Here is a 230,686-nt window from a genome sequence, read left to right as displayed (position 1 = left end):
ACGAGGTCGACGAACGGCATGACGTCGGCGAACGTCGCGAGGAAGCGGTGCGCCGAGACGGGTTCCCCGGACAGCACGATCCGCTCCCGGATGTCGTGCAGGTGCGGCGAGGTGAACCGTCCGGTGGGCAACCCCAGGTCGACGAGCAGCGCCTCGATCATGCGGGCCGTCGACGTCTTCCCGTTCGTGCCGGTGACGTGGATGATCGGGTACGACCGCTGCGGGTCGCCGAGCACCTCGAGCAGTCGCTCCACCCGCACGAGCGTGGGGTCGATGTCGTGCTCGGGGGCGCGGGCGACGATCGCCTCGGTCGCCTCCCGCATCCCGCGTCGCTCGTCGAGGGCGCGCGCGGCCGCCAGCGCCGCGGCGTCGGGTCGGCCGGATCGGACCGGGCTCACGGGAGGGCTCCTTCGCAGGGTCGTGTCATCCAGATGAGGTCGGGGAGCCCCGACTGGGCCTCGCGGTGGTCGAACGTGAACCCGAGCGCCCCGAGGAAGCCGAGCACACCGTCGGAGCCCTCGTGGAAGCCGACGAACACGTCGTCGCCCAGCTCGTCGGCGCGCTCGACGACGGTGCGCAGGAGGGCCCGCCCGGCGCCGAGGCCCTGGGCCTCGGGCAGGACGTACAGCTTCCAGACCACCTGGGCGCCGCGGTGGGGTCCGAAGGCGGTCATGCCGACGATGCGGCCGTCGACCTCGTACACGAGCGTGCGCCCGGACCGGATCGAGGGCAGGGTCGCCTCGGGCGTCCACCACTTCGCGAGCATGAGCTCGAGGATGTCGTCGTCGAACAGGCCCGCCTTCGCGCTGGGCCACGTGCGGCGGCCCACCTCGACGACGGCGTCGACGTCGGACTCGACCGCCTCGCGGACGACGCCGACGCGCTCGGCCGTCTCGGTCCGCACGGGTCGGCGCGCGGGCTCGTCGGATTCCCGGTTCTCGCCGGCTCCGCCGGACTCGCGCGTCATCGCCGGCTCACGATCACCCGCACGGGCTGCCCGTCGCCGACCGTCGCGCTCACCCCCGGGGTGTCGGGCAGGGCGTCGAGGTCGGCCGCCGCGCCGAACTGCTCCGCGAGCGTCTCCGTCATGACGAGGTGCTGGTGGGCGAGGACCGCCTCCCACACCTGGGCGTCGCCGAGCACGGTGAGCCCGATGCGGTCCGACACGTCGAGGCCGGCCTCCTTGCGCGCCTGCTGCACGACGCGCACGACGTCCCGGGCGAGGCCCTCGGCCCGCAGCTCGGGCGTGACGTCCGTGTCGAGGACGAGGAAGCCCCCGCCGGGCAGCATCGCGGTCGCGCTCGCCGATCCCGTACCGGCGTCTGCGCCGGCGTCGACGACCGCGTCCAACGTGTACTCCCCGTCGAGCAGGTCGAGCCCGCCGGCGCGGACGGCGCCGTCGGCGTCGACCGACCAGTCACCCGACTTGGCCGCGCGGATCGCCGTCTGCACGTCCTTCCCGAGGCGGGGCCCGGCGGCCCGGGCGTTGACCGACAGGCGCCGCGTGACGCCGAACTCGGCCTCGGAGGCCGGCGTGAGGTCGACGAGCGCGACCTCCTTGACGTTGAGCTCGTCGCTGACGAGGTCGGCGAGGTCGGCCAGGTCGGGGGCGTACGGGGCGACCACGGTGAGCCGAGCGAGCGGCAGCCGCGTGCGCAGGCCGCGCGCCTTGCGCAGGCTGCTCGCGACCGAGCACACGTCGCGCGCGTGGTCCATCCGCTCGACGAGGTCGTGGTCGGCCGGGAGGTCCTGCGCGACGGGCCAGTCGGTCAGGTGCACCGACCGGCCGCCGGTCAGCCCGCGCCAGACCTCCTCGGTCGTCAGCGGCAGCAGCGGCGCGGCGACCCGGCACAGCACCTCGAGCGTCGTGTAGAGCGTGTCGAACGCGTCGGTCGTCGACTCGTTGCCGCCCGCCGAGTCGCCCGTGTCCCAGAAGCGGTCGCGGCTGCGGCGGACGTACCAGTTGGTGAGCACGTCGAGGAATCCGCGCACGGCGTCGCACGCCCCGGCGATGTCGTAGGCGTCGAGGTCGGCGCCCACGCGCTCGACGAGCTCGCGCAGCGTGGCGAGCAGGTACCGGTCGAGGACGTGGGGGCTCGAGGTCCGCCAGGAGGCCTCGATGCCCCGCCCCCCGTCCATCGCGTTGGCGTAGAGCGCGAAGAAGTACCACGTGCTCCACAGCGGCAGCAGCGCCTGGCGCACCCCCTCGCGGATCCCCTGCTCGGTGACGACGAGGTTGCCGCCGCGCAGGATGGGGCTGCTCATGAGGAACCAGCGCATCGCGTCGGCGCCGTCGCGCTCGAACACCTCGCGCACGTCGGGGTAGTTGCGCAGCGACTTGCTCATCTTCTGGCCGTCGTCGCCGAGGACGATGCCGTGGCTGACGCACGACGAGAACGCCGGGCGGTCGAACAGCGCGGTCGCGAGGATGTGCAGCGTGTAGAACCAGCCGCGGGTCTGGCCGATGTACTCGACGATGAAGTCGCCCGGGAAGTGGTGCTCGAACCAGTCCGCGTTCTCGAACGGGTAGTGCACCTGCGCGAAGCTCATCGAGCCGGAGTCGAACCACACGTCGAGCACGTCGTCGATGCGGCGCATCGTGCTCGCGCCGGTCGGGTCGTCGGGGTTGGGCCGGGTCAGGTCGTCGACCCACGGCCGGTGCAGGTCGACCTCGCCGGAGGCGTTGCGGGGCAGCCGGCCGAAGTCGGCCTCGAGCTGGGCGAGCGAGCCGTAGACGTCGATCCGCGGGTACGCCGGGTCGTCGCTGCGCCACACCGGGATCGGGCTGCCCCAGAAGCGGTTCCGCGAGATCGACCAGTCGCGGGCGTTCTCGAGCCACTTGCCGAACTGGCCGTCCTTGACGTGCTCCGGCGTCCAGGCGATCTCCTGGTTGAGCTCGACCATGCGGTCCTTGAACCGCGTCACCTCGACGAACCAGCTGCTCACGCCCTTGTAGATGAGCGGCTGCCGGCAGCGCCAGCAGTGCGGGTAGGAGTGGTCGTAGGTCTCGCGGCGCAGCAGCACGGTGCCGTCGGTGACCGAGCCGTGCGGGGCGCCGGCCGTCGCGGCCTTGAGGTGCTCGATGATGTGCGGGTTCGCGTCGAAGACGAGCATGTCGGCGTAGTCGTCGACGGGGTGGTTGAAGCGACCGTCGGCGCCGACCGGCATGACCGCCTCGATGCCCTCGCGGTCGGTGACGACCTTGTCGTCCTCACCGAAGGCGCCGGCCGTGTGCACGAGCCCGGAGCCGTCCGTCGTCGTGACGAACTCGGCCTCGACGATGCGGAACGCGTTCTCGTGTCCGAGGTAATAGGAGAACGGCGGGACGTAGGCGTGCCCGGCCAGCTCGGAGCCCGTGAGTCGGCGGACGACGAGGGCGTCGACGTCGCCCTTCGGGTCGCCGGTCAGCTCGCGGGCGTAGGCGCCCGCGCGCGCCTCGGCGAAGACGTAGCGCTCGGGGGTTCCCGTCGGGACGTCGGACTCGACGACGACGTAGTCGATGTCGGAGCCGACCATGATCGCGAGGTTGCTCGGCAGGGTCCACGGCGTCGTCGTCCACACGACCGCGAGCGCGCCGTCGAGATCGTCGTCCGAGTCGATGCGCAGCCCGACGGTCACCGCGGGGTCCTGACGCATCTGGTAGACGTCGTCGTCCATCCGCAGCTCGTGGTTGCTCAGCGGGGTCTCGTCGTTCCAGCAATACGGCAGCACGCGGAAGCCCTCGTACACGAGGCCCTTGTCGTACAGGCTCTTGAATGCCCACAGCACCGACTCCATGAAGCTCGGGTTGAGCGTCTTGTAGTCGTTGTCGAAGTCGACCCACCGCGCCTGGCGTGTGACGTAGTCGCGCCAATCGTCCGTGTACGCCATGACCGACTCGCGGCACTTGTCGTTGAAGGCCTCGATCCCGATCTGCAGGATCTCGTCCTTGGTCTTGATGCCGAGTTGGCTCATCGCCTCGAGCTCGGCGGGCAGGCCGTGGGTGTCCCAGCCGAAGCGGCGCTCGACGCGCTTGCCGCGCATCGTCTGGTAGCGCGGCACGACGTCCTTGACGTAGCCGGTGAGCAGGTGCCCGTAGTGCGGCAGGCCGTTGGCGAAGGGTGGACCGTCGTAGAAGACGAACTCGTTCGCGCCGTCCGTGCCCGGGTCGCGCCGCTCAATGGAGGCGCGGAACGTGTCGTCGGCGGCCCAGAAATCGAGCACACCGCGCTCGATCTGCGGGAACCGGGGGGACGCGGGCACCCCGAAGGCGGCACCCACAGTGGGTGCAGTAGCTGCGTCGGGCTCGGTGGGCGGGCCGTCCGGCGCGGAACCGGGGTGAGCGGGGTTCTCGGTTGCGGTGGACACCTGGGGATACGTCATCGACGTGCGCTCCGTTTTTCTCGTGCGTCTGGATCGATCTGCTCTCCGACACGAGGACGAGGCCCCACACGCATCCGTGCGGAACCCCGCGGTACCACCTCGCTTGCCGACGCCGACGGCCTGCACTCACGTGCGGGTCGCGGCCGCGCCGACCGCTCTGCTCGGGCTGTGACGGGCCCACCCGCCCGGGTCTACTGAGCGAGCCGTGCTCGCCGTTCTTCCGGAGGCTCGCCGGTGATGGCCGGGTCGATGCCGGTGATGACAGTCTACGGGCGACCGCAACCCGACCCGCGGGGGCCGGGCCCCGACGCCTGACGCGTCAGGCGCGGGCGCGGCGGCGACGCAGGAGCGCGTCGAGGCTGAGGCGGCCCGGCCCGACGAGGGCGAAGACGACCGAGGCGAGGCCGAGGGCCGCCACGAGCTCCCAGCCGCCGTCGGAGGCGAAGAGCCCCTGCCCGGCGTGGACGAAGACGAACGCCCCGGCGAGCACGGCGGCGACGGCGAGGCCGGCGAGCGGCGTGAGCAGGCCGAGGACGAGCAGCGCGCCGCCGCCGAGCTCGATCCCGGCCGCGAGCGCCGCGGCCACCTGGGGCATCGGGACGCCGGCCGAGCCGAACATGCCCGCCGTGGCGTCCAGGCCGTTCGTCACGAGCTTCTGCCAGCCGTGCGCCATCATGATCACGCCGAGCAGGACGCGGGCCAGCAGCAGGCCGAGGTCGCGCACCACCGCGGGAACGCGGGGCGCGGCGGTGTCGACCGCGCGCCGCTCTGCCGAGGACGTGGGCGGTGGAATCGAGAGAGACTGCGACACAGGACAACTCCTTGATCGGTTGAACGTTCAAGCAAACGTAGCGACCCCACCTGAACGCATTCCGGCCGCAACCTGAGGACGACGGGCAGGGCTCGTCGGACGGGGCCGGGCCGCAGGCGCGCTCCGAGGGGAAAGGTCACGGGAACACAACGGTTCGTCGTCGGGCGAGCCCCGCAGGCGCTTCCTCCCCTACGTTGTGCCCCACTCGAGCAGACCGGAGGTTCCCCATGGAATCCGTCCTCATCGGCGTCGACCAGAGCGACGCTTCGACCCGCGCGATGACCTTCGGGGTCGAGCGGGCGCGCCGCAACCGCTGGAAGGTGCTCGTCGTCTACGTCGTCAACTGGAATCCCTTCGGATTCACGACGCCGGAGGACAACGAACACCGCTCCGCCGAGCGGGAGAAGGAGATCGCCTACGCGCGGACCGAGATCATCGCCCCCATGGTCGCCCTCGCCGACGAGGCCGGCGTGGAGTGCGAGGCCCTCGTGCACCACGGCAAGCCGTCGCAGGTCATGGCGGACCTCGCGCGCGATCGCGGGCTGGATCTCATCATCGTCGGCCGGGTCGGGGACTCGGGGTTGCGCGAGGCCATCTTCGGCAGCACGGCCAGCCGGCTCGTGCAGCACGCGTCCGTGCCCGTCATGGTGGTGCCGTGATGATCGCCCTCGTCCCCGCAGCGGGCATCGACCAGGCCATCGACGACGTGTTCGGCCCGTTCGCCACCTGGTTGGAGTCGATCGTCTTCTTCGCGGTCCCGATCGCCGGCACGAAGGTGCCGCTCATCGTCGGCTGGCTCGTCGTCTGCGGCTTCTTCTTCACCATCTGGCTGCGCTTCCTCAACGTGCGTGGGCTCAAGCACGCCGTCGACCTCGTCCGCGGAAAGTTCACGCGCGCCGACGCCGAGGGCGAGGTGACCCACTTCCAGGCGCTGGCCACGGCGGTGTCGGGCACGGTCGGTCTGGGCAACATCGCCGGCGTCGCGGTCGCGATGTCCCTCGGTGGGCCCGGGGCGGCCTTCTGGATGACGCTGTGCGGCTTCCTCGGCATGTCGACCAAGATGGCCGAGTGCATGCTCGCGGTGAAGTACCGCAAGATCCGCCCCGACGGCTCGGTCTCCGGCGGACCCATGTACTACCTGCGCGACGGCCTCGCCGAGATCGGGCACCCGGGCGTCGGCAAGGTGTTGTCGTACTTCTGGGCGATCTGCATCCTCTTCGGAGCGCTGGCCGGCGGGAACGCGTTCCAGTCCAACCAGGCGGCCGCGCAGATCGTCGCGGTCACCGGTGGCGATCAGAGCTTCTTCGCGGACAAGGGCTGGCTCATCGGCGTCCTCTTCGCCATCGCCGCCGGCGCCGTCATCATCGGCGGCATCAAGTCCATCGCCCGGGTCACGGAGAAGATCGTGCCCTTCATGGGCGTCGTCTACGTCCTGGCCTGCCTCGTCGTCATCGTCGTCAACATCGACATGCTCCCCGGCGCCGTCGGCGCCATCTTCGCCGGCGCCTTCGCTCCGGAGGGCATCGCCGGAGGCATCATCGGCGCGCTGATCGTCGGCTTCCAGCGCGCGGCCTTCTCCAACGAGGCGGGGCTGGGATCGGCCGCGGTCGCCCATTCGCCGGTGAAGACGGACCGCCCGGCCACGGAGGGCTTCGTCGCCTCGCTGGAGCCGTTCATCGACACGATCATCGTGTGCAACATGACGGCGCTGGCCATCATCATCACGGACACGTGGAACGACGGGGACGCCGGCACCCTGGGCGGCATCGGACTCACGTCTCGCGCCTTCGAGACGGTACTCCCGTGGTTCCCGATCGTGCTCGCGTTCGCCGTCGTGCTCTTCGCCTTCTCGACGATGATCAGCTACTCCTACTACGGCATGAAGGGCACTGGTTTCCTCTTCGGCGACAGCAGGCTGGCCGAGAACGTGTTCAAGGTCGTCTTCCTGCTGTTCACGGTCCTCGGTGCCGCCGCGGGCCTCAAGGCCGTCATCACGTTCTCCGACTGCATCATCTTCCTCATGTCGCTCGGGAACATCCTCGGCCTCTACTTCCTCGCCAAGGTGATCCGCCGCGAGTTCGACGACTACCGCGCCGAGCTGCGGGAGGGGCGCATCGAGGTCGTCGCACCGGAGGAGCGGATCGGCGGATCGTCCACCTGACCCACCCCGCCCCCGACGAGCCTCGGCCGGCGCCCGGCCCCCGCCCGCACCGTGCGGCGGGGTGGCCGGGCGCCGCTGTTCGTCTGGGAGAATGTCGGCCATGACGACCCTCCCCCCCACGACCGCCGCACCCGCGCTCCCCGACAAGCCGTCGGTCGACGGTCTCGAGGACAAGTGGGCGCCGGTCTGGGAACAGCAGGGGGTCTACGCCTTCGACCGCGCGCGCGCCCTCGAGCTGCCGCGCGAGCAGGTCTACGCGATCGACACCCCGCCGCCCACCGCCAGCGGGTCGCTCCACGTGGGGCACGTCTTCTCGTACACGCACACCGACTGCCTGGCCCGGTACAAACGCATGCGCGGGTTCGAGGTGTTCTACCCGATGGGCTGGGACGACAACGGCCTGCCCACCGAGAAGCGGGTCCAGAACTTCTACGGCGTCCGCGGCGACGCCTCCCTGCCCTACGTGCCCGGCTACGAGCCCCGTTACCGCGGCGACATGCCGGCCAAGGACGTCAAGGACGCCTCCAAGCAGGAGGCCGTCTCCCGCGCGAACTTCGTCGAGCTGTGCGACGAGCGCACCGTCGAGGACGAGAAGACGTTCGAGGCGTTGTGGCGCCGGCTCGGCCTGTCCGTCGACTGGAGGCAGACCTACCGGACGATCGACGCGCGGTCGCAGGCCGTCTCGCAGCGGGCGTTCCTCGACCACCTCGAGGCCGGCGCGGCCTACCAGTCCGAGGCGCCCGGGCTGTGGGACGTCACCTATCAGACGGCGGTCGCGCAGGCCGAGCTCGAGGCCCGCGACTACCCCGGCCACTACCACCGCATCGCGTTCCACGCGGCGGACGGCTCACCGGTCCACATCGAGACGACGCGCCCGGAACTCCTGGCGAGCTGCGTCGCGCTCATCGCGCACCCGGACGACGACCGCTACCGAGGCCTTTTCGGGACCACGGTGACCTCGCCCGTCTTCGGCGTCGAGCTGCCGGTCCTGTCCCACCCCGAGGCCGAGATAGACAAGGGCGCCGGCATCGCGATGTGCTGCACCTTCGGTGATCTCACCGACGTCACGTGGTGGCGCGAACTGCGCCTGCCGACCCGCTCGCTCGTCACGCGCAACGGGCGGATGAGCGCGGACACCCCGGACTGGCTGACCTCTCCTTCGGCGCGCGAGTTCTACGCGGACGCCGTGGCCGGCAGCACGACGTTCGCGGCCCGCAAGAACATCGTCGACCGGCTCCGCGAGACCGGCGACCTCGAGGGTGAGCCCACGGCCACCCAGCGCAAGGCGAACTTCTACGAGCGCGGCGACAAGCCGCTCGAGATCGTCACGAGCCGCCAGTGGTACATCCGCAACGGCGGGCGCGACGACGACCTGCGCGACGACCTCCTGGCCCGGGGCCGCCGGATCGACTTCCACCCCGAGTTCATGCGCGTACGGTACGAGAACTGGGTGGGCGGGCTCAACGGCGACTGGCTCGTCTCCCGGCAGCGCTTCTTCGGGATCCCGATCCCGCTGTGGTACCCGATCGACGCCTCCGGGCAGCCCCGCTTCGACTCCCCCATCGCGCCCCGGCCCGACCAGCTGCCCGTCGACCCCTTCCGCGACGTGCCCGACGGCTACTCCCCCGACCAGCGGGGCGAACCCGGTGGATTCGTCGGTGACCCCGACGTCATGGACACGTGGGCGACCTCCTCGCTCACACCGCAGATCACGACCGGCATGCCCGCGGGCTCCGGGGGCGACGGGGCTGAGGCGGACGGCGACCCCGAGCTCTTCGCGAAGCTCTTCCCCATGGACCTGCGCCCCCAGGGCCAGGACATCATCCGCACGTGGCTGTTCTCGACCGTCGTCCGGGCGCACCACCTCGCGGACGAGGCGCCGTGGCGGCACGCGGCGATCAGCGGCTGGATCCTCGACCCCGACCGGAAGAAGATGTCCAAGTCCAAGGGCAACGCCGAGACGCCGGAGGGCATGCTCCAGCTCCACGGCTCCGACGGGGTGCGGTACTGGGCGGCCGGCGCGCGGCTCGGGACGGACGCCGCGTTCGACACCGGCCAGATGAAGGTGGGCCGGCGCCTCGCGATGAAGATCCTCAACGCGAGCAAGTTCGTCCTCGGCTTCCCCGCCGCCGGCGACGACCGCGTGGACCCCCGCGCCGACACGGTCACGGACCTGCGGGACACGGTGACGCACCCGCTCGACCGGGCGATGCTCGCCGAGCTCGGGAACGTCGTGGAGCGCGCGACCGCCGGATTCGAGGCCTATGACCACACCCGGGCGCTCGAGGTCACCGAGACCTTCTTCTGGACGTTCTGCGACGACTACCTCGAGCTCGTCAAGGACCGGGCCTACGGGCGCGAGCAGGACGAGGCCGGGGCGGCCTCCGCGCGTGCGGCCCTGCGGCACGCCCTCGACGTCCTGCTGCGCCTGTTCGCCCCGTTCGTCCCGTACGCGACCGAGGAGGTCTGGTCGTGGTGGCGGGTCGGCTCGGTGCACCGCGCCGCCTGGCCCACGCCCGAGCAGGCGCGGGCCGGGATCGACGCGGACGCCGACCCGAGCGCCCTCGCCGTCGTGGGCGCCGCCCTCGCCGGGGTCCGTCGGGCCAAGTCCGACGCGAAGCTCGGCATGCGCGCCCAGGTCGAGTCGGTGACGATCGCCGGCCCGGCCGCCGCACTGGCCGCCCTCCGGGCCTGCGCCGACGACCTGTGTGCCGCGGGTCGCATCGACGCGATCACCTACGCCGAGGCCGACCGCGTCGAGGTCCGCGACGCCGTCCTGCTGCCGCCGCCGCCGAAGGAGTGAGGTCGCGCCGCGCCGGCCGTGTGGTCGCGCGGCGGCGGTTTCAGGAGCGGGTGGGCCCGGGGCGCTCCTGCGCACGCGACCACGCCGACCCCTCGGGGACCGGTGAGCCCGCGAACCGCCCGCGCAGGGCGGCGAGCACCTCGGTGCGCCGACGGGAGCGCAGCGCCCCGCTCGGATGGACGGCCACCCACGGCTGGTCCCACCCTGACAGGCCGAGGCGGCGGTCGGCGAGGCCGGCGGCGGGGAACGCGCCGACCCGACCGCCCGCGGGGTCGTAGAGCGCGGGAGGGCCGCCGTCGGCGGCCACGAACACGAGCGTGACGTGTCGCGGCAGGGTGCCGTTGCCCACGTACAGGAGCATCGGCGCCCCGACGTCGACGAGACCCACCAGGCGGTCGACCCGGGCCGCGAGCCGTTCTCCGGACAGGCCGCGTAGCCACGTCGTCGCGTACGGGGTGCCCGCGAGGGCGGCCCCGTTCTCGAGTTCGACCCGGGCGCCCCACGGCGGTGTCCCGAGCGCACGCGGCCACGGTGCCTGGACGCTGCCGGGACGCGGGACGACGGCGTTGGTGCGGGCGAGGACCTCCTGCTCGTGCTCGGCGAACCGGGCCGCGACGGGCCGGTCGTCGCGGGCGCCGCCGGGGCCGACGCCGCGCAGGATCCACCGGGTGAGGGCGGGGTCGATCATCATGCGCGCGACGGTCAGGCAGGCCGAGCCGCAGCTCACCGAGCTCTGCTGCGTCGGCGCCGGGTCACCCGGGCCGAGGCGGAAGGCGGTCACGGGGCTCACCGCCCCAGACTCCCCCACCCGCCGCGACGCGGTCCACCCCGCGCGGTCGCGCCGACCCCGCCCGGGCAGGACGGGGCCGGCGCGCGCCGGGCGTGGTTCAGGCGGATTCCTTGCGGTCGGCGCGCTTGCGGCCGCGCTCGGTCTCCCGGCGGAAGATCGTCGGGTTGACGTTGTCGAGGACGACCTCGCGGGTCACGAGGACGCGGGCGATCTCGTCGTCGCTCGGCACGTCGAACATGACCGGCAGGAGGACCTCCTCCATGATCGCGCGCAGACCGCGGGCGCCGGTCCCGCGCGCGAGGGCCTGCTCGGCGATGGCCTCGACCGCGTCGTCGGTGAACTCGAGCTCGACACCGTCGATCTCGAACATCTTCGTGTACTGCTTGACGAGGGCGTTCCGGGGCTCGGTGAGGATCTGCACGAGAGCGTGCCGGTCGAGCGGCGAGACCGTCGTGATGACCGGCAGCCGCCCGATGAACTCGGGGATGAGGCCGAACTTCATGAGGTCCTCGGGCATGACCTCGCCGAAGTACTCGTCGGGGGCCTTCGCCGTGTGCAGCCGCGCCCCGAAGCCCAGTCCGGTCTGGCCGGCCCGACCCTCGATGAGCTTCTCGAGGCCCGCGAACGCGCCGCCGACGATGAAGAGCACGTTGGTCGTGTCGATCTGGATGAACTCCTGGTGCGGGTGCTTGCGCCCGCCCTGCGGGGGCACCGACGCGGTCGTCCCCTCGAGGATCTTCAGCAGCGCCTGCTGGACCCCCTCGCCGGAGACGTCCCGCGTGATCGACGGGTTCTCGCTCTTCCGGGCGATCTTGTCGACCTCGTCGATGTAGATGATGCCCGTCTCGGCCTTCTTGACGTCGTAGTCCGCCGCCTGGATGAGCTTGAGGAGGATGTTCTCGACGTCCTCGCCCACGTACCCGGCCTCGGTGAGCGCGGTCGCGTCGGCGATGGCGAACGGGACGTTGAGCATCCGCGCGAGCGTCTGCGCGAGGTAGGTCTTGCCGCAGCCGGTGGGGCCGATGAGCAGGATGTTCGACTTCGCGATGTCGACTTGCTCGCCCCCGCCCTTCTTGGGACCCTCGCCGGCCTGGATGCGCTTGTAGTGGTTGTACACGGCGACCGCGAGCGACCGCTTCGCCGGCACCTGGCCGACGACGAACTGCTCGAGGAAGTCGAAGATCTCGCGCGGCTTGGGCAGCTCCTCGAGACCCAGCTCGCTCGCCTCGGCGAGCTCCTCCTCTATGATCTCGTTGCACAACTCGATGCACTCGTCGCAGATGTAGACCCCCGGGCCCGCGATGAGCTTCTTGACCTGCTTCTGGCTCTTTCCGCAGAACGAGCACTTCAGCAGGTCGCCGCCGTCTCCGATGCGTGCCACGAGGCAGATTCCTTCCCGTCCGCGAAACGGACCCTGTCGGCCGACCCCACCGGAGCCGCGCCCCCCGACGCTACCCGTCGGGTGCGTCGCCTTCCTTCATTGAACCCCGGTGTCGATGCTCCCGCCGCCCGTGTCCGCTCAGGGCGGACACCGGGGACGACGTCGGCCCCCGCGGTGGCACCGCGGGGGCCGGACGCCGGTCCTGCACCGATCGGCCTGCGTGCGATCAGCTCTGGCGCGAGGCCTTCCGGCTGACGAGCACCTCGTCGATGAGCCCGTAGTCCTTGGCCTCGGCCGCGGACAGGAACTTGTCGCGCTCGATGTCCTCGTTGACCTGGGCCGGGGTGCGGCCGGAGTGCGACCCGAGGGTCTCCTCGAGCCAGGTGCGCATCCGGAACACCTCGTTGGCCTGGATCTCGATGTCGCTCGCCTGGCCGTAGTCGCTGCCGCCGAGCGCGGGCTGGTGGATGAGCACCCGCGAGTTGGGCAGCGCGTACCGCTTGCCGGGCGCGCCCGCCGCGAGCAGCACCGCGGCCGCCGACGCGGCCTGGCCGACGACGAACGTCTGCACGTCGGGGCGGATGAACTGCATCGTGTCGTAGATGGCCGTCATCGCCGTGAACGAGCCGCCCGGGGAGTTGATGTACAGGACGATGTCGCGGTCCGGGTCCTGGGACTCGAGGACGATCAGCTGGGCGATGATGTCGTCCGCCGACGCGTCGTCCACCTGGCTGCCGAGGAAGATGATGCGGTCCTCGAACATCTTGGTGTACGGGTCGGTCCGCTTCATGCCGTAGGAGGTCTTCTCCTCGAACTGCGGAAGGATGTAGCGGCTGCTCGGGGCGAGCCGGGACGGCACCGGCAGGGCGCCGCTTCGGTGGGTGTTCATGTCTGCTCCAAACTCGTGATCGCGGGGGCCGAAGTGGGTGTACACGCCTGACCTCAGCTCTCGGTGCCGCCGGCGCCCGGCGTCTGACCGGCGCTGGAGTAGACGTGGTCGACGAACCCGTAGTCCTTCGCCTCCTGCGCGCTGAACCAGCGGTCGCGGTCGGAGTCCTTGGTGATCTGCTCGACGCTCTGACCGGTGTGCTGGGCGATGAGCTCGGCCATCTGACGCTTGATGAACAGCATCTGCTCGGCCTGGATCTTGATGTCGGTCGCCGTCCCGCCGATGCCGCCGAGCGGCTGGTGCATGAGGATGCGCGCGTGCGGCGTCGCGTACCGCTTGCCCTGGGCGCCGGCGGAGAGCAGGAACTGGCCCATGCTCGCGGCCATGCCCATGGCCACGGTGGCGACGTCGTTGGGGATCCAGTTCATCGTGTCGTAGATCGCCATGCCCGCCGAGATCGACCCGCCCGGCGAGTTGATGTACAGCCAGATGTCCTTGTTCGGGTCCTCCGCCGCGAGCAGGAGCATCTGCGCGCAGATGGCGTTGGCGTTGTCGTCGCGCACGTCCGACCCGAGGAAGATGATGCGCTCCTTGAGGAGGCGCTGGTAGATGTGTTCGTCGAGCCCGCCCTTGGGGCCCTGGTCGGCGGCGACGATCTCGCTGCTGTGGCTCACGCTGTCTCCATCTCTCGCTACTTCTCGGGGCACCCGCCTCGCGGGCCCCACGACCTCATCGACCCTAACGTCGGGCACCGACGCTCCCATCCCCGCCCCGGCCGTTGTTCGCCCTGAGCGCAAGGGCGGACGACCCGCCCCGTGGACGCCGTCGGCGCCGGTCCCCGGGCTGGGGGAACGGCGCCGACGGTCGGAGCTCGGTCTGTCGGGACTACTTCGAGGACGTCTCGTCCGCGTCCGAGGCCTCGGGAGCCGACTCCTCGTGGACCTCGACGACCTCGGCGGCGTCGCCCTCGAGGTCGTCGTCGACGTCCTCGTCCATGCCGTCGTCGATGGTCTCGGCGTTGAGGTCGACGAGCTCGCCGGCCGCGTCACGCACCGTGACCTTCTCGAGGATGGAGGCCAGCGCCTTGCGGCGGGCGACCTCGCCCGCCATGGCGGAGACCTGGTTGCCCTCGTCGATGGCGCGGGCGAACTCGCTGGGGTCCATGCCGTACTGCTGGGCGCTCGCGATGAGGTACTCGATGAGCTCCTGCTGGGTCACCTCGACCTCGTTCGCCTCGGCGATGGTGTCGAGGAGCAGCTGCGTGCGCAGGGCGCGCCGCGTGCTCTCCTGGACCTCGGCGCGGTGCTCGTCGTCGTCCTCGCGGTTCTCGCCCTGGAGGTGCTGGGTGACCTCGGCCTCGACGATGCTCTCGGGCACGGGGATGTCGAGCGACTCGAGGAGGTGCTCGAGGACCTTGTCGCGCGCCTGGACGCCCTGCTCGAAGGTCTTGGCCTGGCGGGCCTGCTCCCGGACGCTCTCCTCGAGCTCGGCCAGCGTGTCGAACTCCGAGGCCATCTGGGCGAAGTCGTCGTCGAGCTCGGGCAGTTCGCGGGTCTTGACCGCCGACACGGTCACGGTGATATGCGCGTTCTCGCCCTCGTGGTCGCCGCCGGCGAGGGGGGCCTCGAACGTCGTCGACTCGTCGGCCGACAGGCCCGTGAGGGCCTCGTCGAGGCCCTCCAGCATGGTGCGGGAGCCGATCTCGTACGAGACGCCCTCGACGGCGTCGATCTCCTCGCCGCCGATCTCGCCGCGCAGGTTCATCGACACGAAGTCGCCCTCCGCCGCGGCGCGGTCGACGCCGACGAGGGTGCCGAACCGCTCGCGCAGCTCGGTCATGCGGCGCTCGGACTCCTCCGCCACGGCGGCGTCGTCGAGGGAGTCGACGGAGACCTCGATCTCGTCGAAGGCCGGCAGGGTGATCTCGGGGCGGACGTCGACCTCGGCCGTGAAGACGAGCTGCTCGCCGTCCTGGGCCGGGACCTCGGTCACGTCGATCTCGGGCTGGCCGAGCGGGCGGATCTCGTTCTCGGCGAGGGCCTGGCCGTACAGGTCGGGCAGCGCCTGGTTGACGGCCTCCTGCAGCACGGCGCCCTTGCCGACGCGCTGCTCGATGATGCGCGCGGGGACCTTGCCGGGGCGGAAGCCCGGGATGGAGATCTGGGACCCGATGGACTTCACCGCGGCGTCGATGCTCGGTCGCAGCTCCTCGTTCGGGACCTCGACGGTCAGCTTGACCCGGGTCGGGTTGAGGGTCTCGACGGCACTCTTCACTTCTGGTTCTCCAGCATCGGTCGGGGTCTGGGTGTCCGCCTGGGCGTGCAGGGCCGGCGTCGCCACGGGACGGGACCGGGCCGAGGACAGCGGGGCCCATGGGGACCGATCTCGCTCGACCCGCGGACGTCGCCGCAGACATCACCGCATGACCCCACCTCGGCCAGGCATCACTTCATCGTAACGGTTACGTACCGGAGGCCTCGAACCGGTGAGACGGGCGCGCGCCGCCGGGCGGTCGACCCGGGGCACGGGGCAGGGTCGGCCCCGGTCGGGTGAGGATGACACCGCGACGCCGCGTAACGCGGCGGCCGCCCGGGTCGATGTCCCCCATGTCGCCGGCGGGACGAACTCGAGCCCGGCCGCGACCGCATCCGCCGGGAGGGAGGACGCGGCACGGCATCGCCCGAGGGGACCGGAGCGAGGAGCCGTGCCGCACGCACGGAGACCGCAGCGCGGTCCGTCGGCAGAGGGCTCGTGGGCACAGGCCCACGGGCCCTTCGCCGTCTCCGGGGCGGGTCGCCCGGGCCGGAGGGTCGGGACGAGCGAGGAGGGACGGAGTCGGGCTGACAGGATTCGAACCTGCGACATCGTGCTCCCAAAGCACGCGCGCTACCAAGCTGCGCCACAGCCCGTGGTCGGGTCAGGTTAGCCCACCGGCGCCGCTGCGCCCCCGTGCGGCCGAGCGGGGCGCGCTGGGTGGTCCCGAGTGGTCCGCGTCGGGCGACTCGCCGGCGGCAGCGCGGCGAGGAGCGTCGTTTCGGCGGCGACGGAGCGGTGCGCTAACCTGTGCGAGCGCCGCGCAAGCGTGTGCGGGTGTAGCTCAATGGTAGAGCCCCAGTCTTCCAAACTGGCTACGCGAGTTCGATTCTCGTCACCCGCTCGAACGACGTCGCCCCGGCCGCACACCATGCGGCCGGGGCGTTCGTGTTCGTCTCGCGAGGTCAGGCGGGCAGCTCCCCCGTCGCCTCGAAGGCACGCAGGAGGTCGATGCGGCGGCGGTGCCGCTGTCCGTCCGAGAACGGCGTCGACAGGAACGTGTCGACGATCGCCTTGGCGTCGGCCTCGCTCGTCATGCGCGCGCCCACCGAGACGACCTGGGCGTCGTTGTGTTCGCGGGCCAGCTCGGCGGTCTCGACCGACCACGCCAGCGCGCACCGGATACCGGGCACCTTGTTCGCCGCGATCTGCTCACCGTTGCCGGAGCCACCGAGGACGATCCCGCGGCTGCCCTCCTCCGCCGCGACCGCCTGGGCGGCGGGGACGACGAAGCGGGGGTAGTCGTCGTCGGCGTCGTACTCGCGCGGACCGTGGTCCACGACCTCGTGGCCGAGGCCGCGCACGTGGGCGACGAGGGCCTCCTTGAGCTCGAACGCGGCGTGGTCGGCGCCGAAGTGCACTCGCATGTCGTCTCCTCCGGGTGGGTCGGGTGGGGGTCAGTCGAAGATGGGGCCGACGTCGCGGGTGCGCTTGATCTCGAAGAAGCCGGGGGTGCCGGCGACGAGGAGGCACCCGTCCCAGAGCCGGCCGGCGGCCTCGCCCTTCGGGGCCGGCGAGACGACGGGCCCGAAGAACGCGACGTCCCCGAACGCGACGACGGGCGTGCCGACCTCGTCACCGACGAGCGAGATGCCCCGCTCGTGGCTCGCCCGCAGCGCGTCGTCGAACTCGGTGCTCGTCGCGGCGTCGGCGAGGTCGGCCTCCAGGCCCGCGTCGGCCAGGGCGTCGGCGATGAGGCGGGTGCGCTGCCCCTCGTCGCGGAGGTCGGCGCCGCCGAGGTGGATGCGCTCCCCCAGCGCGTCGTACAGCTTCTTGACGACCCCCTGCCCGTGCCGCTCCCGCGCCGCGATCACGACCCGAACGGGGCCCCAGCCGCCGTCCATGAGGCCCCGGTAGCCCTCGTCGAGGTCGCGCCCCTCGTTGAGCACCGACAGGCTCATCACCGACCAGGTGACCTCGACGTCACGCACCCGCTCGACCTCCATGAGCCAGCGGGACGTCATCCACGCCCACGGGCACAGCGGGTCGAACCACATCTCGGCCTTCTCGTTCGTCATACCGCTCATCCTGCCAGCCGTTCCCCGCGGTGACGGCCCAGGTTCACCGGGTCATCGGGAGACATCGGGGAACATCCCGGGACATCGCGGACGCTGTCGGTGCGCCGTGCGACGATCGGGTCGACAGCGCGGGAGCCGTCGGCTCGCCCGCCTCATCGGCACCGATCTTCCAGGAGCGCCCCGTGCCCGGACAGAACCTCACCCGCGACGAGACCCGCGAACGGGCCCGTCTGCTCGACGTCTCGTCCTACGACGTCGACCTCGACGTGACCGCCGGCGACCACACGTTCCCCACGACGAGCACGGTGCGGTTCACCTGCACCGAGCCCGGGGCGTCCTCGTGGATCGACTTCGTCGGCGAATCGGTGGGCTCCGTCAGGCTCAACGGGGTCGACCTCGATCCCGAGGGCCACTACGACGGCGCCCGGATCACGCTGCCCGACCTGGCCGCCGAGAACGAGCTCGCCGTCTCGGCCACCGGCCGGTACATGAACACCGGGGAGGGTCTGCACCGGTTCGTCGACCCCGTCGACGACGAGGTCTACCTGTACACGCAGTTCGAGGTGGCCGACTGCCGGCGCGTCTTCGCCGTCTTCGAGCAGCCCGACCTCAAGGCGACCTTCACCTTCACCGTCACCGCCCCCGCGGGCTGGCAGATCGTCTCGACCCAGCCGACTCCCGAGCCGGAAGCCGCCGACGGCGGGGCCGAGGGCGCCGCCACGTGGCGCTTCGCCCCCACCCCGAGGCTGTCCTGCTACGTGACGGCGCTCGTCGCCGGACCGTACGACGTCGTCCGCGACGAGCTGACGACGGGCGACGGGCGTGTCGTGCCGCTCGGCCTGTTCTGCCGGCGGTCGCTCTCCCCGTTCCTCGACTCGGGCGAGGTCTTCGACATCACGAGGCGCGGGTTCGCCTTCTACGAGAAGGAGTTCGGGCTCGCCTACCCGTTCGAGAAATACGACCAGATCTTCACCCCCGAGTTCAACGCGGGTGCCATGGAGAACGTCGGCGCCGTCACGTACCACGAGATGTACGTGTTCCGCTCGAAGGTGTCGGAGGCGACCGTCGAGCGGCGCGCGCTGACGATCCTGCACGAGCTCGCGCACATGTGGTTCGGCAACCTCGTGACGATGCGCTGGTGGGACGACCTCTGGCTCAACGAGTCGTTCGCCGAGTGGGCGAGCACCACGTGCCAGGCGGAGGCCACCCGGTGGACGTCGGCCTGGACGACGTTCGGCACGGCCGAGAAGGCGTGGGCCTACAACCAGGACCAGCTCTCGTCCACCCACCCCATCGTCGCCCAGATCCGTGATCTGCACGACGTCGAGGTCAACTTCGACGGCATCACGTACGCGAAGGGCGCGAGTGTGCTCAAGCAGCTCGTCGCCTACGTCGGCCGGGAGGCGTTCACGCAGGGGCTGCGGGCCTACTTCGCGGCGCACGCCTGGGGCAACACGACGCTGGCCGACCTCCTCGCCGAGCTCGAGCGCGCCTCGGGGCGGGACCTCTCGGCGTGGTCGCGTGACTGGCTCGAGACCTCGGGCGTGAACACCCTGCGCCCGGCCCTGGAGGTCGGCGACGACGGCGCGCTGGCCTCGGTCGCCGTGGAGCAGACCGGCGCGACCCCGCAGATGCCCTTGCGCCCGCATCGGCTGGCCGTCGGCCTGTACGACCTGCGCGACGGGCGGTTCGTCCGCAGCGAACGGGTCGAGCTGGACGTCGCCGGGGCCCGGACCGACGTCCCCGAACTCGTCGGCCGGCCCCGCCCCGACCTGTTCCTCGTCAACGACGACGACCTGGCCTACGCGAAGATCCGCCTCGACGCGCCGTCGCTGTCCGCGGCCGTCGCCCACGCGCGCGGCTTCACCGACAGCCTGCCGCGGGCGCTCGTCCTCGGGGCGGCCTGGGACATGACCCGCGACGCCCAGATGCGGGCCCGGGACTTCGTGCGGCTCGCCCTCGACTCGATCGACGACACGACCGACCCCACGATGCTGCGGGTCCTGCTCGCGCAGGTGCGCTCGGCCGTGACCTTCTACACCGCCCCCGACGCGCGCGACGCGGCAGCCGCCGACGTCACCGCCCGCCTGCGCGAGATGGCGCAGGCGGCCCCGGCGGGCGGCGACGCCCAGTTCCAACTCGCGGTCGCGTTCGCGGGCTGGGCCCGCGGCGACGACGACCTCGACCTGCTCGCGTCGCTGCTCGAGGGGTCGACCACGTGGCCGGGCCTGGAGGTGGACACCGAGATGCGGTGGGTGCTCCTCACCGGCCTGGCCGCCGGCGGGCGCGCCGACGCCGACGCGATCGAGGCCGAGCGCCGCCGCGACGACACGGCGACCGGCCGCGAGCGGGCGGTGCGCGCCCTCGCCGCCCGCCCGAGCGTCGAGGCGAAGGAGTCCGCGTGGGCCGGCGCACTCGATTCGGACGCGTGGGCCAACCAGACCCTCCAGGCGGCCGCCCGGGGCTGGGGCGCCGTCCACGACACGAGCCTGCTCGAGCCGTTCGTCGACCGGTACCACACGACGCTGCTCGACGTGGCCGCCGGGCGCACCCACGCGATCATGGAGACGCTCGTGTCGGAGTTCTACCCGCTCGCCCTGGCCGACGAGCACCTCGCGCGGGCGACGCAGGACTGGCTCGACGCCCACCCGGACGCCCAGGACTCGATCCGGCGCCTCGTCGCCGAGAACCGTGACGCCGTCGTCCGCGCCCTCGCGGCGCAGGCCTTCGACGCGGACGCGTCGTGAGGCACCGGCGGTCGGCATGAGCGAGGCGGTGGACGAGCGGGAGTCGTCGGCGGGCGGCCGCGGGCGGATGTTGTCCGGGCCGGTCCTCGCGTGGGCGGCCTGGGACTGGGGGTCGGCGGCGTTCAACGCGGTCGTCACCACGTTCGTCTTCACCGTCTACCTCACGAGCTCGGCCTTCGGCCCCGAGAGCGAGACCTCCGCCGCGCTCGGCGCGGGCCTGGCGGCGGCCGGCCTCGGCGTCGCGCTCCTCGCCCCCGTGCTGGGGCAGCGAGCCGACGCGACGGGGCGGCCCACGTTCTGGCTCGGGGTCAACTCCCTCGGCGTGTTCGTGTGCACGGCGGCGCTCTTCTTCGTGCGCCCGGAGCCCGGCTTCCTCTGGCTCGGCGTCGCGCTCGTCGCGGTGGGCACCCTGTTCTCCGAGTTCGCCGGCGTCACCTACAACGCGATGCTGCCGCGGGTGTCCACGCCCGAGAACGTGGGCCGGGTGTCCGGTCTCGGCTGGGGCGTCGGCTACCTCGGCGGGATCGTGCTGCTCGCGATGCTGCTCGTCGGCTTCATCTCCCCCGACCCCGGCTGGTTCGGGGTCACGCACGCCGGCGGCGAGCACATCCGGGTCGCCATGCTCCTTGCCGCCGCGTGGTTCGGGCTCGCGGCCCTGCCCGTGCTCTTCGTCGTCCGCGACTCGGGCCCCGCGGCCGGGACCCGGCCGGACCGACTCCCGGGAGCAGCGCCTCGGCCCGCGCGCTTCGACCTCGTCGGTTCCTACCGGGCCCTCTGGGCGACGATCCGGGGCCTGTGGCGCAGCGACCCGCAGCTCCTGCGCTTCCTGCTCGCGGCCGCCGTCTACCGCGACGGGCTGGCCGGGGTCTTCACCTTCGGGGGCGTCATCGCGGCCGGCACGTTCGGCTTCACCGCCTCCCAGGTCATCGTCTTCGGGATCGCGGCGAACGTCGTCGCGGGGATCGCGACGATCGTCGCCGGCCTGCTCGACGACCGGCTCGGGGCGAAGCGCGTCATCGTCGTCTCGCTCGTAGCGATGTGCGGGTGCGGCCTGGGGCTGTTCGCCTTCCACGGGGCCGGGCCGGCCGCGTTCTGGGCGCTCGGGCTTCCCCTCGCGGCCTTCGTCGGCCCCGCGCAGTCGGCGAGCCGGAGCCTGCTCTCCCGCCACGTACCGGAGGGCCGCCACGGCGAGATCTTCGGCCTGTACACGACGACCGGCCGGGCCGTGAGCTTCCTGGCCCCCGCGGCGTTCTCCGCAGCGGTCGCCCTCGGCGCGGCGCTCGTCGGGCCCCAGTCGCAGTACTGGGGCGTCGTCGGTCTCGTGCTCGTCCTCCTCGTCGGCCTCCTGCTCTTCCTGCCGGTGCGGCTCGGCCACACCGACTGAGCCCGAGACGGATACGGCCGTCGAGGGTGCCGAGCGGCGGCCTCACTCGCCGCCGACACCGCGGAAATCTCCCGGGTACGTGTTCGCACATATTTTCCATAGACATGCTCTGATCGGCGAGAATAAGAGCACGCACTTCACCACATTTCACCGCATTCCAGTGTTGGGGAGGGGGGTCGATGTCGACGCCGACACGCACCACGACGTTCGCCGAAACGTTCCCCAGTGCCCTCGAAGTGCAGCTGCGCACCACTCTTCTCGCGTGCCTGATCACCTCGACCACCCTGCCGGAGCCCGGGGCCGAGATCCCCGGCACGGACGTGTTGGGGGTGGACGTCGACAGGTTGCGTCACCTCCTGGACCGCGAGGAGCGACCCGGGCCCATCGGCGCGGCCGCCGGTCCGGCCGAGTCTCGGCAGGAGTCCGACGAGTGTGGCGAGCGGGGCGGGGCGGCCCGCCACGAGCCCCGGCCGAAGCCCGACGAGTCGACGGCTCAGTCGGTGGCGGTGCCCCCGCGACGGACCGTGCGGGTCAGGCGGCGGGCCCGACGCTTGGCGACGAGGTCCTCGAGGAGGACGGGCCGCCGGTTCGCGTCGGCCAACGGCAGCCGCCAGTTGGGGTACTCGTCGTTCGTCCCCGGCTGGTTCATCGTCCGGCGGTCGCCGACGAGGTCGGGCACGGCGATGCCCACGAGCAGCGCGGGCGAGGCGGACAGGTAGCGGTGCAGCCCGTCGACGACCTGCTCGAGATGCCCCGGGACGTCGGCGAGGACGGCGTCGGCCGTGTCGGCGTCCCCGAGGAAGCCCCGCTCGGCGAGCGCCCCGAGCATCGACAGCCGGTCGGCCTCGTCGAGCTCCCTCTCCTCCTCGACGGGCCGGGTGAACAGGCCGAGCCGGTCGCGCACCTCGATGTGCTCACCCGTGAGGTAGCCGGAGGTCGGCGGCAGGTCGTGCGTCGTCACCGAGGCGAGGCAGAGCCGCCGGTAGTCCTCCGGCCGCACCGGCGAACCGTCCTCCGTGCGCTCGAACCACAGGATCGACGTGCCGAGCACCCCGCGGCCGCGCAGGTACTCGCGCACCCACGGCTCGACGGTGCCGAGGTCCTCGCCGACGACGACCGCGCCGGCGCGCTGGGCCTCGAGCGCGAGGATGCCGATCAGCGCCTCGTGGTCGAGGGTGACGTACGTGCCCTCGATGGCGGGCCGGCCCGCGGGCACCCACCACAGGCGGAACAACCCGATGATGTGGTCGATGCGCAGGCCGCCGCTGTGTCGCAGGGCCGCCCGGATCATGTCCCGGAACGGCGCGTAGCCGAGCTCCTCGAGGCGGTCGGGGCGCCACGGGGGCTGGCTCCAGTCCTGCCCGAGCTGGTTGTAGGCGTCGGGCGGGGCGCCGACGGTGACACCCCGGGCGAGGGCGTCGCCCAGGTACCAGGCGTCGGCGCCGCTCGGGTGCACCCCCACGGCGAGGTCCTGCATGACGCCGAGGCTCATGCCCGCGGCGACCGCCTCGCGCTGCACGGCGCCGAGCTGGTCGTCGACCACCCACTGCAGCCACATGACGAAGAGGATGTCGTCGGCGTGCTCCTCCCGGAACGTCGCGACCTCCTCGCTGTCGGGGTCGCGCAGCGCCTCCGGCCACCCCGCGTCATCGGCCTCGACGACGTCCGAGAGCACGCACCACGTCGCGAAGTCGACGAGACCGCGCCCCTCGTTCGCTCGGTAGTCCTCGAAGGCGGCCTGGCGGCGCACCGAACGGGGTGCGTCGAAGACGAGCCGCAGCGCCCGGCGCTTCGTCTCCCACGCGGCGTCCCGGTCGATGGTGTCCTGGGTGTTCCCCGGGCGGGCGGTCCGCGCGAGGGCCTCGACCTCCGCCCGCGTGTCCGCGTCGAGGTAGGCGACCTCGGGGACGTCCTCGACCCGGATGTACAGCGGGTTGACGAACCGGCGCGACGTCGGCAGGTACGGCGACGGCTCCATGTGGCCGGAGTACTCGGCCGCGTGGACGGGGTTGATGAGCACGAAGTCCGAGTCGAGGTCACGGGCGGACCAGACCGCCATGTCCGCGAGGTCGGCGAGGTCTCCCACGCCCCACGACGCGCGGGAACGCACCGAGTACAGCTGCGACATCAGACCCGACGCGCCGCGGCCCTCGATGGCCTCGGGCAGGTCGATGCGCTCCGGCACCACGGCGAGGCGCCCCCGGACGGTCTGCCCGTCGGCCGGGCGGGCGCACACCTCGTGCCAGCCGAGCGGAAGCCGGTCGGGCAGCTCGAAGGTCGCCTCTCCGGTCTCGACGCCGCCGACGACGCGCGGCTCGACCCAGACCGGGAGCTGGCGCAGGTCGACGCGGCCCCCGTCCTCGAGCTCCACCCACGCAGTCACCTCACTGCCGTGAGGGACGTGCACGGGCACCGTGGCGACGCACCCCTCGCGGACGAGGGTGAAGGGCGGCACGACCCGCAGCCACGGACGCTCCGCGACCCGCGGGAGGGCCGCGCGGGCGGCCTCGTCGTCGGGGACGTCGACGTCGAGCGCGGCGAGCACCGCGCGGATCGAGTCCGCCGAGACCTCCGCGTGCCGGCCCTGCCAGTCCCAGTAGTCGGTGGCCACGCCGTAGGCGTCGGCGAGGGCGATGAGGTCGGGCGACGGGGTGGTCACGGAGTCAGGCGCCTTTCGAGGCTCGGGTGCGTCCCGTCGATCCTAGGGGCAGCGCCCGCCCCCGCCGGGAGCGGCACCGGCTGCCCCGCCGACCACCTGCACGGACGCGGCGGTCCGAGGCCCGGACGCGGGCGTTACCCAGCCGGCCCCCAGGTCCGGGGCGCGCCGCCCAGCGCCCGGACAGCGCCCCGGTCGAGAATGGGGACATGACGTGGTTGAGCTCGTTCCTCGAATCGACGGCCGGTGCACTCACCGGCGACACCAGCTCGGCGGCGGCCGCGAGAGCGGCCCGGTCGGGGACGGCCACGCTGACGTGGGAGCAGGCCGGCGCGTGGTTCCTCGACCGGCCGCTGAACATCGTGATCATCGTCCTGTTCGCGTTCATCCTGCGCTGGCTGGTCCACCGGGCCATCAACACCCTCGTGCACACCCTCGTCGAGCGCCGCACGTCCGGCGCCGACACGGCCTCGATCGCCGTCATCGACCCGATCCCCACGATGCAGCTGCCCGTCATGAAGCGCAGCGCCCGCCGCGCGGCGCGCGCCCTGAGCAAGTCGGGCCTGGTCGACACCGAACGCCAGCGCCAGCGGGTGACCACGCTGGGGTCGGTCCTCAAGAGCGTCGCGACCGTCGTCATCTGGACCATCGCCGTCCTCATGATCGGCCAGGAGCTCGGCCTGAACATGGCGCCCGTCCTCGCCTCCGCCGGCGTCGGCGGCGTCGCCCTGGGCTTCGGGGCCCAGAGTCTCGTCAAGGACTTCCTCTCGGGCGTCTTCATGATCCTCGAGGACCAGTACGGCGTGGGCGACATCGTCGACACCGGCGAGGTGACCGGGTACGTCGAGGAGGTGTCCCTGCGGGTCACGCGACTGCGCGACATGAGCGGCATCGTCTGGTACGTCCGCAACGGCGAGATCGTGCGCATCGCCAACAAGTCCCAGGGCTGGCAGGTGGGCTCCGTCGACGTGCCCGTGGCCATCGACGAGGACCCGGAGCGCGTCATCGACATCCTCGAACAGGTCGTCGCCGACGTCGACGACGACCCGAAGTTCTCCGACGCGCTCCTCGAGGCCCCGACCGTGGCGGGCGTCGACTCGATGTCGGGCGGCACGATGACGATCAAGATCTTCGCGAAGTGCGCCCCGAATGAGCACTGGGCCGTCCAGCGCGAGATCCTCGAGCGCGCGAAGATCGCGCTGGCCAAGGCCGGGGTCCGGGGTCCGATCATCGCCGCCGGGGCCGCCGCGTTCGACCCCATCCAGCCGACGACGTCGAAGCCGGCCAACCCGAGCCAGACGTGAGACACCCCCGCGGGGGGCCGGGAGCGGCCGGAGCGGACCTGGGAGACTGGGCGGCATGACCTCACCCGGACCGACGCCGTACGAACTCATGGGTGGCCACGAGACGCTCGTGCGCCTCGTGGACGGCTTCTACGCCGGGGTGGCGCAGGATCCGGAGCTGCGCGCGCTCTACCCCGAGGAGGATCTCGGGCCCGCGGCGCACCGGTTGACCCTCTTCCTCGAGCAGTACTGGGGCGGGCCGACGACGTACTCCGACACGCGCGGACACCCTCGGCTGCGGATGCGGCACATGCCCTTCGCCGTCACCCCGACGCAGCGGGACCGCTGGCTCCACCACATGCTCGGCTCCCTCGACGCCCTCGCCCTGGCGCCCGACCTCGACGGTGCCTTGCGCGACTACCTGACCCGCGCCGCGTTCTCCCTCGTCAACGCCGAGGAAGGCCAGAGCGCGCCGCTGGAGCGGATGCAGGCCCAGCACCGGATCTGACCGCGCGGGGACGGAACGACCCGGTCCCCGCGGCCGGAGTCCCGCAATCCGAGACGCTGTCGAATCGATTCGATTCGGGTGGGTGCGCTCCCCCAGACTGGAGCCGTGACGCAGTCGACGAACCTGACGACCCAGACCTCCCCCCGGACCGGTGCCCTGCTGCACGCCGCCGACGGACCCGACGCCGCCTGGTGGCGCCACGCGGTGATCTACCAGGTGTATCCGCGTTCGTGGGCCGACTCGAACGGCGACGGAGTCGGTGACCTGCCCGGCATCACGTCCCGCCTGCCCTATCTGCGAGACCTCGGCGTCGACGCGCTCTGGCTCTCGCCGTTCTACCGCTCCCCCATGGCCGACGCCGGGTACGACGTCGCCGACTACCGGGACATCGACCCGCTCTTCGGCTCTCTCGCGGACGCCGAGGCTCTCATCGCACGCGCCGGCGATCTCGGCCTACGCGTCATCGTCGACCTCGTGCCGAACCACACCTCCGACGAGCACGCCTGGTTCCAGGAGGCCCTCGCGTCGGAGCCGGGCTCGCCCGCCCGGGCGCGGTACATCTTCCGCGACGGCTCGGGCCCCACCGGCGACGAGCCGCCCAACGACTGGGTCTCCGTCTTCCACGGCCCCGCCTGGACGCAGGTGTCGCCTGGCGAGACCGACGCGTCGGGCGCGCTCGTCCGCCCCGGCCAGTGGTACCTGCACCTCTTCGACAGCAAGCAGCCCGACCTCGACTGGACGAACCCGGAGGTCCGCGCCGAGTTCGAGGACATCCTGCGCTTCTGGGTGGAGCGGGGGGTCGACGGCTTCCGCGTCGACGTCGCGCACGGCCTCGTCAAGGCCCCGGGCCTGCCGGCCTGGTCGCACACGACCGACATCATCTCGGGCGATGAGGACCACAAGCTGCCGACCAACGCCGCGCCGATGTGGGATCAGGACGGCGTCCACGAGATCTACCGGGCGTGGCGGCGCGTGCTCGAGGACGCGAACCCCACCAAGGACCCGGCCGCGGACAAGATCCTCTGCGCCGAGGCGTGGGTGCAGCCGCTGTCGCGCAACGTCCTGTACACGCGTCCCGACGAGATGCACCAGGCCTTCAACTTCGCCTTCCTCACCTCGCCGTGGCACGCGGACGCCCTGCGCGCCGTCGTCGCGACCTCGCTGGCGGCGGGTGACTCGGTGGGCGCGCCGACGACGTGGGTGCTGAGCAACCACGACGTCGTCCGGCACGCGACGCGCCTCGCGTGGGCGCAAGGCGAGCACCTCAAGGGCATCGGCATCGGCGACCCCGTGCCCGACGCCGCGCTCGGCCTGCGCCGCGCCCGGGCCGCCACGACCCTCATGCTCGGGCTGCCCGGATCGGCCTACCTCTACCAGGGCGAGGAGCTGGGGCTCCCCGAGTCGGCCGAGGTGCCCGACGAGCTCCGGCAGGACCCCGCCTTCCTCCGTTCGGAGGGCACCGAGCGCGGCCGCGACGGCTGCCGCATCCCCATGCCGTGGGAGGGCGACGCCCCGGCGGCCGGGTTCAACACGACGGGGCAGGTGTGGCTGCCGCAGCCGGCGAGCTACGCCGAGCTCGCGGTGGACCGTCAGGTCGGTGTGGCGGGCTCCACGCTCGAGCTCTACCGGACCCTGCTGCGGCTGCGCCGCGAGCTGGACCTCGGGACCGCCGAGCTGCTCGACCTCGACGGGCTGCCGGACACGGCCGTCGGATTCATGTCCCTCGCGCAGGACGGCTCGCGGGTCGCGTTCATCGCCAACCTCGGCGAGGACGACCTGCCGCTTCCGGCCGGTGAGGTGCTCGTCCGCAGCGACGACGACCGCGCCGAGACCGGGGCGGACGCCGGCCGGCCGCTGCCGCTCGACGCCTCCGCCTGGGTCCGGCTGCCCGCCTGAGTCGACCCGATCGGGCCCGCCTACGGTGGTCCGGTGAACGACACCGGAACGCACGACCACCGTGAGGCGGGCCCGATGTCGCGGTCCCACGCGACGGTGACGATCACCCTCGTCGCCCTCATCACGATCATCGCGTTCGAGTCGCTCGCGATCTCGACGGTCATGCCGGCCGCGGCGGCCGAGCTCGGGGCCGGGACCCGCTACGGCCTGGCGTTCAGCTCGATGGTCACGGCCCAGCTCCTCGGCATCGTCGTCGCGGGCGCCTGGATCGGCCGGGTCGGGCCGGTCCTGCCCACGTGGCTGGGCCAGGCCCTCTTCGCCGCCGGGTCACTCGCTGCGGGGCTCGCCCCGAGCTTCGAGCTGCTCCTGGCCGGCCGCGTCGTCGCAGGCCTCGGCGCCGGGCTGGTCGTCGTGGCCCTCTACGTCGTCGTCGGGTCGGCCTACCCGGAGTCGGCGCGCCCGCGGGTCTTCGCGTGGATGTCCGCCGCCTGGGTCCTCCCGTCGATCATCGGCCCGCTGCTCGCGGCCCTGCTCGCGCAGGTGTGGTCCTGGCGGGCCGTGTTCCTCGTCGTCGTCCCGGCCGTCGCGCTCACCGCCGCCGGGCTGTTCGCCAACCGGCGTCGCCTGGGCGCCGGACGTTCCGAGGGGTCCGGGACCGCGGGGCGCGACGCCGACGTCACCGGGCCCACCGGCCGCGGACCGGCGCGCACGACGTACCCGTCCGCGCGCCGGACGGTGTGGCTGGGCCTGGCCGTCGCCGCCGGCGCCGCCCTCTTCCAGTGGGCCGGCACGGATCTCGTGCCGCCGCGTCCCCTGTACGTCGGCGGCGCCCTCCTCGGGCTCGTCGTCCTCGGCCTGGCCGCCCGTCCCCTGCTGCCGCCGGGAACGGGTCGGCTGCGGCGCGGCCTGCCGGCCGTCGTCGCCGCCCGGTTCGCGCTCGCGGCCTCCTTCAACGGGGCCATGACCTACGTCCCGCTCATGCTCGTGGCGGCCCGCGGACTCCAACCGAGCGCCGCCGGCGCCGTCCTCGCGCTCGCGTCGATCGGGTGGACCGCCGGCGCCTGGCTGCAGGGACGACCCCGGTTCGACCCCCGTCACGCCCCCGTCCTCGCGGCCGGCGGCGCGTGCGTCACGGCGGGCCTCGCGGGCCTCGCGGCGACGGCCGCCACCGGCGCCCCCATCGCCGTCATGATCGTCTCCGCGGCCGCGCTGGGGCTCGGGATGGGGCTCGGCACGACGGCCGTGTCCGTGCTGGTCCTCCACCTGGCCCCGCCCTCGCAGCACGCTCAGGCGTCGTCGGCGATGTCGCTCTCGGACGCGCTCGGGGCGACGGTGGGGCTCGCGACGGCCGGCACCCTCTACGCGACGCTCGTCACCGACGACCCCGCGACGAGTTCCGACTTCGCGTGGTTCTGGGCGGCGACCGCCGTGGTCGGCGTCCTCGCCCTGGTCGCGGGGGTGCGATCGACTCAGCGCGCGAGGACGTGACCGGCGGGCGTCGACAATCGCTGCCACCGGCCGGCGACGTGCCACGTCGCCGGCTCGGCACGCAGGAACCCGAGCACGTGGGCGCCGAACGCCAGGCCCGCGACGGGCGCCGCGCCCCCCGCCCGACCGCCATCCGGGCCGGCCGCGGGCTCGACGGCCGCGGCGGCCGGCGCTCCGGCGTCCGTCCCCGGCCCGACGGGTCGCACCTCCCCGTCCTGCCTCTCGCTGTGCTGCCTCTCGCTGTAAGGTCTCTGCCCGTGCTGTCTCTCGCTGTGCTGTCTCTCGCTGTGCTGTCTCTCGCTGTGTGGTCTCTGCCCGAGGGGCAGCGCCCGCGACCACACCCGCCGGCGCAGGTCGGCGACGGCCGCCGCCCCCGAGCCGGCCGGCGCCCCCGCGGTGATCTCGTCGATCCCCGCGAGCGCCCCGTCCCGGAGGTCCTCCGGCGGCACGATGCCGCGCGGGTCCCAGCCCGACCGAGGTGGTGACAGCGCCGCCCAGGGCGGCGCCACGGTCATCGGGGGGACGGCGAACCGGGTGCCCGCCTCGCGGCGCATGCGGGCCAGCCGGTCGGTCACGGCGTCGAAGGGCACGACGACGTCGAGGTCCGCCTCCTCCGCCAGTGCGCCCACCCGCATCCCGAGGACGGTGCCCTCCCCGAGCAGGCCGCTGCCCGGGACCAGGCACACGGTAATCGCGAGCACCGACCCGTGGGCGGCGAGGCGGATGGCGCCGGACGGCTCGACCCGGCGGGCCCGGGCCACGAACGTCTCCAGGTCGCGCACGTCCCGCTCGTCGGGCAGCGCGAGAGTCGGGGTCGCGCCGGGGGTCATCGGCCGCGCCCCCGATCGGGGCGGCGCAGGGGCGGCGGGTCGTCGAGTCGGCTCTCCAGCGAGCGCCGCTCGGCGTCGTCGAGGCGGCGGGAGCGCCCGCTCTCGAAGTCGAACGCCACGAGCGTGGACTCCGCCCGGGCGTAGACCCGGGCCGCGCCGCGGTTCGGGGCCCCGGCGGCAGGCTCGGTGGTGTACGGGGCGTCGGCGGCTCGGGTGGCGTCAGCGTCGTCGGCGGCGTCTCGCACCTCGTAGGCGACGGTGAAGCTCGACCCGCCGAGATCGCAGACCCAGCAGTCGACGACGACGGGCTCGGCCCGGTAGTCGAGCTGGGCGAGGTACTCGATCTCCTGCCGGGCGACGACGACCCCGTTGAGCAGCCCCCCCGACGTGCCGAACCACTCACCGATCGCGACGACCCGGGCCTGCTCGAGCAGCCGGAGCATCTGCACGTTGTTGACGTGGCGGTAGGCGTCCATGTCGGCCCACCGCAGCGCGATCGGCACGGCCGTCCGGGCCGACCTGCGCTCGGGGTCGGGCCGGTCGGCGGGCTCGTCGGCCGGCTCGTCGACGGGCTCGTCGGCCGGCTCGTCGACGGGCAGGGTGGCGGGTGAGTCGGGAGGCTCGGGGGTGGGCATGCTCCGATCCTCCCACCGGCCGCACGCCGCTATCGTCGGCAGGGTGAACAGCCACGACGACTCCCCCGCCGGCGCCTCCGACGTCGACCGCACGTCCGATCCGGGACCCGTCGACGACCTCCTCGGACTCCTCGACCTCGCGGCCGTCGACGAGTCGGAGACCGTCGACGGCGACGGCCCCGATCCCGCCGAGCTGTCGACGCGCCGGCCCGAACCGGGCGCCCTCGGCCAGACGTTCGAGCACTTCGTCGGGCGGAGCCAGCCGCAACCCCACGGGCGGGTGTTCGGCGGCCAGGTCGTCGCGCAGTCGATCGTCGCGGCGGGCCGGACCGTCGACGGGGACGGGCCTCCCCGCCACCTCCACTCCCTCCACGGCTACTTCCTGCGGCCCGGCGACGCGAGCGCCCCGATCCGGTTCGCCGTCGAGCACCTCCGTGACGGCCGCTCGTTCTCGGCCCGGCGCGTCCACGCGCTGCAGTACGGGCGGCCCATCCTGTCGATGATCTTCTCGTTCCAGACCTTCGACGAGGGCCTGGACCACCAGGGCGACATGCCGGACGTGCCGGACCCCGACACGCTCCCCACGGCCGCGGAGCGGCTCGCCGACGCGCCGCCGGAGTTCGCGCCGCTCGTCGCGGCCCGGCTGCAGTCGCGGGCGGCGGTCGACATCCGGCACGTGGAGCCGGCCGTGTACCTGCCGAGCGGGGCGGAGCGGGTGGCCCGCCAGTCGGTGTGGTTCCGCACGACGGCCCCGCTGCCCGACGACCCGCTGATCCACGCGGCGATCCTCGCCTACGCCTCGGACTACACGCTGCTCGAGTCGATCCTGCGCCGACACGGCCTCGCCTGGAGCGACACCCGTCTGCGGGCCGCGAGCCTCGACCACTCGATGTGGTTCCACCGCCCGGCCCGGCCCGACCACTGGACGCTGTACACGCAGGCCTCCCCGTCGGCCTCCGGGGGGCGCGGCCTCGGGCTGGGGCGCATGTTCACCCGCGACGGTGCGCACGTCGCGACGGTGGGCCAGGAGGGGATGCTCCGCCTCAAGGAGTAGGCGTGCGCCGCCACGAACGACGCCCGCCGCGCCCCGCAGAGCGGGGTGGACGGCGGGCGTCGGACGTCGGGCGGGGCGGGGGTTCAGTCGCGGGTGAGGCGACGGTGGCTGACGCGGCGCGGGCGGGCCGCCTCCTCGCCGAGGCGCTCGACCTTGTTCTTCTCGTAGCCCTCGAAGTTGCCCTCGTACCAGTACCAGGCGGCCGGGTTCTCGTCGGTGCCCTCGTACGCGAGGATGTGCGTCGCGACGCGGTCGAGGAACCACCGGTCGTGGCTGATGACGACGGCGCAGCCGGGGAAGTCCAGCAGCGCGTTCTCGAGGGAGCCGAGGGTCTCCACGTCGAGGTCGTTCGTCGGCTCGTCGAGCAGGAGCAGGTTGCCGCCCAGCTTGAGCGTCAGCGCGAGGTTGAGGCGGTTGCGCTCCCCGCCGGAGAGCACGCCGGCCTTCTTCTGCTGGTCCGGCCCCTTGAACCCGAACTGGCTGACGTAGGCGCGGGACGGGATCTCGACCTGCCCGACCTGGATGTGGTCGAGACCGTCCGAGACGACCTCCCAGAGGGTCTTGTTCGCGTCGAGACCCTCACGGGACTGGTCGACGTAGCTGATCTTCACGGTCTCGCCGACGTTCACCACGCCCGAGTCGGGCTCCTCGAGACCCACGATGGTCTTGAAGAGCGTCGTCTTGCCGACCCCGTTGGGGCCGATGACGCCGACGATGCCGTTGCGCGGCAGCGAGAAGCTCAACCCGTCGATGAGGACGCGGTCGCCGAAGCCCTTCTTGAGGTCCTTGACCTCGATGACCGTCGACCCCAGGCGCGGGCCGGGCGGGATCTGGATCTCCTCGAAGTCGAGCTTGCGGGTGCGCTCGGCCTCCGCGGCCATCTCCTCGTACCGGGCGAGGCGCGACTTGCTCTTCGTCTGGCGGGCCTTGGCGTTGGAGCGGACCCACTCCAGCTCGTCCTTGAGGCGCCGGGCGAGCTTGGCGTCCTTCTTGCCCTGCACCTGCAGGCGCGCCTGCTTCTTCTCGAGGTACGTCGAGTAGTTGCCCTCGTAAGGGTAGAGGCGTCCGCGGTCGACCTCGCAGATCCAGCCCGCGACGTTGTCGAGGAAGTACCGGTCGTGGGTCACGGCGAGGACGGCGCCGGGGTAGCTCGCGAGGTGCTGCTCGAGCCAGTTGACGCTCTCCGCGTCGAGGTGGTTGGTGGGCTCGTCGAGCAGCAGCAGGTCGGGCTTGCTCAGCAGGAGCTTGCACAGGGCGACGCGGCGACGCTCACCCCCGGAGAGGACCGTGACGTCGGAGTCCGCCGGCGGGCACTGCAGGGCGTCCATCGCCTGCTCGAGCTGGGAGTCGAGGTCCCACGCGTCGGCGTGGTCGATGGCCTCCTGCAGGCTGCCCATCTCGGCCATGAGCGCGTCGAAGTCGGCGTCCGGCTCGGCCATCTCGACCGAGATCTCGTTGAAGCGGTCGACCTTCTTCTTGATGTCGCCGAGGCCCTCCTCGACGTTGCCGAGCACCGTCTTGGTCTCGTCGAGCGGCGGCTCCTGCTGGAGGATCCCGACGCTGTAGCCCGGTGAGAGCCGCGCCTCGCCGTTGCTCGGCTGATCGAGCCCCGCCATGATCTTGAGGATCGTCGACTTGCCGGCCCCGTTGGGGCCGACGACGCCGATCTTGGCGCCCGGATAGAACGACATGGACACGTCGTCGAGGATCAGCTTGTCGCCGACCGCCTTGCGTGCCTTGGTCATGGTGTAGATGAACTCGGCCATGCCGCCCAGGCTATCGGCCCGCGCGGGGCGCGCCGAACCGGTGATGCCGGGCCGGGGCCGGACCCGCGGCCGCTCCCGTCAGCGCCTCGTCGAGGGCCACCCGTGTGCGGGCGTGCGCGCCGACGACGGCGGCCATCGGCTCGAGCAGGTGCTCCCGGGCGACGGCCCCGATGCTCTCGGCGAGCGCCCGGCGCGCCCGATCCCGCGCCCGCCTCGCCCCCGCCTTCGCGAGAGCGCGGGAGAGCGCGGCGAGGAGGATCCCGCCGACCAGCCCGAGCACGAGCAGGATCGTCGGGAGCGGGAGGATGCCGAACCGCGGCGGGTCGGGCACGGGGAGCTGCAGCCAGGCGAGCCCCGCGAGGGCGAGCAGCCACCCCGCCCCGGCGATCGCGGCCAGCAGCAGGACGACGTGGAGGAACCGGACCGGGCCCCACCACCACGAGGTGCGCCGCTGCAGGGGGGCGGCGAGCACGGCCCGGTCGAGGGCATCGGCGAGATCGGCCTGGGTCGGGGCCGCCGCGTCCGCGACCGCCCGCGCCCACGGCTCGGGCAGCCCGTCGCCGGCGAGCTCGCCGAGGCGGCGGGTGAGGCGTTCGAGGCCGGCGCGGGCGGTCGGGGTCGGCCCCGGCAGCGACGACCGCGCGACGAGGCGTTCGAGCTCGAGGAAGTCCGGTTCGTCCTCCCCCGGGGACGAGGCGCCCACCCGCACCCGCCGCAGCGGCTCGGCCCGCAGCCGGCGCACCCAGCGGGTGGGCGGCCAGCCGGTCGCCGCCGCGGCTCGTCGCCGATGGTCGGCCTCGACGGCCGCGAGGACGGTGGGGACCCCGGCGGTCCGGGCCAACGCGTCGAGGAGCGCGTCGTCGGGACGCTCGGACACGCGCGGCTCCGCGTCGGCGACCGACTCCCGGAGCCGCCGGGCGCTCGCGCGGATGTCGCCGAGCAGCCGGGCCCGGGAGGCGATCTGCGCCGAGACGGCGCCGCGGAGGGCGAACAGGAGGTCGGCCATCCCCAGCCCCGTCGTCGCCGACGTGAGGATGATCTCCGCGTCGGGCAGCCCGTCGGCCGCCAGGAGCCGGCGCAGCTCGTCGCGGCACGCGCTCGCCTCCGACGGCGAGAGGCGGTCGGCCTGGTTGAGCAGGACGAGGGTGACGGCGGCGTGGTCGCGGGCCGCCGCCAGGTACTCGTCGTGGATGAGGGCGTCGGCGTACTTCTGCGGGTCGGTCACCCAGACGAAGACGTCGGCGAGGGCGAGCACGCGGTCGGCCTCGTCGCGGTGCGCGGCACGGGTGGAGTCGATGTCCGGCAGGTCGAGCAGGACGAGCCCGTCGAGCCCCGGGGCGGCGTGCTCCCCCGACACGCGATACCGGGTCGGTGCGCCGACCCAGTCGAGCAGCTCGCCGGCGGGGCCGTCGCCCCAGACGGCGGCGCTCGTCGCGGTCGTCGTGGGCCTGCGGCGCCCCACGGTCGACACGGCCGCCCCCGCGAGGACGTTGAACAGGCTCGACTTCCCGCTGCCCGTCGCCCCGGCGAGGGCCGCGACGGTGTGGCCGCCGGTCAGCTCGAGGCGGCGGGCGGCCTTGGCGATGACGGCCTCGGCCGCCGCGATCTCGTCCGCGGGCAGGTGCTCCCGGCCCGCGTCGAGCGCCCCCATGAGCCCGGCGAGGGCCGTGGGCAGCGCCGAGACGTCGGTCGGGTCGGCCTGCTCGGCACCGCGTCGGGCGCGCCGGGATCGACGTCGGCCGGTGGGCTCGACGGGGGGCTCGCTCATCGACTCCCCCGCACGGCCGCCGACGCGGCGAGGAGCTCGGCCGGCTGGTCGCGGCGCACGTCGACCGCCTCGACCGCCGCCTCGAAGCGGGCGGCTCGCGACGCGTACAGCTCCTGCGTCCGCTGGGCGAGGCGGCTGCGGGCCGTCGCGGCGAGCCGACGGACCGCCTGATCCCCGAAGATCGCCTCGAGCAGGCGCTGCGCGAGCACGGCGGACCCGCCGGCGATGCCGACCTCGGCCCCGCCGAGTCCGCCCATCGTGTAGCTGAACGCGACGAGCATGAGGACGACGCCGACCGCGTTGACCCCGAGGGAGAGCACGCGGGCCGCGGCGCGGCGGTCCTTCCCCTCGTCGCGCACGAGGTCGAGGATGTCGCCCTGCCAGTCCCGCACCAGACGGGCCGCGTCCTCGTCGAGATCCGGGTCGGGACCGTCCAGCTCGGGGTGCTCGACGAGGAGGTCGCGCCCCCCCGGGATGTCGCGCCAGCGCCGGCGCACCTGCTCCTGTGCGCGCTCGGCGTGGGTGATGACCAGCTCGGCGACCCCGGAGTGCAGGGCGGCGCCCAGGTCGGAGACCGGTGCCGGGCGGCCCGTGACGGCGGCGGTGACCCGGTCGCGCAGGCGGCCGAAGCCGACCTCGATCTGCTTGAGGAACTCCCCGGTGCCGACGTACTCCTGCCACCGCGCGAGCACCTCCCCGCGCAGGAGGGTGCCGTCGCTCATCCCGGCGGTGACCTCGTCGCCCGCCCGGCCGAACTCGCTCACGACGACCGCGGTCAGCTGCTCGAGCGTCTGGACCTGGACCGCGCTCGCCTCGGCGAGCTCCTCGACGCGCCCCTCGAGCGACTCCAACGCCCCCGACAGGGTCCGACGGACGAGGAGGCCACGCGCGCGGGCGTCGGCGCCGAGGCGCCCCAACCACTCGCGCAGGTCGGCCGTGTGCTCCGCCGGCAGCAGCCCGCCGACGAGCTCGGTCTCCGACACGACGAACACCGGCGCGTGCCGCAGGCCCTCGTCGACGAGCATCTCGCCGAGGTGCTCGCCGATCTCGTCGGCCGCCCCCGGCGGCACGCGGTCGAGGACGATCGCGACCGAGGTGCCACGCCGGGCGGCCTGGCGCAGGAACTCCCACGGCACCGCGTCGGCGTAGCGCGCGGCAGTCGTGACGAACAGCCACAGGTCGGCGGCCGAGAGGAGCTGGCGCGCGAGGTCGCGGTTGGCCGCGACGACGGAGTCGATGTCGGGGGCGTCGAGCAGGGCGACCCCCGCCGGCAGCCCGGGCGCCTCGGCGAGACGCACCGAGTCGGGGTCGTGGGCGGCGGTCGAGTCCTGCCCGCCCACGCGGGCCAGGTGCGGGAGGATCCGCGGCCCGGAGAACCAGTGCAGGTCGTCGGGGTGGTGCACGAGCACGCAGGCCCGCGTGGTGGGCCGGATCACCGAGCTCGCGGACACGCTCCGGCCGACGATCGAGTTGACGAGGGTCGACTTGCCCGCACCGGTCGACCCGCCGACGACCGCGAGCAGCGGCGCGTCGAGGTCGGACAGGCGCGGCAGGACGTAGTCGTCGAGCTGGTCCAGGGTGTCCGTCAGCGAGGCCCGCGCGCCCTCGACTCCCTCGACGTCGAGCGGCAGCGTCGCCGCCGCGAGGCGTTCGCGCAGGCCGTGCACCGCGTCGAGCAACTCGCCCGACGCGGGCTGCATCCCCTGGTCCGTCACCGCCACATCGTCGCCCGTCACCGCGTCGATTTCCACTCGGGTGTCCGCGGCGGCCCCCGGACCGGTCGGCGCGCCACCTCGCCGCGTGGGACCGCCGCGACTCAGGACGAGCGTCCGGTGACCGATGGGGGACGTATCGGCGCGACCCACCCGCCGCCGATGCCGCGACCAGGACGGGCGCGGCGACGACTCACGGAGGACACGTCATGTCGCACACCCTGCTCGAGGCCCCGCCGCGCGAGTTCGAGGCCGCGCCGCACCCGACCACCACCGTCGGTGCCGCGGTCCTGAGCGCCCCGGCGCCGCAGGCCCACCCGGCGCGCTCGGCCGACGCGGCCGAGCCCCTGTTCCTCGCGGACCCTTCTCCGGTCGGCATCGACGACCCGGTGGTCGCCGCGGTCGACCGCCAGGCCGCCGCCGCGCGCGCCGCGCTGCGCGCCGTCGACCCGCAGGCCTGGCTGTTCGCCGAGCGCACCCGCTACCTGTCGGAGGGCACCTGCGACCCCTACGCGGAGCTCATGCTCCGTCGGGCCGGGTTCCTCACCGCGCACTGACGCGTCGCGCGTCGCGCGTCGGCGGTACCCGGCGCGTCGCGTCCGCGGCCCCTCAGCAGTACAGCGCCGCGACCCGGTCGTCGGCGACGCGGCGCACGTCGGCCAGCGCGACCCGCTGACCCCGGTCGAGAGCCAGGGCGACCTCGACGACGACGGGCCAGACGTCCTCCAGCTCCCGGCGCCAGGCGAACTCGACGCCGCGCAACACGCGGCGGCACTCGGACTCGTCGGCCCCGCCGTCGCGCAGCATCGCGGCGACGTCGAACTCGGCGACGGCCACGGCGGCCGCGTCCTGCGGGCGGGCCAGCACGGCGGCGCACACGTGGTCGTCGAACGTGCGGCCGGCGGCGTCGGCGCCGAGCGCGCCCACCCGCTCCCACGTCGCCCGGGCCTGCGCCCACGGGCCGGCGTAGGCCACGAACGGGCGGGCGTTGGCCGGCGCCTCCTCCCAGCGGCGGCAGGCCGCCGGCCCCTCGCGGTACTGCCCGGGCGTCAACGCCTGGGCGTCGAAGTGGCCCGAGGCCCGCAGCGCCGCGGCGACCGCGTGGCCCGCCTCGTGGAAGCAGTCGTCGACCGCCCGGTGCGCGTGCTCCTGCGCAGACGTCTCCTCCATGGATGACTCCCCTTGTGTCGTGTCTCGGCGACCACTCCGACCGGCCCCGTGGCCCGGACGTCCCCGCGCGGTCGCGGCATCGCGATGGAGTCTAACGAGCGTCCAGGACGACCGCCCGCAGCGATGCGCATATGTCCATGCCGGACCGGATCGACCCGGCGCGCCGATCAGGCGGGAAAGGACGCGACGAGGTCGTCGGCGTCGTGGGTGCGCACGTCCAGGCCGGCCTCGAGGTCGTCCCCGGGCCGGGCGAGCACGGCCACGGCGCACGCGTACCCGGGGCCCGTCGGGACGTCGGCGAGGCGGAGCGTCGGCGCGGGCACCTCCGCGTCGGTCCAGGACAGCAGGCGGGCCGGCCGGTCGGGCGGCGTGACGCGGACGTCGGTGGCGTCGACCCGCAGGCCGTGACCGGTGGCCTTGAGCGCGGCCTCCTTGCGGGCCCACCACACGGCCCTCGCCCACGGGCGGTCCACGACGTCGAAGCCGAGAAGCTCCTGCGCCTCCGCGCGGGTGAGCGCGGCCGTGGAGAACCCCGCGAAGTCGGTGGCCTCCCACTGCTCGACGTCGACGCCGAGGGGGGCGTGGGCGCTCACCGCGGCGACGACGTAGGGGCCGGCGTACGACAGGTTGACGTGGACGTCGGGCGCGCCGTCGCCGGCGAGCCGGGGCTTGCCGTGGGGCCCGCCGCACAGCAGGCAGGTGCGCGAGAAGCGCTGCTCGCGCGCGGGCACGCCGGTGTGGGCCTGGACGACGAGGCGCAGGAGCAGGTGCCCGGTCGTGTAGCGCGCCCGGTCCTGGGGGCGCAGCAGCCGGTCCAGCCGGGCCCGTTCGGCGCCGTCGAGCAGCGCGACGGCCGACTCCGTGACCGCGACGACCCCCGCGCGGGCGCGATAGACGTCGACCGCCGTGCCGGGATTCACGCCCCCCATCGTAGGGCGGCGGTCACGGTGCGGCCCGGCGCGCACGTCGCGGGAGCAGGCTGGGGCATCCTGGGCCGATGCCCTCGACGACCGATTCCCCGTCCGAACCCCGCGCCGGCCAGGACGGTCCGGCCGACCCGCCCGGTCACCAGGAGGAGAGCGAGGGCACCGTCGAGGTCGGGGGCGTCGAGAAGCGCCTCGAGGAGGAACTGCACGAGGAGTTCGAGAACACGGTCGAGGAGGGCGAGGAGCGCCTCAAGCGCACGACCCGGGCGCTCGTCGTGACCGGGCTGTTCGGCGGGATCGACGTCGGGCTCGGCATCATGGCGATGCTCGCGGTCAAGGACGCCACCGGCAGCCCCCTGCTCGCCGGCCTCGCGTTCGGGGTCGGGCTGCTCGCGCTGCGGCTCGCGCACTCCGAGCTGTTCACCGAGGACTTCATGCTCCCCGTCAACGCCGTGCTCGCCGGGCACGGGACGTTCCTGCAGCTGCTGCGGCTCTGGGCGGTCACCCTCGTCACGAACCTCGCGGGCGGCTGGCTGTTCATGTGGCTCGTCGTCTACGGCTTCCCGGAGTACGTCGACGACCTGAGCAAGACCGCGCTCGAGTACGTGTCGGCCGGGTTTACGCTCGAGACCGTGTGCCTCGCACTGCTCGCCGGGAGCACGATCACCCTCATGACCCGGATGAGCCAGGGCGCGAGCTCCGACGTCATGACGGCGATCATCTCGTTCATCGGCGGTCTGCTCGTCGTCGGCCTGCAGATGCACCACGGCGCGCTGAGCTCGATCCTCGTGTTCGGCGCGATGGAGGCGGGGGCGCCGATCTCGGTCGGGGCGTGGTTCGGCTGGTTCTGGTGGGTGACGCTGCTCAACATGGTGGGCGGCATGCTCATCATGACGGCGCCGCGCATCGTGCGGACGTGGGAGCTCGTCCGGGACGAACGCGCCCGCCGGGGCGCCCGCCACGCGTGACGAGGGTGGGCATCCCCGGTGGGGCGCGCCCCTCAGGGCTGCAGGAACTCCACCATCGCCGCGGTCAGCGTCGCGTCGTCGACGCCGTGCCACTGCCCGGGCAGGGTGGCGACGCGGCAGTCGGGCATCGCGTCGGCGAGCTGCGCCGCGAACTCGCCCATCCGCGGATCGGTGTGGTCGCTGACCATGACCAGGGTCGGCGCGGTGGCGGCGGCGAAGCGCTCGGGCGGCGTCCCGGGCAGGAAGCTCAGCTCGTGCAGGAGGGTCGGCAGCGCGCGGCGGTCCTCGTCGCCCAGCGGTGGCATCTGGGCCACGACCTCGGCGGGGACCCCGACGACCTCCTGGGTGAAGTAGACCTGGGCGGCGAGCGGATCGGTCGCCAGCAGGCGGGCGACCGCGTCGTGGTGCGACCGGTCGGAGCCGGCGAACAGGGGCGGCTCGAGCACGGCCACCCGGCGGATCGCACCGGCCGACGCCGACGCCGACTGCGAGGCCGCGGCCAGCAGGGCCAACGTGCCGCCGGAGGAGAAGCCGTAGACGTCCGCCTCGCCCCCGGCGGCCGCGATGACGGCCTCGAGGTCCTCGATCTCGCGCTCGAGGGCGTAGGGCCCGACGTTCCCGCTGTCGCCCTTGCCGCGCCGGTCGTAGGTGACGACGGTGAAGTACTCGGCCAGGGCGCGGGGCAGGGTCGGCTGCATGGTGGTGCGCCGCGAGACGAGCACGCAGTTGACGACGACGAGCGCGGGTCCGCGGCCCTGGCTCGTCCAGGCGATCGTCGTGCCGTCGGGCGAGGTGGCCTCACCGGTGCGGGTGGCGAGGGTGTCGTGCGTCATGGGCGTCTCTTCCGGTCGTGGCGTCGGTGGGGCCAGGATGTCGCAGGCGAGTCGTCGTCGCCCGCGGTCTGCCGGGATCGGCGGGCCTAGGCTCGCGGGCATGACGGCTGCGAACACCTCCCCGCCCGACCCGCCGCGGCGTCGAGCCGGGTCCACCCCGGACGTCGTCGTCGTGGGGGGCGGGCACAACGGGCTCGTCGCCGCCGCCTACCTCGCCCGCGCGGGCCAGGACGTCCTCCTGCTCGAACGCGACGACCACCTCGGCGGTGCGACCGTGTCGGCCGACGCCTTCGGCGGGATGGGCGCGCACCTCTCGCGGTACTCCTACCTGGTCAGCCTCCTGCCGCGGCGGATCGTCGACGACCTCGGGCTCGACCTCACGCTGCGGCGGCGGCGCTGGTCGTCGTACACCCCGGTGCCTGGCCGGGACGTCGGGCTGCTCGTCGACGACGGCGACCCGGCCGCGACGGCGGACTCCTTCGCCCGGATCGGCGCCGCGGCCGACCTGGACGGGTGGCACGAGCTCTACGAACGGGTGGCACGTCTCGTGGCGGTGCTATGGCCGTCCATGACCGAGCCGCTGCCACGCCGGCGCGACGTGGAGGCGAGGGTGGGTGACCTGTCCGTCGTCGCCGACGTGCTCGACCGCCCGCTCGGGCATCTCATCGAGCGACACCTGCGTCACGACGTGACCCGCGGCGTGGTGCTCACCGACGGCCTCATCGGCACGTTCGCCGACGCCCACTCCGCCGACCTCGCCCAGAACGTCTGCTTCCTGTACCACGTCATGGGCGGCGGGACCGGCCATTGGGACGTCCCCGTGGGCGGCATGGGCGCCGTCACCGGTGCCCTCGAACGGGCCGCTCGCGAGGCCGGGGCGACGCTCCGCGTCGGCGCGAGCGTCCGGTCGCTCACGGGGGACGGTGAGGTCACCTGGCAGGAGGGGGACGAGGAGCACGTCGTCCGCGCCCGGCACGTGCTGTGGGCGGCCGCCCCCGCGGTGCTCGACGAGGTCATGGGAGTCGCTCCGGCCCCGGTCGAGGGGGCCCAGGTCAAGGTCAACGTCCTCCTCTCCGCCCTCCCCCGGCTGCGCGAGCCGGGGCTCGCGCCGGAGGCGGCGTTCGGGGGCACGTTCCACGTGCACGAGACGTACACGGGCCTCGAGGCCGCGTACGCCGCCGGCCGCGCCGGCCTGGTCGCCGCCCCGCTCCCCTGCGAGATCTACTGCCACTCGATCACCGACGACTCGATCCTCGCCCCGCACCTGCGCGGATCCGGGGCGCACACCCTCACGGCGTTCGCGCTGCACACGCCCCACCGACGGCTCGCGAACCTCGGCGAGGCAGACCACGCGAAGGAACGCGACCTCCTGGAGCGGGCGGTCCTCGACTCGATCTCCAGCGTCCTCGCCCAGCCCCTCGACGAGGTGATCGCGCGCACGCCCGACGGGCGTGCCTGCATCGAGACGAAGACGACCCGCGACCTGCAGGACGCGCTCGCGATGCCGGGCGGTCACATCTTCCACGGGCCGTTGAGCTGGCCGTTCGCCGCGGACGACGAACCCCTCGTCACCCCCGCGCAGCGGTGGGGCGTGGCGTCGGCCCACGGCGACGTCCTGCTGGCGGGGGCCGGTTCACGCCGCGGCGGTGGGGTGAGCGGCCTCGGCGGGTATCACGCGGCGCGGGCGATCCTCGACGGCCGGCCCTGAGGTCGGCGCCCGAGCGGCGCGGGCCCGTCGCGGCCCGGTGATCACTGCGTGAGGAACGCGAGCACGACGGGCGAGACCTGCGCCGCGAACTCCTCGAAGTAGGCGTGCCGCGCCCCCTCGACGAGGTGCAGCCGGGCGTCCGGGATGAGATCCGCCAGCAGCGCCGCGTTCGCGGTCGGGTTGAGCCGGTCGTCGGTGCCGTGGACGACGAGGGTGGGCGCCTCCAACCGGGGCAGCTCGTCCCACGCGTCGTGGGTGTCGCTCGCGGTGAGGTGGCCGCGGGACGCGCGGGCCGACATGCGCGGGTCGCCGAGCACCCGGAACGGACCGTCCGGGTGCGCCTGGACGTACGCGGGCGTGAACATGAGGTCGAGGAGGGCGGCGCGTCGCGTCGAGGCCCGGCCCAGGTCGCGGCGCACCGCCTCGCTGCGCTCGTGCGCCCGGGGGCCGCCCGGGGACGTGCAGCCGAGGACGAGGCGGCGCACCCGGTCGGGGTGGTCGAGGGCGACCCACTGCGCGACCCGGCCGCCCATCGACGTGCCGTACACGTCGGCGCGCCCGACCCCCAGGTCGTCGAGGACGGCCACGACGTCGCCGGCGAGATGCCGGGTGGTCCAAGGGCCCTCGCCGTCCTGCGACCCGCCCGTGCCGCGCATCTCGACGGTGACGCGGGTGCGCCCGGTGAAGTCGGTGCGCACCCCGTCCCACCAGTGGTGGTCGTTGGCCTGCCCGGCGAGCAGCACGAGGACCGGGCCGTCGCCGTCGACCTGGTAGGCGATGGCTGTGCCGTCGGGGGCGGTCGCGTGGGGCATGCGGGCATTCTTCCAAGCCGTGGCGGCCCGGTGTCGCGCCGGCCGTCTCAGGCCGGTGCCGCGCCGGCCGGTCTCAGGCCACGGAGTCCTCGGAGTCCTCGGAGTCCTCGACGTCCTCCTGCGCAGGCCGTCCCTGCACGGGCAGGCCGGCGTCGACCCAGGCGTCGAAGCCGCCGGCGACGTCGGTGGCCCGGGGCACGCCCACCCGCACGAGAGCCTCTGCCGCGAGCGACGAGGCGTAGCCCTGCTGGCACAGGACGATGACCCGGACGTCCGCGCCCGCCTCGGGCAGCCGCGCCTCGCCCGCCGGGTCGAAGCGCCACTCGAGCACGTTGCGCTCGACGACGAGCGGCCTGCACGAGGCGGCGACCTCCCCGTGCTCGCGGCGCTGCGCCTCCGGCCGGATGTCGACGAGCAGGGCGTCGCCGGAGGCGATCTCGGCCGCAGCGGTCCGCGCGTCGATCGGGGTGTACGTCGACCGGGCCCGCGCGAGCAGGGCCTCGGTGCCGGTGGGGTCGGTCATGCTCACCAGTCCGTCTCCGTGTCGATGCCGGCGACGACGAGCCGCCCGCGCCGACGACGGTACCGCCTCGGCCCCGCCCGTCCGACGGGCCGCCCTTCTCCGGCGGCGTCTCCCTCCCCACGCCCGGCGGAGCCCGGCTGACACGATGACGCCATGACCGACGACCTCGGGGCGCGCCCGCCCCTTCCCCGCCGCAACGAGTTCGGGCAGCCGATCGGCGAACCCGTCGGCTCCGTCGCGGCCCGCCCGGTGCAGCCGGTCTCCCTCGCCGGGCGCACCTGCCGCCTCGACCCCCTGGGTGTCGGGGACGCGCCCGAGCTGTTCGCCGCCCTCGCCGACGGCGCCGGTGACGAGCAGTGGACCTACCTGCCCTTCGGTCCGTGCGCCGACGTGGCCGCGATGCGAAAGGTCGTCGCCGGCCTCGTCGCCGACCCGGGGTTCGTGCCGTTCGCGATCCGCGCCGGCGGCCGGGTCGTCGGCACGGCCAGTTACCTGCGCATCGAACCGGCCGGCGGCACGATCGAGGTCGGGGCGATCGTCTACGGGGCGGGGGCGCGCCGGGCCACGCCGGCCACCGAGGCCATGTACCTGCTCGCCCGGCACGCGATGGACGAGCTCGGGTATCGCCGGTACGAGTGGAAGTGCGACGCGCTCAACGCCCCGTCCCGGCGGGCGGCCCTGCGGCTCGGGTTCCGCTTCGAGGGCGTCTGGCGGCAGGCGGCCGCCTACAAGGGACGCAACCGGGACACCGCCTGGTACGCGATGACCGACGGCGACTGGGCCGGGCTCCGGGCCGGCTACGAGGCGTGGTTCGACGCCCTCGACGCCAACGGGCGGCAGGGCGAGACGCTCGAGGCGTGCCTGGGCCGCGCCCGAGCCGTGGAGCGCGACCCGTCCTGACCGATCGGCCGGCCCCCGACCGAGCACCACCGGGCACTCGACCGATCGGTCAGCGGAAGCGGGCCGCGAAGGCCCCCGGCGTCGTGCCCGTCACGGCCCGCCAGTCCCGCGTGAGGTGGGCCTGGTCGGCGTACCCGAGGTCGTGGGCGAGGCCGGCGAGGTCGACGTCTCCGTCGCGCAGGCGGTCGGCCGCCTCGTGGAGGCGGCGCCGCCGGATGAGCCAGGCGGGGCTCAGGCCGAGACGTCGCCGGGTGAGCCGCTGCAACGATCTCTCCGTGAGGTCGAAGGCCGCACACACCTGCCCCACCCGCCGGATCGACGCGTCACCCTCGACCGCCTCGACGATCGCGTTGACGAGCCGCCCCTCGCAGTCGACCGGCAGGTGGGGCCGCAGCGCGTCCTCCACGAGCCCGCGGGCGCGGCACTGGGCGTCCGGGTCGCTCGGGTCGGGACCCATGATCTGCCGGATCCGACCCGTCAGCACCCCCAGGTCGGCCACCTCCTGCAGATCGACGTGCCGGTCGGTGTACTCGCTCACGGGGCGCCCGGTGAGCAGACGGCCCGCCGCGGGCTGGAGCATGAGCCCGACGGCCCAGCCGCGGCCGGTGAGGGTCGTCGTCGACAGCCCCGACACGACGCCGTAGAAGCGGGCGTACTCGGCGCTGACGACGACGAGACACACCGGGTACTGGAGCACCCGTTGGGGCGCCTGCTCGCCCGGCCCCACGTCCCAGACGGGGATCCAGAAGCGGCGGGCGAGGTCGCGCAGGTCGTCCGCCACCCCGGCGCGGGCGATGGAGAAGGACGCGTCGGCCGGGTCACGCAGGTGGGCGCGTTCGATGTCGTCGCGGGCGCGGCCGGCGCCGGGGGAGCTCACGGGTCGTGACGCTACCCGCCCGCCGTGGTCGGGGGCGGCCGACGGAAGGTGTCGGGGAACGACAAGAGCCCGCGTCCGGGTCGGCCGTAGCGTGCGAAGGCACCACCCGCCCACCGCGAGGTGCGGACACCGACCAGAAGGAGATCGTCATGAGCGACGACATCAACCGTTACCACCGCAGCGCCGACCGGTTCGGCGACGCCGTCGCCGGCATGCAGGACTGGGCGGCGGCCTCGCCCTGCGAGGGTTGGACCGCCGCCGACGTGGTGAACCACGTCGTGGGGACCCAGCGCGACTTCCTCACCGCGCAGGGCGTCGACCTCGGCCCGGCCCCGGACGGCAGTGCCGACCCGGCCCACGCCTGGCGCGCCCACGACGAGCGCGTCCGGGCCCTGCTCGCCGACCCCGCCGTCGCCGGCCGAACCTACGACGGGTTCTTCGGGCCGACGACCGTCGGCGCCACGCTCGCGACGTTCTACGGCTTCGACCTGGTCGCCCACCGCTGGGACCTGGGCCGGGCCGCCGACCGCGAGGAGCGGTTCGACGACGGCGAGCTCGACCTGCTCGAGCGGTCCGTCGCCGGTTTCGGGGAGCACCTCTACGCCGAGGGCATCTGCCGACCCGCGCTGGCGCCCCCGGCCGACGCGGACCGACAGACCCGCGTCCTCGCCCTCCTGGGCCGCGACGCGGGCTGACCGGCCCGGACAGGCCGCGACGCGGGCTGACCGGCCCGGACGCGACGACCGGGGCGCCGGCCCGCAGGTGGGGGCCGGGCCGGCGGCGCGGGCCGGTGAGCTCGGCGCCTGGCTCGCCCCGAGATTGCCGCCCTCGCCGAGCGATCGTCCTCGTCACTGGTTCGTGATGATCACCTTGAGGGCGTGCTCGTCGGCGGCGCGGGAGAACGTGTCGTAGGCCTGCTCGAACTCCTCGAACGTGAACCGGTGCGTGACGAACCGGCCCGGGTCGATCTCGCCGCCGGTCACCTTGTCGAGCAGCTCCGGCGCGGTCGTCGCGTTGACCAGTCCGGTCGTGATGGTGATGTTGTTGATCCAGTCGCGGTCCAGCGGCAGGCTGACGGGCTCGCCGTGGACTCCGGCGTTGGCGACGCGGCCGCCGGGGCGGATCGAGTCGAGTGCGGTCGAGAACGTCGCGGGGAGGCCGACCGCCTCGATGGCGACGTCCACCCCGAGTCCGTCGCGGCTGTGCGCCTTGATCTGGGCGACGGTGTCCTCGCCGGACCCGGCGTCGATCGTGTCGGTCGCGCCGAATCCCAGGGACTCCTCGAGCCGGAACTTGTTCGCGTCGACCGCGACGACCTTCGACGCGCCGGCCGCGGCCGCGGTCATGACGGCGGCCAGGCCGACGGGGCCGACCCCGATCACGGCGACGACGTCTCCCTCCTTCACCGCCCCGTTGAGCACCCCGATCTCGTACCCGGTCGGGAGGATGTCGGAGAGCATCGTGCCCTGCTCGGCCGACACCCCGTCGGGGAGCGGGATGAGCCCGTGGTCGGCGAACGGCACCCGGACGTACTCGGCCTGGGTACCGTCGATGAGGTGACCGAAGATCCAGCCGATGCCGCCCAGGGTCTGGCAGTGCGACGGGAGACCGCGCACGCAGTAGTCGCAGGTCATGCACTTGCTCACGCAGGAGATGATGACCCGGTCCCCCACCTTGACGCGGGAGCACTCCGGGCCGATCTCGGTGACGACGCCCACCCCCTCGTGACCGAGGATGCGCCCGTCGGTGACGGCGGGGACGTCGCCCTTGAGGATGTGCAGGTCGGTGCCGCAGATCGTCGTCGTCTCGACCTCGACGATCGCGTCGGTCGGCTCCTCGATCGCCGGATCGGGCACCTCCTCCCACGCCTTGTTGCCCGGTCCGTGGTACACGAGTGCCTTCATGGTGTGACCTCTCCGTCACCGCGACCGCCGCCGGCATCGACGCGCCGCCCGGGCGGTCGAGGGCCCGGCGCGTCCCCTCGATCCTGCCGCGCCGGCGCCGGCCGGGGGTCTCATTTCTGGAACGCTCCCGAGACGGCCGTCCCTTCGCGGCCCGGGCCAGGGGCAGGCGGAACGTGGTCCGGCCGGTCGCACTCCCGGTATCCCCGTTGCACCGCCACGACATCCGGCCCGCCTGCGGGCCGACGGCCGTGCGGCGCGATCGGCCTGACGGGGATCGTCGAGGTCGAACGCGCGGTGGATCGCCTCGGCCAGGGCGGCTTCCTGGTCGCCGAAGAGGAACCCGATCCCGCGCCCGAGGTCGGCCGCGCGGATCGTGACGGTGTTGTCGAGGTCGATGACGCAGTCGTGGTCGAGGCCGTTGCGAGGGCCGACCGGCACCTCTACCGACAGCCCCCGGATGCGACTGCTGAATCGGTGAACCCGACGAGATCGTCGGGGATGCGGATCGTGATCTGGGTGCTCATCCCAAACCCATACCGATCTAGGATGACACCCGATCTGCGAAGGCTCGACCCACCTACGCGACCATCGGCCCAGGTGAGGAGCCCTGTGCGTGCGCCCCCGGCAGGACTCGAACCTGCGACCTAGAGATTAGAAGGCTCTTGCTCTATCCAGCTGAGCTACGAGGGCCGGGGCATGACGCCCACCCGAGCACGATACGCGGGGCGGCGGGATGCGCCGCGACGGGGCGACGACCGGGCCGGCTCAGCCCGGCGTCACCCGGCGCGCGACGCGGGCGACCCGCTCGGGCAGGCCGGAGTGGCGCCCCGGCGCCCCGAGGCGCGGCAGGTCGGGCAGGTCGGCGTGCAGCAACCACCGCCGGGCGAGCACGACGCTCTCGCCGTCGGGGTCGTGCCGGCGCAGGTGGTCGAGGAAGTCGTCCGTGGTCACCGTGCCGTCGGCGTGGTCGCTGACCCACTCGCGGACCATGGCGAAGAACGCGACGTCCCCGAGGGCGGCCCGGATCGCGTGCAGGGTGAGCGCGCCCCGCTTGTAGACGCGGTCGTCGAACATCAGCTCCGGACCGGGATCGGCGATGACGAGGTCCTGGCGCGACGCGGCCAGACCGAGGTAGGCGTTGCGGGCGGCCGTGTCCACCGACCTCGTCCGCAGGTGGTCCCACCACAGCCACTCGCTGTAGCAGGCGAAGCCCTCGTTGAGCCAGATGTGCTGCCACGTGGCGACGCCGACGCTGTTGCCGAACCACTGGTGCGCGAGCTCGTGCGCGACGAGGCGTTCGCTGCGGCGTCCCCCGTCGACGTGGTTCGCGCCGAAGATCGACAGGGCCTGCGCCTCGAGGGGGATCTCGAGGTCGTCGTCGGTGACGACGACGGCGTACTCGCCGAACGGGTAGGGCCCGAAGAGGTGCTCGAACAGGTCCATCATCTGCCGCTGCCGCCCGAGATCGTGCGCCGCCCGGGCCCGCAGGCGTGGCGGCACGTACGCCGCCTGCACGACCCCGGCGCCCGGCAGGTCGAACCGCTCGTACCGGCCGATCTGCACGGTCATCAGGTACGGCGACGTGGGGCGGTCCTGCGTGTACTCCCAGCGCACGTGACCGGCGCCCCGCCGCGGCACCGACGGCCGGCCGCCGACGACGACCGCGTAGTCCGGATCGGTGGCGACCGCGATGCGGTACGTGGCCTTGTCGCCCGGCCGGTCGTTGCAGGGGAACCACGACGGCGCGCCCTCGGGCTGGCCGGCGACGATGACCCCGTCGGTGAGCTCCTCCCAGCCGACCTCGCCCCAGCGGCCGACGACCGGCGACGGCGACCCCGAGTACCGGATGTCGACGCGGAGGCGCGTCCCGGACGGGGCCGGGGCGGCGAGCCGCACCTCGAGGGCGCCGTCGCGGACCGCGAACCGCTTCGGTTTGCGGCCGCCGACGCTCACCTTCTTGACATCGAGCCCGATGAGGTCGAACCGCAGGGCGTCCACCGTCTCGCGCGCGACGACGTCGATCACGGCCCGACCGTCCAGACGGTTGGTCTGCACGGCGTAGGAGAGGTCGAGATCGTAGTGCGCGACGGAGTATCCGGTGCTGCCGTGATGGGGGATGTAGGGATCGGTCGGTTCCGGTCCGCGTCGGCGCCGGTCAGGCATCGGCGTCCTCGCGGTCCCACGGCCGGATCGGGTTGCCGGCCCACGTCGACCCCGCGGGGACGGCGTCGCCGCGCAGCACGAGCGAGCCGGGGCCGACGCTCGACCCGGTGCCGATGGACGCCGCCGGCAGGATGACGCCGTGGGGGCCCATCGTGGCGCCGTCGGCGAGGGTGACCGTGTCCATGGACATGATTCGATCATGGAAGAGGTGGGTCTGGAGCACGCACCCCCGGTTGACGGTCGCCCCGGCCCCGAGGTCCACGAGATCGGACTCGGGGAGCCAGTAGGTCTCGCACCAGACGCCCCGACCGATCGTCGCGCCCATGCATCTCAACCAGAGGTTGAGGGCGGGGGTACCGGTGGCGGCCCAGGCGAACCACGGGCCGGCCACCGTCTCCACGAACGTGTCGGCGAGCTCGTTGCGCCAGACGAACGAGCTCCACAGGGGATGCTCCACGGCCCGGAACCGGCCGACGAGCAGCCACTTCGCGGCCACGGTGACCCCGGCGGCCACCGCCCCGGCGGCGACGAGGATCGGCCCGCCGAGCAGGACCGCGAGCCACGGCGACACCCTCCACGCCTGCGCGAGGCCGACCGCGACGACCACCCCGATCGCCACCGACACCATGACGGGGACGACCCGGCACGCCTCGACGAGGGCGCGGGCGATCTTGAGCCGCCGTGGCGGCGCGTAGGTCCGGGCGGCGTCGGAGCCCGCCGTGTCGACCGTCGCGCGCCGCAACCGGGTGGGCGGGCTGCCGACCCACGAGGTTCCCGCCTTCGAGGTCATCGGCGCGGTCGACAGGACGGCGACGAGCCCGTCGCGGGGGACCTTCCGTCCGGGCGCGGTCATGCCGGAGTTGCCCAGGAAGGCCCGCTTGCCGACGCGGGCCCGCTCGACGCGCATCCACCCCTGGCGCAGCTCGTAGCCCGCCACGAGCGTGTCGTCGGCGAGGAAGGCGCCGTCGTCGACGCGGGTCATCGCCGGCAGCAACAGGACCGTCGAGGCCTCCACGTCGCGGCCGATGCGCGCGCCGAGGGCGCGCAGCCACCACGGGGTCGCGAGGCTCGCGTAGACGGGGAACAGCAGCGTGCGGGCCGAGTCCAGGAGCCGTTCCGTGGCCCACACCTGCCAGCCGACGCGACTGCGCACCGGGTGGAACCCCTCGGTGAGCCCGATCGCGAGGAGCCGCACGAGGGCGATGGTCGCCCCGGCGAGGACCGCCATGGTCAGCACCGTGGCGGCGGGCGCGGCGAGCAGGAGGGGGCCCAGCGCGTCCGGCGGCCGGGCCGCGCCGCGCGCCGCGAACGCGAGGACCGCGAGGCCGGGCACCGCGGCGAGCAGGGGCAGGAGGGCGAGCGCGAGCGCCGTCACGGCGTACGCGAGCACCCAGCCCCGGCGCCGGGGCGGGCGGTGCGAGGGCCAGGGCCCCTGCCACTTGCCGCGGACGGGACCGGCGGGCGATCCGGCCCACACCTGGGCGGCCGGGACGGCGCCGTGGACGGTCGAGCCCGCCTCGATCGTGGCCCCCCGCCCGACGCGGGCGCCGGGCAGGAGGGTGCTGCGGGCGCCGACGGTCGCGTGCGCCGACACCTTGACGTGACCCACGTGGAGCACGTCGCCGTCGACCCAGTGACCGGACAGGTCGACCTCGGGCTCGACGGCGCACCCGCCGCCGAGGGTGAGCAGCCCGGTGACCGGCGGCAGCGCGTGCAGGTCGACCCCGCGCCCCACCTTCGCCCCGAGGGCCCTCGCGTAGTAGATGATCCACGGCGCCCCGGCCATGCCCGTCGCGCCGATGCGGTCGGCGAACCGCTCGCACGCCCACAGGCGCAGGTGCACCCCTCCCCCGCGCGGATAGTCCCCCGGCCCCACGCCGCGCAGCAGGAGGCGGCTGAGCAGCACCGACAGGCCCATCTGTCCCGGCGGGGTGAGCACGAGGACGAACAGGGGCGCGAGCACCCACCACGAGGCGGTGGGGAGCCACGCGAACCCGTCCACACCGTGCAGCGCGGTGCCCACGAGCAGCAGGGCGACGAGCCAGCGCAGCGCGCCGACGGCGAGCAGGCCGAGGCTGACGACGACCTGGATCACCTGAGCGCGCACCGGGACGGGGCGGACCGTACGCACCCGCGCGGGCCCGGAGTCGGTCGGCGCCATCTCGTCGAGCATCGCGGCCTGGGCGTTGAGGCGGGGATAGTCGTACAGGTCGCCCACGGTGACGCGCGGGGCGCGTTCCCGCAGGAGCGTGACGAGCTGGGCGGCGGCGAGGCTGCCCCCGCCCAGGGAGAAGAAGTCGTCGTCGGCGCGGGCCGCCTCGACGCCGAGCACGGCGCCCCACCGGCCGGCCAGCCACGCGGCGGTGCCCTCCAGTGGCGCGGCGTCAGCGGCGCCGCGGGCCGGCTCCTGCCCCGGCAGCGGCCACGGGAGTGCCGCCCGGTCGACCTTGCCGGAGGTGCGGGTGGGCAGGTCGTCGACGAGGGCGAGCCGGGGGACGAGGGCCGCCGGCAGCTCGGCCCGGAGCAGGTCCTGGGCGGCGCCGAGGTCGTACCCGGGCTGCTCGGCCAGGAGGTAGCCGACGAGGAGCTGGTGGCCGCCCGCGGTGGTCTGCACGGCGCACGCCGCCCCGGACACGCCGGGCAGCGACTGCAGGGCCGCGTCGATCTCCCCCAGCTCGATGCGGCGCCCGCCGAGCTTGACCTGCTCGTCGGCCCGCCCCATGAAGACGAGGCCATCGGCCTCGAGGCGCACGAGGTCGCCGCTGCGGTAGGCGCGCTCCCACCCCAGCGTCGGCATGGGGGCGAACTTCTCGGCGTCCTTGGCCGGGTCGAGATAGCGAGCGAGACCGACCCCGCCGATGATGAGCTCCCCGACCTCCCCGGGCGCCACCTCGTGCCCGGACCCGTCGACGACGGCGAGATCCCAGCCCTCCAGCGGGGTCCCGATCCGCACGGGACCCTCCGCGCCCATGCGCGCCGCGCATGCGACGACGGTCGCCTCGGTGGGGCCGTAGGTGTTCCACACCTCGCGGTCGGGGTCGAGGAGGCGGGCGGCGAGCTCGGCCGGCAGGCCCTCGCCGCCGAAGATGAGCAACCGCACCTGCGCGAGGGTGTCGGCGGGCCACAGCGACGCGAGCGTCGGCACCGTCGAGACGACGCTCACCCGCCGCGACACGAGCCACGGCCCGAGATCGATGCCGGAGCGCACGAGGGAGCGCGGCGCCGGGACGAGGCACGCCCCGTGCCGCCACGCGAGCCACATCTCCTCGCAGGAGGCGTCGAACGCGACGGACAGGCCGGCGAGCACCCGGTCCCCCACCCCGAGCGGACGTTCCTGGCAGAACAACCGGGCCTCGGCGTCGACGAACGCCGCGGCGCTGCGGTGGCTGACGGCCACGCCCTTGGGCGTGCCCGTCGAGCCGGAGGTGAAGATGATCCAGGCGTCGTCGTCCGGTCCGGGGTGCTCGGGGGCCGTCCGCCCGGACGCGCCGACGCCGGGTTCCTCGTCCGGTCCGCCGCGTCCGGCCCGCGGGACGCCGGTGATGCCGTCGTCGGTGACGAGGGCGGCGATGCCGGCCTCGCCGAAGACCAGGCGGGCCCGCTCGTCGGGGTCGTCCGCGTCGACCGGTACGTAGGCGGCGCCCGCGACGAGGACGCCGAGGATGGCGACGTACAGCGAGCGGTGCCCCGAGGAGACGCGGATCCCGACGCGGTCGCCGCGGCGGACCCCGGCCGCCGCGAGCCGACCCGCGGTCGACCGGGCCTGCCGCCACAGGTCGCGGTAGCTGAGGATCTGCTCGCCGTCGTCGAGCGCCGGCGCCCCGCCGTGGCGGGAGACGGTCTCCTCGAGCACGTCGACGAGCGTGCGCGGTGCGGGGGCGAGTCCACCGAGGCGATAGACCGACCGCAGGGCGTCGGGCCGGGCCTCCTGCGCGTCGGCCGGCTCGTCGGCGGACGTGCGAGGGCCCGCGGCCTGCGTGTCCTCGGCCCGTGGCTGCTGCGCGGGATCGCCGTCGCCCATGCTCACGCGGATCGGTTCTCCCTCGGCTCGGTCGGGCACGCGCCGCCGGCGGCCGCCGGCGGCGGGACGGGCACCCGTTCTCGCCGACAGTGTCGCTGATCCGGGTGAACGCGGGTCGAACCCGGCCCGGGCCCGGGGCGTGTCGTGAGCTCAGACGAGGACCGGGGACTGTCGCCGGAACCCCGCCCGGGCGTTCGTGATCGAGTGCAGCAGGGTCAGCTCGCGGTCGGCCGCGTCGGGGCCGGCTGTGCCGTGCGTCATGCGCTGCCGGAGCATGGCGAGGTCGACGGCGTCGTCCTGGAACGCGACCATGGCCTGCTTCATCCGGCGCCCACCGGCCCGCTGCGCCCATCGGCGCGCCTCCCGGCGGCCCCCGATCGTGCCGAGCATCGTCACCTCGGGCGGCGTCAGCCAGCCGTGACGCGCGTAGGTGACGAGGTGCTCGTGGATGAGCCGCCCCTCGCGGCGACGGGCCCAGACGACGACGCCGATGGCCGTGAGGAAGATCGGCACCTGCAGCAGGAGGTAGGCCGACCAGAATCCCTCGATCCCCGCGACGGCCGAGAGGTTCCACGCGGCGTGGACGACGATGGCGAAGGCGAGGCCGACGAACGGGGCGAGACGGGCGAGGACGCCGCGGCGGCTCGCCGCGATCCCGATGCCGATGCCCGTCCACAGGGTGAACAGCGGGTGGGCGAACGGGCCGAGCACGCAGCGGACGAAGAAGGTGGCGGCGATCCCCGCGGTGCCCTGGTCGTTGTACGCCTGCCCCAGGTAGAGCACGTTCTCGGCGAAGGCGAAACCCGCCGCGCACAGGCCGGCGTAGACGACGCCGTCGATGACGCCGTCGAACTCCCGGCGGCGGACCAGGAGCACGAGCAGCACGCCGAGCCCCTTGAGCGACTCCTCGACGATGGGGGCCACCACCACCGACGCGATCTCGTCGGCGTCGATGTACGTCTCGGACAGGAAGATCATCGAGCCGGTGTTGAGCACGATCGCCACCGTCGTCGCGACGAGCGCGCCCCACCCGAACGCGAACATCAGGTAGCGGGGAGGCTCCGCCTCGAAGCGGTCGAGCCACAGGAAGGCGGGGACGACGACGAGCAGCGGCACGACGGCCGCGACGAGGGCGACGCCCGCCGCGCGGCCACCCACCTGCAGCCCGATGGCGGCGCTCACGACGAGGGCGCCGACGACGAACAGCAGCGCGATGGCGCCCCAGAGCAGCCAGCGCCGCAGCGCGGGACGAGCGGTCGCGTTGGCGCGGACGCCGCCGCGGTGGCGGCGGGCCGCCCCCGTGGGCACCGGTCGGTTCATGGTCGTCCTGACTCGTGTCGGCTCCCCGAGCACGCACCGGCCGCGGCGTGCGGCTCCGGGGCGCCCGGGCGGAGCCCCATTATCGCCGCGATGCCCCGGACGGCGTGCGGCGCCGTCCACAGCAGCGCGACCGGGCACGAGCCCGGACACGGCGCGGGACCCCCGACACCGATGCGGACACCCACATAGAGTGGCGAGGTGCCCACGACCTCCGAGCGAGCCCGTACCGACCGCATCGTCTGGATCGACTGCGAGATGACCGGCCTGTCGCTGACCGACGACGCCCTCGTCGAGGTGGCCGTCGTCGTCACCGACTTCGAGCTGGAACCCCTCGGCGAGGGCGTCGACGTCGTCATCGCACCGCCCGCGGCGGCGCTGGAGCAGATGGGTGACTTCGTCCGGAAGATGCACACGGACAGCGGTCTGCTCCCCGAGCTCGAGCACGGCACGACGATGCAGGAGGCGCAGGACAAGGTCCTCGCCTACGTGCGCGAGTGGGTGCCCGAGCCCCGCAAGGCGCCGCTCGGCGGCAACACGGTCGGGACGGACCGCGCCTTCCTCGCGCGCGACATGCCCGAGCTGGAGGGCCACCTGCACTACCGCAACGTCGACGTCTCCACGATCAAGGAACTCGCGCGCCGCTGGTACCCCCGCGCCTACTTCGGGTCGCCGGAGAAGCACGGCGGCCACCGCGCCCTCGGCGACATCCTCGACAGCCTGGCCGAGCTCCGGTACTACCGGGAGGCCGTCTTCGTGCCCGCCCCCGGCCCCGACAGCGCCACCGTCCGTCAGATCGCCTCCCGCCACGGGGTCGCCCCCACCGCGCCTGCTCCGTCGGGTCCTCCGTCCGAGTCCTCCGACTGACCGGCGCCCGGGCCGTGGTCACGACCACCCCCCGGAAGCGGGTACGATGATTCGCGCTGCCTCGGACAGCCGGAAACGGCCCGGACGCGGCGCCACCTCGGTGGGTGTAGCTCAGCTGGTAGAGCACCTGGTTGTGGTCCAGGTGGCCGCGGGTTCAAGTCCCGTCACTCACCCCACTCGGCGAACACCCCCTGACCGGTCCGGTCAGGGGGTGTTCGCGTGTCGGCCGGCCTCAGGCGGCCGGAGGCTCCCCCTCGTACGTCCCGATCGACCAGAGGTTCCCCTCCGGGTCCCGCACCGTGAACTCGCGCGCGCCGTAGTCGGTCTCCTCGAGCCCGCGGGCGACGTCGGCGCCGGCGGCGCGGGCCCGCTCGTGGACGGCATCGATGTCGGATGCGACGAGGTAGACCCCCGCCGTGCCCGGTTCGCGACACCACTGCTGATCGGGGCGGTGCCGCCCGAACATCACCGCACCCCCGCCGGGCCAGTCGACCTGGGCGTGGACGACGACGCCGTCGTCGTCACGGTGGACGGTGTTCTCGACGAAGCCGAGGGCGCCGGTGAGGAACGCGAGGAGGGCGTCGGGGTCGTGGGACTGGAAGGCGGGGAACACCCGCGTCGTCGTGGTCATGTCGCCCACTCTCGCCGCTGGGAATGGCCCCCGGCTTGGATGTTTCGGCGCTCCTGCGACAGCCACGCGCTCGGGGCGAGCCCGAGGTAGCCGCGCACGTCCCGGGCCAGGTGGGACTGGTCGGCGTAGCCGCAGTCGGCGGCGACCTCCGCCAGCGACGGGACCGCCCCCGCGCGCACGGCCGCGGCCAGGCGCGCCGTGGCGTGCTCGAAGCGCATCAGGCGGGCGGCCTGCTTGGGCCCGACACCGTACTCGCGGCGGAACTCCGCCCGGAGCTGACGACCGGAGAGCGCGACGGCACGGGCGACGTCATCGATACCGGCGGTACCCCGCGACCGCGCGAGCAGGGTCCACGCGTGCGCGGTCTCCGGGCGCGGACCGGATCGCTCCTCCGCGGCGCGGCGGCGGACCTCGCCGGCGACGAGGGCGAATCGGCGGCCCCAGTCGGACGTCTCGCCGACAGCCTCGAGGAGGCGGCGCCACCTCGGGTCGACCGACAACGCGTCGCCGATGCCCTGCGGCAGCTCCGCCGCCGGCAGACCGAACAGGGCGCGAGCCGCCCGCGGGTCGAGGGCGAGCTGCACCCCCTCCTGCCGGGCCGGCTGCACGACGTGGGTGGCCGTGTCGTGCAGCCCGGCGAGCAGGACGTCGGCCCGGTCGAGTCGCCCCCCGGCGACGTCGGCGGCGCAGTCCGCGCCGAGCACCGGCCCGTCGAGGCTGAGGATGAAGGTGACGGTCCCGCTGGGGACGCCGAGATGCACCCCCACGGGAAGCCCGAAGGACCGGTATCCGACCATCGAGACGACACCGGGGAGATCGTCGACCCCGGCGACGACGAACTCGTGCATCGCCTCGGACACGAACCCAGTCTCGCGCGAACACCGTCGATCCGCCGCCGCACGCCCGAGGCCGGGTCACACCCGGCGACGCCGCCGGCCGGCGCCCGCCCGGGGAAGGCCGGACGCCGACCCGGCCCCGGGCCGGGCCGCCCGGCCGCGTAGGGTCGCGTCGACGGATCCGCCCGCCTCGGCGACGCGCCGGGGCGACGACACGACACACCGCGCCGCGGTCCCGACCCGGCCGGATCCGCGCGGTCGAGGTCCCGGCGAGAAGGCCCGAGGTGCTCCGATGCCCCCTCTCCCCCACGCCGTGGCGCCCTCGACCGGCCCGGTCGCGCGGCGCGGCCTCGCGGCAGTGTGGGTTCTGGCGGCTCTGCTGGCCGGGATCCTCACCGCCGGGCTGCCGGCGGCTCCCGCGTTCGCGCACACCGCCCTCGTGTCCTCGGATCCCGCGGACGGCGCCCGGGTGCCGATCATGCCGGAGCACGTCGCCCTCGTCTTCACCGAGGAGATCGACGCGTCGATGGTGCAGGTCATCGTCAACTCCGGCGGTCGGGCGCGCCGGGCCGAGGGGATCACCGTCGACGGCGCCCGGGTCGTGGCACCGGTGCCCGCCGAGTCCGCCGAGTCCGGGGACGGCGAGGTGGGCGTGCTGTACCGGGTCGTCAGCGCCGACGGGCACCCCGTCTCCGGGCGGGTGACGTTCACGGTCGCCCAGGCGTCGCCGTCGACTCCCCCGTCGAGCGCCGCGCCCACGACCGGGGCCACGTCTCCCGCGGCCGCGACACCGTCGGCCACGACCACCGGCCCGACCGCGGCGGCGCCCGCGCGGCCGGCGACGCCGACCGGGTCGAGGATCGGGAACACGATGATGGTCGGCCTGACCGTCGTCGCCGTCCTGGCCCTGCTCGTCATCGGGGCCGTCGTCGTGCGCTCCGAGCGCCGCCGTCGCTGACCCACTGAGCCCCGGTCGCCGACCGGACGGAACAGAGCCCGGCCTCGTCCGGCACGCCGGGCGGGCGGAGACGGCGGGGCGACACGACGAAGGCCGCCGCAGGTGAACTGCGGCGGCCTTCGTGACGAGTGCGCCATCAGGGACTCGAACCCCGAACCCAGTGATTAAGAGTCACTTGCTCTGCCAATTGAGCTAATGGCGCAACGGAGAAGAACGATACCGGAAGCCGTCGTCGGAGTGAAATCGACTGGTCACCGGACTGAACCGAACACTCGTACGATGAGCTTGTGCTGCGCCGACGCGAACGGCCCGGTCGGATCCCCGTCAGGGAGTCGACCGGGCCGTCGCAGGCGCGTGGCTCAGTGCTTGACGCGGTTGTAGATCGCGAGGGCGACGAGGCCGACGACGACCGCGGCGACGGGGCCGACGATCTCGTACCGCAGCGAGCCGTCGGTGGCGTGGGTGGCCTGGAACAACGACGTCTTGGCCGAGTCGGCCTGGCGCTTGGCGAGGTTGGCGGGCTTGACGCGGTACGCCAGCTCGTCGATGGTCGAGGCGAGCCGGCCCCGGGTCCGCTCGATGTCCTTCTCGATCTGGTCGAGGGAGCGGTTGTCCTGCGCGCTCATCAGGGGTCCTTTCGGTGGAGATGCGGCTTGCCGCGACGATAACCTACCTGCTGGTCCATCCGTCGGCGACCCGCGTCCCGGGGGGTGCCCTCGGCTCACCCCACGCCGTGCTCTTCCTCGTACGGCCGCCCCCGCCCGATCAAGGAGTTCCCATGCCCCGCTTGTCCGTCGGCGACGCCGCCCCCGCGTTCTCGCTCACCGCGCACGACGGGTCGACGGTGTCGCTCGCCGACTACGCGGGGCGCTCCGTCGTCGTCTACTTCTACCCGGCGGCGATGACGCCGGGCTGCACGACCCAGGCGTGCGACTTCCGCGACCGGCTCGACCCGTTGCGCGAGGCCGGCTACGCGGTGCTCGGCATCAGCCCCGACTCCCCCGAGAAGCTCGCGCGCTTCGCCGAGAAGGAGGGGCTGACCTACCCGTTGCTCTCGGACCCCGACAAGGCCACGCTCGAGGCGTACGGGGCGTTCGGTGAGAAGAAGCTGTACGGCAAGGTCGTCACCGGTGTCATCCGCTCGACGGTCGTCGTGGGCCCGGACGGCGACGTCGCCCTCGCCAAGTACAACGTGCGCGCCAAGGGCCACGTCGCGGCGCTCGAGAAGGCGCTGGGCCTGGCCTGACGCCTGACGTCCGGACATCCGCCCCCGGCACGTACCCTGTCTGCGGACCACGCGGGAGTGGTGGAACTGGCAGACACGCAGGATTTAGGTTCCTGTGCCGCAAGGCGTGAGGGTTCGAGTCCCTTCTCCCGCACCCGCTCCGACGCGTCGATCAGGGGCCGAGGAGCGCGCGGACGTCGTCCGCGAGGGCGCGGAAGGCGCGGCCGCGGTGGGAGACAGCGTTCTTCTCGCCCGGGGACAGCTCCGCGGCGGTGCGCGTGTCGCCGTCCACGAGGAGGATCGGGTCGTAGCCGAAGCCGTTCGACCCCCGCGGTTCCCGGGTGAGCGAGCCGGGGAAGCGCCCCTCGCGCGCCGCGGTGCGGCCGTCGGGCAGGGCGAGGACGGCGGCGCACACGAAGGCGGCACCCCGGTGCTCGTCGGGCACGTCGGCCACCTGCGCGAGCAGGAGGTCGAGGTTGGCCCGGTCGTCGCCGTGCCGCCCGGCCCAGCGGGCGCTGAACACCCCCGGCGCACCGCCGAGGACGTCGACGGCCAGGCCCGAGTCGTCGGCGAGGGCGGGCAGGCCCGTGGCCCGCGCCACGGCGACCGCCTTGAGGGTGGCGTTCTCGACGAACGTCACGCCCGACTCGACGACGTCCGCCACGCCCGCGAACTCCGTGACGCCGACGAGCTCTCGATCGACCTCCGCCAGGACGGGGGCGAGGATGTCGCGGAGCTCGACGACCTTCCCGGCGTTCCGCGTGGCGAGGACGACCCGCGCCTGTCCCGCGGTCATCGCGGCGGGTCCTGCGCGAGGGCGGACCGCTGCAGCTCCGTGAGGGTGGCGCAGCCGCCGACCGCCAGGTGGAGGAGGGCGTCGAGGGCGGCGCGGTCGAACGCCTGCCCCTCCGCGGTCCCCTGGACCTCGACGAAGTCGCCGGCGCCGGTCATGACGACGTTCATGTCGGTGCCCGCGTCGACGTCCTCCACGTAGTCGAGGTCGAGGACGGGCTCGCCGCCGACGACCCCGACGCTGACGGCCGCGACGGACCCGCTCAGCGGGGTCGCGCCCCGGGCGACCGCTCCGCTGCGCCGGCCGGTCTCGATCGCGTCCGCGAGCGCGACGTACGCGCCCGTGATGGCCGCGGTCCGGGTGCCGCCGTCGGCCTGCAGCACGTCGCAGTCGAGCACGATCGTGTTCTCGCCGAGCTGCCCGTAGTCGACGACGGCGCGCAGGCTGCGCCCGACGAGGCGGCTGATCTCGTGGGTGCGCCCGCCGATCCGGCCCTTGACCGACTCGCGGTCGCTACGCGTGTTCGTGGCCCGCGGGAGCATCGCGTACTCCGCGGTCACCCACCCGAGGCCGCTGCCCTTGCGCCACCGGGGGACGCCCGCGGTGAACGACGCCGCGCACAGGACCCGCGTGCGGCCGAACTCGACGAGGACGCTGCCCTCGGCGTGGTCGAGCCAGTGTCGGGTGATGCGGATGTCGCGGAGCTGGTCGGCGGCGCGGCCGTCGTGTCGGGTCATGTCCCCGACGGTAACGGGTCGCACCGAGTGCCCGGCCGCGAGGCGGGCCGACCCCGTCGGCGCCCGCGACTCTCCGGCCCCCGAGTGGCCTAGAGCTCGTAGGTCTGCCCGGGTCGGCACACCTCGACCTCACCCGGCCAGACGGCGGCCGCCTGGTCGTGGCACACGCGGGGGGCGTTCCAGGCGGGGATGTGGGTGAGCATGAGCCGGGCCACGCCCCCGGCGGACACGGCGGCCGCGGCGGCCCTCGACCCCGACATGTGGACGCCGTGGCTGTCGTCGTCGCGGCCGTCGACGTAGGCGCAGTCGGCGAGGACGAGGGTCGCGTCGACGCACAACTCGTCGAGGGTGTCGCAGCGGTCGGTGTCGGCGGTGTAGGCGAGCACGGCGCCGTCGGCCTCCACCCGGAGGCCGTAGCACTCGACGGGGTGCCACACGGGCACCGGTGTGATGGTGAACGGCCCCACCCGCACCGGTTCCCGGGGCCGCAGCGCCTCGAAGTCGAGCCGGTCGTCGAGCGGCTCGGGCGCGTCCACGCCGTACGCCCGCGCGAGACGGTCGGGTGCGTCGGCGGGGGCGAGCACCCGCATCCGCCCGCCGGCGCCCGGCGGTCGATCGGGGCCGTACGAGAGCATGACGTAGAGCCCGCACACGTCGAGGCAGTGGTCGGGGTGCAGGTGCGAGAGGACGACCGCGTCGAGGCTGCGGGGGTCGACGTATCGCTGCAGGGGGCCGAGCGAGCCGCTGCCGAGGTCGAGGACGACGCGCCACGTCCGGCCCTCGTGCTCGGCCTCGACGAGGTAGCACGACGCGGGTGAGTCGGGCCCGGGGAACGACCCGGAGCAGCCGACGGCCGTGACCCTCATCGCACCGCTCCGGCCACGGCGAGGTCGCCGATCTCCGGGCCGAGGAACCGCCGGGCCAGGGCCGCGAACCGCTGCGGGTCGCCGGTCGTCCGGAAGTCGTGCCGGGGCGCCGGGGCGTCGTCGGGGTGCAGCGTGCCCGTGTCGGCGAGCACCCGGTACACGTCCTTCGCGGTCTCCTCCGCGCTGGACACGAGCGTGACGAGGTCACCCATGACGTACGAGACGACGCCGGTGAGCAGCGGGTAGTGCGTACAGCCGAGGATGAGGGTGTCGACCCCGGCCGCCCGGACGGGGTCGAGGTACTCGTGGGCGACGCCCAGCAGCTCGGGGCCGCCGGTCACCCCGGCCTCGACGAACTCGACGAAGCGCGGGCACGGCCGGCTGACGACCTCGATCTGCGGCGCGGCGGCGAAGGCGTCGACGTAGGCCCGCGACCGGTGCGTCCCCTCCGTGGAGATGACGCCGACGCGTCGGTTGCCCGTGGCCGCCGCCGCACGGCGCACCGCGGGCCGGATCACCTCGACGACGGGCACGTCGTAGCGTTCTCGCGCGTCGTGGAGCATGGCGGCGCTCGCCGTGTTGCACGCGATGACGAGCATCTTCACCCCGGAGGCGACGAGCTCGTCGAGGCACTCGAGCGCGAACTGGCGGGTCCGGGCGATGGGCAGCGGACCGTAGGGCGCGCGAGCCGTGTCGCCGAGGTAGGCGACGGACTCGTGCGGCAACTGGTCGAGCACCGCCCGCGCCACGGTCAGTCCGCCGTAGCCGGAGTCGAAGATCCCGATCGGTGCGTCCGCCACAGCCCGAGAATACGCCGGGGACGCCCGCGGCCCGGCCCCCCACCTGCGGGGGGGCCGGGCCGCGGCACCGGGCGCCGTGCTCAGTGGTGGTCGGGCGTGGGCGGCGTCTCGGCGACGTCGCCCGGCGCCGGGTCGCCCGCGTGGCGGGCGGCGTGCGCCGCGTCGTGCGCGCCGGCCTGGACGTGCGTGGGGTCGAGGACGCGCTGCAGGAACGTGCGCGTGCGCTCGTGGCGCGGGTTGCCGATGACCTCGTCGGGGTGACCGTCCTCCACGACGACGCCGCCGTCCATGAAGACCACCCGGTCGGCCACCTCGCGCGCGAACGCCATCTCGTGCGTGACGACCATCATCGTCATGCCCTCTGCGGCGAGCTGCCGCATCACCGCGAGCACGTCGCCGACGAGCTCGGGGTCGAGCGCCGAGGTCGGCTCGTCGAAGAGCATGAGCTCGGGCTCCATCGACAACGCCCGCGCGATGGCCACCCGCTGCTGCTGCCCACCCGAGAGCTGCGCCGGGTGCGCGTCGCCGCGCTCCCCGAGGCCGACCTTCTCGAGGTTGCGTTGCGCCACCTCGCGCGCCTGCCCCGCCGAGCGTCGCAGCACGGTGCGCTGGGCGACCGTGCAGTTCTCGAGCACCGTCAGGTGCGGGAACAGGTTGAACTGCTGGAACACCATCCCCAGCCCGCGGCGGACGGCGTCGATGTCGCAGTCGGGGTCGGTGACCTCCTCGCCCTGCACCCGGATCGAGCCGGACGTCGGCGTCTCGAGCAGGTTGACGCACCTCAGCAGGGTCGACTTCCCGGAGCCCGACGGCCCGATGACGCAGACGACCTCGCCGCGCCGGATCGTCAGGTCGATGCCGGTGAGCACCTGGTTGGAGCCGAACGACTTGTGCAGGTCGGAGACGACGACGACGTCCTCGCCCCGGGGACGGGTGCGCTCGGGCGCGGGGGTGCTCACGGCGCTCACCTCGCCTTCGCGGTCGTGGCCTCGAGCCGGCCCACGAGCACGGTCAGCGGAAGCGTGATGAGCAGGTAGCAGAAGCCGGCGACGACGAGCGGCGTGAGGTTCGCCTCGGACTGGGCCGCCTCACGGCCGAACTTCGTCAGCTCGTAGCCCTCGATGGACAGCCCGAGCACGTAGACGAGCGAGGAGTCCTTGACGAGGAGGATGAGTTCGTTGGTCAGCGGCGGCAGGATGATGCGGAACGCCTGCGGCAGGACGATCTTGCGCATCGCCGTCGCGGAGCTCATCCCGAGGGAGCGCGCCGCCTCGACCTGCCCCTTGGGCACCGCCTGGATGCCGGCGCGGATCGTCTCGGCGAGGTAGGCGCTCGCGACCATGCCGAGCGCGACCCACACCGTGCCGTACGGGTCCCACGGGATCGTCATGCCCTCGAACGCGATGGGCAGCAGCCCGAACGCGATGAAGACGACGATCGCGGGCAGGCCGCGGAAGAACTCGATGTAGGCGCGGGCGATCCACCGGTACGGCGGCACCTCCGAGAGGCGCATGAGCGCGAGGACGGTCCCGACGACGAGCCCGAAGAGGAACGCGCCGGCCGTGTAGATCAGCGTGTTGCCGAGGGCGAGGAACAGGGCCGGCCCGATCGTGGCGGCCACGAGCTCGGGGCGGAAGAACACGTCGATGATCTGCGGCCAGTTGGCCGTGAACAACGCGAGGACGACGAGGACGATCAGGACCGCGTACTGGACGAGCCGGATGCGCCGGGCGCGCCGACGCGGCGACGAGCGTCGCCGCGTCGGGGCCTGTTCTGCGGTGGGTGCGGGAGCCGACATCAGCCCGCGCTCGAGCTGGGCGCGGCGGTCGACTTCTCGCCCGGAGCCGTCCCGAACCACTTCTTGTAGGTCTCGTCGTAGCTGCCGTCCTGCTTGGACGTCGCGATCGACTCGTTGATCTTCGTGATGATCTGCTGCGCGTTCGGGTCGTCCTTCTTCGCGGCCACGCCGTACTGCTCACCGGTCGCGAACTCGGCGACGACCTCGGTGTCGGGGTTCTGCTTGGCGAAGTCGAAGAGGACGCCGTTGTCGTTGATCGTCGCGTCGACCCGGCCGGCCTTGAGGGCGTTGAGCGAGGTGGGGAGGTCCTCGAAGACGACGGCGCTGAACCCGGCCGAGGCGTTCTTCTTCGCGTACTCCTGGCCCGTCGTGCCCGTCTGCACGCCCAGCTTCTTGCCCTTGAGGGCGGCGAGGTCGGTGACGCCCGCGCCCTTCTTGACGATGAGCGCCTGCGTGGCGTCGAAGTACGGCTCGGAGAAGAGGACGGCCTTCTTGCGCTCGTCGGTGATCGTCATGCCGGCCGCGGCGACGTCGCACTTCTTCGCCTTGAAGACGGCGCCCGTCGTGATCTGCTCGAAGTCGATGTCGACGACGTCCTGCGTGAGGCCCATGGACTTGGCGGCCCGGTCGACGACGTCGACGTCGAACCCGACGACCTTGCCGTCCTTGTTGAACTGGAACGGCGGGTACGACAGGTGCGTGCAGACGGTGAGCTTGCCGGGGCTGACCGTCTGGATGCCGCCGGCGGCGGTCGACCCCGAGCCGGAGCCGGTGTTCTGCTCGCCCCCGGACGAGCCGCAGGCCGCCAGTCCGAGCGGAAGGGCGAGGGCGAGCGCCGCCACGACGGCGCGGGGACGGAGCGAAAGGTTGGGCACGGCTGCCTCCTGGGTCGATGTTGGGGTCGAGTCTGCCCAGGTGGGGCGGGCGCCACCAACGCGTCTCGCCGAATCCACGGGTCACGATCGCGCAACGGCTTCCTCGCGACGCCGAGCGGTCGCTCGCGGCCACGAGTGCCGTGCCACGCGACGACGCGCCGCGCCGCGACAGCGCCGTGCCGTGCCGTGACGTGCCGCGCCGTGCCACGACATGCCACGACACGGAGGAGTCGGCCGGGGCCGATCAGCGGGGCAGCATCGCCGAGGCGAGCGTCTCCTGGAACCAGGTGAGGAAGTCGTAGGTGAGCATGACCTGCGCCCGGCCGTCGCCCGCGTCGAGGGCGTCCAGCTGGGCCTCGAGGTGCTCGACGTCGTCGTCCGTGCGCAGCTCGAGCCGCTCCGCGAGGACGAGGCGGACGTCGGTCAGCGACAGCAGGAGGGCTCGCGCGTCGTCCTCGCCCAGGTCGAGGCGGTCCTGGGTCGCCCCGGCGAGGACCTCCGCCGCACGGTGGAGGTGGGTGAGCTTCGTCGACCGCACGTTCTGCGCCGACAGCGCGCGGAAGGCCTCGGCCTGCGCCGGGTCGTCGCGGTGCCCGTCGGGCAGGAGCCGCCGCACGGCCGGGTCGTCCGAGACAGGGGGCGCCCCCCGGCCGACCCCGTCCGCCGCGGCTCCCGGTCCGTCGCCGGAGAACGCGGCGTCGGTGAGGCCCGCTCGACGCATGATCGCCTCGAACTCGTCGGCGTCCTCCCCCGCAGGGCCGCCGGCGGGGTCGAGGGGCCCTGCGCCCGGTGCCGGGCCGCCCTCGCGTTCGAGCAGCGCGGCGGTCTGGACGATGCAGTCGAGGACGATCTCGCGCTCGGGGGCGGCCAGGTCGGCGACGAAGCGACCCCGGCGGCGGCGGAAGGCGCGCGCCATCACTCGTCCTTCGCGAACGTGGCCCACAGGCCGTACCCCTGCAGGGCCTCGGTGTGCTGCTCCATGACCTCGCGCGGGCCGTGCGCGACGACGGCGCGGCCCTTCTCGTGGACGTCCATCATCAGCCGCTCCGCCTTCTCGCGCGGGTAGCCGAAGTAGGTCTGGAACACGTACGTCACGTAGCTCATGAGGTTGACGGGGTCGTTCCACACGAGCGTGATCCAGCCCGGATCCGGCCGGATGTCGGCACCGGCCCGGGTGTCGGACTCGACGTCGGCGGAGGTCGACGGGTGCGAAGTGGGCGCGATGGACACGTCTCCACCATAGGCTTCGGGCGTGACGACGAGCACGACGACCACGACCCGCGCGACGACCGGGGCCGACCTCGCCCCCGAGCGCGGGGGGTCCGCCTCCACCGCCCTGCTGACCGACCACTACGAGCTGACGATGGTGCAGGCGGCCCTGCGCAGCGGCGCCGCGCACCGACGCAGCGTCTTCGAGATGTTCGCGCGCCGCCTACCCGAGGGGCGCCGGTACGGGGTGGTGGCGGGCACCGGCCGGTTCCTGTCGGCGCTCACGCGGTTCCGCTTCGGCCCCGCCGAGATCGAGGCGCTCGCCGCACGCGACGTCGTCGACGACGCGACCCTCGACTACCTGCGCGAGTACCGGTTCTCGGGCGACGTGTGGGGCTACCCCGAGGGCGAGACGTTCTTCCCCGGCTCCCCGTTGCTCATCGTCGAGGGCACCTTCGCCGAGGCGGTCATCCTCGAGACGCTCGCGCTGTCCATCTACAACCACGACTGCGCCGTCGCCGCCGCCGCCTCCCGGATGGCGCGGGCCGCCGGGGACCGGCCGTGCATCGAGATGGGGTCGCGACGCACCCACGAGTGGGCCGCCGTCGGCGCCGCCCGCGCGGCCTACGTGTGCGGGTTCGGCACGACGAGCAACCTCGAGGCCGGGCGCACGTTCGGCATCCCCACGGCCGGGACGAGCGCCCACTCGTTCACGCTCCTGCACGACGACGAGGAGACCGCGTTCCGGACCCAGGTCGACGCCCTCGGTCCCGGCACGACGCTCCTCGTCGACACGTACGACGTCCGGACCGCCGTCGACCTCGCCGTGCGGATCGCGGGCCCGGAGCTCGGCGCGGTGCGGCTCGACTCCGGCGACCTCGTCGCGCAGGCCCACGAGGTGCGCGCCCAGCTCGACGGGCTCGGCGCGGGCAACACGCGCATCGTCGTCACCTCCGACCTCGACGAGTACGCCATCGCCGCGCTCGCCGCCGCGCCCGTCGACGCCTACGGCGTCGGGACGTCCCTCGTCACCGGGTCGGGCCACCCGACGGCGGGCCTCGTGTACAAGCTGGTCTCCCGCGCCGACGACTCCGGCACGCTCGTCGACGTCGCGAAGAAGAGCAAGGACAAGGCGTCGGTGGGCGGCCGCAAGTACGCCCTGCGGCGGCTCGACGAGCACGGCGTCGCCACCGCCGAGCTCGTGGGCATCGGCGAACGTCCCGTGGGTGACGACAACGACCGTGAGCTGCTCGTGCCGCTCGTCCGCGGTGGCGAGGTGGTCGAGGGCGCCGACGACGTCGCCGCGGCGCGCGACCGGCACCGGGCCGCCCTCGAGGAGCTGCCCGTCAAGGCCCATCGCCTCAGCAAGGGCGAGCCCGTGATCCCGACGCTCTACGTGGACGACGAACACCCGCCGGCCACGACCCCGGAGGAGACGCGATGACCGCCGACCGTCCCCGCGCGCTCATCGTCGTCGACGTGCAGAACGACTTCTGCGAGGGCGGGTCGCTCGCCGTCACGGGCGGCGCCGACGTCGCCGCCCGGATCGCGGACCACGTGCTGGCCGGCCTCGACGCCGGGCCCGACGGGACCGGATACGCCGCGGTCGTGGCGACGGCCGACTGGCACGTCGACCCCGGGGCGCACTTCTCCGACGAGCCCGACTTCGTCGATTCCTGGCCCCGGCACTGTGTCGTCGGGACCCCGGGGGCCGACTTCCATCCCGCCCTGGCCCCGGCGCTCTCGCGGGTCGAGGCCGTCTTCCGCAAGGGCGAGTACACCGCCGCCTACAGCGGGTTCGAGGGCGACGCCGCCCGGGGCGCCGGGCGCGTGGACCTGGCGTCGTGGCTCGCCGACCGGGGCGTGGTGGCCGTCGACGTCGTCGGCATCGCGACCGACCACTGCGTCCGCGCCACGGCGCTCGACGCTGCGGCCGCCGGCCTGTCGACCCGGGTGCTCCTCGACCTCACCGCCGGCGTCGCGCCGGAGTCGACGACCGCGGCCGTGCGCGAGCTGCGGGCAGCCGGCGTGGAGGTCTCGCAGACGAGCTGAGGCGAGGCGAGCACAGCCCGAACGAGTCGGCTCAGCGGCGGTGCGCGCCGCGGCGGACCGGGCGGTCGCCGCCCCGAGCGCTCTCGCGCTCACTGCGGCTCGCGAGCTCACCCTCGTCCGCCGCTCGCCGAGAGCGTCCACCGTCGCGGTCGCCGTCCCGGTCGCCACGCGATCCCCGTCGACCGGCGGACCCGCCGAGGCCGGAACGCCGCGCGGCCCGGGACCCGGTCCCCCCTGCGCCCGTCTCGAGCCGACCGCGCACGACCTCGGTGGACACCACCTTGTCGTGCAGGGCCTGCCGACGAGGGTCACGCAGCGGCCACAGGTAGTCGACGACCTGGAACATCGCCGCGAGGAAGCTGATGACGGGGACGTTGCCGAGGATCGAGGCCGCGTACTTGACCACGGAGCGACGCAGACCGAGGGACACCGGAACGGGACCGGGTGCGCCGATCCGCCGCACGTGGATGCCGACGGCCATGCGGCCCAACGTGGCTCCGCGCCAGGCGAGCATCCCCACCTCGTACACCAGGGTGATGACGAGGCTCGTCAGGGACAGCGTCGCGGCGAGCTGGAGCAGCTCGGGCGACGGCGCGGGCAGCGTCCCGTCGGCGGCCCGGATCTGGGCCAGGAGCCGCTCGGTCTCGGCGGTGATCCGGTCGGCCCGGGGCAGCACGAACGGCATGAGCAGGACGTAGGTGACGAAACCGTCGAGGACGTAGGCCACCACACGGCGCCACCAGCCGGCCCGGCGCAGTCCGTCCTGGGCGCGCGCGGGGTCGGCCCCGGCGCCGCCGTGCCGGTGGGCGCGGCCGTGGGGCGCACCGCCCGGCGCGGGACCCCAGCCGGGAGCCCGACCGTGGTCGGACGGCCCGCCGCCCCACGCTTGGGGTCGGCCGCCGGAGGCGGACCCGGGCGCCGGAGGGCGGCCGGTCTCGGGCCACGAGCCACCGGCGGGGCCCTGCGCCGGGGGTTGCGGGCGACGTGGACGCTTGAGCGCGGTGTGCTCGGTCCAGACGACCCCGTCGAAGTAGCGGAGCTGTTCGTCGTCGCGGGGGTCGTCGTACCAACCGGAGGGGCGCTGCGTCATACCGCCCAGTTTCCCAGACCGCACGGACGCGGCGCGCTACGGTGACGAGGTGACCACCGGGATCGACGCGCTCGACGCGCGGATCATCACCCTCTTCACCGAGCAGCCGCAGATCGGCATCCTCGGCGCCTCCCGCGAGCTGCGCGTCGCCCGCGGCACGGTGCAGTCCCGGCTCGACCGGCTCCAGAAGCGGGGGGTCATCACCTCGCTGGCCCCGACCGTGTCGGCCGCCGCGACCGGTTTCCCGGTCACCGCGTACTGCAACCTGCAGATCCGGCAGACCTCCGGTCAGACCCCCATCGCGACGCACCTGTCGGCGATCCCCGAGGTGGTCGAGGCCCACACGATCACCGGCTCGTTCGACATGCTCCTCGTCGTCGTCGCCCGGTCGAACATCGACCTGCAGCGCGTCATCGACCAGATCGTCGAACACGAGCAGATCGAGCGCGCCTCCACCCAGATCGTCCTCGCGACCCACATCGAGCATCGGACCCTGCCGCTCGTGCAGGCCGTGGCCCGGTCGCTGGACGAGGACGTCCCGCAGGACGAGGCCGGCTGAGCCGGCCGCCGCCCCCGCGGGCGGGTCAGCGACGCCCGACGAACCAGCGGCGGATCTCCTCGATCCTCGCCGTGACTTCGTCGTGGGCGGCCTGATCGAGCGTCGGCCCCCCGCAGGCACGGCGCAGGTCGGTGTGCACGACGGCGTGCGGGGTCCCCGTCTTCTTCGCATAGGCGGCGACGAGCGAGTTGAGCTCCTTGCGCGTCTGGGCCAGGGCCCGGTGCGCCGACGGCGGCGGGGGCGCGGCCGGCCGCTTCTTCGCGTGCTCCGCCTGACGCTCCTTGAGGAGCATGCTCATCTGGTCGGGCTCGAGGAGACCGGGCAGCCCGAGGTACTCCTCCTCCTCGGGGGAACCGGCGACGGTGCCGAGGCCGAACTGCTGGGCGTCGAAGAGGACGTGGTCGAAGGCCGCCTTCGACTCGAGGGCCTCGAAGGACGTCTGGTCGTCGACGTCCGCGGTCCGGCTCGTCCGGTTGGCCTCCTCGAGAAGCGCCTCCTCGGGGGCCCACATGTTGCCCTCGTCGCCCGGCTTGCTCGGGCGGTCGAGGGCATGGTCGCGCTCGTCCTCGAGGCGGGCGGCGTGCTCGAGGATGAGCGGCACGCTGGGCAGGAAGATCGAGGCCGTCTCGCCGCGGCGGCGGGCCCGGACGTAGCGGCCCACGGCCTGGGCGAAGAAGAGCGGTGTCGACGTCGACGTGGCGTAGACGCCGACCGCGAGACGGGGCACGTCGACCCCCTCCGAGACCATGCGGACGGCGACGAGCCAGCGCGACGTCCCGGCCGCGTACTCCTCGATGCGCGCGGAGGCACCCGTGTCGTCGGACAGCACCACGGTCGGCGCCTCGCCCGTCAGCCCGTGGAGGATCTTGGCGTAGGCGCGGGCCTGCGTCTGGTTCGTGGCGATGACGAGGCCGCCCGCGTCCTCGACATGCCGGCGCACCTCGGTGAGCCGGCGGTCGGCGGCGGTGAGCACCGACGGGATCCACTCGCCCTTGGGGTCCAGCGCCGTCCGCCAGGCGTGGGCGACGGCGTCCTTGGTCATCGGTTCCCCGAGGCGGGCGGCGATCTCGTCGCCGGCCTTGGTCCGCCAGCGCATCGCGCCGCCGTAGGCCATGAACAGCACGGGGCGCACGACGCCGTCGCGCAGGGCCTCGGCGTACCCGTAGGAGTAGTCGCTGACCGATCGGCGGATGCCGGCCGCGTCGGGGGCGTACGTGACGAACGGGATCGGGCTCGTGTCGGAGCGGAACGGCGTGCCCGTGAGCGCGAGGCGGTACCGGGCGGGCTCGAACGCCTCCCGGATGGCGTCGCCCCAGCTCAGGTTGTCGCCGCCGTGGTGGATCTCGTCGAGGATGACGAGGCTCCTGCCCTGCTCCGTGCGGGCCCGGTGGACGAGCGGGCGGCTCGCGACCCCGGCGTACGTCATCGCGACCCCGTGGAAGTCGGCCGCGTGCCGACCCTGGGCGTTCGTGAAGCCGGGGTCGATCTGGATGCCGACCCGGGCGGCCGCCTCCGCCCACTGCGTCTTGAGGTGCTCGGTGGGCGCGACGATCGTGATGCGGTCCACGAGGCCCCGGTCGAGCAGCTCCGTGGCGACCCGCAGCGCGAACGTCGTCTTGCCCGCGCCCGGGGTCGCGACCGCGAGGAAGTCCCGCGGCAGGCGCTCGAGGTAGATCCCCAGGGCATCGGCCTGCCAGGCGCGCAGTTTGGAGGCGGTACCCCAGGCCGCCCGCTCGGGAAACGCCGGAGACAGGTGCGAAGCAGCAGAGGTACTCATAGCGCCTGCGACCCTAACCCAGGCCGGCCGCGCCGCCGCGGCGACGCCCCGGGGCGCCCGGGCTCAGTCGCCGCCGTCGGCCGGGGGACGCAGACCCTCGTAGATCTCCTTGCACATGGGGCAGACCGGGAAACGCTTCGGGTCGCGGCCGGGCACCCAGATCTTGCCGCACAGCGCGGTGACCGGCTCGCCCGTGACGGCGCTCTCGACGATCTTCTCCTTGCGCACGTAGTGCGAGAACCGTTCGTGATCGCCGTGGTCGGTGCGGTACTCGGTGTCGGTCTGCGTGCGCTCCAGCGTCGACGTCGCGGGTCCGGCCGGTCCTGGGGTCGTCGTCATGGGTCGCATTATGCCGCCCCACCCCGCCCGAGTCCTGGACGGATGTCCCGTGCCGTCCCACACGGATGAGACCATGGGGGTCGACGCGTCCATCGGGGGGACGCGTCGACCGCCGCGCGGGGCCGGGGGCCGGGGTCCGAACGAGGTCGTCGACGAGCTCGCAGGGCCCGAGAGCGTCCGGCCGCCGCCGGCGGTGTCCGTCCGTCCCACATCCGGGGAGCATCGTTCATGGCCGACGTCATCCACACCGCCAAGCTCGCGGTCATGCGCGTGCTCGAGGCCGCGCCCGACCGCATCGGCTCGGTCAGCTCCGTGCGCACCCCGCACCCCCACATCGTCTTCACGTTCGACGACGGCCCCACCGCGGGACGAACGCCCGACGTGATGCGCGCCCTCGACGAGCACGGCGCGACGGCGACGTTCTTCGTGCTCCTCACGAGCGTGCGCGCCCACCGCCACCTGCTGCTCGACCTCGTCGCGGCCGGCCACGAGATCGGGTTGCACGGCATCGACCACCGCCATCTGCCCACGCTGAGCGGCCAGGAGGTGTACGACAACGTCCGCGCCGGCGCCGCCGAGATCGAGGACGTCACCGGGGTTCCGGTGCGCTGGTTCCGGCCCCCGTACGGCGACCAGTCGATCGCCGCGTGGCGTTCGATCCGCCGGGCCGGGATGACGTCGGTCATCTGGAGCGGGACGAGCTGGGACTGGAACCCCGACGTCGACAACGACGTGCGGGTGGCCAAGGCGTCGATGAACCTCTCCCCCGGGGCGATCCTGCTCTTCCACGACGGCCACGCCGCCGAGGCGGAACTCGCCTTCGACGGCCCCGAGCCGGTCCTCGACCGCTACGACCTCGTCCACCGCGTGCTGAGCGTGTGCGACGACCGCGGCCTCGTGGGCCGCAGCCTCGGTGACGCGCTGGACGCGGGCGGCAGTCTCGTCACGCGCCCGCACTTCAACCTGCGCCCGCGCCTGCCGCGCCGCGCCGCCTGAGAACCGTCAGTTGAGGGTCGGGTCGCGCGGGTAGGTCGCGACCCAGGCCAGCGAGCCGCCCTGACGGCGCAGGACGCTGCGCCAGAGCCGATCGGGGGCGTCGGTGAAGACGTCACCCACCTCGGGGTCGACGACGTACCAGCCGCCGGCGCGCAGTTCGCCCTCGAGCTGCCCGGCGCTCCAGCCGGAATAGCCGGCGAACACCCGCAGCCCGGCGACGGCGGGGACGACGAGCTCCGGCGGCGCGTCGAGGTCGACGACCCCGACCGAACCGAACAGCAGCTTGGTGCCGATGGGTTCGGCCTCACCGGGCACGCTGACCAGGCCCAACGCGGTGTCGAGGCCGACGGGCCCGCCCTGGAACAACCGGTCGGGATCCGACAGGTGCCCCTCCCACGTGGGCAGGACCCGCTCGACGCCGGCGCTCAGCGGCTTGTTGAGGACGAGGCCGTGGGCCCCCTCCTCCGAGTGCTGCAGGAGGAGGACGACGCTGCGATCGAAGATCTCGCCGCCGGTGTGCGGCGAGGCGACGAGGAGCCGGCCCGCGAGTGAGTCCACGTTCTGCATTGTGCCGCAGGGGCGGGGGATCACTCCCCCGCCCCTGCGGATGACGCGCGCTCGCGCGAGTGACGCGGCGCGTAGACGCCGCTGTGCTCAGCCGTCGCGGCGGCGGTCGCGGCCGCCGTACCCGCCCGAGCCCCGGTGCCCGCCGTCGCGGCGGGGGCCGGAGCCGCCGCCGAAGCGACGGCCGCGGCCGACGGGGCGACGCGGCGGGTCGAGCAGGCGCCGCAGACGCTCCTCCGGGATCGCCTCGCCACTCGTCGGGCGGGCGCCGGTCGCGGCGAGGATCGTGTCGTCACCGGGGCGCACCCGCACCGGCTCGACGGTGAGGCCGGCGTCCCGACCGATGCGCTCCATCATCTTCTTCTGGTGCGGCAGGGCGAGGGTGACGACCGTGCCCTCCTCGCCGGCGCGGGCCGTCCGCCCGGCGCGGTGCAGGTAGTCCTTGTGGTCGGCCGGGGGGTCGACCTGGAGGACGACCGAGACGTCGTCGACGTGGATGCCGCGGGCGGCGACGTCGGTGGCGACGAGGACGGGCAACGTGCCGTCCTTGAACGCCGCGAGCACCCGGTTGCGGGCACCCTGGTTGAGGCCGCCGTGCAGGGCCGCCGCGAACACGCCCTGCTCCCGGAGCTGCATGGCGACGCGGTCGGCACCGAGCTTCGTGCGCACGAACACCACGGTGCGGCCGTCGCGGTTGGCGACCTCGGCGGTGATGACCTTCTTGTGCTGCGGCTCGATGAGCAGCACGTGATGGGCCATCGTCGTGACGCTGGCGCGGGCCTCGTCGGTGGAGTGCGTCACCGGGTCGACCAGGTAGCGCTCGACGAGCTCGTCGATCCCGTTGTCGAGGGTGGCCGAGAACAACAGGCGCTGCCCGCCGGCCGGGATGAGGTCGAGCAGGGCCGTCACCTCGGGCATGAAGCCCATGTCGGCCATGTGGTCGGCCTCGTCGAGGATGGCGATCTCCACCCCGTCGAGGATGGCCGCACCGCGGTCGACGAGGTCGTTGAGGCGGCCCGGGGTGGCGATGAGGATGTCGAGCCCGCGCTCGAGCGCGTCGAACTGCGGCGGGTAGGGCATCCCGCCGGCGACAAGCTTGTGGCGCAGGCCGAGCACGTGGACGAGCGGCTGGAGGGCGTCGCTCACCTGCATCGCGAGCTCGCGGGTCGGGACGAGCACGACCGCGCGGGGGCGGTTGGGGCGGGCCGTCCCGCCGGCGAGGCGCGCCAGAGCGGCGAGACCGAACGCGAGCGTCTTGCCCGACCCCGTCCGGCCCCGGCCCAGCACGTCGCGTCCGGCGAGCGCGTCGGGGAGCGTGGCGGTCTGGATGGGGAACGGCTCGGTGATGCCGTCGCGCGCCAGGCGCTCGACCAGCGGCATGGGGACCCCGAGCTTCGCGAAGCCGTTGTCCTCCGTCACCGGGGCCGCATGCCGCTCCGGTCGCTCCGGACGGGTGTGCGTCGTCGGCGTGTTCTCGAACAGCCGCGTGTGGCGCTCGGCAGAGCGGCGCCCCTCGCCCTCGGCGCGGGCGTCGCGGGTCGGGCGCTCGTCGCGCTCGAAGGGGCGGCGCGCAGGGCGGTCGCCACGGTCGTCGCGGTCGAACGGACGACGCTCGCCCCGGTCGTCACGCTGGTAGGGACGACGCTCACCCCGGTCGTCACGCTGCTGGTACGGGCGACGCTCACCCCGGTCGTCACGCTGCTGGTACGGGCGACGCTCACCCCGGTCGTCACGCTGCTGGTACGGGCGACGCTCACCCCGGTCGTCACGCTGCTGGTACGGGCGACGCTCACCACGGTCGTCACGCTGCTGGTACGGGCGACGCTCGCCCCGGTCGTCGCGGGAGGGACGACGGTCGTCACGGTCGTACGGACGACGCTCACCGCGGTCGTCCCGGCCGTACGGGCGACGGTCGTCACGTTCGAACGGCCGGCGCTGCGGGCGGTCGCGGTCGCGGTCGACGGGGCCGCGGGCACCCCGGTCCGTGCGGTCGAAGGACGGGCGCCCGCTGCGGGCGCCGCGGTCGTCGCGCCCGAAGGGACGGCCCTCGTCGGCGCGGGCCCGGGGCGCGTGACCGCGCTCGCCGCGCTCGGCGTCCGGGCGGGAACGGTAGCCGTCGCGGGGACGGCGGTCCTCGCGCACGTCGTCCCGGCGGTCCTCGCGTCGCGGCGGACGCGGGTCGGCATCGGTGCGGCGTGCGTTGCGGGCCTTCTTGACGGTGCGGGCCTCCGCCTTCTGGGCGGTGCTCCAGCGGGTCTTCTTCGTGCCGTCGTTCGGTCGTTGTCCAGGCATGGTTCTTCCTCGGCTCGTGTCTCGTGGGCGCGCTCCTGCCGCCGCGGAGGCGGCGTGATCTCGAGAACGAGCCCTGTGCCGGGCCTCGTGGGCCCGACACGCGAAGGACCGGTCGGCCCTCGCGGATCTCCGGGTGCCCGGTGGCGGGCAGCGCCACGACGTCGTGGGGCGGAGATCGGTCGATGCGTCCCGCGTCGCAGGTCGGTGGGTCTCGACGACGCCTCGGCGTCATCCGGACCCGCGCGATGCGGGTGAAGCTGGCGTGGGGATCACGCGCTGCTCACTCCGGCGCCTGACCTCGGATCGCGGTTCGGCGATCGGGTGGCGCGGAAGAAGTCGGATCGGACCGGCACATGGCCAGGTGACCCGATCGACCATCCTAGCACCGGTGTGGACTCGGATAGGGCCAGAGCATCGAGCTCCCCACGGGGCCCCTCCTCCCCGTGAGGCGCCCGACCCTCCGACCTCGCGGGTCGGCGCCACACGGCGACTCGTTCGCGAGCCGGTGGCGCCGGCCCGAAGGCACGGACGCGACGCGGACGCGACGACACGCGCTCGCAGCCTACCGGACCCGGTGAGCAACCGCTCAGCCCGACGGGGGCAGGCTCGGCCACCCGGCAGCCCCCTCGGGCCGGGCGACGTCGGCCCGGGTCGTCTCGCGGGGAATCGTCACCGACCTCGTGACGTTGGCGCCCGTATGACCACCACCGCCCTGACCGAAGAGAACTTCGCGCAGACCATCGCCGGCTCGGACATCGTGCTCATCGACTTCTGGGCCTCGTGGTGCGGACCGTGCCGCCAGTTCGCGCCGATCTACGAGGAGGTCTCGAACGCCAACCCGGACATCACGTTCGCGAAGGTGGACACCGAGGCGGAGCAGGGGCTCGCCGCCGCGGCCGAGATCACGTCGATCCCGACCGTCATGATCGTCCGGGAGGGGATCCCGGTGTTCGCGCAGGCCGGCGCGCTGCCCAAGGACGCGCTCGAGGACGTCATCGCCCAAGCGCGGGCCCTCGACATGGCCGCCATTCGGGCCGAGATCGACGCCGCCGCGGCCCAGAACGCAGGGGGGCAGCCCGCGCAGGCCGCCGCGGGGACGTCGCCGACCGACGTGCCGCAGCCCGCCGGGTCCGATCAGGCGACCGCTCGCCCCGCGGAGCCGCAGCGCCCCACCACGGGTCAGGTTCCCGGCGTCGACTTCCCCGACCAGAACGGCGCCATCGTCTGATCACCGTCCCGACCTGCCCACGCACGACGAAGGCCGCCCCGGAGCATCCGGGGCGGCCTTCGTCGTCGACGAGCACGTGTGACGCGACCCGCGACGCGGGTGGTGGAGGTGGCGGGAATCGAACCCGCGTCCGCTGACGTGACACCAGGGCTTCTCCGGGCGCAGTGCGCGAAACGGATTTTCTCGGCCCCAGGGCTCGCACGCACGCGTCCCCTGACAGGCCCAGTCGAGTAAGAGTCCCGCACCGTCCCCCGACATGACGGCGCAGCGAGCTACCTAGCTGACGCCAGGAACTGAGCCGGTAGCGAACTCAGGCTGACGGACTTCGAGGCTCGCTCAGGCGGCGAGGGCGAAGTCGGTGCGCTTGGAATCGGCACCTATTGGTTTGCAGGGAGCGTTGACGAGATGACCCTGCCTCCTCGGCCCGCTTCCCCTGGAATGACGATCAACGTCGAAACCGATCACCCCCCTGGTCGTTCGGGGGCGCGTCACACTGTGCTCTTGTCAAACTTCCGATGCCTCGCGGCTCCCGCGTCAACCGCGCGAGCCGGGGGCGTATTCCGCGCCGCACGGACGTGCAGTGGCGCAGCGCCCCATACTACCCGCGGTCCGGGCGCTGCCGCCACGGGTATCGGGGCGGGGGCGGGGGGCCTCAGGCCGGCGAGGGCGAGAGGCGGAACCGTCGACCGGTCGTCTCTCGGGGAGTGATCTCCACGTATCGCGTCTTGGGCGTCGGCACCCAGGACACCACCGGCAGCGCCTGGACGGCCTCGATGGCGGCGTCGTCCTCGAGCACCCGAGCGGTGCCGTGGACGACGACGCTCTCGGCGCGTTCGCCGACGATGCGGTCGGCCTCGTAGGCCACCCGGGCGTTGACGACGAGGCTGGAGAGCTTGCCGCCCTCGCTCGTGGCGAAGTACAGGCGGCCGTCGGCCAGGACCGCGTTGATCGGCAGGATGTCGGGTTCCCCCGCGACCGAGACGGCGAGGCGGCCGTAGGGCACCTCCGCGAGGATCTGCAGGCACTGCTCGTCGTCGAGGACCTCGACGGACGGGTGGTCGGCCAAGCTCATGGGGAACCTCCGAGGGGCGGGGCGGATGCGGCGCCGCGGGACGTGGAAACCCCATCCTCGCACCACCGCCCGGCCGCGACGCGGGTCGAAGGTCCCCGAGGTCGTCCGGCGTCGACGCTGCGCGGGGGCGTCAGCGCTCGGCGCGGGCCGAGATCGCGCGCTCGGCCTCGCGGCGGTCCTGCCGCTCGCGCAGCGCGTGCCGCTTGTCGTACTCCTTCTTGCCCCGGGCGAGCGCGATCTCGACCTTGGCGTGCCCGTCCTTGAAGTAGAGCGACAGGGGGACGATGGTGTGGCCGGACTCCTTCGCCTTCCCGGCGAGCTTGTCGATCTCGTGGCGGTTGAGCAGGAGCTTGCGCTTGCGGCGGGCGGCGTGGTTGGTCCAGGTCCCCTGCGTGTACTCGGGGATGTGGACCCCCTCGAGCCAGGCCTCTCCGCGGTCGATGGAGGCGAACCCGTCGACGAGGGAGGCGCGGCCCGCGCGCAGCGACTTGACCTCGGTCCCCCACAGGACGAGCCCGGCCTCGTAGGTGTCCTCGATGTGGTAGTCGTGGCGCGCCTTCTTGTTGCGGGCGACGACCGTCGTCCCCTTCTCCTTCGCCATGGCGCTCCCGCTCCTCCGACTCGTGCCGACGACCCAGCTCGATCGCCCGACCCACCAACGTACCGGGTGGACGCCCGCGACCACGATCCGTATTCCCGGAGCGGGTGCGCTCAGAGACGCACGTGCCGGCTGACGGCCACCCAGGAGGTGAGCGCGGCCAGGCCGAGAGCTCCCCCGACGAGGACGGGGGTCACGGCCCACACGTCGGCGGTCCCCACCCACGCGAATCCGCGGAACCACTCCCCGAGCCGTGAGACCCCGAGATGGACGAGGGCCCACAGCGCCCCGACGGCCAGCCCGGTCCCGAGCAGCGTGGCGAATAGCGTCTCGAGCACGAACGGGAGCCGGATGGAGGCCTTCGACGCCCCGACGATGCGCTGGATCGAGGTCTCGCGCCGCCGGCTCCACGCGACCTGCCGGATCGTCGTCGACACGAGCAGCACCATGCACAGCCCCATGACCGCCGCGAGACCCCACGCCGCGCGTTTGAGTACGTCGAGGGCGTTGAAGAGCGGGTCGAGCACCTCGCGGATGTCCCGGACGGTCGCCACCCCGGGCATGCCCGAGAACGCCTGGGCGACGAGCCCGTAGTCCCGTGGGTCGGTGAGCTTGACCCGGAACGCCGCGGGGATCGCCTCCTTGGGCGTCCGGGCGAACGTCTCGTTGTTCTTGAACTGCTCGGTGAAGCGCGCGAACGCCTCGTCCTGCGACTCGTAGACGTACGAGGCCACCTGGGGCTTCATGCTGTCGAGAAGGGTCGCCACCTCGAGGCGCTGCTGGTTCGTCACCGCCCCCGAGGAGCACGCCGGCTCGCTCGACTTGGCCGTGCACAGGAAGATCGAGACCTCGACCTTGTCGTACCAGTACCCCTTGGCCGCGTCGACCTGCCGGTTCGCGAGCAGACCGGTTCCGACGAAGAAGAGCGACACCGCGGTGACGAGCATGATCGAGACGGCCATCGAGACGCTGCGGCGCAGGCCGTTGCCCACCTCCGAGAGCAGGAATCCGGGGCGGATCATCGGGCGCCCTCCTCGTGCGTGGTGGCGGTCGGCGTCGGAGCGGGGTCGGGCCGGTCGGCGGCGGTCGAACCGGTCCGAGGTTCGTGCCACACCGCCCTGGGGCGGCCGTAGCCACCGCCCGCCTCGTCGCGGACGACGCGGCCCTCGTGCAGCTCGACGACCCGGGCGCGGACGTCGTCGACGATCTGGTCGTCGTGGGTGGCCATGAGCACCGTGGTGCCCTCGGCGTGGATCCTCCGCAGGACCTTGGTGATGTCGATGCTGGTGACCGGGTCGAGGTTGCCGGTCGGCTCGTCGGCGAGCAGCAGGCGCGGCCGCTTGACGATGGCCCGGGCGATGGCGACGCGTTGCTGCTCCCCGCCGGAGAGCTCGTGGGGCAGGCGTCGCTCCATGCCGGCGAGGCCGACGCGCTCGAGCGCCTCCGGGACGCGGCGGCGGACGTCGGCGCGCGGCGCCCCGAGGACGTCGAGGACGTAGGCGACGTTCCCGCTGACGGTGCGATCGGCGAGCAGGCGGAAGTCCTGGAAGACCATGCCGATGTCGCGGCGCAGGCGCGGGACGTCGCGGCGGCGGATCTTCGTCACCTCTCGCGAGCCGACGAAGATCTTGCCGGCACTCGCGCGGTCCTCCCGCAGGAGCAGCCGCATGATGGTCGACTTGCCCGACCCGGACATGCCCACGAGGAAGACGAACTCCCCGTCGGCCACGTGCAGGTCGACGTCGTCGAGGGCCGGCCGGTTCCGGCGACCGTAGGACATGACAACGTTCTCGAAACGGATCATCCACTCACCTCGGCGGCCACGACCCGCCCGACGACTGCTCCGGCCGGCCCCGCCGGGGCGACCACGCGGGCTCCCCCGCCGCGCGTCCCCAAGCTTACGGCCTCGCGCTCGGAGCTCCTTGCAGCCGTAGGGAACCGGGGTGATCGCGTGTTGGCGGCCCGGCCCCCCGACGGTCAGTCCTGCTCGCGCGCCGAGCCGATCTTCCAGCGGATCCCGGCCTCCATGAAGCCGTCGATGTCGCCGTCGAACACGGCGGAGGTGTTGCCGACCTCGTGCTCGGTGCGCAGGTCCTTGACCATCTGGTACGGGTGCAGGACGTAGGAGCGCATCTGGTCGCCCCAGCTCGCCTTGACGTCGCCGGCCAGCTCCTTCTTCGCGGCGGCCTCCTCGGCGCGCTTGAGGAGCAGCAGTCGCGACTGCATGACGCGCAGTGCGGCCGCGCGGTTCTGGATCTGGCTCTTCTCGTTCTGCATCGAGACGACCGTGCCGGTCGGGAGGTGCGTCATGCGCACGGCCGAGTCGGTCGTGTTGACGCTCTGTCCGCCGGGCCCGGAGGAACGGAAGACGTCGATCTTCAGCTCGTTCTCGGGGATGTCGATGTGGTCGGTCCCCTCGATGAGGGGCACGACCTCGACCGCCGCGAACGACGTCTGCCGCCGTCCCTGGTTGTCGAAGGGGCTGATGCGCACGAGCCGGTGGGTGCCGGCCTCGACCGACAGGTTGCCGTACGCGTAGGGCACGTTGACCTCGAAGGTCGCCGACTTCAGACCGGCCTCCTCCGCGTAGGAGGTGTCCATGACCTTCGTCGGGTACTGGTGACGCTCCGCCCAGCGCAGGTACATGCGCAGGAGCATCTCGGCGAAGTCGGCCGCGTCGACGCCGCCGGCGCCCGCCCGGATCGTGACGACGGCCTCGCGCTTGTCGTACTCCCCGGACAGCAGGGTCTTGACCTCGAGCTCGCCCACCGCCTTGCGCAGGGACCGCAGCTCGCGCTCGGCCTCCGCCATGGTCTCGGCGTCGTCCTCCTCCTGGCCCATCTCGACGAGGACCTCGAGGTCCTCGATGCGGGCGTCCATGCCCTCGATGCGCTCGAGCTCGGCGTTGGAGCGGGACAGCTTGCTCGTGACCTGCTGCGCGTGTTCCTGGTCGTCCCACAGGTCGGGGGCGATGGACTGCTGCTCCAGGTCGGAGATCTGGGCCCGGAGCGCGTCGAGGTCGCTGACCTCACGCACCGACGCCATGGTCGCGCGGAGTTCCTGCAGTTCGGATGCGAAGTCGAGGGCCACGATCGACCAGCCTACGCGACGGGCCCGCCGCGCCGCCGGGCGTCACCCGCGGGACCCCGCACGGGCGGGTGCGCGCCCGCCGGCCTCACAGGAGGGGGTAGAGGGGCGCGAGGATGGCCTCGACGACCCGGACGAACACGCCGCGCGACGCCCACTCCTCGCGGGTGAGCTCGCGCGAGTTGCCCTCGTCCATGGCGAAGATCTCCTCCATGTGCGACGCCATCTCGTCGCTGTAGATCGCGAGGTTGACCTCGTAGTTGCCGACCATCGACAGCCGGTCGATGTTGGCGGTGCCGACGGTGGACCAGCGTCCGTCGACGGTGGCCGTCTTCGCGTGCACCATCGCGTTGCGGTAGAGCCAGATGCGCACCCCGCCCTCGAGCAGCTTCTGGAAGTACCCTCGCGCCACCCAGTCGGCGACGACGTGGTTGCTGTACTCCGGCACGATGAGCCGGACGTCGACCCCGCGACGGGCCGCCTTGATGAGCGTCCCGAGGATCTCGCCGTCGGGGATGAAGTAGGCCTGCGTGATCCAGATGCGGTCGTGGGCCCGCTCCATCGCGCCGAGGTAGAGGCCGCGGACGGGGAAGAGCAGGCGGCTCGGGGCGTTGCGCGCGGCCTCGATGCGAGAGTCCCACTCGCGGGCCCCCCGGTCGTCCAGGGCCGGCTCCCGCCTCGGTCGGTATTCGTTCCAGAAGTCGACGAAGGCGTCCTCGAGCTCCCAGACGGCCGGGCCGACGATGCGCAGGTGCGTGTCGCGCCACTTCGTCGCGTACGTGTCGCCGATGTTGTACCCGCCGACGAAGCCGATGCGGGAGTCGACGACGAGGATCTTGCGGTGGTCCCGCCCGAGATGGCGCAGGTCGAAGTGGAGCAGTCCGCGCCGCAGCACCGGGAACCGGAGCACATGGATCCGGTGGTCGAACCGGAAGAAGGCGGGGTCGACGACGAGGTTGGCGAACGCGTCGTAGATGAGGTAGACCGACACGCCGCGCCGGCTCGCCCGCTCCAGCGCGTCCTTGAACCGCCGGCCCACCTCGTCGCCCTTGAAGATGAACGACTCGAGCAGGACGAGCTCCGTCGCGGAGTCAATCGCCTCGATCATGTCGTCGTAGAGCGTCGCGCCCCGCGTGTAGGACGTCACCGACGTCCCGGCGATGTCGATGGTCCGGGGCTCCGACGACGGGAACCGGGTCTCGCTCGCGTCGCGTCGCTTGCGCAGCTCGTCGACGGCGATCACGCCCGCGGCGGCCGCCACCTGCAGCGCGGCGCCCCCGGCCAGCGACCATCCCAGCGCCCGCGGGACGTGACGGCGGACGAACGCGGGGGTGAGGCGCATGAGCCCCACGTTACGACGCGGGACCCGCCCGGCGGGCGAGTGGCACTGTGTCCGCGGGGGACCCGTCAGGCCGAGCGGCGGGCCGCGACCGAGCCCGAGGCCAGCCAGCGCACGGCGGTCGCGGCGCCCCACCCGTCCGGGTGGTCGGCGAGGAGGGCGCGCGGCCCCGCCAGGTCCTGCCCCAGGGTCACGGCGGGCGCCTCGACGTATCCGTCCTTGCGCTCCTGGCCGAGCCCGATGTCGGCCATGAGCCCGTTGCACAGGCACTTGCGACCCGCCGTGTCCTCGAGGTCGCCGCCCTTCTTGAGGTAGGCGTCGACGGGCTCGGCCGCGCAGCGGTACCCGATGGAGCCGTTCTCGCGCTCGTACGGCTCACGCAGGTAGGACAGGTCACACAGCCGCGGCCGCGCCTGGTACGTGTCCTCGGCCGCCATCGTGCCTTCGAGCGAGGCCATCTTGAACGGGAAGCCCGTGGGCGAGGCCCGCGGGTCGTTGCGGACGTGCAGGGAGTCGGCGGCGATGCCGCGCAGGAGCCGACGGCGCAGGTCGAGGCGTAGGCCCGACTCCTCCGCGAGCGCGAACACGGTGCCGCACTGGACCCCGGTCGCCCCGAACCGGAGCGCCTCGGCCACCTTGTCGGGCGTGCTGTACCCGCCGGCGAGCCAGAACGGCAGGCCGAGGTCGAGGATCTTCGCGAGGTCGGGCAGGTCGCGTGCCGCGTAGATCGGGTCGCCCTGCTCGTCGAGCTGCATCTTGCCGCGCGGCGGCGCGCTGTGGCCGCCCGCGGGAGGCCCCTCGACGACGAAGCCGTCGGGGCGGATCTCGGGGTCGCGGAACAGGTAGGTGGCGAGGCTGTGCAGCGAGACGATGGCGAGGAACTGGGGGCGGCGGAGCGGCGGCAGCTCGTCGCCGAGGACCTCGACGGGGTCCACCCCGGTCGAGTACCGCTGCGAGGCGCCGGCGACGTCGACGGTGACGGTGCCGCGCCGGCCCGCCGCGAGGTCGGTGAGCAGCCGGGGGATCTCGCGGGGGATGCCGGCGCCCATGATCACGTAGTCCACACCGGCGAGCAGGGCGCCGAACACGGCCGTGGGCGTGCCCATCTGGATCTTCTCGAGGAAGTTCACCCCGACGAGACCGTCGTGCCCCTCCTTGGCCAGCCACACCTCGGCGAAGTTCGCGGCCACGCTCAGCTCGATCGCCGCGCGCGAGGGAGAGATCGTCAGCGTCGGGTTGGGGCGATACGGCGCCCCCTGCCGACCCTGCTCCCGGAAGTACTTGTCGACGATCCGGGCCGCCATCGCGGGCGACGGGAAGTGGGCCAGCGCCCGTCGGTAGTGGCCGCCGGGGTCGCCGTCCTGCAGCGTCCGGGCGAGGACGCCGTCCAGGGCCGTCCCGGACACGATGCCGAGGTGGCCCTCGCGGGACACGGCCGAGGCGAGGCGCCAGGACGACACGGCGATGCCCATGCCGCCCTGGATGATGATCGGGTCGATCGCCGGTCGCACGTTCGGGCTCCTTTGGATCGGGCGGGGCGGGGCTGTCGGTCGACGGGCGACTCTCGCACGGCGACGCGCGGTGGACGAGCGCGAGCACCCGACCGGGGTCCGCGCATCTGCGGAACCTACGGGACCGTAGGTTACGGGACCGTCAGCCTACGCCCCCGGCGCGCCGGGGCGCCCGACGGGAGACCCCGGCCGGTGTTGTGGCCTGCGTCACACTAGCGCGCCCACCCCCCACCCGTCCCGCGGAACGACCGGCGGAGGGCCGGGGGCAGGCCTGTGGACGACGCTGCGGGTCCGAGCCGCGCGCGGGCCAGGGTGGACGCCGTGCTCGTCCGACTCCTCCTGGCCACCCCCCGCGGCGACGTCCTCGCGCTCGCCCGCGCGCCCGAGGGCACGGCGGCCGCGGCGCTGTGGCCGGACCTCGTCCGTGCGTGCCGCGACGGGGCCGGCCCTCCCGGGGCGGAGGCGGGCGAGGAGGCCTCGGCGGCCACCCCCGGTGGTCGCGGCGACGACGTCGACGATCCGGCCCTCGGCCGGGCGGGCCACCGGCCGGGTGGGCACGTCCCGCTGACGATCCAGGGGCATCCCCTCGATCCGTGCAGTCGACTCGGTTCCCCGCCACTCGTCGACGGGGCCCGCATCGGCCTCGCGGACGCCGCCGACCCGGGAGCCGGACCAGGGCGGTCCCCGGGACCGCGGGCCGACACCGGTCTCGAGCTCGTCGTCACCGGCGGACCGGGCGCCGGGCGCCGGAGGGCCCTGTCCCCGGGGGTGCACGTCCTCGGCCGCTCCGGCGATGCCGACCTGGTCGTGGCCGCCGACCCCGGGTTGTCACGACGACACGTGAGGCTCGAGGTCGACGGGCGCGGCCGGGTGCACGTCGCCGACGCCGGCAGCCGGAACGGGACGCGGATCGGGGGACGCCCGCTGCGCGGTCGCACCCGGCTGCGGCCGGGGGTCGACCTTTCGTGCGGCGCCACGACCCTGCAGGTCAGGGCACGTCCGAACCCTCGGCCCCGCGGCACCGCGCGGGGCGACGGCACGGTCGCCCTCAATCGCCGCCCGCGGGGACAGGCGCCGCTCCCCCCACCGCTGCGCCGCCTGGACGCGGTGCCGCAGGAGGGCGAGGCCCCGGCCCTCGACGCCCTGACGGTCCTCCTGCCGGTGACCGTGAGCCTCGTCGTCGCGGGCGTCACGGGCAGCGCGATCTTCCTGCTCTTCGGCCTCCTCTCCCCCGCCCTGGCCCTGGCCCAGACGATCGGCGAACGCCGGCGGCGCCGGCGCCGGCACGCGCAGGCGCTCGCCGAGCACGCGGCCGACCGGGCCCACGCGGCCGACCGGCTCGCCGCCGACACCACCCGGGAACGCCGCCGGCGGGAGGCCGACTGCCCGGATCCGGCCCGGGTCGCCGACATCGCCGCCGCGCGCCTCGACGACCTCTGGGACCGCCGCCACGACGACCCCGACCTCCTGCGGGTGCGCCTCGGGCGCGGCCGGGTGCGGGCGCTCGCCGGCCTCGACGAATCGGGCCGCGGGGTGCGGCACCCGTGGCTCGACGACGCCCCCGTCACGCTGCGGCTCGACCGGGGGCCGGTCGGGGTGCACGGCCCCCGGGACGCGACCCTCGCTCTCGCCCGGTGCCTCGTGGGCCAGGTCGTCACCCGCGCCTCGCCCCGCGACGTGCGGGTGTGGGTGCTGGCGGCCTCCACCTCCCACCTCGCCGACTGGTCGTGGGTGGCGCTCCTGCCCCACGCCCACGGCGACGACGCGGAACTCGCCCGCTGCGCGGCGTGGTTCCCCAGGGCCGCCGGGGTGAGCACCCTCGCCGGGCGCGTCGCCGCGAGCGCCCGCTCCGCCGGGACCGCGACGTCGCCCGCTCACGTCGTCGTCGTCGACGGCGCGCACGACCTGCGGGCGGTCCCGGGGATCGCCGACCTCCTCGACGGCCTCCCCGGGGTGCACCTGCTGTGCCTGGACGAGGCGCGGTCCAGGCTGCCCGTCGAGTGCGCCTCTCTCGTCGACCTGACGGCCGACGCGGCGCTTCCCGACCCGACCCCAGCCGACAGGGCTGCGGACCCCGACGTCGGCCCGACGCTGACCGGGCCCGCGGCGGTCGACGTCCACCGCGGCCCGGTCCGCGTCGACGGCGTGGACGAGGACTGGTGCGTCGGCCTCGCGCGGGCCCTCGCGCCTCTGCGCGACGTGACGGCGCGTCTGGACGACGGCCCGGGCGCGTTGCCCGTCGCCGTCGACCTCGCCGATCTCCTCGCGGCGACCGACCCGGAGCGCGTCGCGGAGACGTGGGGCGAGCGCCCCCGCGACACCCGCGCCGTCGTCGGCGTCGGCGCGCACGGCCCCCACGCCGTCGACCTGCTCACCGACGGGCCCCACGTGCTCGTGGGCGGGATGACGGGTTCGGGCAAGTCGGAGCTGCTGCGCGCCCTCCTCGTCTCGCTCGCGTACGTCAACCGCCCCGACGAGCTGGCGTTCGTCCTGCTCGACTACAAGGGGGGATCCGCGTTCGACGGGTGCGCGGGCCTGCCGCACACCGTGGGGGTCGTCACCGATCTCGACGCGGAATCGACGCATCGCGCCCTGATCTCCCTGCGCGCGGAACTCCGGCGCCGCGAGGAGACCCTGCGCCGGGCGGGGGCGACGACGATCGAGGAGTACCAGGGACTCCGCGACGCCGCGGAGCGTGCGCCGATCGGGCGCCCGGACGGGCCGGCGCCCGGTCCGCTGCCCGCCATGCCGCGCCTCGTCGTCGTCGTCGACGAGTTCCGGGCGCTCGCCGAGGAACTGCCCGACGTCGTCTCCGGCCTCGTCCGGGTCGCCACGCAGGGTCGGTCGCTCGGGCTCCACCTCGTCCTCGCCACCCAGCGCCCCGCGGGGGTCGTCTCGGCCGAGATCAAGGCCAACACCAACCTGCGCATCGCGCTGCGGGTCCGTGACCGGGCCGACTCCCAGGACGTCATCGACGCCGACGACGCCGCCCGGCTCCCGACCGACCGACCCGGGCGGGCCCTGCTGCGGACGGGCGGCGGGGCGCTCGTGTCGGTCCAGGTCGCCCGCACCGGCGGCACGGCGCCCCGTGGCGCGACCCGACCCGCGCTGCGCCTGCTCGGGATGCACGACCTCGCAGAGCCCACCGCGGACGTCACGACACCGGTCACGCGGGTCCGGTCAGGCGGGTCGGCCGCCTCCCGGCCGACGTCCGGACTCGACAGGCCGGAGGGGCCTGAGGGGCCGGAGGGGCACGGCGCCGTCCTCCGCGCGGCCGCGGCCCGGTGCACCGTCGACCCGGTCGCGGCGCCCTGGCTGCCGCCGCTGCCGACGCGCCTGTCCATCGCCGACCTGCCCGCCCAGCCGCCGTCGGAAGGAACCCTGCGCGACACGATCGCCGGCGAGGAGAGCACCGCATACCGCGAGGGCCCCGCCGACGCACTCCTGCCGTTCGCCCTCGCGGACCTCCCGGATCGGCAGTGTCGAGCCACCGTCGGCGTGGGGCTGCGGGCCGGCGATCACGTCGCGGTCGTGGGCGGGCCGGGGTCGGGTCGGTCGAGCACCCTCGCCACCCTCGTCGAGGCCGCCGGGGAGCACTGTCCGGACGCCCTGCACGTACACGTCCTGGACGGGGCGCACGCGCTGGCCCCGGTCGCCGGCGACGCGATGTGCGCGACGTACGTGGGGGTCGACGAGCCGGGTCGGATGCGGCGCCTGCTCGCCCGGCTCGCGGGCGTGGTCCGTGAGCGCTCGCGGACCACGGCATCGAGGCCGGGTGAGCACGGTGGGCAGGGTGGGCCGGACACGACACTCTGCCCCGCGTGCGGCGGACGCACCGGCGGCCGACCCGCCGCGGGAACCCCGGCGCTGCTGGTCCTGGTCGACGACGTCGACCGCGTGCGCGAGGCCGTGGAGCGCGTCGATCCGGCCGCCGTGGAGGACCTGCTCCTGGTGCTGCGGCGGGGATCCGCGTGCGGCGTCCGGGTGGTCGCCACCGGTGGACGGAGCCTGTTGTTCGGCACGCTCGGCGGCCTGTTCGGCGACCGGTTCCTCCTGCGCGTCACCGATCCGGCCGACGTCCTCCTCGCCGGCCTGCCCGCCGCGGCCGCTCCCCCGGCGATTCCCGGCCGGGCGCGCCGCCTGAGCGACGGCGCCCTCGTGCAGATCGCCAGGGTCGACGCCGGCGGACGGACGACGCCGCCCGGGCGACCGCGTCCGCGGCGGGGCCGGCCCTCGTGCCGACCGGTCTCCGCGTGGCGCCACGACGCGCTCCCCGCCGCCGTGGCCCTCGCCGACCTGCCGGAACCGGCCGGCCGGCCGGACTCCGGCGGGGGGCTTCCCTTCGGCCTGGCGGCGGACACGCTGTCCGGTGTCGGGTTGCCCCCGGGTGAGTACCTCGCGGCCGGCCCCCCGGGCAGCGGACGCACCACCCTGCTGCGGACCCTCGCCGCCGGCGCCCGGCGTCGCGGGGCCGCGGTGACGGTGGTCGGGGCCGACCCCGGCGCGGGGTGGCCGGAGGGCACCCGCGTCGAGGGATCCGGCGAGATCCCGGCTCCGCCGCCGGCCGGGGTTCACCTCGTCCTCGTCGACGACCTCGAGCGCCTCGCCGACACGCCCGTCGAGGACGCGCTGCTGCGCCTGCTCGCCGTCCACCGACCCGACCGCACGATCGTCGCAGCCGGGGACTCGACCCGGGTGGCCGCGTCGTTCCGGGGCCTGGCTCCCGCGCTGCGCCGGAGCGCGCGCGGGATCCTCCTGTGTCCCGGGCCGGCCGACCGCGACGTGCTGGGCCTCGCCCCGCCGGTGGGCGAGGCGCCCTTTCCCGGCCGCGGCGCGCTCTGCGACCGCGGCGTGTGGACCGTCCTGCAGGTGGCGCTCCCTCCCGACCCGTGAGCGCAGCCGGCCCGGGCCGGCTGCGCTCGCGGCACCAAGTAGGTATCGATCCGGTCACGGCCTGGCCGACCGGCCCCGGTCCGGGCCCCCGGCCAATCGGCGGCGCAGGCCTGCCACCAGCGGCGTCACCGGATCGCCTCATGGGTACGCGGCATTACCACATCGGCCGCCACCACGGCCGGCTTCCTCCGTGTCGTGGGTGTGGTTAAGATATTGTCCGCGCCGTCTGTGACACACGTCACAGGATCGAATGCGCAAAGGGCTTCAGAACCCTTGTCGAGTGCTGCCGTGATCTGTGAGTCTGGGAACAGAGCGGCCACTGCGTCCGTTGCCATGACGTGCTCGCGATCCGCGGGCTCATCGGTGCAACAGATTCCCATCCGCGCCCGGCGCCGGACCTGTGGTCACAGGGGAAGCGGCGACGCGAGCGGGGTCATGCGGGCGGGTGCGCCGACACCGCCGATCGCCGGAACCGCACAGCGCGGGCCCGCGAGGTCGGACCCGTACGACGACTGAAGGAGTACCACCCATGGACTGGCGCAGTCGCGCTGCCTGCCTCGAAGAGGACCCGGAGCTGTTCTTCCCCATCGGGAACACGGGTCCGGCTCTGCTCCAGATCGAGGAGGCGAAGGCCGTGTGCCGTCGCTGCGAGGTGCAGGACACGTGTCTCAAGTGGGCCATCGAGTCCGGCCAGGACGCCGGCGTGTGGGGCGGCCTGTCGGAGGACGAGCGCCGCGCGCTCAAGCGCCGCAAGGCGCGCGCGCGTCGCGCCGGCTGAGCCCACCCACCCCGGAGCCCGTGACGACGACGAAGAACGAGCCCCCGCGAAGCCGGTGACCGCCCCGCGGTCACCGGCTTCGTGTCGTTCCGATCCGGCGCAGCCGTTCGGCGGGCTCCCTTCGCTCCCCGGGCCACGACGGGACGGGTCGCCTACGACGACCGGGACGGTCGCAGCGGGCGCAGCCGGGCGACGAACCGCACGCGCGTGCCGCGGGGTCGAGCCGCCTCCCAGACGATCTCGCCGCGCAGGTCCTGCACGAAGGCCTGAACGATCTGGGTGCCGAGTCCCCCGACCCCGGGACGGAAGCCCTCGGGCAGGCCCGCGCCGTCGTCGGTCACGGTGACCGTCAACGTCGAGGAGTCGCTCCGGCGTGCCTCGACGACGACGCTGCCCCCGCCGTCGGCGACCCCGTGTTCCGCCGCGTTCTGGACCAGTTCCGTGACGATCATCGCGAGCGTGGTCGCGTCCTCGGCGCCGAGCCGACCGAAACTGCCCTCGAGCCGCCAGTCCAGTCGCCCACCCTCCGAGGCCACCTCCGCGACCGCGTTGAGGGCCCGGCTGATGACGCCGTCGAAGTCCACGTCGTCGTCGAGGGTCTGGCTGAGCGTGTCGTGCACGAGCGCGATCGTGGCGACCCGTCGCCCCGCCTCCTGCAGGGCGGTCTTCGCTCCCGCGTCGCCCACCCGACGGGACTGGAGCCGCAGCAACGCGGCCACGGTCTGGAGATTGTTCTTCACCCGGTGGTGGATCTCGCGGATGGTCGCGTCCTTGGTCAGCAGCTCCCGGTCCCGGCGGCGTAGCTCCGAGACGTCGCGGACCAGCAGCAGGGCGCCCGTGCGCGTGCCCGCGTCGGTCAGCGGGATCGCCCGCATCGTCAGGCTGACCCCGCCGGCCTCGGCCTCCGTCCACCACGGCGCGCGCCCGGTGAGCACGAGGACGAGCGCCTCGTCGACGACGGTGTGATCGGTGATCCGGTCGCTGACGATCCGGGCCAGGTCGGCGCCGATGATCTCCTCCTGGTGGCCCAGCCGGTGCAGCGCCGACGTCGCGTTGGGGCTCGCGTAGAGGACCTGGCCGTCGGCGTCGAGCAGGATCACCCCGTCCCCGACCCGCGGAGCGCCCCGCCGCATCCCGGTGGGGGCGCCCACGGTGGGGAACTCCCCCCGGGAGATCATCCCCGCGAGGGTGTCGGCCGTGTCCCGGTACCGGACCTCGAGGCGGCTCGGGGTCCGCATCGCGTCGAGGTTCGTGTGGCGGGTGAGCACGGCGAGGACCCGGCCCTTGCGGACGACGGGGACGGCCTGCTCCCGCACCGACGACTCCTGGTAGCGGACCGTCTCCGTGCCGGAGAGGATCCGGCGGCCCTCGGCGCACCGCTGCAGGGCGCCGCACTGCACCTCGTCGGCCGACCGGCCGACGAGGTCGTCGTAGAAGACGAGCGCACCCGTGTTCGGGCGGACGTGGGTGGCGACGAACCATTCCTGCGCCGTCCCGGGGCGCCGCACCCACAGCACGAGGTCCGACACCCACAGGTCCGCGAGCATCTGCCAGTCGCTGACGAGCAGGTGGAGCCACTCGGCGTCCCGGCCCCGCAGGTCGGTGGCCTCGGTCAGCAGTTCGGTCAACGTGGACACGACCGCAGCGTACGGGCGCGCCGGCCGCACCGGGAGGCCGACCCGCCCGGACGGGCGGGCGGGTCGGCGAGCGGTCGGGGTCCGCCTCAGGTCGTCGCGCTACCCGCCCGGACGATGCTGCGCAGGCTGCGCAGTGCCACCGACAACGGCGCGAGGCCGGGCCGGTCGATGCGGTCGATCCCGAGCATCGCGTTCCGGGTCCGTTCCAGGGACGCTGAGTTGTCCTCCATCCACGTCCGCAGGCGGTCCTGGGCGGAGTCCTGGGCGTCGGTCGCGTCGAGGATCGTCCGGGTGAGCGAGTCGAGGACCGCGTAGAGGTCGTCGCGCATCGCGCCGCGGGCGAGGGCGTCCCACCGGTCCTCCCGCGGCAGGCCGCCCACCCGGAACAGCAGCGAGTCGATCTCGAAGCTCTCGGAGGCGGCGAAGTACACCGGCGCGACGTCCTCGATCGCGTGACCGGTCTCGGCCGCGATCTCGACCATGTCGAGGCAGGAGTACGTGTCGAGCAGCGCCGCCGCGCGCTCCGCCAGCGCCTCGGGGACGCCGTCGTCGACGTACGCGGCGGCGTCGCGGCGCATCCGCTGCGCCTCGGCACCGCAGAGCAGGTCCCCCACCCTGTCCCGCAGCCAGGCGGCCGCGGACGCGAACCGCTCGATCTCGGCCGCGACGTCGAGCTGGGCCGGGCGGTTCTGCAGGAACCAGCGGACCGCGCGGTCGAGCAGTCGTCGGAACTCGAGGTAGAGGCGGGTCTGCACCGCGGTGGGCACGACGTTGTCGAGCGCCTCGACGGCCTCGACGAACGAACGCAGGTCGAACACCTCGCGCGCCACGACGAAAGCGCGGGCCACCTGCTCGGAGCCGGCCCCCGTCTCCTCCATCGTGCGGAACACGAACGTGATCCCGCCCCGGTTGACCACCGAGTTCGCCACGGAGTTGACGATGATCTCGCGCCGCAGGGGGTGCTCCGCGAGATGGTCGGCGAAGCGCTCCCGGATGGCCGCGGGGAAGTACTCGGCCAGCGTCGAGGCGAACCAGGGCTCGTCGGGCAGGTCGCCCGCCATCAGGTCGTGCTTGAGCGCGAGCTTGGCGTAGGCGACGAGAACCGAGAACTCGGGCGAGGTCAGGCCGCGGTTCTGCTCCCCGCGCGCGGCGATGGTCGCGTCGTCGGGCAGGAACTCCAGCTCCCGGTCGAGGTCACCGCGCTCCTCGAGCCAGTGGATGAACCGTTCGTGCACCCCGAGCATGGCGTTCTCCTGGGCGCGGGCGTTGCCGAGGAGGACGTTCTGCTCGTAGTTGTCGCGCAGCACCGCCGCCCCCACGTCGTCCGTCATCGACGCGAGCGTCTCGTTGCGCTGCTTGAGCGTGAGGTCGTCGGCGCGCATGAGCCCGGTGAGGAGGATCTTGATGTTGACCTCATGGTCGGAGGTGTCCACCCCCGCCGAGTTGTCGATGGCGTCGGTGTTGATCCGCACCCCAGCGAGGGCCGCCTCGATCCGGCCGAGCTGGCTCGCCCCGAGGTTGCCGCCCTCGCCGACGACCCGCACGCGCAGGTCCGCGCCGTCGACCCGGATGGCCTCGTTCGCGCGGTCGCCGATCTGCTCGTGCGACTCCGCCTTCGACTTGATGTAGGTCCCGATGCCGCCGTTCCACAACAGGTCGACGGGCGCGAGCAGCACCGCCTTCATCAGGTCGTTCGGGGTGATGGTGTCGACACCCTCGGCCAGCCCGAGCGCCTCGCGCATCTGCGGTGACACGGGGATCGACTTGGCCTGGCGGGAGAAGACCCCGCCGCCCTCGCTGATGAGGGAGGTGTCGTAGTCGGCCCACGAACTGCGCGGCAGCTCGAAGAGACGGCGGCGCTCGGCGAAGGTGGACGCGGCGTCGGGGTCGGGGTCCACGAAGACGTGACGGTGGTCGAAGGCGGCCACGAGCCGGATGTGCTCCGAGCAGAGCATCCCGTTGCCGAACACGTCGCCCGACATGTCCCCGACGCCGACGACGGTGAAGTCCTGCTCCTGGGTGTCGTGGCCGAGCTCGCGGAAGTGCCGCTTGACCGACTCCCAGGCCCCCCGCGCCGTGATGCCCATGCCCTTGTGGTCGTACCCGGCGGAGCCCCCGGACGCGAAGGCGTCGTCGAGCCAGAAGCCGTAGTCGCGGGCCACCCCGTTCGCGATGTCCGAGAACGTCGCGGTGCCCTTGTCGGCCGCGACGACGAGGTAGGGGTCCTCGGCGTCGTGGCGGACGACCCGGTCCGGCCCGACGATCTCGCCGCCCGAGCGGTTGTCGGTGACGTCGAGCAGGGACGAGATGAAGAGCTTGTACGCCTCGATGCCCTCGGCCAGCCACGCCTCGCGGTCGGCGGGGTCGGGCAGCGCCTTGGCGTAGAACCCGCCCTTGCTGCCCGTGGGGACGATGACGGCGTTCTTCACCATCTGCGCCTTGACGAGCCCGAGGACCTCGGTGCGGAAGTCCTCGCGACGGTCGCTCCACCGCAGCCCGCCGCGCGCGACCGCGCCGAACCGGAGGTGGACGCCCTCGACCCGGGGCCCGTAGACCCAGATCTCGAACATCGGCCTCGGGTCGGGCAGGCCCGGGATCGCGGTCGGGTCGAGCTTGAGGCACACGGTCGCCTTGGGCTCGCCGTCGGGGCCGTGCTGGTAGTAGTTCGTGCGCAGCGTCGCGAGCAGGACGTCGCCGAACGCGCGGATGATGCGGTCCTCGTCGAGGCTGCTCACCTCGTCGAGCCCGCGGCGAAGCCGCGCGACGATGTCGTCCTGGCGTTCCCGGCAGGCCCGCCGGCCGGTCTCGTCGTCGGCGTGCGCGTCGGGATCGAACCGCGTGGCGAAGAGGTCGACGAGCAGGCGGGCCAGGTCGGGGTTCGACCGCAGGGTCGCCTCGATGTAGTCCTGGCTGAACGTGATCCCCGCCTGGCGCAGGTACTTCGCCACGGTCCGCAGGACGACGACGTCGCGCCAGGTCAGGCCCGCCGAGAGGACGAGGGCGTTGAACCCGTCGGACTCGGCCCGCCCGCCCCAGACGGCGTCGAACGCCTCCTGGAAGGCCGAGCGCATGTCGTGGGAGCCGCGGCTCCAGACGTCCTCGGAGTCGGCCCGCAGGCCGATGTCGTAGATGTGGAAGACCTGGCCGTCGGAGCGGGTGATCGCGTAGGGGCGCTCGTCGGTCACCTCGACGCCCAGGTCGGTGAAGAACGGCAGGATCGCGCTCAGCGACACCGGTCCCCGGCGGTACAGCTTGAGCCGGCGCTCGCCCTCGGGGGCGCCCGGCTGGTGGTACACGTTGAGCGCGTGGCCCCGTTCCTGCGACAAGGACTCGACGAGGCGCAGGTCGGCGACGGCCACGCGCGCGTGGAAGTCCTCCTTGAACGCCGCGGGGAAGGCGCGGCCGTACGCCGACAGCAGCGCGGCGGTCCGCTCCTCCCCGTGCTCGACGCGTGCGGCCTCGGCGAACTCCTCGTCCCACGTGCGGGTCGCCTCGACGAGCCGGCCCTCGAGCGCCGAGACGTCGGCGTCGGGGATGCTCGCGCCGCTCGGGACGCGCACGACGAAGTGCAGGCGGGCCAGGCTCGACTCCGACACCCGGGTCGTGTAGTCGACGTTCGACCCGTTGAACGCCTCGGAGAGGATGGCCTGCATCCGCAGGCGCACCGCGGTGTTGTAGCGGTCCCGAGGCAGGTAGACGATGCACGACATGAAGCGGCCGTAGTCGTCCCGGCGCAGGAAGAGCTTGGTGCGACGGCGCTCGTTGAGGTGGACGACGGCGAGCGCGGTGCGGGTGAGGTGGTCGACGTCGGCCTGGAACAGCTCGTCGCGCGGGTACGTCTCGACGACGCCGAGCAGGTCCTTCGCGAGGTGGCTGTCGGGGGCGAAGCCGGCCCGCGCCGCGATCTCCTGCACCTTGTGGGCGACGAACGGGACCTGGGTGACCGACGAGGTGTAGGCGGCCGAGGTGAAGAGGCCGATGAAGCGGCGCTCCCCCACGACCTCACCCGCCTCGTCGAACGTCTTGATGCCCACGTAGTCGAGGTACACCGCACGATGCACGGTCGCGCGGGAGTTGGCCTTGGTCACCATGTACAGCCGCTTCTCGCGGGCCTTCTTCGCGACCGAGGGCGGCAGCGGGGTGGAGGAGTCCGACTTGGCCCGGTCGTCGCGCAGCAGACCCAGACCCGTGCCGGCCACCGCCTCGAGGACGTCCGCACCGCCCTCGGCGAGGACGTACTCGCGGTACCCCAGGAACGTGAACTGGTCGGAGGCGAGCCAGTCGAGCAGGGACCGCGCCTGGCCGACCTCGCGTTCGTCGACCCCGACCGGAGGCTCCTGCCCGAGGCCGGCGGAGATCTCCTGGGCCCGGCTGCGCATGGCCGACCAGTCCTCGACCGCGGCCCGGACGTCCTCGAGGATGCCCTCGAGGCGGACGCGGAGCGCGTCGATGTCGGGGGCGTCGGACTCGCGGTCGATCTGCAGGTGCATCCACGACTCGGCCACCGGCGGCCGATCGGCCGACCCGTCGGCCCCGCCCGATCGGACGACGCGGACGTCGTCCCCGGTGATCTCCAGCAGCGTGCCGTCGGCGTCACGGCGGACGACGAACTGCGGATGGACGAGCAGGTGGACCGACCGGTCCTGGCGCGCGAGCTCGGCGGTGATCGAGTCGACGAGGAAGGGCATGTCGTCGGTGACGATCTCGACCACCGTGTGGCCGGTGGCCCACCCCTCCTGCTCGACGGACGGCGTGAAGACGCGGACCCGGGCCGTCCCGGGCGCGCGGTGCGCCGCGAGGGAGCGATGACTCAGGGCCGCCCCGACGAGGTCCTCGGGCCGTTGCTCGAGGAGGTCGTCGGTCGGGACGTGCCGGTAGTAGCGCGACAGGAGGAGCTCGGGGTCGTCGACCGATCGATCTGCGAGGCGGGCGGCCCCGGACAGAACGTGCTGGCGTGACTCGTCCTCAGAGGCGAACATCGGTGTTCATCAGCCCTTTCGGTGGTGACGGGACCCGAACCGGCCCGCCGGCCTTCCCCTCGATCGTACGAGCCGCCCCGCTCGTGCGCCGGATGATCGGGCGATGTCCTCCGCGACCCCGGTGCATCGCCCTCGGATGGCGCCCTGTGGACGGACGCGGGGTGCGGGCCGCCGCGGTCGATAGCGTGCCGCCCGTGGCCACCCCCAGCGAACGACCAGCGCCCGCGACGACCCCGCCCACTCGCCGTCGGGTGGCGGGCGCGTCGGCGCCCCCGTCCTGCGCCGACACCGACGCGGACCGCCCGAGGAGTGACGGGCGCCGGGCCGCTGCGCGCCTCGCCGACGTGCTCGACACGAGCGATCCCGACGTGGGCGACGCCCGCACCCAGTTCGCGCTCGAAGAGGCGCTCGACGCCCTCACCCGCGCCCTGCGCGCCCGGTCCGCCCGATGACCGCGCCCGCCCGCCCCCGGGCCGATCTGCCGTCGCTCGCCGCCCTCTCGGCGCGGCTGCACGCCGGTGCCGACGCCCTGTGGCTCGATCCCGACACGCGCGAGCTCGCCGAGGTGACCCGGCACCTCGCCGACGCCGTCGTCCTCGCCCGGCGCCGCCTGGCCCGCGCACGAGAACGGGACGGCGAAGCGGATCCCCGGTCCGGACTTGCCGGGACCGAGGGCGTCGGCGCAGCGGAGGGCGTCGGCGCAGCGGAGGGACCCGAGCGGGCCGAGGCGGCCGCCCCGATCGGCGCGGCGCGATTGTCCGCGACCACCCTCGCGCAGCGGGCGGAGTCGGCGCTGCGCCGGGAGTGCGCCCTCGTGTGCGCCGAGGCGGTCCTCGCCGGCCCCGCCGCCGGGTCGACCGGCCGGGCCGCCGGCCGGCCCGCGAGATCCACGGCGGGCCGCGGCGGCGGTCAGCCCCCCGGCCGGGATCCCTCGGTGTCGCTGCCGGTGAGGACGGACGACAGGGGGGCGGCCTCGCCGACGTCGTACCAGTCGAGCTCCTCGTCGTCACCGGCCCCGGCGGGCGAGGCGTGCAGGGAGACGATGCGGGCGGCCGGTACGGGGGCGGCGAGCCGCACCGAGTAGGCGGCCTCGTCGGCGGGTCCGTCCGCCCCGCCGGCCTCGTCGACGTCGGCGGAGGGCACGTCGACGGCGGCGACGACCCGGGCGGCGGTCGTGTCCTCCCCCGCCGCGATCCACATCGCCGCGTACTCGAGGTCCTCCTCGTCGTCGTCCTCGAACGCCTCCCGCACGGCGCGGGTCACCGCGAAGGCGGGCGTCGAGGCGGGGAGCGGTGCGGCCGCCGCGACCTGGTCGAGATCGGCGGGGCGCAGGCGCAGGTAGACGCGGCGGGTGGCGGTCATGGGGTTCTCCTGATGGATCGGGGCCGCGGACAGGCCCGCCGCCAGTTCGAGCAGGTCGGCGAGGTCCTCGGCGATGGCCTCGCCGAGGAGGTCGACGTCGCCGAGGGCCGCCCGGTCGCCGGTGAGGCCGACGCACACCACCCCGTCGTAGGAGGTCACGCCGACGGCGAGCGCGTGCCGCGCCCCGAGCGGGAGGATCGGGTAGGTCTCGAGCAGCCGCGCACCGGGCAGGAAGCGGGGCTCTTGCGGACCGGGCACGTTGGTGACGACGAGGTTGAAGCGCCGCCTGCGGGTGGCCTGCCCGAGGCGCGCGCCGAGATGGTGCAGGGTCGAGGGGGCGAAACCCGCCGCCGCCGTCATGGCCCGCGCCCCCACCCCGGCCGGGCGCCGCGACATCCCGGCGACGCGACGGAGGCGGGCGAGCGCCGACGGCTCGCCGACGGGCAGATCGACCAGGGCCTCCACGACCTCGTCGACGAGGCCGACGCCTCCCCCGGCCGGCGGCTCCGACCCCGGCGCGCCGCCCGCGGCGTCGCGGGGCCGATCGGAGGTCCCCACCGGCACGAGGGCCCGGACGTGCGTCCCGCCGTGCACCGGCTCGCCGCGGTTCGCCGCCCACGTGCGCAGTCCGCCGGCGACGACGGTGAGGACGACGTCGTGCAGCGTGACCGGCAGCGTGGGGTCGGCGGCGGCGACGGCGTCGCGGATCCGGCGGAAGTCCGCCAGCGGGAGGGGGAACATGGCGACGCGCCGGGCGGCTCCGACGCGGGCGTTGAGGGGGCTGACCGGCGCGGGGTCGGTGGCGGTCGCGGCGACGGTCCGCAGCCCGGAGAGGACGTTCCGCCCCGCGTCGAGGACGTCGCCGGCGCCCCGGCGCGCCGCCGTGATCGCGAGGGTGGGCCGGGTGGCGAGCTCCCACAGGGCGCCCGCGAGCAGCGTCACGTCGCTCGGCTCCCGGCGCGGGGCCACGGGCACCCCGGCATCGTCGTCGGCGTCGTCGGCGTCGGGCCCGTCGTCGAGCACGAGGTGACCGAGGTCGACGGTCGTCACCCCGTCGACGAGCGACTGGTGGACCTTGGTGACGACGGCGAAGCGCCCCTGTTCGAGCCCCTCGAGCAGGTAGAGCTCCCAGAGCGGGCGGGCCCGGTCGAGCGGGCGCCCGGCGATGCGCGCGGTGAACTCGGCGAGCTGGGTCCGGGTCCCCGGCCGCGGGAGGGCGGCCCGTCGCACGTGGTACGTGATGTCGAAGGCCGCGTCGTCGACCCAGACCGGTGGGCCGAGGCGCCCGGGCATCTCGCGGACGCGCTGCCGGTACCGGGTCACCTGGCCGATGCGGGCGGCGACGAGGCCGGTGAGACGCTCGTGGTCGAGACCCTGCTCCAGGGGATCGAAGATCATGACGGACACGACGTGCAGCGGGGTCCGCGCGTCCTCGAGGGCGATGAGGGACGCGTCGAGGGCATCGAGTCGGTCGGCCACGCTCGTCATCGTCACACACGCACCTCGCGTCCGCGGCCGGCGCCGGGTGGGGCGGCCGGCGCACGATCCCCGGGCCGGACGTCAGGGCACGAGGGGTTCCACCGCCCGCGCCACCGAGGAGCGGGGCGCCGTCTGGGCCAGGGTCCTCCCCTGCAGGAGGGCCGTGTCGATCCGTAACGGGTCGTCGGGGACGAGCACGGGGTCGACGACCCCGGCCAGCCGGCTCAGGTCGCCGACGACGCCGTCCTGACCGGCCGGTCCGAGCACCCCCGCCCGGACCCGGTTGACGACGACGGTCACGGCCGCGGCCAGGCCGAGGCGATCGAGGTCGGACAGGCCGGTGACGAGGCGCGGCAGCGCCACCGGACCGACCCCGCCGACGGCGACGACGCGATCGGCCTCGGCGAGCGCGGACAACGTCGCGGCGTTCCGTCGCGGCGCGAGGGTGTCGTAGCTCAGCTCCTCGTCGTCCTCCAGTGCGAAGCCGGTGTCGAGGACGACGACGTCGAACCGCTGCCGGGCCGCGTCGAGGAGGCCCGGCACGCCGGCGGCGCGCAGTTCGGGCCACCGGTCGGCGCTCGGCACGCCGGTGAGGACGGCGATGCCGCCCACGGACTCGACGTGCCGGCCCAGGACCTCGGGGTCGAGGAGGCCCTCGTCGGCGGCGCGCAGCGCCGCGACGACGCCCGGTGACTCGTCGGGCACGCGCAGGTGCCGGGCGACCGAGCCGCCGTAGGGGTCGAGGTCGGCGAGCAACACCCGGTGGCCGCGGCGCGCGGCGAGGCCGGCGATCGTCAGGGCGATCGTCGTACGCCCCGGTGCCCCCGTCGGGCCCCAGACGGCCAGCACCGTCGACGTCCCCGGAGCACCCGGGTGGTCGAGCGGATCGACGGGGTCGGCGGGGTCGGCGGCCCAGCTACCCACCCGATCTGCGGGCGACCCGGGGCCGGCGTCCTCGGCGGGGACGCCGCCCGGGTCGTCCACCCCCCGGGCCGCTCCGATGTCGCCCCAGACGTCGAGGTCGTCGGGGCCGACCTCGCGCCACCCGGACGCGTGGACGGGCCGGACGCCGGGCGAGGCGGGCCGCCGGGTCGGCACCGGTCGCGCGACGCCGCGCCCCGTCACCGCGCGGGCCGCGGCGACCGCGGCGGCCAGGTCGGACGCGAGGCCCACGTCGCGCGCGCCGACCGGGACGACGCACGCGGGGTCCACGCCGAGGCGCTGGAGCCGCGCCGCGCCGACGGGGTCGTCCGCGGGGTGCGCGCCGATCACCGCGACCCCCGACCGGGCGAGCCGCAGCAGTGCGCTCCGGTCGAGCAGGGGCAGGGCGGGGCCGACGACGGCGACCCCGGCGAGTCCGACGCCCGCCGCCGACAGCAGGTCGGCCAGGTCGAGGCAGACGTGCGCCGCACCTCGCGGCAGGGCGGTTCCGACGAGCTCGTCCTGGCTCGCGGAGCCGGTCGCGACGAGGATCCTGCGGCGGTCGGTCACGTCCCTGCCCCCCTCGTCGTTCCCTCGTCGTCGTCGCACCCGGCGCGGAGACGGTGCCGTCCACAGGCCGCATGCGGACCCGGCCTCGCCGCGGCGGCCGCCGCTAGACTCGGCCCGTCGACCGGAGCGCCCAACCTAGCCACGGCCCCGCACCCACACGACATCCCGCCGACCGCCACGGTCCCTGCCGGCCCGGCCGAGCGGGACCGCCCCACGGAGAGGAGCCCGCGTGGCCCCGCGATTCCTGCAGCTGGCCGATGTGTGCGAGATCCTCAACATCTCCTCGTCGCAGGCCTACGCCCTCGTCCGCTCCGGCGACCTGCCCGCGATCCGCGTCGGCGGGCGCGGCCAGTGGCGCGTCGAGGCGACCCAGCTCGAGGCCTACATCGAGCGCATGTACTCCGAGACCCGTGCGTACGTCGCCGCCCACCCGGCGCCCGACGACGCCTCCACCCTCGACGACGCCGGCCGGGCCTGAGATCCGGGGCAAAAGCCGCCCTGCGCGTCCGGCGGCCGCGTCCCGCCCCACTCAGCGGTCGGCGCCCACGACGAGCAGCCCCGCGAAGCCGAGGACGCGCTCCGCGACGACGTTGCTCGCCCGGCGGGGCAGATGGGCCGGGTGCTCCGCCAGTTCGAAGGCGTCCGCGCCCACCGCGTCGATCGTCCCGGTGATCCGTCGGCCGAGGCGGTCCTCCACGTCGACGACGGCGCGGTCGCGCGCCATGCTCCGCAGGGGCCCGGCCAGACCGAGCCTGCGGACCGCCTGATCCGGTGGGGCCGCCGACCGACCGAGCCCCTCGGCCTCGACGACGACGCCCAACGGCACGAGCAGACGCGCGCGCCCCGATCGCAGCAGGACCCAACCGGCGCCCACCTCCTCGGGGACGCCCGCGACGAGCCGTCCCGTCCACAGCACGAGGCCGACGTCCCCCTCGTGCGCCGCGAGCCGGTCGGCCAGCGTGATCCGGGCCCGGTCGGCCCGGATCCGTTCGGCGACCTCGGCCTCGACCTCCCGGCGTCGTTCCTGGGCGGAGCGACCCTCGAGATCGTCGAACAGCCGGTTCCAGCGCATCGTGACCCCCGTCTCGTCCGGCGCCGCTCGGGCGGCCGAGGACGCCGCGAGCACGGGTCATATGGTCTCACGGGATCCACACCCACCGTCCACATCCGTCGTCAAACTGCATCAAACGACATCAGGATGCGCTTAGAGTGACGTCGACGCCGAGCCCGACGGTCCGGCGCCCTCCCATATGGGTCGCCCCGCGGCCCCTGTCCGACGCCCCAGGAGCCGACGTGAGCGCCCTCCCCGTCTGTGATCCCGCACCCATCCGCGCCGCCGCGATCCCCGACTCGTGGCACGGGTCGTCGGGTCGGCGGGGGGCCGACCTCCGGGTCGACCGGGACGCCGGCGCCCGGGGCGTCGACCCGCGGCAGGGCGTGCTGGCCCTCGTGCGCGAGGTCGCTCCGGCCGACCCGCGCCCCCGCCGCCGGACCGTCCCGGACGACTTCGGGCCCGTTCCCACGTCGACCGCCGAGCTGCCGTCGGCCCGCGACTGGGCCGCCTGGCTCACCCCCGCCCTGCTGCAGGTCGCCTGCGGCGCGCGACCGGCGCCCCAGATCATGCGGCACGTCTCCCGCGACGTCTACGACTCGCTCGTGCGCCGGCACAGTCGCGCGGTGCGCACGCGCATCGCGGCCCGGCGGCCGGTCCGGATCCGCGCCGTCCTCGTGTCGCACCCCGTCGACGGCGTCGCGGAGGTGAGCGTCGTGGTGGACGACGCCGCCCGGACGCGCGCGTTGGCGCTGCGCTGCGAGGGCCTCGACGGTCGGTGGACCGTCACCGCCCTCGAGATCGGCGGGTGACCTCGCCTCGACGCCCGGATCAACGTCCGATCGGCGTCCGACCGCCCACCCGACCGCGCGCTCAGCGGCCCTTGCGGGCCTTCGCGGCCGCGCGGCGACGGCGGCGGTTGAGCTTGGGGTCGTCCTCGTCGAAGCTCTCGACGTCACCGCTCTCGCCGGGCGCGGAGTAATGGCGGGCGCCGGAGGCGCCTTCCTCGAAACCCTCGCCCCGGATCGAACCGGCCCCGGACATCCCCGCCTCCTCCCCGTCCTCCAGCGGGGGCAGCTGACTCTCGTCGATCTGAACGTCGACGGAGAAGGCCATGGCGACCGACTCCTCCTTGATGCCGTCCATCATCGCCGTGAACATCTGATATCCCTCGCGGCTGTATTCGACGACCGGGTCGCGCTGCGCCATGGCGCGCAGCCCGATGCCCTCCTGCAGGTAGTCCATCTCGTACAGGTGCTCGCGCCAGCGCCGGTCGAGCACCGAGAGGACGACGCGACGCTCGACCTCGCGCATGACCCGGCTGCCGAGCTCGGCCTCGCGCGCGTCGTAGGCGTGCTGCGCGTCCGAGACGAGCTCCGTGCGCAGCATTCCCGCGTCGATGCCCTGCCGTCCGCCGGCCGCCTCGTACAGCTCGTCGAGGGAGATCGAGATCGGGTAGAGGGCGCCGAGGGCGCGCCAGAGCTCGTCGAGGTCCCAGTCCTCGCTGAAGCCCGTGGCCGTCGCGGCGCGGACGTACTCACCGACGACGTCGGTGATGAAGTGCCGCATCTGCAGGTGCAGGTCCTCACCCTCGAGGACGCGGCGGCGCTCGCCGTAGATGACCTTGCGCTGGGTGTTGAGGACGTCGTCGTACTTGAGGACGTTCTTGCGGATCTCGAAGTTGCGGCCCTCGACCTGCGTCTGGGCGCTCTGGATCGAGCGCGACACGATGCGCGACTCGATCGGCACCGAGTCCTCGAGGCCCGAGCTCGCCATGAAGCGGTCGACCATCGCCGCGTTGAACATCCGCATGAGGTCGTCCTGCAGCGACAGGTAGAAGCGGGACTCCCCCGGGTCACCCTGGCGGCCGGACCGCCCGCGCAGCTGGTTGTCGATGCGCCGGGACTCGTGCCGCTCGGTGCCGAGGACGTACAGCCCGCCCAGCTCCGTCACCTCGTCGTGCTCCGCGGCGACGTCCGCCTCGGCCGCGGCGAGCGCCTCGTCCCAGGCCGCCTCGTACTCCTCGGGCGTCTCCTCCGGCGAGAGCCCCCGGTTGGCCAGGGCCGTGACGGCCCGGAACTCGGGGTTGCCGCCCAGCATGATGTCGGTGCCACGGCCGGCCATGTTCGTCGCGACCGTGACCGCGCCCTTCCGGCCGGCGTCCGCGACGATCGTCGCCTCCCGGGCGTGGGCCTTCGCGTTGAGGACGTTGTGCGGGATCTTCCGCTCGGTCAGCTTCGTCGCGAGGTACTCGCTCTTCTGGACCGAGGTCGTCCCGACGAGGACGGGCTGGCCCGCCTCGTGACGCGCCGCGATGTCCTCGACGACGGCGTCGAACTTGGCGACCTCCGTGCGGTAGACGAGGTCGGACTTGTCGGCGCGGATCATCGGGCGGTTCGTCCGGATCTGGACGACGCCGACCTTGTAGATCTGGTGGAGCTCCGCCGCTTCGGTCTGGGCCGTGCCCGTCATGCCCGAGAGCTTGTCGTAGAGCCGGAAGTAGTTCTGCAGGGTGATCGTCGCGAGGGTCTGGTTCTCGTTCTTGATGTCCACGCCCTCCTTGGCCTCGATGGCCTGGTGGACGCCTTCGTTGTACCGACGGCCCGGGAGCATACGACCCGTGTGCTCGTCGACGATGAGGATCTCGCCGTCGAGGACGACGTAGTCCTTGTCGCGCTTGAACAGCTCCTTCGCCTTGATGGCGTTGTTGAGGTAACCGATGAGCGGCGTGTTCGCCGGCTCGTAGAGGTTGTCGATGCCGAGGTAGTCCTCGACCTTCTCGATGCCCGGCTCGAGGATGCCGACGGTGCGCTTCTTCTCGTCGACCTCGTAGTCGCCCGTCGGGGCGATGCCCCGCATCCGGTCGCCGCCCTCGCCGCGCTCGAGGCGGGTGACGATCTTCGCGAACTGCGTGTACCACTTCGTGGCCGCGTCGGCGGGGCCCGAGATGATGAGCGGGGTGCGCGCCTCGTCGATGAGGATGGAGTCGACCTCGTCGACGATGCAGAAGTGGTGGCCCCGCTGCACGAGTTCCTCGGTGTTCCACGCCATGTTGTCGCGCAGGTAGTCGAACCCGAACTCGTTGTTCGTGCCGTAGGTGATGTCCTTGGCGTACTCGGCGCGGCGCTGCGCCGGCGTCATCGAGGCGAGGATGCAGCCCGTCTCGAGCCCGAGCGCGCGGTGCACGCGCCCCATGAGCTCCGACTGGTACTGCGCGAGGAAGTCGTTGACGGTGATGACGTGCACGCCCTGGCCCGTGAGCGCGTTGAGGTAGCTCGGCAGCGTCGCGACGAGGGTCTTGCCCTCACCGGTCTTCATCTCCGCGACGTTGCCGTGGTGGAGCGCGGCGCCACCCATGATCTGCACGTCGAAGTGCCGCTTGCCGATGGTGCGGCGGCTCGCCTCGCGCACGGCGGCGAACGCCTCGGGCAGGATCCGGTCGAGCGACTCTCCGTCGGCCAGGCGGGCGCGGAACACGTCGGTCTCGCCACGCAGCTCGGCGTCGGTGAGCTTGGTGAAGTCCTCCTCCACCGCATTGACCTGGGCGACGATGCCTTCGAGACGCTTGATGACACGCCCTTCTCCGGCGCGCAGGACTCGATCGACGATCTTCGGCACGGGGGCAACTCCTGTGACAGCGATGGACTCGCGTGGTTCGCCGGTCCCGTGTCCACCCGCGTGACCGGCGACGGGTACCACTCCAGGCTAAACGGTCGAGCCGTCGAGCCCGTTCAGCGGAGCGGAAACCGGTCATGTCGCTGCCGCGGGCCGTCTCAGGCCACGAGGTCGGCGTACTCCGGGTGTCGCGCGATCCACGCCGAGTAGAAGGTGCACGCCGGGCGCACGCTCAGGCCACGCTCCCGGGCGTCGTCGAGCGACGCGCGGGCCAGGGCCGAGCCGATGCCGCGGCCCTCGAAGGCGGGGTCGACGAGCGTGTGCGGGAAGACGACGACGCCGTCCCGCTCGGCGGCGTCGGCGTACCCCGCGAGCCGGGCGCCGACGTGCGCCTCCCAGCGCGAGGAGTCGGGGTCGAAGCTGATCCGGGGGGCGTCCGGGGGCGTGTCCGGGCCGGTGGAGGGGGCGTTCATGCCGGTCAGAGTGGCACACCCCCGGCCCCGTCCGGCAGCCGGTCCACCGGCGCGGGAGCACCCGCCGGGGGCAGGTCGACCCGCGCTCGGGCCAGGGCCGCGTCGGCCTCGACGCGCCCGAGACCGAGGAACGTTGCCAACTGGTCCAATTCGTCGACGAGCTGCTCGGGGGCGTCGGGGCGGCGGCGCAGCGTCGCGGGCTCCCAGTGCACGGCGTGCACGCGCAGGACCCCCTCGGCGCGGTCGGCCTTGGCGTCGACGCGCCCGACGAGGGCCTCGTCGAGGAGGAACGGGAGGACGTAGTAGCCGTGCACGCGGCGGGCCGCCGGGGTGTAGATCTCGAGGCGGTAGTCGAAGCCGAACACCTCGCTCGTCCGTTCCCGCCGCCACACCAGGGAGTCGAACGGCGACAGGAGCGCGCGGGCGCGCACGCGGCGCGGGCGGGCCGCGTCGACGTGCAGGTAGTGCGGCCCGCGGCGACCCGTGACCTCGACCCGCCGCACGACGCCCTCCTCGAGCAGGCGCGGCATCGCCCCGGCGGCCTGCTCCGGCGAGAGGCGGAAGTAGTCCCGAAGGTCGCGCACGGTGCCGACGCCGTGGGCGCGCGCGGCGATCGCCATGAGCTCGGCGACCGCGTCGCCCTCCTCGGGGGCGGCGGGCCCACCGGGGCCCCGCGCGACGATCTCGGGCGGCAACAGCGCCTCCGGGACGACGTACCGCCGCGCGAACCCCGCGGTGCGGCCCGCGCTCGTCACCTGCCCGGCCCAGAAGAGGTGCTCGAGCGCGGACTTCACGAGCGACCAGTTCCAGCCCCACCCCCCGGTGGGCCGCGGCTCGTCGTGGGCGAGCGCGTCCTCGAGGTCGCGGGCGGTGATCGGGCCGCGCTCCGCGACCTGCGCGAGGACGCGCGCGACGAGGTCGGGGTGGTCACGCGCCACCGCCCGCATCCCCGACCAGGCCTGCTCGTGCGCTCGGCGCATGCGGAACCCGAACAGCGGCCAGGTCGTAGCGGGCACGAGGGACGCCTCGTGGGCCCAGTACTCCACGACGTGCCGGCGCACCCCGCGCCCGCCGTCGCGCAGCCCGTCGAGCAGCGCGGGGTCGTACGGGCCGAGCCGCGAGTAGAACGGCAGGTAATGGCTGCGGGCGAGCACGTTGACGCTGTCGATCTGGACGACGCCGAGGCGGTCGACGACCCGGCGTAGGTGCGCCCGCGTCACCGCGGCCCGCGGTCGGAACCCGGCCCCGAAACCCTGGGCCGCGAGCGCGATCCGCCGGGCGTGGGCGGCCGGGATGCGTTCGGTCTCGCCGCCGTCGATGGTGCCCGACCCGGTCATCCGCCCCCTCGCTCCCTCGCGACGCCGACCGGCGCGCGGCCGCCCTCGCCGGCCGGTCGTCGCCACGATCCCCTGTGCGCCGCCGGATGTCCATCCGGTGCCGTCGCGGTGGCCGCGAACGCCGGGCGCACCAGGGGCACTCCGGTTCGCGGAATGCCCCTGGATCGCGATGCGGCGCCGCCCGATCGGGCGGGGTCGGTCAGCCGGCCCTGGCCTCGGGCTCGAGGTCGGCGTCGGGGTCGAGGTCGGCGTCGGGGTCGAGCGCCTCACCGGGCACGACGTCGAGGTGCAACACCCCGTAGTCCCACCCGCGGCGGCGGTAGACGACGCTCGGGCGACCGCTGTCGGCGTCGACGAACAGGTAGAAGTCGTGCCCGACGAGCTCCATGTTGCTGAGCGCGACGTCGAGGGTCATCGGCGGGGACGAGTGCACCTTCTCCCGCACGTGGACCGGCGAGTCCCCCTGTGCGCCCAGCCTGACGTCGATGTCCGACGGCGCGGTGCCGTCGTCCACGACGGACGGGGCCGCCTCGCCGGATCCGGCGAGAGGGAGGCCCGCCGTGGCCCGTTCGATCGACGTCGTCCCCCGGCGACGCGAGACGGTGTGGCGTTCGTGCCGGCGACGCAGACGCTCGGTCAGCTTGGCCAGCGCGAGGTCGAGGGCGCTGTACTTGTCCTCGGCGTGGGCCTCGGCCCGGATGACCGGGCCCTTGGCGAGGCAGGTGATCTCGACACGCTCACTTCCCTTGGGTACCCCCCGGCCCGTCTCCTCGCTGACGACGACCTCGACGCGCTGGGTGCGCCGGGCGTACTGCTCGACCTTGGTCAGCTTCTCGGCACACAGCCGACGGAAACGTTCGGAAACCTGGACATGGTGTCCGGTGACGGTCAACTCCACGAGATCCTCCTCGAGACGGTGCGATGCACCGGGCCGGGTTCGGCCCGGGTCATGAGTGCCGCTGCCACCCCCCTCCGCCCTGCGTGGACGATCGTGCGGCGCGCCCCCGGGGAACGCGCAGGGCCCCCTCCGCAGACGCCGGCGCCGCGCCCGTGGCCCAGGAGAATCCGGACGGATTCGGCCTGGTGCGGCCAAGAGCGGTGCCCCGATGACGGGTGAGGGGACCCATGGACAAACGGTAGTCGACGCGACGGTGGAGCGGGAGGATGGCCCGCCGCCGGCGTCGGCCGCAGGCGGACCCCGAGGCCCTCACCTGCGCCGTTTCGTCCTGGTTCGCCCGATGTGTCCCGCGGGTTGTCGCTCGGGTCGTCGTTCGGGTCATCGGACCGATTCTCGGTGGACGACGGTGGGCGTCGGTCGACGTCGCCGAACGTCGGGGGACGTCGGCGGCCGCCGGTCGATGTCGTGGCGGCCAGGGATCGTCACGGCGCGGCCGCGACCACCGCGGCGACGACGACCTGCGCCCCTGCGGCGCGGAGCGCCCGGGCCCCGTCGGCCAGCGTGGCCCCGGTCGTGCACACGTCGTCGACGAGGACGCAGTCGGCGCCGCGCACGAGCGACACCGCCTGCGGCGGCACGACGAGCGCCCCGGAGAGGTTGACCGACCGGTCCGACCGCCCCAGGCCGCGCTGGTCGAGCACGGCGCGCCCGTGGGCGAGGGCCCGGACCGGTCGTCCCGCCGTCGGCGGCCCCCCGTGACCGGGCCGGGGCACGGCGCGCAGAGCGGCCCGGGCCAGAGCCTCCGTGGGACGGTCGCCGCGGGCGCGGACGGCGTGCGGCCGGCTCGGAGCGGGCACGACGACCGGCGGCCCCGCCGCGGGTCCCGCGCGGGCGAGCGCGCGCACCGCTGCGGCCAGGGCCTGCGTGAGCAGGGGCGCGAGGACGTCGACCGCGTCGCGGCGCGCCCCGTCCTTGTACGCGACGACGAGCGCCGCCAGGGCGCCCCCGTATTCGGCGGCGGCCCACGTGGGCGGGTCGCGCAGCACGAGCCCCGGACTCGCGTGCCTCCCGCCGGGGGCGCGCAGCCGCGCCGCGGCGACCTCCTCGAGGCAGGCCGCGCACACGCTGTGGCCCCGGCCCCGGACCCGGTCCGCGGCCGGACCGGCGTCGGGTTCGTCGTGGAGGACGCCGCCGCACGCGGCGCACGAGGCGGGCAGGACGAGGTCGAGCACGCCGTCGACCGCCCGGGTCCACCCGGCCCGGGCCCCACCGTCCGGGGGCGATGCCCGGGACGGACGCGGGCGACGGACGGGGCCGGGGTCGGGACCGGCGGCGGGGACGGGGGCGTCGTAGACGGGCGTGGGAACGGCCGGGAGGTGGGACACCCGGCGAGCCTCGTCCGTGTCGTGCTCACTCGGGTGGTGCCGCGAGGCCGCCGGAGGACGACCGACGCGGACCGGGCCGCCTCGACCGGCGGTGGACGCGCGGTCGCCGGACCGTCGGGCCGGCACGGCGCCGGACCGGGCGCTTTGCTCAGCGACCCCCGCGACCTCGGACCGCGGCTGCCGCTCCCGGCCGGGCGGGGGCCGTCGGCGGGTGGCCCGGGGGTCAGCGTCCCGGCACGGCGAGGTCGTCGGCCCGGCCGACCTGCGCCCACCCGCCGCCGACGCGGACGTTGACGCTGCCGTCCGTGGCGAGCACGAGCAGGCCCCGACCCCCGCCCGTGGTCGCGACGACGCGCCGCGGGTTGCGCAGCGCGCTCAGCTCCTGCGCGCCGCCGCCGAGCGGCACGACGAACACGGACGCGGCGGATGTCGTCGTCCGGGCGCCCACGACCGCGAGGTGCTCCGCGTCGATCCACGCGGCGTCGCCGGCGTCGACGAGGTCGCCGCCGACCGGCCACGGCTCCGCGAGCCCCGACGGGCGCCCCTGCTCGTCGGGCACGATCCCGCTGACCCCCAGCTCGAGCCGCCCCCGCGACGTGCGGGACACGACGAGCGCCCGGGCGCCGTCGGGCGCCGGCAGCACGGCCTGCACGCGCCGCCCCGCCAGCCAGGGGGCCTGCAGGGGGGCCGGGGCGCGCCTCGAGGCGGACGTCCCCGGGTCCAGCGCCCACACACGGGCGCGGCCGGAGGGGTCCTGACCGCCCACCCACACCCACCCGCTCCGGTCGTACGCAGCAGGCGTGAGGCCGGCGCCGAGCCGGACCGACGACCCCGGCACGCCGGCGCGCCACCGGCGCAGCTCGCGTCGATCGTCGTCCACGGCCGCGACCTGCACCAGGTCGTCGGACGCGACGACGTCCCCCCAGCCCGGCGGCACCCGGGCCAGCAGACGCCCCGCGGGCGGCGGGTCCTCCCCGCGGTCCAGCGGGGTGAAGGCGCCGAGGTCGAGCGCGCGCACCTCGGTGCCGACGCGCCGGACGACGACGGCGGGGTCGGGGGCCTCGACCTCGAACCCCAGCGACGCCGCGGACCCGGGGACACCGGGGATGGTCCCGACGTCGAGGTCGCGCTCGGCCACCCGCAGCCGGACGCTCGAGACGTCGGGCACCTGCTTCATCGTCTCCAGCGCCTGGGCCCAGGCGCGCCGCCGCTGGTCGGCACCGGCGCGCAGCATCGTCGCCGACAGGTCGACCTCGGCGGCGCCGCCGACGACCGGGACGGCGTCGAGCACGAGGGAGGTGCCGGCCGGGAACCCCGAGGCGACGGCGCCGGCGAGATAGCCCGGCACCGGCCCGAGCAGCGAACGGGCCAGCGTCGTCCCGAGACCCGATCCGAGCGGGAACCACCGGCGGTCGGCGACGACCGTCGAGGACCGGGCGCTCGTGTAGGCGACGGCGAAGGGCCGGTAGGCGCTCTCGAAGAACGGCCGGGCGAGCCAGACGCCGAACTCGGGCTCGAGAGCCGAGATCCGCCATTCGCCACCCGAGCGGGTCAGGGTGAGCCGCGAGACGCGCCTCGACCCCACCGGCCGCGCCGTGTACCGGCCGGCATCGTCCAGTCGGGCGATGTCGGCCACGGCCAGCTCGAGCCGGTCGTCGGCGACCGCGGTCAGGGCCACGTCCGAAGCCGATCCGTACACCGTGACGCCCGCGCGGGGGTCCCAGTCCCGCGCCGCCTCGGGGGTGAGGTAGGCCCGGGCGGTGCGGTAGTCGTCCTGCGTGGCCCAGCCGGCGGCGAGGAAGCCCCGCACGACCGCCTCGGGGGTCGCGCCGCGCTGCGGCCCGGCGAACTCCACCCGCACCGGGGGCAGCGGGGCGGGGCCCATGTCGTGGCCCTGCTGGATCGCGCTCGTCCGCGGCAGCCCGCACGCCCCCGCGAGCAGCGTCGTCGCCGCGAGGAGCGCGGCGGTGAACGTCCGGGCGCGGCCGTGCCGCCCCGCCGCGCGGCGGGTGACCGCGCGCCGCGTCACCGTGGCCCCGCAGCGGGCGGGAGCGCGGTGACGCGCGCCTGCGGCTCCGGCGAGGCGGGCTCCGGCGAGGCCGGGTCCGGTCCCAACGACAGCGGCGCGTGCTCAATCGTCTCTCCGGCGACGCGGGGGAGCGTGAGGCGGAAGCGGGCCCCGGCGCCGGGGCGCCCCCAGGCCTGCAACCACCCCCCGTGCAGGCGGGCGTCCTCGAGGGCGATGGCCAGCCCGAGCCCCGTCCCGCCCGTCGTCCGGTTGCGGGCGGGGTCCGCCCGCCAGAACCGGTTGAAGACCAGCGCGGCCTGGCCGGGCTCCAGACCGACGCCGTGATCGCGGACCGCGACGCCGACGGCCCGGTCGTTGTCCGCGAGCTCGATCTCGACGGGCCGGCCCTCACCGTGTTCGAGCGCGTTGACGAGGAGGTTGCGCAGGATCCGCTCGACCCGCCGGGTGTCCATCTCGCACGGGTAGGCCCGGGCCTGCGCGGACACGCTCACCGTGCTGCCCTTGGCCCGCGCGAGGGTGGTGCAGGAGTCGACCACGCGGTCGACGACGTCGCGCACGTCCACCTCGCTGCGTTCCAGCACCGCTCCCCCGGCGTCGTACCGGCTGATCTCGAGGAGCTCGGCGAGGAGCTCGTCGAACCGGTCCACCTCGCTCGCGAGCAGCTCCGTCGACCGGGCGACGGGGACCGCGAAGTCCCCGCGGGAGGCGTGGATCACCTCGGCGGCCATGCGGATCGTCGTCAGGGGCGTCCGCAGCTCGTGCGAGACGTCGGAGACGAAGCGCTGCTGGAGCCTCGACAGGTCCTCGAGGCGGCGGATCTGCGTCTGGAGGCTGTCGGCCATGTCGTTGAACGCCCGCGCGAGGCGGGCGAGTTCGTCCTCCCCACTCACGTGCATGCGTTCGTCGAGCCGCCCCGACGACAACCGGCCCGCGACGGCGGCGGCCTCGCGCACCGGGTCGACGACGAGGCGCGTGACGACGTAGGCGACGAGCCCGATGAGACCGACGAGGACGAGCGCCCCGAGCGCGAACGTCCGCAGCATCATCGTCATGATCGCGTCCTCCCGGTCGAGCGGGAAGACGAAGTAGAGCTCCTGCTGCCCGGCCTGGGGCACGAGGATGCGGGACCCGACGATGACCGCCGGCACGTTCGTCCCGCCCCGGGGGACGGTGATGACCTGCACCTGCTGGTGCTGGGGGTCGGCGGCGAGGACCCGCCGCAACGCGGTCGGCACGACGCCCACGTCGACGTCGGTCCACATCGTCGGGATGCGTTCGGGGCCGCGGAGGTTGTCGATGGCCCGGGTGAGGATGACCTCCCGGCCCGCCTCGAGGCTCTGCGACTCCTGGGCCCGGATGAGGTCGTAGGTGAACTGACGGATGCTCTCGACGTCGATCTGGTCGGTCGAGTCGAGCCGCGCCTGGATGTCGCGCGCGCGCATGGCCGCGTCCTCGCGGGCGGTGACGATCCGGCCCTCGACGAGGCCCACCGAGGTGCGCTGGTAGAGGAACGCCTGGACGGCGACGATGACGACGAGACCGAGGAGCATCGTCAGCGCGACGACCCGCACCTGCAGGTTGGCCCGCCACCAGCGCAGCAGGGTCCGCGTCCGGCGCGCGAGGACCTCGCGGGCGAGCGCGAGTCCGCGCGCGGCTCGCCGCACGCCCCGGCCTGCGCTCGCGTCCATTTCAGGCGGGGCCGGCCTTGTAGCCGACCCCCCGGACGGTGACGACGATCTCGGGTCGCTCCGGGTCCTGCTCGATCTTGCTGCGCAGGCGTTGCACGTGGACGTTGACGAGGCGGGTGTCGCCGGCGTGCCGGTAGCCCCACACCTGTTCGAGGAGGACCTCGCGGGTGAAGACCTGCCACGGCTTGCGCGCGAGGGCCACGAGGAGGTCGAACTCGAGCGGGGTCAGGGAGACGAGGCGGCCGTCGCGCCGGACGGAGTGGCCGGCCACGTCGATGACGACGTCACCGATGGACAGCCGCTCGGTCTCGGGCTCGTCGCCGCGGCGCAGCCGGGCGCGCACCCGCGCGACGAGTTCCTGCGCCTTGAACGGCTTGACGACGTAGTCGTCGGCGCCCGCCTCGAGGCCGCCGACGACGTCGACCGTGTCGGTGCGGGCCGACAGCATGACAATCGCGACACCCGACTCGGCGCGCAGCCGGCGGCACACCTCGATCCCGTCGATCCCGGGGAGCATGACGTCGAGGAGCACGACGTCGGGTCGGTGCTCCCGGTACGCCGCCACCGCGGTCGACCCCTCGGCGCAGTGCGCGACCTCGAAACCCTCGGTGCGCAGCACGATGCCGAGCATCTCCGCGAGGGCGAGGTCGTCGTCGACGACGAGAACGCGTGGCTTCATGGAACGTCCTTCCGGGTGCGAGGCTCCACCCTCGATCGTAACGACGCCGACCCGCGCCGCCGGGGACCACCCGCCCGGGGCGGGTCGAGGGCGCCGGGGGCGACGGGGCGGTGCCGGGGACGGACGCGCCGCCGCCACCCGAGGGTGACGGCGGCGCGGTGCGAGCCCGACGGGCGGGTTCAGTAGCGGTAGTGCTCCGGCTTGTACGGGCCGGCGACGTCGACGCCGAGGTACTCGGCCTGCGGCTTGGTCAGCTCGGTAAGCTCCACGCCGAGCGCGGCGAGGTGGGCGCGGGCCACCTTCTCGTCGAGGTGCTTGGGCAGCACGTAGACGTTGTTCTCGTACTCGTCCTGCTTCGTGTACAGCTCGATCTGCGCGATCGTCTGGTCGGCGAAGGAGTTGCTCATGACGAAGCTCGGGTGACCCGTCGCGTTGCCGAGGTTGAGCAGGCGCCCCTCGGACAGGACGATGATCGAGCTGCCGTTCTCGAACGTCCACTCGTGGACCTGCGGCTTGATCTCGGTCTTCGTGATGCCCGGGATCTTGGCCAGGCCGGCCATGTCGATCTCGTTGTCGAAGTGACCGATGTTGCCGACGATCGCCTTGTTCTTCATCTGCGCCATGTGGTCGGCGCGGATGACGTCGAAGCAGCCGGTCGTCGTGACGAAGATGTCGGCCTGGCCGACGACGGACTCGAGCGCCGCGACCTGGTAGCCGTCCATCGCCGCCTGGAGCGCGCAGATCGGGTCGATCTCGGTGACGATGACGCGGGCGCCCTGGCCGCGCAGCGACTCCGCGCAGCCCTTGCCGACGTCGCCGTAGCCGCAGACGACGGCCGTCTTGCCGCCGATGAGCACGTCGGTGGCGCGGTTGATGCCGTCGATGAGGCTGTGGCGGCAGCCGTACTTGTTGTCGAACTTGCTCTTGGTCACCGCGTCGTTGACGTTCATCGCAGGGAAGAGCAGCTCGCCGGCGCGGGCCAGCTCGTAGAGGCGGTGGACCCCGGTCGTGGTCTCCTCGGTGACGCCCTTGATGTGGCTCGCCACCGTCGTCCACTTCTGCGGGTCGACCTCCATCGTGCGGCGCACGAGCGCCTTGAAGACACCGAACTCCTCCGAGTCGTCCTCGGTGGTCGCGGGGACCTGGCCGGCCTGCTCCCACTCGCGGCCCTTGTGCACGAGCATCGTCGCGTCGCCGCCGTCGTCGAGGATCATGTCGGCGAACTCGCCGTTCGGCCAGGTGAGGATCTGCTCGGTGCAGTCCCAGTACTCCGGGAGGGTCTCGCCCTTCCAGGCGAAGACGGGGACGCCCTGCGGGTCCTCCGGGGTGCCGTTCGGCCCCACGACGACCGCCGCGGCCGCCTCGTCCTGCGTCGAGTAGATGTTGCAGCTCGCCCAGCGCACCTGCGCGCCGAGGGCGATGAGGGTCTCGATGAGCACCGCGGTCTGGACGGTCATGTGCAGCGAACCCGCGATCCGGGCGCCCGCGAGGGGCTGGGAGTCGCCGTACTCCTCGCGCAGGGCCATGAGGCCCGGCATCTCGTGCTCCGCGAGGCGGATCTGGTGGCGTCCGGCCGGGGCCAGGGACAGATCGGCGACCTTGTGGTCAACGGTCATGGTTCAACCTTCTCTGTGTCGAGTGTGGTGAGCCGGCGCCGCCCGTCTGGGCCCGGGGGCGTGAGGCGCGGGGCGTGGGACCCTCGCGTCACGCGGCCTGCCGCGGGTCATCACCCGCGCCGGTTCTCCGGATCCACCTTAGGCGCTCCCCCGGTCCGACCGACGCGGCGTTCCACGCGCGGGCGGCGTGCGGTCTCACCGCTCGGTCGTCACGGGTGCGCCGCGCGGCTCGGGCACGGCGGTGAGCAGGACGTTGTCCTCGTACGTCGCCGCCGCGGGCGTGCGCCGAACCTCGCCCCCGCACGTGACGACGACGAGACGGTGCGGGCCGCTCCGCCCGAACTCGGGCACGTCGTCCTTGTCGAGCGACTCGAGCGCCACGACCCGCCACGACGTCACCGCCCCGGCCGCGTCGGTCGTCAGAACGCGCGCGCGGGGGGCGGCGCGGGCGAGGGCGTGGAGGGCGCCGAGACGGCCGTCGGCGTCGACGTGACCGGCCAGCAGCATCGTGCCGGCGTCGTCGTCGGCGTCGGCACCGCCCGCCCATCGCCCCACCCGGCCGGGGTCGCCGGGGACGACGAGGGCGCCCGCGGGGTCGAGGTCGACGACGTCGATCGGCGCGTCGATGCCCAGCGACTCGACGACGAGTCGGTCGGGACGGCCCCTCGTCGGTGCCGGCGGCTCGGACGGCGCGCCGGACGGCGATCGACCGGTGGGCTCCGCCCGAGGGTCCGCGGCCCCCACGGAGAACTCCGCGGTCGGCAGCGGGGCGGGTGGCGCCTCGCGCGGCCACCAGGCCCACCCGAGCATCACCGTCCCCGCGACGAGGAGCACGACGCACGCGCCGACCACCCCCGGCGAGCGCCGGCGCCGCGCCTGGGCCGTCGCCGGCGCGGCGCCGGCGGTCCCGGCGGGGCTCGCGTTCCGGGTGGGGGTCACTCCCGCGCGGACCCCGATTCCTTCCGGCGACCGGCGAGCAGCAGCCCGATCCCACCGACGCCGACGAGGGCGAGGCCTCCGGCGACGAGGCGGCCGTCGGCGCCCGGCTGCGCCGGGACCCCGGTGTCGATGCGGCTCGGTGAGCCGCCGGACACCGAGGGCGTCGCGCCGGACACCGGCGTGGCCCGGGTCGGCGACGTCGGGGCGGGGCGGGCCGGGGCCACCGAGGCGGGGGCCGTGGGCAGCCTCGTCGCCGACGCGATCGGCACGCTCGTCGCCGACGCGGTGGGCAGCCTCGTCTCCGAGGCCGTCGGCACGCTCGTCGCAGGGGCGGCGGGCACGCTCGTGGCCGAGGCGGTGGGGAGCCTGGTCGCGGGAGCCGTCGGCACGGCCGGGGCCGGAGACGTCGGCACGGCCGGGGCCGTACCCGTCGGCACACTCGTCGCCGGCGCCGTACCCGTCGGCACGCTCGTCGCCGGCGCCGTCCCGGTCGGCACACTCGTCGCCGGCGCCGTCTGGGTGGGTACATCCGTCGCGGGCTCGGTGGTCGCGGGGGCCGTCGCGGTCGGCTCCGGTGTCCCGGGGACGACGACGGTCGGCGTGTCGTCCGGGCCGGTGGGCGTCGACGTGACCGTCGGGACGGTCGTCGGCTCGCTCGGCACGGGGCTCGCAGGAGCCGTCGTCGGGACGGGTGTCCGCCCCGTGCCGACCCCGCCGCCCTCGACGCGCAGGACGTGACCGATCGGCCAGGTGCCGGCGCGCGACAGCTCGACCGTGCCCGAGTTGCGGTACTCCTTGAGGTCCGGGTCGCTCAGCCGCGACCAGCCGAGCACGCCCGGGATGTGCCCGACGTCGTCGGCGCGGGTGCGCAGCACGAGGGTGAGCTTGTCGGGCGCGCAGGTGGTCGTGTAGCGGTCCGGACCGTACCACCCCTGCGGCGCCACGCCTCCGCTGTTCGTCGTGCCCCAGAAGACCGAGATGGTGTCGCAGTCGATCTCCGACCCCGGCCCCGGGGTGTCCGTGAACGTGTACGTCGTGCCCGACCAGTCCTGCATCACCCTCGGGCCGTTGAGCGCCCAGATGATGCGGTCGGCCTCGGGGCGCGGCGGGCTGTTCCTCGCCGGATCGGCCCAGGCCTGCCACTTGGTCGCCGTCTGCGAGTAGTCCCCGACCACGCCGGTGACGCGCACGCTGTCGCGGAACACGACGCCGTCGGAGGTGAACTCGAGGTCGAGGGTGTCGCCCGGTCGGACGGTGCGGGCGAAGGTCACGCCGAACCAGGCGCTGCCGTGGACGTCCGTGTGCGTGTCGACGAAGTCGGTCAGCGTGAACGTCACCGTGCGGCCGGTCACGACGGCGCGCGCGACGACGTCGGTCCCGTCCCGCAGGTCGAAGCGCATGCCGTCGACCGCCTGGAGCTCTGGGGGCAGCGTCAGGGTGAAGCTGTCCCCCACCGACGCCTGGTCGGGCACCGCCCAGTTGACGGCGAGGCGCATCTGGTCGGACACGTCGGACTCGGTGGCGACGAGGTCGACGTCGGTGATCGCGCCCGGGACCTCGGCGGCGTCGGCGGGCCAGGCGGCCACGACGACCGTCGGCAGACACAGCAGGCCGGCCGTGACGGCGGCCGGGGTGAACCCCGTGGAACGGAAACGCGTGAGCCGCGCGATGACGGACATCTCTCTCACTCTCCCCCGCCGCACCGACGCGGGTGCGATGGACGAACAGGTGATTCCGCCCGCGCGTCGTCGCATGTGGCGTCACGACGCCGGCGGTGAATCACATCTCTCGAAGGCGCGAACGGTGTCCGCGCCGTCCCCCCGGACGGATTCACGGTAGCAATTCCCGGGCATCCCAACGCTTTTCGGCCCGGAACACGCCGTGGACGTCACCCGATGCACCGACGTCGGCCGGCGTCGCGACGGCAGAAAAGGTCACAAGCGGGACAAAAGGGACCGAGAAAGGTGAGGCGATCAATCGTCCAGTTCGAGACCCAGAAGCGCGTTCTCGAGAACCTCGGGCAATGCCGGGTGAATCCAGTACTGCGTGCGCACGATGTCGCGGACGCTCTGCCCGGTGGACATCGCCTGGATGGCGGGTTGGATGATAACCGAGGCCTGCGGCCCCATGAGGTGGGCGCCGAGGATCGCACCGGTGGCGGGGTCGGCGAGGACCTTGCACACGCCGGTCGTGTCCTCCATCGCCCAGCCGTAGGCGGTGTCGCCGTACGCCTGGACCTTGACCGTGTAGCGCTCCCCCGCGGCGTCGAGCTCGTCCTGGGTGCGCCCGACCGAGGCGATCTGCGGGTGGGTGAACACGGCGCTCGGCACCGGCGCCGCGAGGAAGGGGAGCAGGTCGCCCGGGTGGGCGAGATTGTGGGCGATCGTGCGGGCCTGCGCGTTGGCGACGTGTTTGAGCTGCTCCGCCGCGACGACGTCGCCGAGCGCCCACACACCCTCCACACCCGTTCGGCCGTACTCGTCGACGACGATGCGGCCGTCGTCGTGGAGCCGCAGCCCGGCCGCCTCGACGCCGAGGTCGTCAGAGTTGGGGCGGCGGCCGGTTGCGACGAGCAGCGTCTCGACGTCGAGGTCGGAGCCGTCCGTGAGGGTCAGCCGCACACCGCCGGGCGTCGAGTGCGCCGCGGTGACGCCCGTGTCCGTGCGCACGTCCCACTGCTCGCGCGCCACCTGGGTGAACCGGCGGGAGATCTCGCCGTCGAGGTGGCGCAGGAGCTGCGGGCCGCGCGCCACGACGGTGACCCGCACGCCGAGCGCGGAGAACACGTGGGCGAACTCGGCCGCGACGTACCCGCCGCCGAGGATCGCCATCGAGGCGGGCAACGCGGGGACCCGCATGACGGTGTCGGAGGTCTCGAAGGGCACCCCGGAGGCGAGGATCACGTCGGGCACGGTCACCCGGCTCCCGGTGGCGACGACGACCTGGTCGCCGGTGATGTGCGCGGTCCCCCCGTCGCGCAGCGCGACGTCGAGGGTGCGGGGGCCGACGAAGCGGGCGTGTCCGGACACGAGCGTCGTGTTCGGCCCCGTCTCGCGATAGGCGCGACCGCCGGCGGAGATGGGGTCGATCCGACCGAAGATGCGATCCCGGATCGCGGGCCAGTCGACGCCGTCGACCCGCCCAGACACGCCGTACCGCGGGGCGGACCGGGTCGTGTCCGCGACGTCGGCGGCGTAGACGTACATCTTGGTCGGGATGCACCCGACGTTGAGGCACGTCCCGCCGAAGACGGGCGAGGCCTCGACGAGCGCGACGCGCCGGCCGTCGAGGTCGGGCGTCACGAGGGAGTTGCCCGAGCCGCTGCCGAGGATGACGAGGTCGTAGTGGTCCACGAGGCCCAAGGGTAGCCGCGCGTCTCCCGCCGGCTTCGGCCGCCGGAGCGGACGGAGCCGTCGGTGCCCCGGCCCGGGCTCAGCCGCCGGTCTGGTCCCGCAGGGCGGTGATGTGGCGGGAGACCGCGGGGTCGATACCGAGACCGAGGGCCACGTAGGTCGCCGCGAAGTCGGTGCGCGCCATGAGCCCCGCGAGGCGGGTGAGGGCGTGGCCCGGCTCGGCGGTCACCGTGGCGACCCGCACCCCCGCCTCCTCGGCGGTGGCCAGCACGGCGTCGGCGAGGGCGGCGAGGTCGGCCTGCTCGGGCGAGGCGATGCGCCCGACCGCGTCGCGGAGCATGAGCAGGCCGAGCCGGGGCTGGGCCGGGCCGTCGAGGAAGGGATCGGCGAAGATGTCGTCGGAGGCGGGCCTGGCACTCACGACGCCGTCGCCCCCGCCCGCGGTGTAGGGGCCGTCGAACGTCGCGACCACCTGGGAGGCGGCGTCGGGCAGCTCGCCGTGGGTCGCGGGCACGCGGGCCGTACGGGCCAGCATCGAGGCCGCCCGCGCCGCCGCGACCCCGGCCAGGGGGCCGTCCCCGAGCACCGTCGGGACCGTCTCCGACAGCGTCAGCGCCAGCGACTTCGCCGGGTTGACGAACGACTCCGACGACGGCCGGCACGCCTCGGCCTCCTCGTCGAGGCGGGTGGCCGCGGCGAGGAGGTCGTCGTCGCCCACCTCGACGAGGCCCAGCTCGCGCGCCGCGACGACGACGGGGGTGAGCAGCGACCACATCGCCGTGCGCGAGGAGACCCGTCCCCGCCCCACGTCGACGTGCACGCCCCGGGCCCGGGCGCACACGGCCGCGAGCGGGCTGTCGGCGGCGCCGACCGTGACCAGGGAGGATCCGCGGCGGGCCGCCTCGGCGGCGACGGCGAGCGGGCCTCGGGCACGGCCCGACAGCGAGACGGCCACGACGAGATCGAGCGGCCCGACCCAGCCCGGCAGCGGCACGTTCCGGCGCACGGCGACGGGGACCGGTGACCCGGGCTCGGCGAGCACGTCGAGGACGTCGGCGACGACCGCCGACCCCCCGAGGGAGGCGACGAGGACCGAGCGGGGCCGGTCCTGGCGGGCGAGCCGGGCCACGCCGGCCTCGGCCGCGAGGACCATCCCCTCGCGCACCTGGGCCCCCGCGGTGGCCAGGGCCCGCAGGGTCTCGCCGCTGTCGCACGACCGGAGGCGGGCCTCGTCGTCGAGCACGGCCTCGTCGATGAAGGGCACGGTGGTCTCCGATCCTCGTCCGGTGCGTCGGGCGATGCGGGTGGGGTGGGCGGAGCGGCGGGCCGCCTCGCGGGCGGGCCGTCAGTCGGTCAGGACGCGGGACTCCTCGACGAGCAGCACCGGGATGCCGTCGTCGATGCGGTACGCGCGTCGGACGCCGTCGGCGTCCGCGCCGGTGGCGTGCAGCTCGGGCGCGCCGTCGGGGCCGGTCGCGTCGGTGAGCTCGGAGCCGGTCACGGGACAGCGGAGGATCTCGCGGAGCCAGGGCTCGATGGGGCGGGTCGTCGTCATGGGGTGCTCCTCGGGTCGGTCGACGGACGGGCTGTGGGGTGGTCGTCGGGTCGTTCTGGGCGGGCTCGCGGCCCGGGGTGCGCCGGCTGTCGCGCCGACCGGCGCGGGCGCGTCAGGCGCGCACGACGGCGAGCACCTCGTCGCGGATGCGGGCCATCGTGTCCGCGTCGGCGGCCTCGACGTTGAGGCGCAGCAGCGGCTCGGTGTTGCTCGGGCGCAGGTTGAACCACCACGCACCGGTGCCGGCCTCGACGGTGAGCCCGTCGAGACGGTCGAGAGAGACGTCGCGGTCCTGCGCCCACGCCTCGACCCGTTCCGTGGCCTCCGCCGTCGATGCGACGGTCGAGTTGATCTCGCCGGAGGCCACGTACCGGTCGTACGGGGCCACGAGCTGCGAGAGCGTGCCGTCGGCCTCGCCGAGCGCGGCGAGGACGTGCATCGCCGCGAGCATGCCCGTGTCCGCGAACCAGAAGTCGCGGAAGTAGTAGTGGGCCGAGTGTTCGCCGCCGAACACCGCGCCGTGGCGGGCCATCTCGCCCTTGATGAAGGAGTGCCCGACGCGGGTGCGCACGGCCCGCGCGCCGCTGCGGGCCACGACCTCCGGCACGACGTGGCTCGTGATGACGTTGTGCACGATCGTCACGTCCGAGGGCCGGGTGCCCCGGTCGCGTTCCTTGGCGATCTCGCGGGCGGCGACGAGGGCCGTGATGACGGACGGGCTCACCGGCTCACCCCGCTCGTCGACGACGAAGCAGCGGTCGGCGTCGCCGTCGAACGCCAGCCCCAGGTCGGCCCCGTGCTCGCGCACCGCGGCCTGGAGGTCGCGCAGGTTCTCGGGCTCGAGCGGGTTGGCCTCGTGGTTGGGGAACGTGCCGTCGAGCTCGAAGTACAGGGGCACGACCTCCAACGGCAGGGAGTCGAAGACGGCGGGGACGGAGAGCCCGCCCATGCCGTTGCCCGCGTCGACGACGACCTTGAGGGGACGGATCCCCGACAGGTCCACGAGGGAGTGCAGGAACGCGGCGTAGTCGGCCGTCGTGTCCTGCGTGTCGATGACGCCCTCCGCCGCCGTCCCGCCGTCGGAGCCCGCCCCCGCATCGCTCCCGGCGTCGGCGCCGGTGTCGAGGATCTCCTGGGCGACCGCGGTGATCTCGCGCAGGCCGGTGTCCTGGCCCACGGGCCGGGCACCGGCGCGGCAGAGCTTGATCCCGTTGTACTGCGCGGGGTTGTGACTCGCGGTGAACATCGCGCCGGGCACCCCCCGGGCGCCGCTCGCGTAGTAGAGACCGTCGGTGGAGCACAGGCCGATGATCGTCACCGACAGCCCGTGGCGCGCGACGCCGCGGGCGAACGCGGCGGACAGCTCCGGCGAACTGGGGCGCATGTCGTGCCCGACGACGACCGACGTCGCGCCCTCGGGGAGGGCGACGACCCGGGCGAACGCGGAGCCGATGGCGGTGGCCTCGGCGACGTCGAACTGCTCGGGGACGACACCGCGGACGTCGTAGGCCTTGATGATGGCGGCGAGATCACTCACCGTCCGAGCCTAACGGTCGCCCGAGCCGGTCTGGACGTCGCGCAGGACGCGCAGGTGCCCCCGGGTGGGATCGCCGAGGCCGGGAGTCGGTGCGCCGGAGGCGTTCCCGACGCCGCGGGCGCCACCCGGGCCCGGGTCGCCCGCGCGACGCGAGGCCTGCTCGCGGACGTTGCGGTCGCGCAGCACGTCGGCGACGGCGAGCAGGTCGTCCTCGGGATCGGGCGCGTCGTCGTAGTGCGTGACGAGCCGGACGACCTCCCAGCCGCGCGGCGCCGTGAGGCGGTCCGCGTGCTCGGCGCACAGGTCGTAGGTGTGGGGCTCGGCGAACGTCGCGAGCGGGCCGAGGACGGCGGTCTGATCCGCGTAGACGTACGTCAGCGTGGCCACGGCACGGCGGCCGCACGCTGTTCGGGAGCATCGGCGCATCACAGTCACACGTCCGAGGGTAACGCCGTCGCCTCCGGGCTTCCGGCCTCACCACGCCGTACAGTGACGCCCGTGACGCGGGGCAGACACGAGGGCAGCGGCGCGCGGGGCGCGAACGGGCGCGGCCGGGGCGGTGGCCCCGCCGCGGGCGTGCGGGGATTCCGCCGTCGCGACCGGCACGGGCGCGGGGTGCGCGGGCCGATGGCCTGGCCGAACGTGCCGGCGATGCGCAGCCGCTCCGACGCGTTCGACGACCACGTCCTCGACGCCGTCGAACGGATCGAGCGCCGCACGCCCGCGGGGATCTCCGACGTCGAGTTCGCCGTCGAGCTCGTCCCCCCGAGCGACCCCGCCCCCTGGGAGGACCGGCAGGTCCCGCTGTCGCGCCTCTTCCCCGCCCAGGCGGGGCTCCCCGCCCGCATCGTGCTGTATCGGCGGCCGGTCGAGAGCCGCGTCGCCGACCCTCGCGACCTGCCCGCCGTCGTCAACGACATCGTCGTGGAGCAGCTCGCGAGCGCCCTCGGGGTCGACCCGGTCGACCTGGACCCGGGCTACCGTCCGGAGGACGAGGACTGACCCGCGTCGGGTGGCCCCCGACCGTGAGGTCCGCGGGCCCCCCGGCCCTTGAGCGCCCGGCCTTCGTCGGCCGGCGAGGACCTCGTCCGGGGTCCGGGCGGTTGCGCGGAACGACCCCGAGACCTCCCTGACACGCCCCTGACACGCCGACGTCCCCGTCCGGAACGGATTCCGGGACGGGGACGTCCGTGGTGCGGCCTCGGCGGCCGGTGGCCCGAGAGGCCTCGCGAGGCGCGGTGGTCGATCGGTGGGCTTCCCCTCCGACGATCGCCCTGGTGCGCGACGCGGTCGGCCGGATCTCAGACGGCGCGCTTCTTGAGCTTGCGCCGTTCGCGCTCGCTCAGCCCGCCCCAGATGCCGAACCGCTCGTCGTTCTCGAGCGCGTACTCGAGGCACTCCACCCGCACCTCGCAGCCCACGCAGACCCGCTTGGCCTCACGGGTGGAGCCGCCCTTCTCGGGGAAGAACGCCTCCGGATCGGTCTGTGCGCACAGGGCGCGGTCCTGCCACGAGAGCTCGGTCTCGTCCTCGGCGTCGACCCCGCCGAGCCCGTCGATGATGTACAGGTCGTTCATGGCCCCTCCTCGACCATCAGGCCTCCGAGCACCGCCCCGACATCGAGGTGTGATGCGCCCCCGTGCGGTGACGTCCGGGCGCACCCCCGTCGGGGGAGTGCGGCACCGGGCGGACACGAGGGGAAACGTCGCGCGGAAGCAACAACACGTGAATTACACGCGTGTCATCCCGGCAAGTCAAGCCCGGATCTGTTAGTGGACACGAACTGTCGTCCAGGACGTCCGCCCTGGTGACGCCCTGTTTTCGGCCCTTATCACGCGGCGCGGGCGGGGGCCCGGTGGGCGGTCTCCGGTCGGCCGACAGCGACGGTCCCGCCACCCACCACGGACCCGTCGCGGCCCCCGTCGCGGCCCCCGTCCCCGGCCGCCGAGACCCCTGAGAGACTGACGCTCATGCAGATCACGGCCCTGGCCGGCGGCGTGGGCGGCGCGCGATTCCTTCGAGGACTCTGCGACCACCTGCGGCGCCGCTCCGACCTCTCCGACGCGCGCCTGACGATCGTCGGCAACACCGGCGACGACATCACGATGTTCGGTCTGCGGGTGTGCCCGGACCTGGACACGCTCATGTACACGCTCGGTGACGGCATCGACGAGTCGCAGGGGTGGGGGCGGGTCGGGGACACCCGCACCCTCCAGGGCGAGCTCGCGGCCTACGGCGTGCAGCCCCAGTGGTTCGGGCTCGGCGACCTCGACCTCGCGACGCACGTGGCCCGCAGCCAGTGGCTCGGGCAGGGCGCCACCTTGTCGGAGGTCGTCGCGCGACTCGGCGCGCGCTGGGGGCTGGACCGGCTCGGGGTGACGCTGCTGCCCATGAGCGACGACCCCGTCGAGACCCACGTCGTGATCGACGACGAGGACGGGCGGCGCGCGATCCACTTCCAGGAGTGGTGGGTGCGCCACCAGGCAGGGATCCCGGCCCGGACGTTCACCGCCGTCGGTCTCGACCGCGCGCGACCCGCCCCCGGCGTGCTCGAGGCGATCCGTGGGGCGGACGTCGTCCTGCTCCCGCCGTCCAACCCCGTCGTCTCGATCGGGATCGTCCTCGGGGTGCCCGGCGTGCGCGATGCCCTGCGCGGGTGCGCCGCCCCCGTCGTCGGGGTCTCCCCCATCGTCGGCGGGGCCCCGGTCCGCGGGCACGCCGACGCCTGCCTCGCCGCGCTCGGCCTGCCGACCACGCCCGACGCGGTCGCCGGTCTGTACGAGGACTTCCTCGACCGGTGGCTCGTCGCCCCGGGTGACGCGGCGGGCATGCGCCGCCGCCGGGGGCTCGACGTTCTCGAACGGCCGCTGCTCATGCGCGACCGGACCTCGGCGGCCGAGCTGGCCGGCGCCGCCCTCGACGCCGCGCTCGACGCCGGCCCCCGCCGCGGATGACGCGGAGCGGCGGAACGGGCGAGCAGGGCGGCGCGCTGACCGTGTGGCCGCTGCGCGGCATCCCGGAGGTCCGGACCGGGGACGACCTCGCGGGGCTGCTGACCCGGGCCCTGGTGGGGACGGGGCCCGGCGGCCTGCGCGACGGCGACGTCGTCGTCGTCTCGAGCAAGGTGGTCTCCAAGGCGCAGGGGCTGCGGGCGGCCGCCGACACGAGGGCGGCGGTCGTCCTCGCGCAGGCGCGGCGGGTCGTCGCCGAGCGGCTGGGTGCCTCCGGTCTGACCCGCGTCGTCGAGTCGCTGGCCGGGCCGGTGCTCGCCGCCGCGGGGGTCGACGCCTCCAACGTGGGCGACGCGGCCGGGGCCGAGAACACCGTGCTGCTCCTCCCCCGCGACCCGGACGCCGCGGCCCGGGAGCTGCGCGCGCAGCTCCTGCACCGGCATCCGCACGTGCGCGACCTCGGGGTGATCGTCAGCGACACGGCGGGGCGCCCGTGGCGCGTCGGGCAGACCGACTTCGCCCTCGGCGCCGCGGGCGTCGTCGTCCTCGACGACCTGCGCGGCGCGGTGGACGCCGACGGGCGCACGCTCGCGGTCACCGCCCGCGCCGTCGGGGACGAGATCGCCGCCGCCGCCGACCTCGTCAAGGGCAAGGCGGCCGGCGTGCCCGCCGCCCTCGTGCGCGGTCTCGCCCACCTCGTGCGGCCGACCGGTCCCCCCGACCTCGAGGGGACCCCGGGCGCCGGGGCCGCGTCGCTCGTACGCACCGGGCCGGGCGACTGGTTCGCCTACGGCCACATGGAGGCGGTGCGGGCCGCCCTCGGCGTGCTCCCGGGCACCCCCGAGGCGGTGCGGGTCGGGGTCCCCGCGGCCGGCGACGAGCCGCCCGAGGACGTCCTGGTCCGGGCCGTCGCCGTCGCGGGACTGCGCGAGGGCCTCCCGGTGCCCCCGCCGTCCCACCCTCGCGCCCGGCTCGTCGGCGCGGGCGTCGACCTGTCCACGGTGCGGGCGGACGTCGTCCAGGCCGGGGTGCGCCTGGGCGCCGCCGACCCGGTCGTCCTCGGTGCCGCCGCCGCGCGGCTCGTCGCCGCCCTGCGCGGCGAGGGATGGGAGGCGACGGTCGCCGCGCCGACGGACCCCGGCTCCGCCCTCGTCGTCGTCCTCTGAGCAGCGGCGCCGGCGGCACGGCGCCGACGGCACGAGCGTTGCCTACCAGGCCCCCGGGATGTGCGTGGGCAGCCGGAAGCGGGGTCCACGGCGCGGGCGCACGGCGCCCCCGAGTTCCAGGAGCCGCTGGACGCGATAGCGATGCGGGCGATAGGGCTCCAGCAGGTCGGCGAGGGCGTCGTCGTCGACGGGGGTGCCCGTCAGGGCCCAGCCGATGTTCGCGGCCACGTGGTAGTCGCCGAAGCTGACGGCGTCGGCGTCGCCGAGCGCGACGTGCGCGACCTCGGCGGCGGTCCAGCGGCCGATGCCCGGCACGGCGCGGAGCCGCCGGGACGCGTCGACCGGGTCCATCCGGACGCACTCCTCCAGGCGGCCGGCCACCCGGACCGCCCGCATGACGGTGGTGGCCCGGTGCGCGTCGACCCCCGCCCGGGTCCATTCCCACGAGGGGATCCGGGCCCACTGCGCGGCCGCCGGCGCCACGACGAGCCGCAGCGCGGGTCCCGGGCCCGGGGCCGGGGTGCCGTAGCGACGCACGAGATGGCGGTAGGCGGCGAACGCCTCCTTCCCGGTCACCTTCTGCTCGATAATGCTCGGCACGAGCGCCTCGATCACGAGACCCGTCGCCGGGACGCGCCAGTCCGCGTGCTCCCGACGGGCCCGGGCCACGTCCTCGTGGCGGGGGACGAACCCCGTGTCGTCGTCGGCGGCCCCGAGCACGGTCGGCATCCGCTCGACGATCCAGTCTGCGCCGGGCCCCCAGGCGCGCACGCGCAGGTCGGGCCGGCGGCGGCCTTCCGGTGGGGTCGGCCGGTCGTCGGCGAGGTGCACGGTCACGGGCCCGTCGGGGGTGCGCCACGCCTTCCACACCGATCCGCCCGCCCCGTCGACCCAGGTCGGGTCGCCGGCTCCGCGGCGCAGCACCCGCAGCGTGCGACGGACGTCGAGCGGGATCGTCTCGGTCCGCGCGAACGCCGCCTCGACGTCGGGGGCCGGGTCGTCCGCCGGGGGGTCCGCGCGCGCGTCGGGGCGTGATCCTGCGGGGGCGACGTCCGAGCGGTCGTCGCTCACCGGCGGGTGAAGGCGAGCCGGACGAGCCCGTACGGCCCGTCGACGTCGGGGTCCGTCCGGAGGCCGCGGAGGAGGTCGCCGTCGAGGTCGCCGACGAGGTCGAGCCCGCGGTCGGAGGCCGCGGAGACGAGCCGTCGCACCTCCGGGGCGCCGAACGGCTCGGCGGGGTCGGCGGTGAGCACGGCGGTGAGCACGACGATCCCGCGCGGGACGAGGACGACGGACGCGTCCGCGAGGACGGCCGACAGGTCGGCGGCGGGGACGTCGGCGGGGTGGACCTGCGAGATGAGATGGACGGACGCACCCGCCAGGTCGAGGGCCGCCCACGTGGCCTGAGGGCCGGCGACGCACGCCTCGACGACGTCGTGCCCACGCCCGCTGATCCAGCGTCGGACCGGGGACCTCGGTCCGGACTGGTCGACGACGACGGTGCGGGCGGGGCCGACGTCGACGAGGTCGAGGCAGTCGAGGACGCCGAGCGCGGCCCACTCCGCGAGCGCGCCGCGACCGAGGACGGACGGGACGAACCCGCCGGTCAGACCGTGCGAGCGGAGACCGGTGCGGACGTCGGCGAGGGCCGCGGTGTCGGTGACGACGGCGCTGGGCGGCTCGGGACGCGCACGCACACGGGCCCGGTGGCGACCGGTCGCGGTGACGACGCCGTCCCGCGCCGCGTCGGGCGCGGCGCCGCCCCGCATCCTGCGGCCGAGCCGCCGGGTGAGGGAGATCGGTCGCGACATGAACGTCGCCGCGCGGTGGCGGCCCGACCGCGGAGCCGGCACCCCCTCGGCCGTGTCGTCCGCGCCCGCGGGCCGGTCGCCGCGCTTGTCGAGGAAGCGCTCGAGCGGCTCCACCGCCCCGACCCAGCCGTCGTCGCCGGCCCGACCGCTGTCGTCGAGGAGGGCGACGGCGTCGACACGGGACCAGACGCGCCGGCACAGCGGCCCGTCGCCGAGGTGGTCGACGGCGAGGGCGACGACGGCGGGGCCGCACCCGTCGCGCCGCGCGGAGCGCAGGCCCGCCAGCGCGAACGCAGGGACGCACGCGCGGGCGCCGGGGCTCATGACGATGAGGACGACGTCGCGGTCGGCGAGCGCCACGCCGAGGCGCCGCCAACCCAGGGGGCCGAACGGAATCGCGGTCGGTGTCGAGCCGACCCGGGGCGACGAGCGCTGCCTGGGACGGCCGCCGGGGCGGGGCAGGCGCGGGCGTGTCGGCCAGGTCACCACGTCGACGTCCCGGCCCCGCCGACGCAGGGCGGCGCCCAGCGCGTCGACGTGGTCGAGCAGGCCGACGCGGTGTGGGGCGAGGACGGTGACGCGCAACGCGGTGCGCGGATCGACGGGCAGGCTGCGGCCGCCGCACGACCCCCTGGCCGGGCCCGCGGCCGACCTGGCCCGCGCCGACAGGGCGCGGCCGACGCGGCCCGCGCGCCGCGCGCGGGCGGACCCGTTCCAGGGCATGCGCGCCCACGGGCCGTTGCCGGCGGGCACGCGCTCGGGGGACAAGCGGCCGAACGGCTCGTCCGATCGGGGCGAGAACGACGGGACCATGATCCGGACGACCCTACCCGCGACCCCTGACACACCCCTGATCCCACGCTGGGACCCCGTGCGCAACCGGGGCTCACGAACGGGCATTCCGGACACCCGGGGACGAACCGGGCCGGGACGCGCCGTCGAGGGGCGCCTCGGTGGTCGTCGGGGTCGGGCGAGGGCCGGGGTCCGGCCAGCTTGCCAGGGCCCCGGTAGCGTCGAGGGGTGATCGCCGACCACCCCGATTCCCCCACCGTCCGGTCCGTCCTCGCCCGCCTCAGCTCCGGGGTCACCGCCTCGCCTCGCCTCGTCCATCGGGGCGACGACGCGCGCATCGAGCTGTCGGGGCGGGTGCTGCTCAACTGGACGGCGAAGGCCGCCAACCTGCTCCTCGAGGAGGCCGACGTCCGACCCGGCGACGTCGTCGCGCTCGACCTGCCGCCGGGCCACTGGCGGTCGGCCTACTGGGCGCTCGCCGCCTGGAGCCTCGGGGCCTGCGTGGACGTGACGCCCGGGGGCGGCGCCGGGGCCGTGGTGCGGATCGCCGTGGCGAGCCCCGACCTGTCGGCCGACCCGCCGACGGTGGCCGTCACGCCGGCCCCCCTCGCGCGGCGCAGCGAGGTGGCCCTCGCCCCGGGGGTGATCGACGAGGCCGCCGTCCTGTCGACCTACGGGGACGTCGCGCCGCCCGCCGAGGACGTCGAGCCGGACGAGGCGGCCCTGCTCGCCGGCTCGCAGAGCTGGTCCTTCGCCGAGTTGTGCCCGCCGGCCGAGGGGCCGTCCGCGGGCGAGGGGGCGACGGGGCAGGAGCGGCGCATCCTGCTCGCCCCTCACGGTCGGCCCACGCCGGCAGGCGCGCTGCGGGCCATGGTGGGCGCGTGGGCCGCGGACGGCAGCCTCGTCGTGCCGCCGGCGGGCGTGGACCCGGACGCGCTGGCCCGGATCGCCGAGCAGGAGGGCGTGACGCGCCGCGTGACCGGCTGAGCCGCCGGGACGCGCCGGGCCACGCGGCGCCGTGGGCTCAGCCGCGGCGCGCGGCCCAGGCGGCGACGGCGCGCCACGTGGGCTCGTCGACGACCCCGGTGGCCGGTCGCCCGTACGTCCGCTGGACGAGCCGGACCCGGGCCTGGGTGAGGGGTCCGAAGCGGCCGTCGGCCGGCACGGCCAGGGCCCGCTGCAGCGCGGCCACGGCCGAGCCAGTGCTCCCCGCGGCGAGGCGGTCCCGGAACCCGAGCCAGGGGTGCGCCACGAGGTCGATCCGGTTCCAGGTCCGCCCGTCGACGGCGCCCGTGACCGGCAGGCGCCAGCGTGCCTGCAGTGCGGCGACCGCCGCGGAGGTCCGGGCGTCGAGACGGCCGGTCACGGGGACTCGGAGCGTGCGCTGCACGAGCCGCACCGTCGGGCCGGTCGCGCCGGGCCGCAGCGGTGTCCGCTTCGCCGCCGCGAACGCCGAGACGCGTACCGCGGGGAGCCGCAGGCCGACGGCGGTCGGCGTCGTGACCCGCGAGCTCGGCGGCGCGCTCGTCGGTGCCGTGCTCTTCGGGGCGGTGGTCCTGGGCGCCGTGCTCTTCGGGGCCGAGGAGGGGACCAGGGACACCCACGTCGCGGCGTCGAGGGCGCCGGTGCGGGGCAGGCCGCGGCGTCCTTGGTAGGCGAGGAGGGCCGAGCGGGTGGCCGCGTCGAGCCGCGCCGTCGCGCTCACCCGCAGCAATCGCTGCGCGACGGCGACGTCCGCCCCCGACTGCCCGGGCAGGTAGACGCGGTAGGTCGTCGCGAGCGCGGGTGTCGTGGGCGGGCACGGGCCCGTCCGACGGCCCGCGTAGACCGGCGCCGGCTGACCGGGGTGCACCCGGCACGGACCGAGGTCGGGGACGGTGACCGCCCGCCCGGTCCACCAGGAGGTCCGCTTGAACGCGCCGTCCCAGGTCAGCGAGATGTGGACGTGGTCGGTGTGCGGGTTCGCGCCGGTGTAGGGCATCCAGCCCCGCTCGGGGGCGTACGCCCGCCACACCTTCGTGTTCCAGATGACGTACTGCACGCCGAGACGGCGGGCCGCGGCCCCGCCGTCGCGCGAGAGCCACGCGACGGCGGCGTCGCCGACCGCGCGCCGGGCCGGGTCGCGCGCGTCGAGCATCCAGTCGACGGCGCGGCCGTCGTAGTGCTCGCTCGTCGCGCCGTCGCAGCGGCGTGAGAGCCCGTAGGTGCCGACGCCGTAGGTCGAGGCGAGCAGGGCCCCGACGGCGGACGCGCCCGGCTTGTCGGTCGGGTCGCACGAGACCTGCGCCTGGTATCGAGGCCGCGCGTCGAGCGCCGAGGGCAGCGCCACGGCCGGTCGGGGCACCGCGGTGACCGCGGCGGGCGCCGCCGCGAGGACGCCGACGGCACCGGAGTCGGTCACGGCCGGGGCACCCGCGCGCTCCGGTCCCGCGTGGGCGATCCCTGCCCCGCCGGGGCCGACGAGACCGGCGGCCACGAGGGCCAGGAGCGCGACCACGTTCACGGCGCGACGCCGGACACCGCCCCGACCGGCGCCACGGTGTCCCGAGACAGCGGAGGGACTTCCGGCGGGCGAGAACGCGGGGGCAGGCGGACGGGCGTGAACGGGGACGGGCACGGGCACCTCGCGATGGGGTCGACGACCCGGCGTGCGGGTGGTCCGGCGGCGTTACGCCCCTCCCATCGACCTGCCGCGGCGCGACGTGAGCCCGAGCCGACCCACGGACCCGACGCGGGCCGCTCCGACTAGAGTTCCGGCATGGACAAAGTCGTCTCCTCAGCAGCGGAGGCCGTGGCCGACATCGGCGACGGCGCCACCCTCACCGTCGGCGGTTTCGGACTGTGCGGCGTTCCCAACGAGCTCATCCGGGCGGTGCTCGAGCAGGGCGCGACCGACCTCGTCGTCGCCTCGAACAACTGCGGCGTCGACGACTGGGGCCTCGGCATCCTGTTGTCGAACCGGCGCATCGCGAAGATGATCGCGTCGTACGTCGGCGAGAACAAGGAGTTCGCGCGGCAGTACCTGTCGGGCGAGCTGGAGGTCGAGCTCAACCCCCAGGGCACGCTCGCCGAGCGGATGCGGGCGGCCGGGTCCGGCATCGCCGGGTTCTACACCCTCGCCGGCTCGGGCACCCAGATCGCCGACGGCGGGCTGCCGTTGAAGTACGACGCCGACGGCACCGTCGTCAAGACCTCTCCCCCCAAGGACACCCGCACCTTCGTCGTCGAGGGCGAGGCCAGACCCTACGTCCTCGAGGAGGCCCTGTACGCCGACTTCGGGCTCGTGCGCGCGTGGAAGGGTGACCGGCACGGCAACCTCGTGTTCCGCGCCGCGGCCCGCAACTTCAACCCTCCGGCCGCCATGGCCGGGCGCGTCACCATCGCCGAGGTCGAGCACCTGCTCGAGCCGGGCGAGATCGACCCCGACGACGTACACCTGCCCGGCATCTTCGTCCAGCGGGTCGTGCCGCTGACGCCGGAGCAGGCCGCCGACAAGCGCATCGAGAAGCGCACGGTGCGCCCCGCCGACGACGCCTCGCACACCGACCCCGCCTCGACGACGAAGGAGAACTGACATGGCCCTCACCCGTGAGCAGATGGCGGCGCGCGCCGCGGCCGAGCTCTCCGACGGCGACTACGTCAACCTCGGGATCGGTATGCCCACCCTCGTGCCGAACTACGTGCCCGACGACGTCGAGCTCGTCCTGCAGTCCGAGAACGGCATCCTCGGCACGGGCGCCTACCCGGTCGAGGGGCAGGAGGATCCCGACCTCATCAACGCCGGCAAGGAGACCGTCACCGTCCGGCGCGGCGCGAGCTTCTTCGATTCCGCCACGAGTTTCGGGATGATCCGGTCCGGCAAGGTCGACGCCGCCATTCTCGGCGCGATGCAGGTCAGCGCCCACGGCGACATCGCGAACTGGATGATCCCCGGCAAGATGGTCAAGGGGATGGGCGGGGCCATGGACCTCGTCCACGGCGCCAAGAAGGTCATCGTCCTCATGGACCACGTCGCCAAGGACGGGGGCCACAAGTTGCTCGCCGAGTGCACCCTCCCCCTCACGGGCAAGGCCGTCGTGCAGCGCATCATCACCGACATCGCGGTCATCGACGTCACCCCCGACGGCTTCGTCCTGCGCGAGCTGGCCGAGGGCGTCACCGAGGACGAGGTCCGTGAGAAGACGGGCGCGCCGCTGACGGTCGACCTCCACTGATCCGTGGGGCCGGGCGCCCCTCAGCAGCAGCGGGCGGAGCCGATGGACGTGCCGAGATAGTCGCGCGCGACGTCGAGCGCCTCGGGCACGACGGTGTAGTGGGCCCACCGCCCGCGCTGCTCCCGGGTGACGATCCCGGCGCCGGCGAGCGTCTTGAGGTGGTGGCTTTGCGTCGGCTGGCTGATCCCGAGCCGGCCGGGCAGGTGGCAGGCGCACACCGTTCCGCCGTGCGCCGAGGCGAGGTAGCCGACGAGACGCACCCGCGTGGGGTCGGAGAGCGCCTTGAAGACCGCCGCGAGGCAGGCGGCGCGGTCGGCATCCATGAGCGCGTCGTCGGACGCGGCGCAGCACCCGTCGTCGATCCCGGGCGCGACCGGCGGCGCCGTGGCGGGTTCGGACGAGCGGACGGCAGGAGCGACGGATGTGGTCATCGCCCTACCGTACGCGCACTGATTGACACCCATCAATACATGGTCGAGTATTCATATCGACGACCGTCGATGAGAGGTTTTCGATGACCAGCACCGCGACATCCGCGCCCGTCGCGCAGCGCCTATCGACGCTCGACCGGTTCCTGCCCGTGTGGATCGGGGCCGCGATGGTCGCCGGGTTGCTGCTCGGTCGGGGAGTCCCCGGCCTCGGCGAGGCACTGGCCGCCGTTGCGCTGCAGGGGGTCTCGCTCCCCATCACCATCGGTCTGCTGGTCATGATGTACCCGCCGCTGGCCAAGGTGCGGTACGACCGACTCGGCACCGTCACGGGCGACGCGCGGATGCTCGTGAGCTCCCTCGTGCTCAACTGGCTGGTCGGCCCCGCGCTGATGTTCGCCCTGGCCTGGCTCCTGCTGCCCGATCTGCCGGAATACCGCACCGGCCTCATCATCGTGGGCCTGGCCCGCTGCATCGCGATGGTCATCATCTGGAACGACCTCGCGTGCGGCGACCGGGAGGCCGCGGCCGTCCTCGTCGCGCTCAACTCGATCTTCCAGGTGTTCATGTTCGCGGTCCTGGGCTGGTTCTACCTGTCCGTGCTGCCCGCCTGGCTCGGGCTCGAGCAGGCCACGCTGGACGTGTCGATGGGGCAGATCGCGGTGAGCGTCATCGTCTTCCTCGGCATCCCGTTGCTCGCCGGGTACCTCTCGCGCACGATCGGCGAGAAGCGCTGGGGCCGCGAGGCATACGAGAACCGGTTCCTGCCGAGGATCGGCCCGTGGGCCCTCTACGGTCTGCTGTTCACCATCGTGCTGCTCTTCGCCCTCCAGGGTGAGGAGATCACGAGCCGCCCGCTCGACGTCGTGCGCATCGCGCTGCCGCTACTGGCCTACTTCGGCATCATGTGGGGCGCCGGCCACCTGCTCGGTCGCGCCGTGGGGATGACGTACGAGCGCACGACGACGCTCGCCTTCACCGCCGCCGGCAACAACTTCGAGCTGGCCATCGCGGTGGCCATCGCCACCTTCGGCGCCACCTCCGGGCAGGCCGTCGCCGGGGTCGTCGGGCCGCTCATCGAGGTCCCCGTCCTCGTCGGCCTGGTCTACGTCAGCCTGTGGCTGCGTCGCAGCTTCCCCCACCCCGATCACCGAGCGGAGCCCCGATGAGCGTCCCGTCCGTCCTCTTCGTCTGCGTCAAGAACGGCGGCAAGTCCCAGATGGCCGCCGCCCTCATGCGTCACGTCGCCGGCGAGGCGATCAGCGTCCACTCCGGCGGCACCGCGCCAGGCGGCTCGCTCAACGAGGCCTCCCGCGCGGCGGTCGAGGAGGTCGGCGCGTCCATGGACGGCGAACACACCAAGCCGATCGACCCCGCGCTGCTCGACTCCGTCGACCGGGTGATCGTGCTCGGCACCGAGGCCGTCATCGAGCACCCCGGCACCGCCCCGATCGAGGTGTGGGACACCGACGAGCCGTCGATCCGCGGCATCGAGGGCGAGGCACGCATGCGGCTGATCCGGGACGACATCGCCGCCCGCGTGGCGACGCTCGCCCGGGAGCTGGTCGGCCCACCGCGCCGCTGACCGGCAATCACCGCCCTCGGGTCCGCGGCAGCCACCGGCGGTGGCCGTCGCCGTCAGTGGCCGCCGCGCACCGCGGCGCCGGCGGCGGAGGCCCCGGCTCGCACGAAGCCGCCGGCGCCGGTGCCGGCGTAGACCGTGACGCGTCCGGCCCGGTCGACCGCGGCGAGGTCGGCGTGACCGTCGCCCGTCGCGTCGCCGGTCCCCCAGACGTCGCGCATCGCGCCCCAGCCGCCGCCGAGCGCGATCGGGCCGGTCACGGTGCCGCGTCCGGTGCCGGGGTAGACGTTGAGCCGACCGGTCCTCGTCACGGCGACGAGGTCCGCGCGGCCGTCGCCGGTGACGTCACCGACGCCGCGCACGAGGGCGACGTTCCAGCGCGTGCCGGCGACGACGGGCGCGCCGAGGGCTCCCTCGGCCCGGCCCGGGACGCGCACGAGCGTGCCGCCGCGCAGGCCGACGAGGTCGCCGCGGCCGTCGCCGTCGAGGTCGCCCGCGCTGCTCAGGGAGCGGTGGGCCGCGAAGCCGGTGCCCACGACGCGGGCCGAACCGAAGCGGCCGGCCCCGTCTCCGGCGTGCAGGCGGATGCGCCCGCGCGTGTCGACCGAGAGCAGGTCCTGGCCGCCGCGGCCGTCCCACTGCCCCGGGGTGAGGAGCTGCAGACCGCGCCATCCCCCGAACAGGACGGTGCTGCCGGCGCCGCTGCCCGGGCGGGTCCACAGGCGACCGGTGACGTCGAGCGTGATGACGTCGGGCACCCCGTCGCCGGCGAGGTCGAGGGCCGGGCCGCCGGCGGGGCGCGCGGTCGGCACCGGCGCGGGAGTCGGCGTGGGCGCCGGGGTCGTCGTGCTCGGCGCCGCGGCCGACAGGGCGAACCAGTCCGACTTCAACCCGAGGGCCGAGCGCAGCTTGGCGCCGGTGATGTCCCGGGTGCCGCTCGAGCCGGCGACCCGCAGACCGAGGACGCGGCCGCCGAGGGGGCCGTTCCCGTCGCGCTTCGTCACCGTGAGGGACCGCAGGCTGCCGACGCCGAGCACCCGCTCGAGCGTCGCCGTCCGGGCCGTGGCGCTCCACGAGGTCGAGGTGTTGGGGATGACGCCGTCGTACGGGTCGGCCTTGGCCACCTGGTAGAACGGGCCGCCGGCGCTCGTGCGGCCGCCGTTGCTCGCCGAGAACTCCGCGAAGACGTGGCTCGCGGTCGGCGAGTTCTTCGTGCGCATGACGGTGCCGGCGGTGAGGGCGATCGCCCGGGTGGCCCGGTCGCTCTCGAGGGCGGTCCGCGCCCCCGACCCCGAGTACCGCGCGACACCTTTGAAGACCTGGCAGGCCGTCGTGTCGCAGATGTCGTACGTGGCGCCACGGGCCCGCTGGGTCGCGCGATAGCTGGAGGCGTAGGTGCGGGCCGCGACCGACTGCGCAGCGAGGGCCTGCTGGTGCCACGAGGAGGGCATCTCGTTCGGGACGACGCTGCGCAGGTACGACTCCATGCCCGACCACAGCACCGTGCGCACGCGCCCGGCGTCGAGGACGGAGTGGACCGAGCCGCGCAGCTCCTGAACGCTGCTCGCGCCGTGGACGAGGCGCACGGTCCCGGCGGACGTCGCGAAACCCAGGTCGGTGCCGACCGGGACGGAGTACGGCTTCCACGCCCCCGCCGCGTCCCGGTACTGCAGCGCCAGGCCGCCGCCGGAGGGGAGCGCCCGCCAGGCCGTGTAGCCCGGGCCGCTCGGCAGCACGCGGCGCGTGGCGCCCACGGTGGCGCTCAGCCCGGGAGCCGGCAGCACGGTCGTGTTCTGGTCGGCGTCGGCGGTGATCCACACCTTGATGGTCGAGTCCGCGCTCGCGAACCGGAACGTGCCCGGGTAGTAGAAGTCGAGGATCTGCCGCCACGACAGTCCCTTCGTGGCAGCGCCGTACGCGCCCCACTGGCTCATGCCGCGGCCGTGGCCGTAACCGCGTCCGGCGATGGTGACCAGGCCGGAGGCGGGCCGGGCGGTCACCTCGTTCACCGAGATCGAGGCGGCCTGCGCCGTGGGCGCGACCGCCGGAGCGAGCACGAGGCCCGCCGCGCCGAACGCGGCGACCCACGCGGACGAGCGGAGCAGGGACGGGCGGGCGACGGCTGCGGCTCTCACGGAACTTCCCATCGGCACGCACCGGACGTCCTTGACGTCCCGGGCGAAAGCCGCGGGGCCACGCGATGCCGCGGTGCCCCCGGACCCCAGCGCGCGAACGCCCCGACCTCACGCGAGGTCGGGGCGTCCGGGGTGCGTCGCGGCGGCGGGTCAGAACGTGATCGTCGTCCCGGTCCGGGAGGACTCGATCGCCGCCTCGGCGACGCGGACGGTCGCCAGGCCCTGCTCGAGCGTGACGATGTCGGCCTCGAGGCCCAGCACGGCGTCGCGGAAGTTCTCGTGCTCCACGAGGAGTGGCTCGCGCTTGGGGATGGCGTACCGCACGACGTCGCCCTCCGAGACCCCGCGGAAGTTCGCGATGTCGCTCCAGGTCGTCTCGACGGACCCGTTGGCGTGGAACGTGAGGTCGGCCGTCAGGGTGTCGGCGACGAAGGCGCCCTTCTGGCCAGTGATGACGGTGACGCGCTCCTTGAACGGCGACAGCCAGTTCACGAGGTGGTTCGTCACGGTGCCGTCGGCGAGACGCCCGGTGATCGACACGAGGTCCTCGAACTCCCGCCCGCTGCGGTGGGCGGTGCCGGCGGCGACCGACGCGTACGGCTGCTGGCGCACCCAGCTCGTGAGGTCGATGTCGTGGGTCGCGAGGTCCTTGACGACGCCGACGTCGGCGATGCGCGCCGGGAACGGGCCCTGGCGGCGCGTGACGATCTGGTAGACGTCGCCGAGGTCGCCGTTCTCGAGGCGGGCCCGGGCCTGCTGCAGCGCCGGGTTGTAGCGCTCGATGTGCCCGACCGCGCCCACGAGACCGGCGTCGGCGAAGGCCTTCGCGATCCTCTGGGCGGCCGGCGTGTCCTGCGCGAGCGGCTTCTCGATCATCGCGTGGACGCCCGCGGCCGCGAGAGCGGTGGCCACCGGCTCGTGGTACACGGTCGGCACGGCGACCATGGCGTAGTCGATGCGGGCCTCGATGAGCTCCTCGACGCTGCTCAACAGCGGGCGCCCCTTGGCGACGCCGTGCGGGTCCTGACCGCTCGCGTCGGCGACCGCGACGAGGTCGACCCCGTCGAGCCCGGCGAGCACCCGCCCGTGGTTGCGGCCCATCATGCCGAGGCCGATGAGCCCGGCGCGCAGGTTCGCCATCTCAGGCACCCGCCTTCGCGAGCGCCCCGACGGCCTCGACGATGCGCTCGAGGTCGCCCTGGCTCAGGGAGGGGTGGACGGGCAGCGACAGGCACTCGGCGGCGGCCCGCTCGGTCTCGGGGAGCTCGACGGCGGCCATGAACGGCGTGAGGCGGTGGTTGGGCACCGGGTAGAACATGCCCGACCCGACGTTGTACTCGTCCTTGAGGGCCTTCGCGAAGCCGTCGCGGTCGTCGGCCACCCGCACCGTGTACTGGTGGTAGACGTGCACCGCGCCGTCGGCGACCGGCGGCGTGGTGACGCCGGCCAGGTTCGTGGACAGGTAGGCGGCGTTCCGCTGCCGGGTGGCCGTCCACGCGTCGACCTTCTTGAGCTGCTCGCGCCCGATCGCGGCGTGGATGTCGGTCATGCGGTTGTTGAAGCCCACGACCTCGTTGTGGTACTGCCGCTCCATGCCCTGGTTGCGGTAGAGGCGCATGAGGCGCTCGACCTCGTCGGTGGCGCAGCTGACCATGCCGCCCTCGCCCGAGGTCATGTTCTTCGTCGGGTAGAGGCTGAACATGCCGAAGGTGCCGAACGCGCCGACCGGGGTGCCGTGCAGCGACGCACCGTGGGCCTGCGCCGCGTCCTCGAAGAGCTGGAGGCCGTGGGCGTCGGCGATCCGCCGCAGCTCGTCCATCGCCGCCGGGTGCCCGTACAGGTGGACCGGCATGATGCCCGCGGTCCGCTCGGTGATCGAGGCCTCCACGCTGGCCGGGTCGAGGCAGAAGGTCGCGGGGTCGATGTCGGCGAAGACGGGCGTGGCGCCGGTCAGGGCGACCGAGTTGGCGGTCGCGGCGAAGGTGAAGGAGGGCACGATCACCTCCATGCCCGGACCGATGCCACTGCTCAGGAGGCCCAGATGCTGCCCGGAGGTGCCCGAGTTGACCGCGACGCAGGGGCGGCCCAGGCCGAAGTGCGCCGAGAACTCCTCCTCGAACGCCTTGACCTCGGGACCCTGTGCCAGCATCCCGCTGCGCATCACGCGGTCGACGGCGGCGCGCTCCTCCTCACCGATGAGCGGCTTGGCCGGTGGGATGAAGTCGGTCATGACGTTGGTGCCCCTTCGTGGACGGCGTGTTCGTTCTCGGTCGTGCTCGGCGGCCGGTGACGCGGCTGGCGCGGACCACCCGCCGGCCCGCGCCGGCGTGACCGCTGCCCTCCCGCCCGCCGGGGCCCGCAGCAGGGCCCGTGATGAGCGAGAATGGCGGCGTCCCACCTCGGTGCAGACTATCGCGCCACCCTCTGCAGGAAGGCAGACCCCGTGAAGGTCCTGAGTGTCGTCGGTGCCCGCCCCCAGTTCGTCAAGCTGGCCCCGGTCGCGCAGGCGCTGGCCCGGACCGGCCGGGTCGAGCACGTCATCGTCCACACCGGGCAGCACTACGACGCGAAGATGAGCGACGTCTTCTTCGAGGACCTCGCGATCCCCGCGCCCGACGTGCATCTCGGGGTCGGCTCGGGCAGCCACGGGGTCCAGACCGGCGCGATGCTCACGGGCCTCGACCCCGTCCTGTCCGAGCACCTCCCCGACTGGGTGCTCGTCTACGGCGACACGAACTCGACGCTCGCGGCGGCGGTCTCGGCCGTGAAGATGCACCTGCCTGTCGCCCACCTCGAGGCCGGCCTGCGCAGCTTCAACCGGCGGATGCCCGAGGAGCACAACCGCGTCCTCACCGACCACGCCGCCGACCTGCTCCTCGCGCCCACCGACGAGGCGATGCGGCACCTCACCACCGAGGGGCTCGCGGAGCGCAGCGTCATGGTCGGCGACGTGATGACCGACGTCTGCCACCTCGTGCGGGACAAGGTCGCCGACACACCCCTCGCGGACGCGCTCGACGTCACCGGGTTCGGCGACGGCCTCGACCTCGGGCAGCCGTTCCTCCTGGCGACGATCCACCGCCCCGACAACACCGACACGCGCGACCGGCTCGGCGCGATCCTCGACGCGCTGCGCGCGGCGCCGGCGCCCGTCGTCCTGCTCGCCCACCCGCGCCTCGTCGCGAAGGCGGCCGAGCACGGCCTCGACCTCGTCGGCGGGTCGCTGTACAGCACCTCCCCGCTGGCCTACCCGCAGATGGTGCGCGCCGTCATGGGGGCCGCAGGCGTGGTCACCGACTCCGGCGGCCTGCAGAAGGAGGCCTTCCTCCTGGGCACCCCGTGCACGACGATCCGGCCCGAGACCGAGTGGGTCGAGACCCTCGCGGGCGGCTGGAACGTCCTCGACGACGACCTGACGCGCCTGGCCGACGTCGCCGTCCGCGAGGCGCCCATCGCGCCGCGCGGCACACCCTACGGCGACGGCCACACCGCCGAGCGCGTCGCGCAGGTCCTGCTCGACCGCGCTCGCTGAGCATGCGGGGATGACCCTGGACCCGAGACCCCGGTGACGAGACGATGAGCGCCATGACGACGCTTCCGATCCGACACACGTGGACCGTCGAGGACCTCGACGCGACGCCCGATGACGGCAACCCCCAGCACCCCGCCTGATCGACCTCGAACTCAAGCGGGCCCGCTACGAGGCCGCCGGATGCCCCTCCTCCTGGGTGATCGACCCCGGTGTCGACCCCGCCTCCGCGTCGATCACCGCCTGGGACCTCGACGGCGACGCCGACGTCCGGGTCGGCACCGCCACCGGAGAGGAAGCGCTCGCCCTGGACGCCCCCTTCCGCGTCACGGTCGTCCCGGCCGCACTCGTCGACCCGCGGCGCCGGCGCTGACCGGTCGCGGTCGCGTCGGCCGCGCTCACCGACGAGCGCCCGGGAGCCACTCCGCCGCGGCGGCGGCGTACCCGGTGACGGGGCGCTCGATCGTCGCGCCGTCGAGCCGTACCGGGGGCGGGACGGCCTCCAGCTCGCCGCCGGGTCCGGGCACGAGGACGGTCGGGACGTCGAGGTCGGCCGGCGCCTCCGGTGGGGGGCGTCGAGGTCGAGCAGCGTCCTCGCCGCCCCGAGCAGGCTCACCCGCACGAGCCCGCCCCGCCCGCGGGCGAGCAGCGTGATCACCCGGGCCGCCATCGCGTATCCGCTCGCGTGGTCGAGCGCCTGGACGGGCAGCGCGCCGGGCCGGCCGTCCTCCCCGCAGGCGTCGGCGATGCCGCACGCGGCCTGGACGATCGAGTCGAAGCCGGGCCGCCGTCCCCACGGGCCGGCCTCGCCCCACGCCGACAGGGCGGCGACGACGAGGTCGGGGTGGCGTTCGCGGAGCGCGACCGGGTCGAGCCCGACGCGCGCGAGGGCGCCGGGACGGTAGCCGAGGAGGACGACGTCCGCCGACGCCAGGAGCGCGTCGAGCCGCGCCCCGCTGCGGCGCAGGTCGAGGGCCACGGACCGCTTGCCCATCGCGTTCGAGAGGTACTGGTCGGACAGTTCCGGGCGGTGCGGCGGGTCGATCCGCAGCCCGTCCGCGCCGAGGCAGGCGAGGAGCTGGGAGCACGTGGGCCCGGCGATGACGCGCGTGAGGTCGAGGACGCGGACCCCGTCCAGCGGGCCGGCGCGCTCGCGCGGCTCCGGCAGCGCGGGCCGACTCGCGCCCGCCTCGACCTCCACCCACGGCGCGCCGGCGACGCTCGCCCCGTGGGGATGACGCGCCCACTCGGCCCGGGTGCGCACCGCGACGGCGATCCCACCCGCGGCGCTCACGCGGTCCTCGATCTCGGCGGCGGGCAGGGCCGCCACCGTCGCGTCGAGCTCCGGCCGCGAGGACACGCCCAGGGTCGCGGTGAGGGCCGCCGCGTGGTGCGGATAGTTGGCGTGCAGGCGGACCCACCCGTCCCGCGCCTGCGCGAAGCCCGAGGTCGTGGTCGCGTTCGCTGCGGCTCGCGAGCTCACCTCCGTTCCCCGCTCGGTCAGCGGCGCCCACTGCCGAGCCGCCCGGCCGTCGATCCGCAGGCGCTCGATCGCGGCGAAGGAGGCGGCGACGAGCTCCGGGGTCGTGTCGGCGCGGACCGGTCGATCGCGGGCCCGCCCCGGCCCACGACCGGATCGTGAGACGGCACGACCGACCGCGACGGGTCGAGAGGTGACGGTCAGCGGTGACATCTCACGATCCGGCCACCGTGCTGGGCGGGGGCCGGGCCGCGGTCCGGCCGAGGCGGCGGTCAGGCCTTCCCGACGGTGCGGAACTGCACGCCGTCGAAGCGGGCCGGGTCGAGGAGACGGCGGCCGTCGACGACGACCTGCACACCGGGCAGGTCGGAGGCGGACAGGTCCCGGTACTCCGCGTGGTCGGCCTGGACGATGGCGACGTCGACGTCGGTCCCGAGGGCGTAGGGGGCGAAGCCGAACCGGCCGAGCTCGTCGTCGGAGTACATCGGGTCGTGCACGAACACCTCGGCGCCCTGGGCGCGCAGCGCCTCGACGGTCGGGAAGACGCCGGAGAACGCCGTCTCCTTCACGCCGCCCCGGTAGGCGGCGCCGAGGACGACGACCCTCGCGCCCGAGAGGTCTCCGCCGTAGGCACCCGCGGCGAGGCCCACCGTGTAGGCCGGCATGTCGGCGTTGGCCTCGCGGGCGGCCCGCACGACGGTCGCGGTGGGGTCGTTCCAGAGGTAGAGGCGCGGGTAGACCGGGATGCAGTGCCCGCCGACGGCGATGCCGGGCCGGTGGATGTGGCTGTACGGCTGGCTGTTCGACGCCTCGATGACCTGGTAGACGTCGATGCCCCGGCTCGCGGCGAACCGACCGAACTGATTGGCCAGACCGATGTTCACGTCGCGGTAGGTCGTCTCGGCGAGCTTCGCCATCTCGGCCGCCTCCGCGGAGCCGAGGTCCCACACCCCGTTCCCGCGCGGCAGGTCGGGCCGGTCGTCGAACTGCAGCACGGCCTCGTAGAAGTCCTTCGCGCGCGCCGCGCCCTGCCCGGACAGGCCGCCGATGAGCTTCGGGTACTTGCGCAGGTCGGCGAAGACACGGCCCGTCAGCACGCGCTCGGGCGAGAACACGAGATGGAAGTCGACGCCCTCGGTCAGACCCGATCCCTCCTCGAGCATCGGCTTCCAGCGCTCTCGCGTCGTGCCGACGGGCAGGGTCGTCTCGTACGACACGAGGGTGCCGGGGCGCAGGCCCGCGGCGATCTCGCGCGTCGCGTTCTCCATCCACCCGAAGTCGGGCACGCCGTCGGCGTCGACGAACAGCGGAACGACGACGACGACGGCGTCGGACTCCGACACGGCCTGGCGCGTGTCGGTCGTCGCGCTCAGGCGCCCGTCTCCGACGCAGGCGGCGAGCTTCTCGGCGAGGTGCGCCTCACCGGGGAACGGCTCGGTGCCCGCGTTCACCGCCTCGACGACCGCCGGGTTGATGTCCGCCCCGCGGACGTGCTGTCCGGAGTCGGCGAACTGGACCGCGAGGGGGAGGCCGATCTTGCCGAGGCCGACGACGGTGATGTTCACGCGCATTCCTTCTGCTCGGGGGCTACGAGGGTGCTTCGGTGCCACGCGGAGGCCGGTGGCGCGGGTGGCGGCGGCCGAGCCCGTGGCCCGTCGGCGACGCCCGTCCGATCCTAAGCGCTCGTCCCCCGCGCACGCTGCGCCCCCGACACGGCGCCGACGCCGCGAGGACGAGCACGCAGGCGGCCCCGGCGCGACCGCGTCGTCCCGTCGCCCCGGTCGCCGTCCGGGCCGGGTGCCGGGCCGGAGCGACGCTCCCCCGCGGCGACGCCGGGGCCGTCGAGCGAGCCCGAGGTGAGCAGGCGGTCGAGGGCGTCGACGACCCGGGGGTCGAACTCATGGCCGTAGCCGAGGTAGAGCCGTTCGAGCGCGGCGCGAGCGGCGTCGCCCGGGTCGAGCGCGCCGACCTCGACGCCCTCGTCGCTGCGTCGGTGGTCGTCGAACGCGTTGGCGACCTTGAGGAGCCGGGCGGCCAGCCCGAGGCTGCGCTGCTCGCGGACGACCTCGTGGTAGGGCACGGACTGCTGGGTGATGACGTCGACGACCGTCTCGTCGACCCCCGCGAGGCGGGCGACGTCGCCGCTCAGCGCCGCGATCCGCTCCTGGTCGGCGGGGGCCGCGAGCACGGTCGCCCCGCCCGGGATGGGTCGATGCAGGCCGACCTGCCCGACGTCGTGCAGCAGCGCCGCCTCGCGGACCTGCGCCAGGGCCCGGGCGCCCAGCCCGAACGACCGGCCGAGCCGCTGGGCCGTCGCGGCGACGGCCTCGGCGTGTCCCGGATGGACCGCTCCGGCGATCTCGGGCAGCCGCGACAGGGCGCGCAGGCTCTCCTCGTGGGCGTCGGCGACCTGCGCCTGTCGCCGCACCGCCATGGAGACGACGCACAGCGGGGCCGCGACGAGCGGGGCCGCGAGGGCGCCGACCACCGGGGCGGCGACCGCGAGCATCACGCCGGTCGCACCGGTCGCGAGGGCGATCGGGAGCGCCGCGCCCCACAGCCGACCCAGCTCCTCGTGCAGGGCGGTCCGCCGCGTCGACGCCGCCACCGCACCGCGCACCAGCCAGCTGAAGGTCAGGGCGAGGACGACGACGCCGGTCGCCGCGAGCGTCGTCCACCATCCCGGGTGCCGGGCGAACTCCTCGACGAGGGGGCGTCCGTCCGCGCCCGCGACCCGCACCAGCGCGGCCGCCCCCGCCACCGACGCCCCCCGGACCAGCGCGTCGACGAGGTCTTCCCTGTCGGCGGTGGAGGCGGTGGCGCCCGGCCGCGCGGCCGCCAGGACGAGCCCGGCGCCCGACGCGAGGCCCGCCGCCACGAGCACCTGCCACAGCGGCACCGGACCGGACGACGCCACGTCGGCGCCGGGCCCGGCGGCGCCGATCCCGACCGCGCCCGGCGCGAGCGCGAGACCGAGGCCGACGGCCCAGGCGGCGTAGGCGGTCGGCAGGCGGCCGCTCGAGACCGGGAGGCGCTCCCCGACGAGCATGGTCAGCGCCGCCGCCAGGAGGAACTCCCGCGCCCCGGGGGGCTGACCGGCGCCGGCCCACCACACGAGCGCCCCGACGACGGCGCCGGCCCCGAGGAGGGCGCCGCCGTCGAGGAGTCGGCGACGCCGGCTCCCGGCCGGTCGGGCGGGTCGGGGAGCCCGGGACGCATTCGGTGGGCCGGAGCGACGCCCGGCGGGCCGGGTGTGGGCCCGCTCCGCGCCCGTCGGCCCCGCGTCGGGGGGCCGTTCGTCGAGCGCGAGCAGGTCCGAGACGGTCGCGCGCGCGTGGCGCAGTCGGGGGCGGACGGTCGCGGGGTCGCCCCGCTCGTCGCCGTCGCCGAGGGCGTCGAGCCAGGCCGCGACGGCCGGGCCGTCGCCGCGGCGGGCGAGAGCGCCCGCGAGGACGTCGACGAGCCGCGCGTCGAGCTGGGCGCCGCCGGCGTCCCGGACGGCGCGGGCGGCCCGGGCGTGCAGGCCCGGCGCGCTCTCGTCGTCGGGCCAGGCCTCGGCCTCGTACACGTCGGCGACGGCGAGGATCCGGGCGGCGAGGGGGATCTGCTCCCCGGCCAGGCCGTCGGGGTATCCGCGGCCGTCGACCCGCTCGTGGTGGTGTCGCACCGTGCGGGGCACGTCGCCGAGGAAGTCCAGGGGCGAGAGGATCTCGTACGCCGCCACCGGGTGCCGGCGCAGGTGGTCGCGCGCCTGCGCGCTGTCCTCGAGCTCGTCGAGGCCGCCGTCGAGGATCGCTCGGGGGACGGCCACCGTGCCGACGTCGTGCAGGTCGACGGCACGCAGGAGGTTCGCCCGGGCGCGCGGGGACAGGCCGAGCTCGGCGGCCATGGCACGCGCCAGCGCCCGCAGCCGCAGCCGGCGGCGCGCCGATCCGTCGCGGGACTCGGCGGCCGCCGCGATGGCCTCGAGGATCCGTGACCGGGCCCGGCGCTCGGCCACGTCCTGGCGGTAGGCCCACCGCGCGACGAGCAGTGGCGCCGTCACGAGGACCGCCGCGAGAGGACCGACGCCGGCCGGCCCCCAGAGCATGACGAAGGTGAAGGCGATGAGGCTGTACGCGAGGTAGATGACGACGTTGCGGGTGAACGGGCCGGTGACGACCGTCCGGGCGTTCCCGCCCGACAACCGGAACAGCACGGCCAGGACGGCCACGTTGGCGACGATGAGCGTGACGTCCGCGACGACGAGCGGCACCGCGACCGACTCGACGAGCGGCCACATCCCCGATCCGACGACGAGGTCGTCGTCACCGCGGCGCAGCTGCCCCGCGAGGCCGACGCCGCCGGCCGCGAGGTAGGCCCAGGCGGCACAGGCCCCGACGAGGGCGGTCATGGCGGCGTTGACGCTGCGCACGAGCCGGTCCCCGCTGCCGGACGACACCGCCGCCCCGAGGAGCGCCGCCCCCGCCGGACCGAGGAAGACGGCGGCGCACAGGAGCACGACCGCCGTGAAGGACAGGTCGACGTCCGACTCCGTCTCGTGCGCCCGCAGACGGGCGCTGACGACACCCAGAACCCCGAGCGCCACGGCGCTCAGCCACCCGTCCGGGCTGCCGGCGACCTCCATGAGGCGGCCCACCCCCGGGGCGGCGACCGCCACCGCGGCCGCGGCCAGGAGGACACAGAAGGCGACGAGCGGCGCGCGCCCCCGCTGCTGCCGGCGCGGGCGCGGGGCGTCGGCGACGCGGCCGGGACCCCCGTCCCCGGCACCGCTCCGGCCGCCCCCACTGCCCACGGATCGCGATCCTACCGAGAGGACGTCGCGATCCGGTCGAACGAATCAGTCGCGGCCGACGACGGGGTCGGGCGACGGGTGCCACCACCACGTCGCCGACTCGGCCTGGGGGGCCACGTCCGAGGGCGACGGGTGCCACCACCACGTGCGGGCGGTGCGGACGGTGGACTTGGGCTGCGCGGCGAAGGACATGAGGGTCTCCTCGAAAGTGAATGATGAAAGGACGAAAAACGTTGGGACCGAACGACATTCCCCCGAAGGAAGTTCGATGTCCTCATCCTTGCACCCGTCTCGGACGAAAGACCAATTTCTTTACCAAATGCAGACCAATGTGGAGAAGTCTATGAGTCGGACGTCCAATACATTCTTCTCTGCGAAAGTCAGTCGGACGTCCAATACAAGTACCAAAGCATTCCTTGTCGGACGTCCAGGAGAATGATCGACAATTCTTGGACGGACGTCCGTCCGGTCGCGGAGGGCGCGCCCTTTCCCCCCCGGGGACGCCCGGACCCGCGGCTGTCGGCGTCGATCCGGACGCGCCGGGCCCGTGTGCGAGAATGGCGAGAAGCAGCAGCACGCCGACCGATGGGAGCAGACATGAGCAAGCGCGGACGCAAGCGTCGGGCCCGCAAGAAGAACGGCGCCAACCACGGCCGTCGTCCCAACGCCTGACCCGAACGACACAGCACGAGGCCCCCGCACCGATGATCGGTGCGGGGGCCTCGTGTCGTGCGCTGTCCGGTCTAGCGCCGACCGCGACCTCGTTCGTCGGACGTCGAGCCGTAGGCGAGGGTGATGCGGGTCATGATCTGCAAGCGCAGGGCCACGGGGGCCTCCTCGCAGGCGCAGGAGCGGCGGATGAGGGCCTTGAGCACGACGTCGCGCTCGTACTCGCCGAAGCACTCGGCGCACTCGTCGAGGTGGCGCCGGACCCGGTCGCAATCCTCGACCGTCATCTCCTGGTCGATGTACTCGTAGGCGCGCAGCGCGAACTCCGTGCAGTCCGTGCGGCCGTCGGGCGTCTCGGGGATGGGCAGGGGCTCGCTCATGCCCGGGCACCCCCGCTCGTGTAGCCGCGCTCGAGGGCGTAGTCGGTGAGACGCTCGCGCAACTGACGACGCCCGCGGTGGAGCCGTGACATGACCGTCCCGATGGGGGTCTCCATGATCTCGGCGATCTCCTTGTAGGCGAACCCCTCGACGTCGGCGAGGTACACCGCGAGGCGGAAGTCCTCCGGCAGGTCGGCCAGGGCCTGCTTCACGTCGCTGTCGGGCAGGTGATCCAGCGCCTCTGTCTCGGCGGAACGCAGACCCCGGGACGAATGTGATTCCGCGCGCGCGAGCTGGTAGTCGGCGACGTCCGCGGCGTCGGACTCCTGCGGCCGGCGCTGCTTCTTGCGATAGGAGTTGATGTACGTGTTCGTGAGGATCCGATACAGCCACGCCTTGAGGTTCGTGCCCGGCCGATACTGGTGGAACGCGGCGAACGCCTTCGTGAACGTCTCCTGCACGAGGTCCTCGGCGTCGGCGGCGTTGCGCGACATGCGCAGGGCGGCGCTGTAGAGCTGATCGAGGAACGGCATGACGTCGGCCTCGAAGCGGGCCGCGCGCTGCGCGGGCGTCTCGGTCGCGGGGTCGGGCAGGTCGGCGCCCGGCGCGTCGCCGCCGCTCGCCACGGAGGGACCGTCGACGGTCGGGTCAGGAGTCACGTCACCGACGGCGCCGGACGCACGCTCGGCCTGGGTGGGGTCGTTGCTCATCGCCCCCCAGGATACGGCCCTGGGCGCCGGGGTGCCGGGGCGAGAGCTCCCCCGACGGGCCGCGCCACGGCGCGGACTCGCGGTCGGACGCTCCACGGTCGCGTTCACGGACTCACCTTCCTGCGCGGATGCTGGACAGCCAGCACAACCCACCGCCGGCGCCCGCCATTCCCGGCGGCCCCCGCGGCGGACCAGGCGCGGCCGCGCTCAGGCGCCGAGGATCTCGCCGGTGGCGGGGTCGACGACGCCCTCCAGCTCCTGCATCCCCACCGGCTCGACGAGGTGCGGGCCCTCGCTGCGGCTGTTGCCCACGGCCCGTCCGACGGGGTGGGCCTCGAAGCGCCCCGGCCGGTCGGGGCGGAGGAGCCCGGCGACGACGTCGGGGTCCTGCTCCGCCGGGTCCAGCCACGCCGCCCACCGATCGGGGTCGAGGACCACGGGCTGCCGGTCGTGGATGCGGTCGAGTCCGGGCTCCGCCGGCCCCGTGACGATCGCGAAGGTGACGAGCCACGGATCGTCGCCCTCGGCGGCGCCCGGGTCCTTGAAGAACTCGTAGAGACCGGCGAACGCCAGGCCCGCACCGTCGCCGCGCCGCATGTAGAACGGTTGCTTGCGCGGCTTGCCCTTCGCGTCGGTCGCGACCGGGCTCGTCTGCCACTCGTACCACCCGTCGGCGGGCACGAGGCATCGGCGGGACCGCGCGGCCCGGCGGAACGCGGGCTTCGTGAGCAGGGTCTCGGCGCGCGCGTTCGTCATCCGCATCCCCACCTTGGGGTCCTTCGCCCACGACGGGACGAGCCCCCACCGCAGCAGGCGCAGCTGACGGACCGGCGCGGTGCCGTCGGTCGCGGGGTCCGCAGCGCCGCCCTCACCTTCGCCCCCGTCGGCCCGCCCCCGCGGCACGCGTGTCAGGGCGACCGGGACCTCCTGCGACGGCGTGACGTTGTACTGCGGCACCCACCGGGGCGGGGCACCCTCGGCGCCGCCGGCACCGGAGGTGGGCGGGGCCGTGTGGTCGGCCTCGATCTCGAGCTGTTCGACGAGCTCGTCGGTGGTCCTGCTCGCCGCGTACCTGCCGCACATGGGGCCCAGCATAGGGAGACTCCTCACGCCCGCGACGGTGATCGGGGCCCGCCGGCGACCGACGCGGCCGGCCGACGCTCCCCCGCCGGCGCGGCGGCGCGTACGGGCGGGTGAGGGGAGCGGGCGCGGGGGCGACGCACTACGGTGGAATCCCGGCCGTGCGCGACCGCGCCCGGCCCGACCGCACCGCTCTCGCGTCCGACCGCACCGGTCCCGCGCCGACCCCGCACAGGAGCCTCCATGTCGCTCGTCCGTCGCCTCGCCCGCCCGATGCTCGCCGCGATCTTCGTCACGGGCGGCGTGGACGCCCTTCGGCACCCGGGCGGTCGCACCGACCTCGCCCGGCCGGTCGTGGGCAAGCTCGCCGAGTACACCGGCCTGCCCGACGACCCCGAGCTCATGGTCCGCGCCAACGGCGCCACAATGGCCCTCGCCGGGTTCATGCTCGCCACGGGTCGACTGCCCCGCGTCGCCGGCGGCCTGCTCGCCGCGTCGCTGGTGCCCACGACCGTCGCCGGGCACCCGTTCTGGAAGTCCGACGACGAGCGCGGCACGCAGCGGATCCAGTTCTTCAAGAACCTCGGCCTGCTCGGCGGCGTGTTGCTCGCCGCGGTCGACACCGACGGCAAGCCCGGCCTGACCTGGCGCGCCCGCCACGCGGTCGCCGCCTCCCGCCGCGAGGCCAGGCTCGCCGCGGCCCAGGCCAAGCTCGCCCTGCACAACTGAGGACCCGCACCACCGATGACGCTCCCGCATCCCCCGCACCCCTCCGACGAGCGCGCCGGATCGCCCGGGCCGGCGTGGCCGGCCCCGGCGCCCGGGGCCCCGATCGACGCCGTCGTCGCCCTCCCGGGCAGCAAGTCGCTCACCAACCGCTACCTCGTCCTCGCGGCGCTCGCCGCCGAGACGTCGCGGATCCGGCGGCCCCTGCGCTCCCGCGACACGCTCCTCATGGCGGCCGCCCTGCGCGAGCTGGGGGTCGAGGTGACCGACCACCCCGGCGACGAGGGGCACGACGACTGGATCGTCGAGCCCGGACCTCTGCGCGGCGGCGGACGCATCGACTGCGGCCTGGCGGGCACCGTCATGCGCTTCCTGCCCGCGGTGGCCACGCTCGCCGACGGCGACGTCCACTTCGACGGCGACCCCCATGCCCGCGCCCGCCCCATGTCCGCGGGCATGGACGCGCTGCGGGCGCTGGGGGTCACCGTCGACGACGACGGCCGGGGCGCGCTGCCGTTCACCGTGCGGGGGACCGGGGCGGTCCGTGGCGGGCGGGTCGACGTCGATGCGTCGGCGAGCTCGCAGTTCGTCTCGGCCCTGCTGCTCGTAGCCGCCCGGTTCACCGACGGCCTCACGCTCGTCCACTCCGGCGGGCCGCTGCCGAGCGAGCCGCACATCACGATGACCGTCGAGGTCCTGCGGGACGCCGGCGTCGACGTCGACGACGGCGAGCCGAACCACTGGCGCGTCGAGCCGTCACCCATCCACGCGCTCGACGTGCAGGTCGAGCCCGACCTGTCCAACGCGGCGCCGTTCCTCGCCGCCGCGCTCGTCACGCGCGGGCGCGTCCACGTCCCCGACTGGCCGCAGTACACGACCCAGGCCGGCGACCACATGCGCGACATCCTCGACGCGATGGGCGCCGACGTGCACCTCACCCGTGAGGGGCTCACGGTCACCGGCAGCGACACGATCCACGGGGTCGACCTCGACCTGCACGACGCCGGCGAGCTCACGCCCGTCGTCGCCGCCCTGTGTGCGCTCGCCGAGGGGCCCTCGACCCTGCGGGGCGTGGCCCACCTGCGCGGCCACGAGACCGATCGGCTCGCGGCCCTCGCCGCCGAGATCGGTCGACTGGGCGGCGGGGTGCAGGTGACGCCGGACGGCCTGCGCATCACGCCCGCCCCGCTGTCCCCCGCCCGGTTGCGCACCTACGCCGACCACCGCATGGCCATGGCCGCGGCGGTCCTCGGGCTCGCGGTGCCGGGCGTGGAGATCGAGGACGTCGCGACGACCGGCAAGACCCTGCCCGATTTCACGACGTTGTGGTCCGACATGACCGCGACGGCCGGGCCCTCGGGATCGACCGCCGCCCCGGCGCGCAAGGACGTCTCGGCGTGAGCCCCCGGCGGCGGACGTACGACGAGAGCGACGTCCGGATCCGCCCCAATCGCAAGGGATCCCGGCCACGCACGAAGGACCGTCCCCGGCACGACGACGCCGTCGACGGCCGCGTGGTCGCGGTCGACCGCGGCCGGTACACCGTCCTGCACGACGGTCGGGTGGTCACGGCGATGAAGGCGCGCGAGCTCGGGCGCAAGGGCGTCGTCGTCGGCGACGAGGTCGGTCTCGTCGGCGACGTCGCCGGGGGCCCCGACGCCCTGGCCCGGATCGTCCGGGTCCACGAGCGCCGATCGGTGCTGCGGCGCACGGCCGACGACACCGATCCCGTCGAGCGGGTCATCGTCGCGAACGCCGACCAGCTCGTCATCGTCACCGCGCTGGCCGACCCGCCGCCGCGCCCGCGGATGCTCGACCGCTGTCTCGTCGCCGCGTACGACGCCGGGCTCGTGCCGCTCATCGTCCTGACCAAGGCCGACCTCGACGTCGACCCCACCGGCCTCGTCGAGGGCTACTCCGCCCTCGGCGCCGGAGTGCTCGTCACGTCGTTGCCGAACACGCCCACCGCCGACGACGCTGCCGACGACGCCCCCGACGCCGCGCGCGGGATCGAGGAGTTGCGGGCGCGGCTCTCGGGCCGGGTCAGCGTGTTCGTCGGGCACTCCGGCGTGGGCAAGTCGACGCTGGTCAACGCCCTGGTCCCCGGGGCCCACCGCGCCACCGGCGACGTCAACGACGTCACCGGGCGGGGGCGGCACACGTCGACCTCCGCCGTCGCACTCGCCCTGCCCGACGACGACGGGTGGATCGTCGACACCCCCGGGGTGCGCAGCTTCGGCCTCGCGCACGTGGCGCCCGCGCAGATCGTCACGTTCTTCCCCGACCTCGAGCCGGGAACCGAGGAGTGCCCGCGCGGCTGCTCCCACGACGAGGTGGACTGCGCTCTGGACGCGTGGGTCGGTTCGGGCCGGGCGGGGCCCGGCGGGGAGGCCCGGCTCGACTCGCTGCGCCGGTTGCTGCGGGCCCGGGCCGGCGAGCGCGGCGGCGACTGACACCCGTCGGCGACCACGGACCCGGCAGCGACGACGCCCCCGCGCGGCGACGCCGGGACCTTGGTCCGGTCCGCCGCGGACCGCGCCGGCCTCCGCGATGCCAGACTGGGGCGATGGGCGCGAAGCGGATGGACAAGGCGACGTACGAGGCCGAGCTGCTGCGGCTGCAGGCCGAGCTCGTCGAGATGCAGGAGTGGGTCAAGGCGAGCGGGGCCCGCCTCGTGATCGCCTTCGAGGGGCGTGACGCCGCCGGCAAGGGCGGCGCGATCAAGCGCATCACGGAGTACCTCAATCCGCGCGTCGCGCAGATCGTCGCCCTGCCGGCGCCGACCGAGCGCCAGCGCACCCAGTGGTACTTCCAGCGGTACGTCGAACACCTGCCCGCCGCGGGCGAGATCCGCCTGTTCGACCGGTCCTGGTACAACCGGGCGGGCGTCGAACGGGTCATGGGGTACTGCTCCACCTCCGAGCACCGTCGCTTCCTGCGCCAGTGCCCGATCTTCGAGCGCATGCTCATCGAGGACGGCATCATGCTGCGCAAGTACTGGTTCTCGGTCAGCGACGCCGAGCAGGAGAAGCGCTTCCGCTCCCGGATGACCGACCCCATGCGCCGGTGGAAGCTCTCGCCCACCGACCTCGAGTCCCTCACCCGGTGGGAGGACTACAGCCGCGCCAAGGACGAGATGTTCGTCCACACCGACATCCCCGAGGCGCGCTGGCACGTCGTCGAGAGCGACGACAAGCGTTCCGCGCGGATCAACGCCATCGCGCACCTGCTCGACTCCGTGCCCTACGAGCGCGTCGAGCAGCCGGCGATCGTCCTCCCGCCGCGCCCCGCGTCGACGGGGTACCGGCGCACCGATCGCTCGCTGCAGCTCACCGTTCCCGACCACGCGGGTGAGGTGAGTCGTCGCGTCGCGGCGGGCGGCACCGTCGGCCGCCCGGGTGAGCCGGAGGGGCCCGGCACGAAGAAGTCGGCGAGCACGCGCCGGAGCACCGGGTCGTCGCGCAAGAGCGCGAAGGCGGGCAAGCACGGCAAGGGCACCGGCAAGGCTGCCGGCTGACCCGCCCGGCCGCGACCGGGTGGTTGCGGCCCGGCGTCCCGCTGCGGGCGTGGCGCGGACGATAGCGTAGGGCGCGTGCCGGACTACAACGACGATCTCCGCCTCGCCCACGTGCTCGCCGACACCGTCGAGCGGGTGACGATGGCGCGCTTCAAGGCGACCGACCTCCGGGTCGACACGAAGCCCGACCTCACGCCGGTCTCGGACGCGGACATCGCCGCCGAGGAGCTGATCCGCGGTCAGCTCAAGCGGGTCCGGTCGCGCGACGCCGTCCTCGGCGAGGAGGGCGGCGAGACCGGCGGCGGATCGCGCAAGTGGATCGTCGACCCGATCGACGGCACGAAGAACTTCGTCCGCGGCCTGCCCGTCTGGGCGACGCTCATCGCCCTGTACGACAACGACGAACCCGTCGTCGGGCTCGTCGCCGCGCCCGCCCTCGGGCGTCGCTGGTGGGCCGCGCGGGGCACCGGGGCGTGGACGGGGCGCAGCCTGTCGAGCGCGACCCGCATCTCGACGTCCGAGGTCCACCGCCTCGAGGACGCCTCGCTGTCCTACTCCAGCCTGTCGGGCTGGCGCGAGGTGGGGCGGCTGGAGGAGTTCATCGCCCTGACCGACGCGTGCTGGCGCACGCGCGGCTACGGCGACTTCTGGTCCTACATGCTGCTCGCCGAGGGCTGCGTCGACATCGCGCTCGAGCCCGACCTCGAGATCTACGACATGGCGGCGCTCGTGCCCATCGTCACCGAGGCGGGCGGCACGTTCACGTCGCTCGCCGGGCGCCCCGGTCCGTGGGGGCGCAGCGCCGTCGTCACCAACGGGCACCTGCACGACGAGGTGCTGGGACGCCTGTCGATCCCGGAGGCGGTGGCCGACCTGGGCGCCGAGCGAGGACCGGCGTCGCGCGGAGCCGGCGGCACGGCCCCGGGCGCCGTCACCGGCTGACGCGTACCGGCCCCCGCCCCAGGGCCTGCAGCCCCGGCACGATCGCGTCGGCGTCGCCGACGACGACGGTGGTCCACTCCCCCGACACGTGCTCGCGGAACGCGTCCCGCAACCGCGCCGCCGTGAGGGTCCGGGTCCGCGCGAGCACACGGTCGGTCTCCTCCGGGCCCGTCCCGTCCAGGCACCGGGCGGCGGCCTCGGCCGCGACGGCGTCGGCGGTGGCGTATCGGCCGGGCGCGGTCTGCGAGACGAACGCGACGGCGTCGCCGGTCTCGGCGTCGGTGAAGCCCTCGCCCGCCCGCTCGAGGATCTCGTAGGTGAGGCGGACCGCGTCGACGGTCGCGTCGGCGCGCACCGACCCCGAGGTGACGAAGAGCCCCGCCCCCGGACGCGGGCGGAAGCCGCACCGCATCCCGTAGGTGTAGCCCTTCTCCTCGCGCAGCACGGCGTCCAGGCGCGCCTGGGGCGCCCCGCCGACGATCATCGCGAGCACGGGGAACGGCGCCCAGCCACCCTCGACGTGGCGATCGGGGCCCGCGCAGCCGAGGTAGAGCTCGCTCTGCACGCTGCCGGGGCGGTCCACGACCACGATCCCTCCCGCGTCCGGGCCCTTCTCCGGGACCGGGGTCCCGCCGGGGGTCTCGCCGGAGAGCAGCGACCCCGGCGACGGCGCGTCCCCGAGCGGGCCGGCCCATCGGCCGAGGACGTCGGCGAGGACGTCGACGCCCTCCTCGCGGGCTCCCTCCCCCGCGATGGCGATCGTCGCCCCGTCGGGGCGGACGAACCGCCGGTGGTGGGCGTGGACGTCGTCGGGGGTGATGGCCGCGACCCCGGCGTCCGGCCCGGCCGCGGGCCGCGAGAACCGTTCCCCCTGCGGGTAGTGCGCGGCGAGGAACGCGATGGCCGCCGCCGACGCGGGGTCGGCGTGCTCCTGCTCGATCTCCGAGCGGCGCAACCGGACGTGCCGGGCGACCTCGGTCGGCCCGAAGGCGGGTTCCGCCAGGCACTCGAGCAGCAGCTCCGCCGCGACGCGCAGCCGTCGGCGGGGCACGTCGACGTCGACGACGAGCCCGTGGTCGGTGAGGCCGGCCCGCAGGGCCACGCCCGACCGTTCGAGCGCCACGGCCATCTCGTCGGCCGTGCGGCGCGCCGTGCCCTCGTCGAGGGTGCGGGCGAGGATCGTCCCGACCCCCTCCCGACCGGCGGGCTCGGCGCGCAACGGCATGGGAACGACGAGGCGCATGGAGGTGACGTGCTGACCGGCCAGCTCGTAGGCGAGCACGTCCAACCCGGTCGCCAGGCGCGACCTGGCCGGCGTCGGGAAGGACCACGCCGGGGCGGGCGCGACGGACGGGCGTGCGGTGCTCATCGGGACTCCTGCGCGGTCGTGGACGCGTCCGGGGCGGGGGTGACGTCCGCTGCGACGTCGGCTGCGTGATCCCGGCCGCGCTCGTCGTGGTCGTAGACGACGCTCGCGGCCGCGGAGGGGTCGAGCCACCGCGCGGCCACCCGCGTCACCTCGTCGGCGGTCACCGCGGCCAGCCGGTCGAGCACCGTGTTGATGCCCCGCGGGTCGTCGTACAGCGTGGCCTGCTGGCCGATGTGGTCGGCGCGTTCCTCGAGGGAGGCCAGCGAGCTGAGCCAGGCCCGCTCGTTCTGCGCGAACACGGTCTCCATCTCGAGGGCGCTCGGGCCCTCGCGCCCGAGCCGGGACAGCTCCTGCCCGACGACGTCGACGACCTCGTCGACGGTGTGCCCGTCGGCGACCTCGACCGCGAGGAATCCCAACGACGTCCCCTCGACGAGGCCCATCGCGGCCGCGGACACGTGGTCGGCCACGGCCCCGTCGCGGACCAGCCTCCGCTCCAGCCGCGAGGTCTCGAGCCCACCGAGGACGTCCAGCGCCGCGGCCGCGGCGAAGAACTCGGGGGTGTTGTCGGGCGGCAGCCGGAAGCCGAGGAACACGCGCTTGGCGGGGACGACCTCGTCGACGTCGACGCGCACCGGGCCCTGCAGGGGAGGCAGGGAGGGGACGTCGGGGCGCACGGTCCCCTCCGGGACGCTGCGGTCGGGGAGGTCGCCGAAGTAGCGTTCCGCGGCCGCGAAGCCCTCCTGCACGCCGAGGTCGCCCACGAGGGTGAGCACCGTGTTCGACGGGCGGTAGTGCGTCGCGAAGAACGCGTGGACGTCGGCGAGGCTCGCGGCGTCGAGATCGGCCATCGACCCGATCGTCGGATGGTGGTAGGGGTGCCCGAGCGGGAAGACGAGACCGTAGAGGGTGTGCAGCGCCGTGCCGTAGGGCACGTTGTCGTAGCGCTGGCGCTTCTCCTCCTTGACGACATCGCGCTGGTTGTCGAGGTTGGCCTGCGTGAGGGCGGGCAGCAGGCGCCCGTGGCGGTCGGCCTCCATCCACAGCGCGAGCTCGTAGGCGCCGCGTGGCACGGTCTCGAAGTAGTTCGTCCGGTCGAACCACGTGGTCGCGTTCAGGCGCCCTCCGACGCCCATGATCGCGGAAAAGTGCTCGCCGCTCGCGACGTGCTCCGAGCCCTGGAACATGAGGTGCTCGAAGAGGTGGGCGAACCCGGTGTGCCCGGCCGCCTCGTGCCGCGATCCGACGCCCACCCACAGGTTGACGGCGACGACCGGCACCCGGCGGTCGGGGTTGACGACGACGCGCAGCCCGTTGCTCAGCGTCGTCGTCGCGATCTCGTAGGACAGGGGCATCGGGCCAGCCTAACGACGCGCTCGGGTGGGGACGCGACGTGCCCGGAGGCGGGGGCACACGCGCGGACACGGCGGCGCCCGGACCACCGCTGCGGTGGCCCGGGCGCCGGGAGGTAGGTGAGCGCAGGTCAGTCGACGCGTCGCGCGGGCTTGCTGCCCGTCGTGACGGGCTGACCCGCCAGGAGGTCGCCCGATGCACCCTGACCGAGCTGCTCGAGGGCGAGACGCCCGACGAGCTGCTGGTTCGTGGTGACGCGCTGGCTCCGCCCGTTGCCGAAGAACGTGATGAACCAGTGCAGCAGGGTCGAGACGCGGTTCTTGAAGCCGACGAGCTGCTGCAGGTGGACGGCCAGCCAGAGCAGCCACGCCACGAACCCGGTGAAGTGCAGCTTGCCGATGCTCGCGACGGCGCTGTACTTCGAGATCGTCGCCATGCTGCCGAGGTCCTTGTACTGGAAGGGCCCGGGCGCGGCCTCGCCCCGGACCTTCGCGAGGATGCTCTCGGCGGCGTACTTGCCCTCCTGGATGGCACCCTGGGCGACACCCGGGACGCCCTCGACGGCGGCCATGTCGCCGATGACGTACACCTCGGGGTGCCCCGGCAGCGTCAGGTCGGGCTGGACGCTGATGCGGCCGGCGCGGTCGAGCTGGGCGCCCGTCTGCTCCGACAGGGTGGTCGTCAGCTCGCTGGCCTGGACACCCGCGGCCCAGACCTTGGTCTTGGCCTCGATGCGGTGGACGTCGCCCGACTTGGTCTTGTACGAGATGCCGTCACCGTCGACGTCGGTGACGAAGGCGTTGAGCAACACCTCGACACCCATGTCCTCCAGCGACGCCTTCGCGGCGGCGCTGAGCTGGTCGCCGAAGACGGGCAGCACGGCGGGGGCGCCGTCGAGGAGGATCACGCGCGCCTCGGACGGGTCGATGTGCCGGAACTCGCTCGACAGCGTCTTCGTGGAGAGCTCGCGGATCTGACCCGCCATCTCGACGCCCGTGGGGCCCGCCCCGACGACGACGAAGGTCAGCAGGCGCGCCCGCTCGACCGGGTCGTCCTCGGTCTCGGCCAGCTCGAAGGCGGAGAAGATGCGACCGCGGAGCTCGAGGGCGTCGTCGATGCTCTTCATGCCCGGCGCGTACGTCTTGAACTGGTCGTTGCCGAAGTACGACTGGCCGGCACCGGCCGCGACGACGAGCGAGTCGTACGGCGTCTCGGTGACGTGGTTGTGGAAGCGGGACGTCACGACCCGCTTCTGCAGGTCGATGTCGGTGACGAGGCCCTGGATGGACCGGGCGTTGATCTGGTGACGGAGGATCTCACGCGTGGCCGGGGCGACCTCGCCCTCCGACAGGATGCCGGTCGCCACCTGGTACAGCAGGGGCTGGAAGAGGTGGTGGGCGGTCTTGGCGACGAGCGTGACCCGCACGTCGTCGCTCGCGCCCAGCGCCTGCGTCGTGAAGAGGCCGCCGAAGCCCGATCCGATGACGACGACGTCGTGACGACTCTTGGGTGACATGCATGTCTCCTGGATGGGATGCGTTCCTGCGGGTGAGGTGTGGCTGGTTGGCCGGCCTCGCGTCGCGAGGCACACCCGACCATGATCCCGCATCCGGTCCGGATCGACCGCTTGGGGGGCAGCCGGATTACCTGCGGGTGACGAGAGCGGCAGAGGCCACGTGCGGCGCGGGGTCGGGAGGCGGCTCTGGAACCGGCCGGGGACGCCGCGCGGTGTGGGGACACGTCGAAGGCCGTGACCCCTGGTAGGGTCACGGCCTTCGACGTCGGTGGTAGCGGGGGCAGGATTTGAACCTGCGACCTCCGGGTTATGAGCCCGGCGAGCTACCGAGCTGCTCCACCCCGCGTCGGTGAACACCACTTTACGCGATGGTCCGTGACGCTCCAAATCGGGCGTCCGTCCTCGCCGGCGGGCTTCGGCCCGCCGGCGAGGACACGCCTCACGAGGTGGGCGACGGGGCCGCCGACCCCGTCGGCGCCGGGGTCGACCGGCCGGTCGCCGTCGGGCTCGGGCTGGGGCTGGGGCTCGTGACCGAGCCGCCCTCGGGCTGGAGTGCGATGGCCCGCGAGATGGCCTCGCCGAGCGCCTGCTGCGCCTTGCCGTAGGCCGCCCAGTCGCCCTTCTTCATGGCCGCCTCCCCCGCGGCGTACTGCGTCCGCACCTGGGCGAGGGCCGCCTTGAGGGCGGCCGAGCCGCCACCGGAGGGCGCCGGGGTCGTCGGGGTCGGGGTGGTCGGGGCGTTGCCCGTGCCCGGGGCGACCCCCGAGTCGCCGGCCTCGGCGCCGGAGTTGCCGCCGAAGAGCTGGTCCAGGGCCTTGTCGAGCGTCTTGCCCCAGGCGATCTTGTTGCCGAACGACACGACGACGGCCTGGAGCAGCGGGTAGCCCGAACCGTCCTGACCGCTGACGTAGATCGGCTGGACGTACAGCAGACCGCCGCCGACCGGCAGGGTGAGCAGGTTGCCGCGCTGGACCTTCGAGCCCGTCTGGCTGATGTTGAGGAAGTTGTTCAGCGTGACGTTGAAGTCCTCGGAGCTCGCGTTCGACGCGTTGATCTGGTTCTGGACCTGCGACGGCCCGAGCACGTTCGTCGAACTGGGCAGGTCGAGCAGCCGCATCGTGCCGTACCCCTCCCGGCGTTTCCCGGCGGTCGCACCGGCGTCGGAGTCGACGGCGAGGAAGCCCGTGAGGTAGGGGCGGTTCTCACCGGCGGGCGAGAACGTCGTCGTGATGGAGAACGACGGGGAGTTCGTCCCGGGCATCTGGATGGACAGGTAGTACGGCGGCTGGTCGGCCCCGGCCGCCGTCGTCGGGTCGACGGGGATCTTCCAGTACTCACCGCCGGAGTAGAACGCGCCCGCGTCGGTGATGTGGTACTTCGACAGGAGCTGACGCTGGACCTTGAACAGGTCCTCGGGGTAGCGCAGGTGCGACATGAGGTCGCCGCTGATCTCGCTCATCGGGCGCACCGTGTCGCCGAACGCCGACGACCAGGCCTTGAGCACCGGGTCCTGCTCGTCCCAGCTGTACAGCTTGACCGAGCCGTCGTAGGCGTCCACGGTCGCCTTGATCGAGTTGCGGATGTAGTTGACCTGGCCGGCCCGCACCTGCTGGACACTGGCCGTGCCGCGGGCGGTGACGGCGTCGGACGTGGCCGACTCGAGCGCCTGGAGGCGGCTGTAGGGGTAGTTCGCCGACGTCGTGTAGCCGTCGACGACCCAGAGGACGCGGCCGTCGACGACGGTCGGGTAGATGTTGCCGTCGAGGGTCAGCCACGGGGCGACGCGCTGGACCCGCTCCCGGGGGGTGCGGTGGTCGAGCATCCGCGAGAAGTCGCCGACCTGCTCCGACAGCATGATCTTCAGCTCGCGGTACTTCAGCGCGTAGGCCGTCCGCTTGACGGGGTTGTCGAGGGCGACACCGCCCCCGCCGTCGTAGGTGAAGTACTTCTCGCCCTCGCCGGACTGGTAGTCGACCTCGCGCGGCTTGCCGCCGGACGGCGCGCCGACGAGCGAGTACTCCGGGCTCCGCTCACCGAAGTAGATGCGGGGCTGGAACTTCCCGAGGGAACCCGTGGGCGGGATGTCCCGGACGAAGAAGTCGGGCTCACCGTCATCGGTGCGCTTGTTGCCGTAGGCGGCGACGAGGCCGTAGCCGTGGGTGTACACCGTGTGGTCGTTGACCCAGTTCCGTTGCGGCACACCGGCGAGGTCGAGCTCGCGGGCCGCCACGACACTGTCCTGGGTGTTGCCCGAGAGCTTGTACCGGTCGACGTCGAGGACGTCGGGGAACCGGTAGTACTGCCACAGGCCCTGCATCTGCGTGAACGTGGGCGACACGATGAGCGGGTCGAGGATGCGGATGCCGGGCACGGTGGCCGCGTCGGAGCGCAGCTGGCCCGGCGCCGCGGTCGTCGTGGCCTTGTACTCCACCTTCGAGATGTCGGAGATGTCGTAGGCCTCCCGCGTGGCCGAGATGTTCTTCTCGATGAACGGCGCCTCGAGGGCCTGCTCGCTCGGCTTGACCCGGAAATTCTGCACGGCCAACGGGTAGAGACCCCCGACGAGCAGCGACAGGACGACGAGCATGCTCACGCCGATGACCGGCAGCCGCCAGGACGAGGTCCAGATCGTCGCGACGAACAGCGCCGCACAGATGAGCGCGGCGACCGCGAGGATCGTCTTGGTGGGCAGCACGGCCACCTGGTCGGTGTAGGTGAGGCCGGTGATGCGCGGCGAGTCCGCCACGGTGAGTTGGTACCGCTCGAGCCAGTACCCGGCCGCGCGCACGAGCACGAGCAGGGCCGCGAGCACGGACAGGTGCACCCGCGCCGCCCGGGTCGTGCGCGGTCCCGCTCCCCCGATCTGGAGCCCGCCGTACACGTAGTGCGTCAGCGCCGCCGCGATGAGCGCGAGGACGAGCGCCATCGTGAGGAACGAGACGAGGAAGGAGAGCCACGGCAGCGTGAACACGTAGAAGCCGATGTCGAGCCCGAACGTGTCGTCGGTGCGGCCGAACGGCTGGCGGTTGAGCCAGAGCAGGGCCGTGCGCCACTGGCTGGCGGCCGCGGCGCCGGCGAAGAGGCCGAGCAGCAACGGCGCGACGATCGTGCCGACCTTGCGCAGCGGCTCGATGAGCTCGCGATACCGGTCCAAGGCCTCCTGGGCGGGCGTGGACGGGGCGTAGACCGGCCGGTGGCGGTAGGCCAGGCCGAGGCTCGAGGCGACGATCGCGCCCACGACGACGGCGCCCAGCGCGAACAGCGCGACCTGGGCTCCGAGCCGGGTCCACATCACCTGGGAGTATCCGACGCTGCCGAACCAGAGCACGTCGGTCCAGAACTCGGAGACGAGGGCGACGAGGCCGACGACGACGAGCAGGACGGCCGCGGTGATGAGGGCCGGTCCGGGGCGCCGACGCGGCCCGGAGGCGGTCGCGGTGCGACCGGGGCCGCGCCCGTCGCCCCCCGGACCGCCGGGGCCGAACGGGCCGCCCGGCCCGAACGGGCCACGACCCGACGACCCGCCAGATCCGCCCGACCCGCCCGGGCCGGATCCGCCCGGGCCACGGCCGAACCCGAACGGCCCCGATCCGGATCCGCCACCGGCGGAGGAGGACCCGCCGCCGGATCCCGGGGTGTTCGGTGGAGTGTTCTGTCCGCCCTGCTCGCTCACCGCATCCTGCTTCGCTCGACCCTGCCCGTGGGCGACGCCGCGGCACCACCGTGCCCGAGGGCGCCGGCTCCGCGTGTCGCTCGCTGAGGGGCCCACGGTAGCCGCTGCTCCTGACAACGTCGCAGCGGGCGTGTCGAGGTCGCGTCGGCGCACGTCGGGCGGCGCGTCCCCGGTGGGGCACGATGGGCGGGTGAGCACGCCCGAACCCGCCGCCCCCCGCCCCCTCCTGCGCGCCGCCCTCGAGCTCGAACGGCACGTGGCCGCCCGCGGCTGGGACCGCGGACCGGCCCTATTCGCGCTCGTGCCCACCTCTGCGCTCATGGCGTCCGAGCCCGGTCTCGCCGACCACCTCGAGGCGGCCGGGGATCCGGCGGGCCCCGACGACCTCAGCGCGGTGGAGCAGGAGGGCCTGCCGGCGACCGACACCCTGGAGGACCTCCTCGGCCGACTCGCCTGGCCGCCGGAGGTCGCCGGAGTCGCCCTCACCGTGGAGCGCCTCGTCGTCCCGCCGGAGGCCGAGCGCGACCTCCCGGCCGACCCGGACGAGGCCGCCCGGGCTCTGGCCGCCCACCCCGACGCGGCCGAGATCCGGCTCGTCGTCGCCGTGACCCGCCCGCCCTCGCCGGACGGGTCGGCCGCGGCCGCGCAGGCCGGGGACCAGGTGTGTCTCCTGCGGCAGCGCGCGCACGACAGCGACGACGCCGTGGCGGTCGGCCGCGACATCGCTCCCGGCCTGGTCGCCGCGCTCGCGGCGACGCTGGAGGACTGAGCCGGCGCTCAGCCGCAGCCGGCCAGCGCGTCGCCGCGGCCCGCGCCGATCGCGGTCACGGCCTCGCGCGCCTGGGCGAACGTCGACACCTTGACGACGCGCAGGCCGTCGGGGACGTGGCCCACGACCTCGGGGCAGTTCTCGGCGGGGGCCAGGAACCACGCCGCTCCCCCGTCCACGGCGCCGACGAGCTTGTGCCGGATGCCGCCGATCGGGCCCACCCGGTCGTCGAGCCCCATCGTGCCGGTGCCCGCGATCTTGGCACCGCCGGTGAGCGCCCCCGGGGTGAGCTTGTCGTACACGGCCAGGGCGAACATCGTGCCCGCCGACGGGCCGCCGACCTCCCCCGCGTCGATGGTCACCCTCGGCGCACCGGGGAAGACCGGCGCGAGGCCCACCCCCACGTACCGGCGGCCCTCGAGCGTCCGCGTCGGCACCCGCACCGTCGTGGTCGTGCCGTCGCGCCGCACGCCGAGCGACACCGCCGCGGACCGCGCCTCCTGGACGAGGGTGGAGACCTGCGCGGTCCGCCGCACCGGGGTGCCGTCGACGGCGGTGATGACATCACCGCGGCGCAGCAGGACGGCGGCCGGACCGTCCGGGACGACCTGCTCGACGCGCGCCTCCTCGGCGTGACCCAGCGCCCGCAGTGCGGCCGCCGCGGCGGCGTGCTGCGAGCCGGCCATCTGCGCCGCCGTCTCCTCCTTGACGGCCTCCGGCGTGGCGTCGGGTGGATACACGGCGTCACGGTCGAGGATCTCGGCCTCGGGGTCGAGGCGGGCGCCGAGCAGGTCCCACAGGTCGAGCGGGTGGCCCGGACCGCCGTACTGGGCCACCGTCGTCAGGTCGAGGGTGCCCGTGGTGGGGTGCGTCGGGGCGCCCGCCACGCGCACGAGAGGGGTCGTGCCGTCGGCGCCGGTGCCGAGCGTGTCGTAGATCGGCCCCGCCCGGAGCACGACGTAGGCCGGGTGCACCAGGGTCCCGGCCGCGCCGACGAGGAGGACGACGACGAGCGCGAAGAGGGAGACGATCGTCCGCCGCGACAGGGCTCGGGCCGACCCACCCGGCCCGATCGGCCGGAACGGCCCGTCGGGTGCGTCGGTGGGCGCGGGGGTCGACCCCGTCATGGAGTGCCCACCCACTCGTCGGTGCCGTCGGTGAAGAGTTGGTGCTTCCAGATCGGGACCTCCGCCTTGAGGCGGTCGATGAGGTCACGCGCGCCCTCGAACGCGCTCCCCCGGTGTTCGGCCGCGACGGCGACGACGACGGCGACCTCACCGATCCCGAGCCGGCCGACCCGGTGTTCGGCGGCGGCCGCGACCACGCCCGGCCGCGCGGCGATCTCACGGACGAGATCGCGGAGCCGGTCGAGCGCGCTCGGGTGGGCGCTGTACTCGAGGGCGGCCACGCCCTGCCCGTGGTCGTGGTCCCGGACGAGCCCCGTGAAGGTGACGACGCCGCCCGCCCTGCGGTGGCCCACCCGGTCGGCCACGCGTCCGACCGACAGGGGTTCGGCGCTGATCTGCGCGTACACGACGGGTTCGGCCACGGTCATCCTCGCTTCCTGTGGCGGCGCACGAGCGCCGCAGAGGCGGCCAACGCGACGGCCGCGCTCGCCGTTCCGAAGGCCGCGTCCCGGCGCATCGCCAGGGGGCGGGTCCTGCTCTCGCCCAGCCGACGCAGCTCGTCCACGCAGTCCACGTTGTCGTACCGGGGGGCCCAACCCGCCGCGGTGAGCGACGCGCAGGCCACGACCCACGGCTCGCCGACGTAGGCGAGGTCGGCCCCGGAGGTCGACAGCGTACCCAGCGCGTGCAGGCGTTCCGCGGCCCGGACCGCCAGGGCCCGCGGCAGCTCGAGGTGGCGCTTGCCCAGGCGGCGCTCGACCTCCGCCCGACCCAGCCACCCGGGGCTGGCCAGCGCGACGGCGCCGAGCAGGCCGTGGTCGAGCACGGCGAGCACCCCGGAGGCGACGTCCTCGACGTGCGCGAACTGCCAGAGCGGGGTCGTGCCTGCGAGGACGAGCGGCCGGGTGGGCTCGAAGTGCCGCGTGATCGTCGTGTCGACCCCCGGCCCCACGACCGCCGCGGGCCGCACCAGCGTGACGTCGAGCCGGGGATGTTCGGCCGACAGCCGCGCCACCTCGGACTCGACGACGAGGAGGTCGCCCACGAGGCCGCGGTCGTCCACGGCGCGCAGCGGCGCGTCCTCCGGCAGCGGCACGACGTTGTCGGCGAGGGCGCCGTAGACGCGGGCCGACGTGACGACGACGAGACGGGCCCCACCGGCGAGCGCGCCGGCCGCCGCGTCCCGCGTCATCGCGATCAGCTCGGCGCGACGCACGTCGCGGTGGAGGCGCAGGTCCTGGGCCAGATCCGTGCTCAGCGCGACGAGCACGACGGTGCGCCCGGCCGGGACCGTCGGGGCGGGCGCGCCCCCCGGCGAGCGCAGCACGGGGACGACGTCCGCGACACCGTAACGGTCGCGCGCGATGCGCAGCACGGCGCGGGCGATCGCGCCGTCGACGCCGGTCACGACGAGGCGCGGGGGGTGCGACCCCGAACCGGCGGACTCCGCGGAACTCACCGGACCTCCTCGTGGTTACCTAATGGAGAGGCCATCATCCCAGGCGCCTAAGGAGACCACCGTGTCGCAGGACCCGCCCAGCTCCCCCGACCCGTCGGGCCCCGACCAGCCCGACTTCGCCAAGATGATCCAGCAGTTCCTCGCGGACGCCGACAACCCGGCCATGCGCGACGCCCTCAAGGCGATGGGGGTCGACCGCATGGACCCCGCGGCGATGGGCATGCTCGCCGGACAGCTGCGCGCCATGTTCGAGGCGGCGCCCACCGACGGCGTCAACCTCGATCTCTCGAGCGACGTCGCTCGCAAGCAGGTGGCGGCGGGCGGCGACGCCCTCGTCACCGACCGTCAGGCGCGCTCGGCCACGGACGCCGTCCGGGTCGCCGAGCTGTGGCTCGACGCGGTCACCGAGCTGCCCGCCTCCGAGGGCGGTGCCGCGGCCTGGAGCCGGGCCGAATGGGTGAGCCACACGATGCCGATGTGGGGCGACCTCGTCGGCCCCGTCGCCGAGGGGGTCAACGCCGCGGTCGTGGCCGCCATGCGCAAGCAGATGGACCGGCTCGGCGACGGGCCCGTCGAGATGCCCGGCATCCCCGGCCTTCCGCCCGGCATGAACCTCGGCGCGATGATCGGCCAGCTCGAGCCCATGCTGGCCCGGATGAGCAGCTCGATGTTCGGCGCGCAGATCGGCCAGGCCGTCGGCACCCTCGCCGCGCACGTCGTCAGCGGCACCGAGGTCGGGCTGCCGCTGGTGCCGCGCGGCACGGTCGTGCTCCTGCCCGCCAACGTCGCCGAGTTCGCCGACGGGCTCGAGGTCGACAACGCGCAGGTGGAGCTCTACCTCGCCGCCCGCGAGGCGGCCCGGAGCCGGCTGTTCGCGGGGGCGCCGTGGCTCGGCCCGCAGCTCGTCGCCGCCGTGCAGGCGTACGCCCGCGACATCGACATCGACACGGAGGCGTTGGAGAGCAAGATCGCCTCGATCGACGCGTCGGATCCCGCCGCCGTCCAGGAGGCGCTCGGCGACGGGCTGTTCACGCCGACGCCGAGCGCGAGCCAGCAGTCCGCTCTGGCCCGGCTCGAGACGCTCCTCGCCCTCGTCGAGGGGTGGGTCGACGTCGTCGCCGACCGCGCCACGGCACCGCACCTGCCCGCGTCCGCGGCGCTCGGCGAGGCCGTCCGGCGCCGCCGCGCCACGGGTGGGCCGGCCGAGCAGCTCTTCAGCCGGCTCGTCGGCCTCGAGCTGCGGCCGCGCCGCCTCCGGGACGCGGCCAACCTCTTCGCCGCGCTGGAGAACGAGGGCGGCGCCGACCTTCGTGACCAGGCCTGGGAGCACCCCGACCTCGCCCCGACGGCCGCCGACCTCGACGACGTGCTCGGCTACGTCGAGAAGCGCACGTCCGGGGGCCGCGCGGCCGAGGACGACGCGTTCGACGCCGCGCTCGCCGACCTGCTCGACTCGGCGCAGGAGGACGGCGGCTCGAGTGGGCCCGCGGGGTCGGACGGCCCGGACGGCCCCCCGCGCCCCGACGGTCCGGCCGACGGTTCGGACGGCCCGGAGCGGTGACCTCCCGCGACGCCGCGTCCGGTGGGTCCGACCCCCGGTCGGAGCGCGCCGTCGCCGACCTGCTCGCCCACGCGCCGGCCGGCCCCGACCAGGCGGCGCTGCGGGACGCCTTCGTCGCCCACCTGCGCGCCCACCCCGACGCCCTGTCCCGGTCCGGCCCGCCGGCCCATCTCACGGCCGGCTGCGTGGTGCTCGACGCCCGGTCGGAACGGGTCTGCCTCGTGCTGCACCGCAAGGCGCGCGCCTGGTTCCAGCCCGGCGGTCACCTCGAGGCCGCCGACGCCGGGCTCGCGGCCGCCGCCGCGCGCGAGTCCCGGGAGGAGACGGGACTGCCCGGCCTCGTCGTCGACCCCCACCCGGTCGACCTGGACCGACACGCCCTCTCGGGCGCGTTCGGTCGGTGCACGGAGCACCTCGACGTCCGCTTCCTCGCGGTGGCGCCGGAGGGCGCCGAGCCCGTGTGCTCCCCCGAGAGCCTCGACGTCCGGTGGTGGCCGGTCGACGACCTCCCCACCGCCGAACCCGCCCTCGCCCGGCTCGTCGCGGCCGGCCTCGAACGGGCCACCCGACCGACCGAGCCCGCCTCCGACGGCGTCCGGGCCGGCGCCTGCGGAGTCGACGTCCCGTGACGGCGTCGGGTCCGGTGGGCGGCACGCCGTCGGCGGGTCGCCCACCCCGCGCCGTACCCGACCCCGGGCGCGCGTCCGCCTACCGACGCGCCGTCCGCTCGGGCTGGTGGAGCCGCGAGCACGGCGCCTGGGCCGTGCTCCTCCTGCCGTTCGCGGCCGGCGTCCTGCGGGCCGGTCCCGAGCCGATCCACGCCCCTCTCCTGGCCTGTTGGCTCCTCGGCTACCTCGCGCTCACGGCGACGACGACCTGGCTGACGGAGCGGGGCCGTCTCGCCCGGCGACCGGCCGGGTCGAGGCGGCCTGCGCCCACCCCGGGGCAGGCGACCGGCGAGCGTCCCCGCACGGCTCCGCGGGGTCGGGCGGCGGCCCTCACCTACGGCTCGCTCGCCGGGCTCCTCGCCCTCGCGCTCGTCGCGGCCCGCCCGGACCTCCTGCCGTGGGGCGCCCTCTACGTGCCCGGGGTCCTCGCCGCGGTGTGGTTCGCCCGGACGGGCCGCGCCCGCAGCCTGCCGGCCGATGTCGTGGTCATGACCGCCGCCGCCGCGTTCGCCCTGGTCACCTACCAGGTGGGACACCCGGCCGGCGGGACGATCCTCGTCGGCCGGCGCACGATGGTCGTCATCGCCGCGCTCGTCCTCGCCTACCTCGTCGGCAGCGCCCTCTTCGTGAAGACCGTCATCCGCGAGCGCACCTCGACCGCCTATCGCCGGGCCTCGATCGGCTACCACCTCGCCGCGACCGTCGTCCTCGCGCTCACGGCCACGCAGGCCCTGTGGCCCCGCCCGACGGGCGTCACCCTCCGCGGCACGGTGGCCGCCACCGTCCTCTTCGCGGCCCTGACGGCACGGGCCGCGATCCTCGCGGGACGCCGCGTGCCCCCCGCGATCGCGGGGGCGGGCGAGGCGCTCGCCTGCCTCGCGCTCCTGTTCGTCGTCGCGATCTGGTCCTGAGGCCGCGCGGCCCCGGCGGCTCGGGCGTGGGGAGCCGGCGGGGCCCGCCGGCTCCCTCCGGCAGACACCGGGCGCGCCCGAGCGCCGGTTGCGCTGAGCACGGAAAGTCCTGGTCTAGGGTGGGCGGGTCCGGCGCCGCACCAGCGGCACGCACAACAAGGAGACTTCACAGATGACCGACACCGGCGAGACCTACAAGGGCGAGTTCTACTGCGTCAAGTGCAAGGAGAAGCGCGAGGCGGAGGGCAACGTCGTCGAGACGAACGGCCGGCGCATGGCCAAGGGCAAGTGCCCCGAGTGCGGCACCAACCTCAACCGGATCCTCGGTAAGGCCTGACCGGCGTCACTCGCCGAACGATCGCGGGGGCGGACGGAGACACGGTCTCCGTCCGCCCCCGCGTCGTGCCTGTGGACGACGGGCGACCCGGCCGACGGCCCTCGGGTGACACTGACGGCCCCCGCCCACCGGAAAGGCCGACGCCCGTGTCCGCTCCCCCGCATCCCCCGCATCCCCCGCACTCCCCGCACCCCCGGTCGGCCCGCGACACCGTGCACGCGCCCCGGCCGGGTCCGGCGGTACCGCGTCCCGCGGCGGTGCTCCAGCCGTACGCCCGCGTCCTGTTCCGGGGCCGGGACCGGGTGCAGGTGGGTCTCGTGTCCGGGCGCGGCGTGCTCCTCTCCGGGCTCACACCGGCGGACGTGGCCCTGGTCACGCTGTTGGGTGCCGGGGCGGATCTGCCCACCCTCGTCCGCCGGGCCCACCGAGACGGCGGCCGCCTCGACGACCTGCTCGACGCGCTGCGTCCGCACGGTCTGCTCAACGAGGACCCCGGCGACCGGGCCGCGTTGGCGTGTCTGCATCCCGAGACCGCCCGGAGCGCGGCCCACGAGGCGCTGGCGTGGTCGGCGGCCTACGGCCTGGGCGGCGACGGGCTGGACCTCGTCGCGGAGCGGAGCCGCCGACACCTCGTCGTCCACGGGTCGGGGGCGCTGACCGAGGCCGTCGTGCGGACCCTGCGCGAGGCCGGCATCGGCCGCCTCACCTGCGGGAGCGGGGTGGACCTGCACGAGCTGGCCTGGCGGGCCGGGGAGTCGAGTCCCCCCGACGCGGTCGTCCTCGTGGGCGTGGGCGCGGTGAGCTTCGAAGCGGCCGAGCCGTGGCGGCGGCGCGGCGTCCCCCACCTGCCCGTCGTGCTCGACGGTCCCCGGTTGGCGGTCGGGCCGTGGGTGGGGCCCACAGACCCCTGCCTGACGTGCGTCGACCTGCATCGCAGCGATCTCGACGCCGGCTGGCCGCAGGTCCTGCGCCAGCTCGTGCACGCCCACGACCGGCCCGCCGAGGGCGACGCCTGCCTCCGTTCGATTGCCGCGGGGCTCGTCGCGGCCCTGCTGCTGCCCCACCTCGACGGGCGGGACACGCCGGTTCCGGGCACGTCCATCGAGGTCGCTCTCCCCCTGCTCGGGCCGGTCCGGCGCAGGTGGACGCCACATCCCCGGTGTCGGTGCGACGCGGCGCGAGGGACACTGGTCACGTGAGTCGTGTCCCGAGGAAGGCCATCGTCCGCACCGCCAAGCTCGCCACGCTGCCCATCGGGGTCGCGGGGCGGGCGGCCGTCGGCGCGGGTCGCCGCCTGGGCGGGGCCCCCGCCGACATGGTCACCGCGCAGCTCCAGGAGCGGACCGCGGCGCAGCTCTTCAGCGTGCTGGGCGAGCTCAAGGGCGGCGCGATGAAGGTCGGTCAGGCGCTGAGCATCGTCGAGGCGGCCATGCCGGAGGAGGTCGCGCGGCCCTACCGCGCGACCCTGACCAAGCTCCAGGACTCGGCCCCCGCCCTGCCGGCGGCCACGGTCCACGAGGTCCTCGCCCGCGAGCTGGGGCCTCGGTGGCGCACGAAGTTCGCCGACTTCGACGACGCGCCCGCCGCGTCGGCCTCGGTCGGCCAGGTCCACCGGGCCACGTGGAAGGACGGCCGGACGGTCGCCGTCAAGGTCCAGTACCCCGGGGCGCGGGAGGCGCTCGTCGGCGACTTCACACGACTCGCCCGGGTCGCCCGGATGTCCGCGAGCTGGCTGCCGGGGCTCGACCTGGGCCCGCTCCTGGAGGAGTTCGTCGACCGCGTCGAGGACGAGCTCGACTACGCCCGAGAGGCCGCGTCGCAGCGCACCTTCGCCGAGACGTTCGACGGCGATCCCGACGTCGTCGTGCCGGCGGTCGTCCACCAGAAGGGCGCGGTGCTCATCACGGAATGGCTCGACGGCACGCCGCTGTCCCGCGTCATCGCCGAGGGCACGCCTGCGCAGCGGTCCCGGGCAGGCGCCGCCTACCTCGAGTTCCTCCTGCGCGGCCCCCACGAGGCGCGGCTCCTCCACGCCGACCCGCATCCGGGCAACTTCCGGATGACCGACGACGGGCGGATCGGCGTGCTCGACTTCGGCAGCGTCGACCCGTTGCCGGGCGGTCTGCCGGTCCCCATGGGGCGGCTCGTCAGCACCGCCATGGCCGGTGAGGCCGACGCCCTCCTGGCCGGGCTGCGCGCCGAGGGGTTCGTCCGGCCGGGGGTCGACGTCGACGCCGACGAGCTCCTCGCCTTCCTCGTCCCGTTCGCGGAGCCGCTGCGCACCGAGACGTTCCGGTTCGATCGGGACTGGCTGCGCGCCCAGTACGTGCGGCTCCAGGACCCCCGGTCGACCGCCTTCCGGACCGGGATCCGGCTCAATCTGCCGCCCGAGTACCTGCTCATCCACCGGGTCTGGGTCGGCGGCCTCGGCGTGCTGTGTCAGATCGGCGGGGAGGTCCCGGCGCGCGGCATCCTCGACGACTGGATGCCCGGCGCCGACCTGCCCCTGCTCGACGGGCTCGACGACCCCGCCTGACGGGGTCTACCCCGCGCCGGCCGGCGGTCCGCCCCCGGCCGCCGGTGGCTCCGGCGCCCGGGGGCGGACGAGGTGGACGAGGCCGGCGGGCGCTCCCGCCCGACCGCGACGCTCACCTCAACTCGCGCTCGAGCTGACGACGCACGTGGAGGGTGATGCGACGGCTGGGGCGGGGAGCTCGCGGCTCCCCCGGCTCGCCGGGGCCGGTCGGACCCACCCGAAGGTGTTCGGTGTACTCCACGGGCCACATGGCGTGGCTCCTCTCTGGTCGTTCGTCGCCGTGGCGTGCCCGGACCGGGCGGTGGCTCAGGCGGCGACGGGATGTTTGCGGGGGCGGCCTCGCGGCCGCTTGCGGGCGACGACGTGGCCGTCGACCAGCAGCTCGCCGCCCCAGACGCCCCAGGGCTCCCCGCGGCGCAGCGCCGTGTCCAGGCACGCCGCCTGCAGCGGGCACCCGACGCACAGGGCCTTGGCCCTCTCGACGTCCTCGGGTCGCTCGGCGAACCAGAGCTCGGGGTCGAAGCGTCGGCAGGGCAGGACCTGCGGATCGGCGCCGCCAGGCGTCGAACGCAGGTGAGGTTGCGAGCCGCCGTGAGCGGGACTGCCGGAACAGGCGATCGGTGTGGTCGTCATGGTGCTCGCCTCCTGCGCGCCGCGGGGGCGGCGGGCCTGCGATGCGGTCGGTGGGGTGTGGCGGGTCTCGGCCCGGTGCGGGTCGGACATGGTGAGGTCCTTCGAATCGACGTCGCCTCGGCGAGGAGGTCCTGGGTCGGGAGCGGGTTCCTCCCGTTCCGACCCGGGGCCGTCGTCGGCCCGGCCGGCGGGGCCGGGGGCGGGGACGACGAAGGCCGCGGACCCGAACGGGTTCCGCGGCCTGATGAGGCGGTCGACGTCAGCTCACGTGGACGGCCGAAGGACGCAGGGAACCACTCGGGTGGAACGGGAAGGGCAGCGGGAACGACATGGCGTGGCCGCGGAGACGGGTGACGACGCCACCCGTGGGCGCGGACGAGTCGAGCGCCCGGGCGCCGAGAGCCTCGATGCCGCCACGGGGGTCGAGACCGCGGAGGGCGACGGCGAGACCGGCGCGCCGCTGCGCGCTGCCGATGATGCTGTTGATCGTCTCCATGTCTGCTCCTCCTCCCGTCTCGATCGTTCGGCGCTCACGTGTCGTGGGACCGATACGCCCCGATCACCACCTACGTGATGCGCGGCGCCGGGGCACGACGCGTGACCAGGACGATCACCAGGCTAGGCCTTGCGGTGAGCGCGGCGCAATCCTTTTATTCCTGCGGCTTCGGCGCGGCGATCCCTGCGGTCTCGCACCACCGGGCCGCTTCCTGCCGCGGGTCGGCGCCGCGGAGCACCGCTAGGGCGCTCGCGCCGTAGCGGGAGGCCTTGCGCTCGCCGACCCCCGAGACGGCCCGCAGGCTCACCACGTCCGCCGGTTCGCGCTGCGCGACGGCGGTCAGGGTGGCGTCGGTGAAGACGACGTAGGCGGGGATCTTCGAGGCCTTCGCGACGGCGGCGCGCCACTCCCGGAGGCGCTCGTAGGTCGCCTCGTCGTAGTCGGGCGGGCAGTCGTCGCAGCGACCCGTCTTGCGCTGCGCGGCGCTGGTCAGCTCGGCGCCGCACCCCCGGCAGTGGGCGGGGCGGGCCGACCGGCCGCGGGGCGCCGCGGCCCGGGCGCCGGCCGGCGACGCGGAGCGCTCGCCGGCGTCGCGACCGGCGGTGACACCGTCGCCGAGCTGGGCGCGGGCGGTCTCGAGGAAGCGCGACGGGCGACGGGTGCCGCGGCCGCCCGAGGCGCGGGAGGCGGCCCACGACAGGGTGAGGTGTCGCCGCGCGCGCGTCAGGCCGACGTAGAGCAACCTGCGCTCCTCCTCGACCTCCTCCAGGCCCTCGGCCATGGTGATCGGCATGAGCCCGTCGCTGCAGCCGACGAGGAAGACGGCGTCCCACTCCAGGCCCTTGGCGGAGTGCAGCGACGCGAGCGTCACCCCCTGCACGGTCGGGGCGTGCTGCGCCGCCATCCGTTCGTCGAGATCGGCGACCACGTCGCGCAGCCGGGCCTTCCCGTTCGTCGCGGCGAGGTCGTCGGCGAGCGCCGCGAGGGCGGCCAGCGACTCCCACGCGTCGCGCGTCGCCCCGCGGCCGGCCGGGGGCGTGGACTGCCAGCCGGCGCCGGTGAGCACGTCGCGGACGAGATCGGGCAGCGGCACCGAGCCGTCGTCGCTGCGGGCGGCGCCCCGCAGCAGGACGATGCCCTTCTTGACCTCCGACCGGGCGAAGAAGCGCTCTCCGCCACGGACGAGGTAGGGGACGCCGACGTCGGCGAGCGCGGCCTCGATCGCCTCGGACTGCCCGTTCGTGCGGAAGAGCACGGCGATCTCGGCGGGGTCGACCCCGCCGGCGACGAGCCGCTGCACGCGCTGCGCGACCCCCGCCGCCTCGGCGTCGTCGTCGGGATAGGCGACGAGCTCCGGCGCCGGACCAGTGTCGGCGACGGCACGCAGGCGGATGGGCGACCGGATCGCCCCGCGCTGGCCCGAGAGCACCGCGTTGGAGACCTCGACGATCTGAGGGGTGGACCGGTAGTTGCGCTCCAGGCGGACGGTCCTCGCGCCCGGGTGGGTCGTCGTGAACTCGAGCAGGTGGCGCGGGCTGGCGCCCGTGAAGGAGTAGATCGTCTGCGCCGGGTCGCCGACCACGCAGACCTCGTCGCGCCCCCCCAGCCACAGCTGGAGCAGGCGCTGCTGGACCTCGTTGACGTCCTGGTACTCGTCGACGACGAAGTGCCGGTACTGCGAGCGGATCACGCCGGCGATGTCCTCGCGGTCGATCATGATCCCGACGAGCAGCAGGAGCACGTCCTCGAAGTCGATGACGCCGCGCGCCGTCTTCACCGACTCGTACTCGGCGATGACGCGGGCCATGGCCGTGACGTCGAGCCCGGGCGGCTCGCGGCGAGCCGCCCTCGCGGCGGCCGGGTACGTCTCGTGGGTGAGCATGTTGACCTTGGCCCACTCGACCTCGGCGGCGAGGTCGCGGACGGCCGCCCGATCGAGCTGCAGTCGGAGCCGGTGCCCCGCCTCGGCGACGACCGGGGCCTTGTACGGCAGCACCTCGGGGGCGGACCCGCCGACGGCCTGCGGCCAGAAGTAGTGCAACTGGCGGAGCGCGGCCGCGTGGAACGTGCGCGCCTGGACCCCGCGCACCCCCAGACCGCGCAGCCGCGTGCGCATCTCGCCCGCCGCGCGAGCGGTGAACGTCACCGCGAGGACCCGCTGGGGCACGTAGACGCCGGCGTGGACGCCGTAGGCGATGCGGTGGGTGATGGCCCGCGTCTTGCCCGTGCCGGCGCCCGCGAGCACGCACATGGGTCCCGACGGGTCGGCCGCCACCCGGCGCTGGTCGGCGTCGAGCGCGGCGAGCAGCGCGTCGGGGTCGAGGGGCGCCCCCACGGCCGGTGTGCGGGGCGCGCCCGGCGGGTCGGCCGAGGATCCGGAGGTAGGTGTCGCGCTCATCGCCACCGATCCTCTCACCCGGGCTCCGGCCGCCCGGCGGCCGAGGCGACGGGGGTGGACGCGGCCGACGGCGCCGCGCCGCGCCGCTCGCCTGTGGACGGGGCAGGCGCGCCTCGGGGCGACGCCGGCGCCGGCGTTCCGTCGGCCCGGCCGGGGTGGCGCCGGGAATGCCGGAAGCCGCCCCGGGGTTGCGCGGCCCACGACCTCTCGTCCTTCCAAGGAGCCTCATGAGCGAGCACCCCATCGTCCCGGCGCCGGGCACCCTCACCGTCTACGCGACGACGTGGTGCCCGTACTGTGCCCGGCTGCTCGGCCGGACGTCCGCGGCCGACCTGCCCACCCGCGTCGTCGACGTCGAGCGCGACCCGGCGGCGGCCGCCTGGGTCGAGAGCGTCAATCACGGCAACCGTGTCGTGCCCACCGTCGTCTTCGCCGACGGCGGCGTCGAGACCAATCCCGACCCGGACGAGGCGCTCCGACGCGCCTGACCGCCCCCGCTCACGCAGGACACCGCCCCCATTCTCTCGGGGCGGTGTCCTGGGGCGACTCGTCGGCGCCCGGTTTGCCGGACGCCCGGCCCGGCGAACCGGGTGGGTCAGTGGGTCAGTGCGGTCAGTGGGTCAGTGGGTCTTCGCGTCGTGCCCCGACCGCTTCGGCACGACATGCATGATCGCGACGACGATCGCCCCGACGGCGAGGCCCGCCAGGGCCGAGGCGACGGTGCCGGTGAACCACCCGAGGACCCCGCCGACCGCGCCGGTCGCGTGGGCGACCGCCTCCGAGGCGTGGTGGACGAGCTCGTAGGGCGCGGCCAGACCGAGCTTGGCCGCGCCGTCGAGGAGGATATGGCCACCGACCCAGAGCATGGCGACCGTGCCCACGATGCCGAGCGCCGCGAGCACCTTGGGCATGCCCTGGACGAGGAGCCGACCGATCCGCTTGGCCGCGCCCGAGTCCCGCTTCGACAGGTGCAGGCCGATGTCGTCCATCTTCACGAGCAGCGCGACGAACCCGTAGACGCCGATCGTGATGACGAAGGCGACGACGACGAGGATGGCGGCGCGGCGCCAGATGCTCTCGGCGGCCACCTCGTTGAGGGCGATGACCATGATCTCGGCGGAGAGGATGAAGTCGGTACGGATGGCGCTGCTCACCATCTGCTTCTCCGCGTCCTCGCCCTGCATGGCGACGGGCTCGGCGTTCTCGGCGGAGTGCCCGGACACCTTCTCCCAGATCTTCTCGGCGCCCTCGTAGCTGAGGTACGTGCCGCCGAGCATGAGCAGCGGCGTGAGCGCCCAGGGCGCGAACTGGCTGAGCAGCAGCGCGGCCGGGAGGATGAAGACGAGCTTGTTGCGCAGTGACCCGATGGTGATCTTCTTGATCGCGGGCAGTTCCCGGTCGGGAGTGAACCCGGTGACGTAGCGGGGCGTGACGGCCGCGTCGTCGACGACGACGCCCGCCGCCTTGACGCTGGCGCGACCCGCGGCGGCTCCCACGTCGTCGACCGAGGCCGCGGCCAGCTTGGCCAGCGCGGCGACGTCGTCGAGGAGGGCGACGAGACCGGCGCTCATGCGCGTCCCTCGCGGTGGGGGTGACTGGCGATAGGCATGGCCACGACGATACGGGTCGAGCCGCGGGTCACGCCGTCGACGCCCGGGACCTGGACGAACCCCGGGCCCCCGAGGGACTCGACGGGCCCCGGCACCCCGACACGCTCGGACCACGCGCGGGCGTCAGTCCGGCCGGTGGAAGGAGACCTCGGCGGGCGGGACGATCCGGGTGCCGTACCAGCCCTCCACGAGGCGGCGCGCGATCGAGGTGCGGCCCGGCAGGCCCAGGGATCCGTCGGCGACGGCGGTGGCGAGCTCCTCGCGCGTGAACCAGTCGGCCTCGGCGATCTCGGCCGGGTCGCACACGATCTCGCCGGTGGTGGCGCGGGCGGTGAAGCCGAGCATGAGCGAGGCCGGGAACGGCCACGGTTGGCTGCCTGCGTAGGCGACGTCCCCGACGACGATCCCGACCTCCTCGGCCACCTCGCGGGCCACGGCCTCCTCGAGGCGTTCGCCGGGTTCCACGAACCCGGCGAGGACGGAGCGACGCCCGGCGGGCCAGGCGGGGTTGCGCGCGAGGAGCAGGCGGTCGTCGGGATCGAGGACGGCCATGATGACCGCCGGGTCGCTGCGGGGGAAGTGGTCGGACCCGTCCGCCTCGCAGCGGCGGACCCAGCCGGCGTTCACCGGATGGGTCCGGGCGCCGCAGCGGGGGCAGTGCGGGTGCGACGCGTGCCAGTTGGCGAGCGCGACGCCGGTCATGAGCCGGTCGAGATCACCGTCGGCCAGCGCCGCCCCGACGTCGCGGATGCCCTGCCACGTCACCTCCTGCGTGACCTCGGACCCGGTCGGGTCCTGCCCGTCCGGTCCGGCCGGGAGGACGACGACGACGTGGGCAGCGCCCGAGGTGTCGGTGCTCTCCCGGCCGAGGAAGAACGCGAGGGCCTCCTCGTCGCCCGGGGCCGGCGCCCGGTCGACGACGCGGACCTCACCCCCCGACTCCACGACGGGGGCTCGCCCGCCGCTCAGCTCGACGACGCGGGTGCCCGGTTCGGCGAGCAGGCGCGGCAGCAGGTCTGGGTCATCCCGCTCGACCCCGCGGCGGTCGAGCGGGCCGGGAGCGGGGCGTGGGGAACGCGGATCGGCCATGAGCTCCACCCTACGGACGCCCGGGGGCCCGGCGACCGCACGCCGGGTCGCGCGGGTCGCCGCCCCGGCTCGGTGGCCGCGGCGGGGGGCGAGCCGCCGTGTCGTGCGGTCGCCGGAGGCGCGGGGAGTCTGCGGGGTCGCGGCGACCGCGGTGGATACGGTGGCCCGGTGAGTCGCCGATCCCATCATCTCGCCGCCCTGGCGGCCGCCGCGGTCCCCGGTCTGCGTCCGGTCGCCGTCGAGGAGGTCGCCGACCGCGTCGGCGAGCGCTTCCGGGTGGCCTTCGTCGAGGACCACGAGGGTCGACGCTGGGTGGTCCGGCTGCCGGGTGACGCGGTCGCGGCCGCCCTGCAGGACGAGTCGGCGGATCTGCTGCACCTGCTCGCGCCGCGCCTGCCCTTCGCGGTGCCCGAACCGCAGGGGGCGGTGTCGCTGCGCGACGGCCGCCGCGCCGTGGTCTACCCGCTCATCCCCGGCGACCCCGTCTCGTTCGCGGCCCTGCCGCCCGGGCCGGGCCCGGCCACCCACCTCGGGCGGGCCGTCGCGGCCGTGCACGACATCGACCGACGTCTCTACGAGGAGGCCGACGTCCCCGACTACGACGCGACGCAGCTACGGACCCGACGCCAGGTCGACGTCGACCGGGGGGCCGCCACCGGACTCGTCCCGACCGGTCTGCTCAACCGGTGGGAGCGCATGCTCGACGACGTGTCGTGGTGGCGGTTCGCGCCGACCGCGGTGCACGGCCGCCTCGAGGAGTCCCACGTCCTCTTCCGGTTCGACGACCCCGACGACGCCTCCCGTTGCGCCGTCGTCGGCGTGACGAGCTGGGAGGGCGCCCACGTCGGCGACCCGGCCGAAGACCTCGCGGAGGTGTTCACCAAGGCCGACCCCGAGGCGTTCGCCTCGGTGTTGCGGGCCTACGGCGACGCCCGGTCCGAGCCCGCCGACGCGCACCTCGTCGACCGCTGCCGCCTCCTCGGCGAGTTGCGACTGCTCTCCGACCTGCTCGCGGCCCGCAACCTCGGGGATCGCCGGCACGTCACCGCGGCGACCGCGTCCCTGCGGGCCCTCGACGACCTGGTCTCCGCACCGGGGACGAGCGGCAACCGGGCCCACACCGTGGCCGACCGTCTGCCGCTCGACTTCGACTCCTCTCCCGCGCAGGAGAGTTGGTACCGCGCCGGGTCGCCCGTCGGCGGGGTCGCGGTCGGCGGCGACGACACTGCCCGCCCTGCCCGTGCCGACCAGTCCGACCAGTCCGACGACGATCGCGACGGGCCGCAGGACCCGTTGGCGACCCAGCTCGTCGACACCTCCGAGATCGCCCGCCGGGAGAACACCGCCCGCACCGGCACGTCGGACGTCGGACGCGACCAGCGCGGGACCGGCGTGGGCGACGCGGGCGACGCGGGCGACCCACCTCACGACGAAGGCCCCCCGGCCTCCGCGACGACGGTCGGCGGCCTCGCCTCCCCCGCGCGCGGCCCGATCGGGGAGGACGGCGTCGAGGAGGCCGCGGATCGGCACGCCACCGACGCCCAGGGGCCACCCGCCCCGGTCGCCGGGGGTCGGCGTTCCGGCGGCGTGGATCCGGAGGACGGGGATCCTGGCGGCGGCGATGCGGGCGGCGGGGATACGGACGCGGTGTCACCGCGCGGCGCGTCCCCGCGTGACCCGGACCCGGATGCCCCCGGAGCGTCCGATCCCGGCTCCCCGGCCGCCACCGGGCCCGCGGCCGACGAGGCCGACGAGGATCCGGACCCGCGACGAGAGCCGGACGGGACGAAGCAGAGCCGCAGCCGGGAGAACCCGGCGGATCGCGCCTACCGGCTCGAGTCGCCGCACGCACCGACGACCCGGGAGCCGAGGCCAGCCGGGCCGGCCCAGGGCGACACGCCCCTGTCCGCGGCGGAACGCGGCCCACGAACCCGCCGCTGACCGGCGGCCGGTAGGGCCATCGACGGGTCGACGCACTCGAGGCGTGCGGGGTCGACGTGGGGCGACGGGTCCTCGGCTGCGTCAACCCGACCGCTCGTCGAACCTCAACAGGTCGGCGAGGGCGGCCTGCAACTCCTCGTCGCTCGGCAGCGGCGGTTCCTCCGTGCGCCCGTCGGCGGCGTGGAAGAAGACGGCCCGCACCTTCTCGGGGGGCAGGCCGGTGAGCCGGCGGTAGGCGTAGCGGTACAGGCCGAGCTGCCACGCACGCGCGTCTCGTTCGCCCCCGGCGGGTGCCCGACCCGTCTTCCAGTCGACGATGACCACGCCGCCGCCACGATCGGGGAAGACCGCGTCGAGGCGGCCGCGGATCGGCACGCCGTCGATGACGGTCTCGACGGACGTCTCGAGGTCGAGCGGCGACCGGTCGGCCCACGGCGAGGCGAGGAAGTGCCGGCGCATCCGGTCGAGCTCGGCGTCGTCGGGCGAGGAGGCCGGGTCGGCGCCGGGCTCGTCCGACGCCGTGAGCAGGTCGAGTTCGCCGGGCCGACGGTAGTAGGCCTCGATCCACGCGTGGAAGGCCACACCCGCCCGCACCTGCGCGCTCGGCGGCTCCGGGACGGGCCGGCGGAGACCGGCTGCGAACCGGCCGGGGTTCCGGGCGAGGGCGACGACGTCCGACGCGGACAGGTACCCCGGGTCGATCCCGGCCGCTCGGCCGCGCTTCTCCGTGCTGCGCGCCCGCTCGGCGAGCAGCGCGTCGATGCGTCGGTCGAGGTCGGCGGCGGCCACGTCGGTCGGGGGCACCCGGCCCGTTCCCGGAGCGGCCCGCTCGACGTCGCGCGCGGCCGCCCACACGACGTCCTCGGCCGCGTCGGCGCGCTCCGGCGGCCACGCGGCGGCCGTGGGGCGGCCGCCGCCCGGGTGGACCGCGGGCTCGTCGATCGGCGGCATCGGGGCCCACGTCGTCGTCTCGACCCGGCCGGGTGACTCGACGAGGTCGGCCAGGAAGCGCGAGGTGGGTCGGGGCGTCGTCGGCGTCCCCCACACGTGGGCGCTGAGGTGCAGCTCGCGCCGCGCCCGGGTGAACGCGACGTACGCGAGGCGTCGCTCCTCCTCCACCGCGCGGCGGCCGCCCTGCACGGCGTGGTCACGCAGCGCGGCCTCGAGGTCGGCGAGGTCCTCGACGTCACGCCACGGCAGCCGGGGCAGCTCGGCCGCGTCGCCGCGCAGGTCGTACGGCAGCGAGGCGAGGCCGGTGATCCAGCCCTTGTCGGTGGGCGGCGCGGCGGCCCACTCTCCGCCTCGCACGGAGCTCCCGCCGATGCGGTAGGAGGGAAAGGCCCCCTCCACGAGCCCGGGGACGGCCACGTGGTCCCACTCCAGCCCCTTGGCGGCGTGCACGGTGAGCACCTGCACCGCGTGACCCGAGACGGTCCCGACCGGGAGGTCGAGGCCCCGCTCCTGGGTCTGCGCGGCCTCGAGCCAGGCGAGGAACCCGGACAGGGTCGGCCGGTCGACGGCGGCCGAGAACTCGGCCGCGACCTCGACGAGGGCGTCCACGTGGACCCGGGCCGCCTCCGCCGGAACGTCGGGGCGCGAGAGCAACTCGACGTCGAGCCCGAGGGCGCGCTCGGTCTCGAGGACCAGATCGGACAGGGGCAGGTAGGCCGACGCGCGAAGGGCGCGCAGGACGCCGGCGAGCTCGGCCAGCCGGCCCCGGGCCGTCTCGCCCAGCCGCTGCGCGTCCCGACCCGCCCAGGACGACGGAGGCAACTCCTCCAGCGCCTCGACGAGGCTCGGGGCCTCGTCGGGGCCGACGCGTGCGGCGACCCGCGGCGGCGCGTCGGCCGGGCCCGCTCCGGCCGGGTCGACCGCCGCCGGAGCCGCGGCGACGCGGCGACGGTGGAGTTCGCGCGCCCACGTCCCGAGCGCGTCGAGGTCGGCCGGGCCGAGACCGAACCGCGCGCCGGTGAGCGCCCGCATGAGCGCGTCCCCCCGGGTCGGGTGGTCGACCACCGTGAGGACCGTGACGATGTCGCCGACCTCCGGGGTGGTCAGCAGACCACCGAGCCCCACGACCTCCACCGGCAGCCCGTGCGCCTGCAGGGCCTCGACCACGGCCGGGAACTGGGCGCGTCGGCGACAGAGGACGGCGACGCTCGGGGGGTCCACCGGACCCGTGGGGCGGGCCGGGGGCGTCGCGGTCGGCGGCGGGTCGGCCGCGCCGTCGGCGGGGTCCTCGGCGGAAGGGGCCGGGGGCCGGAGTGCGGCGCCGTCCCAGGCGGCACGGGCCCAGCGCGCGACGGCGTCGGCCTCGTCCTCCTCGGTGAGATACCGGGCCGCGCTCACCCGCCCGGGGCCGGCGCCGGGCCTCGCGACGAGCCGCTCGACCGGCACCCGCGACCCCTCGCGCAGGGGCCGGGCGACCGCGTTGGCGACGTCGAGTACGGCGGTGTCGTTGCGCCAGCTCGTCGACAGGGCCAGCGTGGGGACGCGGCGCGAGCCGGCGCCGAAGAGCGCCGGGAACCGGGCGAGGGTGCCCGCCCCGGCCCCGCGCCAGGCGTAGATCGACTGGTGGGGGTCGCCGACCGCCATGACGGGCACCCCGGGGCCCGGCGGGGCCGCGAAGAGGGCCCGCAGCAGGCGCAGCTGGGCCTCGGAGGTGTCCTGGAACTCGTCGAGCAGGACGGCGGCGTACCGGCGGCGTTCGAGCGCGGCGACCGCGGGCACCTCCTGGGCGAGCCGCGCCGCGATGGCGACCTGGTCGGCGAAGTCGAGGCTGTCGCGGCGCCGCTTGGTCCGGGCGTACGCGTCGACGATCGGCAGGAGAAGCCGCTGGTCCCGTGCGCGGGCCCGCAGGGCTCGCACCCCCGCCGGCAGCGCGGAGCCCCGTCCGGGGCCGCGCCGCGCCGGGAGGGCGTCGATGCGGTCGACGATCGCTCCGAGCAGGCCGTCGACGTCCTCGATGCCGACGAGGTGCTCGGCGAGCTCCCCGGCGAGATCGACGACCGCGGCCGTGACGGTCGACTCGGCCGCCTCGACGTCGTCCATCGGCCCGTCGTACGCGAGCACGGCCTCGTGGGCGAGCTGCCAGGCGGCCGCCTGACCGAGCAGGCGCGCGTCCGGCTCGACGCCGATCCGCATGCCGTGCTCGGCGACGAGGCGGCCGGCGTACGCGTGGTAGGTGGAGACGACCGGGCGTTCGCCCGCGTCCCCGTCGGGTGGGTCCCAGAGCCCGACGTCGGCGAGCCGGGCCAGCCGCCGCGAGATCCGGGCGCCGAGCTCCCCCGCGGCCTTGCGCGTGAACGTCAGCCCCAACACCTGCTGGGGCTCGAGCAGACCGTTGGCCACCAGCCACACGACCCGGGAGGTCATGGTCTCGGTCTTGCCGGATCCCGCGCCGGCGACGACGAGGAGGGACTCCGGCGGGGCCTCGATGACGGCCCGCTGCTCCGGCGTGGGCGCCGGCAACCCGAGCGCGTCGGCGACGACGCCCGCGCCGATCGGCGTGGGGGCGGGACCGCCGACGGCGCTCACAGTCGCCCTCCCTCGGGCTGCAGGGGGCAGGCGGTGCGCAGCGGGCAGACCCGACACCAGGGGCCGACCTGCGCGTCGAACGTGCCCCCCGCCATGCCCTCCGCCGCCTGGGTGACGAGCTGCTCCGCCCATCGGGGGTCGTCGTCGGAGGCGGGGCTCGCCTGCTCCTGCACGGTCGGGGCGACCCCGGCCGCGCGACCGAGTTGGACCAGGGCGGCCCCGGCCGACACGTCGCCGGCCTCGCCGAACGCCCCGTGCTCGACCGCCGCCTGGTACGTGCCGAGCTGCGGGTGGCGCGGGAGCTGCGCCGCCGTCGGCTTGGACGACCCCGTCTTGAGGTCGACGACGCGCAGCGCTCCGTCGGCGCGCCGCTCGAGCCGGTCGACCCGGCCCGTGACGGCGGCCCGGCCGATCCGGGCCCGGGCGTCGAGTTCCGTTCCCACGACCTCCCACCCGTCGGCCCGGGCGGCGAGGTCGTAGGCGGCCAGGCGACGCAGCATGCCGCGGGCCGCTTCGAGCCGTCGGCGGGCGATCCACCCCTGCCCGGGGCCGAGCTCGTCGCTCCGATCGTCGAGGGCCGCGAGCAGGGCGGCCTCGTCGCCGTTGTCGACCGTCGCCGCGATGTCGTGCACGAGGGTGCCGACGTCCGCCGCACCACCGCGTCGGGGGTCGTCGCCACCGCTGCCGGTGAGCAGCCACCGCAGCCCGCACCGCGAGAACGTCTCGACGCGCGAGGGCGAGACGGCCACCGCCGCGTCGTCGGCGCGGACCGGCCGGCGGTCGCTGACGTCGCGCAGGTGCCACCACGACCCCGGGTCGGCGCCCCGCACCCCGCTCGCGGCCAGGACGGCCAGGCGATCGGCCGCGTGGGCCCGCGCGCCCGGGTCGGCGTCGAGGACCGCGCGGCGGCGGAGCGCCCCGACGACACCGGCGAGACTGAGCGGATCGCCGACCTCGACGACGGGCCGGTCGTCGCCCGTCGGCGGGTCGACGAGGTCGAGCAGGGTGGACGGCGCCTGATCGTCGTCGGAGACGGCCGTGACGAGCAGCCGCCGCCGGGCCCGGCCGATCGCGCTGAGGAACAACCGGGTCTCGTCGGCGCGCACGGCCCGGCGGGCGGCGCGCTCGTCGCCCGCCCGGCCGGTCGCGACGTCGAGCAGCGCCGACGAGCCCAGCAGGGAGCCCCGGACGCGCAGGTCGGGCCAGGCCCCCTCCTGCACGCCCGCGACGCACACGAGGTCGAACTCCGCGCCCGCGACCCCCGAGACGGTGCTCAGGGTGACGCTGTCCCGTTCCACCGCGGCTCGGGCGAGGCTGTCTCCGGCCACGGACATGGCGTTGACGTGCTCGAGGAAGCCCTCCGGGCCGCGGCCGCCGGAGTGTCGGGCGTACGCCTGCGCCGCGTCGAACAACGCGAGCACGGCGTCGAGGTCGCGGTCGGCCTGCGCCCCGCGGCCGCCGCCGGACAGGGCCGCGGCACGCCACGGCTCCGCCACCCCGCAGGCCTCCCACAACGCCCACAGAACCTCTTCGGTGTCGGGGACGCCGGCGGGACCGCCGGCGTCGTCGTGTCCGCCGAGGTCGGCGCCGCCGGGACGATCGCCGGCGCCGAGGTCGGCCGGGACGTCCGGCCGGTCGGGACCCGAGGTGGCCTCGGCCGGGTCGGTGACCCGCCTCGCCGCCGCACGACCGGCGGCCAGGATCCGGCGCAGCCGCCGGGCCGGTTCGCCGGCCGGCCCGACCTCGGGGTCGTCGAGGAGCTCGGGCTCGTCCAGGGCCGCGAGCAGGAGGCCGTCGCCGCCGCGTCGCCCGCCCGCGGCGAGCTCGGCCCGGTGCAGCGCCCGCCGCAGGCGCCGCATCGCAAGGGAGTCGGCGCCGACGAGCGGGGACATCAGGAGGTCGAGCACCACGTCGGCGTCGAGCGCCGTCCCGGCCGTCACGACGTCGACCAGGGTGAGGAGGGGCCGCACGGCGGGCTCGTCGCGCAGCGCCACCTGGGCGCCACCCGCCCGCACCGGGACCCCACGGGCCGTCAGGACGCGGCGGAGGTGGGCGACCCGGTCCCCCGCCCGCACGACGACGGCCATCGCCGACCACGGGACGCGCTCGAGCAGATGAGCGGCGCGCAGCCGCTCCGCCACCAGCGCGGCCTCCGCCGCCGCTCCGCCGACGACGGTCACCTCGACCTCGTCACGCAGGCCGTCGCGGCCGCTCGGGTGGCTGCCGCCGGTGCCGCCCGGCCAGGGCGCCGGGCCGCGGTGGCCCACCGCGCCCGCCGAGCCGATCCGGGCGGTCACGCGGTCGAGTGCGGCGCGCACGCCCGGGCCGCCGCGGTGGGCGTGCTCGAGCACGTGGGTGGGTCCGGCGCCCATGACCACCCAGTCGCGCCCGACGACATGCGGGTCGGCCCCGCGGAAGGTCCCGGTCGTCACGTCGGGGTCGCCCACGAGCACGATCTCGACCCCGAGCGCGGCGAGGCGCGTGAGCAGACGCAGCCCGGCCCGCGTGAGCTCCTGGGCGTCGTCGACGACGACGAGGTCGAGGTCCGCGGCGAGGTCGGCCGCGGTCTCGTCGTCGTCCTCCACGAGGTCGGCGGCGCATCCGAGCACCCACGCCGGGTCGTAGGCCCCCGGGAACGCGAGGGCCGTCACCTGGTCGTACTCGCGCAGGACGTCGGCGGCGCCGACCCACTCGGGGCGCCCGTGGTAGCGGCCCAGGTCGGCGAGCTCGTGCGCCTCGACGCCGAGTTCGACCGCGCGCATGAGCAGGTCCCGCAGCTCGGCCCGGAAGCCGCGGGTGGCCAGGGCGTGCTCGAGCTCGCCGGGCCAGGCCGGCCGCGGCACCCCGCCCTCGCCGTGGCCGCGCAGCAGGTCGCGCAGGACCACGTCCTGCTCGGCGCCGGTGAGCAGCCGCGGCGTGGGATCGCCGCGCCGCGCGGCGTCGGTGGACAGCAGGCCGAAGGCGAAGGACTGCAGGGTGCGCGCCAGGGGACGGGTCGTCGTGGCGCCGAGGCGCGCGGTGAGGTGTTCTCGCAGGGCCGCGGCCCCCACTCGGGTGGGGGCGACGAGCAGGCACCGGTCGGGGTCCGCCCGGTGGCGCCGGACGCGGTGGACGACCACGCCCACGGCCACCGACGTCTTGCCCGTGCCCGGGGCTCCCAGCACCCGGCGGACCCGGCCGCCACCGCCGGAGACGTTCTGTCCGCGCGGCGTCCACGCGGTCACCGCCGCCCACTGGCTCTCGTCGGCGGCGCGCCCCGCGGGCCATCCGTCCGGGACCGCGGGCGCGGGCCGGGCGAGGACGGTCGTCGAGGTCTCGGGCACGGGGACATTCGAGCACCCGCCACCGACAAGGTCACCCCCGGCCACCCGGCACGGGCCCTGACCTGCGCGATCCGAGGAATCCGCCCGCGCGGCCGAGGCCCACGACATAGACTCCCGGGCGTACGGGCGCACGCCGCGGCCCGTGCGTCGCCGAGGCCCGACCCGGCGCCGGCCCCGAGTGAGGAGCACGCGTGAGCAGCGAGGAGAGGTCCTCCGACGCCTCGGCGACACCCGCCCGCGCGGGCACGTCCGGCGCCGGCCGCCCCCCGCGCGGGGTCCGCCTGCCGCGGTCGGCGCGTCGCGCCCAGCTCTTGCGCTCCGCTCAGGAGGTCTTCGTCTCCCGCGGCTATCACGGCGCCGGCATGGACGAGATCGCGGACCGGGCGGGTGTCTCCAAACCGGTGCTCTACCAACACTTCCCCGGCAAGTTGGAGCTCTACCTGGCCCTCTTCGAGACCGCGAACGAGCGCATGCTCGAGACCGTCGCGGCGGCGCTGGGCGCGGCGGGGACGAGCAAGGACCGGGTGTTCGCGACCATCGCCGCCTACTTCGACTTCGTCGCCCAGGACGACGGGGCGTACCGCCTCGTCTTCGAGTCCGACCTCACGAACGTCCCCGAGGTCGCCGCCCGCGCCGGAGACGTCCAGCACCGGTGCGCCGTGACCGTCGCCGGGTTCCTGCGCGAGGACACCGACATGACCGAGCCCGAGGCACTGCTCATCGCGACGGGGATCGTCGGGTTGGCGCAGACCTCGGCCCGGCACTGGCTCACGCATTCCGACGGCATCCCCCGCGAGGACGCGGCCATGCTCGTCGCCCGGATGGCGTGGCGCGGGGTGCGCCGCCGCCCGTCGGAGGCGGAACAGGCGCAGGTGGCGGGCGGTTAGGCTCGAGGGAAGGCGATCGCGAGTCGGCGCGCACGCGACGCCGACCAGCCAGCCAGTCAGCACGGAGCGGTCCGCCCGGCGGACCCGTTCACCAGCGAAGGGAGACCTCGTGGAGGTCAAGATCGGCGTCCTGCACACCGGGCGGGAAATCACCATCGAGTCCGAGGCCGCACCCGAGGAGGTCGAGCGGGCCGTGTCCGATTCCGTGGCCTCGGGGTCGCCGCTGCGCCTCGTCGACGCCAAGGGGACCGTCTTCCTCGTGCCGGCCGCCGTCGTCGGCTACGTCGAGATCGGGTCGGCGCGCAAGGGCGGAGTGGGCTTCGGCAACCTCTAAAGCCGAGGCCAGGCGCGGCGCGGCGCCGATTGCGGCCCCTCGCGGAGTCGGCGCCGCGAATTGTAGGCAACCTGGTGCATGAACGGGGGCCGGAAGGGGCAAAGAGTTCTGGACGGGTGCCCGACCGGCGCCCTGCTGCTCACCCGAGCACTCTCGGCCCTTCGTGCTCCGAGCGTGGTCGTCCGAGCTGTGTCACATCTTGTCTAAGGAGTCATCATGACCACGATCATCACCACCGTCATCGTCGGCGCCATCATCGGCGCCCTGGCCCGTCTCGTCATGCCCGGAAAGCAGAACATCTCCGTCCTCATGACGATCCTCCTGGGCGCGCTCGGCGCCCTCGTCGGCTCGTGGCTGCTGAGCCTGGTGTTCAACTACAACAACAGCAGCGGTGGCATCGCCTGGTGGGGCGTCGTGGCCGGAACGGTCATGGCCGCGATCTTCATCTCGATCTACCTGTCGCTGCGCGGTCGTAGCCGCACCCGCGTCTGAACGGTCCAGCGGCGCTCGCCGCGACTCCATCGGACCGCGAGGCCCGTCGCCCACGAGGCGGCGGGCCTCGCGCCGTGCTCCAGGCGGCCGCGAGGGCCCGCGGGTCGCCGGCCCGACCCGCCGCATCGGCGGATGTCGGGAGCCGCAGCTCACGCGGGTACAGTGGAGACGACCACAGGTGACCGGTCGGCACGTTCGAAACTCAGACCTCGTGCGGCGCGGGGGCGGCGACATCGCTCCCGCTCGACACTCCGGGCGCCCCTCGTCCCGTCGATCCCGACGGCTCGCGGGCCCTCCCCGGAACCGACAGACCCCGATCGGCCCTCGTACGCCGCGGCCTCCCGCGCCCTTCTTCGGGCTCGTGGGCGGCGCGAGCCCGATCGAAAGACGTTCGATGACGACAGAGTCCACCACCCCCCACGCCGAGACCGAGCAGCCCGAGGGCGACACCACACCCGAGGCCGTCGCGGCCGAGGGCGTCGCCCCCGAGGCCGCCGCCCCCGAGGCCGTCGTGCCGTCGCCGACGTTCGGCGACTTCGGCGTCCACGCCGACATCGTCGCGTCGCTCGCGGACGCCGGGATCATCTCGCCGTTCCCCATCCAGGCCATGACGCTGCCGGTCGCGCTCGGCGGCCACGACATCATCGGCCAGGCCAAGACCGGCACGGGCAAGACGCTCGGCTTCGGGGTCCCGCTCCTCGACCGCGTCGTGTCGCCCGCGGATCCCGAGTTCGCGGACCTGCCCCAGGCCGGTCGGCCGCAGGCCCTGGTCGTCGTCCCGACGCGCGAGCTCTGCGTCCAGGTGACCTCCGACCTCCAGCGTGCCGCCGGCCGCCGCGGCATCCGCGTCGAGTCGATCTACGGCGGCCGCGCCTTCGAGCCGCAGGTCGAGGCCCTGCGGCGGGGCGTGGAGGTCGTCGTGGGCACCCCCGGCCGCCTGCTGGACCTCGCGCAGCAGCGGCACCTCCAGCTCGCCTTCGTCAAGGTCCTTGTCCTCGACGAGGCCGACGAGATGCTCGACCTCGGGTTCCTGCCCGACGTCGAGAAGATCCTGGCCCAGACCCCCGCGTCGCGGCAGACCATGCTCTTCTCGGCGACGATGCCGGGCGCGGTCGTCGCGCTGGCCCGCCGCTACATGAGCCGGCCCACGCACATCCGGGCGATGGCCGAGGGCGACGAGGGGCACACGGTCGCCGCCATCGAGCAGTTCGTCTACCGGGCCCACGCGATGGACAAGGTCGAACTGCTCGCCAAGGTGCTGCAGAGCAAGGGGCGGGGCCTGACGATCATCTTCACCCGCACCAAGCGCACGGCCGCCAAGGTCGCGGACGACCTCGTCGACCGCGGCTTCGCCGCCGCTCCCCTGCACGGCGACCTCGGGCAGGGCGCCCGCGAGCAGGCTCTGCGGGCATTCCGCAGCGAGAAGGTCGACATCCTCGTCGCGACCGACGTGGCGGCCCGGGGCATCGACGTGGAGAACGTCACCCACGTCGTCAACTACCAGTGCCCCGAGGACGAGAAGACGTACCTGCACCGCACGGGCCGCACCGGCCGCGCGGGCAACACGGGGATCGCCATCACCCTCGTCGACTGGGACGACCTACCCCGATGGGGCCTCATCAACAAGGCCCTCGACCTCGGCATCCCGGACCCGGTCGAGACGTACTCCTCGTCGGATCACCTGTTCAGCGACCTCGAGATCGACCCGTCGGTGACCGGACGGCTCCCCCGCAGCGCCCGCACCCGGGCCGGCCTGTCCGCCGAGGAGCTCGAGGACGTCGGCGAGACGGGCCGCCGGGCCGACGCCGGGGGTCACTCGGGCGGGGGCCGGGGGCGTCACGGCGCCGGCGAGCGCTCCCCGCGCCGCGGGTCGGGCTCCGACCGCGGTGGCCGCTCCGACGAGGGCGGTAGGACCCGGGAGAGCCGCGAGAGCCGCGAGAGCCGGGACTCCTCGGACGAGCGGCCCGCGCGGTCGCGCAGCCGACGCCGCACCCGGGGCGGGCGCCCCGCCCAGGGTGACAGCGCGTCGGGTGGACCCGCGGCCTCCTGAGCCGCGGCCCGACGGGCCACGGACAGCCACCGGAAGCCACCGCCAGGGGCGCCCCGCACACACGTGCGGGGCGCCCCTGGCGCGTTCCGGGCGGGTCGATCGGGCCGCCCGGGCCCGGCGGCCGAGCAGCGGCGGCGCCGCCACCTGTGGGCCAACTGGACGACCGTCCACACCGACCTGTACAGTCGTCCTGGTCGATGCGGGGCTTGGGGGCCCGCATCGCGGCACAACGAACGGATCCACGTGCGTCACGCACTCGGTTCCGGCGCCGCGAGACGCACCGACCACGGCGACCGCACCCAGGGGTGTCTCGTCGTCCGGGCCGAGGGGTCGGGCCGGACGCGAGCACGGCACCGCGGGGTGGACGTCGTTCCAGGGGACGCACCACACCATCGGGGGAACATCATGAACACGGGTCTGCACACGCACGTCACCGCCACCGGCCTGGCCCGAACGGCGGCCGTCGCGGCCATCGGCCTCGCCGGCCTCGGCGCCGGCACCGCACATGCGGCGGCCCCGACAGTGTCCACGACGCCGGCCGCCACGTCGGTGGCGGCGGCCGCCGTGGCGCCGACGAACGGTGCGGAGCGCGGCGCCGGTCTGGCCCTGCACGCAGGCAGCGGCGTCTCGCCGACCGCGCTCGGGGTCTCGGGGGCCGGGGGCGTCCTCGTCGGCCTCACCGCCTTCGCCACCCGTGCGCGCCGCACCTCCACGGTCACGGGCCGCGGAACCGCCCGTCGCGGCTGAGGCCCCACATATTCCGGCCGTCATCGCCTCCACCCCTCTGTGAGGCGACGACCCCGGTCCCGTGCCCGCACCCCCTCCGCGGGCACGGCGCAGCCCCGAGCGGTCTTCCGCTCGGGGCTTCTGCGCGCCCGGAGGCTCGTGCCGGACGACACCGGGTGCGGGGGCGCGGGGCCCGGTGGGCGGCCCGCCCCGGGCGTCAGCCGCGCAGGACGGGGACCCCGCGCGCCCCGGCCTCGATGGCCTCGAACACCGCCCGGTCCGTGGTCAACTCGCCGAGACGGTTCGGCTTGCCGGTCCCGTGGTAATCGCTCGACCCCGTGACGAGAAGGCCGAGGCGGTCCGCGAGGCCGATCGCGCGCCGCGTCTGCGCGGCGTCGTGGTCCAGATGATGCGCCTCGAGCCCGGCCAGCCCCGCGTCGGCCAGCTCCTCCACGACCGGGTCGCCGACGGTGCGGCCCCGGACGGCGGCGAACGGGTGCGCGAGGACCGGCACTCCCCCGGCCGCCCGCACGAGCTCCACCGCGGCCACCGCGTCCAGCGCGTAGTGGCCGCGGTGGTAGCGCGAGCCCGAGTGCAGGTAGTGGCGGAACGCCTCCGCCCGGTCCTCCACGACGCCGCGGGCCACGAGCGCGTCCGCGATGTGCGGGCGCCCCAGGGTGGCCCCCGGACGCGCCTGGGCCGCCACGTCGTCCCACGTCAGCGGCACGTCCTGGCCGAGCGCCTCGACGATGCGGCGCGCCCGACCCTCACGGCTGCTCCGCGCCCGGGCGAGTTCGGCGACGAGCGGCTCGTACGTGTCGTCGTGCAGGTAGGCGAGCAGGTGCAGGCTGATGCCGTCGGCGACGCAGGAGATCTCCATGCCGCGCACGAGCGCGACCGGCGCCCCCTGCGCGAGCGCCCCCGCCGCCTCGGCCCAGCCGGCCGTCGAGTCGTGGTCGGTGAGGGCGACCACGTCGAGGCCTGCGTCGACGGCCGCGGCGACGAGCCCCGCGGGCGTGTCCGTCCCGTCCGAGGCCGTGGAATGGGTGTGGAGGTCGATGCGCACCCCCACACCCTCGCACGGGCGCCACACCCCGCCTCGCGAGGCCGCGGCGCGAGGTCGCCGAGGAGGCCGGAGTGCGGACACTCCGCGGACACCGCGCCGACCCCACGCCGACACCGCGGGCCGGGCGAGGCGTCCCGTCCCCGAGCGGACCCCCCACCCCATAGGCTGGCGCCATGGCAGATCACTTTGACGTCGTCGTCCTCGGAGCCGGCCCCGGCGGGTACGTCGCGGCCATCCGCGCCGCGCAACTCGGTAAGTCCGTCGCGGTCATCGAGAAGAAGTACTGGGGCGGTGTCTGCCTCAACGTGGGCTGCATCCCGTCCAAGGCGCTCCTGCGCAACGCCGAGCTCTCGCACGTGCTCACGCACGAGAAGAAGAAGTTCGGCATCGAGGGCGACGCCACCATGTCGTACGGCCCGACGCACGCCCGCAGCCGCCAGGTGAGCGGCGGCATCGTCAAGGGCGTCCACTACCTCATGAAGAAGAACAAGATCACCGAGATCGACGGGTGGGGCACGCTCGGCGAGAAGGGCACGATCTCGGTCGAGACCGACAAGGGCGAGACCCGCGAGGTCACGTACGACGACCTCATCATCGCCGCCGGCGCGGTCACGCGCATGCTGCCGGGCGTCGAGGTGAGCGACAACGTCGTCACCTACGAGGAGCAGATCCTCGACGAGAACCTCCCCGACTCGATCATCATCGCCGGGTCCGGCGCGATCGGCGTCGAGTTCGGGTACGTCATGGCCAACTTCGGCGTCGACGTGACGATCGTCGAGTTCCTCGACCGGATGGTCCCGACGGAGGACGCCGACGTCTCCAAGGAGCTCGCCAAGCACTACAAGAAGCTCGGCGTCAAGGTCCTCACGGGCACGAAGGTCGAGAAGGTCGAGGACACGGGCTCCGGCGTCAAGGTCACCGTCACCAAGGGCGGCAAGGAGGAGGTGCTCGAGGCCGACCGACTGATGTCGGCGATCGGCTTCGCGCCCCGCGTCGAGGGGTACGGCCTCGACACGCTCGGCGTCGAACTCACCGAGCGCGGCGCGATCAAGATCGACGAGGTCGGCCGTACGAACGTCGAGAACGTCTACGCCATCGGCGACGTCACCGCCAAGCTCATGCTCGCCCACGTGGCCGAGGCCATGGGCATCGTCGCGGCCGAGACGATCGCCGGCGTCGAGACGATGCCGATCGACTTCGACTTCATCCCGCGGGCCACGTACTGCCAGCCGCAGATCGGGTCGATGGGCTACAGCGAGCAGCAGGCCAAGGACAAGGGCTACGACGTCAAGACGGCCACGTTCCCGTTCAGCGCCAACGGCAAGGCCGCGGGCCTCGGCGAGGCGGTCGGCTTCGTCAAGGTCGTCGCCGACGCGAAGTACAACGAGATCCTCGGCTGCCACATGATCGGCCCGGACGTGACGGAGCTGCTGCCCGTGATGAACCTCGCCAAGCAGTGGGACCTCACGGCCGACGAGGTGTCCCGCAACGTCTTCGCGCACCCGACGCTCGGCGAGGCGGTCAAGGAGGCCGTCCACGGCATCTCGGGCCACATGATCAACCTCTGACTCGTCGACTCGAGCCGTCGACCTCCGAACCATCGAGCGGTCGACGGGTCGGACACGGGCGCGGGACCCCGCTGGGGTTCCGCGCCCGTGGCGTGTGTCCTGCGGGGGCCTACTCGCGGCCGTCGGCGTGGCCGCGGCGCAGCGCGCGTTGGACGGCGCGGGACCGGGACCGGGCGACGTCGGGTCGCAGGGGGCGGCCGAGGTAGGTGCCGAGGCTGACGCCCGCGGCGAGCGCGAGGCCGATGGCGGCGGCCGAGCCGAGTGTGACCACGCCCGGTCCCGTGCCCTGAGCCCACGAGAGCGTCGTCAGCTGGTAGAGGCCCCGATAGACGGCGCCGCCGGGCAGCAGCGGGACGATCCCGGCCGTCGACAGGGCGAGGGCCGGGACGTGCACGGTGCCCGCGAGGAGCTGCGAGATCACCCCGATGAAGAGGGCCGCCGCGCCGCTGGCCGCCACGACGCCCAGGTCGAAGGCCTCGGCGAGCGCGAACGCGCCCCAGCCGAGCGTCCCACAGACCACGGAGACGATCGCCGTGACGGGGCCCGCGTAGGAGGTGACGGCGAAGCCGGCCGCGATGATCGCACTCGCGACGAGCTGTCGGGGCAGGCTGCCCGTGAGGGCCGAGTACGGGGCGAGGTAGGTCGGCGCGCCGAGGCGCTGGGCGATGCCGAGCACGATGACGACCCCGACCGTGATCCCGAGCGTGAGGACGACGACCTCGTACGTCCGTGCCCCCGCGGTGACGTAGTAGCCGTCGATCGCGTCCTGCGCGGAGCCGACGACGGACATGCCCGCGAGCAGTGACACGATCCCGGCGGCGACGACCGCGGAGGGCGTGACCTCCTCGAGGCCGGGCACCTGGTGGCTGCGGGCGATGATGAGCAGGACGGCGACCACCGTGGGGATCGCGCCGCCGATCATCTGGCTGAAGAACGCCGCGAGCCGGGCGCGCGCGAGGAGCAGCTGGACGCGGTCGACGAGGACGGCGTTGAGGAACGCGATGAGGATCTCGGTGAAGGACCCGTCGAAGAGGAGGGCGACGGCCGCCCCGAGGAACGCGGACCCCGCCGTGACGACCGAGCGGCGGTAGACGTGCGGCCGGGCGGCGATCGCGTCGAACCGGGAGCGGGCGTCGACGATGTCGACGGGGTTGGCCTCGAGGTCGGCGACGAACGCCTGCAGGCGGGCGAGCCGTTCGTAGTCGACGCTCCGGACCCGGACGGTGCGCACCATGGTCACGGGGTCCTCGGCGCCCCGGTGATGGGAGATCGCGATGGCCGTGAAGGTGACGTCGACGTGCACCGAGCGCAGGCCGTAGGCGTCGGTGAGGCGCAGGACGGTGGCGGTGACGTCGGCGGCCGACGCCCCGGTCGCGAGCGTGAGCTCCGCGACCCGGGTGGCGAGGTCCATGACGGCCCGCGACCGCCGCTCCTCGACGTCGTCCTGGACCGAGCGCAGGTCGAGGCTCCAGGAGGGAGCGCTCTCCGCGGCGACGGCGCGCTGGGCTCGGGCCCGCCACGACGACCCGCCGCCGGTGCTCGGTCCCCCGGGTTCGCCGTACGCCGCGTTCGGGGCCTTGCTCGGCACCTTCTTCTTGCGGGGAGGCAGCGTGGGCACGTCTCCACTGTGGGCCCCGGGCCGGGCGCCGGCCAAACCGCCACGCGGCGCCCCCTCCCGCGCCGGCGCGTGCCAGCATGGACAGGGTGAGTGAGAAGCACGCCGCCCGCGAGGGCGGCCACCGAGCCAGCCCGACCTCCGACACGTTCCGTGAGTTCATCGCCTCCGACTGGGCGCTCCGGGACGCGACCCTTCCCGACCTGTCCGAGGCGTCCCGCCACGCGGCGCCCCGTCGCGACGCGTTGTCCGCGGCGTTCCCCGGGTGCCGCCTCGTCGTCCCCGCCGGCGGCCTCAAGATCCGCAGCAACGACTGCGACTACCAGTTCCGGCCCCACTCGGCGTTCGCGCACCTGACGGGGCTCGGCAGCGACCGGGAGCCCGACGCGGTGCTCGTCCTCGAGCCCCGCGCGCAGGGCGGTCACGACGCCCTGATCTTCTTCCGGCCCATGGCCCCCCGGGACGACGAGGAGTTCTTCGCCGACGCCCGCTACGGCGAGTTCTGGGTCGGCGCGAGGCCGACGATCGACCAGCTGTCCGCCGAGACGGGCCTGGAGGCGCGGCACGTCGACGAGCTCGAATCGGCGTTGCGCGCCGACCTCGGCCAGGTCGACCTGCGCATCGTGCGCGAGGCCGACGCCGGGCTCGCCGCCACCGTCGACGAGCTGCGCGCCGCCGCGGGCGTCGTCCAGTCGCTCGAGGGCGAGCAGGAGGCCCACGAGGGCGACGCCGAGCTCTCCCGCCGCCTGTCGACGATGCGACTCGTCAAGGACGACTGGGAGATCGGGCAGATGCGCCTCGCGTGCGACGGCACGGCGCGCGCCTTCGCCGCCGTCGTCGCCGACCTGCCGGAGGCGGTCAAGCGCGGCCGGGGCGAGCGCTGGGTCGAGGGGGTCTTCGGCCTGCACGCCCGGCATCACGGCAACGGCGTCGGCTACGACTCGATCTGTGCCTCCGGCGACCACGCGAACACGCTGCACTGGATCCGCAACACGGGCGACGTGGGCGAGGACGACCTCATCCTCATCGACGCCGGGGTCGAGGTCGACTCGCTCTTCACCGCGGACGTGACCCGGACGTTGCCGGTGTCGGGCCGGTTCTCCGACGCCCAGCGCAAGGTGTACGACGCGGTCTACGCGGCGCAGTGCGCGGGGATCGACGCCGTCCGCCCGGGCGCGACCTTCAAGGACGTCCACGCCGCCGCGATCCGCGTCATCGCCGAGCACGTCCACGCGTGGGGCCTGCTGCCCGACGGCGTCGACGTGGAGGCGAGCCTCGCCCCCGAGGGGCAGTGGCACCGGCGCTGGATGGTGCACGGCACGAGCCACCACCTCGGGCTCGACGTGCACGACTGCCAGCTCGCCCTGCGCGAGGACTACGTCGAGGGCACGCTCGCCCCGGGGATGATCCTCACCGTCGAGCCGGGCCTGTACTTCAAGGCCGACGACCTGCGGGTGCCGCCGGAGCTGCGCGGGATCGGGGTGCGCATCGAGGACGACATCCTCGTAACCGCCGACGGGTGCGAGAACCTCACCCGCGCCCTGCCCCGCTCGAGCGCCGACGTCGAGGCGTGGATGGCCGACGTCCTCGCCTCGGGCTGACCCCCGCCCCGAGCGGGCGGATCGGGGGCCCGGGCCGGGCGGTCAGTCGCGCGGGTTCGGCGGGGCGTCCTCGTCGGCGGGCGGCGTGGGGCGCTCGCCCTCGGGCAGCCGCACGCCGTACCGACCCTCGTACGCGTTCGGGCGCGGCTCGTTCGGGTGCGGCTCGCGGGGGCCGGCCTCGTCGGGGCGGGGGGCGGCGCTCGCGCCGCCGGACGGGCCCGCGCCGGCGGAGCCGCCCGACCCCCCGGCGTCGTCGGTGCGCACGCCGTAGCGGCCCTCGTAGGGGTTGGGGCGGTCGGGGCGGGCCGCCTGCGGGGACGCCACCGGCGCCGTGCGACCGTGGCCGCCGGGCAGACGGGCCAGCGTCTCGCGGGCCTGGTCGTACAGAGCGTGCTCGACCAGCACCTCGTACCGCGTGGCGACGACCTGGCTCACGGACGTGAAGTCGCGGCGTCCTCGCGTGAACGCGTACCCGATCGACGCCCAGACGACCCCGAAGACGGCGCCGGTGAGGACGACGGACAGGAAGAGGGCGAACGCGAAGCCCTCGCCGAACATGCTGAAGATCAGCCCGACGAAGGCGCCGAGCCACATGCCCGACAGCAGACCGCCGGCGACGACCTTGCCCCACGTGAGCCGGCCGGTGACCCGCTCGACCTGCTTGAGGTCGGTGCCGACGATGAGCACGTTCTGCACGGGGAACTCGTGGTCGGAGAGGTAGTCGACCGCGCGCTGGGCCTCCTCGTAGGTGTCGAAGACGGCCAGGCTGCGGGGGAACTCGAGGGTGAGGCGGTCGGTGGGGACCCGGGCGGGGCCGCCGGGGTTCGTGGGCGTCGTCATGGGTTCATCCTCGCCGATCCCTCGGCGCCCGCGCGGCCGGGCTCGTCCGGAACCGGGCCGGTGGACGAGCGCGCCCGGATCGCCGAGTCGGTCCGCAGGAGGCGTCGGGCCGTCTCGACGTGCAGGGCCTCGATCATCCGCCCCTCGTGGGTGACGACACCCCGGCCGCCACCGGCCTCCCACGCCCGCAGGACGGCACGCGCGTCCTCGAGCGACGCGGCGTCGGGGGCGAAGACGGTGTTCGCGCCGTCGATCTGGCTCGGGTGGACGAGGGTCTTGCCGTCGAAGCCCAGCTCACGGCCCTGCGCGCACTCGGCGTCGAACCCCTCGGCGTCCCGGATGTCGTTGTACACGCCGTCGAGGACGACCTTGCCGGCCGCGCGGGCGCCGAGCACCGCGAGGCCGAGCGACGTGAGCAGCGGCACGCGACGAGGGCCCGCGTCCACGCGCAGCTCCTTGGCGAGGTCGTTCGTGCCCACGACGAGCACGGTGAGCCGGTCGGAGGCCGCCGCGATCTCCTCGGCGCGCAGGACGGCCCCCGGCGTCTCGAGCATCGCCCACATCGCCGTCGAGGCGGGCGCGCCGGCGGCGTCGAGGGCGGCGAGGACCTCTCGGACCGCGGCCGCGCCGGTCACCTTGGGGACGACGACGGCGTCGGGCCCGGCGGCCCCGACCGCGGCGAGGTCATCGTCGTGCCACGGCGTGCCCGCGGCGTTGACGCGGACCGTCACCTCCCGGCGGCCCTCGTCGCGCCAGGCCCCCGAGGACACGGCGGCGACGGCCGCCGCGCGGGCCTGCTCCTTGGCGTCCGGCGCGACCGCGTCCTCGAGGTCGAGGACCAGGGCGTCGCACGCCAGTCCCTTCGCCTTCTCCATCGCCCGCGGGTTCGAGGCCGGCAGGTACAGCACCGAACGCCGGGGGCGGACCTCCCCCCGCCCCGCCACGTCCTCGTCCCGGCGTCGATCCGTGTCGTCCGCGTCCGCACCCGTTCTCGTCTGCACGGGTCCATCCTCTCCGACCCGCCGGTGTTCCCGCGCGGCTCCCAGGCGACATCCGGGGTCGTCGGGCACGATGGTGGACGGTCCACCGCCCCCCGTGAGAAAGCGATCCCCGACGCCCATGCTCCCCCTCGCGACCGCACCCGGTCCCACCGACGGCCTCGGCGGCTGGATCGTCGACACGATGGAGACGCTCGGCGCCCCCGGCGCGGGCCTGCTGGTGTTCCTCGAGAACCTCTTCCCGCCCATCCCGAGCGAGGTCATCCTCCCGCTCGCCGGGTACTCCGCGAGCGTCGGGACCCTGGGCCTCGTCGCGGTCCTCGTCTGGACGACCATCGGGTCCGTCGTCGGCGCCTGGGTGCTCTACGGCCTCGGTGCCCTGCTCGGCCGGCGACGCCTGCTCCGCATCGTCGACGTCATGCCCCTCGTCGACGTCGAGGAGATGACCCGGGCCGAGGGCTGGTTCAACCGGCACGGGCGGTCGTCGATCTTCTTCGGGCGCCTGGTCCCCGGCGTCCGCAGCCTCATCTCGATCCCGGCCGGCATCGAGCGCATGTCCCCCGTGACGTTCACGGCGTTCACCCTGGCGGGCAGCGCGATGTGGAACGCCGTCCTCGTCGGGGCGGGGTACGTCCTCGGCGAGAACTGGCAGGCGGTCGCGGGCTACGTCGACGCCGTCAAGTACGTCGTCATCGCGGTCCTGATCGCCCTGTTCGTCTGGTACGTCGTCCGCCGCGTACGGCGCAACCGGAGCCGGTGATCGGGGCCGGTAGCCTGCAGAGGTGAGCACCCAGTCCCGCGTCTTCGTCGCCCGCCTGGCCGGGCTGAGCGTGTTCGACCCCCTCGGCGACCAGGTCGGTCGCGTGCGCGACGTCGTCATCACGTTCTCGACGACGCGGCGGCGTCCCCGCGTCATCGGTCTCGTCGTCGAGGTCCCCGGGAAGCGGCGTGTCTTCGTCCCGATGACCCGGGTGACGACCATCGACGGCGGCCAGGTCATCACGACCGGCCTCGTCAACATGCGCCGCTTCGAGCAGCGGACCAACGAGTCCCTCGTGCTCGGCGAGATCCTCGACCGCCGGGTCGTCGTCGACACCCCGGACGCCGAGGCGTTCGAGGCCGTCGTCGAGGACCTCGGCATCGACAAGGAGCGGCTGCGCGACTGGTCGGTGACGAAGGTCTTCGTCCGCAAGGGGCAGGGGGGACCGCGCCGGGCGTTCGGCCTCGGCCGCCGCCGCGGCGAGACCGTGCTCGTCGACGTCGAGGACGTCAGCGACCTGCGCACCCTCGACGCGTCGCAGGGCGCGGACCTCCTCCTCGGCGCGTACGACGAACTCAAGGCCGCCGACCTGGCGGAGCTCGTCCGGAACCTGCCCGCCTCGCGGCGCGCGCAGGTGGCCTCGGCGCTGGACGACGAGAAGCTGGCCGACGTCCTCGAGGAGCTGCCCGAGGACGACCAGGTCGAGATCCTCGCGGCCCTCGAGAGCAACCGGGCCGCCGACGTCCTCGAGGCCATGCAGCCCGACGACGCCGCCGACCTGCTCAACGAGCTCTCGCCCGAGGCCCAGGAGCGCTACCTGCAGCTCATGGAGCCCGACGAGGCCGCCGACCTGCGCCGCCTGCTGCGCTACGACGAGAACACGGCGGGCGGCCTCATGACGACCGAGCCGATCATCCTGCCTCCGGAGGCGAGCATCGCCGAGGCCCTCGCCATGGTGCGGCGGGTGGAGGTCTCCCCCGCGATCGCCGCGACCGTCTTCGTCTCCCGCGCGCCGCTGGAGACCCCCACGGGCCGCTACCTCGGCCTCGTGCACATCCAGCGGCTCCTGCGCGAACCCCCGCACGCCCCGGTGGGCCAGTTCGTCGACAAGGACGTCGAGCCGATCTCGCCGGACGCGACCATCGGCCAGGTCACCCGCGAGCTCGCGACGTACAACTTCGTCTCGCTGCCCGTCGCCGACGAGGACAACCACCTGCTCGGTGCGGTGACCGTCGACGACGTCCTCGATCACCTGCTGCCCGACGACTGGCGAGAGGAACGACACGAGGTGACCGATGTCTGAGCCCGCCCGCACCGACCTGCGGCTCGACCAGCCGCGCGAGTCGGGCCGCCGGATCCGCCGGCCGTCGATGTTCTCCGAGGGCGCGTTCGGGACGGCGAGCGAGGCGTTCGCGCGGTTCATGGGCACGCCGCGCTTCCTCATCGGCATGACAATCTTCTGCGCCGTGTGGCTCGCGTGGAACACGTTCATGCCCGAGGCCGCGCAGTTCGACCCGCGGGCGCTCAACTACACGCTGCTGACGCTCATCCTGTCCCTGCAGGCGTCGTACGCGGCCCCGCTGCTGCTGCTCGCGCAGAACCGGCAGGACGACCGCGACCGGGTGACCCTCGAGCAGGACCGGGCCCGCGACGAGCGCAACCTCGCCGACACCGAGTACCTCACCCGCGAGGTCGCGGCGCTGCGCGTGGCGATGCGGGACGTGGCGACCCGCGACTACCTCCGCTCCGAACTGCGTGAACTGCTCGAGGAGCTCACCGGCGACGACGACTCCCCCGACGGCGCGGACCGGCCGCGGTCGAAGAAGAAGTCGAAGGTCAAGCGCTCGGGCCCGGCGAGCCCGGAGGCCCGGGAGGCGTCGCGGGCCGCCGCGGACCCGGCCGTAGAGTAGGGGCATGCCCACCCCTTCGCACGACGCACTTCTCGACGCCCTCTCGGGCGTCCAGGACCCCGAGATCCACCGTCCCATCACCGAACTGGGCATGGTGGGTGCCGTCGAGGCCGACGACGCCGGGCTCGTGCGGGTGACGATCCTGCTCACCGTGTCGGGATGCCCGCTGAAGTCGACGCTCGAGCGCGACACCACCCGCGCGTTGCTCGCCGTCGAGGGCGTGGACCGGGTCGAGGTGACGCTCGGGGTCATGTCCGACGAGCAGCGACGGGCCCTCAAGGAGCATCTGCGCGGCGGCCAGGCCGAGCGCGAGATCCCCTTCGCCCGGCCCGACTCGCTGACCCGCGTCTACGCCGTCGCCTCGGGCAAGGGCGGCGTCGGCAAGTCCAGCGTGACGAGCAACCTCGCCGTGTCCCTCGCCGACCAGGGCCTCAAGGTGGGCGTCGTCGACGCCGACATCTACGGCTTCTCCATCCCGCGCATGCTCGGCGTCGACCGGGCGCCCACGCAGGTCGACGACATGATCCTCCCCCCGGAGGCGCACGGGGTCCGCGTCATCTCGGTCGGGATGTTCGTCGCCGGGAACCAGCCGGTCGTCTGGCGCGGCCCGATGCTGCACCGCGCGCTCCAGCAGTTCCTCGCGGACGTCTACTGGGGCGACCTCGACGTCCTCCTGCTCGACCTGCCGCCCGGCACGGGCGACGTCGCGATCTCCGTCGCGCAGCTCATCCCCGGCACCGAGATCCTCGTCGTCACGACCCCCCAGCAGGCCGCGGCGGAGGTCGCCGAGCGCGCCGGGTCCATCGCCGTGCAGACCCACCAACGGGTCGTCGGCGTCGTCGAGAACATGTCGTGGCTCGAGCTGCCCGACGGCTCCCGCCAGGAGCTGTTCGGCTCCGGCGGCGGCCGACAGGTCGCCGACTCGCTGTCCCGGATCATCGGGACGGACGTGCCGCTGCTCGGGCAGATCCCGCTCGATGTCGCGCTGCGGGAGGGCTCCGACGTGGGCGACCCGGTCGTCCGCTCCGCTCCCGACGGCCCCTCGGGCGTCGCCCTGCGCGGGATCGCGCGCGGCCTGGGGCAGCGTTCCCGCGGTCTCGCCGGCCGCAAGCTCGGATTGACCCCGACGGGTCGCTGAGGACCCGGTCTCCGGCCGGTCGGGCGCCCGTCGATCTGCGGCGTCGATCTGCGTCGTCCCCGACGTGGCCGCTCAGGTCGCCTCGGGGTCGAACGGCGTGGGGGCGGTCGGGTCGTAGGCCACCGCCCGCGGTCGACGCCGCTCGGCCGTGACCACGCTCGGCGCGGCGGCCGCCGTCGCGCCGCCGGTCCGGGTGGACTCCGGCTCGCCCGTGCCGCCATCGGTCCGGGGCTCGTCCTCGTCGTCCTCCAACAGCGCCTCGCGCACAATGCGACGCGGGTCGTACTGGCGCGGGTCGTAGGCCTTCCAGTCGATGTCGTCGAACTCGGGACCCATCTGCTCGCGCAGCTGCTCCTTGGCCCCCGTGGCCATGCGGCGCAGTTCGCGGACGCCGGTGCGCAGCCGCGCCGCGTAGTGCGGCAGCCGTTCGGGCCCGATGACGACGAGCGCGACGACGATGATGATGACCGCTTCCCAGAAGTTGATCCCGATCACCACTTTCGCGAGGAGTCCGCGGCCCGGCCGGCGCGCAACAGGACCATCTTGTCAGGCGCGTTCCGGAACGGCGTCGGCGACGCGGACGCCCGCCCGCGACCGGTCACCGACCAGCGGCCCGACGCCGGAGTCGGCCGACTCAGACGGAGGGGACGACCCGGCCGAGGCCGAGAGCGGGGGCCCGGACGGCCCGGGACCGGGCCGACGTGGGCGCCCGGTGTGCGAGCGCGTCGCGCAACTGCGCCCGCCCCCGGTGGATCCGCGAGCGGACCGTGCCGAGCTTGATGCCGAGGGTCTCGGAGATCTCCTCGTAGGTGAGCCCCTCGATGTCGCACAGGACGACGGCGACCCGGAAGTCGGGGGCGAGCGCGTCGAGCGCCCGCTGCACGTCGTCGTCGAGGTGCGTCGCGTCGAAGTACTGCTCCGGACCCATCCCCCGGCTCGGGATGCGCGCCGAGGACTCCTCGGAGAGCGCGTCGAACCGGATGCGCTGCTTGCGCCGCATGCGGTCGAGGAAGAGGTTGGTGGTGATGCGGTGCAGCCAGCCCTCGAAGGTGCCGGGGCGGTACCGGTCGAGCGAGCGGAAGACGCGGACGAAGACGTCCTGCGTGAGGTCCTCGGCGTCGTACCGGTTGCCGGTGAGTCGGTAGGCGAGGCGGTAGACGCGCGCCGAGTGCTCGGTGACGACCTGCTCCCACGTCGGCCGGACCCAGTCGGCGTCGTCGGCCGAGGTGTCGATCGGGGCGTCCTGGTGGGTGATGGACATCGTGGTCCTTCGTGGTCGTGGGTCGGGCCGGGTGCGGATCGCCCCGGCTGCCGATGACATGCTCGTCGGCCAAGCTGTGAGGACACTGAGCAGTCCACCGGTGCGACCTCTGCGTCGGCGGCCACCCGCGCGACCGACTCCGGTGTGCATCCCGGCCGCTAGGCTGCCGCACATGAGCGCGAACAAGTCCGCCAACTGGGCCTATACCGAGGACTTCGTGCCCGAGCCGCCGGCCGTCGCGGCGGCCCGGGCGCGCGGCCGCGAACTGGGCTGCGCGCCGGTGTCCCCGGGCGTCGGTCCCGTCCTGCGGCTCCTCGCGGGGGCCGCGCGCGCCCGGGCGGTCGTCGAGATCGGCACGGGGGCCGGCGTCTCCGGGCTGTGGCTGCTCGAGGGCATGCCCGCCGACGGCGTCCTGACGACGATCGACGTCGAGCCGGCCCACCAGCGGGCCGCGCGCACGGCCTACGCGGCGGCGGGGATCCCCACCCAGCGCACGCGCGTCATCACGGGCTCGGCGTCGGACGTGCTTCCCCGGCTCACCGACGGCGCCTACGACCTCGTGCTCGTCGACGCGGACAAGACCGAGTACCCGGCGTACGTCGAGCAGGCGATCCGCCTCCTGCGCTCCGGCGGTGTCCTCGCGATCGACAACATGCTCTGGCACGACAAGGTGGCCGACCCCGCCGCCCGCGACGAGACGACGACGACGCTGCGCGAGCTGGGCAAGACCCTGCGCGACGACGACCGACTGTCGCCGTGCCTGCTCCCCGCCGGGGACGGCCTGTTCGCCGCGGTCCGCCGCTGAGTCGGGCGCTGCGCCGTCGCAATCGCGGGCACCGCACGCGGCACCGACAGCCGGACCTGGTCACGCACGGACGGGCCGCGACCCCCCGGGGGTGTCGCGGCCCGTCCGTTCGTCCCGATCGGCGTCGGTCGGCGTCAGTTGGGGACGGCTTCGCAGCCCTGGATGGCCTTGCCGAGGTTGGACGCCTCGTCCGGCGTCATCTCGACGACGAGGCGGCCTCCGCCCTCGATGGGCATGCGGAGCACGATGCCCCGGCCTTCCTTGGTCACCTCGAGCGGACCCTCGCCGGTCCTCGGCTTCATCGCGGCCATCTGTGCCCCTTCCTTCGCAGTCTCGGCGGACCGGATCGCCGTTCGTCCTCCGGCCGATCCGGCAGGCGACACGCCGGCCTCTCCGCACGCATGTGGACTCCAGTATCCCTCGCGTGGGCGCCTTTTCCGAATCCGAAACGCCGCAGGAGGGGGGCGCCGATCACGGCGGGTCGTCGGCGGGCGGCGTGAACTGCCAGATCTCCCAGATCCACCAGACCTGCGTGAGCAGGCCGAACACGACCCAGGCGAGCGTCCACGCGAGCACCCGGCGCGTCGTCGTCCGGCGCATCCTCCGGCGCAGGACCGCGACGTGCGACCCGCCCGTCCCGCGGACGGGGTCCTCCTCGTCGGCGATCGCGTCCTCGCCCGTCCGGCCCCACCCGGCCCCCACCATGACGATGGTCCAGGGGAAGAGGCAGATGGCGTAGCGGTAGATGCTCGTCGACGGGTCCTGCACGGCGAAGAGGTAGAACGGGTACGCCAGGCACCACGTCCGCAACTGGGGGCCGAGGGCCCGGGCCCACGGGCCGGCCGCGACCGCGAACATGAGGCCCGCGAAGGCGAGCAGGGCAAGGACGGCGGCCGCCGGCGTCCGCGTCCACGACAGCGCCGAATTCCACCACGGGACGAAGAGCTGGATCTTGTCCACGGCCCGCCACGCGGTCATCGAGCTCGTGTAGGCGTCGGGCTCCCCCGTCCCGAGCCAGGCGATGAACGGCCACAGCAGGGCCGAGAGCCCGCAGGCGCCGAGCGAGGCGATGATGGCGATCGCCTCGCGCCCGCGCAGGGGCCGGACGTGCCGCTGGCGCCAGCGCATCCACACCGCGACGAGCGCGACGAGCCCGAGCGGCGCCGCGATGGGCCGGGTGAGCCCCGTGAGCAGGGCGATGACGGCGGCGGTCCACCAGCGTTCGCGACTCAGCGCGAGAAGCACACCGGTGAGCAGCACGAGCGCCATGGACTCGGTGTAGGCGACCTGCAGCGTGGGGGCCGTGATGCACGTGGCCCAGATGGCCACGCCCGCGAGGGCGACGCGCACCCCGACCCGGTCGCGCAGGAGGATCGCCATCAGGACGGCGGCGACGCCCCCGGCCACCAGGGACAGCGTCGAGCCGACCACCGCGAACCCGAGGCCGGTGAGCTGCATGACGAACCGCGTCATCATTGGGAACATCGGGTAGAACGCCCACGGGTTCTGCCACGGCTTGCCCGACTCGGGGTTGCGGGGGATCTGCGGCGGGTACCCGTCCTCGACGATCTGCCGGTACCAGAACGCGTCCCACAGCACGGTCATGCGGAAGTAGCCGGTCTCGTTCTCGAACCACGTGACGTCGACCTGGTGCAGCCCGACGAGGAAGAGGACGATGCCCGAGAACAGGCGCGCGAGGGCGTAGATGCCGAGCACGGCGAGGACGAAGCCCGCCCCGCGGCGGTACCAGGGCAGCGCGGCCTCGCCGGTCGAGTCGGTCGGGCCTGTCGAGGCCTCGCTCCCCCCGCCCGGGGCTGGCGCGTGCTCGACGGCCACGTCGGCGCCGCCCGGGCGGGACATGCCCGGGATCGCGGTGTGGGAGCCCGAACCCGCCCGGGGCCCGGGGGACCCGTACGCCACCGGGCCACCGTCGGCCGACGGGGTCGTCGCGTCACCTGGCTGGGGCACTCGGCCTCCTGGTCGAAGACTCTCTACGTCACTGATCTCGTGGATCTCCCGGTTCTCACGGCACGGGCCGCCGGGGGCGGTGCGGCGTGACGGGACGATCAGTCACCCTACCGGTCGGTCCCGGGCCGGGCGCACGGGTGACGCGGCCCTGCCCCGGGCCCGAGGTGGGACGGGTGGACGGCCGGACTCGCCCGGACGCCCCGCTCGCTCTCGAGCTCGGCGAGGCGGGCCACGAGGGCGTCGAGCACGGCGTCGACCTGGTCGGTGCGGTAGCCGCGGAAGCCGGTGTCGAAGCGGACGTCGGCGACGGCGTCGCTTGTGACCGGCCCGTCGGGCAGTCCGACGCCGCCGGCGCTGTCGAGCGCCGGGCCGAGGTGGACGTTCGCGCCGCCGCGACCGAGGACGAGGGCCACGACGATCCCGGCGAGGACGACGAGCGAGGCGACGAGGAAGACCATCACCGGTTCATCGTCCCACTCACTCGGGCGGCGTCGCCGACGACTCGGTGCGTTCGTCCGCCGCGGCGCGCACGAGGCGCACGGCCTCGTCGGGGTCGTCGACGACGTGGAGCAGGTCCACGTCCTCGGCCGAGACGGTCCCCGCGGTCACGGCCGCCTCGCGCAACCACTCGAGCAGGCCGCTCCAGTACGCCGTCCCGAGCAGGACGATCGGGAACCGGGTCACCTTGCGCGTCTGCACCAGGGTGAGGGCCTCGAACAGCTCGTCGAGGGTGCCGAAGCCGCCGGGAAGGACGATGAACCCCTGGGCGTACTTGACGAACATCGTCTTGCGGGCGAAGAAGTAGCGGAAGTTCACGCCCACGTCGACGTACGGGTTGAGCCCGGCCTCGAACGGGAGCTCGATCCCGAGCCCGACCGACGTGCCCCCCGCCTGGCCGGCGCCGCGGTTGGCGGCCTCCATCGCGCCCGGGCCGCCCCCGGTGATGACGGCGTAGCCCGCCCGCACCAGGGCGGCGCCCACGCGCTCGGCCAGCTCGTAGACGTCGCTGCCGGGGGCCGTGCGCGCCGATCCGAAGACGCTGACGGCCGGACCCAGCTCGGCGAGCGCCCCGAAGCCCTCGACGAACTCGGCCTGGATGCGCATGATCCGCCAGGGGTCGGTGTGCAACCAGTCGGCACGGCCGCGCTCGTCGAGGAGGCGGGCGTCGGTCGTCGAGTCGGGGATCTGGTTGCCCCGCAGAGTGACCGGGCCCCGCTGGTAGGCGTCGGTGGGCACGTCGTCGTCCATGCACGTCACGGTAACGGCCGCAGCGGGGTCACCAGGCCGTGCGGCACGCCGGCGATGACGTCCGCGAGCAGCGGCAGGAGTTCGCCACGCAGGCTCGAGCGGCGCCACACCATCGCGATGTCCCGGGCCGGGACGGGCGCGTCGAACTCCCGCAGGACGATGTCCGGCTGGGCCGGCACCGGCGGCGAGACCGACAGGCGGGGCAGGAGCGTGGACCCGACGCCGGAGGCGACCATGAGGCGCAGCGTCTCGAGGCTCGTGGCCCGGAACCCGTCGCGCTCGCGGGCGCCGAACCGGCGGGCGACGTCGAGCACCTGGTCGCGCAGGCAGTGCCCGTCCTCGAGCAGCAGCAGGTCGACGCCGCGCAGGTCGCGCCGCCCCACGGGAGCAGGGCGGGAGCCCTCGTCGGCCCCGGCCTCGGCCGCCCCGGTGTCGTCGGCGGCGCCGGTGTCGTCGGCGGCGCAGGTGTCGTCGGCGGCGCCCGCGGGCGGCGTGGCGGTCGCGGGCGGATGCGCCGGGGCCGCGGGGCTCGCGAGGACGAAGTCCTCCCGGAAGAGCGGCGCCACCTCGAGGCGGTCGTCGACGGGCGGGGTCGCGAGGACGACGGCGTCGAGGTCCCCGGCGTGCAGGCGCGCGAGCAGCCGCGGCGAGGTCTCCTCGACGAGCAGCACCTCGAGCGCGGGGAACCGTTCGCGCACCGACCCGATGACGTGGGGCAGCAGGTAGGGCCCGAGGGTCGGGAAGACGCCCACCGTGAGGGTGCCCGAGAGGGGATCGCGCGCCTGCCGGGCGATCTCCCGGATGTCGTCGGCCTCGGCGAGGACCCGCCGGGCCCGCGCGACGACGCGGGCCCCGACGGGAGTGAGCAGCACGGTCCGCGATCCCCGCTCGACGAGGTCGGCGCCGAGCTCGGCCTCGAGCTTCTTCACCTGGGTCGACAGCGTCGGCTGGCTGACGAAGCAGGCCCGGGCGGCCCGGCCGAAGTGGCGATGCTCGTCGAGCGCGACGAGGTACTCCAGGTCGCGGAGGTTCATCGCACGCCCCCCGACGTGCCGGGGCCGGGCCGGGGCTCGTCGGGCATCAGGCGGGCGCCGTGGCGCGCACGAGGTGGTCGAACGCCGACAGCGACGCCGTGGAGCCGGCCCCGAGCGCGACGACGATCTGCTTGAAGGGGACGGTCGTGCAGTCCCCCGCCGCGACGACGCCGGGCGCCGACGTGTGGCCCTTCTCGTCCACGACGACCTCGCCGCGGTCGGTGAGCTCCACGCTGCCGTCGAGCCACCCCGTGTTGGGCAGCAGGCCGATCTGCACGAAGACCCCGTTCACGGCCAACGACCGGGTCTGCCCCGTGGCGCGGTCCTCGTACGTAAGGCCGGTGACGGAGGTCCCGTCGCCGGTGACCTCGGTGGTGCGCGCCCCGAGCACGACGTCGACGTTGGGCAGGCTGCGCAGCTTGCGCTGGAGGACGTCGTCGGCCTTGAGCTCGGTGAGGAACTCGACGACGGTGACGTGCCGGACGACCCCCGCGAGGTCGATGGCGGCCTCGACGCCGGAGTTGCCGCCGCCGACGACGGCGACCGGCTTGTCCCGGAACAGCGGTCCGTCGCAGTGGGGGCAGAACGTCACGCCCTTGTTGCGGTACTCGTCCTCGCCGGGGACGCCCATCGTGCGCCACCGCGCTCCGGTCGCGAGCACCACGGAGCGGGCCGACAGGGAGCCGCCGCCCTCGAACTCGACCGTGGCGAGCCCCTGCTCCCCCGCCGGCGCCAGCCCGGCCGCCCGGTATCCGGTGAGGACGTCGACGTCGTACGCGTCGACGTGCTCGCGCAGCGACGCGGCGAGCTTCGGACCCTCCGTGTACGGCACGGAGACGAGGTTCTCGATGGCCATGGTGTCGAGCACCTGCCCGCCGAACCGCTCGGCGACGAGGCCGGTGCGGATCCCCTTGCGGGCGGCGTAGATCGCGGCCGAGGCACCGGCCGGGCCCCCGCCGACGACGAGGACGTCGTAGGGGTCGCGGGCCTCGAGCTTCTCGGCGGCGCGCGCGTCGGCCCCGGTGTCGAGCTTGGCGACGATCTCGGCGGCGTCCATGCGCCCCTGACCGAACACCTCGCCGTCGAGGTACACCGTGGGCACGGCGAGCACGTTGCGGCCGTTCACCTCGTCCTGGAAGAGAGAGCCCTCGACGGCCGTGTGCCGGATGCGGGGGTTGAGCGCCGCCATCGTGTTGAGCGCCTGCACGACGGTGGGGCAGTTCTGGCAGGACAGCGACATGTACGTGACGAACTCGTACTCCCCGGTCAGGCCCTGGATCGCGGCGACGACGTCGTCCTCCTCCTTGACCGTGTGGCCGCCGACGTGCAGGAGCGCGAGGACGAGGGAGCTGAACTCGTGCCCCAGCGGGAGGCCGGCGAAGCGGACGTCGATGCCGGTCCCGGGCGAGGTGACCGCGAAGGACGGGGCGCGTTCGTCGTCCCCGTCGAACGAGGCGGTGATGAGGTCGGACTGCTCGGCGATCTCGGTGAGCAGCTCCCGCATCTGGGCCGACGCGGGCCGGTCGTCGAGCGTGGCGACGAGCTCGACGGGTCGCCGGAGGTTGGTCATGAGGGTGTTGACCTGGGTGATGAGCGCGGAATCGAGCATGAAGTGTCGCGATCCTTGTCTGTGGACGGGGCGTCCGTCGGGTCGGCGGGAAGGTGGGGCCGACGCCGGCGGGCGGGGGTTCGAGGCGGTGGGCCGGGCGATGAGCGAGCGGGCGCGAGCGGGCGCGAGCGTGGCGGGCGACCGGTGGGTCGCCCGCCACGTCGCGGGTGCGGCCCGGGGCCGGCCGGCGGACTCAGATCTTGCCGACGAGGTCCAGGCCCGGGGTCAGCGTCGACTCGCCCTCTTCCCACTTGGCGGGGCAGACCTCGCCCGGGTGGGCCGCGACGTACTGCGCGGCCTTGACCTTGCGCAGGAGCTCCTCGGCGGAGCGGCCGACGCCCTCGGCCGTCACCTCGATGTACTGGATGACGCCCTGCGGGTCGATCAGGAAGGTCGCCCGGTCGGCGAGGCCGGCGCCCTCGCGCATGTTCTGGAAGTTGTTCGTGATGGCGCCGCTGGGGTCGCCGAGCATGTAGTAGCCGATCTTGCCGATCGTCTCGGAGCTGTCGTGCCACGCCTTGTGGACGAAGTGCGTGTCGGTCGAGACCGAGTACACCTCGACGCCGAGCCGGCGCAGTTCCTCGTAGTGGTCCGCGAGGTCGCCGAGCTCGGTCGGGCAGACGAACGTGAAGTCGGCGGGGTAGAAGAAGAAGATCCCCCACGAGCCCTTGACGCTCTCGTCGGTGACCTCGACGAAGTCGCCGTTCTTGTAGGCGGTGGTCGAGAAGGGGAGGATCTCCGTGTTCATCAGGGACATGGGTGGTCGCCTTTCCGCAGTGACGTTCGAGGGATCGCCGGCCGCGAGGGGCCGGCGGGACCGGGACGGCGGGTCGCGACGTCGATTCCCGCGGGCGGTCGGCCGGGCCGTTCGGGCCCGCCACCGCGCATCCGGTGCGATATAGACGCTATATCAACGGCGCGCCGTTCCCAAGCCGGCGCCGATCGTTTGTGTCGATCCCGGGCATAGTCCGCGGCTATGGCACCCCCGCACCCCGTCGGGCGTCATCCCAGCCAGCGGGTCAGCGCGGCCTCGGCCTCGACGAGCTGGTCCACGGGGCACCGCTCGTCGTCCTGGTGGGCGAGCAGGGGGTCGCCGGGACCGAAGTTCACGGCGGGCACGCCGAGGGCGGAGAACCGGGCGACGTCGGTCCACCCCTCCTTCGCGGTCACGGGCCGGCCGAGGTCGGCGACGAAGTCCCGGGCGGCGGGCAGGTGCAGGCCGGGGCGGGCCCCGGGCGCGGCGTCGGCGAGCGTGACCTCGAACCCCTCGAAGAGCGACGCGGCGTGGGCGTACGCCTCCTGCACCGTCAGGTCGGGCGCGAACCGGTAGTTGACGAGCACGACGCACTCGTCGGGGATGACGTTGCCGGCGATGCCGCCGCGGATGCCGACGGCCGACATCCCCTCGTGGTAGACGAGGCCGTCGACGTCGACCTCCCGGGCCTCGTACTCCGCGAGCCGTGCGAGCACCGGCGCCGCCTTGTGGATCGCGTTGTCGCCGATCCACGGCCGGCCGGAGTGCGCCGCCTTTCCGGTCACCCGCACCTCGACGCGCAGCGTGCCCTTGCACCCGCCCTCGACCGCGGCGTTCGTCGGCTCGAGCAGCACGGCGAAGTCGGCGGCGAGGAGGTCGGGACGCTCGCCCGCGAGGCGGTTGAGGCCGTTGCGGTCGGCGTCGACCTCCTCGCAGTCGTAGAACAGGTACGTGACGTCCCGCGTCGGGGCCGCGAGCTCGTGCGCGAGGCGGAGCTGGACCGCGACCCCGCCCTTCATGTCGACCGTGCCGCGGCCCCACAGGACGTCGCTGTCCGGCCCCGTCTCGATCCGGGTCGGCAGGTTCGGCGGGTCGGTGAGCGGCACCGTGTCGAGGTGGCCGGCGAGGACGACCCGTTCGGGCCGCCCGAGGTCGGTGCGCGCGACGACGACGTGACCGAACCGGCTCACCTCCAGGTGTGCACAGCGCCTCAGCGCGCGCTCCACGGCGTCCGCCAGCCGCGCCTCGTCCCCGCTCACCGACTCGACGTCGCAGATCGCCGCCGTCAGCGCGACGACGTCCTGACCCAGGTCCAGCTCCGGTGTCTCCATGGCCCGACCCTAGGAGACGGCCGGCCGATCCCGTCGGTCCGCCCGCCGGTCGCCGCCACGACGCGGGGTCGGCGAAGGGGCGTCGGCGCCCCATTAGGCTGGCCGACATGAGTCGATCTGCGTGGGGCTGGGGCCTGGTGACGTTCACGGACGAGAATCGCGTGCTGGACGCCTGGTACCCGTCGCCGGCGCTCGGCAGCGCGCCGGACGACGGCCCGTACGGGGTGCCGGTCGAGCTCGCGACCCTCGAGAAGGAGGATCCCCGCCGCCGCGTGAAGACGCGGGTCGAGCTCGTCGCCATCGACCTCGACGCCGCACCGGCCTCGACGCAGGACGCCTACCTGCGCCTGCACCTGCTCAGCCACCGCCTCGTCGAGCCGAACTCGATCACCCTCGACGGCATCTTCGGCGTCCTCCCGAACGTCGTGTGGACCGACCGCGGCCCGTGCGCGGTCGAGGACTTCGAGACGACCCGCGCCCGCCTGCGCGAGGAGGGCCCGGTCCAGGTCTTCGGCGTCGACAAGTTCCCGCGCATGACCGACTACGTCGTGCCCGGCGGCGTCCGCATCGGCGACGCCGACCGCGTCCGCCTCGGCGCGCACCTCGCCGACGGCACGACCGTCATGCACGAGGGCTTCGTCAACTTCAACGCGGGCACGCTGGGGCACTCGATGGTCGAGGGACGGATCAGCCAGGGCGTCGTCGTCGACGACGGCTCCGACATCGGCGGCGGCGCGTCGACCATGGGCACCCTCTCCGGCGGCGGCACGCAGCGCGTGCGCGTCGGCAAGCGGTGCCTCGTGGGCGCCGAGGCCGGGGTCGGGATCGCGCTGGGCGACGACTGCGTGGTCGAGGCCGGCCTGTACCTCACGGCCGGCACCAAGGTGACCGTCGTCGACGACGACGGTCAGGAGCGCGTCGTCAAGGCGCGCGAGCTCTCGGGGCGCGACGGACTGCTCTACCTGCGCGACTCGGTCAGCGGGCGCGTCCGCGCGATCGCCCGGGACGGCCACGGTGTCGCCCTCAACGCGGAACTGCATGCCAACGACTGATCGACGTCGCCGCCGGCGGGGCCGGCGCCCCGGCTGGGTCACGGCCCTCGTGGCCGTCGTCGTCCTCGCGCTCGTGGTCGTCGTCGGGCGAGCGGTGCTCGAACGGGGGCGGTCCCTCCTGCCGCCGTCGTGCGTCGTCGCCTCCGGCGGGGTCGAGGTCGACCTCGACCCCGAGCAGGCCAGGCACGCCGCGCTCGTGGGCGCGGTCGCGGTGCGCCGCAAGCTGCCCGTGCGCGCCGCGACGATCGCGATGGCCACGGCGATGCAGGAGTCGAAGCTGCGCAACCTCGACCACGGCGACCGGGACTCCCTCGGCCTCTTCCAGCAGCGGCCGTCGCAGGGATGGGGCACCGCGGCGCAGGTCTCCGACCCCCGCTACGCCACGGAGACGTTCTACAGCCACCTCGTCAAGGTCCGCGACTACCGGAACCGGCCCCTCACCGAGGTCGCGCAGGCCGTGCAGCGCAGCGGCTTCCCCGACGCCTACGCCAAGCACGAGCGGGAGGCGGCCGTCCTCGCCGGCGCGTTCATGGGCCGGGTCCCGCGCGCCGTCACGTGCACGTCCGGCGACGACGCCCCGGGGGCCGTCCCCGGGACGGCCGGGGAGCTGGCCCGCGAGGTCGACGACGTCTTCGGGGTCCGCGCCACCGTGAGCAGCGGCGGTTTCACCGTCGGCACCGACTCGACCGAGGGCGCGGCCGCGATCGCCGCCTGGGCGGTGGCCCACGCGCCGGACCGCCGCATCGCCGGCGTCACGTCGCAGGGATGGACGTGGACGGCGGGATCACGCGCCGCCTGGGCCCGGGGCGGCGACGCCGACGCCCGGACCACCGCCGTGGCCCTGCGGCGCTGAGCCCGGCCCCACACCCGGGGCCCCCCACACCACCACGCCCGTGCACCGGACACGCGAAACGGCGGGCACCCCGCGTGAGGGTGTCCGCCGTTCGCGGCTCCGGTGCGTGGCTCCGGAGAGGGGTCAGCGCTTGTCGGCGGGGACGTACTCCCGCTCGGTGGCACCGGTGTAGATCTGGCGCGGGCGGCCGATCTTCGTGCTGGGGTCGGCGTTCATCTCGCGCCAGTGCGCGATCCACCCGGGCATGCGCCCGAGGGCGAACAGGACCGTGAACATCTCCGTGGGGAAGCCCAGTGCCTCGTAGATGAGGCCGGTGTAGAAGTCGACGTTCGGGTAGAGCTTGCGCTCCTTGAAGTAGTCGTCGTTGAGCGCGATCTCCTCGAGGCGCATGGCGATGTCGAGGAGCTCGTTGCTGCCCGCGACGCCGCCGAGGATTTCGTCGGCGTGCTTCTTGACGATGGCCGCGCGGGGGTCGTAGTTCTTGTAGACGCGGTGCCCGAAGCCCATGAGCTTCGCGCCCTTCTCCTTGTCCTTGACCCGCTGGACGAAGTGGTCGACGTCTCCGCCGTCGGCCTTGATGCGGCCGAGCATCTCGACGACCTGCTGGTTGGCCCCGCCATGCAGCGGGCCCGAGAGGGCGTTGACGCCGCCCGCGACCGACGCGAAGAGGTCGGCCTTGGCGGAGCCGATGAGGCGCACCGTGGACGTCGAGCAGTTCTGCTCGTGGTCGGCGTGGAGGATGAGGAGCGTGTCGAGCGCCCGCACGACCTTCCGGTCGACTTCGTAGGGCTCGGTCGGGAAGCCGAAGGACAGGCGCAGGAAGTTCTCGACGTAGCCCAGGCTCGTGTCGGGGTACAGGAACGGCTGCCCCATCGAGTTCTTGTACCCGTAGGCGGCGAGGGTCGGCACCTTGGCGAGCAGGCGGATCGTCGCCGTCTCGATGGCGTCCTCGTCCTCGGTCGACACCGCGTCGGTGTGGAACGTCGACAGCGCCATGATCCCGGCCGACAGCACCGGCATGGGGTGGCTGCGGCGCGGGAAGCAGCGGAACAGGTCGCGCATCCGCTCGTCGAGCAGCGACGTGTTCGTGATCTTGTGCTGGAAGGCCTCGAGCTGAGCCGGGGTCGGCAGCTCCCCGTAGAGCACGAGGTAGGAGGTCTCGAGGAACGTCGACTTCTCGGCGAGCTGGTCGATCGGGTATCCGCGGTAGCGCAGGATCCCGGCGTCGCCGTCGATGTAGGTGATCGCCGACTTGCAGACGGCGGTGTTGGCGAAGCCGATGTCGAAGGTGGTGTCGCCCGTCTCCTTGAGCAGCGACGAGATGTCGTAGCCGTTGTTGCCCTCGGTGGCCTCGACCAGCGGGAGGGAGACGGTGTGCTCGCCGGATCGCAGCTCTGCGTCATTCGCCATGGAGGTGCCGGTCCTTTCGTGGGTGGGGGCAGGGGCTTCCCCCCGACGGTATCTCAGGTGCGGAGGGGTCACGGTCCCAGGTCGGTTCGGACGGGGACGGCCCCGCCGAGGTGTGTGGCGCGGGTCACGCCGGGGCGGCCCCTGCGAGTCGCCGGGCCGCGGCCCGGACGTCCTCGTCGGAGGCGGTGAGCGCGAGCCGGACGTGACGTGACCCGGCCGGGCCGTAGAACGTGCCGGGCGCGGCGAGGATGCCGAGCCGCGCCAGCGCGTCGATGGTCTGCGCGGCCGGTTCGTCCCGGGTGGCCCAGAGGTACAGGCCGGCCTCGGAATGGTCGATCCGCAGGCCGAACGCCTCGACGGCCGCGCGGAGTTCGTCGCGACGGGCGCGGTAGGTCTCCTTCTGCGCCGCGACGCGGTGGCTGTCGGCCAGGGCCGCGATCGTGGCGACCTGGATCGGGGCCGGCACGATCATTCCCGCGTGCTTGCGCGCCTCGAGCAGCTCGGCGACGAGCGCGGTGTCGCCGGCGACGAACGCCGACCGGTACCCGGCGAGGTTGCTCTGCTTCGACAGCGAGTAGACGGCGAGCAGACCGGTGTGATCGGAGTCGCACACGCGTGGGTCGAGGATGCTGGGGACGCCGCCCGGCTCGTCGCGCCAGTCGAGCTCGGCGTAGCACTCGTCGGAGGCCACGATCACGTCGTGCTCGCGGGCCCAGGCCACCACCTTGCGCAGGTGGCCCACGCCGAGGACGCGACCGTGCGGGTTGCCGGGGCTGTTGATCCACAGCAGGCGGGGGGCGGAGGCGGCCGACACGGGCCCGAGGGCGGCGAGGCCCTCGACGACCCGGGGCGTGGCCCCCGCCAGGCGGGCGCCCACGTCGTACGTCGGGTAGGCGATCTCGGGGTGACCGACGACGTCGCCGGGGCCGAGCCCGAGCAGGGTCGGCAGCCAGGCGACGAGCTCCTTGCTGCCGATCGTCGGCAGCACACCGTCGGGGTCGACGTCGGGGACGCCGCGCCGGCGCGCGAACCAGTCGGCCACCGCCTCGCGCAGCGCGGGCGTCCCGTGCGTCTGGGGGTAGCCGGGCGCGTCGGCCGCGTCGGCGAGCGCCCGCCGCACGACCTCGGGGGTCGGGTCGACGGGCGTGCCGACGGACAGGTCGACGAGCCCGTCGGGGTGGGCCGCCGCGACGGCCTTGGCCGGCGCGAGCGTGTCCCACGGGAAGTCGGGCAGCCGGCCCGCCACGGGACGGCGCACCCCGACGCGCTCGATGCTCACTCGTCGTGGCTCTGCGGGGGCAGCGCGGCGACGAGGGGGTGGTCGGCGTCGATCATGCCCATCTTCGCGGCGCCGCCCGGGCTGCCGAGGTCGTCGAAGAACTCGACGTTCGCCTTGTAGTAGTCGGCCCACTCCTCGGGGACGTCGTCCTCGTAGTAGATGGCCTCGACCGGGCACACCGGCTCGCAGGCACCACAGTCGACGCACTCGTCGGGGTGGATGTACAGCGAGCGCTTGCCCTCGTAGATGCAGTCGACCGGACACTCCTCGATGCACGCCTTGTCCTTGAGGTCGACGCACGGTTGGGCGATGACGTAGGTCATGGGGGCGGTCCTCCTGGACGGGACGAGGTCAGTACCCGGTGGACGGGTCTGGGGGCGCAAGCGCCGGATCGGGATCGGTCGGGCTGACGGGTGGGCCGGGACACACGACCCGCCCGCGCCCCTCGTAGGTGACGCCGACGGTGTCCGTCCGGGACGGCCGACCGGCAGCAGCACCGATGATACGCCGAACCGAGACCGTGAAACCGGGGCGGGTGCGCTCGACCGGGACGCACCCCTGCGCCGGTCCGATGAGGTCGCCCGGGGTCTGCTCGCCCTCTCGCGGCGAGACGGTGAGGCGCACGGGCGGGCCGGGCCGGCCCCAGACCTGCACCTGGACCGCACCGCCCGCGACGGTCGCCTCGATGAGCAGCCCGGAGTCGGCGGGCGCCCGGAGGCCGAGGTCGACGTCGGGGGCGCGCAGATCGGCGTCGAGCCCCTCGGGGCGGGTCGGGTCCCACGTCCGGTGCGGGGCGCGCGGGGCGACGTCGAGCCCGGCCGCCAGGGCGGCGGCGGACAGGGCCGTGGCGGTCTGGGAGGCGCCCGCCCCGACGACCGCGGTGCCGGGGTCGTCGGCGCTGCGCGCGGGACGCCAGCCGGAGTCGGCGGCCGGCGCCCCGGCGAGACCGAGCACGCCGAGCAGGCTGAGGGTGCGGCCGGGGGCGACGAGCGTCCCGTCGAGTCGGCGGGCGGCGAGGGCGGCGTTCGCGACGGCGTCGGCGTCGCCGCCGGAGTCGGCCAGGGAGACGGTGGCCCGGCCCAGGATCCCCGTGACGGCCCAGCCTCCGACCTCGGCCGTCGTCCGGTGCGGCACCCGCGCGGTCGTGTGCAGGGCCGCGGTGCGGGCCGGGTCGAGCAGCGCCGCGCGCACGGCGGGCGCGGTACGGGCGGCATCGGGGGCGTACCCGTCGCGGCCGGGCACGACGACCGGCCGCCCGCCCTCGATCCGGAGCCCGGCGTCGGTGGGTTCGGCCTTCGCCCCGGGCAGGGCCGCGAGCACGGGCCCCAGGGCGCCGGGGTCGACGACGAGGTCGAGGCCGCCCCCGGCGGGGCGCATCGCCAGGGCCGGGGCGAAGGTGGCGGGCGCGAGCGGGACCTGGGCTCGTCCGACGACGATCGTCAGCGGGCCCGAGACCGCCCGGTCGGCCACCTGCTCGACGATCCGGTCGACCTCGGCGGCCGCGACGGGCGGCTGCGTCACGGCGACCGGGCCGGTGACGTCCGACGACGCGGGCCACGCGCGTTCGAGGGCGGCCAGGGTGCCGTCGACGTCGACCCGTCGGCCGGATTCGGGGCGGACGACGTCCACGCGCCCGCCGGGGAACGTGACCGCGCCGGCCACGAGCGGGCGGTCCACCGCACGCGCCGCCTCCGCGACCGCGGCGTAGGCGACGCCCGCGTCGAGCCGGGTCACCGGGGTGAGGGGCCCGCCACCGTTCAGCCGACGCCACACCTCCGTGGGTGCCGCGGAGAAGCCGGACGCGCGGGCGAGGGTCGCGTCGAGGTCGATCCGCAGGCCGAGGTCCTCGGCGGGCCGCGTGACCGCGTGCGTGTCGAGCTCGAGCCGCACGGGTTGCCGGGCGCGCTCCGCGGCGACGGGCGCGAGCCGGTCCCGCGCCTCGTCGGCGGTGAGACCGCCGACGGCGACGCCGAGGACGCTGGCCCGGCTGGGGAGCCGGCTCCCCACGACCCAGGCCACTCCCGCGTAGATGACGGCGAGGAGGGCGAGGGGCGCGAGCAGCCCGATCAGCGTCCCGGTCCGACGCATCCCCTCACCTCCCCTCTCGTCCCCGACCGGCGCGAGCCGCCCGCAGGACGTCGACGCGGATCCGGCGAAGCTCCCCACCGACCGCTCCCCCTGCGCGTCAGGCTAGCCCGCAGGCGGGAGGGAACCGCGGCGATCCGCGCCGATCGACGACGGGTCTCGACGGGGGTGGGCGCGTCGACGGCGCGGGGCGCCGCGCCCGGGTCCGCGCGGAGGAGTAGTCCGAGCTCCGACGCGGCGCTCAGGAGATGCGGTGATACTCGCCGCGCCAGTAGACGAGGGCGTCGGCGTCGGCGGGGTCCAGGTCGACGGAGAGCACGTCGGCCACGAGGATGTCGTGGTCGCCGGACCGGTGGACGTCCCGGGTGCGGCATTCGAGCGTGGCGATGGCGCCGTCGAGCAGCGCGACCCCGGTGGCGGGCCCGCGGCGATGCGGCACGCGGTCGAGCTGACCGTGCAGGGGCCGCCCGCGCGTGGCGAGCCACGCGGCCGTGGGCCGCGCCCCGCCCGGCAGCACGTTGAGACCCCACACCCCGGCCTCGATCACCGCGTCGTGGAACCGGGCCTCGAGCTCGACGCAGGCGAGCACGAGGAGCGGCTCGAGCGAGACCGAGGTGACCGAGTTCGCGGTCATCGCGTGGTCGTGGCCGTCGGCGACCGTCGTGAGGACGGTGACGCCGGTCGCGAACCGGCCCATGGCCTGCCGGAATCGGGCCCGGTCGGCGTCGCTCCCGGCCCCCGCGGGGTCGGGGAGGTGGGGCGTCGTCGAGGTCATGTCCGGTCCTCCCGCGGGTCGGTCCCGATTTCGCCCGGCAGGTCGGGCACCAGGCCCGGCCTCCCGCCGCCGTTCCGCGGCCCCGGGAGGGGCTCCCCCGTCTCCGGGTCGAGGCGGGCGTACCCCTCTCGGGTGGGGGTGGGGGCGGCGACGTCGTTGGACAGCGCGTGGTACCCGCCCTCGAACAGCGTGACCTGGGTGCGATGGGCGCGCAGCGCCGCGTCGCGGCGGGCCAGCGCCTCGGGCGTGCCCACGACCTCGTGGGTGACGACCCCGGCGTCGACCACGGAGGGCGGGTAGGGGTCGTCCGGTCCGGGGACGCTCAGGCGCAGGGCGGGGTCGACGAGTCCGGGCAACCGGGCCCGGTCGGCCGCGGCGGCGTCGGCGGGGACGTAGGCCGCGAACAACGCCGGCCGGGCCTGCGCCGGCATGGTTGCGAGCGCGCGGCAGGTCATCGCGTGGACCCGCACGTGGTCGGGGTGGCCGTAGCCGCCGGCGGAGTCGTACGTCACGACGACGTCGGCGCCCACGTCCTGCACGACGGCGCGGACCAGGTCTGCGAGCGCGTCGAGGTCGGCGCCGACGAGGGCGCGGGGGTGACCCGCCGAGGGGGTGCCGACCATGCCCGAGTCGCGGAACGGCCCCGGGCCCGTCCCCGCCTGCAGCGGCGCGTCCTCGCCGAGAAGACGCCCGGCGGCGCCGAGCGCGTCGAGGGCGGCGACCAGTTCGCCACGCCGGTACGCGGCGAGGTCGACCCCGCGCTCCGGCCCGATCTGCTCGGCGGGGTCGAGACGCCGCAGGTCGTCGGGGATGACCTCGCCCTCGTCGCCGAGGTTCGCGGTGAGCACGTGGACCTCGTGCCCGGCGGCGGCGTACGTGGCGATCGCCACCCCCGTGGCCAGGGTCTCGTCGTCCGGATGGGCGTGCACGAACAGCAGCCGCGCCCGGCGCTCGTCCGCCATGTGGCTCCACCTCTCCTCGACCGGCCGCCAATCTACCCGGCGCCGTCCGCCGGGCCGCCTCGACCGGCCCCCTGGTCGTTCACCGCCCTGTAGCCTCCACGTCATCAGGCCCGAGCACGATGCGTGGGTCCCACCGCGCACCGTTCCGATCTTCCGTGTCGGACGCCGTGCCGGGCCGCCCCACCCCGGCCGGTCCCGCCCCTCGCGGGCGCCCGAGCAGAACGGAGCCGACGTGCCCGACCAGATGAGGCAGTACATCGACAAGCTGCGCACCGAGGGGTTCACGGTGCGCAGCGACGAGCACGGGTCCGACCCCGACCTCATCGACCCGGGCGGGTCCGCGGTCGACACGTGGCGCGAGGACTTCCCCTACGACGAGCGCATGACGCGCGAGCAGTACGAGGTCGAGAAATATCTGCTCCAGGTGGAGCTGCTGAAGTTCCAGTACTGGACGCAGGACACGGGCCTCAAGCACGTCGTCGTCTTCGAGGGCCGCGACGCGGCCGGCAAGGGCGGCACGATCAAGCGGTTCACGGAGCACCTCAACCCCCGCGCCGCCCGCGTCGTGGCCCTGACCAAGCCGACGGAGACCGAGCTCGGCCAGTGGTACTTCCAGCGGTACATCCAGCAGCTCCCGACGAGCGGCGAGATCGTCCTGTTCGACCGGTCCTGGTACAACCGCGCGGGTGTCGAGCGCGTCATGGGCTTCTGCACCGAAGAGGAGTACCGCCGGTTCCTCACCCAGTGCCCCCTCATCGAGGAGGCCCTCATCGACGCCGGCCTGTCCCTCACGAAGCTCTGGTTCTCCGTCACCCCGAGTGAACAGCGGACCCGCTTCGCCATCCGGCAGATCGACCCCGTGCGCCAGTGGAAGCTGTCGCCGATGGACATCGAGTCCCTCGACCGGTGGGAGCGGTACACCGAGGCCAAGGAGGAGATGTTCCGGGCCACGGACACCGACATCGCCCCCTGGACGACGATCAGGAGCAACGACAAGAAGCGCGCCCGCATCAACGCGATGCGCTTCTTCCTGAACAAGTTCGACTACGAGGGCAAGGACACCTCGGTCGTCTTCGCGCCGGACCCGAAGATCGTCCAGAGGGCCCGCGACACGGTCGGCGACTGAGGCGAAGACCGACCCTGCTTCCTCCGGAGCCCCGCCGAGCGAGCCGACCACATGGGTAGGGTCGGCGACTGAGGCGAGTCCCCGGACGCGAACGGCGCCCGTCCCCCCGCGTGGGGGGCGGGTGCCGTTGCGATCGGGTGCCCTCAGAGGAGCTTCTCGGCGGCGGCGATGACGACGCAGGTCGTCAGCACGTCGAGGGCGCGGGCGAGCTCGTCGGTCGTCGGGAACGACGGCGCGATGCGGATGTTCGTGTCGTCGGGGTCGACGCCGCCGGGGTAGGTGGCGCCGGCGGGGGTGAGGGCGACGCCGACGTCCTTCGCGAGCTCGACGACGCGGCTCGCGGTGCCGGGGACGACGTCGAGGCTGACGAAGTACCCGCCGTTGGGGTCGTTCCAGCGCGCGACGCCGAGCGCGCCGAGGTCCTGCGCGAGGGCCTTGCCGACGGCCTCGAACTTCGGCGCGAGGATCTCGCGGTGCCGGTCCATGTGGTCCCGGACGGCGTCGGTGTCGCCGAAGAAGCGGACGTGCCGCTCCTGGTTCACCTTGTCGGGGCCGATGGAGCGCTTGCCGTCGTGGGCGAGGAACCACGCGACGTTGGCGGGCGAGCCGCCGAAGAAGGAGACCCCGGCCCCGGCGAAGGTGACCTTCGACGTGGACCCGAAGACGAACGCGCGGTCGGGGTTCCCGGCCTCCGCGCAGGCGGCGAGGATCGGGGTGAGCTCGTCGGGCGTGGCGGACAGGTGGTGCATCGCGTAGGCGTTGTCCCAGTACACACGGAAGTCGGGGGCGGCCGCGGGCATGGCCGCGAGGCGGCGGACGACCTCGTCGGAGTAGGTGATGCCCGTGGGGTTGGCGTACTTCGGCACGCACCAGATGCCCTTGATCGAGGTGTCGGACGCGACGAGCCGCTCGACCTCGTCCATGTCGGGGCCCTCGTCGGTCATGCCGACGGTCGTCAGCGACACCCCCAGGTCGTCGCAGACCGAGAAGTGGCGGTCGTAGCCGGGCACGGGCGCGAGGAACGTGACGTCCTGCCCCATCCACCGCGTCTCCCCGCCGGGGGGCGCGTGGAAGAACGACGTCGCGACGCAGAAGTGCATGAGCGCCAGCGAGGCGTTGTCGCGGGCCACGAGCTGGTCGGCCGGCACGTCGAGCAGCGGGGCGAACATCTCGCGCAGGGCGGCGAGCCCCTTCGGGGCGCCGCCGTAGTTGCGCAGGTCGCCGGCGTCGTCGGCGCGGGCCTGCCCGGCGCCGACCGCGGTGAGGAGACCGTCCGAGAGGTCGAGCTGCGCCGCGCACGGCTTGCCGCGGGTGATGTCGAGCTTCATCCCGGCCTTCTCGAACTCGGCGTAGCGCGCCCGGGCGGGCTCGAGCGCGGCGGCGAGCGCCTGCTGGTCGACGGTGTGCGTCATCGGATGTCCTCGCGGGGTGGGGGGTTCGATCGGGGGCCCGCGCCGGGGCCCTGCCCCGAGCCTAGTGGGCGCCGCCGCACCCCGATGCGGCGCTCGCCGGACCCTCGACGCGTCGGTCCGCCGGTCGTGGCGGGCCCCCCGAACGCCGCCCGGCGGGGGTCAGCCCACCCGGATCCCCAGCGGCGCGAGGAGGCCCGCCGCCGCGGCCGGGTCGACGCGCAGGCCGAGCACGCGGTTGTCGCGCACGTCGAGGGCGAGCCCGACGGTGCCGGGCATCGACGCGTCCCGCAGGTCGCAGCCGCGGAACGTCGTCCGGGACAGGTCGCAGTCCGCGAACGTCGCCCGGCGCAGGTCGGAGTCGGCGACGTCGCACTCGAGGACCGAGCACGCGGTGAAGCTCCAGCCGGACAGGTCGCGACCGGCCAGGCCGCACAGCTCGAGCCGGCAGCGCTCGTAGCTGCACGGCTCGACGACGACGCTGTCCGCGAGCTGCCCGAACGAGACGCCCACGAGCCGGCAGCCGACGAAGGCGCAGCCCAGCAGGGCCGAGTCCGGCCACACCGGGGCGACGAGGCTGCAGTCGGTGAAGGTGCACCCGCGGAAGACGACGCGCCGCAGCGTCGCGGAGTCGAGGACGACGCCCGTGAAGGCGCAGTCCTCGAACTCGACGTCCCGCAGGGGGTCGACGAACCGCGTGGCCGGCCCGAAGTCCCGCCCCACCACGTGGTCGCCGGCCGCGACGGGTGCTGCCGACCCCAGGGGTTCCGGGGGCTCGGTCATGGCGAGTCTCCCCTCGGCGCCGTGTCGCGGTCCGCCGGCCCGGTCAGCGCCGGGCGTCGCTGCGGGCGCGGGCCGCGGTACGGGCGCGGACGCTCGCGTCGAGGTCGACCTTGCGGATGCGCACCGCCTCGGGCGTCACCTCGACGCACTCGTCCTCGCGGCAGAACTCGAGGCTCTGCTCGAGGGAGAGCTGCCGCGGCGGGATGACCTTCTCGAAGTTGTCCGCGGAGGAGGCGCGCACGTTCGTGAGCTTCTTCTCCTTGGTGATGTTGACGTCCATGTCGTCGGCGCGGGAGTTCTCGCCGACGATCATGCCCTCGTAGACCTCGGTGGCCGGCTCGACGAACAGCGTGCCGCGCTCCTGCAGGTTGACCATCGCGTACGCGGTGACGGGGCCGGTCCGGTCGGCGACGAGCGAGCCGTTGATGCGCGTCGTGATGGGGCCGAACCACGGCTCGTACCCGTCGAACACGTGGTGGGCGATGCCCGAGCCCCGCGTCTCCGTGAGGAACTCGGTCCGGAACCCGATGAGCCCGCGGGAGGGCACGACGAACTCCATGCGGACCCAGCCGGTACCGTGGTTGGTCATCTGCTCCATGCGCCCGCGGCGGGCGGCGAGGAGCTGGGTGATGGCGCCGAGGTACTCCTCGGGCGTGTCGATGGTGAGGCGTTCGATGGGCTCGTGGACCTTCCCGTCGACCTCGCGCGTGACGACCTGGGGCTTGCCGATCGTCAGCTCGTAGCCCTCGCGGCGCATCTGCTCCACGAGGATCGCGAGCGCGAGCTCGCCGCGGCCCTGGACCTCCCACGCGTCGGGGCGCTCGGTGGGCAGCACCCGCAGCGAGACGTTGCCGATGAGTTCGCGGTCGAGGCGCTCCTTGACGAGGCGGGCCGTCACCTTGGCCCCGCGCACCTTCCCGGCCATCGGGGAGGTGTTCGTGCCGATCGTCATGGCGATCGCGGGCTCGTCGACCGTGATGAGCGGCAGGGGGCGCGGGTCCTCCGCGTCGGCGATCGTCTCGCCGATCATGATCTCGGGGATGCCGGCGATGGCGATGATGTCGCCGGGGCCGGCGCTCTGCCCCGGCTCCATCGGGCGGCGCTCGAGCCCCGAGGTCATGAGCAGCTCGGTGATCTTCACCTTCTGCACGTTCCCGTCGGTGCGGCACCACGAGACCTGCTGGCCCTTGGCGATGGTGCCGTTGTGCACGCGCAGCAGCCCGAGGCGGCCGAGGAAGTTCGAGGAGTCGAGGTTGGTCACCTGCGCCTGCAGGGGGGCCTCGTCGTCGTACGTCGGAGCGGGGATCGTCTCCATGATCGTCTTGAAGAGCGGCTCGAGGTCGGGGCTGTCGGGCAGCCCGCCGTCCTCCGGCGCCTCCGTGGAGGCGAGGCCCGCCTTGGCGGACGCGTAGACCACGGGGAACTCGAGCTGGTCCTCGTGCCCCGCGGCGTCCTCGAGGAGGTCCATGAACAGCTCGTACACCTCGTCGACGACCTCGGCGATGCGGCTGTCGGGGCGGTCGACCTTGTTGATGCACAGGACGACCGGCATCTTCGCGGTGAGGGCCTTGCGGAGCACGAACCGGGTCTGCGGCAGCGGGCCCTCGGACGCGTCGACGAGGAGGACGACGCCGTCGACCATGCTCAGGCCGCGCTCGACCTCGCCGCCGAAGTCGGCGTGGCCGGGGGTGTCGATGATGTTGATGGTCACCGACTCGTGACCGTTCGCCTTGGCCGAGGGGCCGTTGTACGTGATCGCCGTGTTCTTGGCGAGGATGGTGATGCCCTTCTCGCGCTCGAGGTCCCCCGAGTCCATCGCGCGCTCCTGGACGTGGTCGTGCTCCCCGAACGCGCCCCCCTGCCAGAGCATCTTGTCGACAAGAGTGGTCTTGCCGTGGTCGACGTGGGCAACGATGGCGACATTGCGGATGTCGCCGCGGATCTGCGTGGGCATGTTCTCCATGTTCGCATCCCCGCCCGCGGGCGCCGACCACGCGTGCGGCGGCGGGCCGGCGCTCAGGGCAGTCGGGTGACCGCGGTGCGCACGACGGGCAGGTCCCCGGGCAGCCACGCCACCCGGTCCCACTCCGCCGGCGCGAGCCAGAGCAGTTCGTCGTGCTCGGCCAACGGCCTCGGTGTCCCCGCGTCGACGCGCGCGAACCACACCGCCATGACGTACCGGGGCGAGAGGGGCCACAGGCCGTCGGGGCCCGGGCCGGGCAGGGGGTCCAGGAGGCCCGCCGCGATGCCGAGCTCCTCGTCGAGCTCGCGCCGCAGCGCCGCCTCCGGTGTCTCCCCCGTCTCCACCTTGCCGCCCGGCAGCTCCCACCCACCCGCCAGCTCGGGGGGAGCGGCCCGCCGCGCGGCGAGGAACCGGCGGGGGGCGAGGGCGTCGTCGAGGAGGACGGCACCGACGACCAGTTCGGGCGCATCGGACATGCCCCGAGGGTAGGGCGCGAGCCCACACCGCCGGGTGACGGGTTCGTCTCGATCCGGGCGGCACGGGCGAAAGTGCCGTGGCGGCCGCGGCCGCGGTGATAACTTCACGGCACCCCGGAGGTCCCCGGGGCGGGACGAGCGACAGCGATCTGCCGCCCTCCCCTGCCGAACGAAAGGCACGACATGACCGTCACGCGTACGGTGGCCACGCTCGCCACGGCGTCCCTCGTCGCCCTCTCGCTCGCCTCCTGCGCGGAGAGCCAGCGAGAGTCCTCCGGTTCCGGCGCGTCCGGGGGTGGCGGGGGGACCTTCACCTTCGGCGCGGCCGGCGCACCCAAGGTGTTCGACCCCTTCTACGCGACCGACGGCGAGACCTTCCGCGTCAGCCGCCAGATGTTCGAGGGCCTCGTGTCCTTCAAGCCCGGTTCGGCCGACGTCGCCCCCGGCCTCGCGACGGAGTGGAAGCCGTCCGCCGACGGCCTCACCTGGACCTTCACCCTCCGGGAGGGCGTGAAGTTCCACGACGGCACCGCCTTCGACGCCGAGGCCGTCTGCAAGAACTTCACCCGCATGTACAGCCAGACGGGCGCCGGCGCCACGGCCGCGGTGTCCCAGTACTGGACGGACAACTTCGGCGGGTTCGCCGACAAGAAGGCCCCGTCGCTGTTCAAGAGCTGCACCGCCAAGGACGCCAAGACCGTCGACGTCGCCATCTCGCGCGTCACGTCGAAGTTCCCGGCCATCCTCGGCCTCCCGTCGTTCTCGATGCAGAGCCCGACCGCGATGGACAAGTACAAGGCGAACGACGTCAAGACCCAGGGCGAGGGCTTCGTCTTCTCCGACTACGCGAACAAGTACCCCACCGGCACCGGTGCGTTCGCCTTCGAGTCCTACGACCAGGCCAACAAGACCGTCACGCTCAAGCGGAACGATTGAGGCTTATTCAAGATGCGGTTGCGTAATTGTATAACGCGATGGTTGCGGTAATTGCGTTGGCGAATGTGGCGTAGGGTCGGCGGTAGTCGGTGTGCACGGCGTTCCAGTTCTTGAAGTGG

The 230,686-nt window shown here is 74.3% G+C and carries 194 protein-coding genes, 7 tRNA genes, 1 other RNA gene and 1 pseudogene (1 of these 203 cut by a window edge); 72 read left to right on the top strand and 131 right to left on the bottom strand.

Annotated elements, in window-relative coordinates; all coding sequences use genetic code 11:
• The 4 genes from ICW24_RS08440 to ICW24_RS08425 form a co-directional block, all read right to left on the bottom strand.
• On the bottom strand, positions 1-323 hold the beginning of the coding sequence (locus ICW24_RS08440; RefSeq protein WP_226345347.1) for a bifunctional folylpolyglutamate synthase/dihydrofolate synthase. 1,003 nt of this gene lie to the left of the window's left edge; only the first 323 of its 1,326 coding nucleotides appear in the window; its start codon is at positions 321-323; the stop codon falls past the left edge of the window.
• Between the two features lie 71 nt (positions 324-394).
• Positions 395-967 carry a GNAT family N-acetyltransferase gene (locus tag ICW24_RS08435; RefSeq protein WP_226345266.1) on the bottom strand — a complete coding sequence of 191 codons (573 nt, stop codon included), beginning with the start codon at positions 965-967 and terminating at the stop codon, positions 395-397.
• Positions 964-4,362, bottom strand: coding sequence for an isoleucine--tRNA ligase (gene ileS / locus ICW24_RS08430; RefSeq protein WP_226345265.1), 3,399 nt, complete (start codon positions 4,360-4,362; stop codon positions 964-966). Before ileS ends, ICW24_RS08435 begins: the two co-directional genes overlap by 4 nt.
• A 319-nt stretch (positions 4,363-4,681) precedes the next feature.
• The gene (locus tag ICW24_RS08425) at positions 4,682-5,173 is read right to left on the bottom strand and encodes a DoxX family protein (RefSeq protein ID WP_226345264.1); all 492 of its coding nucleotides are present in this window, start codon (positions 5,171-5,173) and stop codon (positions 4,682-4,684) included.
• A gap of 227 nt (positions 5,174-5,400) precedes the next feature.
• On the opposite strand from ICW24_RS08425, the gene ICW24_RS08420 reads away from it, so the two are divergent.
• The 3 genes from ICW24_RS08420 to valS all read left to right on the top strand — a co-directional run bounded on the left by ICW24_RS08420 (position 5,401) and on the right by valS (position 10,137).
• The gene (locus ICW24_RS08420; protein WP_226345263.1) at positions 5,401-5,832 is read left to right on the top strand and encodes a universal stress protein; all 432 of its coding nucleotides are present in this window, start codon (positions 5,401-5,403) and stop codon (positions 5,830-5,832) included.
• On the top strand, positions 5,832-7,334 hold the full coding sequence (locus tag ICW24_RS08415) for an alanine/glycine:cation symporter family protein (RefSeq protein WP_226345346.1): 1,503 nt from the start codon (positions 5,832-5,834) through the stop codon (positions 7,332-7,334). The genes ICW24_RS08420 and ICW24_RS08415 overlap by 1 nt, the downstream gene beginning before the upstream one ends.
• Positions 7,335-7,434: 100 nt before the next feature.
• Positions 7,435-10,137: a valine--tRNA ligase gene (gene valS / locus ICW24_RS08410; protein ID WP_226345262.1), complete on the top strand. Its 2,703-nt coding sequence runs from the start codon at positions 7,435-7,437 to the stop codon at positions 10,135-10,137.
• A 40-nt stretch (positions 10,138-10,177) separates the two neighbouring features.
• On the opposite strand, the gene ICW24_RS08405 is transcribed toward valS, so the two are convergent.
• The 6 genes from ICW24_RS08405 to ICW24_RS08380 all read right to left on the bottom strand — a co-directional run bounded on the left by ICW24_RS08405 (position 10,178) and on the right by ICW24_RS08380 (position 16,106).
• Positions 10,178-10,927: a hypothetical protein gene (locus ICW24_RS08405; RefSeq protein ID WP_226345261.1), complete on the bottom strand. Its 750-nt coding sequence runs from the start codon at positions 10,925-10,927 to the stop codon at positions 10,178-10,180.
• Positions 10,928-11,024: 97 nt separating this feature from the next.
• A complete protein-coding gene (gene clpX / locus ICW24_RS08400) occupies positions 11,025-12,308 on the bottom strand; it encodes an ATP-dependent Clp protease ATP-binding subunit ClpX (RefSeq protein WP_226345260.1) in 1,284 nt (427 codons plus the stop codon).
• Between the two features lie 226 nt (positions 12,309-12,534).
• Positions 12,535-13,197, bottom strand: coding sequence for an ATP-dependent Clp protease proteolytic subunit (locus tag ICW24_RS08395; RefSeq protein WP_226345259.1), 663 nt, complete (start codon positions 13,195-13,197; stop codon positions 12,535-12,537).
• Positions 13,198-13,250: 53 nt separating this feature from the next.
• Positions 13,251-13,871, bottom strand: a complete 621-nt coding sequence (locus tag ICW24_RS08390; protein ID WP_307781320.1) for an ATP-dependent Clp protease proteolytic subunit — start codon at positions 13,869-13,871, stop codon at positions 13,251-13,253.
• Between the two features lie 211 nt (positions 13,872-14,082).
• Positions 14,083-15,471 carry a trigger factor gene (gene tig, locus ICW24_RS08385; protein WP_226345258.1) on the bottom strand — a complete coding sequence of 463 codons (1,389 nt, stop codon included), beginning with the start codon at positions 15,469-15,471 and terminating at the stop codon, positions 14,083-14,085.
• A gap of 561 nt (positions 15,472-16,032) precedes the next feature.
• Positions 16,033-16,106 (bottom strand) — tRNA-Pro (locus ICW24_RS08380).
• Between the two features lie 177 nt (positions 16,107-16,283).
• Between ICW24_RS08380 and ICW24_RS08375 the strand changes: the two genes are divergently transcribed.
• Positions 16,284-16,354: transfer RNA gene (locus ICW24_RS08375), tRNA-Gly, on the top strand.
• A gap of 61 nt (positions 16,355-16,415) precedes the next feature.
• Here the strand turns inward: ICW24_RS08375 and ICW24_RS08370 are convergent.
• Together ICW24_RS08370 and ICW24_RS08365 are read right to left on the bottom strand one after the other, a co-directional pair.
• The gene (locus tag ICW24_RS08370; protein ID WP_226345257.1) at positions 16,416-16,877 is read right to left on the bottom strand and encodes a ribose-5-phosphate isomerase; all 462 of its coding nucleotides are present in this window, start codon (positions 16,875-16,877) and stop codon (positions 16,416-16,418) included.
• Positions 16,878-16,907: 30 nt separating this feature from the next.
• Complete coding sequence (locus tag ICW24_RS08365; protein ID WP_443588043.1) at positions 16,908-17,537, bottom strand: mycothiol-dependent nitroreductase Rv2466c family protein; 630 nt, start codon at positions 17,535-17,537, stop codon at positions 16,908-16,910.
• Between the two features lie 173 nt (positions 17,538-17,710).
• Between ICW24_RS08365 and pepN the strand changes: the two genes are divergently transcribed.
• Together pepN and ICW24_RS08355 are read left to right on the top strand one after the other, a co-directional pair.
• Positions 17,711-20,275, top strand: a complete 2,565-nt coding sequence (gene pepN / locus ICW24_RS08360) for an aminopeptidase N (RefSeq protein WP_226345255.1) — start codon at positions 17,711-17,713, stop codon at positions 20,273-20,275.
• Positions 20,220-21,659 (top strand): MFS transporter, encoded by a 1,440-nt coding sequence (locus tag ICW24_RS08355; protein ID WP_372360562.1) that lies wholly within the window; start codon positions 20,220-20,222, stop codon positions 21,657-21,659. Before pepN ends, ICW24_RS08355 begins: the two co-directional genes overlap by 56 nt.
• A gap of 493 nt (positions 21,660-22,152) precedes the next feature.
• Here ICW24_RS08355 and malQ read toward each other — a convergent pair whose 3' ends face one another.
• On the bottom strand, positions 22,153-24,318 hold the full coding sequence (gene malQ / locus ICW24_RS08350) for a 4-alpha-glucanotransferase (RefSeq protein ID WP_226345253.1): 2,166 nt from the start codon (positions 24,316-24,318) through the stop codon (positions 22,153-22,155).
• A 206-nt stretch (positions 24,319-24,524) separates the two neighbouring features.
• Between malQ and ICW24_RS08345 the strand changes: the two genes are divergently transcribed.
• From ICW24_RS08345 to ICW24_RS08330, 4 genes are all read left to right on the top strand, one after another.
• The gene (locus ICW24_RS08345) at positions 24,525-25,619 is read left to right on the top strand and encodes a mechanosensitive ion channel family protein (protein WP_226345252.1); all 1,095 of its coding nucleotides are present in this window, start codon (positions 24,525-24,527) and stop codon (positions 25,617-25,619) included.
• A gap of 55 nt (positions 25,620-25,674) precedes the next feature.
• Positions 25,675-26,106 carry a globin gene (locus tag ICW24_RS08340; RefSeq protein WP_226345251.1) on the top strand — a complete coding sequence of 144 codons (432 nt, stop codon included), beginning with the start codon at positions 25,675-25,677 and terminating at the stop codon, positions 26,104-26,106.
• 105 nt (positions 26,107-26,211) lie between these two features.
• Entirely contained in the window at positions 26,212-28,002 is a 1,791-nt protein-coding gene (locus ICW24_RS08335; RefSeq protein ID WP_226345250.1) for a glycoside hydrolase family 13 protein, read from the top strand.
• A gap of 33 nt (positions 28,003-28,035) precedes the next feature.
• Positions 28,036-29,490 carry an MFS transporter gene (locus ICW24_RS08330; RefSeq protein WP_226345249.1) on the top strand — a complete coding sequence of 485 codons (1,455 nt, stop codon included), beginning with the start codon at positions 28,036-28,038 and terminating at the stop codon, positions 29,488-29,490.
• Here ICW24_RS08330 and ICW24_RS08325 read toward each other — a convergent pair.
• Both ICW24_RS08325 and ICW24_RS08320 read right to left on the bottom strand, forming a co-directional pair.
• Positions 29,472-30,320 (bottom strand): DUF8185 domain-containing protein, encoded by an 849-nt coding sequence (locus ICW24_RS08325; protein ID WP_226345248.1) that lies wholly within the window; start codon positions 30,318-30,320, stop codon positions 29,472-29,474. The genes ICW24_RS08330 and ICW24_RS08325 overlap by 19 nt on opposite strands.
• A complete protein-coding gene (locus ICW24_RS08320) occupies positions 30,317-30,955 on the bottom strand; it encodes a thioesterase family protein (protein WP_226345247.1) in 639 nt (212 codons plus the stop codon). The genes ICW24_RS08325 and ICW24_RS08320 overlap by 4 nt, the downstream gene beginning before the upstream one ends.
• 43 nt (positions 30,956-30,998) lie before the next feature.
• Here ICW24_RS08320 and ICW24_RS08315 point away from each other — a divergent pair, with 43 nt between their 5' ends.
• Positions 30,999-32,009: an acyl-CoA thioesterase gene (locus tag ICW24_RS08315; protein ID WP_226345246.1), complete on the top strand. Its 1,011-nt coding sequence runs from the start codon at positions 30,999-31,001 to the stop codon at positions 32,007-32,009.
• Between the two features lie 83 nt (positions 32,010-32,092).
• On the opposite strand, the gene ettA is transcribed toward ICW24_RS08315, so the two are convergent.
• Genes ettA through ICW24_RS08300 form a run of 3 tightly spaced genes read right to left on the bottom strand, consistent with a single transcriptional unit; the run spans position 32,093 to position 37,258 of the window.
• Positions 32,093-33,775 (bottom strand): energy-dependent translational throttle protein EttA, encoded by a 1,683-nt coding sequence (gene ettA / locus ICW24_RS08310; protein ID WP_226345245.1) that lies wholly within the window; start codon positions 33,773-33,775, stop codon positions 32,093-32,095.
• A 10-nt stretch (positions 33,776-33,785) separates the two neighbouring features.
• The gene (locus ICW24_RS08305) at positions 33,786-35,543 is read right to left on the bottom strand and encodes a GTPase (RefSeq protein ID WP_226345244.1); all 1,758 of its coding nucleotides are present in this window, start codon (positions 35,541-35,543) and stop codon (positions 33,786-33,788) included.
• Entirely contained in the window at positions 35,540-37,258 is a 1,719-nt protein-coding gene (locus tag ICW24_RS08300; RefSeq protein ID WP_307781319.1) for a dynamin family protein, read from the bottom strand. Before ICW24_RS08300 ends, ICW24_RS08305 begins: the two co-directional genes overlap by 4 nt.
• Positions 37,259-37,464: 206 nt before the next feature.
• Between ICW24_RS08300 and ICW24_RS08295 the strand changes: the two genes are divergently transcribed.
• On the top strand, positions 37,465-37,812 hold the full coding sequence (locus ICW24_RS08295) for a hypothetical protein (RefSeq protein WP_226345243.1): 348 nt from the start codon (positions 37,465-37,467) through the stop codon (positions 37,810-37,812).
• 52 nt (positions 37,813-37,864) lie between these two features.
• On the opposite strand, the gene ICW24_RS08290 is transcribed toward ICW24_RS08295, so the two are convergent.
• Together ICW24_RS08290 and ICW24_RS08285 are read right to left on the bottom strand one after the other, a co-directional pair.
• On the bottom strand, positions 37,865-38,425 hold the full coding sequence (locus ICW24_RS08290) for a hypothetical protein (protein ID WP_226345242.1): 561 nt from the start codon (positions 38,423-38,425) through the stop codon (positions 37,865-37,867).
• Between the two features lie 167 nt (positions 38,426-38,592).
• Entirely contained in the window at positions 38,593-39,345 is a 753-nt protein-coding gene (locus ICW24_RS08285) for a 4'-phosphopantetheinyl transferase family protein (RefSeq protein WP_226345241.1), read from the bottom strand.
• A gap of 77 nt (positions 39,346-39,422) precedes the next feature.
• On the opposite strand from ICW24_RS08285, the gene ICW24_RS08280 reads away from it, so the two are divergent.
• Positions 39,423-40,319, top strand: a complete 897-nt coding sequence (locus ICW24_RS08280; RefSeq protein WP_226345240.1) for a formate/nitrite transporter family protein — start codon at positions 39,423-39,425, stop codon at positions 40,317-40,319.
• A gap of 32 nt (positions 40,320-40,351) precedes the next feature.
• On the opposite strand, the gene ICW24_RS08275 is transcribed toward ICW24_RS08280, so the two are convergent.
• On the bottom strand, positions 40,352-41,152 hold the full coding sequence (locus ICW24_RS08275; protein WP_226345239.1) for an alpha/beta fold hydrolase: 801 nt from the start codon (positions 41,150-41,152) through the stop codon (positions 40,352-40,354).
• A gap of 100 nt (positions 41,153-41,252) precedes the next feature.
• Here ICW24_RS08275 and ICW24_RS08270 point away from each other — a divergent pair, with 100 nt between their 5' ends.
• Entirely contained in the window at positions 41,253-42,860 is a 1,608-nt protein-coding gene (locus ICW24_RS08270) for a phytoene desaturase family protein (RefSeq protein WP_226345238.1), read from the top strand.
• Positions 42,861-42,901: 41 nt separating this feature from the next.
• Here the strand turns inward: ICW24_RS08270 and ICW24_RS08265 are convergent, their stop codons facing one another.
• Complete coding sequence (locus ICW24_RS08265) at positions 42,902-43,672, bottom strand: alpha/beta fold hydrolase (protein WP_226345237.1); 771 nt, start codon at positions 43,670-43,672, stop codon at positions 42,902-42,904.
• A gap of 73 nt (positions 43,673-43,745) precedes the next feature.
• Complete coding sequence (locus tag ICW24_RS08260; protein ID WP_226345236.1) at positions 43,746-44,195, bottom strand: rhodanese-like domain-containing protein; 450 nt, start codon at positions 44,193-44,195, stop codon at positions 43,746-43,748.
• 153 nt (positions 44,196-44,348) lie between these two features.
• Between ICW24_RS08260 and ICW24_RS08255 the strand changes: the two genes are divergently transcribed.
• On the top strand, positions 44,349-45,095 hold the full coding sequence (locus tag ICW24_RS08255) for a GNAT family N-acetyltransferase (protein ID WP_226345235.1): 747 nt from the start codon (positions 44,349-44,351) through the stop codon (positions 45,093-45,095).
• 49 nt (positions 45,096-45,144) lie between these two features.
• Here the strand turns inward: ICW24_RS08255 and ICW24_RS08250 are convergent, their stop codons facing one another.
• The gene (locus ICW24_RS08250) at positions 45,145-45,972 is read right to left on the bottom strand and encodes a helix-turn-helix domain-containing protein (RefSeq protein ID WP_226345234.1); all 828 of its coding nucleotides are present in this window, start codon (positions 45,970-45,972) and stop codon (positions 45,145-45,147) included.
• Positions 45,973-46,121: 149 nt separating this feature from the next.
• Here ICW24_RS08250 and ICW24_RS08245 point away from each other — a divergent pair, with 149 nt between their 5' ends.
• Positions 46,122-46,667, top strand: coding sequence for a maleylpyruvate isomerase family mycothiol-dependent enzyme (locus ICW24_RS08245; protein WP_226345233.1), 546 nt, complete (start codon positions 46,122-46,124; stop codon positions 46,665-46,667).
• A 153-nt stretch (positions 46,668-46,820) separates the two neighbouring features.
• Here ICW24_RS08245 and ICW24_RS08240 read toward each other — a convergent pair whose 3' ends face one another.
• From ICW24_RS08240 to ICW24_RS08220, 5 genes are all read right to left on the bottom strand, one after another.
• Positions 46,821-47,876 carry an alcohol dehydrogenase catalytic domain-containing protein gene (locus ICW24_RS08240; protein ID WP_226345232.1) on the bottom strand — a complete coding sequence of 352 codons (1,056 nt, stop codon included), beginning with the start codon at positions 47,874-47,876 and terminating at the stop codon, positions 46,821-46,823.
• Positions 47,877-48,492: 616 nt separating this feature from the next.
• A tRNA-Arg gene (locus ICW24_RS08235) sits at positions 48,493-48,566 on the bottom strand.
• Positions 48,567-48,641: 75 nt separating this feature from the next.
• The gene (locus tag ICW24_RS08230) at positions 48,642-50,039 is read right to left on the bottom strand and encodes a M1 family metallopeptidase (RefSeq protein WP_226345231.1); all 1,398 of its coding nucleotides are present in this window, start codon (positions 50,037-50,039) and stop codon (positions 48,642-48,644) included.
• Positions 50,032-54,060, bottom strand: a complete 4,029-nt coding sequence (locus tag ICW24_RS08225; protein ID WP_226345343.1) for a Pls/PosA family non-ribosomal peptide synthetase — start codon at positions 54,058-54,060, stop codon at positions 50,032-50,034. Before ICW24_RS08225 ends, ICW24_RS08230 begins: the two co-directional genes overlap by 8 nt.
• Before the next feature lie 150 nt (positions 54,061-54,210).
• Positions 54,211-55,380: a PrsW family intramembrane metalloprotease gene (locus ICW24_RS08220; protein ID WP_226345230.1), complete on the bottom strand. Its 1,170-nt coding sequence runs from the start codon at positions 55,378-55,380 to the stop codon at positions 54,211-54,213.
• Between the two features lie 198 nt (positions 55,381-55,578).
• On the opposite strand from ICW24_RS08220, the gene orn reads away from it, so the two are divergent.
• A complete protein-coding gene (gene orn, locus ICW24_RS08215) occupies positions 55,579-56,244 on the top strand; it encodes an oligoribonuclease (protein WP_226345229.1) in 666 nt (221 codons plus the stop codon).
• Between the two features lie 100 nt (positions 56,245-56,344).
• Positions 56,345-56,420: transfer RNA gene (locus ICW24_RS08210), tRNA-His, on the top strand.
• Between the two features lie 56 nt (positions 56,421-56,476).
• Here the strand turns inward: ICW24_RS08210 and ICW24_RS08205 are convergent.
• Together ICW24_RS08205 and ICW24_RS08200 are read right to left on the bottom strand one after the other, a co-directional pair.
• A complete protein-coding gene (locus tag ICW24_RS08205; protein ID WP_226345228.1) occupies positions 56,477-56,875 on the bottom strand; it encodes a VOC family protein in 399 nt (132 codons plus the stop codon).
• On the bottom strand, positions 56,872-57,735 hold the full coding sequence (locus ICW24_RS08200; RefSeq protein ID WP_226345227.1) for a helix-turn-helix domain-containing protein: 864 nt from the start codon (positions 57,733-57,735) through the stop codon (positions 56,872-56,874). Before ICW24_RS08200 ends, ICW24_RS08205 begins: the two co-directional genes overlap by 4 nt.
• A 268-nt stretch (positions 57,736-58,003) precedes the next feature.
• Here ICW24_RS08200 and ICW24_RS08195 point away from each other — a divergent pair, with 268 nt between their 5' ends.
• Entirely contained in the window at positions 58,004-58,669 is a 666-nt protein-coding gene (locus ICW24_RS08195) for a copper resistance CopC family protein (RefSeq protein WP_226345226.1), read from the top strand.
• A 129-nt stretch (positions 58,670-58,798) separates the two neighbouring features.
• Here ICW24_RS08195 and ICW24_RS08190 read toward each other — a convergent pair.
• Positions 58,799-58,871: transfer RNA gene (locus tag ICW24_RS08190), tRNA-Lys, on the bottom strand.
• 157 nt (positions 58,872-59,028) lie between these two features.
• Positions 59,029-59,295 carry a DUF3618 domain-containing protein gene (locus tag ICW24_RS08185; RefSeq protein WP_226345225.1) on the bottom strand — a complete coding sequence of 89 codons (267 nt, stop codon included), beginning with the start codon at positions 59,293-59,295 and terminating at the stop codon, positions 59,029-59,031.
• Between the two features lie 152 nt (positions 59,296-59,447).
• Here ICW24_RS08185 and bcp point away from each other — a divergent pair, with 152 nt between their 5' ends.
• On the top strand, positions 59,448-59,915 hold the full coding sequence (gene bcp, locus ICW24_RS08180; RefSeq protein WP_226345224.1) for a thioredoxin-dependent thiol peroxidase: 468 nt from the start codon (positions 59,448-59,450) through the stop codon (positions 59,913-59,915).
• A gap of 51 nt (positions 59,916-59,966) precedes the next feature.
• A tRNA-Leu gene (locus ICW24_RS08175) sits at positions 59,967-60,048 on the top strand.
• 18 nt (positions 60,049-60,066) lie between these two features.
• Here the strand turns inward: ICW24_RS08175 and rdgB are convergent.
• The 9 genes from rdgB to clpS all read right to left on the bottom strand — a co-directional run bounded on the left by rdgB (position 60,067) and on the right by clpS (position 66,993).
• Positions 60,067-60,690 (bottom strand): RdgB/HAM1 family non-canonical purine NTP pyrophosphatase, encoded by a 624-nt coding sequence (rdgB, locus tag ICW24_RS08170; RefSeq protein WP_226345223.1) that lies wholly within the window; start codon positions 60,688-60,690, stop codon positions 60,067-60,069.
• Positions 60,687-61,424 carry a ribonuclease PH gene (gene rph / locus ICW24_RS08165; RefSeq protein ID WP_226345222.1) on the bottom strand — a complete coding sequence of 246 codons (738 nt, stop codon included), beginning with the start codon at positions 61,422-61,424 and terminating at the stop codon, positions 60,687-60,689. Before rph ends, rdgB begins: the two co-directional genes overlap by 4 nt.
• Before the next feature lie 89 nt (positions 61,425-61,513).
• Complete coding sequence (locus ICW24_RS08160) at positions 61,514-62,290, bottom strand: MBL fold metallo-hydrolase (protein ID WP_226345221.1); 777 nt, start codon at positions 62,288-62,290, stop codon at positions 61,514-61,516.
• Positions 62,287-63,090: a glutamate racemase gene (gene murI / locus ICW24_RS08155; RefSeq protein ID WP_226345220.1), complete on the bottom strand. Its 804-nt coding sequence runs from the start codon at positions 63,088-63,090 to the stop codon at positions 62,287-62,289. Before murI ends, ICW24_RS08160 begins: the two co-directional genes overlap by 4 nt.
• A gap of 80 nt (positions 63,091-63,170) precedes the next feature.
• Positions 63,171-64,058, bottom strand: a complete 888-nt coding sequence (locus ICW24_RS08150) for an amino acid ABC transporter ATP-binding protein (protein ID WP_372360561.1) — start codon at positions 64,056-64,058, stop codon at positions 63,171-63,173.
• A complete protein-coding gene (locus tag ICW24_RS08145) occupies positions 64,055-64,888 on the bottom strand; it encodes an amino acid ABC transporter permease (protein ID WP_226345218.1) in 834 nt (277 codons plus the stop codon). Before ICW24_RS08145 ends, ICW24_RS08150 begins: the two co-directional genes overlap by 4 nt.
• The gene (locus ICW24_RS08140; RefSeq protein ID WP_226345217.1) at positions 64,888-65,763 is read right to left on the bottom strand and encodes an ABC transporter substrate-binding protein; all 876 of its coding nucleotides are present in this window, start codon (positions 65,761-65,763) and stop codon (positions 64,888-64,890) included. The genes ICW24_RS08145 and ICW24_RS08140 overlap by 1 nt, the downstream gene beginning before the upstream one ends.
• A 244-nt stretch (positions 65,764-66,007) precedes the next feature.
• Entirely contained in the window at positions 66,008-66,679 is a 672-nt protein-coding gene (locus ICW24_RS08135; RefSeq protein ID WP_226345216.1) for a DUF2017 family protein, read from the bottom strand.
• A complete protein-coding gene (clpS, locus tag ICW24_RS08130; RefSeq protein WP_372360560.1) occupies positions 66,679-66,993 on the bottom strand; it encodes an ATP-dependent Clp protease adapter ClpS in 315 nt (104 codons plus the stop codon). The genes ICW24_RS08135 and clpS overlap by 1 nt, the downstream gene beginning before the upstream one ends.
• Positions 66,994-67,015: 22 nt before the next feature.
• Here clpS and ICW24_RS08125 point away from each other — a divergent pair, with 22 nt between their 5' ends.
• On the top strand, positions 67,016-68,416 hold the full coding sequence (locus ICW24_RS08125; RefSeq protein ID WP_226345215.1) for a nicotinate phosphoribosyltransferase: 1,401 nt from the start codon (positions 67,016-67,018) through the stop codon (positions 68,414-68,416).
• On the top strand, positions 68,413-69,024 hold the full coding sequence (locus ICW24_RS08120; protein WP_226345214.1) for an isochorismatase family protein: 612 nt from the start codon (positions 68,413-68,415) through the stop codon (positions 69,022-69,024). Before ICW24_RS08125 ends, ICW24_RS08120 begins: the two co-directional genes overlap by 4 nt.
• Positions 69,025-69,055: 31 nt before the next feature.
• Here ICW24_RS08120 and ICW24_RS08115 read toward each other — a convergent pair whose 3' ends face one another.
• A complete protein-coding gene (locus tag ICW24_RS08115; RefSeq protein WP_226345213.1) occupies positions 69,056-70,114 on the bottom strand; it encodes an RDD family protein in 1,059 nt (352 codons plus the stop codon).
• Between the two features lie 49 nt (positions 70,115-70,163).
• On the opposite strand from ICW24_RS08115, the gene ICW24_RS08110 reads away from it, so the two are divergent.
• Positions 70,164-70,673, top strand: coding sequence for an Lrp/AsnC family transcriptional regulator (locus tag ICW24_RS08110; RefSeq protein WP_226345212.1), 510 nt, complete (start codon positions 70,164-70,166; stop codon positions 70,671-70,673).
• A gap of 25 nt (positions 70,674-70,698) precedes the next feature.
• Here the strand turns inward: ICW24_RS08110 and ICW24_RS08105 are convergent, their stop codons facing one another.
• Positions 70,699-72,450 (bottom strand): DEAD/DEAH box helicase, encoded by a 1,752-nt coding sequence (locus tag ICW24_RS08105; protein ID WP_226345211.1) that lies wholly within the window; start codon positions 72,448-72,450, stop codon positions 70,699-70,701.
• A 63-nt stretch (positions 72,451-72,513) separates the two neighbouring features.
• The gene (locus ICW24_RS08100; protein ID WP_226345210.1) at positions 72,514-72,798 is read right to left on the bottom strand and encodes a DUF3039 domain-containing protein; all 285 of its coding nucleotides are present in this window, start codon (positions 72,796-72,798) and stop codon (positions 72,514-72,516) included.
• A gap of 219 nt (positions 72,799-73,017) precedes the next feature.
• Between ICW24_RS08100 and ICW24_RS08095 the strand changes: the two genes are divergently transcribed.
• Positions 73,018-73,785 carry a polysaccharide deacetylase family protein gene (locus ICW24_RS08095; RefSeq protein WP_226345209.1) on the top strand — a complete coding sequence of 256 codons (768 nt, stop codon included), beginning with the start codon at positions 73,018-73,020 and terminating at the stop codon, positions 73,783-73,785.
• Between the two features lie 6 nt (positions 73,786-73,791).
• Here ICW24_RS08095 and ICW24_RS08090 read toward each other — a convergent pair whose 3' ends face one another.
• Both ICW24_RS08090 and ICW24_RS08085 read right to left on the bottom strand, forming a co-directional pair.
• On the bottom strand, positions 73,792-74,352 hold the full coding sequence (locus tag ICW24_RS08090; protein ID WP_226345208.1) for a YqgE/AlgH family protein: 561 nt from the start codon (positions 74,350-74,352) through the stop codon (positions 73,792-73,794).
• 87 nt (positions 74,353-74,439) lie between these two features.
• Complete coding sequence (locus tag ICW24_RS08085) at positions 74,440-76,641, bottom strand: DEAD/DEAH box helicase (RefSeq protein ID WP_226345207.1); 2,202 nt, start codon at positions 76,639-76,641, stop codon at positions 74,440-74,442.
• Between the two features lie 697 nt (positions 76,642-77,338).
• On the opposite strand from ICW24_RS08085, the gene trxA reads away from it, so the two are divergent.
• Positions 77,339-77,869: a thioredoxin gene (gene trxA / locus ICW24_RS08080; protein ID WP_307781317.1), complete on the top strand. Its 531-nt coding sequence runs from the start codon at positions 77,339-77,341 to the stop codon at positions 77,867-77,869.
• Between the two features lie 100 nt (positions 77,870-77,969).
• On the opposite strand, the gene ssrA is transcribed toward trxA, so the two are convergent.
• The 8 genes from ssrA to ICW24_RS08040 all read right to left on the bottom strand — a co-directional run bounded on the left by ssrA (position 77,970) and on the right by ICW24_RS08040 (position 85,476).
• Positions 77,970-78,338: a transfer-messenger RNA gene (gene ssrA, locus ICW24_RS08075) on the bottom strand.
• A 183-nt stretch (positions 78,339-78,521) separates the two neighbouring features.
• Positions 78,522-78,941: a pyridoxamine 5'-phosphate oxidase family protein gene (locus ICW24_RS08070; RefSeq protein WP_226345206.1), complete on the bottom strand. Its 420-nt coding sequence runs from the start codon at positions 78,939-78,941 to the stop codon at positions 78,522-78,524.
• Between the two features lie 130 nt (positions 78,942-79,071).
• Positions 79,072-79,542 carry an SsrA-binding protein SmpB gene (gene smpB / locus ICW24_RS08065; protein WP_226345205.1) on the bottom strand — a complete coding sequence of 157 codons (471 nt, stop codon included), beginning with the start codon at positions 79,540-79,542 and terminating at the stop codon, positions 79,072-79,074.
• 110 nt (positions 79,543-79,652) lie between these two features.
• A complete protein-coding gene (ftsX, locus tag ICW24_RS08060) occupies positions 79,653-80,561 on the bottom strand; it encodes a permease-like cell division protein FtsX (RefSeq protein WP_226345204.1) in 909 nt (302 codons plus the stop codon).
• The gene (ftsE, locus tag ICW24_RS08055) at positions 80,558-81,343 is read right to left on the bottom strand and encodes a cell division ATP-binding protein FtsE (protein ID WP_226345203.1); all 786 of its coding nucleotides are present in this window, start codon (positions 81,341-81,343) and stop codon (positions 80,558-80,560) included. Before ftsE ends, ftsX begins: the two co-directional genes overlap by 4 nt.
• A gap of 173 nt (positions 81,344-81,516) precedes the next feature.
• A complete protein-coding gene (gene prfB, locus ICW24_RS08050; RefSeq protein WP_226345202.1) occupies positions 81,517-82,629 on the bottom strand; it encodes a peptide chain release factor 2 in 1,113 nt (370 codons plus the stop codon).
• Between the two features lie 85 nt (positions 82,630-82,714).
• A complete protein-coding gene (locus ICW24_RS08045; protein ID WP_226345201.1) occupies positions 82,715-83,968 on the bottom strand; it encodes a phospholipase D-like domain-containing protein in 1,254 nt (417 codons plus the stop codon).
• A gap of 65 nt (positions 83,969-84,033) precedes the next feature.
• The gene (locus tag ICW24_RS08040) at positions 84,034-85,476 is read right to left on the bottom strand and encodes a nitronate monooxygenase (RefSeq protein ID WP_226345200.1); all 1,443 of its coding nucleotides are present in this window, start codon (positions 85,474-85,476) and stop codon (positions 84,034-84,036) included.
• Between the two features lie 321 nt (positions 85,477-85,797).
• Between ICW24_RS08040 and ICW24_RS08035 the strand changes: the two genes are divergently transcribed.
• Both ICW24_RS08035 and ICW24_RS08030 read left to right on the top strand, forming a co-directional pair.
• Positions 85,798-90,369, top strand: coding sequence for a type VII secretion EssC family protein (locus ICW24_RS08035; protein ID WP_226345199.1), 4,572 nt, complete (start codon positions 85,798-85,800; stop codon positions 90,367-90,369).
• 529 nt (positions 90,370-90,898) lie between these two features.
• Positions 90,899-91,147: a WhiB family transcriptional regulator gene (locus tag ICW24_RS08030; RefSeq protein WP_226345198.1), complete on the top strand. Its 249-nt coding sequence runs from the start codon at positions 90,899-90,901 to the stop codon at positions 91,145-91,147.
• A gap of 152 nt (positions 91,148-91,299) precedes the next feature.
• Here ICW24_RS08030 and ICW24_RS08025 read toward each other — a convergent pair whose 3' ends face one another.
• The gene (locus ICW24_RS08025) at positions 91,300-92,784 is read right to left on the bottom strand and encodes a sensor histidine kinase (RefSeq protein ID WP_226345197.1); all 1,485 of its coding nucleotides are present in this window, start codon (positions 92,782-92,784) and stop codon (positions 91,300-91,302) included.
• Positions 92,785-92,870: 86 nt separating this feature from the next.
• Positions 92,871-97,763: an NAD-glutamate dehydrogenase gene (locus ICW24_RS08020; protein ID WP_226345196.1), complete on the bottom strand. Its 4,893-nt coding sequence runs from the start codon at positions 97,761-97,763 to the stop codon at positions 92,871-92,873.
• A gap of 194 nt (positions 97,764-97,957) precedes the next feature.
• On the opposite strand from ICW24_RS08020, the gene ICW24_RS08015 reads away from it, so the two are divergent.
• A complete protein-coding gene (locus ICW24_RS08015; RefSeq protein ID WP_226345195.1) occupies positions 97,958-98,215 on the top strand; it encodes a hypothetical protein in 258 nt (85 codons plus the stop codon).
• A 457-nt stretch (positions 98,216-98,672) separates the two neighbouring features.
• Here the strand turns inward: ICW24_RS08015 and ICW24_RS08010 are convergent, their stop codons facing one another.
• Both ICW24_RS08010 and ICW24_RS19695 read right to left on the bottom strand, forming a co-directional pair.
• Positions 98,673-100,613, bottom strand: a complete 1,941-nt coding sequence (locus ICW24_RS08010) for a wax ester/triacylglycerol synthase family O-acyltransferase (protein WP_226345341.1) — start codon at positions 100,611-100,613, stop codon at positions 98,673-98,675.
• 72 nt (positions 100,614-100,685) lie between these two features.
• Positions 100,686-102,095 (bottom strand): CpaE/TadZ family protein, encoded by a 1,410-nt coding sequence (locus tag ICW24_RS19695; RefSeq protein WP_226345194.1) that lies wholly within the window; start codon positions 102,093-102,095, stop codon positions 100,686-100,688.
• A gap of 229 nt (positions 102,096-102,324) precedes the next feature.
• Here ICW24_RS19695 and ICW24_RS08000 point away from each other — a divergent pair, with 229 nt between their 5' ends.
• On the top strand, positions 102,325-102,573 hold the full coding sequence (locus tag ICW24_RS08000) for a helix-turn-helix domain-containing protein (RefSeq protein ID WP_226345193.1): 249 nt from the start codon (positions 102,325-102,327) through the stop codon (positions 102,571-102,573).
• 51 nt (positions 102,574-102,624) lie between these two features.
• Here the strand turns inward: ICW24_RS08000 and ICW24_RS07995 are convergent, their stop codons facing one another.
• The gene (locus ICW24_RS07995) at positions 102,625-103,221 is read right to left on the bottom strand and encodes a hypothetical protein (protein ID WP_226345192.1); all 597 of its coding nucleotides are present in this window, start codon (positions 103,219-103,221) and stop codon (positions 102,625-102,627) included.
• Positions 103,222-103,388: 167 nt separating this feature from the next.
• Between ICW24_RS07995 and ICW24_RS19690 the strand changes: the two genes are divergently transcribed.
• On the top strand, positions 103,389-103,958 hold the full coding sequence (locus ICW24_RS19690; protein ID WP_226345191.1) for an Rv3235 family protein: 570 nt from the start codon (positions 103,389-103,391) through the stop codon (positions 103,956-103,958).
• Positions 103,959-104,019: 61 nt separating this feature from the next.
• Here the strand turns inward: ICW24_RS19690 and secA are convergent, their stop codons facing one another.
• The 16 genes from secA to ICW24_RS07910 form a co-directional block, all read right to left on the bottom strand.
• A complete protein-coding gene (secA, locus tag ICW24_RS07985) occupies positions 104,020-106,764 on the bottom strand; it encodes a preprotein translocase subunit SecA (protein WP_226345190.1) in 2,745 nt (914 codons plus the stop codon).
• A gap of 155 nt (positions 106,765-106,919) precedes the next feature.
• Positions 106,920-107,234 carry a GNAT family N-acetyltransferase gene (locus ICW24_RS07980; RefSeq protein ID WP_226345189.1) on the bottom strand — a complete coding sequence of 105 codons (315 nt, stop codon included), beginning with the start codon at positions 107,232-107,234 and terminating at the stop codon, positions 106,920-106,922.
• A gap of 5 nt (positions 107,235-107,239) precedes the next feature.
• Positions 107,240-108,571, bottom strand: coding sequence for a winged helix-turn-helix domain-containing protein (locus tag ICW24_RS07975; protein ID WP_226345188.1), 1,332 nt, complete (start codon positions 108,569-108,571; stop codon positions 107,240-107,242).
• A gap of 199 nt (positions 108,572-108,770) precedes the next feature.
• Positions 108,771-109,469, bottom strand: a complete 699-nt coding sequence (gene hpf / locus ICW24_RS07970) for a ribosome hibernation-promoting factor, HPF/YfiA family (protein WP_226345187.1) — start codon at positions 109,467-109,469, stop codon at positions 108,771-108,773.
• 482 nt (positions 109,470-109,951) lie between these two features.
• On the bottom strand, positions 109,952-110,854 hold the full coding sequence (locus tag ICW24_RS19685) for a ComF family protein (protein ID WP_226345186.1): 903 nt from the start codon (positions 110,852-110,854) through the stop codon (positions 109,952-109,954).
• 223 nt (positions 110,855-111,077) lie between these two features.
• On the bottom strand, positions 111,078-112,883 hold the full coding sequence (locus ICW24_RS07960) for an LpqB family beta-propeller domain-containing protein (RefSeq protein ID WP_226345185.1): 1,806 nt from the start codon (positions 112,881-112,883) through the stop codon (positions 111,078-111,080).
• A complete protein-coding gene (gene mtrB / locus ICW24_RS07955; RefSeq protein WP_226345184.1) occupies positions 112,880-114,547 on the bottom strand; it encodes an MtrAB system histidine kinase MtrB in 1,668 nt (555 codons plus the stop codon). The genes ICW24_RS07960 and mtrB overlap by 4 nt, the downstream gene beginning before the upstream one ends.
• A gap of 25 nt (positions 114,548-114,572) precedes the next feature.
• On the bottom strand, positions 114,573-115,250 hold the full coding sequence (gene mtrA, locus ICW24_RS07950) for an MtrAB system response regulator MtrA (protein WP_226345183.1): 678 nt from the start codon (positions 115,248-115,250) through the stop codon (positions 114,573-114,575).
• Positions 115,251-115,429: 179 nt separating this feature from the next.
• The gene (ahcY, locus tag ICW24_RS07945; RefSeq protein ID WP_226345182.1) at positions 115,430-116,866 is read right to left on the bottom strand and encodes an adenosylhomocysteinase; all 1,437 of its coding nucleotides are present in this window, start codon (positions 116,864-116,866) and stop codon (positions 115,430-115,432) included.
• Between the two features lie 195 nt (positions 116,867-117,061).
• Complete coding sequence (locus tag ICW24_RS07940) at positions 117,062-117,805, bottom strand: class F sortase (protein ID WP_226345181.1); 744 nt, start codon at positions 117,803-117,805, stop codon at positions 117,062-117,064.
• Positions 117,802-119,484, bottom strand: coding sequence for an Ig-like domain-containing protein (locus ICW24_RS07935; protein WP_226345180.1), 1,683 nt, complete (start codon positions 119,482-119,484; stop codon positions 117,802-117,804). Before ICW24_RS07935 ends, ICW24_RS07940 begins: the two co-directional genes overlap by 4 nt.
• A 294-nt stretch (positions 119,485-119,778) precedes the next feature.
• Complete coding sequence (locus ICW24_RS07930) at positions 119,779-121,158, bottom strand: mycothione reductase (protein ID WP_226345179.1); 1,380 nt, start codon at positions 121,156-121,158, stop codon at positions 119,779-119,781.
• 79 nt (positions 121,159-121,237) lie between these two features.
• On the bottom strand, positions 121,238-122,422 hold the full coding sequence (locus tag ICW24_RS07925) for an SIS domain-containing protein (protein WP_226345178.1): 1,185 nt from the start codon (positions 122,420-122,422) through the stop codon (positions 121,238-121,240).
• Positions 122,423-122,503: 81 nt separating this feature from the next.
• Positions 122,504-122,713, bottom strand: a complete 210-nt coding sequence (locus ICW24_RS07920) for a Trm112 family protein (protein ID WP_226345177.1) — start codon at positions 122,711-122,713, stop codon at positions 122,504-122,506.
• 112 nt (positions 122,714-122,825) lie between these two features.
• Positions 122,826-124,250, bottom strand: a complete 1,425-nt coding sequence (locus tag ICW24_RS07915) for a phosphomannomutase/phosphoglucomutase (RefSeq protein ID WP_226345176.1) — start codon at positions 124,248-124,250, stop codon at positions 122,826-122,828.
• A 9-nt stretch (positions 124,251-124,259) separates the two neighbouring features.
• Positions 124,260-124,676, bottom strand: coding sequence for a DUF3499 domain-containing protein (locus ICW24_RS07910; RefSeq protein WP_226345340.1), 417 nt, complete (start codon positions 124,674-124,676; stop codon positions 124,260-124,262).
• A gap of 72 nt (positions 124,677-124,748) precedes the next feature.
• On the opposite strand from ICW24_RS07910, the gene ICW24_RS07905 reads away from it, so the two are divergent.
• Entirely contained in the window at positions 124,749-125,252 is a 504-nt protein-coding gene (locus ICW24_RS07905; protein ID WP_226345175.1) for a metallopeptidase family protein, read from the top strand.
• 299 nt (positions 125,253-125,551) lie between these two features.
• On the opposite strand, the gene ICW24_RS07900 is transcribed toward ICW24_RS07905, so the two are convergent.
• Positions 125,552-125,827, bottom strand: coding sequence for a WhiB family transcriptional regulator (locus tag ICW24_RS07900; RefSeq protein WP_226345174.1), 276 nt, complete (start codon positions 125,825-125,827; stop codon positions 125,552-125,554).
• A gap of 393 nt (positions 125,828-126,220) precedes the next feature.
• Between ICW24_RS07900 and cofD the strand changes: the two genes are divergently transcribed.
• Entirely contained in the window at positions 126,221-127,204 is a 984-nt protein-coding gene (gene cofD / locus ICW24_RS07895; RefSeq protein ID WP_226345173.1) for a 2-phospho-L-lactate transferase, read from the top strand.
• Positions 127,201-128,367: a coenzyme F420-0:L-glutamate ligase gene (locus tag ICW24_RS07890; RefSeq protein ID WP_226345172.1), complete on the top strand. Its 1,167-nt coding sequence runs from the start codon at positions 127,201-127,203 to the stop codon at positions 128,365-128,367. Before cofD ends, ICW24_RS07890 begins: the two co-directional genes overlap by 4 nt.
• A 42-nt stretch (positions 128,368-128,409) precedes the next feature.
• Here ICW24_RS07890 and ICW24_RS07885 read toward each other — a convergent pair whose 3' ends face one another.
• Together ICW24_RS07885 and ICW24_RS07880 are read right to left on the bottom strand one after the other, a co-directional pair.
• The gene (locus tag ICW24_RS07885; protein ID WP_226345171.1) at positions 128,410-129,438 is read right to left on the bottom strand and encodes a DNA-3-methyladenine glycosylase family protein; all 1,029 of its coding nucleotides are present in this window, start codon (positions 129,436-129,438) and stop codon (positions 128,410-128,412) included.
• Positions 129,435-130,991, bottom strand: coding sequence for a hypothetical protein (locus ICW24_RS07880; RefSeq protein ID WP_226345170.1), 1,557 nt, complete (start codon positions 130,989-130,991; stop codon positions 129,435-129,437). Before ICW24_RS07880 ends, ICW24_RS07885 begins: the two co-directional genes overlap by 4 nt.
• Positions 130,992-131,198: 207 nt before the next feature.
• Here ICW24_RS07880 and ICW24_RS07875 point away from each other — a divergent pair, with 207 nt between their 5' ends.
• Complete coding sequence (locus ICW24_RS07875; RefSeq protein ID WP_226345169.1) at positions 131,199-131,957, top strand: TIGR03089 family protein; 759 nt, start codon at positions 131,199-131,201, stop codon at positions 131,955-131,957.
• Between the two features lie 37 nt (positions 131,958-131,994).
• On the opposite strand, the gene ICW24_RS19680 is transcribed toward ICW24_RS07875, so the two are convergent.
• On the bottom strand, positions 131,995-133,473 hold the full coding sequence (locus tag ICW24_RS19680; RefSeq protein ID WP_226345168.1) for a peptidoglycan-binding domain-containing protein: 1,479 nt from the start codon (positions 133,471-133,473) through the stop codon (positions 131,995-131,997).
• Between the two features lie 255 nt (positions 133,474-133,728).
• Here ICW24_RS19680 and ICW24_RS07865 point away from each other — a divergent pair, with 255 nt between their 5' ends.
• Both ICW24_RS07865 and ICW24_RS07860 read left to right on the top strand, forming a co-directional pair.
• The gene (locus tag ICW24_RS07865) at positions 133,729-134,544 is read left to right on the top strand and encodes a CoA transferase subunit A (protein ID WP_226345167.1); all 816 of its coding nucleotides are present in this window, start codon (positions 133,729-133,731) and stop codon (positions 134,542-134,544) included.
• A 1-nt stretch (position 134,545) separates the two neighbouring features.
• Positions 134,546-135,184, top strand: a complete 639-nt coding sequence (locus ICW24_RS07860; protein ID WP_226345166.1) for a CoA transferase subunit B — start codon at positions 134,546-134,548, stop codon at positions 135,182-135,184.
• A 20-nt stretch (positions 135,185-135,204) separates the two neighbouring features.
• Here the strand turns inward: ICW24_RS07860 and ICW24_RS07855 are convergent, their stop codons facing one another.
• Positions 135,205-135,615, bottom strand: a complete 411-nt coding sequence (locus ICW24_RS07855; RefSeq protein WP_372360559.1) for an ArsR/SmtB family transcription factor — start codon at positions 135,613-135,615, stop codon at positions 135,205-135,207.
• Between the two features lie 83 nt (positions 135,616-135,698).
• Here ICW24_RS07855 and arsB point away from each other — a divergent pair, with 83 nt between their 5' ends.
• Both arsB and ICW24_RS07845 read left to right on the top strand, forming a co-directional pair.
• The gene (arsB, locus tag ICW24_RS07850) at positions 135,699-136,781 is read left to right on the top strand and encodes an ACR3 family arsenite efflux transporter (protein WP_226345165.1); all 1,083 of its coding nucleotides are present in this window, start codon (positions 135,699-135,701) and stop codon (positions 136,779-136,781) included.
• On the top strand, positions 136,778-137,197 hold the full coding sequence (locus ICW24_RS07845) for an arsenate-mycothiol transferase ArsC (protein WP_226345164.1): 420 nt from the start codon (positions 136,778-136,780) through the stop codon (positions 137,195-137,197). Before arsB ends, ICW24_RS07845 begins: the two co-directional genes overlap by 4 nt.
• A 53-nt stretch (positions 137,198-137,250) precedes the next feature.
• Here the strand turns inward: ICW24_RS07845 and ICW24_RS07840 are convergent, their stop codons facing one another.
• The 3 genes from ICW24_RS07840 to ICW24_RS07830 all read right to left on the bottom strand — a co-directional run bounded on the left by ICW24_RS07840 (position 137,251) and on the right by ICW24_RS07830 (position 141,559).
• Complete coding sequence (locus ICW24_RS07840) at positions 137,251-139,329, bottom strand: SpoIID/LytB domain-containing protein (protein ID WP_226345163.1); 2,079 nt, start codon at positions 139,327-139,329, stop codon at positions 137,251-137,253.
• 150 nt (positions 139,330-139,479) lie between these two features.
• The gene (locus ICW24_RS07835; protein WP_226345162.1) at positions 139,480-140,469 is read right to left on the bottom strand and encodes a Gfo/Idh/MocA family protein; all 990 of its coding nucleotides are present in this window, start codon (positions 140,467-140,469) and stop codon (positions 139,480-139,482) included.
• Between the two features lies 1 nt (position 140,470).
• Positions 140,471-141,559: a DegT/DnrJ/EryC1/StrS family aminotransferase gene (locus ICW24_RS07830; protein WP_226345161.1), complete on the bottom strand. Its 1,089-nt coding sequence runs from the start codon at positions 141,557-141,559 to the stop codon at positions 140,471-140,473.
• A 213-nt stretch (positions 141,560-141,772) separates the two neighbouring features.
• Between ICW24_RS07830 and wecB the strand changes: the two genes are divergently transcribed.
• Both wecB and ICW24_RS07820 read left to right on the top strand, forming a co-directional pair.
• Positions 141,773-142,861 carry a non-hydrolyzing UDP-N-acetylglucosamine 2-epimerase gene (wecB, locus tag ICW24_RS07825; RefSeq protein WP_307781315.1) on the top strand — a complete coding sequence of 363 codons (1,089 nt, stop codon included), beginning with the start codon at positions 141,773-141,775 and terminating at the stop codon, positions 142,859-142,861.
• A 196-nt stretch (positions 142,862-143,057) separates the two neighbouring features.
• Positions 143,058-143,231 (top strand): hypothetical protein, encoded by a 174-nt coding sequence (locus ICW24_RS07820; protein WP_226345349.1) that lies wholly within the window; start codon positions 143,058-143,060, stop codon positions 143,229-143,231.
• 25 nt (positions 143,232-143,256) lie between these two features.
• On the opposite strand, the gene ICW24_RS19265 is transcribed toward ICW24_RS07820, so the two are convergent.
• The 5 genes and pseudogenes from ICW24_RS19265 to ICW24_RS07800 form a co-directional block, all read right to left on the bottom strand.
• Positions 143,257-143,385: a hypothetical protein gene (locus tag ICW24_RS19265; protein WP_264176420.1), complete on the bottom strand. Its 129-nt coding sequence runs from the start codon at positions 143,383-143,385 to the stop codon at positions 143,257-143,259.
• A gap of 101 nt (positions 143,386-143,486) precedes the next feature.
• Positions 143,487-144,551 (bottom strand): annotated as a pseudogene (locus tag ICW24_RS07815) (CoA transferase); the annotation flags it as partial.
• A 59-nt stretch (positions 144,552-144,610) separates the two neighbouring features.
• Positions 144,611-145,903, bottom strand: a complete 1,293-nt coding sequence (locus tag ICW24_RS07810; RefSeq protein WP_226345159.1) for a nucleotide sugar dehydrogenase — start codon at positions 145,901-145,903, stop codon at positions 144,611-144,613.
• A gap of 110 nt (positions 145,904-146,013) precedes the next feature.
• On the bottom strand, positions 146,014-149,133 hold the full coding sequence (locus ICW24_RS07805) for an HD domain-containing phosphohydrolase (RefSeq protein ID WP_226345158.1): 3,120 nt from the start codon (positions 149,131-149,133) through the stop codon (positions 146,014-146,016).
• 45 nt (positions 149,134-149,178) lie between these two features.
• Positions 149,179-149,325, bottom strand: coding sequence for a hypothetical protein (locus ICW24_RS07800; protein ID WP_226345157.1), 147 nt, complete (start codon positions 149,323-149,325; stop codon positions 149,179-149,181).
• 405 nt (positions 149,326-149,730) lie between these two features.
• On the opposite strand from ICW24_RS07800, the gene ICW24_RS19905 reads away from it, so the two are divergent.
• On the top strand, positions 149,731-149,805 hold the full coding sequence (locus ICW24_RS19905) for a 50S ribosomal protein bL37 (protein WP_372360565.1): 75 nt from the start codon (positions 149,731-149,733) through the stop codon (positions 149,803-149,805).
• Positions 149,806-149,876: 71 nt separating this feature from the next.
• Here the strand turns inward: ICW24_RS19905 and rsrA are convergent, their stop codons facing one another.
• The 3 genes from rsrA to ICW24_RS07785 form a co-directional block, all read right to left on the bottom strand.
• Positions 149,877-150,182, bottom strand: coding sequence for a mycothiol system anti-sigma-R factor (gene rsrA / locus ICW24_RS07795; RefSeq protein ID WP_226345156.1), 306 nt, complete (start codon positions 150,180-150,182; stop codon positions 149,877-149,879).
• Positions 150,179-150,988, bottom strand: a complete 810-nt coding sequence (locus tag ICW24_RS07790; RefSeq protein ID WP_443588044.1) for a sigma-70 family RNA polymerase sigma factor — start codon at positions 150,986-150,988, stop codon at positions 150,179-150,181. Before ICW24_RS07790 ends, rsrA begins: the two co-directional genes overlap by 4 nt.
• Positions 150,989-151,099: 111 nt before the next feature.
• Entirely contained in the window at positions 151,100-151,975 is an 876-nt protein-coding gene (locus tag ICW24_RS07785; RefSeq protein ID WP_226345154.1) for an SOS response-associated peptidase, read from the bottom strand.
• 240 nt (positions 151,976-152,215) lie between these two features.
• Between ICW24_RS07785 and ICW24_RS07780 the strand changes: the two genes are divergently transcribed.
• The 5 genes from ICW24_RS07780 to hisN all read left to right on the top strand — a co-directional run bounded on the left by ICW24_RS07780 (position 152,216) and on the right by hisN (position 157,157).
• Complete coding sequence (locus ICW24_RS07780; RefSeq protein ID WP_226345153.1) at positions 152,216-152,701, top strand: DoxX family protein; 486 nt, start codon at positions 152,216-152,218, stop codon at positions 152,699-152,701.
• A 15-nt stretch (positions 152,702-152,716) separates the two neighbouring features.
• A complete protein-coding gene (aroA, locus tag ICW24_RS07775; RefSeq protein WP_226345152.1) occupies positions 152,717-154,099 on the top strand; it encodes a 3-phosphoshikimate 1-carboxyvinyltransferase in 1,383 nt (460 codons plus the stop codon).
• Complete coding sequence (rsgA, locus tag ICW24_RS07770; protein ID WP_226345151.1) at positions 154,096-155,151, top strand: ribosome small subunit-dependent GTPase A; 1,056 nt, start codon at positions 154,096-154,098, stop codon at positions 155,149-155,151. The genes aroA and rsgA overlap by 4 nt, the downstream gene beginning before the upstream one ends.
• Before the next feature lie 113 nt (positions 155,152-155,264).
• Positions 155,265-156,215 (top strand): polyphosphate kinase 2, encoded by a 951-nt coding sequence (gene ppk2, locus ICW24_RS07765; RefSeq protein ID WP_226345150.1) that lies wholly within the window; start codon positions 155,265-155,267, stop codon positions 156,213-156,215.
• A 75-nt stretch (positions 156,216-156,290) separates the two neighbouring features.
• The gene (hisN, locus tag ICW24_RS07760; protein ID WP_226345149.1) at positions 156,291-157,157 is read left to right on the top strand and encodes a histidinol-phosphatase; all 867 of its coding nucleotides are present in this window, start codon (positions 156,291-156,293) and stop codon (positions 157,155-157,157) included.
• On the opposite strand, the gene ICW24_RS07755 is transcribed toward hisN, so the two are convergent.
• From ICW24_RS07755 to ICW24_RS07735, 5 genes are all read right to left on the bottom strand, one after another.
• Positions 157,147-158,526 carry a M16 family metallopeptidase gene (locus ICW24_RS07755; protein WP_226345148.1) on the bottom strand — a complete coding sequence of 460 codons (1,380 nt, stop codon included), beginning with the start codon at positions 158,524-158,526 and terminating at the stop codon, positions 157,147-157,149. The two genes, hisN and ICW24_RS07755, sit on opposite strands and share 11 nt — an antisense overlap.
• Positions 158,523-159,881 carry a M16 family metallopeptidase gene (locus ICW24_RS07750; protein WP_226345147.1) on the bottom strand — a complete coding sequence of 453 codons (1,359 nt, stop codon included), beginning with the start codon at positions 159,879-159,881 and terminating at the stop codon, positions 158,523-158,525. Before ICW24_RS07750 ends, ICW24_RS07755 begins: the two co-directional genes overlap by 4 nt.
• A 128-nt stretch (positions 159,882-160,009) precedes the next feature.
• The gene (locus ICW24_RS07745; protein WP_226345146.1) at positions 160,010-161,395 is read right to left on the bottom strand and encodes an NAD(P)/FAD-dependent oxidoreductase; all 1,386 of its coding nucleotides are present in this window, start codon (positions 161,393-161,395) and stop codon (positions 160,010-160,012) included.
• 269 nt (positions 161,396-161,664) lie between these two features.
• Positions 161,665-161,741 (bottom strand) — tRNA-Met (locus tag ICW24_RS07740).
• Positions 161,742-161,834: 93 nt separating this feature from the next.
• A complete protein-coding gene (locus ICW24_RS07735; RefSeq protein ID WP_226345145.1) occupies positions 161,835-165,068 on the bottom strand; it encodes a UPF0182 family membrane protein in 3,234 nt (1,077 codons plus the stop codon).
• A 190-nt stretch (positions 165,069-165,258) separates the two neighbouring features.
• Here ICW24_RS07735 and ICW24_RS07730 point away from each other — a divergent pair, with 190 nt between their 5' ends.
• The gene (locus tag ICW24_RS07730) at positions 165,259-165,837 is read left to right on the top strand and encodes a PPA1309 family protein (protein ID WP_226345144.1); all 579 of its coding nucleotides are present in this window, start codon (positions 165,259-165,261) and stop codon (positions 165,835-165,837) included.
• 8 nt (positions 165,838-165,845) lie between these two features.
• Here ICW24_RS07730 and ICW24_RS07725 read toward each other — a convergent pair whose 3' ends face one another.
• The 3 genes from ICW24_RS07725 to ICW24_RS07715 are packed head-to-tail and all read right to left on the bottom strand — an operon-like array spanning position 165,846 to position 168,423.
• Positions 165,846-166,964, bottom strand: a complete 1,119-nt coding sequence (locus ICW24_RS07725) for a YlbL family protein (protein WP_226345143.1) — start codon at positions 166,962-166,964, stop codon at positions 165,846-165,848.
• Positions 166,961-167,392, bottom strand: coding sequence for a molybdenum cofactor biosynthesis protein MoaE (locus ICW24_RS07720; protein WP_226345142.1), 432 nt, complete (start codon positions 167,390-167,392; stop codon positions 166,961-166,963). The genes ICW24_RS07725 and ICW24_RS07720 overlap by 4 nt, the downstream gene beginning before the upstream one ends.
• On the bottom strand, positions 167,389-168,423 hold the full coding sequence (locus ICW24_RS07715) for an NAD-dependent epimerase/dehydratase family protein (RefSeq protein WP_226345141.1): 1,035 nt from the start codon (positions 168,421-168,423) through the stop codon (positions 167,389-167,391). The genes ICW24_RS07720 and ICW24_RS07715 overlap by 4 nt, the downstream gene beginning before the upstream one ends.
• Before the next feature lie 61 nt (positions 168,424-168,484).
• Here ICW24_RS07715 and ICW24_RS07710 point away from each other — a divergent pair, with 61 nt between their 5' ends.
• From ICW24_RS07710 to ICW24_RS07685, 6 genes are all read left to right on the top strand, one after another.
• On the top strand, positions 168,485-169,984 hold the full coding sequence (locus tag ICW24_RS07710; protein WP_226345140.1) for a zinc-dependent metalloprotease: 1,500 nt from the start codon (positions 168,485-168,487) through the stop codon (positions 169,982-169,984).
• The gene (locus tag ICW24_RS07705) at positions 169,981-170,613 is read left to right on the top strand and encodes an NUDIX hydrolase (protein WP_226345139.1); all 633 of its coding nucleotides are present in this window, start codon (positions 169,981-169,983) and stop codon (positions 170,611-170,613) included. Before ICW24_RS07710 ends, ICW24_RS07705 begins: the two co-directional genes overlap by 4 nt.
• Positions 170,610-171,563, top strand: a complete 954-nt coding sequence (locus ICW24_RS07700; protein WP_226345138.1) for a YwiC-like family protein — start codon at positions 170,610-170,612, stop codon at positions 171,561-171,563. The genes ICW24_RS07705 and ICW24_RS07700 overlap by 4 nt, the downstream gene beginning before the upstream one ends.
• Before the next feature lie 172 nt (positions 171,564-171,735).
• Positions 171,736-171,900: a DUF5679 domain-containing protein gene (locus ICW24_RS07695; RefSeq protein ID WP_226345137.1), complete on the top strand. Its 165-nt coding sequence runs from the start codon at positions 171,736-171,738 to the stop codon at positions 171,898-171,900.
• 257 nt (positions 171,901-172,157) lie between these two features.
• The gene (locus ICW24_RS07690) at positions 172,158-173,099 is read left to right on the top strand and encodes a hypothetical protein (RefSeq protein WP_226345136.1); all 942 of its coding nucleotides are present in this window, start codon (positions 172,158-172,160) and stop codon (positions 173,097-173,099) included.
• A complete protein-coding gene (locus ICW24_RS07685) occupies positions 173,096-174,436 on the top strand; it encodes an ABC1 kinase family protein (RefSeq protein ID WP_226345135.1) in 1,341 nt (446 codons plus the stop codon). Before ICW24_RS07690 ends, ICW24_RS07685 begins: the two co-directional genes overlap by 4 nt.
• A gap of 306 nt (positions 174,437-174,742) precedes the next feature.
• Here ICW24_RS07685 and ICW24_RS07680 read toward each other — a convergent pair whose 3' ends face one another.
• From ICW24_RS07680 to ICW24_RS07670, 3 genes are all read right to left on the bottom strand, one after another.
• Positions 174,743-175,069, bottom strand: coding sequence for a WhiB family transcriptional regulator (locus ICW24_RS07680; RefSeq protein ID WP_372360564.1), 327 nt, complete (start codon positions 175,067-175,069; stop codon positions 174,743-174,745).
• Positions 175,070-175,328: 259 nt separating this feature from the next.
• Positions 175,329-175,565: a hypothetical protein gene (locus ICW24_RS07675; RefSeq protein WP_226345134.1), complete on the bottom strand. Its 237-nt coding sequence runs from the start codon at positions 175,563-175,565 to the stop codon at positions 175,329-175,331.
• Between the two features lie 154 nt (positions 175,566-175,719).
• A complete protein-coding gene (locus ICW24_RS07670) occupies positions 175,720-177,963 on the bottom strand; it encodes an ATP-dependent DNA helicase UvrD2 (protein ID WP_226345133.1) in 2,244 nt (747 codons plus the stop codon).
• Between the two features lie 227 nt (positions 177,964-178,190).
• On the opposite strand from ICW24_RS07670, the gene ICW24_RS07665 reads away from it, so the two are divergent.
• Complete coding sequence (locus ICW24_RS07665) at positions 178,191-178,451, top strand: glutaredoxin domain-containing protein (RefSeq protein ID WP_226345132.1); 261 nt, start codon at positions 178,191-178,193, stop codon at positions 178,449-178,451.
• Positions 178,452-178,583: 132 nt separating this feature from the next.
• Here ICW24_RS07665 and ICW24_RS07660 read toward each other — a convergent pair whose 3' ends face one another.
• Both ICW24_RS07660 and nudC read right to left on the bottom strand, forming a co-directional pair.
• Positions 178,584-179,534, bottom strand: a complete 951-nt coding sequence (locus ICW24_RS07660; protein WP_226345131.1) for a DUF808 domain-containing protein — start codon at positions 179,532-179,534, stop codon at positions 178,584-178,586.
• Between the two features lie 162 nt (positions 179,535-179,696).
• The gene (gene nudC, locus ICW24_RS07655) at positions 179,697-180,662 is read right to left on the bottom strand and encodes an NAD(+) diphosphatase (RefSeq protein WP_226345130.1); all 966 of its coding nucleotides are present in this window, start codon (positions 180,660-180,662) and stop codon (positions 179,697-179,699) included.
• 168 nt (positions 180,663-180,830) lie between these two features.
• Here nudC and ICW24_RS07650 point away from each other — a divergent pair, with 168 nt between their 5' ends.
• Positions 180,831-182,603 carry a phosphotransferase gene (locus ICW24_RS07650; RefSeq protein ID WP_226345129.1) on the top strand — a complete coding sequence of 591 codons (1,773 nt, stop codon included), beginning with the start codon at positions 180,831-180,833 and terminating at the stop codon, positions 182,601-182,603.
• A gap of 81 nt (positions 182,604-182,684) precedes the next feature.
• Here the strand turns inward: ICW24_RS07650 and ICW24_RS07645 are convergent, their stop codons facing one another.
• Together ICW24_RS07645 and ICW24_RS07640 are read right to left on the bottom strand one after the other, a co-directional pair.
• Positions 182,685-186,140: an ATP-dependent helicase gene (locus ICW24_RS07645; protein WP_226345128.1), complete on the bottom strand. Its 3,456-nt coding sequence runs from the start codon at positions 186,138-186,140 to the stop codon at positions 182,685-182,687.
• Entirely contained in the window at positions 186,137-189,463 is a 3,327-nt protein-coding gene (locus tag ICW24_RS07640) for a PD-(D/E)XK nuclease family protein (protein ID WP_226345127.1), read from the bottom strand. Before ICW24_RS07640 ends, ICW24_RS07645 begins: the two co-directional genes overlap by 4 nt.
• Positions 189,464-189,654: 191 nt before the next feature.
• On the opposite strand from ICW24_RS07640, the gene ICW24_RS07635 reads away from it, so the two are divergent.
• The 5 genes from ICW24_RS07635 (at position 189,655) to ICW24_RS07615 (ending at position 193,973) form a co-directional block, all read left to right on the top strand.
• Positions 189,655-190,350: a TetR/AcrR family transcriptional regulator gene (locus tag ICW24_RS07635; protein WP_226345126.1), complete on the top strand. Its 696-nt coding sequence runs from the start codon at positions 189,655-189,657 to the stop codon at positions 190,348-190,350.
• Between the two features lie 109 nt (positions 190,351-190,459).
• Positions 190,460-190,684 (top strand): DUF3107 domain-containing protein, encoded by a 225-nt coding sequence (locus tag ICW24_RS07630; protein ID WP_226345125.1) that lies wholly within the window; start codon positions 190,460-190,462, stop codon positions 190,682-190,684.
• A 216-nt stretch (positions 190,685-190,900) separates the two neighbouring features.
• The gene (locus ICW24_RS07625; protein ID WP_226345124.1) at positions 190,901-191,176 is read left to right on the top strand and encodes a GlsB/YeaQ/YmgE family stress response membrane protein; all 276 of its coding nucleotides are present in this window, start codon (positions 190,901-190,903) and stop codon (positions 191,174-191,176) included.
• A gap of 394 nt (positions 191,177-191,570) precedes the next feature.
• Positions 191,571-193,226: a DEAD/DEAH box helicase gene (locus tag ICW24_RS07620; protein ID WP_226345123.1), complete on the top strand. Its 1,656-nt coding sequence runs from the start codon at positions 191,571-191,573 to the stop codon at positions 193,224-193,226.
• Positions 193,227-193,631: 405 nt separating this feature from the next.
• A complete protein-coding gene (locus tag ICW24_RS07615) occupies positions 193,632-193,973 on the top strand; it encodes a hypothetical protein (protein WP_226345122.1) in 342 nt (113 codons plus the stop codon).
• Positions 193,974-194,169: 196 nt separating this feature from the next.
• On the opposite strand, the gene ICW24_RS07610 is transcribed toward ICW24_RS07615, so the two are convergent.
• Positions 194,170-195,018 (bottom strand): PHP domain-containing protein, encoded by an 849-nt coding sequence (locus ICW24_RS07610; protein ID WP_226345121.1) that lies wholly within the window; start codon positions 195,016-195,018, stop codon positions 194,170-194,172.
• A gap of 173 nt (positions 195,019-195,191) precedes the next feature.
• Between ICW24_RS07610 and lpdA the strand changes: the two genes are divergently transcribed.
• The gene (gene lpdA / locus ICW24_RS07605; RefSeq protein ID WP_226345120.1) at positions 195,192-196,586 is read left to right on the top strand and encodes a dihydrolipoyl dehydrogenase; all 1,395 of its coding nucleotides are present in this window, start codon (positions 195,192-195,194) and stop codon (positions 196,584-196,586) included.
• 109 nt (positions 196,587-196,695) lie between these two features.
• On the opposite strand, the gene ICW24_RS07600 is transcribed toward lpdA, so the two are convergent.
• Entirely contained in the window at positions 196,696-198,204 is a 1,509-nt protein-coding gene (locus ICW24_RS07600) for a threonine/serine exporter family protein (RefSeq protein WP_226345119.1), read from the bottom strand.
• Positions 198,205-198,281: 77 nt separating this feature from the next.
• Here ICW24_RS07600 and ICW24_RS07595 point away from each other — a divergent pair, with 77 nt between their 5' ends.
• On the top strand, positions 198,282-199,802 hold the full coding sequence (locus ICW24_RS07595) for an aminopeptidase P family protein (RefSeq protein ID WP_226345118.1): 1,521 nt from the start codon (positions 198,282-198,284) through the stop codon (positions 199,800-199,802).
• Between the two features lie 42 nt (positions 199,803-199,844).
• On the opposite strand, the gene ICW24_RS07590 is transcribed toward ICW24_RS07595, so the two are convergent.
• Complete coding sequence (locus ICW24_RS07590) at positions 199,845-200,642, bottom strand: general stress protein (RefSeq protein ID WP_226345117.1); 798 nt, start codon at positions 200,640-200,642, stop codon at positions 199,845-199,847.
• Positions 200,639-201,643, bottom strand: coding sequence for an HpcH/HpaI aldolase/citrate lyase family protein (locus ICW24_RS07585; RefSeq protein WP_307781314.1), 1,005 nt, complete (start codon positions 201,641-201,643; stop codon positions 200,639-200,641). The genes ICW24_RS07590 and ICW24_RS07585 overlap by 4 nt, the downstream gene beginning before the upstream one ends.
• A 94-nt stretch (positions 201,644-201,737) precedes the next feature.
• On the opposite strand from ICW24_RS07585, the gene ICW24_RS07580 reads away from it, so the two are divergent.
• The 4 genes from ICW24_RS07580 to ICW24_RS07565 are packed head-to-tail and all read left to right on the top strand — an operon-like array spanning position 201,738 to position 205,448.
• Complete coding sequence (locus ICW24_RS07580; RefSeq protein ID WP_226345116.1) at positions 201,738-202,400, top strand: DedA family protein; 663 nt, start codon at positions 201,738-201,740, stop codon at positions 202,398-202,400.
• A gap of 22 nt (positions 202,401-202,422) precedes the next feature.
• Complete coding sequence (locus ICW24_RS07575) at positions 202,423-203,703, top strand: magnesium transporter MgtE N-terminal domain-containing protein (RefSeq protein ID WP_226345115.1); 1,281 nt, start codon at positions 202,423-202,425, stop codon at positions 203,701-203,703.
• Positions 203,696-204,310, top strand: a complete 615-nt coding sequence (locus ICW24_RS07570; RefSeq protein WP_226345114.1) for a DUF1003 domain-containing protein — start codon at positions 203,696-203,698, stop codon at positions 204,308-204,310. Before ICW24_RS07575 ends, ICW24_RS07570 begins: the two co-directional genes overlap by 8 nt.
• A 4-nt stretch (positions 204,311-204,314) precedes the next feature.
• Entirely contained in the window at positions 204,315-205,448 is a 1,134-nt protein-coding gene (locus tag ICW24_RS07565; RefSeq protein WP_226345113.1) for an Mrp/NBP35 family ATP-binding protein, read from the top strand.
• A 72-nt stretch (positions 205,449-205,520) separates the two neighbouring features.
• Here the strand turns inward: ICW24_RS07565 and ICW24_RS07560 are convergent, their stop codons facing one another.
• Together ICW24_RS07560 and sigE are read right to left on the bottom strand one after the other, a co-directional pair.
• Positions 205,521-205,946 carry a twin-arginine translocase TatA/TatE family subunit gene (locus ICW24_RS07560; protein WP_307781313.1) on the bottom strand — a complete coding sequence of 142 codons (426 nt, stop codon included), beginning with the start codon at positions 205,944-205,946 and terminating at the stop codon, positions 205,521-205,523.
• Between the two features lie 136 nt (positions 205,947-206,082).
• Complete coding sequence (gene sigE / locus ICW24_RS07555) at positions 206,083-206,709, bottom strand: RNA polymerase sigma factor SigE (protein ID WP_226345112.1); 627 nt, start codon at positions 206,707-206,709, stop codon at positions 206,083-206,085.
• Positions 206,710-206,881: 172 nt separating this feature from the next.
• Between sigE and ICW24_RS07550 the strand changes: the two genes are divergently transcribed.
• Positions 206,882-207,514 carry an O-methyltransferase gene (locus ICW24_RS07550; RefSeq protein ID WP_226345111.1) on the top strand — a complete coding sequence of 211 codons (633 nt, stop codon included), beginning with the start codon at positions 206,882-206,884 and terminating at the stop codon, positions 207,512-207,514.
• Positions 207,515-207,648: 134 nt separating this feature from the next.
• On the opposite strand, the gene ICW24_RS07545 is transcribed toward ICW24_RS07550, so the two are convergent.
• From ICW24_RS07545 to dapE, 8 genes are all read right to left on the bottom strand, one after another.
• On the bottom strand, positions 207,649-207,825 hold the full coding sequence (locus ICW24_RS07545) for a DUF3117 domain-containing protein (protein WP_226345110.1): 177 nt from the start codon (positions 207,823-207,825) through the stop codon (positions 207,649-207,651).
• Between the two features lie 160 nt (positions 207,826-207,985).
• A complete protein-coding gene (locus tag ICW24_RS07540) occupies positions 207,986-209,482 on the bottom strand; it encodes a putative hexosyltransferase (protein ID WP_226345109.1) in 1,497 nt (498 codons plus the stop codon).
• A gap of 107 nt (positions 209,483-209,589) precedes the next feature.
• Positions 209,590-209,940, bottom strand: a complete 351-nt coding sequence (locus tag ICW24_RS07535) for a DivIVA domain-containing protein (RefSeq protein ID WP_226345335.1) — start codon at positions 209,938-209,940, stop codon at positions 209,590-209,592.
• A gap of 19 nt (positions 209,941-209,959) precedes the next feature.
• On the bottom strand, positions 209,960-210,730 hold the full coding sequence (locus tag ICW24_RS07530) for an LOG family protein (RefSeq protein WP_226345108.1): 771 nt from the start codon (positions 210,728-210,730) through the stop codon (positions 209,960-209,962).
• Between the two features lie 5 nt (positions 210,731-210,735).
• The gene (locus tag ICW24_RS07525; RefSeq protein WP_226345107.1) at positions 210,736-211,764 is read right to left on the bottom strand and encodes a LysR substrate-binding domain-containing protein; all 1,029 of its coding nucleotides are present in this window, start codon (positions 211,762-211,764) and stop codon (positions 210,736-210,738) included.
• Between the two features lie 46 nt (positions 211,765-211,810).
• On the bottom strand, positions 211,811-213,373 hold the full coding sequence (gene ahpF / locus ICW24_RS07520; protein ID WP_226345106.1) for an alkyl hydroperoxide reductase subunit F: 1,563 nt from the start codon (positions 213,371-213,373) through the stop codon (positions 211,811-211,813).
• A gap of 193 nt (positions 213,374-213,566) precedes the next feature.
• Positions 213,567-214,130 (bottom strand): alkyl hydroperoxide reductase subunit C, encoded by a 564-nt coding sequence (gene ahpC, locus ICW24_RS07515; RefSeq protein WP_226345105.1) that lies wholly within the window; start codon positions 214,128-214,130, stop codon positions 213,567-213,569.
• 245 nt (positions 214,131-214,375) lie between these two features.
• Entirely contained in the window at positions 214,376-215,458 is a 1,083-nt protein-coding gene (gene dapE / locus ICW24_RS07510) for a succinyl-diaminopimelate desuccinylase (protein WP_226345104.1), read from the bottom strand.
• Between the two features lie 107 nt (positions 215,459-215,565).
• On the opposite strand from dapE, the gene dapD reads away from it, so the two are divergent.
• Both dapD and ICW24_RS07500 read left to right on the top strand, forming a co-directional pair.
• Positions 215,566-216,510 carry a 2,3,4,5-tetrahydropyridine-2,6-dicarboxylate N-succinyltransferase gene (dapD, locus tag ICW24_RS07505; RefSeq protein WP_226345103.1) on the top strand — a complete coding sequence of 315 codons (945 nt, stop codon included), beginning with the start codon at positions 215,566-215,568 and terminating at the stop codon, positions 216,508-216,510.
• Positions 216,497-217,363 carry a hypothetical protein gene (locus tag ICW24_RS07500; protein ID WP_226345102.1) on the top strand — a complete coding sequence of 289 codons (867 nt, stop codon included), beginning with the start codon at positions 216,497-216,499 and terminating at the stop codon, positions 217,361-217,363. Before dapD ends, ICW24_RS07500 begins: the two co-directional genes overlap by 14 nt.
• Positions 217,364-217,486: 123 nt before the next feature.
• Here the strand turns inward: ICW24_RS07500 and ICW24_RS07495 are convergent, their stop codons facing one another.
• The 6 genes from ICW24_RS07495 to ICW24_RS07470 all read right to left on the bottom strand — a co-directional run bounded on the left by ICW24_RS07495 (position 217,487) and on the right by ICW24_RS07470 (position 223,874).
• The gene (locus ICW24_RS07495; protein ID WP_226345101.1) at positions 217,487-218,773 is read right to left on the bottom strand and encodes a citrate synthase; all 1,287 of its coding nucleotides are present in this window, start codon (positions 218,771-218,773) and stop codon (positions 217,487-217,489) included.
• 124 nt (positions 218,774-218,897) lie between these two features.
• Positions 218,898-220,052, bottom strand: coding sequence for a succinyldiaminopimelate transaminase (gene dapC, locus ICW24_RS07490; RefSeq protein ID WP_307781312.1), 1,155 nt, complete (start codon positions 220,050-220,052; stop codon positions 218,898-218,900).
• Complete coding sequence (gene fdxA, locus ICW24_RS07485) at positions 220,049-220,375, bottom strand: ferredoxin (protein WP_226345100.1); 327 nt, start codon at positions 220,373-220,375, stop codon at positions 220,049-220,051. Before fdxA ends, dapC begins: the two co-directional genes overlap by 4 nt.
• A gap of 28 nt (positions 220,376-220,403) precedes the next feature.
• A complete protein-coding gene (locus ICW24_RS07480) occupies positions 220,404-222,140 on the bottom strand; it encodes a VanW family protein (RefSeq protein ID WP_226345099.1) in 1,737 nt (578 codons plus the stop codon).
• Positions 222,141-222,378: 238 nt separating this feature from the next.
• Complete coding sequence (locus tag ICW24_RS07475; RefSeq protein ID WP_226345098.1) at positions 222,379-222,912, bottom strand: flavin reductase family protein; 534 nt, start codon at positions 222,910-222,912, stop codon at positions 222,379-222,381.
• Positions 222,909-223,874: a PIG-L family deacetylase gene (locus ICW24_RS07470; protein ID WP_226345097.1), complete on the bottom strand. Its 966-nt coding sequence runs from the start codon at positions 223,872-223,874 to the stop codon at positions 222,909-222,911. The genes ICW24_RS07475 and ICW24_RS07470 overlap by 4 nt, the downstream gene beginning before the upstream one ends.
• A gap of 244 nt (positions 223,875-224,118) precedes the next feature.
• Here ICW24_RS07470 and ppk2 (ICW24_RS07465) point away from each other — a divergent pair, with 244 nt between their 5' ends.
• Complete coding sequence (gene ppk2, locus ICW24_RS07465; protein ID WP_226345333.1) at positions 224,119-225,000, top strand: polyphosphate kinase 2; 882 nt, start codon at positions 224,119-224,121, stop codon at positions 224,998-225,000.
• Between the two features lie 143 nt (positions 225,001-225,143).
• On the opposite strand, the gene ICW24_RS07460 is transcribed toward ppk2 (ICW24_RS07465), so the two are convergent.
• The 4 genes from ICW24_RS07460 to ICW24_RS07445 form a co-directional block, all read right to left on the bottom strand.
• Entirely contained in the window at positions 225,144-226,412 is a 1,269-nt protein-coding gene (locus ICW24_RS07460; protein ID WP_226345096.1) for an aspartate aminotransferase type Ic, read from the bottom strand.
• Positions 226,413-226,571: 159 nt separating this feature from the next.
• Positions 226,572-227,192: a pentapeptide repeat-containing protein gene (locus ICW24_RS07455; protein ID WP_226345095.1), complete on the bottom strand. Its 621-nt coding sequence runs from the start codon at positions 227,190-227,192 to the stop codon at positions 226,572-226,574.
• A 43-nt stretch (positions 227,193-227,235) separates the two neighbouring features.
• Positions 227,236-229,146 (bottom strand): translational GTPase TypA, encoded by a 1,911-nt coding sequence (typA, locus tag ICW24_RS07450; protein WP_226345332.1) that lies wholly within the window; start codon positions 229,144-229,146, stop codon positions 227,236-227,238.
• Positions 229,147-229,208: 62 nt separating this feature from the next.
• On the bottom strand, positions 229,209-229,631 hold the full coding sequence (locus tag ICW24_RS07445; RefSeq protein ID WP_226345094.1) for an NUDIX domain-containing protein: 423 nt from the start codon (positions 229,629-229,631) through the stop codon (positions 229,209-229,211).
• 183 nt (positions 229,632-229,814) lie between these two features.
• On the opposite strand from ICW24_RS07445, the gene ICW24_RS07440 reads away from it, so the two are divergent.
• Positions 229,815-230,567 carry an ABC transporter substrate-binding protein gene (locus tag ICW24_RS07440; RefSeq protein ID WP_226345093.1) on the top strand — a complete coding sequence of 251 codons (753 nt, stop codon included), beginning with the start codon at positions 229,815-229,817 and terminating at the stop codon, positions 230,565-230,567.
• Positions 230,568-230,686 lie beyond the last annotated feature (119 nt).

It is taken from the genome of Agilicoccus flavus (assembly GCF_014857905.1).
GTDB classification, from domain to species: Bacteria; Actinomycetota; Actinomycetes; order Actinomycetales; family Dermatophilaceae; genus Agilicoccus; species Agilicoccus flavus.
Note: the sequence above shows the minus strand (reverse complement) of the source record. Positions and strands in the feature narration are given on the sequence as shown.

Coding starts and splice junctions, on each gene's coding strand:
- ICW24_RS08435 (WP_226345266.1), bottom strand. CDS start 967: ATGACGCGCGAGTCCGGCGGAGCCGGCGAGAACCGGGAATCCGACGAG.
- ileS (WP_226345265.1), bottom strand. CDS start 4,362: ATGACGTATCCCCAGGTGTCCACCGCAACCGAGAACCCCGCTCACCCC.
- ICW24_RS08420 (WP_226345263.1), top strand. CDS start 5,401: ATGGAATCCGTCCTCATCGGCGTCGACCAGAGCGACGCTTCGACCCGC.
- ICW24_RS08415 (WP_226345346.1), top strand. CDS start 5,832: ATGATCGCCCTCGTCCCCGCAGCGGGCATCGACCAGGCCATCGACGAC.
- valS (WP_226345262.1), top strand. CDS start 7,435: ATGACGACCCTCCCCCCCACGACCGCCGCACCCGCGCTCCCCGACAAG.
- ICW24_RS08395 (WP_226345259.1), bottom strand. CDS start 13,197: ATGAACACCCACCGAAGCGGCGCCCTGCCGGTGCCGTCCCGGCTCGCC.
- ICW24_RS08370 (WP_226345257.1), bottom strand. CDS start 16,877: ATGCGAGTGCACTTCGGCGCCGACCACGCCGCGTTCGAGCTCAAGGAG.
- ICW24_RS08365 (WP_443588043.1), bottom strand. CDS start 17,537: ATGAGCGGTATGACGAACGAGAAGGCCGAGATGTGGTTCGACCCGCTG.
- ICW24_RS08345 (WP_226345252.1), top strand. CDS start 24,525: ATGACGTGGTTGAGCTCGTTCCTCGAATCGACGGCCGGTGCACTCACC.
- ICW24_RS08340 (WP_226345251.1), top strand. CDS start 25,675: ATGACCTCACCCGGACCGACGCCGTACGAACTCATGGGTGGCCACGAG.
- ICW24_RS08325 (WP_226345248.1), bottom strand. CDS start 30,320: ATGACCCCCGGCGCGACCCCGACTCTCGCGCTGCCCGACGAGCGGGAC.
- ICW24_RS08320 (WP_226345247.1), bottom strand. CDS start 30,955: ATGCCCACCCCCGAGCCTCCCGACTCACCCGCCACCCTGCCCGTCGAC.
- ettA (WP_226345245.1), bottom strand. CDS start 33,775: ATGGCCGAGTTCATCTACACCATGACCAAGGCACGCAAGGCGGTCGGC.
- ICW24_RS08305 (WP_226345244.1), bottom strand. CDS start 35,543: ATGAGCGAGCCCCCCGTCGAGCCCACCGGCCGACGTCGATCCCGGCGC.
- ICW24_RS08295 (WP_226345243.1), top strand. CDS start 37,465: ATGTCGCACACCCTGCTCGAGGCCCCGCCGCGCGAGTTCGAGGCCGCG.
- ICW24_RS08290 (WP_226345242.1), bottom strand. CDS start 38,425: ATGGAGGAGACGTCTGCGCAGGAGCACGCGCACCGGGCGGTCGACGAC.
- ICW24_RS08280 (WP_226345240.1), top strand. CDS start 39,423: ATGCCCTCGACGACCGATTCCCCGTCCGAACCCCGCGCCGGCCAGGAC.
- ICW24_RS08275 (WP_226345239.1), bottom strand. CDS start 41,152: ATGACGCACGACACCCTCGCCACCCGCACCGGTGAGGCCACCTCGCCC.
- ICW24_RS08270 (WP_226345238.1), top strand. CDS start 41,253: ATGACGGCTGCGAACACCTCCCCGCCCGACCCGCCGCGGCGTCGAGCC.
- ICW24_RS08265 (WP_226345237.1), bottom strand. CDS start 43,672: ATGCCCCACGCGACCGCCCCCGACGGCACAGCCATCGCCTACCAGGTC.
- ICW24_RS08260 (WP_226345236.1), bottom strand. CDS start 44,195: ATGACCGACCCCACCGGCACCGAGGCCCTGCTCGCGCGGGCCCGGTCG.
- ICW24_RS08255 (WP_226345235.1), top strand. CDS start 44,349: ATGACCGACGACCTCGGGGCGCGCCCGCCCCTTCCCCGCCGCAACGAG.
- ICW24_RS08245 (WP_226345233.1), top strand. CDS start 46,122: ATGAGCGACGACATCAACCGTTACCACCGCAGCGCCGACCGGTTCGGC.
- ICW24_RS08240 (WP_226345232.1), bottom strand. CDS start 47,876: ATGAAGGCACTCGTGTACCACGGACCGGGCAACAAGGCGTGGGAGGAG.
- ICW24_RS08230 (WP_226345231.1), bottom strand. CDS start 50,039: ATGCCTGACCGGCGCCGACGCGGACCGGAACCGACCGATCCCTACATC.
- ICW24_RS08225 (WP_226345343.1), bottom strand. CDS start 54,060: ATGGGCGACGGCGATCCCGCGCAGCAGCCACGGGCCGAGGACACGCAG.
- ICW24_RS08220 (WP_226345230.1), bottom strand. CDS start 55,380: ATGAACCGACCGGTGCCCACGGGGGCGGCCCGCCGCCACCGCGGCGGC.
- ICW24_RS08205 (WP_226345228.1), bottom strand. CDS start 56,875: ATGACCACGACGACGCGGGTGTTCCCCGCCTTCCAGTCCCACGACCCC.
- ICW24_RS08195 (WP_226345226.1), top strand. CDS start 58,004: ATGCCCCCTCTCCCCCACGCCGTGGCGCCCTCGACCGGCCCGGTCGCG.
- ICW24_RS08185 (WP_226345225.1), bottom strand. CDS start 59,295: ATGAGCGCGCAGGACAACCGCTCCCTCGACCAGATCGAGAAGGACATC.
- bcp (WP_226345224.1), top strand. CDS start 59,448: ATGCCCCGCTTGTCCGTCGGCGACGCCGCCCCCGCGTTCTCGCTCACC.
- rdgB (WP_226345223.1), bottom strand. CDS start 60,690: ATGACCGCGGGACAGGCGCGGGTCGTCCTCGCCACGCGGAACGCCGGG.
- rph (WP_226345222.1), bottom strand. CDS start 61,424: ATGACCCGACACGACGGCCGCGCCGCCGACCAGCTCCGCGACATCCGC.
- ICW24_RS08160 (WP_226345221.1), bottom strand. CDS start 62,290: ATGAGGGTCACGGCCGTCGGCTGCTCCGGGTCGTTCCCCGGGCCCGAC.
- ICW24_RS08145 (WP_226345218.1), bottom strand. CDS start 64,888: ATGTCGGCTCCCGCACCCACCGCAGAACAGGCCCCGACGCGGCGACGC.
- ICW24_RS08135 (WP_226345216.1), bottom strand. CDS start 66,679: ATGGCGCGCGCCTTCCGCCGCCGCCGGGGTCGCTTCGTCGCCGACCTG.
- ICW24_RS08120 (WP_226345214.1), top strand. CDS start 68,413: ATGACCGCCGACCGTCCCCGCGCGCTCATCGTCGTCGACGTGCAGAAC.
- ICW24_RS08115 (WP_226345213.1), bottom strand. CDS start 70,114: ATGACGCAGCGCCCCTCCGGTTGGTACGACGACCCCCGCGACGACGAA.
- ICW24_RS08105 (WP_226345211.1), bottom strand. CDS start 72,450: ATGAGTACCTCTGCTGCTTCGCACCTGTCTCCGGCGTTTCCCGAGCGG.
- ICW24_RS08100 (WP_226345210.1), bottom strand. CDS start 72,798: ATGCGACCCATGACGACGACCCCAGGACCGGCCGGACCCGCGACGTCG.
- ICW24_RS08095 (WP_226345209.1), top strand. CDS start 73,018: ATGGCCGACGTCATCCACACCGCCAAGCTCGCGGTCATGCGCGTGCTC.
- ICW24_RS08090 (WP_226345208.1), bottom strand. CDS start 74,352: ATGCAGAACGTGGACTCACTCGCGGGCCGGCTCCTCGTCGCCTCGCCG.
- ICW24_RS08085 (WP_226345207.1), bottom strand. CDS start 76,641: ATGCCTGGACAACGACCGAACGACGGCACGAAGAAGACCCGCTGGAGC.
- trxA (WP_307781317.1), top strand. CDS start 77,339: ATGACCACCACCGCCCTGACCGAAGAGAACTTCGCGCAGACCATCGCC.
- ICW24_RS08070 (WP_226345206.1), bottom strand. CDS start 78,941: ATGAGCTTGGCCGACCACCCGTCCGTCGAGGTCCTCGACGACGAGCAG.
- smpB (WP_226345205.1), bottom strand. CDS start 79,542: ATGGCGAAGGAGAAGGGGACGACGGTCGTCGCCCGCAACAAGAAGGCG.
- ftsX (WP_226345204.1), bottom strand. CDS start 80,561: ATGATCCGCCCCGGATTCCTGCTCTCGGAGGTGGGCAACGGCCTGCGC.
- ftsE (WP_226345203.1), bottom strand. CDS start 81,343: ATGATCCGTTTCGAGAACGTTGTCATGTCCTACGGTCGCCGGAACCGG.
- ICW24_RS08045 (WP_226345201.1), bottom strand. CDS start 83,968: ATGCGCCTCACCCCCGCGTTCGTCCGCCGTCACGTCCCGCGGGCGCTG.
- ICW24_RS08030 (WP_226345198.1), top strand. CDS start 90,899: ATGGACTGGCGCAGTCGCGCTGCCTGCCTCGAAGAGGACCCGGAGCTG.
- ICW24_RS08020 (WP_226345196.1), bottom strand. CDS start 97,763: ATGTTCGCCTCTGAGGACGAGTCACGCCAGCACGTTCTGTCCGGGGCC.
- ICW24_RS08010 (WP_226345341.1), bottom strand. CDS start 100,613: ATGACGAGCGTGGCCGACCGACTCGATGCCCTCGACGCGTCCCTCATC.
- ICW24_RS07980 (WP_226345189.1), bottom strand. CDS start 107,234: ATGAACGCCCCCTCCACCGGCCCGGACACGCCCCCGGACGCCCCCCGG.
- ICW24_RS07975 (WP_226345188.1), bottom strand. CDS start 108,571: ATGACCGGGTCGGGCACCATCGACGGCGGCGAGACCGAACGCATCCCG.
- mtrA (WP_226345183.1), bottom strand. CDS start 115,250: ATGAAGCCACGCGTTCTCGTCGTCGACGACGACCTCGCCCTCGCGGAG.
- ahcY (WP_226345182.1), bottom strand. CDS start 116,866: ATGACCGTTGACCACAAGGTCGCCGATCTGTCCCTGGCCCCGGCCGGA.
- ICW24_RS07935 (WP_226345180.1), bottom strand. CDS start 119,484: ATGTCCGTCATCGCGCGGCTCACGCGTTTCCGTTCCACGGGGTTCACC.
- ICW24_RS07920 (WP_226345177.1), bottom strand. CDS start 122,713: ATGACGACGACCCGCCCCATCGAGCCCTGGCTCCGCGAGATCCTCCGC.
- ICW24_RS07910 (WP_226345340.1), bottom strand. CDS start 124,676: ATGCGCCGATGCTCCCGAACAGCGTGCGGCCGCCGTGCCGTGGCCACG.
- ICW24_RS07900 (WP_226345174.1), bottom strand. CDS start 125,827: ATGAACGACCTGTACATCATCGACGGGCTCGGCGGGGTCGACGCCGAG.
- cofD (WP_226345173.1), top strand. CDS start 126,221: ATGCAGATCACGGCCCTGGCCGGCGGCGTGGGCGGCGCGCGATTCCTT.
- ICW24_RS07890 (WP_226345172.1), top strand. CDS start 127,201: ATGACGCGGAGCGGCGGAACGGGCGAGCAGGGCGGCGCGCTGACCGTG.
- ICW24_RS07880 (WP_226345170.1), bottom strand. CDS start 130,991: ATGGTCCCGTCGTTCTCGCCCCGATCGGACGAGCCGTTCGGCCGCTTG.
- ICW24_RS07865 (WP_226345167.1), top strand. CDS start 133,729: ATGGACAAAGTCGTCTCCTCAGCAGCGGAGGCCGTGGCCGACATCGGC.
- ICW24_RS07860 (WP_226345166.1), top strand. CDS start 134,546: ATGGCCCTCACCCGTGAGCAGATGGCGGCGCGCGCCGCGGCCGAGCTC.
- ICW24_RS07855 (WP_372360559.1), bottom strand. CDS start 135,615: ATGACCACATCCGTCGCTCCTGCCGTCCGCTCGTCCGAACCCGCCACG.
- arsB (WP_226345165.1), top strand. CDS start 135,699: ATGACCAGCACCGCGACATCCGCGCCCGTCGCGCAGCGCCTATCGACG.
- ICW24_RS07845 (WP_226345164.1), top strand. CDS start 136,778: ATGAGCGTCCCGTCCGTCCTCTTCGTCTGCGTCAAGAACGGCGGCAAG.
- ICW24_RS07835 (WP_226345162.1), bottom strand. CDS start 140,469: ATGGCGAACCTGCGCGCCGGGCTCATCGGCCTCGGCATGATGGGCCGC.
- ICW24_RS07830 (WP_226345161.1), bottom strand. CDS start 141,559: ATGACCGACTTCATCCCACCGGCCAAGCCGCTCATCGGTGAGGAGGAG.
- ICW24_RS07800 (WP_226345157.1), bottom strand. CDS start 149,325: ATGTCCTTCGCCGCGCAGCCCAAGTCCACCGTCCGCACCGCCCGCACG.
- rsrA (WP_226345156.1), bottom strand. CDS start 150,182: ATGAGCGAGCCCCTGCCCATCCCCGAGACGCCCGACGGCCGCACGGAC.
- ICW24_RS07785 (WP_226345154.1), bottom strand. CDS start 151,975: ATGTGCGGCAGGTACGCGGCGAGCAGGACCACCGACGAGCTCGTCGAA.
- ICW24_RS07780 (WP_226345153.1), top strand. CDS start 152,216: ATGTCGCTCGTCCGTCGCCTCGCCCGCCCGATGCTCGCCGCGATCTTC.
- aroA (WP_226345152.1), top strand. CDS start 152,717: ATGACGCTCCCGCATCCCCCGCACCCCTCCGACGAGCGCGCCGGATCG.
- ppk2 (WP_226345150.1), top strand. CDS start 155,265: ATGGGCGCGAAGCGGATGGACAAGGCGACGTACGAGGCCGAGCTGCTG.
- ICW24_RS07755 (WP_226345148.1), bottom strand. CDS start 158,526: ATGAGCACCGCACGCCCGTCCGTCGCGCCCGCCCCGGCGTGGTCCTTC.
- ICW24_RS07750 (WP_226345147.1), bottom strand. CDS start 159,881: ATGCCCCTGTCCTACGAGATCGCGACGACGACGCTGAGCAACGGGCTG.
- ICW24_RS07745 (WP_226345146.1), bottom strand. CDS start 161,395: ATGTCACCCAAGAGTCGTCACGACGTCGTCGTCATCGGATCGGGCTTC.
- ICW24_RS07725 (WP_226345143.1), bottom strand. CDS start 166,964: ATGACGGGGTCGACCCCCGCGCCCACCGACGCACCCGACGGGCCGTTC.
- ICW24_RS07720 (WP_226345142.1), bottom strand. CDS start 167,392: ATGACCGTGGCCGAACCCGTCGTGTACGCGCAGATCAGCGCCGAACCC.
- ICW24_RS07695 (WP_226345137.1), top strand. CDS start 171,736: ATGACCGACACCGGCGAGACCTACAAGGGCGAGTTCTACTGCGTCAAG.
- ICW24_RS07680 (WP_372360564.1), bottom strand. CDS start 175,069: ATGACGACCACACCGATCGCCTGTTCCGGCAGTCCCGCTCACGGCGGC.
- ICW24_RS07675 (WP_226345134.1), bottom strand. CDS start 175,565: ATGGAGACGATCAACAGCATCATCGGCAGCGCGCAGCGGCGCGCCGGT.
- ICW24_RS07670 (WP_226345133.1), bottom strand. CDS start 177,963: ATGAGCGCGACACCTACCTCCGGATCCTCGGCCGACCCGCCGGGCGCG.
- ICW24_RS07665 (WP_226345132.1), top strand. CDS start 178,191: ATGAGCGAGCACCCCATCGTCCCGGCGCCGGGCACCCTCACCGTCTAC.
- ICW24_RS07660 (WP_226345131.1), bottom strand. CDS start 179,534: ATGAGCGCCGGTCTCGTCGCCCTCCTCGACGACGTCGCCGCGCTGGCC.
- nudC (WP_226345130.1), bottom strand. CDS start 180,662: ATGGCCGATCCGCGTTCCCCACGCCCCGCTCCCGGCCCGCTCGACCGC.
- ICW24_RS07625 (WP_226345124.1), top strand. CDS start 190,901: ATGACCACGATCATCACCACCGTCATCGTCGGCGCCATCATCGGCGCC.
- ICW24_RS07620 (WP_226345123.1), top strand. CDS start 191,571: ATGACGACAGAGTCCACCACCCCCCACGCCGAGACCGAGCAGCCCGAG.
- ICW24_RS07615 (WP_226345122.1), top strand. CDS start 193,632: ATGAACACGGGTCTGCACACGCACGTCACCGCCACCGGCCTGGCCCGA.
- lpdA (WP_226345120.1), top strand. CDS start 195,192: ATGGCAGATCACTTTGACGTCGTCGTCCTCGGAGCCGGCCCCGGCGGG.
- ICW24_RS07595 (WP_226345118.1), top strand. CDS start 198,282: ATGGACAGGGTGAGTGAGAAGCACGCCGCCCGCGAGGGCGGCCACCGA.
- ICW24_RS07590 (WP_226345117.1), bottom strand. CDS start 200,642: ATGACGACGCCCACGAACCCCGGCGGCCCCGCCCGGGTCCCCACCGAC.
- ICW24_RS07570 (WP_226345114.1), top strand. CDS start 203,696: ATGTCTGAGCCCGCCCGCACCGACCTGCGGCTCGACCAGCCGCGCGAG.
- ICW24_RS07565 (WP_226345113.1), top strand. CDS start 204,315: ATGCCCACCCCTTCGCACGACGCACTTCTCGACGCCCTCTCGGGCGTC.
- sigE (WP_226345112.1), bottom strand. CDS start 206,709: ATGTCCATCACCCACCAGGACGCCCCGATCGACACCTCGGCCGACGAC.
- ICW24_RS07550 (WP_226345111.1), top strand. CDS start 206,882: ATGAGCGCGAACAAGTCCGCCAACTGGGCCTATACCGAGGACTTCGTG.
- ICW24_RS07545 (WP_226345110.1), bottom strand. CDS start 207,825: ATGGCCGCGATGAAGCCGAGGACCGGCGAGGGTCCGCTCGAGGTGACC.
- ICW24_RS07535 (WP_226345335.1), bottom strand. CDS start 209,940: ATGGTCTTCCTCGTCGCCTCGCTCGTCGTCCTCGCCGGGATCGTCGTG.
- ICW24_RS07530 (WP_226345108.1), bottom strand. CDS start 210,730: ATGGACGACGACGTGCCCACCGACGCCTACCAGCGGGGCCCGGTCACT.
- ICW24_RS07525 (WP_226345107.1), bottom strand. CDS start 211,764: ATGAACCTCCGCGACCTGGAGTACCTCGTCGCGCTCGACGAGCATCGC.
- ahpF (WP_226345106.1), bottom strand. CDS start 213,373: ATGCTCGATTCCGCGCTCATCACCCAGGTCAACACCCTCATGACCAAC.
- ahpC (WP_226345105.1), bottom strand. CDS start 214,130: ATGTCCCTGATGAACACGGAGATCCTCCCCTTCTCGACCACCGCCTAC.
- dapE (WP_226345104.1), bottom strand. CDS start 215,458: ATGGAGACACCGGAGCTGGACCTGGGTCAGGACGTCGTCGCGCTGACG.
- dapD (WP_226345103.1), top strand. CDS start 215,566: ATGAGTCGATCTGCGTGGGGCTGGGGCCTGGTGACGTTCACGGACGAG.
- ICW24_RS07500 (WP_226345102.1), top strand. CDS start 216,497: ATGCCAACGACTGATCGACGTCGCCGCCGGCGGGGCCGGCGCCCCGGC.
- ICW24_RS07495 (WP_226345101.1), bottom strand. CDS start 218,773: ATGGCGAATGACGCAGAGCTGCGATCCGGCGAGCACACCGTCTCCCTC.
- fdxA (WP_226345100.1), bottom strand. CDS start 220,375: ATGACCTACGTCATCGCCCAACCGTGCGTCGACCTCAAGGACAAGGCG.
- ICW24_RS07480 (WP_226345099.1), bottom strand. CDS start 222,140: ATGCGTCGGACCGGGACGCTGATCGGGCTGCTCGCGCCCCTCGCCCTC.
- ICW24_RS07475 (WP_226345098.1), bottom strand. CDS start 222,912: ATGACCTCGACGACGCCCCACCTCCCCGACCCCGCGGGGGCCGGGAGC.
- ICW24_RS07470 (WP_226345097.1), bottom strand. CDS start 223,874: ATGGCGGACGAGCGCCGGGCGCGGCTGCTGTTCGTGCACGCCCATCCG.
- ppk2 (WP_226345333.1), top strand. CDS start 224,119: ATGAGGCAGTACATCGACAAGCTGCGCACCGAGGGGTTCACGGTGCGC.
- ICW24_RS07460 (WP_226345096.1), bottom strand. CDS start 226,412: ATGACGCACACCGTCGACCAGCAGGCGCTCGCCGCCGCGCTCGAGCCC.
- ICW24_RS07455 (WP_226345095.1), bottom strand. CDS start 227,192: ATGACCGAGCCCCCGGAACCCCTGGGGTCGGCAGCACCCGTCGCGGCC.
- typA (WP_226345332.1), bottom strand. CDS start 229,146: ATGCCCACGCAGATCCGCGGCGACATCCGCAATGTCGCCATCGTTGCC.
- ICW24_RS07445 (WP_226345094.1), bottom strand. CDS start 229,631: ATGTCCGATGCGCCCGAACTGGTCGTCGGTGCCGTCCTCCTCGACGAC.
- ICW24_RS07440 (WP_226345093.1), top strand. CDS start 229,815: ATGACCGTCACGCGTACGGTGGCCACGCTCGCCACGGCGTCCCTCGTC.